This window comes from Pandoraea sp. NPDC090278 (genome assembly GCF_044772185.1).
GTDB lineage: Bacteria > Pseudomonadota > Gammaproteobacteria > Burkholderiales > Burkholderiaceae > Pandoraea.
This window is the reverse complement of record NZ_JBIVYJ010000004.1, coordinates 112784-343469: the sequence shown is the minus strand read 5'-3', so window position 1 is coordinate 343469 and position 230686 is coordinate 112784. Positions and strand designations below refer to the sequence as shown.

193 protein-coding genes (2 of these 193 cut by a window edge) are annotated in these 230686 nt (G+C 62.9%); 104 read left to right on the top strand and 89 right to left on the bottom strand.

The genetic code is table 11. From position 1 onward, the window contains the following. From ACIQWO_RS16630 to ACIQWO_RS16610, 5 genes are all read right to left on the bottom strand, one after another. Nucleotides 1-461, bottom strand: the start of a protein-coding gene (locus tag ACIQWO_RS16630) for a hypothetical protein (protein ID WP_402826160.1). Its footprint begins 685 nt before the window's first position; the window shows 461 of its 1146 coding nt (coding positions 1-461); the start codon lies at nucleotides 459-461; its stop codon lies beyond the left edge, outside the window. A gap of 94 nt (nucleotides 462-555) precedes the next feature. Continuing rightward, entirely contained in the window at nucleotides 556-1548 is a 993-nt protein-coding gene (locus ACIQWO_RS16625; RefSeq protein ID WP_402826157.1) for a CobW family GTP-binding protein, read from the bottom strand. After that, a complete protein-coding gene (locus ACIQWO_RS16620) occupies nucleotides 1545-3212 on the bottom strand; it encodes an amidohydrolase (protein ID WP_402826154.1) in 1668 nt (555 codons plus the stop codon). Before ACIQWO_RS16620 ends, ACIQWO_RS16625 begins: the two co-directional genes overlap by 4 nt. A gap of 2 nt (nucleotides 3213-3214) precedes the next feature. After that, entirely contained in the window at nucleotides 3215-4633 is a 1419-nt protein-coding gene (locus ACIQWO_RS16615; protein WP_402826151.1) for a sodium:solute symporter, read from the bottom strand. 175 nt (nucleotides 4634-4808) lie between these two features. Further along, the gene (locus ACIQWO_RS16610) at nucleotides 4809-5009 is read right to left on the bottom strand and encodes a DUF3311 domain-containing protein (protein WP_039395941.1); all 201 of its coding nucleotides are present in this window, start codon (nucleotides 5007-5009) and stop codon (nucleotides 4809-4811) included. 242 nt (nucleotides 5010-5251) lie between these two features. Between ACIQWO_RS16610 and ACIQWO_RS16605 the strand changes: the two genes are divergently transcribed. From ACIQWO_RS16605 to ACIQWO_RS16575, 7 genes are all read left to right on the top strand, one after another. After that, nucleotides 5252-5653, top strand: coding sequence for a type II toxin-antitoxin system RelE/ParE family toxin (locus ACIQWO_RS16605; protein WP_402826146.1), 402 nt, complete (start codon nucleotides 5252-5254; stop codon nucleotides 5651-5653). A 161-nt stretch (nucleotides 5654-5814) separates the two neighbouring features. Further along, nucleotides 5815-6075, top strand: a complete 261-nt coding sequence (locus ACIQWO_RS16600) for a helix-turn-helix domain-containing protein (protein WP_402826863.1) — start codon at nucleotides 5815-5817, stop codon at nucleotides 6073-6075. Nucleotides 6076-6253: 178 nt separating this feature from the next. After that, nucleotides 6254-7684, top strand: a complete 1431-nt coding sequence (locus tag ACIQWO_RS16595) for an NAD(P)/FAD-dependent oxidoreductase (RefSeq protein WP_402826143.1) — start codon at nucleotides 6254-6256, stop codon at nucleotides 7682-7684. A gap of 50 nt (nucleotides 7685-7734) precedes the next feature. Continuing rightward, nucleotides 7735-8124, top strand: coding sequence for a nuclear transport factor 2 family protein (locus ACIQWO_RS16590; RefSeq protein WP_039395939.1), 390 nt, complete (start codon nucleotides 7735-7737; stop codon nucleotides 8122-8124). Between the two features lie 236 nt (nucleotides 8125-8360). Further along, nucleotides 8361-10193 (top strand): sulfoacetaldehyde acetyltransferase, encoded by a 1833-nt coding sequence (xsc, locus tag ACIQWO_RS16585; protein ID WP_402826139.1) that lies wholly within the window; start codon nucleotides 8361-8363, stop codon nucleotides 10191-10193. A 77-nt stretch (nucleotides 10194-10270) separates the two neighbouring features. Continuing rightward, complete coding sequence (gene pta / locus ACIQWO_RS16580) at nucleotides 10271-11311, top strand: phosphate acetyltransferase (protein WP_402826136.1); 1041 nt, start codon at nucleotides 10271-10273, stop codon at nucleotides 11309-11311. Further along, nucleotides 11308-12087 (top strand): TSUP family transporter, encoded by a 780-nt coding sequence (locus ACIQWO_RS16575; RefSeq protein ID WP_402826133.1) that lies wholly within the window; start codon nucleotides 11308-11310, stop codon nucleotides 12085-12087. The genes pta and ACIQWO_RS16575 overlap by 4 nt, the downstream gene beginning before the upstream one ends. 33 nt (nucleotides 12088-12120) lie before the next feature. Here the strand turns inward: ACIQWO_RS16575 and ACIQWO_RS16570 are convergent, their stop codons facing one another. Further along, on the bottom strand, nucleotides 12121-13863 hold the full coding sequence (locus ACIQWO_RS16570) for a cobalt chelatase (protein WP_402826130.1): 1743 nt from the start codon (nucleotides 13861-13863) through the stop codon (nucleotides 12121-12123). Beyond that, on the bottom strand, nucleotides 13860-14846 hold the full coding sequence (locus ACIQWO_RS16565) for an AAA family ATPase (RefSeq protein ID WP_402826127.1): 987 nt from the start codon (nucleotides 14844-14846) through the stop codon (nucleotides 13860-13862). Before ACIQWO_RS16565 ends, ACIQWO_RS16570 begins: the two co-directional genes overlap by 4 nt. 258 nt (nucleotides 14847-15104) lie before the next feature. Here ACIQWO_RS16565 and ACIQWO_RS16560 point away from each other — a divergent pair, with 258 nt between their 5' ends. Next, complete coding sequence (locus tag ACIQWO_RS16560; protein WP_402826124.1) at nucleotides 15105-15893, top strand: IclR family transcriptional regulator; 789 nt, start codon at nucleotides 15105-15107, stop codon at nucleotides 15891-15893. Between the two features lie 4 nt (nucleotides 15894-15897). On the opposite strand, the gene ACIQWO_RS16555 is transcribed toward ACIQWO_RS16560, so the two are convergent. Then, on the bottom strand, nucleotides 15898-16833 hold the full coding sequence (locus ACIQWO_RS16555) for an IclR family transcriptional regulator (RefSeq protein ID WP_402826121.1): 936 nt from the start codon (nucleotides 16831-16833) through the stop codon (nucleotides 15898-15900). A 400-nt stretch (nucleotides 16834-17233) separates the two neighbouring features. Here ACIQWO_RS16555 and ACIQWO_RS16550 point away from each other — a divergent pair, with 400 nt between their 5' ends. The 4 genes from ACIQWO_RS16550 (at nucleotide 17234) to ACIQWO_RS16535 (ending at nucleotide 23264) form a co-directional block, all read left to right on the top strand. Next, the gene (locus ACIQWO_RS16550) at nucleotides 17234-18898 is read left to right on the top strand and encodes a GMC family oxidoreductase (RefSeq protein WP_402826118.1); all 1665 of its coding nucleotides are present in this window, start codon (nucleotides 17234-17236) and stop codon (nucleotides 18896-18898) included. Nucleotides 18899-18960: 62 nt separating this feature from the next. Beyond that, a complete protein-coding gene (locus ACIQWO_RS16545; RefSeq protein WP_402826115.1) occupies nucleotides 18961-20289 on the top strand; it encodes an MFS transporter in 1329 nt (442 codons plus the stop codon). 212 nt (nucleotides 20290-20501) lie between these two features. After that, nucleotides 20502-21797 (top strand): MFS transporter, encoded by a 1296-nt coding sequence (locus ACIQWO_RS16540; RefSeq protein WP_402826112.1) that lies wholly within the window; start codon nucleotides 20502-20504, stop codon nucleotides 21795-21797. Nucleotides 21798-22016: 219 nt separating this feature from the next. Continuing rightward, nucleotides 22017-23264, top strand: coding sequence for an EAL domain-containing protein (locus ACIQWO_RS16535; RefSeq protein WP_233327912.1), 1248 nt, complete (start codon nucleotides 22017-22019; stop codon nucleotides 23262-23264). An 11-nt stretch (nucleotides 23265-23275) separates the two neighbouring features. On the opposite strand, the gene ACIQWO_RS16530 is transcribed toward ACIQWO_RS16535, so the two are convergent. Beyond that, nucleotides 23276-24205, bottom strand: a complete 930-nt coding sequence (locus ACIQWO_RS16530) for a LysR family transcriptional regulator (RefSeq protein ID WP_402826109.1) — start codon at nucleotides 24203-24205, stop codon at nucleotides 23276-23278. Between the two features lie 181 nt (nucleotides 24206-24386). Between ACIQWO_RS16530 and ACIQWO_RS16525 the strand changes: the two genes are divergently transcribed. The 3 genes from ACIQWO_RS16525 (at nucleotide 24387) to ACIQWO_RS16515 (ending at nucleotide 28469) form a co-directional block, all read left to right on the top strand. Then, on the top strand, nucleotides 24387-25751 hold the full coding sequence (locus ACIQWO_RS16525) for an MFS transporter (RefSeq protein WP_402826106.1): 1365 nt from the start codon (nucleotides 24387-24389) through the stop codon (nucleotides 25749-25751). Between the two features lie 184 nt (nucleotides 25752-25935). Then, the gene (locus ACIQWO_RS16520; protein ID WP_402826103.1) at nucleotides 25936-26994 is read left to right on the top strand and encodes a porin; all 1059 of its coding nucleotides are present in this window, start codon (nucleotides 25936-25938) and stop codon (nucleotides 26992-26994) included. Between the two features lie 35 nt (nucleotides 26995-27029). After that, nucleotides 27030-28469 carry a M20 family metallopeptidase gene (locus tag ACIQWO_RS16515; RefSeq protein ID WP_402826100.1) on the top strand — a complete coding sequence of 480 codons (1440 nt, stop codon included), beginning with the start codon at nucleotides 27030-27032 and terminating at the stop codon, nucleotides 28467-28469. An 86-nt stretch (nucleotides 28470-28555) separates the two neighbouring features. Here ACIQWO_RS16515 and ACIQWO_RS16510 read toward each other — a convergent pair whose 3' ends face one another. Continuing rightward, entirely contained in the window at nucleotides 28556-29662 is a 1107-nt protein-coding gene (locus tag ACIQWO_RS16510; protein WP_402826097.1) for an NADH:flavin oxidoreductase/NADH oxidase, read from the bottom strand. A 175-nt stretch (nucleotides 29663-29837) separates the two neighbouring features. On the opposite strand from ACIQWO_RS16510, the gene ACIQWO_RS16505 reads away from it, so the two are divergent. Together ACIQWO_RS16505 and ACIQWO_RS16500 are read left to right on the top strand one after the other, a co-directional pair. Beyond that, nucleotides 29838-30761, top strand: coding sequence for a LysR family transcriptional regulator (locus ACIQWO_RS16505; RefSeq protein ID WP_046290809.1), 924 nt, complete (start codon nucleotides 29838-29840; stop codon nucleotides 30759-30761). A gap of 92 nt (nucleotides 30762-30853) precedes the next feature. Next, complete coding sequence (locus tag ACIQWO_RS16500) at nucleotides 30854-31963, top strand: DJ-1/PfpI family protein (RefSeq protein WP_402826094.1); 1110 nt, start codon at nucleotides 30854-30856, stop codon at nucleotides 31961-31963. A gap of 16 nt (nucleotides 31964-31979) precedes the next feature. Here ACIQWO_RS16500 and ACIQWO_RS16495 read toward each other — a convergent pair whose 3' ends face one another. Together ACIQWO_RS16495 and ACIQWO_RS16490 are read right to left on the bottom strand one after the other, a co-directional pair. Continuing rightward, the gene (locus ACIQWO_RS16495; RefSeq protein ID WP_402826091.1) at nucleotides 31980-32984 is read right to left on the bottom strand and encodes a GlxA family transcriptional regulator; all 1005 of its coding nucleotides are present in this window, start codon (nucleotides 32982-32984) and stop codon (nucleotides 31980-31982) included. A gap of 117 nt (nucleotides 32985-33101) precedes the next feature. Further along, on the bottom strand, nucleotides 33102-34259 hold the full coding sequence (locus ACIQWO_RS16490; RefSeq protein WP_402826088.1) for an ABC transporter substrate-binding protein: 1158 nt from the start codon (nucleotides 34257-34259) through the stop codon (nucleotides 33102-33104). Nucleotides 34260-34473: 214 nt separating this feature from the next. Here ACIQWO_RS16490 and ACIQWO_RS16485 point away from each other — a divergent pair, with 214 nt between their 5' ends. After that, the gene (locus tag ACIQWO_RS16485) at nucleotides 34474-35880 is read left to right on the top strand and encodes an LLM class flavin-dependent oxidoreductase (protein WP_402826085.1); all 1407 of its coding nucleotides are present in this window, start codon (nucleotides 34474-34476) and stop codon (nucleotides 35878-35880) included. On the opposite strand, the gene ACIQWO_RS16480 is transcribed toward ACIQWO_RS16485, so the two are convergent. Continuing rightward, on the bottom strand, nucleotides 35847-36956 hold the full coding sequence (locus ACIQWO_RS16480) for a tartrate dehydrogenase (RefSeq protein WP_402826082.1): 1110 nt from the start codon (nucleotides 36954-36956) through the stop codon (nucleotides 35847-35849). The genes ACIQWO_RS16485 and ACIQWO_RS16480 overlap by 34 nt on opposite strands. Before the next feature lie 106 nt (nucleotides 36957-37062). Between ACIQWO_RS16480 and ACIQWO_RS16475 the strand changes: the two genes are divergently transcribed. After that, on the top strand, nucleotides 37063-37962 hold the full coding sequence (locus tag ACIQWO_RS16475; RefSeq protein ID WP_402826860.1) for a LysR family transcriptional regulator: 900 nt from the start codon (nucleotides 37063-37065) through the stop codon (nucleotides 37960-37962). An 18-nt stretch (nucleotides 37963-37980) separates the two neighbouring features. Here the strand turns inward: ACIQWO_RS16475 and bglX are convergent, their stop codons facing one another. Further along, nucleotides 37981-40311: a beta-glucosidase BglX gene (gene bglX / locus ACIQWO_RS16470; protein ID WP_402826857.1), complete on the bottom strand. Its 2331-nt coding sequence runs from the start codon at nucleotides 40309-40311 to the stop codon at nucleotides 37981-37983. Nucleotides 40312-40604: 293 nt separating this feature from the next. Between bglX and ACIQWO_RS16465 the strand changes: the two genes are divergently transcribed. The 3 genes from ACIQWO_RS16465 to ACIQWO_RS16455 all read left to right on the top strand — a co-directional run bounded on the left by ACIQWO_RS16465 (nucleotide 40605) and on the right by ACIQWO_RS16455 (nucleotide 44568). Then, nucleotides 40605-42140, top strand: coding sequence for a glucan biosynthesis protein G (locus tag ACIQWO_RS16465; protein ID WP_402826854.1), 1536 nt, complete (start codon nucleotides 40605-40607; stop codon nucleotides 42138-42140). Nucleotides 42141-42490: 350 nt separating this feature from the next. Next, a complete protein-coding gene (locus ACIQWO_RS16460) occupies nucleotides 42491-43870 on the top strand; it encodes an MFS transporter (protein ID WP_402826079.1) in 1380 nt (459 codons plus the stop codon). Nucleotides 43871-44124: 254 nt separating this feature from the next. Further along, entirely contained in the window at nucleotides 44125-44568 is a 444-nt protein-coding gene (locus ACIQWO_RS16455; RefSeq protein WP_402826076.1) for a hypothetical protein, read from the top strand. Between the two features lie 23 nt (nucleotides 44569-44591). On the opposite strand, the gene ACIQWO_RS16450 is transcribed toward ACIQWO_RS16455, so the two are convergent. The 5 genes from ACIQWO_RS16450 to ACIQWO_RS16430 form a co-directional block, all read right to left on the bottom strand. Then, nucleotides 44592-45086, bottom strand: coding sequence for a MarR family winged helix-turn-helix transcriptional regulator (locus ACIQWO_RS16450; RefSeq protein ID WP_402826073.1), 495 nt, complete (start codon nucleotides 45084-45086; stop codon nucleotides 44592-44594). A 9-nt stretch (nucleotides 45087-45095) separates the two neighbouring features. Beyond that, complete coding sequence (locus ACIQWO_RS16445; RefSeq protein WP_402826071.1) at nucleotides 45096-46052, bottom strand: alpha/beta hydrolase; 957 nt, start codon at nucleotides 46050-46052, stop codon at nucleotides 45096-45098. Between the two features lie 241 nt (nucleotides 46053-46293). Continuing rightward, nucleotides 46294-47550, bottom strand: a complete 1257-nt coding sequence (locus ACIQWO_RS16440; RefSeq protein WP_402826068.1) for a histidine-type phosphatase — start codon at nucleotides 47548-47550, stop codon at nucleotides 46294-46296. Nucleotides 47551-47907: 357 nt separating this feature from the next. After that, nucleotides 47908-48768: an IclR family transcriptional regulator gene (locus ACIQWO_RS16435; RefSeq protein ID WP_402826065.1), complete on the bottom strand. Its 861-nt coding sequence runs from the start codon at nucleotides 48766-48768 to the stop codon at nucleotides 47908-47910. Further along, a complete protein-coding gene (locus tag ACIQWO_RS16430; protein ID WP_402826062.1) occupies nucleotides 48765-49604 on the bottom strand; it encodes an IclR family transcriptional regulator in 840 nt (279 codons plus the stop codon). Before ACIQWO_RS16430 ends, ACIQWO_RS16435 begins: the two co-directional genes overlap by 4 nt. Nucleotides 49605-49858: 254 nt before the next feature. On the opposite strand from ACIQWO_RS16430, the gene ACIQWO_RS16425 reads away from it, so the two are divergent. From ACIQWO_RS16425 to ACIQWO_RS16415, 3 genes are all read left to right on the top strand, one after another. After that, nucleotides 49859-50818, top strand: a complete 960-nt coding sequence (locus ACIQWO_RS16425; RefSeq protein ID WP_402826059.1) for an MBL fold metallo-hydrolase — start codon at nucleotides 49859-49861, stop codon at nucleotides 50816-50818. A gap of 137 nt (nucleotides 50819-50955) precedes the next feature. Then, the gene (locus tag ACIQWO_RS16420; protein WP_402826056.1) at nucleotides 50956-52689 is read left to right on the top strand and encodes an FAD-dependent oxidoreductase; all 1734 of its coding nucleotides are present in this window, start codon (nucleotides 50956-50958) and stop codon (nucleotides 52687-52689) included. A gap of 42 nt (nucleotides 52690-52731) precedes the next feature. Continuing rightward, nucleotides 52732-52941 (top strand): DUF2783 domain-containing protein, encoded by a 210-nt coding sequence (locus tag ACIQWO_RS16415; RefSeq protein WP_233327898.1) that lies wholly within the window; start codon nucleotides 52732-52734, stop codon nucleotides 52939-52941. A 90-nt stretch (nucleotides 52942-53031) separates the two neighbouring features. Here ACIQWO_RS16415 and ACIQWO_RS16410 read toward each other — a convergent pair whose 3' ends face one another. Then, nucleotides 53032-53832: an IclR family transcriptional regulator gene (locus ACIQWO_RS16410; protein WP_150736785.1), complete on the bottom strand. Its 801-nt coding sequence runs from the start codon at nucleotides 53830-53832 to the stop codon at nucleotides 53032-53034. Between the two features lie 339 nt (nucleotides 53833-54171). Between ACIQWO_RS16410 and ACIQWO_RS16405 the strand changes: the two genes are divergently transcribed. The 3 genes from ACIQWO_RS16405 to pcaF are packed head-to-tail and all read left to right on the top strand — an operon-like array spanning nucleotide 54172 to nucleotide 56732. Continuing rightward, nucleotides 54172-54846, top strand: a complete 675-nt coding sequence (locus ACIQWO_RS16405; RefSeq protein ID WP_150661247.1) for a 3-oxoacid CoA-transferase subunit A — start codon at nucleotides 54172-54174, stop codon at nucleotides 54844-54846. A 24-nt stretch (nucleotides 54847-54870) separates the two neighbouring features. Next, nucleotides 54871-55521 carry a 3-oxoacid CoA-transferase subunit B gene (locus ACIQWO_RS16400; protein ID WP_402826049.1) on the top strand — a complete coding sequence of 217 codons (651 nt, stop codon included), beginning with the start codon at nucleotides 54871-54873 and terminating at the stop codon, nucleotides 55519-55521. Nucleotides 55522-55529: 8 nt separating this feature from the next. After that, nucleotides 55530-56732: a 3-oxoadipyl-CoA thiolase gene (gene pcaF / locus ACIQWO_RS16395; RefSeq protein ID WP_402826046.1), complete on the top strand. Its 1203-nt coding sequence runs from the start codon at nucleotides 55530-55532 to the stop codon at nucleotides 56730-56732. 163 nt (nucleotides 56733-56895) lie between these two features. Here pcaF and leuA read toward each other — a convergent pair whose 3' ends face one another. Continuing rightward, a complete protein-coding gene (gene leuA / locus ACIQWO_RS16390; RefSeq protein WP_402826043.1) occupies nucleotides 56896-58608 on the bottom strand; it encodes a 2-isopropylmalate synthase in 1713 nt (570 codons plus the stop codon). 478 nt (nucleotides 58609-59086) lie between these two features. Between leuA and ACIQWO_RS16385 the strand changes: the two genes are divergently transcribed. Next, the gene (locus tag ACIQWO_RS16385; RefSeq protein WP_402826040.1) at nucleotides 59087-60376 is read left to right on the top strand and encodes an MFS transporter; all 1290 of its coding nucleotides are present in this window, start codon (nucleotides 59087-59089) and stop codon (nucleotides 60374-60376) included. 18 nt (nucleotides 60377-60394) lie between these two features. Here the strand turns inward: ACIQWO_RS16385 and ACIQWO_RS16380 are convergent, their stop codons facing one another. After that, the gene (locus ACIQWO_RS16380) at nucleotides 60395-60862 is read right to left on the bottom strand and encodes an Lrp/AsnC family transcriptional regulator (RefSeq protein WP_402826037.1); all 468 of its coding nucleotides are present in this window, start codon (nucleotides 60860-60862) and stop codon (nucleotides 60395-60397) included. Between the two features lie 324 nt (nucleotides 60863-61186). On the opposite strand from ACIQWO_RS16380, the gene hppD reads away from it, so the two are divergent. From hppD to ACIQWO_RS16365, 3 genes are all read left to right on the top strand, one after another. Beyond that, on the top strand, nucleotides 61187-62260 hold the full coding sequence (gene hppD, locus ACIQWO_RS16375; RefSeq protein ID WP_039395888.1) for a 4-hydroxyphenylpyruvate dioxygenase: 1074 nt from the start codon (nucleotides 61187-61189) through the stop codon (nucleotides 62258-62260). A 164-nt stretch (nucleotides 62261-62424) separates the two neighbouring features. Continuing rightward, nucleotides 62425-63810 (top strand): amino acid permease, encoded by a 1386-nt coding sequence (locus ACIQWO_RS16370; RefSeq protein WP_402826032.1) that lies wholly within the window; start codon nucleotides 62425-62427, stop codon nucleotides 63808-63810. 116 nt (nucleotides 63811-63926) lie between these two features. Next, nucleotides 63927-65123 carry an amino acid aminotransferase gene (locus ACIQWO_RS16365; protein WP_402826029.1) on the top strand — a complete coding sequence of 399 codons (1197 nt, stop codon included), beginning with the start codon at nucleotides 63927-63929 and terminating at the stop codon, nucleotides 65121-65123. A gap of 68 nt (nucleotides 65124-65191) precedes the next feature. Here ACIQWO_RS16365 and ACIQWO_RS16360 read toward each other — a convergent pair whose 3' ends face one another. After that, nucleotides 65192-66019, bottom strand: a complete 828-nt coding sequence (locus ACIQWO_RS16360) for an alpha/beta fold hydrolase (protein ID WP_402826026.1) — start codon at nucleotides 66017-66019, stop codon at nucleotides 65192-65194. Nucleotides 66020-66318: 299 nt separating this feature from the next. Between ACIQWO_RS16360 and ACIQWO_RS16355 the strand changes: the two genes are divergently transcribed. Beyond that, nucleotides 66319-67038: a glutathione S-transferase N-terminal domain-containing protein gene (locus ACIQWO_RS16355; protein WP_402826023.1), complete on the top strand. Its 720-nt coding sequence runs from the start codon at nucleotides 66319-66321 to the stop codon at nucleotides 67036-67038. A 209-nt stretch (nucleotides 67039-67247) separates the two neighbouring features. Here ACIQWO_RS16355 and ACIQWO_RS16350 read toward each other — a convergent pair whose 3' ends face one another. The 5 genes from ACIQWO_RS16350 to ACIQWO_RS16330 all read right to left on the bottom strand — a co-directional run bounded on the left by ACIQWO_RS16350 (nucleotide 67248) and on the right by ACIQWO_RS16330 (nucleotide 73882). Beyond that, nucleotides 67248-68453, bottom strand: a complete 1206-nt coding sequence (locus ACIQWO_RS16350) for an NAD-dependent formate dehydrogenase (protein WP_150665465.1) — start codon at nucleotides 68451-68453, stop codon at nucleotides 67248-67250. A gap of 174 nt (nucleotides 68454-68627) precedes the next feature. After that, entirely contained in the window at nucleotides 68628-69497 is an 870-nt protein-coding gene (locus tag ACIQWO_RS16345; protein ID WP_402826019.1) for a class I SAM-dependent methyltransferase, read from the bottom strand. A gap of 168 nt (nucleotides 69498-69665) precedes the next feature. Further along, nucleotides 69666-70172: a GNAT family N-acetyltransferase gene (locus tag ACIQWO_RS16340; protein ID WP_402826016.1), complete on the bottom strand. Its 507-nt coding sequence runs from the start codon at nucleotides 70170-70172 to the stop codon at nucleotides 69666-69668. A gap of 53 nt (nucleotides 70173-70225) precedes the next feature. Next, nucleotides 70226-71137: a LysR family transcriptional regulator gene (locus ACIQWO_RS16335; RefSeq protein WP_402826013.1), complete on the bottom strand. Its 912-nt coding sequence runs from the start codon at nucleotides 71135-71137 to the stop codon at nucleotides 70226-70228. Between the two features lie 180 nt (nucleotides 71138-71317). Then, nucleotides 71318-73882, bottom strand: coding sequence for a penicillin-binding protein 1A (locus tag ACIQWO_RS16330; protein WP_402826851.1), 2565 nt, complete (start codon nucleotides 73880-73882; stop codon nucleotides 71318-71320). 175 nt (nucleotides 73883-74057) lie between these two features. Here ACIQWO_RS16330 and ACIQWO_RS16325 point away from each other — a divergent pair, with 175 nt between their 5' ends. The 3 genes from ACIQWO_RS16325 (at nucleotide 74058) to ACIQWO_RS16315 (ending at nucleotide 77970) form a co-directional block, all read left to right on the top strand. Next, nucleotides 74058-74759, top strand: coding sequence for an OmpW family protein (locus ACIQWO_RS16325; protein ID WP_402826010.1), 702 nt, complete (start codon nucleotides 74058-74060; stop codon nucleotides 74757-74759). Nucleotides 74760-75070: 311 nt separating this feature from the next. After that, complete coding sequence (locus ACIQWO_RS16320) at nucleotides 75071-75580, top strand: DUF2946 domain-containing protein (protein WP_402826007.1); 510 nt, start codon at nucleotides 75071-75073, stop codon at nucleotides 75578-75580. Between the two features lie 200 nt (nucleotides 75581-75780). Further along, entirely contained in the window at nucleotides 75781-77970 is a 2190-nt protein-coding gene (locus ACIQWO_RS16315; RefSeq protein WP_402826004.1) for a TonB-dependent receptor family protein, read from the top strand. Between the two features lie 87 nt (nucleotides 77971-78057). Here ACIQWO_RS16315 and ACIQWO_RS16310 read toward each other — a convergent pair whose 3' ends face one another. Beyond that, on the bottom strand, nucleotides 78058-78630 hold the full coding sequence (locus ACIQWO_RS16310) for a cytochrome b (RefSeq protein WP_402826001.1): 573 nt from the start codon (nucleotides 78628-78630) through the stop codon (nucleotides 78058-78060). Nucleotides 78631-79205: 575 nt separating this feature from the next. Between ACIQWO_RS16310 and ACIQWO_RS16305 the strand changes: the two genes are divergently transcribed. Both ACIQWO_RS16305 and ACIQWO_RS16300 read left to right on the top strand, forming a co-directional pair. Further along, nucleotides 79206-80039 carry an aldo/keto reductase gene (locus ACIQWO_RS16305; RefSeq protein WP_402825998.1) on the top strand — a complete coding sequence of 278 codons (834 nt, stop codon included), beginning with the start codon at nucleotides 79206-79208 and terminating at the stop codon, nucleotides 80037-80039. Between the two features lie 122 nt (nucleotides 80040-80161). After that, nucleotides 80162-81430, top strand: coding sequence for an NAD(P)/FAD-dependent oxidoreductase (locus ACIQWO_RS16300; protein WP_402825995.1), 1269 nt, complete (start codon nucleotides 80162-80164; stop codon nucleotides 81428-81430). A gap of 64 nt (nucleotides 81431-81494) precedes the next feature. Here the strand turns inward: ACIQWO_RS16300 and ACIQWO_RS16295 are convergent, their stop codons facing one another. Further along, nucleotides 81495-82496, bottom strand: coding sequence for an LLM class flavin-dependent oxidoreductase (locus ACIQWO_RS16295; RefSeq protein ID WP_402825992.1), 1002 nt, complete (start codon nucleotides 82494-82496; stop codon nucleotides 81495-81497). 165 nt (nucleotides 82497-82661) lie between these two features. Between ACIQWO_RS16295 and ACIQWO_RS16290 the strand changes: the two genes are divergently transcribed. From ACIQWO_RS16290 to ACIQWO_RS16280, 3 genes are all read left to right on the top strand, one after another. Beyond that, nucleotides 82662-83081: a winged helix-turn-helix transcriptional regulator gene (locus tag ACIQWO_RS16290; protein ID WP_402825989.1), complete on the top strand. Its 420-nt coding sequence runs from the start codon at nucleotides 82662-82664 to the stop codon at nucleotides 83079-83081. Between the two features lie 107 nt (nucleotides 83082-83188). Then, nucleotides 83189-84358: a patatin-like phospholipase family protein gene (locus ACIQWO_RS16285; protein WP_402825986.1), complete on the top strand. Its 1170-nt coding sequence runs from the start codon at nucleotides 83189-83191 to the stop codon at nucleotides 84356-84358. Next, the gene (locus ACIQWO_RS16280) at nucleotides 84359-85807 is read left to right on the top strand and encodes a GntP family permease (RefSeq protein WP_402825983.1); all 1449 of its coding nucleotides are present in this window, start codon (nucleotides 84359-84361) and stop codon (nucleotides 85805-85807) included. It abuts the gene before it with no gap. A 75-nt stretch (nucleotides 85808-85882) separates the two neighbouring features. On the opposite strand, the gene ACIQWO_RS16275 is transcribed toward ACIQWO_RS16280, so the two are convergent. Beyond that, nucleotides 85883-86863: a M14 family metallopeptidase gene (locus ACIQWO_RS16275; protein WP_402825980.1), complete on the bottom strand. Its 981-nt coding sequence runs from the start codon at nucleotides 86861-86863 to the stop codon at nucleotides 85883-85885. Nucleotides 86864-86981: 118 nt separating this feature from the next. Continuing rightward, nucleotides 86982-88310: an MFS transporter gene (locus tag ACIQWO_RS16270; protein ID WP_402825977.1), complete on the bottom strand. Its 1329-nt coding sequence runs from the start codon at nucleotides 88308-88310 to the stop codon at nucleotides 86982-86984. 227 nt (nucleotides 88311-88537) lie between these two features. Between ACIQWO_RS16270 and ACIQWO_RS16265 the strand changes: the two genes are divergently transcribed. From ACIQWO_RS16265 to ACIQWO_RS16250, 4 genes are read left to right on the top strand one after another with little or no spacing between them, the layout of a single operon-like run. Then, nucleotides 88538-89296 carry a hypothetical protein gene (locus ACIQWO_RS16265; protein ID WP_402825974.1) on the top strand — a complete coding sequence of 253 codons (759 nt, stop codon included), beginning with the start codon at nucleotides 88538-88540 and terminating at the stop codon, nucleotides 89294-89296. Nucleotides 89297-89354: 58 nt separating this feature from the next. Further along, nucleotides 89355-91997: an aconitate hydratase AcnA gene (gene acnA, locus ACIQWO_RS16260; protein WP_402825971.1), complete on the top strand. Its 2643-nt coding sequence runs from the start codon at nucleotides 89355-89357 to the stop codon at nucleotides 91995-91997. A gap of 29 nt (nucleotides 91998-92026) precedes the next feature. Then, nucleotides 92027-92923 carry a GntR family transcriptional regulator gene (locus ACIQWO_RS16255; RefSeq protein ID WP_402825968.1) on the top strand — a complete coding sequence of 299 codons (897 nt, stop codon included), beginning with the start codon at nucleotides 92027-92029 and terminating at the stop codon, nucleotides 92921-92923. 58 nt (nucleotides 92924-92981) lie between these two features. Continuing rightward, the gene (locus ACIQWO_RS16250) at nucleotides 92982-93713 is read left to right on the top strand and encodes an ABC transporter substrate-binding protein (RefSeq protein WP_402825965.1); all 732 of its coding nucleotides are present in this window, start codon (nucleotides 92982-92984) and stop codon (nucleotides 93711-93713) included. A gap of 52 nt (nucleotides 93714-93765) precedes the next feature. Here ACIQWO_RS16250 and ACIQWO_RS16245 read toward each other — a convergent pair whose 3' ends face one another. Further along, nucleotides 93766-94551, bottom strand: coding sequence for a helix-turn-helix domain-containing protein (locus tag ACIQWO_RS16245; protein ID WP_402825962.1), 786 nt, complete (start codon nucleotides 94549-94551; stop codon nucleotides 93766-93768). Between the two features lie 127 nt (nucleotides 94552-94678). Here ACIQWO_RS16245 and ACIQWO_RS16240 point away from each other — a divergent pair, with 127 nt between their 5' ends. Continuing rightward, a complete protein-coding gene (locus ACIQWO_RS16240) occupies nucleotides 94679-95839 on the top strand; it encodes an FAD-dependent oxidoreductase (protein ID WP_402825959.1) in 1161 nt (386 codons plus the stop codon). Here the strand turns inward: ACIQWO_RS16240 and gstA are convergent. After that, the gene (gene gstA, locus ACIQWO_RS16235; RefSeq protein WP_402825956.1) at nucleotides 95836-96486 is read right to left on the bottom strand and encodes a glutathione transferase GstA; all 651 of its coding nucleotides are present in this window, start codon (nucleotides 96484-96486) and stop codon (nucleotides 95836-95838) included. The two genes, ACIQWO_RS16240 and gstA, sit on opposite strands and share 4 nt — an antisense overlap. Nucleotides 96487-96607: 121 nt before the next feature. On the opposite strand from gstA, the gene ACIQWO_RS16230 reads away from it, so the two are divergent. Together ACIQWO_RS16230 and ACIQWO_RS16225 are read left to right on the top strand one after the other, a co-directional pair. Next, nucleotides 96608-96934 carry a helix-turn-helix domain-containing protein gene (locus tag ACIQWO_RS16230; RefSeq protein WP_233327871.1) on the top strand — a complete coding sequence of 109 codons (327 nt, stop codon included), beginning with the start codon at nucleotides 96608-96610 and terminating at the stop codon, nucleotides 96932-96934. A gap of 289 nt (nucleotides 96935-97223) precedes the next feature. Beyond that, a complete protein-coding gene (locus ACIQWO_RS16225; RefSeq protein WP_402825952.1) occupies nucleotides 97224-97805 on the top strand; it encodes a hypothetical protein in 582 nt (193 codons plus the stop codon). Nucleotides 97806-97884: 79 nt separating this feature from the next. Here ACIQWO_RS16225 and ACIQWO_RS16220 read toward each other — a convergent pair whose 3' ends face one another. From ACIQWO_RS16220 to ACIQWO_RS16195, 6 genes are read right to left on the bottom strand one after another with little or no spacing between them, the layout of a single operon-like run. Then, nucleotides 97885-98298 (bottom strand): RidA family protein, encoded by a 414-nt coding sequence (locus tag ACIQWO_RS16220; RefSeq protein ID WP_402825949.1) that lies wholly within the window; start codon nucleotides 98296-98298, stop codon nucleotides 97885-97887. Between the two features lie 36 nt (nucleotides 98299-98334). Continuing rightward, complete coding sequence (locus ACIQWO_RS16215; protein WP_150575826.1) at nucleotides 98335-99063, bottom strand: amino acid ABC transporter ATP-binding protein; 729 nt, start codon at nucleotides 99061-99063, stop codon at nucleotides 98335-98337. 14 nt (nucleotides 99064-99077) lie between these two features. Further along, complete coding sequence (locus tag ACIQWO_RS16210) at nucleotides 99078-100037, bottom strand: agmatinase (protein WP_150736752.1); 960 nt, start codon at nucleotides 100035-100037, stop codon at nucleotides 99078-99080. After that, nucleotides 100034-100747, bottom strand: a complete 714-nt coding sequence (locus tag ACIQWO_RS16205; protein WP_402825945.1) for an amino acid ABC transporter permease — start codon at nucleotides 100745-100747, stop codon at nucleotides 100034-100036. Before ACIQWO_RS16205 ends, ACIQWO_RS16210 begins: the two co-directional genes overlap by 4 nt. Continuing rightward, nucleotides 100737-101429: an amino acid ABC transporter permease gene (locus ACIQWO_RS16200; RefSeq protein WP_150575825.1), complete on the bottom strand. Its 693-nt coding sequence runs from the start codon at nucleotides 101427-101429 to the stop codon at nucleotides 100737-100739. Before ACIQWO_RS16200 ends, ACIQWO_RS16205 begins: the two co-directional genes overlap by 11 nt. Before the next feature lie 11 nt (nucleotides 101430-101440). Next, nucleotides 101441-102301 carry a transporter substrate-binding domain-containing protein gene (locus ACIQWO_RS16195; protein ID WP_150665444.1) on the bottom strand — a complete coding sequence of 287 codons (861 nt, stop codon included), beginning with the start codon at nucleotides 102299-102301 and terminating at the stop codon, nucleotides 101441-101443. Between the two features lie 199 nt (nucleotides 102302-102500). On the opposite strand from ACIQWO_RS16195, the gene ACIQWO_RS16190 reads away from it, so the two are divergent. Then, nucleotides 102501-103373, top strand: a complete 873-nt coding sequence (locus tag ACIQWO_RS16190; RefSeq protein ID WP_402825940.1) for a LysR family transcriptional regulator — start codon at nucleotides 102501-102503, stop codon at nucleotides 103371-103373. A gap of 13 nt (nucleotides 103374-103386) precedes the next feature. Here the strand turns inward: ACIQWO_RS16190 and ACIQWO_RS16185 are convergent, their stop codons facing one another. From ACIQWO_RS16185 to ACIQWO_RS16165, 5 genes are all read right to left on the bottom strand, one after another. After that, nucleotides 103387-103806, bottom strand: a complete 420-nt coding sequence (locus ACIQWO_RS16185; RefSeq protein ID WP_402825937.1) for a hypothetical protein — start codon at nucleotides 103804-103806, stop codon at nucleotides 103387-103389. Nucleotides 103807-103828: 22 nt separating this feature from the next. Further along, a complete protein-coding gene (locus tag ACIQWO_RS16180; RefSeq protein WP_402825934.1) occupies nucleotides 103829-104314 on the bottom strand; it encodes a hypothetical protein in 486 nt (161 codons plus the stop codon). 696 nt (nucleotides 104315-105010) lie between these two features. Beyond that, entirely contained in the window at nucleotides 105011-105571 is a 561-nt protein-coding gene (locus ACIQWO_RS16175) for a hypothetical protein (RefSeq protein ID WP_402825931.1), read from the bottom strand. Between the two features lie 412 nt (nucleotides 105572-105983). Beyond that, nucleotides 105984-106241, bottom strand: coding sequence for a hypothetical protein (locus ACIQWO_RS16170; RefSeq protein WP_402825928.1), 258 nt, complete (start codon nucleotides 106239-106241; stop codon nucleotides 105984-105986). 60 nt (nucleotides 106242-106301) lie between these two features. After that, a complete protein-coding gene (locus ACIQWO_RS16165) occupies nucleotides 106302-114287 on the bottom strand; it encodes a hemagglutinin repeat-containing protein (protein ID WP_402825925.1) in 7986 nt (2661 codons plus the stop codon). A gap of 232 nt (nucleotides 114288-114519) precedes the next feature. On the opposite strand from ACIQWO_RS16165, the gene ACIQWO_RS16160 reads away from it, so the two are divergent. Continuing rightward, the gene (locus tag ACIQWO_RS16160; protein ID WP_402825922.1) at nucleotides 114520-116301 is read left to right on the top strand and encodes a ShlB/FhaC/HecB family hemolysin secretion/activation protein; all 1782 of its coding nucleotides are present in this window, start codon (nucleotides 114520-114522) and stop codon (nucleotides 116299-116301) included. Between the two features lie 17 nt (nucleotides 116302-116318). Here the strand turns inward: ACIQWO_RS16160 and ACIQWO_RS16155 are convergent, their stop codons facing one another. Continuing rightward, on the bottom strand, nucleotides 116319-117227 hold the full coding sequence (locus tag ACIQWO_RS16155; protein ID WP_402825919.1) for a LysR family transcriptional regulator: 909 nt from the start codon (nucleotides 117225-117227) through the stop codon (nucleotides 116319-116321). A gap of 226 nt (nucleotides 117228-117453) precedes the next feature. Here ACIQWO_RS16155 and ACIQWO_RS16150 point away from each other — a divergent pair, with 226 nt between their 5' ends. Then, a complete protein-coding gene (locus tag ACIQWO_RS16150; RefSeq protein WP_402825916.1) occupies nucleotides 117454-118011 on the top strand; it encodes a heme-binding protein in 558 nt (185 codons plus the stop codon). After that, nucleotides 117989-119596, top strand: coding sequence for an MFS transporter (locus ACIQWO_RS16145; RefSeq protein ID WP_402825913.1), 1608 nt, complete (start codon nucleotides 117989-117991; stop codon nucleotides 119594-119596). The genes ACIQWO_RS16150 and ACIQWO_RS16145 overlap by 23 nt, the downstream gene beginning before the upstream one ends. An 11-nt stretch (nucleotides 119597-119607) precedes the next feature. Here ACIQWO_RS16145 and ACIQWO_RS16140 read toward each other — a convergent pair whose 3' ends face one another. Beyond that, entirely contained in the window at nucleotides 119608-120486 is an 879-nt protein-coding gene (locus ACIQWO_RS16140; RefSeq protein ID WP_402825910.1) for a LysR family transcriptional regulator, read from the bottom strand. A gap of 110 nt (nucleotides 120487-120596) precedes the next feature. On the opposite strand from ACIQWO_RS16140, the gene ACIQWO_RS16135 reads away from it, so the two are divergent. Both ACIQWO_RS16135 and ACIQWO_RS16130 read left to right on the top strand, forming a co-directional pair. After that, nucleotides 120597-121316 carry a haloacid dehalogenase type II gene (locus ACIQWO_RS16135; RefSeq protein ID WP_402825907.1) on the top strand — a complete coding sequence of 240 codons (720 nt, stop codon included), beginning with the start codon at nucleotides 120597-120599 and terminating at the stop codon, nucleotides 121314-121316. 43 nt (nucleotides 121317-121359) lie between these two features. After that, nucleotides 121360-122154 carry an aldolase gene (locus ACIQWO_RS16130; RefSeq protein WP_402825904.1) on the top strand — a complete coding sequence of 265 codons (795 nt, stop codon included), beginning with the start codon at nucleotides 121360-121362 and terminating at the stop codon, nucleotides 122152-122154. Between the two features lie 27 nt (nucleotides 122155-122181). On the opposite strand, the gene ACIQWO_RS16125 is transcribed toward ACIQWO_RS16130, so the two are convergent. After that, nucleotides 122182-122616: a cupin domain-containing protein gene (locus tag ACIQWO_RS16125; protein ID WP_402825901.1), complete on the bottom strand. Its 435-nt coding sequence runs from the start codon at nucleotides 122614-122616 to the stop codon at nucleotides 122182-122184. Nucleotides 122617-122731: 115 nt separating this feature from the next. Between ACIQWO_RS16125 and ACIQWO_RS16120 the strand changes: the two genes are divergently transcribed. From ACIQWO_RS16120 to ACIQWO_RS16070, 11 genes are all read left to right on the top strand, one after another. Then, a complete protein-coding gene (locus ACIQWO_RS16120; protein WP_402825898.1) occupies nucleotides 122732-123664 on the top strand; it encodes a LysR family transcriptional regulator in 933 nt (310 codons plus the stop codon). Between the two features lie 254 nt (nucleotides 123665-123918). Further along, nucleotides 123919-124779 carry a VOC family protein gene (locus ACIQWO_RS16115; protein ID WP_402825895.1) on the top strand — a complete coding sequence of 287 codons (861 nt, stop codon included), beginning with the start codon at nucleotides 123919-123921 and terminating at the stop codon, nucleotides 124777-124779. After that, entirely contained in the window at nucleotides 124776-125882 is a 1107-nt protein-coding gene (locus tag ACIQWO_RS16110; protein ID WP_402825892.1) for a M14 family metallopeptidase, read from the top strand. The genes ACIQWO_RS16115 and ACIQWO_RS16110 overlap by 4 nt, the downstream gene beginning before the upstream one ends. 122 nt (nucleotides 125883-126004) lie before the next feature. Beyond that, nucleotides 126005-127021 (top strand): zinc-binding alcohol dehydrogenase family protein, encoded by a 1017-nt coding sequence (locus tag ACIQWO_RS16105; protein ID WP_402825889.1) that lies wholly within the window; start codon nucleotides 126005-126007, stop codon nucleotides 127019-127021. After that, nucleotides 127018-127449: a PaaI family thioesterase gene (locus ACIQWO_RS16100; protein ID WP_402825886.1), complete on the top strand. Its 432-nt coding sequence runs from the start codon at nucleotides 127018-127020 to the stop codon at nucleotides 127447-127449. The genes ACIQWO_RS16105 and ACIQWO_RS16100 overlap by 4 nt, the downstream gene beginning before the upstream one ends. Nucleotides 127450-127467: 18 nt before the next feature. Then, the gene (locus ACIQWO_RS16095; protein ID WP_402825883.1) at nucleotides 127468-129159 is read left to right on the top strand and encodes an ABC transporter substrate-binding protein; all 1692 of its coding nucleotides are present in this window, start codon (nucleotides 127468-127470) and stop codon (nucleotides 129157-129159) included. A 21-nt stretch (nucleotides 129160-129180) separates the two neighbouring features. After that, nucleotides 129181-130173: an ABC transporter permease gene (locus ACIQWO_RS16090; RefSeq protein ID WP_402825880.1), complete on the top strand. Its 993-nt coding sequence runs from the start codon at nucleotides 129181-129183 to the stop codon at nucleotides 130171-130173. Between the two features lie 39 nt (nucleotides 130174-130212). Beyond that, nucleotides 130213-131133, top strand: a complete 921-nt coding sequence (locus tag ACIQWO_RS16085; RefSeq protein WP_402825877.1) for an ABC transporter permease — start codon at nucleotides 130213-130215, stop codon at nucleotides 131131-131133. Nucleotides 131134-131186: 53 nt separating this feature from the next. Next, a complete protein-coding gene (locus ACIQWO_RS16080) occupies nucleotides 131187-132749 on the top strand; it encodes a class I adenylate-forming enzyme family protein (RefSeq protein ID WP_402825874.1) in 1563 nt (520 codons plus the stop codon). Between the two features lie 5 nt (nucleotides 132750-132754). Beyond that, complete coding sequence (locus ACIQWO_RS16075; protein WP_402826846.1) at nucleotides 132755-133534, top strand: SDR family oxidoreductase; 780 nt, start codon at nucleotides 132755-132757, stop codon at nucleotides 133532-133534. A gap of 70 nt (nucleotides 133535-133604) precedes the next feature. Beyond that, entirely contained in the window at nucleotides 133605-135278 is a 1674-nt protein-coding gene (locus ACIQWO_RS16070; RefSeq protein ID WP_402825871.1) for an ABC transporter ATP-binding protein, read from the top strand. A 26-nt stretch (nucleotides 135279-135304) separates the two neighbouring features. Here ACIQWO_RS16070 and ACIQWO_RS16065 read toward each other — a convergent pair whose 3' ends face one another. Next, nucleotides 135305-136036: a GntR family transcriptional regulator gene (locus ACIQWO_RS16065; protein WP_402825868.1), complete on the bottom strand. Its 732-nt coding sequence runs from the start codon at nucleotides 136034-136036 to the stop codon at nucleotides 135305-135307. 5 nt (nucleotides 136037-136041) lie between these two features. Beyond that, nucleotides 136042-136989 (bottom strand): 2-hydroxyacid dehydrogenase, encoded by a 948-nt coding sequence (locus tag ACIQWO_RS16060; RefSeq protein ID WP_402825865.1) that lies wholly within the window; start codon nucleotides 136987-136989, stop codon nucleotides 136042-136044. Nucleotides 136990-137433: 444 nt separating this feature from the next. On the opposite strand from ACIQWO_RS16060, the gene ACIQWO_RS16055 reads away from it, so the two are divergent. Continuing rightward, nucleotides 137434-138753: an MFS family transporter gene (locus ACIQWO_RS16055; RefSeq protein WP_402825862.1), complete on the top strand. Its 1320-nt coding sequence runs from the start codon at nucleotides 137434-137436 to the stop codon at nucleotides 138751-138753. 66 nt (nucleotides 138754-138819) lie between these two features. Here ACIQWO_RS16055 and ACIQWO_RS16050 read toward each other — a convergent pair whose 3' ends face one another. Continuing rightward, entirely contained in the window at nucleotides 138820-139386 is a 567-nt protein-coding gene (locus tag ACIQWO_RS16050) for a hypothetical protein (RefSeq protein ID WP_402825859.1), read from the bottom strand. A 205-nt stretch (nucleotides 139387-139591) separates the two neighbouring features. On the opposite strand from ACIQWO_RS16050, the gene ACIQWO_RS16045 reads away from it, so the two are divergent. Continuing rightward, nucleotides 139592-140674 carry a MerR family transcriptional regulator gene (locus ACIQWO_RS16045; RefSeq protein ID WP_402825856.1) on the top strand — a complete coding sequence of 361 codons (1083 nt, stop codon included), beginning with the start codon at nucleotides 139592-139594 and terminating at the stop codon, nucleotides 140672-140674. A gap of 3 nt (nucleotides 140675-140677) precedes the next feature. On the opposite strand, the gene ACIQWO_RS16040 is transcribed toward ACIQWO_RS16045, so the two are convergent. Together ACIQWO_RS16040 and ruvA are read right to left on the bottom strand one after the other, a co-directional pair. Further along, complete coding sequence (locus ACIQWO_RS16040; protein WP_402825853.1) at nucleotides 140678-141586, bottom strand: LysR family transcriptional regulator; 909 nt, start codon at nucleotides 141584-141586, stop codon at nucleotides 140678-140680. A gap of 50 nt (nucleotides 141587-141636) precedes the next feature. Beyond that, nucleotides 141637-142218 carry a Holliday junction branch migration protein RuvA gene (gene ruvA / locus ACIQWO_RS16035; RefSeq protein WP_150665427.1) on the bottom strand — a complete coding sequence of 194 codons (582 nt, stop codon included), beginning with the start codon at nucleotides 142216-142218 and terminating at the stop codon, nucleotides 141637-141639. 249 nt (nucleotides 142219-142467) lie between these two features. Here ruvA and ACIQWO_RS16030 point away from each other — a divergent pair, with 249 nt between their 5' ends. Together ACIQWO_RS16030 and ACIQWO_RS16025 are read left to right on the top strand one after the other, a co-directional pair. Further along, a complete protein-coding gene (locus tag ACIQWO_RS16030) occupies nucleotides 142468-143589 on the top strand; it encodes a ParA family protein (protein ID WP_402825849.1) in 1122 nt (373 codons plus the stop codon). 25 nt (nucleotides 143590-143614) lie between these two features. Further along, a complete protein-coding gene (locus ACIQWO_RS16025) occupies nucleotides 143615-144190 on the top strand; it encodes a HEPN domain-containing protein (protein ID WP_402825846.1) in 576 nt (191 codons plus the stop codon). Nucleotides 144191-144228: 38 nt separating this feature from the next. On the opposite strand, the gene ACIQWO_RS16020 is transcribed toward ACIQWO_RS16025, so the two are convergent. Then, on the bottom strand, nucleotides 144229-145179 hold the full coding sequence (locus tag ACIQWO_RS16020; RefSeq protein ID WP_039395747.1) for a LysR substrate-binding domain-containing protein: 951 nt from the start codon (nucleotides 145177-145179) through the stop codon (nucleotides 144229-144231). 205 nt (nucleotides 145180-145384) lie between these two features. Between ACIQWO_RS16020 and gtdA the strand changes: the two genes are divergently transcribed. From gtdA to ACIQWO_RS15990, 6 genes are all read left to right on the top strand, one after another. Further along, nucleotides 145385-146422, top strand: coding sequence for a gentisate 1,2-dioxygenase (gene gtdA, locus ACIQWO_RS16015; RefSeq protein ID WP_402825843.1), 1038 nt, complete (start codon nucleotides 145385-145387; stop codon nucleotides 146420-146422). 46 nt (nucleotides 146423-146468) lie between these two features. Beyond that, nucleotides 146469-147167 (top strand): fumarylacetoacetate hydrolase family protein, encoded by a 699-nt coding sequence (locus ACIQWO_RS16010; RefSeq protein ID WP_046290737.1) that lies wholly within the window; start codon nucleotides 146469-146471, stop codon nucleotides 147165-147167. A 10-nt stretch (nucleotides 147168-147177) separates the two neighbouring features. After that, nucleotides 147178-147819 (top strand): maleylacetoacetate isomerase, encoded by a 642-nt coding sequence (gene maiA / locus ACIQWO_RS16005; RefSeq protein ID WP_402825840.1) that lies wholly within the window; start codon nucleotides 147178-147180, stop codon nucleotides 147817-147819. Between the two features lie 94 nt (nucleotides 147820-147913). Continuing rightward, entirely contained in the window at nucleotides 147914-149131 is a 1218-nt protein-coding gene (locus ACIQWO_RS16000; protein ID WP_402825837.1) for a 3-hydroxybenzoate 6-monooxygenase, read from the top strand. Between the two features lie 111 nt (nucleotides 149132-149242). Further along, nucleotides 149243-150586 carry an MFS transporter gene (locus ACIQWO_RS15995; RefSeq protein ID WP_402825834.1) on the top strand — a complete coding sequence of 448 codons (1344 nt, stop codon included), beginning with the start codon at nucleotides 149243-149245 and terminating at the stop codon, nucleotides 150584-150586. A gap of 119 nt (nucleotides 150587-150705) precedes the next feature. After that, nucleotides 150706-151647: a 2-hydroxyacid dehydrogenase gene (locus ACIQWO_RS15990; protein WP_402825831.1), complete on the top strand. Its 942-nt coding sequence runs from the start codon at nucleotides 150706-150708 to the stop codon at nucleotides 151645-151647. A 23-nt stretch (nucleotides 151648-151670) separates the two neighbouring features. Here the strand turns inward: ACIQWO_RS15990 and ACIQWO_RS15985 are convergent, their stop codons facing one another. Beyond that, nucleotides 151671-151922 carry a hypothetical protein gene (locus ACIQWO_RS15985; protein WP_402825828.1) on the bottom strand — a complete coding sequence of 84 codons (252 nt, stop codon included), beginning with the start codon at nucleotides 151920-151922 and terminating at the stop codon, nucleotides 151671-151673. A 40-nt stretch (nucleotides 151923-151962) separates the two neighbouring features. Then, nucleotides 151963-152670, bottom strand: coding sequence for a hypothetical protein (locus ACIQWO_RS15980; protein ID WP_402825825.1), 708 nt, complete (start codon nucleotides 152668-152670; stop codon nucleotides 151963-151965). 173 nt (nucleotides 152671-152843) lie between these two features. On the opposite strand from ACIQWO_RS15980, the gene ACIQWO_RS15975 reads away from it, so the two are divergent. Then, nucleotides 152844-153809, top strand: coding sequence for a Ku protein (locus tag ACIQWO_RS15975; RefSeq protein WP_402825822.1), 966 nt, complete (start codon nucleotides 152844-152846; stop codon nucleotides 153807-153809). 8 nt (nucleotides 153810-153817) lie between these two features. Beyond that, nucleotides 153818-156304, top strand: a complete 2487-nt coding sequence (gene ligD, locus ACIQWO_RS15970) for a DNA ligase D (RefSeq protein WP_402826843.1) — start codon at nucleotides 153818-153820, stop codon at nucleotides 156302-156304. Between the two features lie 197 nt (nucleotides 156305-156501). On the opposite strand, the gene ACIQWO_RS15965 is transcribed toward ligD, so the two are convergent. Then, nucleotides 156502-157488 carry an AraC family transcriptional regulator N-terminal domain-containing protein gene (locus ACIQWO_RS15965; protein ID WP_402825819.1) on the bottom strand — a complete coding sequence of 329 codons (987 nt, stop codon included), beginning with the start codon at nucleotides 157486-157488 and terminating at the stop codon, nucleotides 156502-156504. Nucleotides 157489-157892: 404 nt separating this feature from the next. On the opposite strand from ACIQWO_RS15965, the gene ACIQWO_RS15960 reads away from it, so the two are divergent. Continuing rightward, nucleotides 157893-158942, top strand: coding sequence for an aldo/keto reductase (locus ACIQWO_RS15960; RefSeq protein ID WP_233327837.1), 1050 nt, complete (start codon nucleotides 157893-157895; stop codon nucleotides 158940-158942). A gap of 90 nt (nucleotides 158943-159032) precedes the next feature. Here ACIQWO_RS15960 and ACIQWO_RS15955 read toward each other — a convergent pair whose 3' ends face one another. The 6 genes from ACIQWO_RS15955 to ACIQWO_RS15930 form a co-directional block, all read right to left on the bottom strand. Beyond that, a complete protein-coding gene (locus ACIQWO_RS15955; protein ID WP_402826840.1) occupies nucleotides 159033-160160 on the bottom strand; it encodes a porin in 1128 nt (375 codons plus the stop codon). Nucleotides 160161-160328: 168 nt separating this feature from the next. Continuing rightward, nucleotides 160329-161669, bottom strand: a complete 1341-nt coding sequence (locus tag ACIQWO_RS15950; RefSeq protein ID WP_402825814.1) for an MFS transporter — start codon at nucleotides 161667-161669, stop codon at nucleotides 160329-160331. A gap of 99 nt (nucleotides 161670-161768) precedes the next feature. Continuing rightward, entirely contained in the window at nucleotides 161769-162533 is a 765-nt protein-coding gene (locus ACIQWO_RS15945) for a class II aldolase/adducin family protein (protein ID WP_402825811.1), read from the bottom strand. A gap of 19 nt (nucleotides 162534-162552) precedes the next feature. Further along, the gene (locus ACIQWO_RS15940) at nucleotides 162553-163416 is read right to left on the bottom strand and encodes a VOC family protein (protein ID WP_150575472.1); all 864 of its coding nucleotides are present in this window, start codon (nucleotides 163414-163416) and stop codon (nucleotides 162553-162555) included. 210 nt (nucleotides 163417-163626) lie between these two features. Then, nucleotides 163627-164547 carry a LysR family transcriptional regulator gene (locus tag ACIQWO_RS15935; RefSeq protein ID WP_402825807.1) on the bottom strand — a complete coding sequence of 307 codons (921 nt, stop codon included), beginning with the start codon at nucleotides 164545-164547 and terminating at the stop codon, nucleotides 163627-163629. 105 nt (nucleotides 164548-164652) lie between these two features. Then, the gene (locus tag ACIQWO_RS15930; RefSeq protein ID WP_402825804.1) at nucleotides 164653-165552 is read right to left on the bottom strand and encodes a LysR substrate-binding domain-containing protein; all 900 of its coding nucleotides are present in this window, start codon (nucleotides 165550-165552) and stop codon (nucleotides 164653-164655) included. Nucleotides 165553-165745: 193 nt separating this feature from the next. Here ACIQWO_RS15930 and yfcF point away from each other — a divergent pair, with 193 nt between their 5' ends. After that, nucleotides 165746-166417: a glutathione transferase gene (yfcF, locus tag ACIQWO_RS15925; RefSeq protein ID WP_402825801.1), complete on the top strand. Its 672-nt coding sequence runs from the start codon at nucleotides 165746-165748 to the stop codon at nucleotides 166415-166417. 43 nt (nucleotides 166418-166460) lie between these two features. Here yfcF and ACIQWO_RS15920 read toward each other — a convergent pair whose 3' ends face one another. Next, complete coding sequence (locus tag ACIQWO_RS15920; RefSeq protein WP_402825798.1) at nucleotides 166461-166823, bottom strand: hypothetical protein; 363 nt, start codon at nucleotides 166821-166823, stop codon at nucleotides 166461-166463. A gap of 390 nt (nucleotides 166824-167213) precedes the next feature. Between ACIQWO_RS15920 and ACIQWO_RS15915 the strand changes: the two genes are divergently transcribed. After that, nucleotides 167214-168311, top strand: a complete 1098-nt coding sequence (locus ACIQWO_RS15915; protein ID WP_150665409.1) for a branched-chain amino acid aminotransferase — start codon at nucleotides 167214-167216, stop codon at nucleotides 168309-168311. Between the two features lie 148 nt (nucleotides 168312-168459). Continuing rightward, on the top strand, nucleotides 168460-169107 hold the full coding sequence (locus ACIQWO_RS15910; protein ID WP_046290724.1) for a YitT family protein: 648 nt from the start codon (nucleotides 168460-168462) through the stop codon (nucleotides 169105-169107). A gap of 19 nt (nucleotides 169108-169126) precedes the next feature. Here ACIQWO_RS15910 and ACIQWO_RS15905 read toward each other — a convergent pair whose 3' ends face one another. Continuing rightward, the gene (locus ACIQWO_RS15905; RefSeq protein ID WP_039395699.1) at nucleotides 169127-170050 is read right to left on the bottom strand and encodes a LysR family transcriptional regulator; all 924 of its coding nucleotides are present in this window, start codon (nucleotides 170048-170050) and stop codon (nucleotides 169127-169129) included. 170 nt (nucleotides 170051-170220) lie between these two features. On the opposite strand from ACIQWO_RS15905, the gene ACIQWO_RS15900 reads away from it, so the two are divergent. The 3 genes from ACIQWO_RS15900 to ACIQWO_RS15890 are packed head-to-tail and all read left to right on the top strand — an operon-like array spanning nucleotide 170221 to nucleotide 174000. Further along, nucleotides 170221-171246 carry a DUF1338 domain-containing protein gene (locus ACIQWO_RS15900; RefSeq protein WP_402825791.1) on the top strand — a complete coding sequence of 342 codons (1026 nt, stop codon included), beginning with the start codon at nucleotides 170221-170223 and terminating at the stop codon, nucleotides 171244-171246. Between the two features lie 37 nt (nucleotides 171247-171283). Continuing rightward, the gene (locus ACIQWO_RS15895) at nucleotides 171284-172783 is read left to right on the top strand and encodes an aldehyde dehydrogenase family protein (RefSeq protein ID WP_402825788.1); all 1500 of its coding nucleotides are present in this window, start codon (nucleotides 171284-171286) and stop codon (nucleotides 172781-172783) included. A 20-nt stretch (nucleotides 172784-172803) separates the two neighbouring features. Then, a complete protein-coding gene (locus ACIQWO_RS15890) occupies nucleotides 172804-174000 on the top strand; it encodes a PLP-dependent aminotransferase family protein (protein ID WP_402825785.1) in 1197 nt (398 codons plus the stop codon). 90 nt (nucleotides 174001-174090) lie between these two features. On the opposite strand, the gene ACIQWO_RS15885 is transcribed toward ACIQWO_RS15890, so the two are convergent. Beyond that, a complete protein-coding gene (locus ACIQWO_RS15885; protein WP_402825782.1) occupies nucleotides 174091-175545 on the bottom strand; it encodes a 2-hydroxymuconic semialdehyde dehydrogenase in 1455 nt (484 codons plus the stop codon). Between the two features lie 231 nt (nucleotides 175546-175776). Between ACIQWO_RS15885 and ACIQWO_RS15880 the strand changes: the two genes are divergently transcribed. Next, on the top strand, nucleotides 175777-176514 hold the full coding sequence (locus ACIQWO_RS15880; RefSeq protein ID WP_402825779.1) for a GntR family transcriptional regulator: 738 nt from the start codon (nucleotides 175777-175779) through the stop codon (nucleotides 176512-176514). 18 nt (nucleotides 176515-176532) lie between these two features. Here the strand turns inward: ACIQWO_RS15880 and ACIQWO_RS15875 are convergent, their stop codons facing one another. From ACIQWO_RS15875 to ACIQWO_RS15865, 3 genes are read right to left on the bottom strand one after another with little or no spacing between them, the layout of a single operon-like run. Beyond that, entirely contained in the window at nucleotides 176533-177711 is a 1179-nt protein-coding gene (locus ACIQWO_RS15875; protein ID WP_402825776.1) for a M20 aminoacylase family protein, read from the bottom strand. 49 nt (nucleotides 177712-177760) lie between these two features. Further along, complete coding sequence (locus ACIQWO_RS15870; protein ID WP_402825773.1) at nucleotides 177761-179002, bottom strand: diaminopropionate ammonia-lyase; 1242 nt, start codon at nucleotides 179000-179002, stop codon at nucleotides 177761-177763. A gap of 55 nt (nucleotides 179003-179057) precedes the next feature. After that, nucleotides 179058-180326 carry a Zn-dependent hydrolase gene (locus tag ACIQWO_RS15865; RefSeq protein ID WP_402825770.1) on the bottom strand — a complete coding sequence of 423 codons (1269 nt, stop codon included), beginning with the start codon at nucleotides 180324-180326 and terminating at the stop codon, nucleotides 179058-179060. 159 nt (nucleotides 180327-180485) lie between these two features. Here ACIQWO_RS15865 and ACIQWO_RS15860 point away from each other — a divergent pair, with 159 nt between their 5' ends. Further along, nucleotides 180486-180959, top strand: a complete 474-nt coding sequence (locus ACIQWO_RS15860; protein ID WP_402825768.1) for an Lrp/AsnC family transcriptional regulator — start codon at nucleotides 180486-180488, stop codon at nucleotides 180957-180959. Nucleotides 180960-180994: 35 nt separating this feature from the next. On the opposite strand, the gene ACIQWO_RS15855 is transcribed toward ACIQWO_RS15860, so the two are convergent. The 3 genes from ACIQWO_RS15855 to ACIQWO_RS15845 all read right to left on the bottom strand — a co-directional run bounded on the left by ACIQWO_RS15855 (nucleotide 180995) and on the right by ACIQWO_RS15845 (nucleotide 184461). Continuing rightward, entirely contained in the window at nucleotides 180995-182134 is a 1140-nt protein-coding gene (locus ACIQWO_RS15855; RefSeq protein ID WP_402825766.1) for a porin, read from the bottom strand. Nucleotides 182135-182221: 87 nt separating this feature from the next. After that, complete coding sequence (locus tag ACIQWO_RS15850; RefSeq protein WP_402825763.1) at nucleotides 182222-182923, bottom strand: HD domain-containing protein; 702 nt, start codon at nucleotides 182921-182923, stop codon at nucleotides 182222-182224. Between the two features lie 5 nt (nucleotides 182924-182928). Further along, the gene (locus ACIQWO_RS15845; protein WP_402825760.1) at nucleotides 182929-184461 is read right to left on the bottom strand and encodes an alkaline phosphatase D family protein; all 1533 of its coding nucleotides are present in this window, start codon (nucleotides 184459-184461) and stop codon (nucleotides 182929-182931) included. 123 nt (nucleotides 184462-184584) lie between these two features. Here ACIQWO_RS15845 and ACIQWO_RS15840 point away from each other — a divergent pair, with 123 nt between their 5' ends. Next, nucleotides 184585-185604: a LacI family DNA-binding transcriptional regulator gene (locus tag ACIQWO_RS15840; RefSeq protein ID WP_402825758.1), complete on the top strand. Its 1020-nt coding sequence runs from the start codon at nucleotides 184585-184587 to the stop codon at nucleotides 185602-185604. Nucleotides 185605-185673: 69 nt separating this feature from the next. Here ACIQWO_RS15840 and ACIQWO_RS15835 read toward each other — a convergent pair whose 3' ends face one another. The 4 genes from ACIQWO_RS15835 to ACIQWO_RS15820 all read right to left on the bottom strand — a co-directional run bounded on the left by ACIQWO_RS15835 (nucleotide 185674) and on the right by ACIQWO_RS15820 (nucleotide 189635). Further along, entirely contained in the window at nucleotides 185674-186417 is a 744-nt protein-coding gene (locus tag ACIQWO_RS15835; RefSeq protein WP_039402185.1) for an amino acid ABC transporter ATP-binding protein, read from the bottom strand. A 13-nt stretch (nucleotides 186418-186430) separates the two neighbouring features. Continuing rightward, a complete protein-coding gene (locus ACIQWO_RS15830; RefSeq protein WP_402825754.1) occupies nucleotides 186431-187570 on the bottom strand; it encodes an amino acid ABC transporter permease in 1140 nt (379 codons plus the stop codon). 25 nt (nucleotides 187571-187595) lie between these two features. After that, nucleotides 187596-188489: an ABC transporter substrate-binding protein gene (locus tag ACIQWO_RS15825; RefSeq protein WP_402825752.1), complete on the bottom strand. Its 894-nt coding sequence runs from the start codon at nucleotides 188487-188489 to the stop codon at nucleotides 187596-187598. A 78-nt stretch (nucleotides 188490-188567) separates the two neighbouring features. Beyond that, nucleotides 188568-189635 (bottom strand): TauD/TfdA family dioxygenase, encoded by a 1068-nt coding sequence (locus ACIQWO_RS15820; protein WP_402825749.1) that lies wholly within the window; start codon nucleotides 189633-189635, stop codon nucleotides 188568-188570. Nucleotides 189636-190117: 482 nt separating this feature from the next. Here ACIQWO_RS15820 and ACIQWO_RS15815 point away from each other — a divergent pair, with 482 nt between their 5' ends. Beyond that, entirely contained in the window at nucleotides 190118-191131 is a 1014-nt protein-coding gene (locus ACIQWO_RS15815; RefSeq protein WP_402825747.1) for a serine hydrolase domain-containing protein, read from the top strand. A 51-nt stretch (nucleotides 191132-191182) separates the two neighbouring features. Beyond that, entirely contained in the window at nucleotides 191183-191650 is a 468-nt protein-coding gene (locus ACIQWO_RS15810; protein ID WP_402825744.1) for a GNAT family N-acetyltransferase, read from the top strand. Between the two features lie 10 nt (nucleotides 191651-191660). Here ACIQWO_RS15810 and ACIQWO_RS15805 read toward each other — a convergent pair whose 3' ends face one another. Beyond that, nucleotides 191661-192365 (bottom strand): GntR family transcriptional regulator, encoded by a 705-nt coding sequence (locus ACIQWO_RS15805; RefSeq protein WP_402825742.1) that lies wholly within the window; start codon nucleotides 192363-192365, stop codon nucleotides 191661-191663. A gap of 301 nt (nucleotides 192366-192666) precedes the next feature. Here ACIQWO_RS15805 and ACIQWO_RS15800 point away from each other — a divergent pair, with 301 nt between their 5' ends. The 3 genes from ACIQWO_RS15800 to ACIQWO_RS15790 all read left to right on the top strand — a co-directional run bounded on the left by ACIQWO_RS15800 (nucleotide 192667) and on the right by ACIQWO_RS15790 (nucleotide 195129). Continuing rightward, nucleotides 192667-193053 carry a DoxX family protein gene (locus ACIQWO_RS15800; RefSeq protein WP_402825739.1) on the top strand — a complete coding sequence of 129 codons (387 nt, stop codon included), beginning with the start codon at nucleotides 192667-192669 and terminating at the stop codon, nucleotides 193051-193053. Nucleotides 193054-193245: 192 nt separating this feature from the next. After that, nucleotides 193246-193950: a response regulator gene (locus ACIQWO_RS15795; protein WP_402825736.1), complete on the top strand. Its 705-nt coding sequence runs from the start codon at nucleotides 193246-193248 to the stop codon at nucleotides 193948-193950. A gap of 39 nt (nucleotides 193951-193989) precedes the next feature. After that, on the top strand, nucleotides 193990-195129 hold the full coding sequence (locus ACIQWO_RS15790) for an ATP-binding protein (protein ID WP_402825734.1): 1140 nt from the start codon (nucleotides 193990-193992) through the stop codon (nucleotides 195127-195129). 6 nt (nucleotides 195130-195135) lie between these two features. Here ACIQWO_RS15790 and ACIQWO_RS15785 read toward each other — a convergent pair whose 3' ends face one another. The 4 genes from ACIQWO_RS15785 to ACIQWO_RS15770 form a co-directional block, all read right to left on the bottom strand. Continuing rightward, on the bottom strand, nucleotides 195136-197490 hold the full coding sequence (locus ACIQWO_RS15785) for a patatin-like phospholipase family protein (protein WP_402825731.1): 2355 nt from the start codon (nucleotides 197488-197490) through the stop codon (nucleotides 195136-195138). Between the two features lie 161 nt (nucleotides 197491-197651). Beyond that, nucleotides 197652-198353 (bottom strand): polysaccharide deacetylase family protein, encoded by a 702-nt coding sequence (locus ACIQWO_RS15780; RefSeq protein ID WP_402825729.1) that lies wholly within the window; start codon nucleotides 198351-198353, stop codon nucleotides 197652-197654. Between the two features lie 10 nt (nucleotides 198354-198363). Next, nucleotides 198364-199584, bottom strand: coding sequence for a glycosyltransferase (locus tag ACIQWO_RS15775; RefSeq protein ID WP_402825726.1), 1221 nt, complete (start codon nucleotides 199582-199584; stop codon nucleotides 198364-198366). A 64-nt stretch (nucleotides 199585-199648) separates the two neighbouring features. After that, nucleotides 199649-200863 carry a YbfB/YjiJ family MFS transporter gene (locus tag ACIQWO_RS15770; RefSeq protein ID WP_402825723.1) on the bottom strand — a complete coding sequence of 405 codons (1215 nt, stop codon included), beginning with the start codon at nucleotides 200861-200863 and terminating at the stop codon, nucleotides 199649-199651. Between the two features lie 168 nt (nucleotides 200864-201031). On the opposite strand from ACIQWO_RS15770, the gene ACIQWO_RS15765 reads away from it, so the two are divergent. After that, nucleotides 201032-201613 (top strand): TetR/AcrR family transcriptional regulator, encoded by a 582-nt coding sequence (locus tag ACIQWO_RS15765; protein ID WP_402825720.1) that lies wholly within the window; start codon nucleotides 201032-201034, stop codon nucleotides 201611-201613. 96 nt (nucleotides 201614-201709) lie between these two features. Here the strand turns inward: ACIQWO_RS15765 and ACIQWO_RS15760 are convergent, their stop codons facing one another. Both ACIQWO_RS15760 and ACIQWO_RS15755 read right to left on the bottom strand, forming a co-directional pair. Next, nucleotides 201710-202219: a single-stranded DNA-binding protein gene (locus tag ACIQWO_RS15760; RefSeq protein ID WP_402825717.1), complete on the bottom strand. Its 510-nt coding sequence runs from the start codon at nucleotides 202217-202219 to the stop codon at nucleotides 201710-201712. A 30-nt stretch (nucleotides 202220-202249) separates the two neighbouring features. Next, complete coding sequence (locus ACIQWO_RS15755; RefSeq protein WP_402825714.1) at nucleotides 202250-203413, bottom strand: MFS transporter; 1164 nt, start codon at nucleotides 203411-203413, stop codon at nucleotides 202250-202252. 511 nt (nucleotides 203414-203924) lie between these two features. Here ACIQWO_RS15755 and uvrA point away from each other — a divergent pair. From uvrA to ACIQWO_RS15730, 5 genes are all read left to right on the top strand, one after another. Further along, nucleotides 203925-206789, top strand: a complete 2865-nt coding sequence (uvrA, locus tag ACIQWO_RS15750; RefSeq protein WP_402825711.1) for an excinuclease ABC subunit UvrA — start codon at nucleotides 203925-203927, stop codon at nucleotides 206787-206789. A gap of 26 nt (nucleotides 206790-206815) precedes the next feature. Continuing rightward, nucleotides 206816-207844, top strand: a complete 1029-nt coding sequence (locus ACIQWO_RS15745) for an AI-2E family transporter (protein ID WP_402825708.1) — start codon at nucleotides 206816-206818, stop codon at nucleotides 207842-207844. A 100-nt stretch (nucleotides 207845-207944) separates the two neighbouring features. Further along, nucleotides 207945-208619: a transcriptional regulator gene (locus ACIQWO_RS15740; protein ID WP_402825705.1), complete on the top strand. Its 675-nt coding sequence runs from the start codon at nucleotides 207945-207947 to the stop codon at nucleotides 208617-208619. After that, entirely contained in the window at nucleotides 208616-209596 is a 981-nt protein-coding gene (locus ACIQWO_RS15735; RefSeq protein WP_402825702.1) for a threo-3-hydroxy-L-aspartate ammonia-lyase, read from the top strand. Before ACIQWO_RS15740 ends, ACIQWO_RS15735 begins: the two co-directional genes overlap by 4 nt. Further along, complete coding sequence (locus tag ACIQWO_RS15730) at nucleotides 209593-209991, top strand: RidA family protein (protein WP_150736679.1); 399 nt, start codon at nucleotides 209593-209595, stop codon at nucleotides 209989-209991. Before ACIQWO_RS15735 ends, ACIQWO_RS15730 begins: the two co-directional genes overlap by 4 nt. Nucleotides 209992-210101: 110 nt before the next feature. Here the strand turns inward: ACIQWO_RS15730 and ACIQWO_RS15725 are convergent, their stop codons facing one another. Continuing rightward, nucleotides 210102-210689: a hypothetical protein gene (locus ACIQWO_RS15725; RefSeq protein WP_402825698.1), complete on the bottom strand. Its 588-nt coding sequence runs from the start codon at nucleotides 210687-210689 to the stop codon at nucleotides 210102-210104. A gap of 331 nt (nucleotides 210690-211020) precedes the next feature. On the opposite strand from ACIQWO_RS15725, the gene ACIQWO_RS15720 reads away from it, so the two are divergent. Next, nucleotides 211021-211971 carry a hypothetical protein gene (locus ACIQWO_RS15720; protein ID WP_402825695.1) on the top strand — a complete coding sequence of 317 codons (951 nt, stop codon included), beginning with the start codon at nucleotides 211021-211023 and terminating at the stop codon, nucleotides 211969-211971. A gap of 73 nt (nucleotides 211972-212044) precedes the next feature. Here the strand turns inward: ACIQWO_RS15720 and ACIQWO_RS15715 are convergent, their stop codons facing one another. The 5 genes from ACIQWO_RS15715 to ACIQWO_RS15695 form a co-directional block, all read right to left on the bottom strand. Further along, nucleotides 212045-212593, bottom strand: coding sequence for a phosphonate degradation HD-domain oxygenase (locus ACIQWO_RS15715; protein ID WP_402825693.1), 549 nt, complete (start codon nucleotides 212591-212593; stop codon nucleotides 212045-212047). Then, the gene (locus ACIQWO_RS15710) at nucleotides 212553-214370 is read right to left on the bottom strand and encodes a Na/Pi cotransporter family protein (RefSeq protein ID WP_402825690.1); all 1818 of its coding nucleotides are present in this window, start codon (nucleotides 214368-214370) and stop codon (nucleotides 212553-212555) included. Before ACIQWO_RS15710 ends, ACIQWO_RS15715 begins: the two co-directional genes overlap by 41 nt. 238 nt (nucleotides 214371-214608) lie before the next feature. Then, nucleotides 214609-216063 carry a phosphonoacetaldehyde dehydrogenase gene (gene phnY / locus ACIQWO_RS15705; protein WP_402825687.1) on the bottom strand — a complete coding sequence of 485 codons (1455 nt, stop codon included), beginning with the start codon at nucleotides 216061-216063 and terminating at the stop codon, nucleotides 214609-214611. A gap of 116 nt (nucleotides 216064-216179) precedes the next feature. After that, on the bottom strand, nucleotides 216180-217433 hold the full coding sequence (gene phnA, locus ACIQWO_RS15700) for a phosphonoacetate hydrolase (RefSeq protein WP_402825684.1): 1254 nt from the start codon (nucleotides 217431-217433) through the stop codon (nucleotides 216180-216182). Between the two features lie 103 nt (nucleotides 217434-217536). Beyond that, nucleotides 217537-218262 (bottom strand): phosphonate utilization associated transcriptional regulator, encoded by a 726-nt coding sequence (locus ACIQWO_RS15695; RefSeq protein WP_402825681.1) that lies wholly within the window; start codon nucleotides 218260-218262, stop codon nucleotides 217537-217539. Between the two features lie 416 nt (nucleotides 218263-218678). On the opposite strand from ACIQWO_RS15695, the gene ACIQWO_RS15690 reads away from it, so the two are divergent. The 5 genes from ACIQWO_RS15690 to ACIQWO_RS15670 all read left to right on the top strand — a co-directional run. After that, the gene (locus ACIQWO_RS15690) at nucleotides 218679-219719 is read left to right on the top strand and encodes a putative 2-aminoethylphosphonate ABC transporter substrate-binding protein (protein WP_150665372.1); all 1041 of its coding nucleotides are present in this window, start codon (nucleotides 218679-218681) and stop codon (nucleotides 219717-219719) included. Nucleotides 219720-219807: 88 nt separating this feature from the next. Continuing rightward, a complete protein-coding gene (locus ACIQWO_RS15685) occupies nucleotides 219808-220890 on the top strand; it encodes a putative 2-aminoethylphosphonate ABC transporter ATP-binding protein (protein WP_402826837.1) in 1083 nt (360 codons plus the stop codon). Nucleotides 220891-220895: 5 nt separating this feature from the next. After that, nucleotides 220896-222689: a putative 2-aminoethylphosphonate ABC transporter permease subunit gene (locus tag ACIQWO_RS15680; RefSeq protein WP_402825677.1), complete on the top strand. Its 1794-nt coding sequence runs from the start codon at nucleotides 220896-220898 to the stop codon at nucleotides 222687-222689. A gap of 67 nt (nucleotides 222690-222756) precedes the next feature. Then, a complete protein-coding gene (locus tag ACIQWO_RS15675) occupies nucleotides 222757-223890 on the top strand; it encodes a 2-aminoethylphosphonate--pyruvate transaminase (RefSeq protein ID WP_402825674.1) in 1134 nt (377 codons plus the stop codon). 404 nt (nucleotides 223891-224294) lie between these two features. Next, on the top strand, nucleotides 224295-230686 hold the 5' portion of the coding sequence (locus tag ACIQWO_RS15670; RefSeq protein WP_402825671.1) for an autotransporter-associated beta strand repeat-containing protein. Its footprint extends 3523 nt past the window's final position; 6392 of the gene's 9915 nt are visible here — the first part of the coding sequence; it begins with the start codon at nucleotides 224295-224297; the stop codon falls past the right edge of the window.

Genomic DNA, 230686 nt, shown 5'->3' with positions numbered 1-230686 from the left:
CCGAAGCACGAACGCCCCAGAGGAAGATTCAGCGCAAGTTCGGGAAACAACAAGACGATCTGAAAACGAGGGCCGATCCACGCGCGCCGCAGCATGTCGTCCCGGGCCTCGAACTGCAACGCGCCCAACAATTTTTGGGAGGCATCAATGGCAGGACCCAACATTTGATCTCGCACCAGAAAATCCCGTCCGGCGCCATATGACGACACGTGACATTGCCCGGCCCAGATCAGAATGTCTGCCTTGTCCCCGCCGGTAAAGCAATTACGTAGGGTATCGATCGGCCCAAGATTCGCGAACCGCGCCAGGAAGACCCGAAACTCGACGTCATCGGGCCAATGCTCCCCTTCCAGACGGCCGTTGAAGTCGTCGAGCAACGCCATCCGTCGCTCACTGAGATTGGATTCCGGGTAGCGCTGTACGGGGAAGTTGCCGCCGGTGATGGATGAGGTCGAAATCATGGATGTCGGATAGACCGAGTATGAAAACAATCAGTCTGCGTCCGAACGCACGATGTCACCTTTCACTTTTCGCCGTAGCGGCGCCGTCCGTCTTTTAGCAGGGCAACGGTTCCAGACGAGTCGCCTGCAATGCATCTTTGAATTTCGATATCTCTTCGTTCGACAACACGCCGATGAAAACCATCGACGAGGGCTGCACAGGCAGCTCCGGGCGCGCCCTGAATGTCACCCGTGACCCCACGGCATGCATCTCGCTCATGCCCCCGGTCGAGGACACGACGAACCCTTTTGCTCGCAAAAGCTTGCCCCGAAACATCAACAGTGCCGCCCGCAGGCGATTGCGATCCAACGCGCCGTCCATCTTCCAGACGAAGCTTCGCAGACCGCTCGGCAACGCGTGACCCGGTGCGCGCAGCGGCCTCGGACTTAGCAAACTGGGCAGTGCAAGCGCTTCATCGGGAAACAGAATCGCCGGTGGCACCACACCGCTATCCGCCGTCACGACGATCTGCGTCGCACCGAGTTCGGTCAGCCGTTGGCGCACCCCCTGCAACGCCTCGGGCGTGACGAGATCCGCCTTCGTCATGACAAGCGTGCTCGCCGCCATGATCTGCTTGTGCGCGATGTCACCGACGTAGCGGTCGGCGAGCGTTTCCTCGATGCCGCACGCGTCAACCGCGACCACAATGCCGTGTAATCGAAACGCCTTGTCCAACAGCCCCACCTGCGCGATGCGCATGGGATCGGACACCCCGCTCGCTTCGATCACCAGCAGATCGGGACGCTGCGCCCGCTCGCCGATGGCGATGAGCGTCTCCACAAGGCGTCCGCCGATGGTGCAGCATACGCAACCGTTTTCCAATCCGATCACGTCGTCGCTACGCTCCCGGATGAGCGATGCATCGACGTTGACCGAGCCGAAGTCGTTCACCAGCACCGTCACGCGCAAGCCATCCGCATTGCGCAGTAACGCGTTGACGAGGGTCGTCTTTCCCGCGCCCAGATAGCCACCGAGAACGATCATCGGCACCGGTTGCCGTGCGACGTCGGCCTGTACTTGCGCGTCGGGCGTCTGGACGGTCGTCATCGCGGCGCGCGGAAGATATCCCCGCCAAGGACGGTGCCCCACACAGGCATCTGACGCAAATCGTCGATGGGCACCTCGTGGGGATCCGCCTCCAGCACCGCAAAGTCCGCGTACTTGCCCACTTCGATGCTGCCGATCAGGTGATCCATCCCCAACGAAAACGCGGCGCCCAACGTGACGGCACGCAACGCATCGTCGACCGGCAAGCGCAACGACTCGCCGAGGACACGGCCCGACGAAGTCTCACGCTTGATAGCGCACCATGCGGTGAACAGTGGATTGAGTTGCGTGATCGGCGCGTCGGAGTGCAACGCAAACGGCAAGCCGATCTGACGCGCGATCTCGGCCGCATCCATGCGATTGGCGCGATCCGGCCCCATCGTCTGCATGTAGTGCGCGTCGCCCCAGTAGTAGACGTGATTCGCGAAGAAATTCACGCACATGCCGAGGCGCTGCGCGCGCGTGAGTTGTGCAACGTCGGCCATCTGGCAGTGCTGCAACGTGTGACGATGGTCGGTGCGCGGATGCACTTCGAGCAGCTTCTCGATGGCGTCGAGCACCACTTCCGTGGCTTCGTCGCCATTCGTATGAATGTGCATTTGCAGTCCGGCCGCGTGGAACGGCAGGAACGTCTCGACCAGTTGCGACGGTGCGATCAGCCACAGTCCGTTGGGCTTGCCGTTGTGATAGCCCGGCCAGCGCAAACGCGCCGTGAACCCTTGAATCGAACCGTCGACGATGAACTTCACCGGTCCGTAATGCAGCTTGTCCGTGTTGCCTTCGCGCGCATCGAGCACGCGTTGCGGCCCACCCTCGGGACAACGTTGCGGTGCGAAGGCGGGCACGATGCGAATCGGATACTTCGCATCGGCCGTTGCCTCATGGAGATTCGCGTTGCCGGTCGGCGTCAGATCGTTGACGAGATCGGTCGCGGTGGTCACGCCCGCGAGTTGCGCGACACGTCCGAAATTCCAGATCGCGCGCGGACTCTCGCTGGCGGCAATCGACAGCCCCTCGCCGATGACCCGATACACCGGAAACATCGCAGCGAACTCCTGCAACTCGCCGGTCGGTTCGCCGTCTTCACCGAGGACGATGCCTTCGACGTCCGCGTCGCCATCGATGCCCGCGAGTTCGAGCATCGGTGTGTTCACGTTCATCAAATGGACGCTGGCATGCAGGATCGCGATGGGGCGCGTCATCGACACCGCATCGATATCGCGCGCGACCAGTGGCGCGCCTTCGAAGAAGATCGGATCGTAACCCCAGGCGAGCAACGGCTTGTGATCGTCCGTCATGCGTTGCTCGGCGTCGCGCAGGCGAGCCAGTACGTCGGACGGCGTCTTCAATCCTTCCCACAGATGCCCGTCCGGGCCGCGCCGGTCGTAGTAGCCGACATAGACCGCGTCCCACATCGCGCCCTCCATCAGGTGGCAATGCCCCTCGACCAGACCGGGCATCAGCACTTTGTCGCGCAGCGTGTCGATGGGCGCAGCATCCGTCCATCGGCGCATATCGTCGGCGCCGCCGACGGCGAGAATCCGGCCGTCGCACACAGCGACGTGGGTGGCCATAGGCTGCGCCGGATTCATCGTCACGATCTTGCGGGCGACGTATACGCGAATATCGTCGCGGCTGGCTGAGGTGTTGTCTCTTTCTGTCATCGTTACTTCTTATAGGGGGAAAGCGTCCCGACACCGACGTCCGTCGAACGTGCACGGCTACCGCCGAGGAGCAGGTGGAGCACCGACATCACCACGACGTTGACGACCAGGCAGATGAGCCCGAGGTTGACCCCGCCGAGGTCCGGATTCTTGTAGTAGAGCACGAGCGCGAGTCCCTGCCCTGCCAGCACACCGGCGGCGACGGCAGTGGCGCGCACGCGCATGCGGAACACCACGGCAATCACGCCCGGCAGGAACTGTGTCACGCCGTAATACGCCATGTTGATGAGCGTGAGCATGAGGTTAGGCGTGAGCAAGGTCAGCACGATGGAACCCAGGAGATACAGCACGATCACCACCTTCGAGCTGGCCTTCTGGCGATGCTCCGGCATGCCCGAGAGGATGTTGCGCGTGACGATGGGGCCGAGCGCGAGACAGATGCCTGCGAGCACGAGCAATCCCGAGAGCGCCGCGCCTGCCGCCACAAGGCCGACGAGCCACGACGGCAGCAATTGCGTCACCGCTGCGAAAAACGCTTCGTTGGGCGAGGCGAGCTGGATGTTCTGGCTGATCGCGTAGTACGACGCCAGCACCAGGAATGGGTACATCAGCATGTACAGCGGCATGGCGACCTGCGTGCGCCGGATCGTGGACGCGCTCTTCGCGGTGAAGAAGTTCTGCACGCCAAAGGGCATCACGTACATGCCGAGCGACTGGAACACGATGGTCGTCATCGCGAAGGTGAGTTGCTGTGTGCTCATCGTATTGCTCACGTGCTGGCTCGCGGCCTGAAACACGGGCGTCACGCCGGACTCCCACGCCACCGCGACACCGGTGATCACGATAGCGGCGACCATCAGCACGTCTTTGAGCACCGCGATGTAGGCGGACGCCCGTACCCCGGCAATCGCGATGTAGACGAAGGCGAGCATGGCCGAAAAACTAATGAGCCACAGCGGCTGGAAATTCCATCCCAGTCCCTTGAGCGCCGCCACCAGCCCGGTGAACTGCAATTGCCCCCAAGGCAGCAGGAAGACGATAGCCGTGATCGCGACCACTAATTCGAGAAAGCGATTCTGGAAGTGGCCTTTGAATAGGTCGGGCAGCGTAATCGCGTTGTAGCGCTTACCGGCGTCCCAGATCTTCGGGCCTAGGAAGTAGCCGACGGGATAGGCCAGCAGAATGTAGCCGAGGAACCACACGCCATAGGTCGGCCCCTTGGCGTAGATGCCGCCGGGGAAGCCGACCATCGTACCGATGCTGTAGATCTCACCGGCGGCGAGGAAGAATACGAGCCATGCGCCGAACTGACGCGACGCGACGAAGAAGTCGTGCATGCTCTGCGGGCCGCGTCCGCCGCGCGCGCGCAATGCGAGATAGACCGACAACAGAATGAAGCCGGCAAAGATGAGGGTTGCCATCGACGCAATCTCCGGAATTCGGAACGTAATTCGGCACGTACGCGGGATCGGGGTGCCGTGGGCGCTGGCTCGGGTGAGCGCAGCACCGATTCAATGCGCGCAAAAGCGCGCCTGAGGCGAAGTTGCTAAGGAAGGACGTTGGACGCGCGCTTGGTGTCGCTCGCCGCGCATCACGTCACGCGGGGTCTTCGACGATATGTCGGTCGAAGAGCGTCCAGCACAGCCACAGGCAGACGGACGTGAGCACGAACCACAGGAAGATCCAGCCATAGATAAACGGCACGCCGAGCACGTAGCGCTCGACGGAAGCTGCCCAGGGCAGCAGTCCTACAACCCCGAGATACGGCAACCCAAGGCCAATCAACAATCTGAGCATGTCCCATCTCCATTGCGCACGGCACGTTGCGATGTGCCGTTACGGTCGCGCGGCGCGGACCTTTTGTCGGATTCAGTATCCCCAGCCAAAAATCGCGCCGTTTAGAGCCACATGCCAGAAAAGTTTGGTGCCAGAGAGGCACGATGCACGGCGCGCCCCATATGTCCGCAGTTTGGTGCCAGCTTACAATTTATAGCACTTAGTGCTACATTTTTCGGCCATAATGCACGCATGAAAGCCATATGCCGTTAGCAAGGAAGGGAGTGGGCGAAAGCTGTCAGGGGAGAGTGCGGGTCTTTAAGACCCGAAGGTTTTCGAGCGATGCTCGGGCTGCCGAAATATCCAACGACGAGTTGTACCGTGTTGCGATGAGGTGGGCCAACGAAGGCGTTTGCGGTAACGCGCTGGGCGCTGGCGTCGTCAAGGCGCGACTGCGCAATGGAGATTTTCGAGCGCTCCTCGTCGAGCAAGAAGAGGTGTGGATCATCTTTGCATATCTGTTCGATAAGCAAGATGAAAAGAACGTCGGACCGAAAGCGCTGAAGGGCTTCAAGAAGCTGGCTAAAGACTTCAAAGGTTTGCCGAAAAAGGCATTTGAGGCCATGTTGCAGACGGGTGAGTTAGTGGAGATTTGCGGAAAATGACCAAACCAGTGGTGGTATCCAAAACTGCGGCCAAGCCAAGTCGGAAGGCCGCCGTCAAGACGACTGATGCCTCGCCCCGAGCACGCGTTGCGAGAGTACGAAACCGGTCTTCCGTCGATGAATCCGATGCGCTGACGGCGATCCACGAGATTGCAAAAGACATGCACGCCGCTGGCGGCATCAGCAAACGGACGATGCGTGAATATGACGAATTGTGCGTTCCCGCCGTTCCCAAGTACACAAAGACCACGATCATCAAAATTCGCAAGAGCGTTCATGTGAGTCAGGGCGTCCTCGCGGCATATCTCAATACCAGTGCGTCGACAGTTCAAAAGTGGGAGGCGGGCACGAAGAAGCCCAGCGGCGCGGCGGCAAAACTGCTTCAAGTCATCGAAAAGCACGGACTGGCGGTGCTGGCGTAATCACACCACTACGCTGGCGCCACGCCCACGAAAAATGTGGGGCCAGTCAGGGACTTCCCTGACGAAGTCCAAGCCGTAGCGGTGCGGCGATGCGCTGGCACCATCACAAGTCTCCGGTGGTACTAATCCCACGAAATTGTTCTTGGCAGTATTGGCTCATTCTCTTCAGGAGCCAAACGTGGGTACGATTGAATCCTTCGCGCTGGATCGTCGCTCCGCAGCGCCATACGATCCGCTTTACGATCCGCTCGTCTCGTCCACCCCTGGGTTGGGCATGGACTACGCGCCGACCTATTGGGTTGCCACCGCAGGCGAGCCGCCGGAAGACGACGGACCGCTCTCAGGCGATGCCGATGTCGACGTGGTCATCGTCGGCGCCGGGTTCACCGGCCTGTCCACCGCCCTGTTCCTCGCTCGCGAACACGGCATTCGGGCCACGGTGCTCGAAGCGAATCAAACGTGCTGGGGTTGCACCAGCCGTAACGGCGGTCAGGGCCAAAATGCCAGCGGACGTCTCTATCGCTCGCAATGGATCGATCGCTGGGGCAAGGACACCGCGCTGCGTCTGGACGCAGAAATCCGCGAAGGCTTCAACACGTTCAAGTCGCTCATCGCCGAAGTGCCCGAGTGCGACCCGCAACCGGGTGGTCATCTCTACATCGCCCACCGCGATCGCAAGATGGACTTCCTGCGCAACGAAGCCAAAGTCATGCGCGACGTCTTCGGCTACGACACACGCATCCTCTCGCGCGACGACGTCCGCGAACAATACGTCGACGATCAGGAAAACTGCGGCGCACTGCACGAACCCGACGGTATCGGTGTGCACCCGCTCAAACTCGCCTTCGGTTATCTGCGCATGGCGCGCGCACTCGGCGCGCGCGTGCATCCTTCGACACCGGTACTGGGCGTAGAGACGATCAACGGCGTGCATCACGTGCGCACACCGCGCGGTGTCGTGCGCGCCAAGGCCGTCGCCTTCGCCACCGGCGGCTACACGCGTAACGACGTCACGAAGGCGCTGCGCTCGAAGATCATGCCGATCCTGTCGAACTCGCTCGTCACACGCGTGCTCACGCCGGACGAGATCGCCGCAACGAACTTCCGCACGCACGAGGTCATCACCGACACGCGCACGCTGCGCTATTACTACCGTCTGCTGCCCGATAACCGGTTGCAGATCGGTAGCCGAAGCTCGATCACCGGCGCCGATGCGCAGAATCCGAAACATATGGCCGTGCTGGTCGAAGGCCTGCACCGCAAATTTCCCGCACTCAAGGGTATTCAGATCGACTACTCGTGGTGGGGCTGGGTGGATGTGAGTCACGACATGATGCCGCGTGTCACGCAACCCGATCCGCGTCAGAACCTCTTCTATGCCGTGGGCTACGGCGGCAATGGCGTGTCGTTCTCCGCACACGCCGGACGCCGCCTCGCCCAACGCATTGCCGGGCAGCGCGACCCGTCGTGGAATCTGCCGATCTACGACTCCGCGCTGCAATACCCGAACGTGTTCGGCACGGTGCAATGGCAAGGCTTCGCGCCATTCCGCCGCATCGGCCAGCGCTTTCTCTATCAGCGATATCACGCGCAGGACGAAGCCCGCTGAACTCACCGATCCCGCCGATATCGCCTACCTCTCGAATTTTGGAATTTGCAATGACGACTCAGAACGACACCGCTGCCATCCAGTTGCTCACCACATTCAACGACGCCTGGAATCGCCACGACATCGACGCCCTCATGGCCTGCATGACCGACACGTGCGTGTTCCATGCCGTCGCGGGCCCCGACATGCTCGGACGCACCTTCGAAGGCCGTGAGGCCGTGCGCGCCGCGTTCCAGTCCGCGTGGGAGAACTTCCCCGACGCGTCGTGGACCGAGGGCGTGCATTTCGTGGACGGCGATCGCGCCGTCTCGGAATCGACGTTCCGCGGCACGAAGGCGGACGGCTCGCGCGTCGAAGCGCGCATGGTCGACGTGTTCACCCTGCGCGACGGCAAGATCGAAGTAAAGAATGCGTTCCGCAAGGACCGCCCGGCGTTCTGATCACGCCCTGAGGAATGCCCGGATTGCCCGCCCCGCCTGACGGGGCGTTTTTTTCTGAACCACGGCGACAGACCTTCTTCGTCACCCAACATACGTTTCATTTGTATTTTTCAATACAAAACGTACCAAATAATAAAAATACCAATTGACGACGGCGGTTTGATCCCCTAGATTTCGAAACAAGCAACGAAATCGGAATTATTTGTTCCGTTAATTTTTTTCACTGGAGACACCCCATGAACGCCAAAGATCCGGCTACGGCCACCCAGCAACTGACGGCTTCCGATGCCGGTCCGCAAACGATGACGCCCTCGGAAGCGTTCGTCGAAACGATGGTCGCCAATGGCGTGAGCGAGATGTTCGGCATCATGGGCTCGGCTTTCATGGACGCGATGGACATCTTCGCTCCGGCCGGTATCCGTCTGATTCCGGTGGTGCACGAGCAAGGCGCTGGCCACATGGCTGATGGTTACGCTCGCGTGTCGGGTCGTCACGGTGTCGTGATCGGCCAGAACGGCCCCGGCATCAGTAACTGCGTGACGGCTATCGCCGCCGCTTACTGGGCGCACAGCCCGGTCGTGATCGTCACGCCGGAAGCGGGCACGATGGGTATCGGCCTCGGCGGCTTCCAGGAAGCGAAGCAACTGCCGATGTTCCAGGAATTCACGAAGTACCAGGGTCACGTGACGCACCCGGCGCGTATGGCCGAATTCACCGGCCGTTGCTTCGACCGCGCCATGGCCGAAATGGGCCCGACGCAACTCAACATCCCGCGCGACTACTTCTACGGCCAGATCAAGGCCGAGATTCCGCGTCCGCAACGTCTCGATCGCGGCGCTGGCGGCGACGAGCGTCTGAACGAAGCCGCAGAGCTGCTCGCGCAAGCCAAGTTCCCGGTCATCATCTCGGGCGGTGGTGTGGTCATGGCCGACGCCGTCGAAGAGTGCAAGGCACTGGCTGAACGCCTCGGCGCACCGGTCGTCAACAGCTACCTGCACAACGACTCGTTCCCGGCCAACCATCCGCTGTGGTGCGGCCCGCTCGGCTATCAAGGCTCGAAGGCAGCCATGAAGCTGCTCGCACAAGCCGACGTCGTCGTCGCGCTCGGCTCGCGCCTCGGACCGTTCGGCACGCTGCCGCAGCACGGCCTGGACTACTGGCCGAAGAACGCCAAGATCATCCAGATCGACGCCGACCACAAGATGCTCGGCCTCGTGAAGAAGATCTCGGTGGGCATCTGCGGCGATGCAAAGGCTGCGGCCGTCGCCCTGTCGCAACGTCTGGCCGAGCGCACGCTCGCCTGCGACGCCACGCGCGACGCACGCGCCGACCAGATCGCCACGGAAAAGGCCGCCTGGGAGAAGGAACTCGACGACTGGACCCACGAGCGCGATCAGTACAGCCTCGACATGATCGAAGAGCAGAAGAACGAGAAGACGTTCAACGGCGGCGAGTATCTGCACCCGCGTCAGGTGCTGCGCGAACTCGAAAAGTCGATGCCGGAAGACGTCATGGTCTCGACCGACATCGGCAACATCAACTCGGTCGCCAACAGCTACCTGCGCTTTAACAAGCCGCGCAGCTTCTTCGCTGCCATGAGCTGGGGCAACTGCGGCTACGCCTTCCCGACGATCATCGGCGCGAAGGTGGCCGCACCGCACCGCCCGGCCGTGTCGTATGCCGGTGACGGCGCGTGGGGCATGAGCCTGATGGAAACGCTCACGTGCGTGCGTCACAACATTCCGGTCACGGCCGTGGTCTTCCACAACCGTCAATGGGGTGCCGAGAAGAAGAACCAGGTCGACTTCTACAACCGTCGCTTCGTCGCCGGAGAACTGGACAGCCCGAGCTTCGCCAACATCGCCCGTGCGATGGGCGCGGAAGGCATCGTGGTCGATCGTCTGGAAGACGTCGGCCCGGCGCTCAAGAAGGCCATCGACATGCAGATGAATCAAGGCAAGACGACCATCATCGAAATCATGTGCACGCGCGAACTGGGCGATCCGTTCCGTCGCGACGCGCTCTCGAAGCCGGTGCGCATGCTCGACAAGTACAAGGACTACGTCTGACGCGGTAGCGGTTCTTCGTGTGACAGCGCTCCCGGCTCTGTGGGTGCCGGGGGCGCTTTTTTTATTTCTTCGACATCATGAAAGCCATCAACCGCATTATCGATACCGCGCGCCGCGCCCCGATGCGCATCGTGCTGTGCGAGTCGGACGACGCGCGCGTGCTCGAAGCCGCTGCACGCGCCACGCGTGAGGGCATTGCACGCATCGTGCTCGTCGGCGACATCGCCCGAACGCAACGCGCTGCCAGCGAGGCACGCATCGATCTCGCCGGGATGGAACTGATCGATCCGGCGACGTCGGACATGACCGAAGCCTTCTCGCACATCTGGTACGGCATCCGCTCGAAGAAAGGCATGACGCGCGAGCAGGCGCTTGAGGAAATGCGTACGCCGCTGGGCTTCGCCAACATGATGGTGCGCCTCGGTCACGCGGACGGCTCCGTCGCGGGTGCGGTGAACACCACGGCCGACGTGGTCCGCATGGCGATTCAGATCATCGGTGTGCAACCGTCGTTCAAACTCGTGTCGAGCTTCTTCCTGATGATGCTCTGCGAGCCGTTCCACACGATGAAGGGCGGGCTGATCTTCTCGGACTGTGCGCTAGTCGTCGATCCCGATGCAGAACAACTGGCGCAGATCGCACTTGCTGCGGCCGATAGCGCCGCGGCGTTGCTCATGGAACCGCCGCGTGTCGCCATGCTGTCGTTCTCGACCAGCGGCAGCGCCAAGCATGCGGCTGTCGACAAGGTGGTGGAAGCGACACGTCTCGTCAAGGAAGCCCGGCCGCAACTGGCCATCGACGGCGACGTTCAGCTCGACGCCGCCATCGTCTCCGAGATCGCCCAACGCAAAGTCGTGCACTCACAGATCGAAGGGCACGCCAACACGCTGATTTTCCCGAGTCTTGATGCTGGCAACATCGGCTACAAGCTGGCGGAACGCATCGGCGGTGCGAAGGCCATCGGTCCGCTGTTGCAGGGGCTGAACCGTCCGGCGAACGACTTGTCGCGCGGGTGCAGCGCCGACGACATCTACTACGTGATCGGTGTGACCTGCGTGCAAGCGCAAGCCGCTCGGGCCAAGCTGACAGGAGTGTCACCGCTCGCCGCCCGGATATGACGTGGCATGTGATGCTCGCCGGGCTGCTGGCCCATCTGCCGTTGATGTTGTTGTTGGGCTTCGCCACCTACTTCCAGACGGTGACGGGGTTCGGGCTGGGGATGATCGTGCTGGGTGGGGCCAGTGGCTTCGGACTGGCGCCCGTAGCCGACGTCGCCATCCTCGTGAGTCTGGTGACGCTCGTGAACAGCGCGCTCGCATTACCCGGCACGTTGCATCTCATCGACTGGCGGGCCGTGCGGGCGGCCACACTCGGCATCATCCCGTCGGTCGTGGTCGGTGTGCTGCTGTTCGACTATCTGAATGGCACGGCCTCCAACGTGCTGCATCTGCTGCTGGGCGCGGTCGTGCTGTATGGCGGCATCGGCTCAGCCTTGCGCCCCGCGCCGAAGACCGAGCGCTCCGGTGATACGGGCTTCTTTCTGAGCGGCATCTTCGGCGGCTTGCTGAGCGGGATGTTCGGTATCTCCGGGCCGCCGCTGATTTTCTACTTCTATCGTCAGCCGCTCACACTGGTCCAGATTCGCTGCGCGTTGATTTTGCTGTTCGCCGTCACCGCAACGATCCGCACTACGTATAGCGCCTTCGCCGGGCAGTTGCCCGCGTCGATGTGGTGGCAAGCGGCGTTCGCGGTTCCCGTGGTCACATTCGCTACGCTGTTCGCACGACGCCATCCCCCACCGCTCTCTGGCGTCACCACACGCCGTCTCGCATTCATGACGCTGATCCTGCTCGGCGTGCATCTGATGGTGAGCGCAGTGATGGAGATGGTCTGACGCCGGTGGCGTCCGGCGTTGGGGGAGGCCGCGTCAGTCGCCTGATCGACGTCCGCCGCTGCCGATCCAGTCGACCAGCTTCGCCAGCATCGTCATGTCGGGTGGCGACGTGAGATCGAGCGCAAGCGAATTCCGGTAATACGGGCTGAGATCGAGGCCGACGCCAAGGCCCAACACTTCGACATCGCCACGCGCCTGCTGCTGCGCCACGACTTCCCGAAGGTGATGGTCGAGGTAGTACTCGTCGTTGACCTGATTGGTGGCGGCGTCCATCGGACTGCCGTCGGAAATCACGATCAGCAGGCGTCGGTTGACGCTGCGCGAACGCAGACGCTCGCATGCCCATTCGACCGCCTCGCCGTCCACGCCCTCGCGGAACAGGTCTGCCTTGTAAAGCGATGCGATGTCGGTCCGCGCACGTCGCCAACTGGTAACAGCGTCCTTGAAGATGAGATGCGAGACCTCGTTGAGACGGCCAGGAAAACGCGGTTTGCCACGAGCGAGCCAGTCGGTACGAGCGCGTCCACCGTTCCACGCACCCGTGGTAAAGCCCAGAATTTCGTTGGTGACGCCCGCCGCGTCGAGCGCGCGGGAGAGAACGTCCACAATCATCGCAACCGCGTCGATCTGTGCCTTCATCGAGCCGGAGCAATCGATGAGAAAACTCACCATCGATTCGGCAATCAGCGTGTGCTTCTCCAGCCGGAACAGACGCCGCTCGGCAGGCGAACTGACGAGTTGCGCGAGCCGTCGTCCGTCGATGCGGCCCTGCTCTTCGCCGAACGACCAGCCGTCGCGCTGCGGCACGGCGAGCGCCGCCTTGAGCGCACGCGCCAACCTCGGCACGTTGATCGCCTGAGCGACGATCCGCTCGTCGAGTCGCTCGCGGAACTCGGTCAGCAACGCACGGCGTACGAGCGTGCCCGCGTACAGTTCGCGATCGTAGCGATTCGTGAACACGCGATAGCCTTGCTCGGACGCCGTCAGCACGCGGCTGTCGCCCGAATGCGCGAGCGTGATGCCTTCGTCTTCCTGCTCGTCAAAGTCGAGAAACAGCGAGAACGCGTTGCGCACGCCTTTCTCGTCTTCCTCGTCCTTCGCGTCTTCGTCCTCGTGCTCACCGCCCGCCGCACGGATAAGGCCCGCGATATCGGCGGCCAATTCCAGCGCGTGAGCCGCGAACGCCGCCTGATCGGTGCGCGTTCGACGCATGCCCGCGAGCGCGCCGCCAATGCGCGGGGCGATGGCCATGCGCGTGGCTTCGATGAGTCCTTCCGTCTCCTCGATGACCGGATAGCCGGTCAGTCGCGACCAGCTCATCTGCGCCACCGTGTACAGCAACAACCCCACGTGACTGTCGGCAACGCCCGTGGCGTGCATCGCGCGCGACCACGCTTCGAAGCGCTCGCGCAGATTGCTGGCGATGCCGGGCATACCGGCGGGAATGAACGTCTCGCACCGCAGTTGCTCCAGCAGTTCGAAGAGCAGCCGCTCCAACGGCGCATCCGGTTGCAGACGTCGATGCAGTACCGCGTCGCTGTGACGCAGCCGAAGCGCCGCACCGTCCGCTGCACCGCGCAGCGTTGTCAAAGGGTCGGCGGGCGGTGGCAGCGTTTGCAGATGGGGCGCATGCAACGGCAACGGCCGCATATTCCGGCACAGGCGCGCTCCGCTGTAATGCAGCGCGGCGTCGCCGGTCAGCGCGCGCACGGTGGCGGCGCACAACGCCTCGCCGCGTGCGGCGCGTCGGGCAGCCTCGCGCTCCGAGATCGTCATGATGCATCGGCCAGCAGCGAGCGGCCGCCGTCGGCCGACGGCAATTCGCGGCCGAACGCGCGCTGATAGTACTCGGCCACCACGGCGCGCTCCGCTTCGTCGCACTTGTTCAGGAACGTGAGACGGAACGCGAGACCGGCATCGCGGAAGATGCCCACGTTCTCCGCCCAGTTGATGACCGTGCGCGGCGACATGAGCGTGGACAGATCGCCCGTTGCAAAACCCTTTCGCGTGAGTTCCGCCACGCTGACCATCGATTCGATCAGCGCGCGGCCAGCGTCGTTATCCAGCTCCGGTACACGCGCGAGCACGATACCCGCTTCGTCTTCACGCGAGAGATAGTTGAGCGTCGCGACCACATTCCAGCGGTCGATCTGCGCGTGATTCAGCACCTGCGTGCCGTGATAGAGACCGTTGAGATTGCCCAGACCGACGGTGTTGGTCGTCGCGAACATGCGAAAGCCGGGATGCGGATGGATCACGCGGTTCTGGTCGAGCAGCGTGAACTTGCCGTCGCGCTCCAGAATGCGCTGAATGACGAACATGACGTCGGGACGTCCCGCGTCGTACTCGTCGAAGATCAGCGCGACGGGGCGTTGCAACGCCCACGGCACAATGCCTTCCTGAAACTCGGTGATCTGGTGACCGTCTCGCACGACGATGGCGTCCTTGCCGACCAGATCGAGGCGGCTGATGTGACCGTCGAGGTTCACACGCACGCATGGCCAGTTCAGCCGTGCCGCCACCTGTTCGATGTGCGTGGACTTACCCGTGCCGTGCATACCCTGCACCATCACGCGACGGTTGTTCGTGAAGCCCGCCAGAATCGCCAGCGTGACGTCCGGATTGAAGCGGTACGCCGTGTCGATCTCGGGCACGTGATCGTCGCGCTCGCTGAACGCCGGTACCTGAAGGTCGGTATCGATGCCGAATACGGTGCGGGCATCGACCATGCGATCCGGCTGTTGGGTTGCGATCTCCATCACGACGTCTCCAAAGGGCTAGGCAATACAAATGCAATACGCCCCATCGAGATGCGGGGCAGTTTCAGCGCATCATAGCGTTAACCATTTTTAGATACAATTCGTTCCGAATAATTAAAACACTGATTGACGGAGTCCCGTGGCGTCGACTAGATTCGAATGAACTGAAACCGAACCTTATGTATCTGGACCCCGCCAATGCCGGTCGATAACCTGTTTGGGTACAATACCGCTGATCCATTTTCCGGAACGGCGCATATGAACGACGTAGCGATTGCCCACGACCCCCCGTCAGACAACAAGGCGGACACCCCGACCCTGCGGGCGTTCGCACTGCTGGAGTACCTCGTGGCGGCCGACGCGCCTGTCTCGCTCGCCGACATGGCGCACGATATCCAGATGCCCAAGGCGTCGCTGCATCGCATGCTCGGCTCGCTCGAAGCTGGCGGTCTGGTGATTCGCGAACCGGGTCAGAAGAACGCGTATGTGATCGGCCCGCGCCTGGCGCAGTTGAGCCTCGGGGTGATGATGCAAGCGGGCGCGCGACGTATGCGTCACGCGATTCTCGGCCGTCTCGTGGCCGATCTCGGCGAGACGTGCAACCTCACGATGCTGCATGAGACCGAGGTGCTGTACCTCGACCGCATGGAAGCGCCGTGGCCGCTGCGCCTCGATCTCAAGCCCGGTTCGCACGTGCCCGCACACAGCAGCGCGAGCGGTAAGCTGCTGCTGGCGATGATGCCCCGCGAACAACGCGCCGCGCTGCTGCGCGCCATGAAGCTACAACGCTTCACGCCCAACACGCTCACCGATCCCGAACTGCTCGAAAGCGAACTCGACCGCATTGCGCACAAGGGCATTGCCGTCGATAACGAGGAATTCGTGCTGGGGATCGCCTGCGTGGCGGCGCCCGTCCTCAAGGAAGACGGCGGATGTATCGCCGCAGTGGCCGTGCACGCACCGGTGTCGCGCACGTCGCTCTCGAAGGCGATGGAGTTCGTGCCGCGCCTGCAGGAAGCGGCCAAGGAACTGGCAAAGACGTTCTGACGCGTCAGCTTTCGGACCTTTCCGTCGTCTGGACGGTCTTCCCGTCCTCCGCGTCCGCCCGCTTCGCCAGCGCTTCCAGCTTGCTTGCCCGCTGCCAGTCGAGCAGCGGCGCGAGCGCCGTCGCTGTCTCTCGCAGCGTTGGCACCAATCCCATCAGTTGTTCCAGCGTGACGCGTGCCGTCGGTCCATGCACGGCGAGCACCGCACGCACGTGTCCGTCCTCCGGCGCACGCACCGGCACGCCTACGGCGACCATACCGCGCACGAACTCTTCGTTGTCGATACCGATGCCGCGCGCCGCCAGCCGGTCGAGCTCCGCTTCAAGCAGGCTCGCGTCGGTAATCGTGCGTGGCGTCATGCGTTTGAGCGACAGTCGCGAAATCACTGCGCGACGCTCCGCCACCGGCATTTGCGACAGGAACAGTTTGCCGCTCGCGGTGCAATGCAGCGGCACGCGCATGCCGGGATGCATCTGCATGCGCAACGGCTCGTTCGTTTCCACGCGTTCGATGTAGAGCACCTCGTCGCCGTCGAGCGCCGTGAGGTTGACGGTCTCGCCGACGCGGTCGACAAGCGCACGCAGCAGCGAGCGCGCCGCGCGCGTGAAATTGTTGTTCGCCAATGTGACGAGGGCGAGCCTCGCTGCCCGCGGGCCTAGCGACAGCCCGCGCTCCGAGCCGCGCGAGTCCGGCACATGCGAGACGTAGCCGCAGACCTCCAGCGCCTCGATGAGACGCATGAGCGTGGCCTTCGGAATCGACAAGCGCGTGGCGAGCTGCGACAACGTGTAGGGTTGCCCCGCCATAGCGAGCCGTTCGATGACGGCCAGCGCGCGCAGATTTCTCGCTTCGTCGCTCGCGCGCAACTCGGCGTCGTCGAGCACGCCCACGTCCCGTGCCCCCTCACGTACGCCCTCACGCGCCCCTTGCGTTCCGTGCATTCCGCCTCCTGCTTTCATCGCTTCGAATCGTCTCCCGGACTCTGACGATTGACGTCGTCCGAAATTCTCCACGATCAATAAAAGAAACAAAATATACCAATTATTTGACGGCGATCAGCCTCGGGATTACCCGTGAGGGGCGCTCGACGTCACGGAATCGGTGTCCGTCTCACCCGCCGCACTGCGCGCGTCTCGACTCAGTGAAACCCCGCAGATGCGCTGCAACAATCGCCTCGTTCTGAGACGCGAAGCGCGAAATCCGTTTCAGTTTCCGTCTCCCGGCTTTTTTTCGCTTGGCATTCGTCCATCGCTCGCCGACATTGGATCGAAACAAACCGAAACGAATCGTTTCATCCCCCCGGGAGAAACGTCGTGAATTGCTCAGCAGGAGACAGGCGGTATGGAACACGAGGTGGACTATCTGATCGTCGGTGCGGGCTCAGCCGGATGCGTGCTCGCCAATCGTCTGAGCGCAGATCCCGCGAACCGGGTGCTGTTGCTCGAAGCCGGCGGGCCCGATAGCAATCCCTGGATTCACGTGCCGGTCGGCTACTTCAAGACCATGCACAACCCAGAGCTGGACTGGTGCTATCGCACCGAAGCAGATGCCAACGTGGCGGACCGTCAGATCGACTGGCCGCGCGGCAAGGTGCTCGGCGGCTCCAGCTCGCTCAACGGTCTGCTGTATGTGCGCGGCCAGCGTGAGGACTACAACCATTGGGCAGATCTCGGCAACCGCGGCTGGGGTTACGCGGACGTGCTGCCCTACTTCCGCAAGTCGGAAGATCAGGAACATGGTGCTAGCGAGTATCACGGCGTTGGTGGCCCGCTGAAAGTCTCGGACCTGCGACTGCGTCGTCCCATCGCGGAGCACTTCATCGCCGCCGCGAAGGACACCGGCATCCCCTTCAACGAGGACTACAACGGTGCAACGCAGGAAGGCGTCGGCTATTTTCAGCAGACTGCCTTCAAGGGCTTTCGCTGGAGCACGGCCAAGGGCTTTCTCAAACCGGTACGCGAGCGTCGCAACCTGATCGTGGAGACGCGTGCACAGACCTGCCGCGTGTTGTTCGACGGCAAGCGCGCAGTGGGCGTCGAGTACTTGCAGGACGGCCAGCGCAAGAAGGCGCGTGCCAGAGTGGAAGTCATTCTCGCCGCTGGGGCCATCGGTTCGCCGCAGTTGTTGCAGAACTCCGGCATCGGGCCGACGACGGTGCTTGCGAAGGCCGGTGTCGCGCTGCGTCATGTGTTACCAGGCGTCGGCCAGAACCTCCAAGATCACCTGCAAGTGCGGCTCGTCTTCAAGACCCGCGAGCGCACGCTCAACGACGAGGTGAACAACCCGCTGCGCAAGGCGCTCATCGGCCTGCAATACGCATTGTTCCGCACCGGTCCGCTCACGCTGGCGGCCAGTCAGGTGACGATCTTCACGCGCTCACGGCCCGACGTCACGCGTCCCGACATTCAGTTCCACATGCAACCGTTGTCGGCGGACAAGCCTGGGCAGGGCGCACATCGCTTCTCCGCCTTCACGTCGTCCGTCTGCCAGTTGCGTCCGTTCAGTCGAGGCAGCGTCGAGATCCGTTCCAACGATCCGCTGCAATACCCGACGATTCACGCGAACTATCTGTCCGACGAACGCGACCATCGTGTGGTGATCGACGGCATCAAGGTGGCGCGTCGCATCGCGGCCGCCCCGTCGCTCGCGCCGCACATCATCAGCGAATTCATCCCAGGTGCGCAGTACCAGAGCGACGACGAGTTGCTTCAGGCCGCGCGCCAGTTCAGCCAATCGATCTATCACCCGGCGGGCACTTGCAAGATGGGCGACGACAGCATGGCCGTCGTCGACGATCGTCTGCGCGTGCACGGACTCGCGGGGCTACGCGTCGTAGACGCGTCGATCATGCCCGAGCTGGTGTCGGGCAACACGAATGCACCGACCATCATGATTGCCGAAAAGGCGGCCGACATGATTCTCGAAGACCGGAAGCGCGCGTCGGGCATGCAGGAAGACATCCGCAGTCGCGAGGAGGCATCGGCGGAAGTCGCCCTGACGGTTTAGTCAGTCGCGTAAGTCTCATCAGTCACGTTAGCCCCTAACCAATACAAGATTCGGAGACAACCATGAATGCATCGACCAGGACCGACGCGCGGCAGATGCGCCGTGTCGTCGTCGCCAGCCTCATCGGCGCCACCATCGAGTGGTACGACTTCTTTCTGTACGGCGTCGTCGCCGGTATCGTGTTCAACAAGCTGTATTTCCCCGGCAGCGACCCGCTCATCTCGACGATGCTCGCTTACGGCACGTTCGCGGTGGGCTTCCTGAGCCGTCCGCTCGGAGGCGTGATCTTCGGTCACTTCGGCGACAAGCTCGGACGCAAGAGCATGCTCGTGATGACGCTCACCATCATGGGTATCGCCACCATGCTGATCGGGCTGGTGCCCACCTATGCGCAGATCGGGCTGTGGGCGCCGATTCTGCTGCTGTTGCTGCGCGTGCTGCAAGGCATCGGCCTCGGCGGTGAATGGGGCGGCGCAGTGCTCATGGCGTTCGAATACGCGCCGAAGGAAAAGCGCGGCTATTACGCGAGCATTCCGCAGGTCGGTCTTGCGCTTGGCCTGTGTCTCGCATCGGGTGTGGTGGCCGTGCTGTCGTACACGCTGACGAACGCGCAGTTCCTCGCGTGGGGCTGGCGTGTCGCGTTCTTCCTGTCAGTCGGGCTCGTCGCCATCGGCATGTACATTCGCCTGAACGTGATGGAAACGCCGGAGTTCGCGAAGATCAAGAAAGCCGGTGCCGAGATCAAGATTCCCATCAAAGACGTACTCACGAAGAGCCCGGGCAACGTGCTGGCCGGGATGGGCGCGCGCTTCATCGACGGCGTGTTCTTCAACATCTTCGGCGTGTTCTCGATCTCTTACCTGACGCAGACGCTCAAGCTCTCGCAGACCGAAGCACTGACAGGCGTGATGGCGGCCGCGTTCGTGATGATCTTCACCATCCCGTTCTTCGGCAAGCTCTCCGACCGCATCGGGCGCACGCGCATCTACTTCTGGGGGTCGCTCGCGACCGGCCTGTCGTCGTTCGGCGGGTTCTGGCTGATGAAGGCGAGCGGCGGCAACGTGATGCTCGTGTGGCTGTCCATCGTCATTCCGCTGGGCGTGATCTACGCGTCGGTCTACGGTCCCGAAGCTGCACTCTTCTCCGAACTGTTCGACGCCAAGGTTCGCTACACCGGCATCTCGTTCGTCTATCAGTTCTCGGGTATCTTCGCGAGCGGCCTGAGCCCGATCATCGCCACCTACCTGTTGCAGAAGAACGGGGGCGAGCCGTGGATGATCTGCATCTACGTGCTCGTGGCGGGGCTCATCAGTGCACTGTCGGCCGCGTGGATCGGCAGTCGCAAGCGACGTCAGCAAGTCTGGCACGGCGCTGGGGTAACGGAGCACTGATGGCTATCTGACGTATGACGTCGCTTCGGGGAAGGCGGCGTTGAAGGCAGACGTGAAAGGCGTGTCCTGCATCGGGACACGCCTTTGTTTTTTGGTTTGACGGTGCACGCGTCACCGTGATCAGTTCGCCTAAGTGTCTTCATCGTGCGATGATGAACGCTCGTGCAAGCCTTTGCCCCCAATTCTCTGGCCCGCGAGCCCCGCGAAATCGAATGCAACGCGATCCGTCGCTAGATACGTCCATTGCCGAAGACGAGCCCGATCGTCCCGGCCCGCTGTCCGAAGCCTCGCTGCTGGGTGCGCCATCGACGCCGCCCGGCCCTGCCCCGGCGGACGCCGTCCCCCTGCCCATCAGCGTCTATCCAGCGCTCATGGGCATTCTGCTGGGCTACGGCGTGCTGGTCGTGGGCAACGGGCTGTTCGTCACTGCCGTACCTTTCCATGCCCTGAAGTTCGGCGCGTCGACGTTCACCATCGGGGTGATCCAGTCGTGCTATTACGCGGGCTTCCTGCTCGGTGCGTTCTACAACCGGTCGCTGATCGAGCGCATCGGACAGCATCGCGCGTTCGTGGCGTTCACCGCGCTGGCCGCCCTCTTCGTGATGGGCTTTGCCGTCTCCGAGTCGATGTTGTTGCTGTGTCTGCTACGCGTGGGCACCGGCCTTGCTCTGATGGGCATGTACACCACGGTGGAAAGCTGGCTCAACGGGTCGGTACCGAACACCATGCGAGGACGCGTGTTCGGCTCGTACCTCACGATCAACTACCTCGCGGTGAGCAGCGGCCAGTTCCTGCTCAATATCGGCGAGGCGGGCAGCGAGGGGCAGTTGCTGCTTGTCGCCGGATTGTTCGTCGCCGCCATATTGCCGATCACGCTCATGCAGGGCTGGCCCACGCGCGTGGCCGACGAGCGTCTCGTCAAACAACCGGCGATGAGTCTGTTCGACAGCGTCACGGAAATGGCGCGCGCAACGCCAATTGCCATTCCGGGCTGCATTCTCGCCGGGTTCCTGTACAGCGCGTTCTACGCAATGATGCCGGTCTATCTCACCCGCATCGGCTTCTCCATCGGCAGTCTGTCGACGCTGATGGGCGTGGCGCTGTTCGGCGCGCTGCTCATGCAATGGCCGGTGGGACGTTTGTCCGACCGCATGGACCGACGCACGGTGTCGCGGCGTCTGGCGCTGGCGTCGGTCGTGTTCTGCGCGCCGCTCATCTTCATTCAGGCGCACTGGCTGGTCTTCCTGCTGATGTTCCTGTTCTCGGCCGTGAACTTCACGCAGTACGGGCTGATCGTCTCGCATGTGAACGACCGCACCGAGCCGGAGCGGCGTATCGGCGTGAGCGCCACACTGCTCATCCTCTTCTCCGTCGGCGGCCTGCTCGGGCCGATGATCGCCTCGCTGGCCGTGACGCTGCTCGGCCCCGGCGGCCTGCACGTCTTCAACGCGGTCTGTGCATTGGCGCTCGCACGCGTGGCCCGGCGGGCGCAGGTGCTGGCACCGTAGCTCAGCTACGCAGCCCAAGGGAAGACGATGCCGCGAGTGCGAGTGCCGCCATCCCCAGCATCCATGCCCCACTTTGGGGCGTTGACGGCACTCTCTGGTGCGTCGCGTCACAAGACACACGAAAAACGCCCTGAAAATCGGGGACAATAGCGCGCGCCTTTGAGCACGCTTCTTGCTCTCCTATTCTGTACTTAGCTAGCCCCCACGCCTGTAACGACCATGACCATCGATCTCGACGCCCCCGGACTCCTGCCGCCCCGAATGACGGCGGCCGACGACGGTCGGCGCATCGTCATATACGGCGATTTCACGATCTCCAGCGTCTTCCAGCCGGTGTTCTCGGTCTCGCACCGGCGCGCCATCGGCTATCACGCCTCGCTGCGCGCACACGACGCGCAGGGCCGCCACGTGCCGTCGCACGAAGTCTTCACGATGGCCGCGCGTCATGGCGACATGCTGGAGTTGGGGCGGCTCGCCGAGTCGCTGCACCTGGGCAACTTCCACGAATTCGACAGCCGCGATGCGTGGCTCTTTCTGAATCTGCACCCCGCCGCACTGATGGACACCGTCTATGGCGACGCGCTGATCGCCACGCTCAAAGCGACCGGTCTGTCGCCCCAACGCGTGGTGCTTGAGGTACCGGAACAGGCAGGCGGCGACACGCCGCGCTTCGGCGCAATCGTCGGCAGTCTGCGCAAGGCGGGTTTCCTGATTGCGCTGGGCGGCTTCGGCGCAAAGCACTCGAACATCGACCGTGTGTGGGATCTGCGCCCGGATATCGTGGTGCTGGATCGCGGCATTCTCGCGCAAGCCACCGAGCAATCGCACCTCGCACGCGTGCTGCCCGGTCTCGTGTCGTTGCTACATGAATCGGGACAGTTGGTGATGATGGGCGGCCTTACGACGGATCGCGAGGCGCTGATCGCGCTGGAGTGCAACGTCGATTTCGTGCAAGGCCAGTATTTCGCCGCACCGGATTTCGACCCCGTGCCACCGAAAGTCGCTGCCGAGCGCATGGACGCGCTGTCGTCTGCTTTGCGCACCCAGATCGTCGAGCGCGAGCGGGCACAGCATGCGCGACTCGCGCCGTATGTCGCCGGGATCGAATCGGCGGCCGCGCGCATCGCTCAGGGACAGGACATTCGTCAGGCGACGCACGACCTGCTCGCCCTGCCCGACGCCGCACGCTGCTTCTTGCTCGACGCGGTCGGCCGCCAGATCGGCGACAACGTCCTGCCGCACAGCCATTCGTCGCAACGCGCCAAACGTTTTCGTCCGCTGCTGCATTCGGAGGGAGCGAACTGGGCACGGCGTCCGTACTTCATCGAGGCCATGCGCGCGCCCGGCGAAGTGCATTTCACGCCGCCCTATCTCTCGATCAACGAAGCGCACTTGTGCGTGACGGCCTCTATCGCGTCACCTGCGAAGCAGGGATTGCATGTGCTTTGCGTCGACATCAACTGGTAAACCGCAAACCGCTACAACGCTTTCGGCTTGCGTGAACGCTGTGCGACCCGCTCCGCTTTGACGATGTCTTCGATGCAGCGCACGAAGTATTCCGCCGGGGCGGTAAGAATCGCACTGTCGCGAAACAGCAGGAACAGATTGCGTGCGGGTGGCTGTTCGAGCACGTCGAGGGTCTTCAGTTCTTCGGCAGCGCCTTCGGTGCGCAAAGCCAGGTGGGTCCATGACGTCACGACGTTGCTGTTGACCGCCAGACTGTAGAAGAGTGTTTGCGAGGCACATCGCGTGATGCGGCGCGGCGGCGCAAGCCCCTGACGCGCGAACAGCTCGGTCAGGAACGCCTGAAATTCGCTGGATGGTCCCGTATGCAGCCATTCGCCGTTCTGCAAATCCGCCAGCGAGGTCGCATTCGCCAGTTGCCCACGTCGAGCGACGGCAAACCACATAGGAAACGTCGCCAGATGGACCGCGCGCACCGTGCCGAACTCGCGTCCGTCCACACCTGAGCCCAGCGCAAAATCGATCGCGCCGCTCTTGAGTTGCTCCACCAGTTGCGGCGCGCTGAACTCCGAGAATTCCAATGCGACGTCGGGCATCGTCTGCCGAAAGCGGTTGTACGCCTTGGGCAGCACAGTAATCGCCGAGAGCGGCGTCACGCCAATCGACACACGCCCCTGACGCGTGTCGCGCAACCGCATCATCTCCGCTTCTGTACGCGCCATTTCGTTGACGATCAGCTCGGCACGCTGGCGCAGCGCCCGCCCTTCCTCCGTCAGCGACACCCCCGACGAGCTTCTCAGAATCAGCATCAGGCCGATGTCTGTCTCAAGGTCGCGCAAGGCGCGGGTGACGGCGGGCTGCGTCACGTGCAGGGTGCGCGCTGCTTCGTGAATGCTCCCGGTGTCGGCGACGGCCAGTAACGCGCGCAATTGATGCAGTTTCATTGCAGCAAACTAAGGGTTATGACGGACAAATAAAGGTTATCAGGATAAGAATTTATGCGTATCGGGATTATTACGGCTTGATTAAGATCGGCCCGAATCGTTGCATGCGCGCGGACGTCCTTCCCTCTTATCGCCGCGCGCAAAGACAGAACGACACCCCCTTCGCATGGAGACATCCTGTATGACGCACGACGCCGCCCCGCCCCTGTCTGGCGCTCTCGCCACGCCTGCCGGTTCTGCCCGACCCGCTGCCAGTCAGGCAAGTCCCGCAGAGACCGTCGCTGCGCGTCGCGCGCGACGCCGGACGATTGTCGCCACCTCCGTCGGCAACGGGCTGGAGATGTTCGACTTCACCGTCTTCAGCTTCTTCGCCGCGATCATCGGCAAGAACTTCTTCCCCGTCGATTCGGGTGCCGGTCCGTTGCTGCTGGCGATGGCGACATTCGGCGTGGGCTTCGTCATGCGTCCGCTCGGCGGGATTCTGATCGGCAACTATGCGGACCGTGCGGGACGTCGTGCCGCTCTCACGCTCACCATCGCGCTGATGATGGTCGGCACCGCGCTGATTGCACTCACGCCGGGATACGCCACGCTTGGCATCGCTGCCCCCGTGCTGATCGTCGTGGGACGCCTGCTGCAAGGATTGTCCGCCGGTGGCGAAATCGGCGCGGCCACGACCTTCCTGATGGAATCCGGGCCGATGTCGCGCCGTGGTTTCATGGTGAGCTGGCAGATGATCAGTCAGGGTGCAGCGGCCCTGTGCGGCGCGCTGTGCGGGGCACTGCTGTCTGCGACGCTCACCCCCACCGCACTGGAAAGCTGGGGCTGGCGCATTCCGTTCCTGCTGGGCTTGCTCGTCGGTCCTGTGGGCATGTACATCCGACGCCATCTCGACGAAACGTTCGAAGCGCCCGAGCGCGAGCAAAGCGCGCTGGCCGAAATCATGCAGCGCTATTTCGGTCGCGTCGTACTCGGCACGCTGATGCTCGTGGGCGGCACGACCATGCTCTACATCATCGTCTTCTTCATGCCCGCTTACGGCGTGCGCACGCTGCATCTGCCGGTCGCAACGTCGTTCCTCGCGGGCTGCGCATCGGGCGGCATCATCATGGTGTCGTCGCTGATTTCGGGCCTGTGGATCACCGACCGTCTCTCGCGCCGCAAGCCGATCGTCATCGTGACGTCGCTCGCCACGCTGCTGTGTGTCTATCCCGCGTTCAAATGGCTGACGACGGCCCCGTCGGTGCCGCTGATGATCGGCATCGTGACCGTGGTGATGGGCATCGCGACGCTGGGCACCGGTTCGTATTTTCTGCTGATCATGGAAGCGTTTCCGAAACGGGTGCGCGCCACGGCGCTGGCCATGATCTACAGCTTCGGCGTGACGATCTTCGGCGGCTTTGCCCAGTTCAACGTCACGTGGCTGCTGCATCGCACGGGCGACGCCATGTCCCCGGCCTGGTACCTCCTCGCCTGCGGCATCGTCAGCCAGTTCGCACTCTGGTCGTTCCCTGAGCGCCCCGCCGATGCTGCGCCGAAATCCTGAACGCACCTCGTTCCCCGTGACGACGACCCGCTAGCCGAACCGTCTCGCTCACGGCGCTTCTCGCAAACGACAGACAGACACAGGTCGCCACTTCGGTGAGCGGCCGGGGCTAACGCGCGCCCGCGATTCACGCATGCCCATTGCCCACTGCCCGCCATACCAAAAAAAGAACATCCGGAGACACATGAAATCACGCACTTCCCTCGCGCTGGCCGTCGCACTGACCACCCTGACGGCCGCCAGCACCGCCAGTGCTGCCGTTCAGATCTACGGTGCCGTCGACAGCTTTCTCATGTACTCGCGCAACAGCGGGCAGCAGAACCTGCAACTGCTCTCGGGCGGTGCCTCGACATCACGCTGGGGGTTCACCGGCACGGAAGATCTCGGCGGCGGCACACGTGCGTCGTTCCGCCTGGAGAGCGGCTTCGACCTCATGAGCGGACGCGCACAAAGCAGCACGTCGTTTTACAACCGTGAGGCCAACGTATCGCTGTCGTCTGCACGCTGGGGGAAGATCAAGCTCGGCAAGCAGTACCCGGCCATCGGCCCGGAAGGCATCGATCCCTTCTACTCCGTCGGGCAACTCTCGCCCTATGCCACCAGCGCACTCGTCGTTTCCGATCTCGGTCCCGGTGCGGCGGCGATTCAGGCGCGCGTGGACAACGCCGTGAGCTATGAAACGCCGGACAGCGCCGGACTCAGCGCCACGGTGCTGTACGCCACACGCAACGTGGCGGGTTCGAGTCCGAACGCCAGCAACATCGGCACGGTCGTGAACTACGGACGCGGCCCACTCATGTTGTCCGGCTCGTACAACGCGGTGTGGTCGGGGACGAGCACCGTGCCCGGCGGCGCACCTGACGGCCCGCGCACCGACGCCTACATGCTCAGCGCGACGTATCAGTTCGGCGAAACGATGGGCTCGCTCAGCTACGTGCTGAACCGTCCGAACGGCCCGGGCACCTTCAACGCGCAGGTGTATTCGCTCGGGCTGGTCTGGCAGCGCGGTCCACACGTGATTCGTGCGGGCGCTGTCTACCGCAACGTCTCCGGCAAGTTCGATCACGCCTTCGGGGCGCTGCTCGGCTACGACTATCAGTTCTCGAAACTCACCGGCGTGTACGCACGCGTGGGTGGTTTCCGCAATTACGGCCAATCGGCCATTTCGTTTGGCGCCGATCCGCTCAGCGCGCCCGGCATCAATCCGGTCGTGTTCGCACTCGGCTTTCGTCAGAAGTTCTGACGTCGCCATCGCCCCACTCTCTCCTGGAGGACACCATGTCTGAAATCGCATCTCCGAACGCTTCTGCCGCCGACTTCATCGACGCGCGCAGCCCGCAGTTCACCGAACTCGCCGACAAGATCTGGAATCTGGCGGAACTTCGCTATGAGGAATTCGCGTCGAGCGACCTGCATATCGAAGCGCTCGAAGCGGCGGGCTTTCGCGTGACGCGCGGTGTCGCCGATATCCCCACGGCGTTTATCGCCGAGGCCGGTCACGGCGGCCCGATCATCGGCATTCTCGGCGAATACGACGCCTTGTCCGGCCTCAGTCAGGAAGCCGATGCCATGACGTGCCAGCCGTCCACGGAAATCGGCAACGGCAACGGTCATGGATGCGGTCACCACTTGCTCGGCACCGCCGCGCATCTGGCAGCGGCCGCTGTGAAATCGCATCTCGAAGCCACGGGACAGCCGGGCACCGTTCGCTTCTACGGCTGCCCCGCAGAGGAAGGCGGTTCGGGTAAGACGTTCATGGCGCGAGCAGGCCTCTTCGACGATCTGGACGCCGCGATCTCGTGGCACCCCGCCGTGCACAACGGCGTGTTTGCCGGGCAGTCGCTGGCCAACGTGCAGGCGTACTTCCGCTTTCACGGCAAGGCATCGCACGCCGCCAGCTCGCCGCACCTCGGACGCAGCGCACTCGACGCCGTCGAATTGATGAGCGTCGGCGTGAACTACATGCGCGAACACATGCTCCCCGACGCGCGCGTGCACAGCGCCATCACGCAGACTGGCGGCACGTCGCCGAACGTGGTGCAGGCAAATGCCGAAGTGCTTTACCTCGTGCGCGCACCGCGCAACGATCAGGCCTCGGACCTGTTCGAGCGCGTGACGAACATCGCACGCGGCGCGGCGCTCATGACCGAGTGCCGCGTGGAAGTCGTGTTCGACAAGGCGTGTTCCAACCTCGTGCAGAACACGGTGCTGAACGAAGTGGTCTATCGCAATCTGGAAGCCTTCGGCGCGCCCGAGTACGACGACGCCGAGATGGCATACGCGAAGCGTGTACAGGACACGTCGCTCTCGACGGAGGACATCGAGGGCGCGACCCGCACGCTCGGTCAGGCATGGCGCAATCCGAAGCCGTTGTTCGATCACGTCGCCCTGTTCCAGGCGGGCAAGGAACCTACGCTGTACGGATCGACCGACGTGGGCGACGTCAGCTGGATTACGCCGACCGCGCAGTGTTTCACCGCGTGCTATGCCTTCGGCACACCGTTCCACTCGTGGCAACTGGTCGCGCAAGGAAAGAGTTCGCTCGCGCACAAGGGCATGGTGCTCGCCGCCAAGACAATGGCGGCGTCCGCCATCGATCTGTTCCGTTCGCCTGAAACGCTTGAGAAGGCGAAGACCGAGCTGAACGAACGCCGTCAGGGCAAGCCGTATGTCTGCCCGATTCCGCCGGAGGTCGAACTGCCGTTCAAGCGCGTCTGATCGTCTCTAATGACAACGCCCCCGGCGTCTTGTGACGTCCGGGGGCGTTGCATTTCGGGCGACGCTGTGTGCCGACTTAATCCAACTTAAGCAGCGCGCGGTGCACGGTAGCGCTCAAGCCAGTGCGCGTACGGCGCGGGCAGCACCCACGTCGGACGCTTCTCGTCGAGTTCGCGCGCGGCGAAATACGGCCAGTGCGGGTTCGCCAGATGAGCGCGGCCCACCATCACGAGATCCAGTTGGCCGTCGGCCACGATGCGGTTCGCAACGACCGGATCGTCGATGCCCCAGGCCGATGCCACCGGAAGTCCGGCTTCCTTCTTCACGCGCTCCGAGATCGGCGCGAGGAACGGCGTACCCCAGGGAATGTTCGCGTTCGGCGTCGAGAAGCCGACGCTCACGCTCAGCAGATCGAGACCGCCCTCGCGCATCTGACGCGCGAGCGTGATCGATTCCGCGAGCGTTTCTTCGTCGCGGCCGTCGTATTCAATGACGCCGAAACGCGCTGTGAGCGGCAGATGCTCAGGCCACACTTCGCGCACGGCAGCCAGCGTCTCCAGCAGGAAACGGCTACGGCCAGCGAGATCGCCACCGTAGTTGTCTTCGCGATGATTGGCGTGCAGCGAGAAGAAGCTCTGCGCCAGATAACCGTGGGCAAAGTGCAGTTCGAGCCATTCGAAGCCTGCGGCGAGCGCACGACGTGCTGCGGCCACGAAGTCGGCCTTCACGCGGGCGATGTCGTCGAGCGTCATGGCCTTCGGCACCTTGCCGAGGTCGCCGCCGAAGGCGACGGCGGACGGCGAGATCGTCGGCCAGCCGCGCGGGTCGTCTTCACCGATATGGTCGTCGCCTTCCCACGGACGGTTGGCGCTGGCCTTGCGGCCCGCGTGGGCGATCTGGATGCCCGGCACCGCGCCGTGCGACTTGATGGCCGCAGCGATGCGCGACATGCCAGTCGTCTGCTCGTCATTCCACAGACCGGTACATCCCGGCGAAATACGGCCTTCCGGCGACACGGCGGTCGCTTCGACGATCACCAGACCCGCACCACCGCGCGCCAGGCTGGCGTAGTGGGCGAGGTGCCAGTCGTTCGTCACGCCGTCGACGGCGCTGTACTGGCACATCGGCGGGATCGCAATGCGGTTGCGCAACTTCGCGCTCTTCAGTTCAAACGGGGAAAACAGGGCAGACATGAGGTTTCTCTAATTTGGGGGGCAATGTCAGGGCACAGCGGTGCCGACCGGCGGAGCCTGCGGCTTACGGCGGTCTTCACGGCATCTCGACCGTTTCGGTCGACGCAAGCAATGGTAGCCCCACATCGCTATAATGGAAACCATCTGCAAATTATCGATTCGATAACACTTCATTATGGTCAATCCCCAGTGGCTCAAATCCTTCGCCACGCTCGCCGAGCTGGGTAACTTCACCCGCACAGCCGACCAGCTGGGGCTGACGCAGGCAGCGGTCAGCCAGCACATCAAGCATCTCGAAGAGGAATTCGGGCCGTTGCTCGTGCGACGCCCGCGTGCCGTGGAACTGACGCCCGCCGGTCAGGCGCTGCTCGTCTATTGCGAACAGGTCGAGTGCGCGGGGCGGCATTTGCGCTCCAGTCTGGAAGACGCGAACGAAGAGTGCGGCAACATCAACCTCATCACGCCGGGCAGCATCGGGCTGTATCTGTGCCCGATCCTGCTCGACATGCAGCAGGCAAATCCCGCGATGGCCGTGCGTCATCGTTTCGCGCCCGACCGCGAAGTGCTCGAAGGCATTCTTCAGAATCACTTCGAGTTGGGCCTCGTGACGCTGCGCCCCGACGATCCCCGTCTCACGGCGACGCCTTTCACGCAGGAGCCGCTCGAACTTGTGGTGCCTGCCGGTGAGGACGTCCACAAGTGGGAGGATCTCAAGCGCATCGGCTTCATCGATCACCCCGATGGCGAAGCGATGTCGACGCGCCTGCTCAGTCGCCGCTTCCCGGGCAATCCGGGGGTGCAGAGTCTGCCGTGCAAGGGATGTACGAACCAGATCAGCCTGATTCTCGAATACGTCGCACGTGGGCTGGGTTTCACCGTCATCCCGCAGTACGCGCGGCAGGCGTTCGCTTCACAGGACGCCATTCGTGTCGTGGATTGCGGCCCGCCGGTCGTGGACACGCTGTGGCTGATTCATCGCGCGGAATGGCCGCTGTCGGCACGCGCACAACGGGCGGTCGAGTTGCTGCGTGAGCGCGTCGATGCCCCACGCCCGCGCGCGTTCGGTGGCGAGAAGGTGCTGCAGCGCGCGAGCGCCTGAGCCGCGCTGGCAGGATGTGCGGCATCGTTGTCATTGCGGGCGTTCGACGGGAATCGGTACGCTGAGGGCCTTCTCATCGCCTTCACCCTGTCATGCGCTATTCCCGCTTTTTGCTCACTGCGTTGGTCTGCCTCTCCTTTGTGACGGCGGGCGCAGGAGCTGCCACGCCTGACATCGACGTGGTCTCACAAGCGCGTCAGGATTTGCTCGCTGCGCTCGCCAAGCGACCGCAGGACCCTGTCGTCGCCGTCATTGCACTCAACGACGGCACCGAGACCACCGATTTCCTTGTGCCCTATGGCGTACTCAAACGAGCGGGTATCGGGCAGGTCGAGGCCGTCGCCGTCGACGCGGGAGACGTCACGCTGATGCCCGCGTTGCGTATCGTCCCCGACACCACGCTGGCCGCTTTCGACGCGCGTCATCCTCGCGGCGCCGACATCGTGATCGTTCCCGCCATGCACGTCGACGACGATCCCCGCGTGCTGCGATGGCTGCAACGTCAGGCGGCGAATGGCGCGCTCATCGTCGGTATCTGCTCCGGCGCCAAAGTGCTGAGTCAGGCGGGCCTGCTGCGAGAGAAGCGATTCACCGGCCATTGGTACGATCGCGACGATCTGCGCAAAGCCAATCCCACCGCTCGTTATGTGCCGGACGTGCGCTATCTGTACGACGACGGCATCGTCACGACGACCGGCGTCAGTGCGTCGCTGCCGCTGTCGTTGGCGCTGGTGGAAGGGATCGCCGGACAGGAGCGCGCAGCAGACGTCGCACACTCACTCGGTGTCACCGACTGGTCGGCGCGGCATGCCAGCGCGGGATTCCGGCTCGATGCGTCGAGACTCTGGACGGTTGCAAGTCACTGGCTCGCCTTCTGGCGGCACGAAACGCTCGCCATTCCCGTAAGCGATGGCGTCGACGACGTCTCGCTCGCATTAGTGTCCGACGCGTGGTCGCGTACCTGGCGCAGCGAGGCCATCGCCACGCATGAGGGGACGCGAACCGTCACGATGGCGAGCGGCTTACGACTCGTACCTCAGACGGACACTTCAGTGACACCGGCCCGCACCATTGCGCTTGCATCTCATACATCGGCAACGGCGAACTTCACGGCAGCGCTCACTGACATCGCGCAACGATATGGCCGGTCGACGCGCGACATCGTTGCACTGTCGCTGGAGTATCCAGACGGATTGCGCTGACGCCGGACGCACCTCATCACTCGCCCTGTCGATGCGCCGACACCGGCTCGCCAAACGTCTCCCGAAACGCGCGTTGAAGCGCGTCAACGCTGCGAAAACCGCTGCGCTGCGCGATGCGCGCCTGCGTCCATGCCGTCTGCCGTAGCAACGACTTGGCAAAATGCACCCGCGCCCGTGTGACGTAGCGGGCGGGCGACACGCCGGTATCGCGAGAGAAGGCTCTGGAGAAATTGCGAGGACTCATGCGTGCGACGGCCGCAAGTGCGTCCACGCTGAGATCGGCATCGAGATGACTCTCGATCCATGCGATGACGTCGCGCACCGGTGACGTCGCACCTTGCTGCAACGCCAGTGATCGGCTCACTTGCGACTCAGCACCACCGCGCAGCACGAACAACGCCAGATCGCGGGCGATATCCATCGCGACGTCGCGGCCGAGATCGGCTTCGATCATGCCCAGCGCCATGTCGATGCCGGTAGTCACGCCGCCCGACGTCCAGAGATCCCCGTCGCGTACGAACACCCGATCATGTTGCACGTCGGTGGCTGTGCACATCGATGCCAGCAGATCGCACGCCCGCCAATGCGTCGTCGACTGATGCGAATCGAGCAATCCGGCGGCCATCAGCACGAACGCACCGGTGCAGACACTTGCCATGCGTCGTGCGTGGGGGGCTATCGAGGCGATCCACTGCTGCGCGCCGTCTTCGAGGACGGCGCGTCGCAACGCACCCTCCTCGCCACCTGCGACGATGACGGTATCGATGTCGGCGGACACATCCAGAGTCTGCAACGGGGACGTATCGGCGATGGCCAACCCGGCACTTGTCATGACGTTGCCGCCGTGCGGCGAGGCAATGGTCAGACGATAAGCGCCCGGCCCGGCAATCGATGCCTTCGCGAAGGCGCTTGCCGGGCCGGTGATATCGATGGCTTCAGCGCCGTCGAACACTACGATGACGACGTGACGGCTGATGATTTGCGCGCCGGAAGTCGGCGCACTGGGAGCACTGGCTGACACGCAATTCCCCTGAGAGACGGGAGACGGGCTACCCGCCCGCCGGTTGGCGTGCATTGTAGCCCTTGCGGGTGATTCGCCAGCGCGGCTCGCGTGCTTATTTCGTGCGGTGCAGCTCGCTTAGCGCGCCGCCTGCGTGAACTTGTTGAACGACGTATCGAAGAGGCCGCGCACGTCGAAGCTCTTCGTCAGCGTGCCGGTTTTGACGAAGTCGTCGACACTCTTCTGCGCTTCGGCAATGGCCGCGTCCGTCAACGGTTCATAGCGAATGCGCGACGTGCTGAACCATTGATGCGCCAGCTTCGGATCGACGCGCGACTTCGCTGCCCAGACGTCAGCGTAGCGCTCGATGTGCTTCGCATCCGCCAGCGACCATTCACGTGCACGTTGATAGCGCTGCACAAAGTCCCCCAGCAATTCGCGCTTGCTGTCGATCACCTTCTGCGTTGTGGACAGATAGCTCTGCGCCGCGATCAGGCCACGCGCCGTCACGACGGTGCGCGCGCCTGCCTGACGCAAGCGCGTCACGTACGGCTCCCACGTCGCCGTCGCATCGACCTTACCCGCCTGTAACGCGGCGGCCGAATCGACCGACGCCAGATACGAATACTTCACCGAATCGAGCGGCAGCCCGGCAGACACCAGCGCCGCCTGCACCAACTGCTGCGACCAGCCGCCACGCGTGATGGCCACCGTCTTACCCTTCAGATCGGCGACGGTCTTGATCTGCGTGTGCGGTCCCGCGAGCAGTACCACGCTGTCCGGACTGTCGCGATAGATGCCGATGACCTTGACCGGGGCACCCTGTGCGGCGAGGAACAGCACTGGACCATCGCCCTGCAACCCGATGTCGAGCGCACCGGCGTTCACTGCTTCGACGACTGGTGTGCCTGCGGGAAACTGTTTCCATGAGACGGTGTAGGGTGCGTCCTGCAACGCGCCCGAGGCTTCGAAAAGACTCTGCGCGTTATAAGCCTGATCGCCTACGACAAGCACCGGTTTGTCCGCAGCGCGGCTCGAGAACGGCAGAATCGCCGCAACGCTCAGCGCGACCGCCGCGCCACGACGCAAACGCGCACGCCACGTCGGCCAGCGGTCTTGTGCACGCGCTCGCAGGTCACGCTTCGCCGAGCGCGCCAGCGTGGCACGTACCATCGCCGCACGTGATGGTACGGAGACGTAGAGCCCGAAGGCAATGGCGGACGCCGCGATGAACGCGTCGAGCACGGGACTGACAGGCTGGGCCGTAGGGGCGGCATGAGAGGCAGTGTTCGTCATGGCATGTCGCCGCGCATCGGCGCAGCTTTGGGAGTGGGAGGATGTGCCAGTCTAGGCACGCCCCATCGCATTCCCAACCATCGATTGATGCGATCCATAGCCCGTACCGCGCGAGTTTGCTTATGGCGGTTTGCTTATCTGATTTCGTTGTTTGTGGTGACGTGTGTCGTGCGCCTATCGTTGTCGTCTACCGAAATCGAACGAGAGCAAGCCCATGACGCAATCTGCCCGCAAACTCCGGCTGGGCGCCTACATGTCGGGTTCCGGCGTGCAAGGCGATAGCTGGCGCCACCCCGACACCGACACGGACGCCTACTCACAGTTCGCACGCTACCGACACTACGCGCAGGAACTGGAGCGCGGTCTGTTCGACGCCCTGTTCTTCTTCGACAACCTCTTCGTGTCGACGGACCCGGTCGCGCTCGCCCACAGCCCCGGCGCGCCGCGCTGGGACCCGGTCGTGCTGCTCGCAGGACTGGCCGGGGCGACGAAGCACATTGGGCTCGTCGCCTCCGTCAGCACCACTTACAGCGAGCCGTACAACGTTGCACGCGCGTTCGCGTCGCTCGATCATCTTTCGGGCGGCCGTGCCGGATGGAATCTCGTGACGTCCACCGGCGGTGGCGAGAACTTCAATCGCGACGATCACGTCGACCATGCCGAGCGCTACGAGCGCGCAAACGAGTTCTATGACGTCGTCACCGGCCTCTGGGACAGCCACGCCGACGACGCCTTCCCCCGCAACAAGGCGACGGGTCAGTGGGCCGATCCGTCGCGCATCCGCACACTCGATCATCGGGGCAAGCACTTCCGCGTGCGCGGGCCGCTCAGTGCGCCGCGTCCGGTGCAGGGCTGGCCGGTCATCGCGCAGGCAGGGTCGAGCGAAGCGGGACGTGAGCTAGCCGCACGTGCGGGTGAACTGCTCTACACGGCGGCGCAGGATATCGAAGACGCACGCGCGTTCTATGCCGACGTGAAGACACGCGCATTGAAGTACGGACGCCAGCCGGAACACATCTTCATCCTGCCAGGCGTCTCACCTATCGTGGGACGCACGCAATCAGAAGCGGAAGACCTCTACGACAGCCTGCTGTCGCATCGCGATCCGGCGGTCGTGCTGAACGCGCTGACGAACTACGCGAGCCTCGGCATCGATCTCGGCAGCCTGCCGTTCGACGCCAAGGTGCCGCTCCCCGAACACGTGCCGGAGACGAACTCGCACAAGAGCCGTCAGAAATTGCTGGTGGACTGGATACGTCGCGAGCAGCCGACCGTGCGCGAGCTATACACGCGCTTTACCGGGGGCGGACACCGCGTGCTGGTCGGCACACCGGCATCGATTGCCGACGACTTTCAGCACTGGTTCGAGACAGGCGCGGCCGATGGCTTCAACATCATGTTCCCGAGCGCGCCCGTAGGCATTACGTCGTTCGTCGATCTGGTGGTGCCGGAGTTGCAGCGGCGCGGCCTGTTTCGCACGCAGTACGAAGGCCGCACCTTCCGCGAGAATCTCGGCGTACCGGCGGTGCCCAACCGGTACTTTACGCCGCGCGACGTTGCATCGGCGGCGCCAACTGGCTCAGTGGATCAACCAGCCGAGACGACTGCCGCAATCGCCTGACCCACTTCGGTCGTGTTCGCGCGCCCGCCCATGTCGCCGGTGCGCGGACCGTCCTTGATGACCTGCGTGATGGCGGCAAGGATCGCGTCGTGGGCGTCACGCGTGCGCGCATCGCCCCGGCCGATGAAGTCGAGCATCATCGCAGCGGTCCAGATCATGCCGATCGGGTTCGCGATGTTCTTGCCCGCGATATCCGGTGCCGAGCCGTGCACCGGCTCGAACAGCGACGGAAACTTGCCTTCCGGGTTCAGGTTGCCGGACGGCGCAATGCCGATGGTGCCGGTACACGCCGGGCCGAGATCCGACAGAATGTCGCCGAACAGATTCGAGGCGACGACCACGTCGAAACGATCCGGGTTCAGCACGAAGCGCGCGCACAGAATGTCGATGTGCTGCTTGTCCCACGTGATGTCGGGATACTTCGCCGCCGTCTCGGCCGCACGCTTGTCCCACCACGGCATGGAGATCGAAATGCCGTTGCTCTTGGTTGCGACCGTCACGTGCTTGCGCTCGCGTTGCTGCGCGAGGTCGAACGCGAACTTCAGCACGCGCTCCGTGCCCTGACGCGTGAACACCGACTCCTGCACGACGAACTCACGCTCCGTGCCTTCGAACATCACACCGCCAATCGACGAATACTCGCCTTCGGTGTTCTCACGCACGATCATGAAATCGATGTCGCCCGCCTTGCGATTCGCGAGCGGCGACGGCACGCCGTCGAACAGACGCGCCGGGCGCAGGTTGATGTACTGATCGAACTCGCGACGGAACTTCAGCAACGAACCCCACAGCGAAATGTGATCGGGCACCGTCTCGGGCCAGCCCACCGCACCGAACAGAATCGCGTCCACGCCATCGAGTTGCTGTTTCCAGTCGTCCGGCATCATCTGACCGTGCTGGACGTAATAGTCGCAGCTCGCCCACTCGATGTGCTGATACTCGACGGGAATGCCGAAGCGCTTGCTGGCGGCATCGAGCACGCGCAGGCCTTCGGGCATCACCTCTTTACCGATGCCATCGCCCGGGATCACGGCGATCTTGAACGGACGCTGGGGGCGTTGGGACGTTTCGGTCATGGTCTGTCTCCTGAACGTTTGACGAATGCCGCTAGATTATTCCATTCCAACGCGGATAAAATCCCCCAATCGGTTAATCCACTATCTACGAATCGTGAATAAACCCCTGCCCGTCAACCCCAATCTCGACGATCTGCGCGTGTTCTGTCAGGTCGCGCGTCGCGCCAGCTTCTCGGCAGCGGCCGAGGCGCTGGGCGTCTCGCCCGCCTACGTGAGCAAGCGTGTGGGCATGCTGGAGGCCGATCTCGGCACGCGCCTGCTGCACCGCTCGACACGGCGCGTAGCGATCACCGACGCCGGAGAGCGGGTCTACGCGTGGGCCGAGAAGATTCTCGACGACGTGAGTCATCTGATGGAGGACGTGTCGAGTACGCGTCAGGTGCCGCGTGGCACTTTGCGGGTGTCGAGCAGCTTCGGCTTCGGACGGCACGTCGTGGCCCCGGCGATGTCGCGGCTTCGTGTGCTGCATCCGCAGCTCAATGTCCGGCTGGATCTGTTCGACCGTATCGTCGACGTTGCGGCAGAGGGTTACGACCTCGACGTGCGCATCGGCGACGAGATCGCGCCGCATCTCATCGCGCGCAAGCTCGCGGACAACCATCGCGTGTTGTGCGCGTCGGAGGCGTATCTGGAAGCGCACGGCACGCCGCGTCAGTTAAGCGATCTCGCGGGACACGCTTGCATCGTCATCAAGGAACGCGATCACCCGTTCGGCATGTGGCGGTTGCAGCAGCGCGGCGAGTCCGTCTCGCTCAAGGTGACGGGGCCGCTCTCGACGAACCACGGCGAAGTCGCGGTGCAGTGGGCGCTCGACGGTCAGGGCATCGTGCTGCGGTCGATGTGGGATGTGGGTGCGCTCATCGCGCGAGGGGATCTGGTGCAGGTGCTACCGGACGTCACGCAACCGGCCAATGTCTGGGCCGTGTATCCGTCGCGCGTGGCGTCTTCAGCCAAAGTACGCGCCTGCGTGGAATTCCTTGCGGGGGAATTCCAGACGCAGGCGTGAGGTGACGTAAGGCCTGGGTTACTGAAGCGTGAACGTCGCTTGCTGGACGTTCTGCGAATCGAGTCCGATCTGCACGTTGAAGTCGCCCGGCTCTGCCACGTATTGCAGCTTCGCGTTGTAGAACTTCAGCAGGCTCTCGTCGATGGCGAATTGCACGGTGCGCGACTCACCCGGCTTCAGGTTCACCTTCTGGAAACCCTTCAGCTCCTTGATCGGACGCACAATCGACGCCGCCACGTCCTGCAAATACAGTTGCACGACGGTCTCGCCTTCTCGTTTGCCGGTGTTGCGCACCGTCACGCTCGCCTCCACCTTGCCGCCGCTCGTCATCGTCTTCGCCGAGAGTTTGACCTTCGACACGTCGAACGTCGTGTAGCTCAGGCCGTAGCCGAACGCGTACAGCGGGCCAGAGTCTTCCTCGAAGTATTGCGACGTGTAGTTCGCGGGCTTGCCCGGCGTGAACGGACGGCCGATGCGCAACTGGTTGTAGTACGTCGGGATCTGACCGATGGAGCGCGGGAACGAGATCGGCAGCTTGCCCGACGGGTTGTAATCGCCGAACAGCACGTCGGCAATGGCGTGACCGCCTTCGGTGCCCGCGTACCACGTCTCCAGCATCGCGTCGGCATTGACCTTCGCCCAGTTCAGATCCAGCGGACGGCCGTTCATCAGCACCACGACAAGCGGCTTGCCCGTCGCCTTGAGCGCCTGCAACAGCGCCAGTTGGCTGCCCGGCAACATCAGGCTCGTGCGGCTCGACGCTTCATGCGACATGCCGCGCGATTCGCCCACGGCCACAATCAGCGTGTCGGCGTTGCGTGCGACCTGCACGGCTTCGTCGATCATCTGCTGCGGCGTACGCTTGTCCTGCACGACTTCCGGATTGTCCCAGTCTAGGAAGTTCAGATACTCGACCACGCGCGGATCGTCGGTGATGTTCGCGCCACGTGCGTAGGTCACCTGCGCCTTGTCGCCGAGCGTGTCGCGCACGCCTTGCAGCAGCGAGACGGCCTGCGCCGGTTTGCCCGCTGCCGACCAGCTGCCCATCATGTCGAGCTTCGAATCGGCGAGCGGCCCGATCACGGCGACCTTGCCCGCCTTCTTCAACGGCAATGCGTCGTGCTGGTTTTCGAGCAGGACGATGGACTTGCGAGCGATGTCGCGTGCGGCGTCGCGATGCAGACGGTCGTCGGCGTACACATCCTTAGGATCTTGCGCGGCGTTGCCGATACGACGATACGGATCGGCGAAGAGCCCCATGTCGTACTTCGCGCCGAGCACTTCGCGCACGGCATCGTCGATGAAGCGAATCGGCACGTCGCCCGACTTCACGAGATCCGGCAACTGCTTGAGGTATTGCTGATCCGCCATGCTCATGTCGACGCCCGCCTCGATGGCGAGCTTTGCGGCTTCACGGCCATCCTTCGCCACGCCGTGACGCATCAGTTCTTCAATCGCGCCGTGATCGCTCACCGTCACGCCCTTGAACCCCCACTCGCCGCGCAGCAGGTCGCGCAACAACCACTTGTTCGACGTCGCGGGCGTGCCGTTCACCGAGTTCAGCGCGATCATCACCCCGCCAGCACCTGCGTCGATACCGGCGCGATACGGCGGCAAATAGTCCTGATACATGCGCATCGGGCTCATGTCGACGACGTTGTAGTCGCGCCCGCCCTCCACTGCGCCATACAGCGCGAAGTGCTTCACGAACGCCATCAGGCTGTCCGGATTGGCGGGCGAGGTGCCCTGAAAGCCCTGCACGCTGGCGCGCGCGCTCTGCGACACCAGATAGGGGTCTTCGCCGAAGCCTTCCGAGGTGCGGCCCCAGCGCGGGTCGCGCGAGATGTCGACCATCGGCGCGAACGTGGCATCCAGACCATCCGAACTCGCTTCTTGCGCGGCCACGCGTGCCGCCTGTTTGACCGCCGTCATGTCCCAGCTCGACGCGAGGCCGAGGCTGATCGGGAACACGGTGCGATGGCCGTGCACGATGTCGTACGCGAAAAAGATCGGAATTTTCAGACGGCTTTGCTTGACGGCAGCGTCTTGCAGCGGGCGATTCTCGCTGCGCGTGACCGAATTGAAGGTGCCGCCGACGCGACCGGCGGCAATTTCCTTGATGAGTTTCGGCTGCGGCATGTCCGCGCCAATGCTGATCAGGCGCAACTGACCGATCTTCTCTTCGAGCGTCATGCGCGCGATGAGATCATCGATGAAACGTTGTTTGGCGGACGCCGAGGGCATGGCGACGGGAACACCGCCGTCGTTCACGTTGTCGGAGGCTTGAGCAGCGCTGGCGAAGGCCGGCGCGACTGCGAAACTAGCGGCAAGCGCCAGTGCGGAGAGCATTCGCATCTGATGGCGATCCAATTGAATGCGACGTGTGGCGCGCGCAGCAGCGTCGTGCGCCAGAACGTCTGGGTCGTCGTATCGGCGGGCGTTGCGAGCGACGCAAAACGTCGAACTCGCAACACGAAGTGCGATACTTTGCCACAATTGGCGTTTATTGAAAGATTTCTGTGCCTCAATGCGGTACGGCGCTGCCCCGAAGTCGGCGCCGAGGTCACCTGCCCCCTTCACTTCAGGAGCGACTTTTGGTTTTGTTTTTTCAAATTGCGTCCTGGCGCCGATGCGCATCATGGATCGTCACGGGTGCCGCCCTGCTGGGTGCCGCGCATGCCAATGCGTTCTCCCTCGACGACGTGACCGCCCGCGCGAAGGCGCTCGCCGACAAGCCCTACGCGGCCCCGGCGAGCAACCTCACGCCAGCCTTCGCGAAGATGCAGTTCGGCGACTACATCAAGATCCAGCCACGCCGCGAAGCGTTCGAATGGAACGATCAGCCGACAGCGTTCAAGCTCGGCTTCTATCACCAGGGCATGCAGTTCAGCACGCCGGTGAAGATCAACGAGATCGTCGGCACCGGCGCTAGCGCGAAGATCGACGAGATCAAGTACGACAGCAAACGCTTCGACTTTGGCGATCTCAAGCTCGATCGCAGCGCCACGCACGACCTCGGCTATGCGGGCTTTCGTGTGCTCTATCCGATCAACGAACCCGGCAAGCTCGATGAAGTCATGAGCGTGCTCGGCGCGAGCTATTTCCGCGTGATCGGCAAAGGCCAGATCTACGGTCTGTCGGCGCGCGGTCTTGCCATCGACACCGGCCTGCCCATCGCCGAAGAATTCCCGGCATTTCGCGAGTTCTGGATCGAGCGCCCGAACGCGGGCGACAAGCATCTCGTCTTCTACGCATTGCTCGATTCGAAGCGTGCCACGGGCGCTTACCGCTTCGATCTGACGCCGGGCGAGGATTCCGTGCTGAAGGTGCAAGCGCGCGTGTTCATGCGCGACAAGGTGACGAAGCTCGGCATCGCGCCGCTCACCAGCATGTTCCTGTTCGGACCGAACCAGCAGCGCGATCCCTACAACTTCCGTCCGGCGCTGCACGATTCGAACGGTCTGGCGATTCACGCGGGCAATGGCGAATGGATCTGGCGTCCGCTGAACAATCCGCGCAACGTCGCCATCAGCCAGTTCCAGGTGACCAATCCGCGCGGCTTCGGCCTGCTTCAGCGGGGGCGCGATTTCTCACAGTACGAAGACCTGAAGGATCGCTACGATCTGCGCCCGAGCGCATGGGTCGAGCCGCAGGGCGACTGGGGCAAGGGACATGTGGAACTGGTCGAGCTTCCGTCGCCGGACGAGACCAACGACAACATCGGCGCGTTCTGGACGCCTGATCAACTGCCGCCCAAAGGCACGCCGTTGCAGGCCGACTACAACATCCGCTGGACGATGAACGAGCGCAGCATCGTCGACCGTAATCTGGCGTGGGTGAAGCAGACGCTGCGCACCGCAGGCGAGATCACACAGGCCAATCTGATTCGTCACTTCGACGGCAGTACCGGCCTGATCGTGGACTTCGACGGCGGCCCGCTCGCCACGCTACCGCCGGGCTCGGTCACACCGCAGATCAGCGTGAGCGACAACGCCACGATCATCGAGCAGACGCTGCAACCGAATCCGGTCACGCACGGCATGCGCCTGAACCTGCGCGTGATGGTCAAGGACCCGGCCAAGGTCGTAGAACTGCGCGCCGCGCTTGTCTCGGGCGGGAAGGCGATCAGCGAGACGTGGAGCTATCAACTCCCGCGCTACTCCGTCGCCAAGCAATAAGTTGCATTCCTGAAGTCCGTGCGGCGGTGTTCTGCCGCCGCACACCCCGCCTCCCCAGACACGTCTCTCGTCACAATTAAACAGACACTTACGAGCGTCGTTTTCTCATGTAAAACCCTAGAAACGTCAAATTCGCCTTGCAGTCGACGTCCGTTTCGCGTTTACTGCATGCACGATATTGCATGAACAGCCACCCATCGCAAGACATAGAGGTGGTCCGCTTCATTGGTGACGGCCTCAGGCCGCGCCGCTGAGGCTCGGCCTAGCTGCCGCGTGCGTCGGTCATAAACAAAATGCCAAAGACTCTCCGCGATCCGACGGAGGGCGGATTCGTTTATGGAGACACCCGCATGCGACACATCGACGTACATCATCTGGCCGACGAAGCGCGCTTCAACGGCTATCACGGACGCATCCTGCTCTGGTGCGCACTCATCATCATCTTTGACGGCTACGACCTCGCAGTCGCGGGCATTGCGCTGCCGTCGATCATGAAGGCGATGAACGTCGACGCGACCAGCGCTGGCTTCATGGTCAGCTCCGCCCTCTTCGGCATGATGTTCGGTGCCATCGTGATGGGCATGGTCGCGGACAGTATCGGCCGTCGCAAAGCCATCGCCATCTGCGTGCTGATGTTCTCGTTGTTCACCGCAGCGGCCGGTCTCACGCACGAGCCGATCAGTTTCTCTGTCACTCGTTTTCTGGCGGGCGTCGGCATCGGTGGTGTGATGCCGATTGTCGTGGCGCAGATGACGGAATACTCACCGCGACGTCTGCGCGGCACACTCGTCACGCTCATGTTCTCGGGCTACTCGGTCGGCGGCATGCTCGCAGCACTCCTCGGCAAGGGGCTGATCGAGTCGTACGGCTGGCAGTCCGTGTTTCTCGCCGCCAGCGTGCCCGCGCTGCTCGTGCCGTTTGCCATGAAGGCGCTCCCCGAATCGATGCCGTTCCTCATTCGCAACGGACGTCTCGACACGCTCAAGCAAGTCCTCGGCCGCCTTTCTCCGGACTATGTTGCACAACCGAGTGACCAGTTTGCACTACCGGGCACGGACCGCAAGCAGGCCGCGCCGCTCTCGCGTCTGTTCCAGGACGGTCGTGGCTTCAGTACGGCCATGCTGTGGGTCGCGTTCTTCATGTGCCTGTTCATGGTGTACGCGCTCAGCTCGTGGCTCGCGAAGCTCATGGCCAGCGCCGGTTACAGCCTTGGCTCGGCGCTCACCTTCGTGCTCGTGCTGAACTTCGGCGCGATGCTGGGTGCTATCGGCGGCGGCTGGCTCGCGGATCGCTTCAACATCAAATACGTGCTTGTCGGGATGTATGCACTCGCCGCCGTATCGATCACGTTGCTCGGCGTGAAGGTGCCGACGCCGGTGTTGTTCGTGCTCGTGGGACTGGCTGGCGCATCGACCATCGGCACGCAGATCGTGACGTACGCCTATGCGGGTCAGTTCTATCCGATGGCGGCACGCGGCACGGGGATCGGCTGGGCGTCGGGCGTGGGACGCAGCGGTGCGATTCTCGCGCCCATCGTGATCGGTGTGCTCGTGAGCATGTCGCTGCCGTTGCAGCAAAACTTTATGGCAATCGCGATTCCCGCCGTCATTGCAGTGATCGCCGTGTTGCTCATCGACCACAAGAAATCGGCGTCGGTGCAGCAGCAGGCCGCAATGCAATCGAAGGGGCATTCGACGGGATTGGCGAACGGCGCGGGAGAACCTGCGTAATCTCGCGCGTCAAGAGCGGTTCGGGTGAATTTTTGCGCGCAGGCATGACGGCACGGCAACGTGTCGTCATGCGAGAATGCGCGCCGCAGCGGTCACGGGAACGACTGCGGCTTTCGATGTAGCGGCACGCCGGAGCGGGGCACATTAACAAAAGCCAAGCGCGCACGCGACAAAAGAAAATACATTCAACCCGAGCGCCTTAGGCGCCGTTATCCAGATATCCGTCCCAACGGACGATCTGGGGAAGACCAAAAATGCCGCGTCTCGCTTCGCTGAGTGCTTTCGTGCTGGCCGTTGCCAGCGCTTCCGTCACCCTCTCCACTTCCGCTGCCACGCCCGACGACGTCAACGTCGTCCAGCTCTCCACCCGGCAGTCCATCGCAACCGACGCCGTGTTTAACGGCCATCCGACCGCGGTCGCAACGCTTGGCGCGGATGCGCTGCGCGATGCCCACGGCAGCTTCGGCGTGAACATCGCCGCCGGTGCGCTCAACGTGCAGTCGAATCAGATCGTGGTCGCGCAAGCGAGCCACGTGTCGATCGACACGACCCAGACGATCCGCAATGCGGCGACGGTGACGGGCGCGATGAACGCGTCGCTCGGCGACCGCGCGCTGATGGGGGCCGCAGGCAACATCGGTGTGAATGTGGCGGCAGGTATCGCGAACGCGCAGTCGAACGCGCTGGCGGTTCACTGACGCCCTACGCGGACGCGTTCGCGTCAGCCTTCTGCCGGGAACTGTTTTTGCAGATTGCCGAGCCAGCGGGCAACGACGCGAAGCTCGGCTTCGGTGAAGTCGTCGTGTAACAGGTCGTTGAGTTCGGCAAGCACATCGCGTGCACGTGCGATGGCTTTGTGACCGGCGGCCGTGATGCGCAGACGCGTGGCACGGCCATCGTTAGCGTCGGCCCAGCGCGTGAGCAGACCGGCGACGACCATACGGTTCGCCAGTCCTGTCATGGATGACGGGGAGAGTTGCAGCGCTGCGCCGACTTCGCCGACGAGCGCGTCCTCGTGATGCAGCAGGTAAAAGAGCACGCCCGCCTGCGCGGCGCTCACGCCAGCGTTCTCAGATGAGCGCGCGTCGATCCACTGCTGCACGCGACGTTGTCCGACGTTGAGCAGGAAGAACAGGCGTCGGTCGGCCGCTTCGGTCGTCGACTTGCTTTGTTTGACAGATTTTTCAGTCGCAGGGGACGCCTGGCGTTTGGGCATGCCGTCTCGTCAGTCTGAGGGATTCGGGATCAAGGGATCGCGGGCGGTCATGCCGTCGTCCGCCGACACACCCGCTCCTGTGCGACGCTCCCCGGCATTCACTGCGCCCGTCGACAACAACCAGTCGATGGTTTCCGGCCACGCAAACGCGCCGGAACGCTGGCGGAAGTATCCCATATGCCCGATCGAGCCAGTGTCCGAAAGACTTGCCGAAATCTCCCGGCGCGTCACGTTCGCGTGACGAAATCGTGATACGAGGATGTCGAGTCCCATAGGCGTTGCCCAGAGATCGTCGTCGACGCCGAGCGAGAGGATCGGCGTGCGCACGCGGGCGAAGCGGGCGTCGGCGTCCAGCGTCGGATCGTCGAAGAAGTAATTCGGCAAGCGCGTCCAGCCGCTCCATTCGAGCAGAACGTCTTTCGGCAGGTCCTCACCGATGCCGAGGTGGCTGCCCGGCATGTAGCCCACGAGACGCGCAAGCGGCGGTGCGAGCCAGTGCATCAGCAATGTGACGCGTGTGCGTTCGCGGCGGTTCTTCACCACGCGCATCGCCCCTGCATGGGACGCCACTTGAACGGCCGAGCGCAACAGGTTCGAGCTTTCGCACAATCCAATGGCGTGACCGCCAAAGCTATGACCGACGGCATAAAGCGGCAGCGACGGGTAGTGGGTGCAAGCCCAGCGCGTGACGCCCTCGACATCCAGATCCGCCCAGTCGCGCATACGCGCCTGAAACCCTCTAAGCGAGGGCGGTCGCGACCCGTCGATGCCTCGATAGCTGTAGGTGACGGCAATCAAACCGCGCTCGGCGATGTATTTCGCAAACGCGAAGTAAAGCCGCTCCGGCACAGCCGTCGCCGGATGGATCAACACAATGCCCTTCGCAGGCAATTCCTCGGGATACCAGACATGCGCGCCGAGCGGATAACCGTCGACGGCAGGAATCTCAGCAGCAAGTGACGTCACGACATGACTCCCCGGCACTCGCATGCCCGGGGGGATGTGCAGCGCCTGTCAGTTACTTATTTCGAAGACACACATAGTTCGCACACGAAGTATATTTTAATTTTTATTTCGTGCACGAAATAAATTAGAGGAGGATGTTCTTTCTGCTTGCCGGCATAGAATTCGCTCAATAAAAAACGGGAACCGAAGTTCCCGTGATTTATTCAGGTTCGCGCCTGTGGCGCGCTCGTCACCGCACCTATCACTGAACGCCCGCCAGACACGCTGGCGACAACGCCGACTTCACGCGTTGCGAGAACGCGGGCCAGCGGCACGCTTTGGCGTCCGGTCCGTCGCCGCACTCCGGCAGCCTGAGGGCAACGCGTTTGGCGGGTTCATCCAGCGACAGCGACGTCAGTTGACGCAGTTGTTGCATCGACTGATACACCAGCTCCACACGAGCGAACGGCTCACCCGCCGGGTTACGCCACAGCGAGAAGACGAGCGCACCGTCCGGCGGCGTGTTGTCCGGCTGGTCCGGCAGTTGCCAGTCGAGTTTGAGCATCCCCGCGAGGTTCGCGAGGTTCGTGTCGTGTCCTGTCAGCACGAAGACGCGATTGCCCGTCGGCAGCGCCGGGCCGCGCACGGCGGGCGTCGACGGTGCACTCGTCGCTTCGGCACGTGTGAGCGCATCGAGCACTGTCGCGAGCAGCGGCGTGCCGTTCGTCGTGGCGAGATACGGCGTCTTGTTCAGCAGATCGCGCTGCGCGTTATGCGCTTCGAGCAGCAGCGCCCAATCCTTGTCGTCTCGAATGCGTCCCCACGCCACCTGATTGTCGGGCAAGCCCTCGCCCGCTTGCAGCAGGAAGACTTCCGACGCCTTCGCCGCACTGCCTAACGCGCCACGCAACGTCACACCGCTGCCATCTCCTTCGACACGCAGACGCGTCGGCACATCCTCCAGCTTGCACCCGCCGGGCGCGCCGCAGGCAGGACTGTGCGCGTAGTCGAGCACCTCGCCCATACGCGCGAGTGTCGCGCTGTAGCGCTTGTTCAGACCGGCGACGCCCTCCGGTGCCAGACGCGACTCGATGGCTCCACGCGCCGCGCCCGGATCCAGCGGGCAATCACCTGCTGCGACCGGTTGGAAGACGGCGTCATACGTCGTGAGATCCGTTTGATGCGACGTGCGCATGTCGCATCCCGGCGCAATACCTTGCAACAACGCATTGCCAGATTCACGCGTGCGCTGATCGATGTCGGCCCATCCGTAGACAGCGCCGGGGGCCGGGCAGGCATTCTCAGGCAATACGCGCCGCGCGCGCAGCCAGTCGCCGTAGTAACGGCCCATGCGCTCGGACAGCGACCCGCCGCGTGCCGTCAGATAACCGGCAGGCACCGGCCAGCCGGGCCAGGCGTCCGGGCTGAGTTTGTCCAGCGGAGGATGGGCATGGGTCGGGGATCGCACACCGTGACGGCTCACGATCACGGTGGAGACGAGCGTCCAGTCGGCGGGCATGCCGTCGATGCGAGCAGCAGACTCGGGCGGCTTTGCAGGGCCCGGCTGCTGCGGGGCCGGAGTCGTACAGGCGCTCAGTGCGCCCACGACCGTCAACGCGGCAATACATGTCTGCCACCGCGCGCTGTTACGCCTGAGCCACCGGCGGCCCGGAACACTGTCTTTGAAAACGTCGGGAGTTCGAACGGGCTCACGGGTCATCACGCGGGTCATGGCAGCAGTCATGGCAACAGGTCGGGGTGACAGGGAAACGAGAGGAACGCGGGTGGTGCTGACGGTCATCTTACCGTGCGTGCGCGTCCCCTCGTCGACCATCTGCCCGGCGTGGCGGAAATACGTCGCCGTAGCGCCGAACGACTATGCCGACGCCTCGTCCATGCGCCCCACCGCGCCAAACCGCCACGACAGTCGATGCGCTGCGGCGCGCAACGCTTGCGAAGGCGCGGCGTCGAGCGCGGTTTCGAAACTGCCCGTCGACCCCATCAGCGCGAGCACCAACGTCACCTCGCCGGTGTGATCGAACACCGGCACCGCAACCGTATCGATGCCGGGCACAGGATTGCTCAGCGCCGTATCGAATTGCTGCTCGCGAATCGCGCTCAGACGCGCGCTGTAGTCGGCAGGCGGCTTTGCCGCACGCCCTTCCGCGCCTAGCCCCGCCATGCGCACCGGCTCCTGCGCGAGCAGTCCGTCGAGCACAGCCTCGGGCAGGAAGGCTGCGAACGTGCGCCCGATGGCCGTATTCACCAGCGAGAGTACGGTGCCGATGCGCAAGCTCACGTGCTGCGGACGCATCGCCTCTTCCAGACGCACGACCGTCGGTCCCACCGGCCCCAGGACCGCCATCGCAGCCGACAGCCCCGTCGCCTGCGCAAGTGCCAGAATCTCCGGCTCGGCTTCGCCGGTCGGCGATAGACGCTGCAACGCCATCAGCCCGAGATCCAGACTCAGCACGCCCGCTTCGAAATTGCCGTTTTCGTCGCGCGAGAGCAAGCCCGCCCGCTGTAGGCTGACAAGATGCGGATGCGCCTTGGCGGCCGCCATTCCGGCTTCTCGCGCGAGCGCGTTGAGCGGCAACGGACGTCCGGCCGACACCAGCGCTTCGAGCAACACACCCGTGCTCTCCAGCGCCTGAATGCCGCGTTGCGGCTTGGCGGCACCACTTCCCATCTCGTCCTTTTCCACTTTGGGTTCGCTGCGGTTTCGAGTCGCGCTCATGCCGCCACCTCGCCATCGCTGCCCGACGTCCCGATCTGCGCCGCGATGGCCGCGGCCGTCGCCCGCAACGCGTTCGCGGCGGCACCGTCCCATGCAACGTCGAGCGCCGCCGTCGGACCGATGGCCGTGAGCGCGAGGCGCAAACGTCCGCTCGCATCGAACACCGGCGCACACAGACTGCTCACCGACGGGCTGGGCGTATTCACGCTGCGCGACATGCCGTGCTCGCTCGTCTCCTCCAGCAAGGTGTCAAAGCGCGTCCGCTCGGCGGCATCGCCCACCATCTGTTCATGCCACGCCTGCGGCCATTGCGTCGACGGTGTAAAGGCGCAGAACGCGCGGCCGGTCGACGTCGTCGTCAACGACATGACCGAGCCCACGTGCAGGTTCACATGCAACGGGAACGCCGCCCGTTCGAAATGCACGACGACCGGCCCTTGCGGCGCACTGGTGCAGATCGCCGCGCAGAAGCCTGTCTCGCGCGCGAACGCCACCACACGCGGCACGGCGGCGCGATAAGCCGGATCGTTTTCTAGATGCAGGAGTGCGAGGCGCAGCGTCATCGGTCCCGGCGCGTAATCGCCGGACATAGGATCGCGCTTGAGCAAACCCAGTCGCGTGAGACTCACCAGATAGGGGTGCGCCTGCGCAGGCGGCAGCCCCGCCAGGGTGGCGATGTCGCCGGGGCCCAGCGGGCGGCGTGCCTGCGCCAGCGCCTGAAGCACGCGCGCCGCGACATCCACGCTTTGCACACCACGCGAGGCACGGCCGGGCTGGCCCGCCACCTCTACACCGTCCATCGCGTCGGTCGTGCCGTCCATCGGAATTCGATTCATGCAGTTCTGGGAGCCGCGCTCCCTCGGAAAAATGGCCTAGATTTTAAACGGGTCGGCAGCGAGATTCCCGGACAACCGTCCAATGCCGCAGGGTTAACCCGAGACCCGTCGCGCTGAAAACCCGCTTCGATCACCAATGCTGCCACATTTGCAAATAACAATCAGATTTGTCATTGACAAATAATCTGGGCGTTTCGTAAGATGCCCTCATCTAGCAGCACCCTCCCCGCAGACGAGATAAGAGAGAGACAAGCATGGCCAAAGCATTCGCCTCGCAAGCCGACCTGGAAGCCAAGAAGGTCACGTTCACCCAACTATCGGAAAACACCTGGGCTTACACCGCCGAGGGCGACCCGAACTCGGGCGTCATCATCGGCGACGACGGCGTGATGATCGTCGACACGACGGCCACGCCCGCGATGGCACAGGACCTGATCGCCAAGATCCGTACCGTCACCGACAAGCCAATCAAGTACGTCGTGCTCTCGCACTACCACGCCGTGCGTGTGCTCGGCGCGTCGGCCTACTTCGCCGAAGGCGCACAGCAGATCATCGCCAGCCGCGGCACGTACGAGATGATCGTCGAGCGCGGCGAAGCCGACATGAAGTCGGAGATCGAGCGCTTCCCGCGTCTGTTCGCCGGTGTCGAGACGGTGCCCGGCCTCACGTGGCCGACGCTCGTCTTCGAAAAGGAAATGACGCTGTTCCTCGGCACGCTCGAAGTGAAGATCGCGCACCTCGGTTCGGGTCACACGAAGGGCGACACGGTGGTGTGGTTGCCGTCGCAGAAGGTGTTGTTCTCGGGCGACCTCGTCGAGTACGACGCCGCCTGCTACACCGGCGACGCACAACTCGCCGAATGGCCTGCCACGCTCGACGCCCTCGCAGCCCTCGGCGCAGAGAAGCTCGTGCCGGGTCGCGGCCCCGCGCTGACCACGCCCGACGAAGTTGCCAAGGGCCTCGCGTACACCAAGGATTTCGTGACGACGCTGTTCGAAGCCGGTAAGCAAGCCGTCGAACAGAAGCTCGACCTGAAGGGCGCAATGGCGCTTACGCGTAGCCAGATGGATCCGAAATTCGGCCACGTCTTCATCTACGAACACTGCCTGCCGTTCGACGTGACGCGTGCATTCGACGAAGCGTCCGGCATCACGCATCCGCGCATCTGGACGGCGCAGCGCGACAAGGAAATGTGGGCCGCGCTGCAGAGCTAAGTTCGCAGCGTTGGTACCGGGCGCAGCCAAGGACGCTGCGCCCGCAATAGGTAGCAATCAGCAGTCAAAGCAAAAGTAGAAAAACGTCACCCACCGGCGCTTGCGTGCCGGTGCGGTGCCGACGATGGAGACTTTGCATGAGCAGCATCGATTACCAGCGCCTGACGTTCGAATATCGGTCGTGCGCCGAACAGGCCGCACACGCCGACCCCGTCACGCACCCCGTCATCGTGGTCGGTGCAGGCCCGATTGGCCTCGCCACCGCCATCGACCTCGCGCAGCAAGGTGTGTCCGTGATCGTGCTCGACGACGATTGCACGCTCTCGACCGGCTCGCGCGCCATCTGCTTCGCCAAGCGCACGCTCGATATCTTCGACCGTCTGGGTTGCGGCGAGCGCATGGTGGAAAAAGGCGTGCGCTGGAACGTGGGCCGCGTGTTCCTGCGCGACCAGGAGGTCTACAACTTCGATCTGCTGCCCGAAGCGGGTCATCATCGTCCAGCCTTCATCAACCTTCAGCAGTATTACGTCGAAGGCTATCTGTTCGAGCGCGCACGCGAGCTGCCGAACATCGAGATTCGCTGGAAGAACAAGGTCGTCGGTCTCACCCAGCAGGGCACGCCCGGCGCGTTGGATGCGAGCGTTACGCTCACGGTCGAGACGCCGGATGGCGAGTATCAGACGACCGCGCGCTACGTCGTCGCGGCTGACGGTTCACGCAGCCCCGTGCGCAAGCTGATCGGCGTCGACAGCCACGGTCGCACGTTCAAGGACCGCTTCCTGATTGCCGACGTAAAGATGACGGCGGACTTCCCCGCCGAGCGCTGGTTCTGGTTCGATCCGCCGTTCCACCCGAATCAGTCGGTGTTGCTGCATCGTCAGCCGGACGATGTCTGGCGCATCGATTTCCAATTGGGATGGGACGTCGACCCGGTCGCCGAGAAAGCCCCCGAGCGTGTCATCCCTCGCGTGCAAGCGTTGCTCGGCCCCGATGCGAAGTTCACGCTGGAATGGGTCAGCGTCTATACGTTCTCGTGTCTGCGCATGGACGACTTCCGTCACGGTCACGTGCTGTTCGCCGGTGACTCCGCACATGGTGTGTCGCCGTTCGGTGCACGCGGGGCCAACAGCGGTGTGCAGGACGCCGAGAACCTCGCGTGGAAACTCGCGCTGGTGCTGGCCGGTCATGCCCCCGACACGCTGCTCGACACGTACGCTCGCGAGCGTGAGTACGCCGCCGACGAGAACATTCGTAACTCCACGCGCTCCACCGATTTCATTACGCCGAAGAGCCCTGTGTCGCGCGTGTTCCGCGATGCTGTGCTGACGCTCGCCCGCGATCATGCGTTCGCGCGTCAACTGGTCAATAGCGGACGTCTGTCCGTGCCCGCCGTGTTGCACGAGTCGACGCTGAACACTGCGGAAGCCGACACGTTCGCCGGTCGCATGACGCCGGGTGCCGCCTGTGTCGACGCGCCGCTCGCGCGCCACGGTCAAGAGGGCTGGCTACTGCCGCGTCTGGGCGGACGCTTCGTCGCGCTCGTGTTCGGTGCGCCGTCGTCGCTCGATGCTGCGTCGCTCGCCTCGCTCGAAGCCTTGTCGGGCGACAGCGTGCCGGTGATACCGGTGTTCGTCACGCCTGATCTCGAAGCGGCGCACGATACCCACGACACGCACAGCGTCTGGCACGACACACAGGGACTTGCCGCGCAGCGTTACGACGCCGCGCCCGGCACGGTGTATCTCATTCGTCCCGACCAACACGTATGCGCGCGATGGCGTTCGGTCGACGCGACGGCCATCGCCGCCGCACGCGAACGCGCACTGGGGCGCACCGCACCGGAAGTCGCGCCGCTGCAATGCGCAGCATGAGCGCAATCCGACGACACAAGTAAAGCAGGAAGGAGACACTTCATGGCACTCGATACTCAACCGCGACTCACGCGTCCCGACGACTTCTACGAGGCGCTCATCGACATGCACCGCGATCTCGACGACGCGCAAAGTCAGGCGGCGAACGCGCAATTGATTCTGTTGCTCGCCAATCAGGTTGGCGATCACGACACACTGCTCTCGGCGATTCGTCTTGCGCGCGCCGGGGCGCTCGGCAACGCCGCACACTGACCGTCAGTCGTTCGGCTTCGTCAATGAAAAAGGGGCATCCGATCATCGGGTGCCCCTTTTGCTTGTGGCGACGTTTGCCGTGCGTAATCGTTACACCACCACCATCTGCGAAATCTTCTGCGCGGCCTGTTGCAGCGGAGCGAGGAACTTCGTTTCCATCTCGGCGGCCGACGTCCGGTTTGCCTGACCGCTGACGTTCATGGCGGCGATCACTTGCCCGCCGCGATTGCGGATCGGCGCAGCAATCGAAATCAGTCCCTCTTCCAGTTCCTGATCGACGAGCGCCCAGCCCTTTGCGCGCACGTCGAGAATTCGTGCGCGCAGCGTGTCGATGTCTGTGACGGTGCGTCCGGTGTGCTGACGCAGATCGGCGCGGCGCAGGATCGCGTCGAGTTCGTCGTCCGGCAATGCGGAGAGCATCACGCGGCCCATTGACGTGCACCACGCTGGCAGGCGGCTGCCGATGGAGAGGTTGATCGACATGACCTTGCGCACCGGCACCCGTAGCACGTAGACGATGTCGTCGCCGTCGAGCACCGACGCCGAGCTGCTTTCCTGCACCTCCTGGACCAGCGCCTCCATGAACGGCTCGGCGAGATTCCACAGCGGCATCGACGTCAGATAGGAAAAGCCGAGGTCGAGAATGCGCGGCGTCAGACGAAACAGACGCCCTTCGCTGCGCACATAACCCAGGGCTTCGAGCGTGAGCAGAATGCGCCTTGCCCCGGCGCGCGTGAGACCGGACGCCTGCGCCACTTCGGAGAGCGTCTGCGCCGGACGCGTTGCGTTGAACGCCTTGACCACTGCCAGCCCGCGCGCAAACGACTGCACATAGGAGTCGCCCGGCTTCTTGTCGGTCGCTTCGGGGGTGTCGTTCGTCGCTGGGGTCATGTAATCGGTGAAAGTCGGTGAAAGTTGAGCTTTGCGTGAACGGCAAGCGTAATGGATTTGCGCCGCCGGTTCTACCGCGCAAATTCGTCCAGCTCAGGCCCTTCTCACGCCGTGCGCATCGCAAAGACTCCGGGCAGTCCCTCGCTTGACGCCCAACGACGGAGGGCTTACGCTGTTCTTATAGCGAATATATGTTCGCTATAAGAACATTGTGAACCAGACGATGCCGCCGCACAAGACGTCATCGCCCGGAAACAGCCACCGGAAATGTGCACGCCAGCGTGTTCATCCGGCTGGAATGTGGATTTGCGAATCGACGGAAATGCCCAGGAGGCACGTGTGATCAACAAGATTTACGACTCGCTCGCCAGCGCAGTTGCGGACGTCCATGACGGCGCGACGATCATGATTGGCGGCTTCGGCAACGCCGGGATGCCCTCGGCGCTCATCGACGCCCTGATCGAACAAGGCGCTCGCGACCTGACCATCGTCAACAACAATGCCGGTAACGGCGAAACGGGCCTCGCCGCCCTGCTCAAGGCCGGACGCGTGCGAAAGATCATTTGCTCGTTCCCCCGTCAGACCGACTCGCAAGTGTTCGACGGTCTGTACCGCGCTGGCAAGATCGAACTGGAACTGGTGCCGCAGGGCAACCTCGCCGAGCGTATTCGCGCCGCAGGCGCGGGCATCGGCGGATTCTTCACACCGACCGGCTACGGCACGCTGCTCGCCGAAGGTAAAGAGACGCGTGTGATCGACGGCAAGTCGTACGTGCTCGAATCGCCCATCCACGCCGATTTCGCGCTCATCAAGGCGCTCAAGGGCGACCGCTGGGGCAACCTCGTGTATCGCAAGACCGCCCGCAACTTCGGTCCGATCATGGCCACGGCGGCGAAGTGCGCCATCGTTCAGGTGAGCGAAGTCGTCGAACTCGGCGAACTCGATCCGGAAGCCGTGGTGACGCCCGGCATCTTCGTGCAGCGTGTGGTCGCCGTGCCGCCCACCGCCGCCTGATCCCCATCTGAACCGGAGCAAGACATGAATCGACTGACCCGCGACCAGATGGCCGCCCGCGTCGCCCAGGATATTCCCGACGGCGCTTATGTGAACCTCGGCATCGGCCTGCCCACGGCAGTGGCCAACCATCTCCCCGCCGAGAAGGAAATCATTCTCCAGAGCGAGAACGGCGTGATCGGCATGGGCCCGGCCCCTGCCAAGGGCGAAGAGGACGAAGACCTCATCAACGCCGGTAAGCAACCCGTCACGCTCAAGCCGGGCGGTGCGTACTTCCATCACGCCGACTCGTTCGCGATGATGCGCGGCGGCCACCTCGACTTCTGCGTGCTGGGCGCGTTCCAGGTCTCGAAGACCGGCGACCTCGCCAACTGGCACACGGGCGCACCCGATGCAATTCCGGCCGTCGGCGGCGCGATGGACCTTGCGAGCGGCGCGAAGCAGGTGTTCGTCATGATGGAACACCAGACCAAACAGGGTGAAAGCAAGATCGTCGAGCAGTGCACGTATCCGCTCACCGGCGTGGGCTGCGTCACGCGCATCTACACCGACCTCGCGGTCATCGACGTGACGCCTGAAGGATTGCGCGTCGTCGATATGGTCGAGGGCCTCGCGTTCGACGAACTGCAACGCCTGACCGGTGTGACGCTGCTGCCGTCCCCCTCCATTGCCTGAGGTAAAAAATGAGTGAAGTCTTCATCTGCGACGCGATTCGCACCCCTATCGGCCGCTACGGCGGCGCACTGTCGTCGGTGCGTGCCGACGATCTCGGCGCGATCCCCCTCAAGGCGCTCATGGCGCGCAACGCGAACGTCGACTGGACGCAAGTCGCCGACGTGATCTACGGCTGCGCCAATCAGGCGGGCGAAGACAACCGCAACGTGGCGCGCATGTCGGCGCTGCTCGCGGGCCTGCCGCAGGACGTGCCGGGCGCCACGATCAACCGTCTGTGCGGCTCGGGCATGGACGCCATCGGCACCGCCGCGCGCGCCATCAAGGCAGGCGAAGCGGGTCTGATGATTGCGGGCGGTGTGGAAAGCATGAGCCGTGCGCCGTTCGTGATGGGCAAGGCAGCCAGCGCGTTTTCGCGCCAGGCGGAGATGTACGACACGACCATCGGCTGGCGTTTCGTCAATCCGCTGATGAAGGCGCAGTACGGGGTGGATTCGATGCCCGAGACGGGCGAGAACGTGGCGACCGATTTCGGCATCAGCCGCGAAGATCAGGATCGCTTTGCGGTCCGCTCGCAGGAGAAGGCGGCGCGCGCTCAGGCGAACGGCACGCTGGCCGAGGAAATCACGCCGGTGTCCATCGCCCAGAAGAAGGGCGAAGCGATCGTTGTGGATCGCGACGAACACCCGCGTGCGACGAGCATGGAAGCGCTCGCCAGACTCAAGGGCGTGGTACGCCCTGATGGCACCGTGACCGCCGGTAACGCTTCTGGCGTCAACGACGGCGCCTGCGCTCTGCTGCTGGCAGACGAGGCGAGTGCGGCGCGCTATGGCCTGACGCCGCGTGCCCGTGTGTTGGGCATGGCGACGGCAGGGGTGGCACCGCGCATCATGGGCATCGGTCCGGCTCCCGCAACGCAAAAACTGCTCGCGCGGCTCGGTATGTCGCTCGATCAGTTCGACGTCATCGAACTCAACGAAGCGTTTGCGAGCCAGGGCCTGGCCGTGTTGCGACAACTCGGCGTGGCCGACGACGATCTGCGTGTCAATCCGAACGGTGGCGCCATTGCGTTGGGCCATCCGCTCGGCATGAGCGGCGCACGTCTGGTCACGACGGCGATGTATCAACTCAAGCGTACGGGTGGTCGCTTTGCGCTGTGTACGATGTGCATTGGGGTCGGCCAAGGCATCGCTATCGCCATCGAAGCGGTGTAATACGGCAACACCGCCGATGTTTTCGGGCCGGGAGTGCGTGCGATCACCGGTAAGTTCCGCCACGCCGCTCCCGATGTCCCGCCCGCACGATCAGTGCGGGGCGGGACGCTTCTGCCCAATGTCTCCTTCAGTCCTTCCTGTTATTCCTTAGCGTTCGCGTCGCTCAGACAGCCTTCGCCACGTCACGCATGACGCCGTCGAAGAACTTGCCTTGCGCGTCGGCATCGCTGCGGGCGTAAGCACGGTTGATGCCGCTGATCACCGCACGGATCGAGGCCGTCGTCAGATTGGCGTCGATACCCACGCCGAACGCACTACCCACAATCGTTTCGCCCGCCATTTCCGCGATGGCGATGGCACGTGCATCTGCGCCTTGCGTCAGCGCGCGCTCTTCGTAGTGCTGCACGCGAACCGGCGTGCGCATGGCATTCATCAACGCGTCGAGCGGACCGTTACCGGCACCCGACACCGTCGTGCGCTGGCCATGCACGTCGATGGTCACGGCGATGTGCTGACGGCCGTCGCGCTCGGAGAGCGTGTGGGCGACGTACGCCACCGGATCCGTCGACACCACGTATTCCTTCTGGAACAGTTGCCAGATCTGCGAGGCGGTGACTTCCGCGCCCGTCTCGTCGGTGTAGCGCTGCACGGCCGAGCTGAAGTCGACTTGCAGGCGACGCGGCATCTGCACGCCGTACGTCTGCTCCAGCAAGTAGGCGATGCCACCCTTGCCCGACTGGCTGTTCACGCGAATGATCGAGTCGTACGTGCGGCCGAGATCGCTCGGGTCGATGGGGAGATACGGCACTTCCCAGACGGCATCCGACTTCTGCGCGGCGAGGCCCTTCTTGATGGCGTCCTGGTGCGAGCCGGAGAACGCGGTGAACACGAGATCGCCGACATACGGGTGACGCGGGTGCACCGGCAACTGCGTGCATTCTTCCGACGTGCGAGCGATTTCGTTGATGTTCGAGAAGTCGAGGCCCGGATCGACACCCTGCGTGTACAAGTTCAGACCGAGTGTGACGAGGTCGACGTTACCCGTGCGCTCGCCGTTGCCGAAGAGGCAGCCTTCGATGCGATCGGCACCAGCCATCACGGCCAGTTCGGCGGCAGCAACGGCCGTACCACGGTCGTTGTGCGGGTGAACGGAGAGGATCAGCGAGTCGCGGCGCGCGAGGTTGCGATGCATCCACTCGATCTGGTCGGCGTAGTAGTTCGGCGTGCCGATTTCGACGGTCGCGGGCAAGTTGACGATGCACTTGCGCTCAGGCGTCGGTTGCCATACGTCGAAGACGGCGTCGCAAACTTCCTTGGCGAAATCGAGTTCGGTGCCCGTGAAGGTCTCCGGGCTGTATTGCAACGTCCATTTCGTTTCGGGCGCAGCATCGGCGCAGCGCTTGATCGTCTTCGCAGCGGACACGGCGAGCGCCTTCACGCCCGGCTGATCGAGATTGAAGACGATGCGGCGGAATTCGGGGGCCGTTGCGTTGTAGAGGTGAACGATGGCGCGCGGTGCGCCCTTGAGCGAAGCGAAGGTGCGTTCGATGAGGTCGTCGCGGGCTTGCGTGAGCACTTCGATGGTGACGTCGTCGGGAATGTGACCGCCTTCGATCAACTCACGCACGAAGTTGAAATCGGTGTCGGAAGCCGACGGGAACGCCACTTCGATTTCCTTGAAGCCAATGGCGACGAGCGTCTTAAACATGCGCATCTTGCGCTGGGCGTCCATCGGCTCGAAGAGCGCCTGATTACCGTCGCGCAGGTCGGTGCTCATCCAGATCGGGGCACGCGTGATGGTGCGGCTCGGCCACTGTCGGTCGGGGATGTTGACCGGGGTGAACGATTGGTACTTCGTAGCGGGGTTCTTCAACATGGCGGGTCTCGATTGTCAGCAAAAGTGTCAACCGGACGACGCACAGACGCAGATAAGCTACGACCTCCGGTTGGATGAACCGGGGCTCAGGTCGGCGTAACTGGGGAAAATCAGCGGTGCTTCAGTGAGGAATTCAGACGATGCACGCGCGCAGCAACGGACCAAGCCCGGTGGAGCGGGCTAGTAGTCGTAGCGAGAGGGAGAATTGCGCGGTGATCATGAGGCACATGAAATCACAGATTTTCTGACGCTGTCAACCATGATGTGTCGCCTCATGCGTTTCCCACGATGTGGGATGAGCACCATCGCCGACCGGCGGCGCATTGCCGCACGGGCTTGTCCATCGGCGGCGTCTCCGATATCGTGTGAACTCATGGGATAGCCAAGGGCCAGTCCCGAAACCCGACGGATCGACATGCTCAGCCGTCGGCGCCAATCCCGGTGTCGCGCGGCACATGTCTCGACATCGGAGACCACCTTGGCCCGCACCCCACCTGCTGCATCCTCGCCCGCTTCATCCCCGACTGCCCCAACGCTCACCGCGACACACTCGCCGTCGCCCGATAGCGCCGCCGCGCACGAACGTCCACGCACGGCCCGAGTCTGGCTGCTCGCGCTGACGGTATTTCTCGTCGGCATCGACGAGAACATCTGCACGGGCATTCTTCCCGCCATTTCGAGCGGCCTGAACGTGTCGATGGCCTCCGCCGGACAATTGACGACCGTCTTCTCGGCCGTGTTCGCGTTGTGGGCCTTCACGATGGCCGCGTGGCTTTCCCGGCATTCGCGACGACGCGCACTCATCGTCGCACTCGTGGTCTTCACGCTAAGCAATCTGGCAGCGACCTTCGCACCGGGCTATGCCACGTTGTTTGCGGCGCGCATTGCGATGGGCGCGAGTTGCGCCACCATCGTGCTGTTGTGCTCACGACTCGCGACCGAAATTACACCGCCCGACTATCACGGACGCGCCGTCGGCATCATCTTCATGGGCATCAGTGCGTCGCTGGTGCTCGGCGTGCCGCTGGGCATGACGCTCGAACACTGGGCCGGATGGCGCGCCGTCTTCGCTGCCATCGCGCTGGCGAGCGCCCCGCTCGTGTTCGTGCTGTGGCGCGCGTTGCCGTCGAGTACGCCGCCCGCCGCGCTGACATTGCGCGCCTACGTTCGCGCACTCGCGCAACCGCGACGTCTCGCCGCACAGGGCGTGACGATTGCGATGCTCGGGGGTCACTTCACCCTCTTCGCTTATCTCGTGCCGTACCTTCAGTCGCTGCTCGCTCCCTCACCCGACACGATGAGCCTGCTGTTTCTGGCGTTCGGTGTCGCGGGCGTGGCGGGCGCATGGCTCGGTGGATGGGCCGCAGATCGGGCCGGGCCGGTCGCCTCGCTGCTCGGCTGTCCGTCGTTGTTTCTCGTCGCGATGGCGAGCGTGCCGCTGGCAGCGATGACGGTGACGGCGTTAGGCGGCGATGTCTGGCAAGTCGCCCTCTTTCTCGTGGCGATGATGGTCTGGGGTGCGCTGTCGTGGTCGATCTCCCCGGTCGTGCAGAACTTTCTGATTCGCACCGCGCCGCAGGATGCCGAGGCGAACGTCGGTGTGAACGTCGCCGCCATGCATGTCGGGGTCGCACTCGGCGCGGGTGCGGGTGGCGCACTGGTCGACGCAAACGCCCTCGGGCTCACGCCGTGGGTCGGCTGCGGGCTGGTCGCGCTGTCCGTCGTGTACGCGTGGATGGCGACGCGTACACCGCGTCCTAAACCGTGACGAACGCCCTAGCCGCCATCAAAGCGGCACGGCCGACGTGCATTTGATCTCGTCGAGACAGACGCTCGACTTCACCGCGCTCACGCCGGGAATGCGCATGAGCGTATCGAGCAGAAACTCGGACAGCGCCTTCAAATCGCGCGCCACGACCTTGAGCACGTAGTCGATGTCGCCCGTCACGGAAAAACATTCCTGAATCTGCGCGAGTTCCGCGACCAGTCCCTTGAAGTTCGACAGGTCGCGGATATGGCCGCGCTCCATCGTCACATGGACGAACGCGACCACGCTGAAGCCGAGCCGTTGCGCGTCGAGCCTCGTGTCGTAGCCCTTGATTACACCCATTTCTTCGAGACGGCGGTGACGCCGCAGCGTCTGCGCGGGCGAAAGCTTGATCGCTTCGGCCAGTTCGAGGTTCGAAATCCGCCCGTGGCCCTGCAATATCCCCAGCAAGCGTACGTCAATCCGATCGATCTCAATGTCGTGCATTTTTATTTCCCATCGCAGCCAATTTTAGAAATATTAGTGCATAACCTAGGGTTTCCATAGCGCATTTACGAAATCCTATTTTGCGCCGACGCACTTACACTGCCCCTCATGAAATGACGCAAATGTGCGCGAAACACTTGCAATAGCAAGGATTTCGACGGACGGAACGAGCTGATTGTGATAACCCGACCCACCGGTCAATAAAGCACAATTTTGTTGCACGAACCGACGTCGTCTGTATTTGCCGGGACGTAACCTCCGGCCGGTGCACGCGTCCAATGAATCTGTCATCCCTGCAAATCACTTCACCAAGCCGAGACGATCATGGCCGACCTGTTTGAAAATCCGATGCAATTGATGGGCTTCGAATTCGTGGAATTCGCTTCGCCTACGCCGAATGTCCTCGAACCCATTTTCGAACAGATGGGCTTCACGCTCGTGGCGCGTCACCGCTCGAAAGACGTGGTGCTGTACCGTCAGGGCGAGGTCAACTTCATCGTGAACCGCGAGCCGAACAGCGAAGCGGCCTACTTCGCCGCCGAGCATGGTCCGAGCGCCTGCGGCATGGCCTTCCGCGTGAAGGACTCGCACAAGGCCTACGCCCGCGCGCTGGAACTCGGCGCACAGCCGGTCGAGATCGAAACCGGTCCGATGGAACTGCGTCTGCCCGCGATCAAGGGTATTGGCGGCGCGCCGCTGTATCTGATCGACCGCTTCGAAGAAGGCAAGTCGATCTATGACATCGACTTCGAATACATCGAAGGCGTCGACCGCCACCCGGTCGGTCACGGCTTGCGCCTGATCGATCACCTGACGCACAACGTCTATCGTGGTCGCATGGCTTACTGGGCCAACTTCTACGAGAAGCTGTTCAACTTCCGCGAGATTCGCTACTTCGACATTTCGGGCGAATACACCGGCCTGACCTCCAAGGCGATGACCGCCCCGGATGGTAAAATCCGCATTCCCCTGAACGAGGAATCGGCCAAGGGCAGCGGCCAGATCGAGGAATTCCTGATGGCCTTCAACGGTGAAGGCATTCAGCACATTGCCTTCCTCACCGACAACCTGCTTCAGGTCATCGACAACCTGCAAATGGCAGGCGTCGACCTCATGACCGCGCCGAACGACTTCTACTACGATGCGCTCGAGACCCGTCTGCCGGGTCACGGTCAGCCGGTGGGCGAACTGAAGGCGCGCGGCATTCTGCTCGACGGTACGACCGAGAACGGCAAGCCGCGTCTGCTGTTGCAGATCTTCTCGAAGACGCTGCTCGGCCCGGTGTTCTTCGAGTTCATCCAGCGCGAAGGCGACGACGGTTTCGGCGAAGGCAACTTCAAGGCGCTGTTCGAATCGCTCGAGCGCGACCAGATCGAGCGCGGCACGCTCAAGGTCTGAGTTCCGGGGAGACATGATCGTCCGCTCGCACGGACGATCCCAAAGGACACGGTGACGGCGCCATAAGCGCCGCGCCGTGGCGGCTCAACGTTTCCGGTTCGTGCTCACCGCATGAAAACAGAGAAGCGCGTCGCGTGAATACGAAGGTAGGGTAAGGAACAGACATGTCCGCCAACGCAGCAAAAGATGGCTCGCTCCACCGCGGCCTGAAGAATCGTCACATCCAGTTGATCGCGCTCGGTGGCGCGATCGGCACCGGCCTCTTTCTCGGCATCGCCCAGACCATCAAAACCGCTGGCCCCTCAGTCTTGCTGGGCTACGCCATTGCGGGCGTCGTCGCGTTTTTCATCATGCGCCAACTCGGTGAAATGGTCGTGGACGAACCCGTCGCCGGGTCGTTCAGCTACTTCGCCAACAAGTATTGCGGTCAGTTCGCAGGCTTCGTCTCCGGCTGGAATTACTGGGTGCTTTACGTCCTCGTCTCGATGGCCGAACTCTCTGCCGTCGGCATCTACGTTCAGTACTGGTGGCCCGGCATTCCCACGTGGGTCTCGGCACTCGTTTGCTTCGGCGTCATCAACGCCATCAACCTCTCCAGCGTGAAGTCGTATGGCGAGATGGAGTTCTGGTTCTCCATCGTCAAAGTCGCCGCCATCGTCGGCATGATCGGCTTCGGCGGCTATCTGCTCGTCTCCGGCAACGCAGGCCCGCAAGCGAGCGTCGCCAACCTGTGGCAGCACGGCGGCTTCTTCCCGAACGGTGTGTCCGGCCTCGTCATGGCGATGGCGGTCATCATGTTCTCGTTCGGCGGGCTTGAGCTGGTCGGCATTACGGCGGCGGAAGCGGACGACCCGTCGCGCAGCATTCCGCGCGCGACCAATCAGGTCATCTACCGCATTCTGATTTTCTACGTCGGCGCACTCGGCGTGCTGCTCTCGCTGTATCCGTGGGAGAAGGTCGTCTCCGGCGGTAGCCCGTTCGTGCTGATCTTCCATGAGCTGAACAGCAACTTCGTCGCGCACGTGCTCAACGCCGTGGTGCTGACCGCTGCGCTGTCCGTCTACAACAGCTGCGTGTATTGCAACAGCCGCATGCTCTACGGTCTGGCCGGTCAGGGCAATGCGCCGCGCGCGCTGCTCAAGGTCAATGCGCGTGGCATTCCGCTGGCCGCCCTCGGCGTCTCGGCAGCCGCAACGGCCGTGTGCGTGGTAATCAACTACTTCATGCCGGGCAAGGCGTTCGAACTGCTGATGGGTCTGGTCGTGTCGGCGCTGATCATCAACTGGGCGATGATCAGCGTGATCCATCTGGCTTTCCGTCGCGCCAAGGCACGCGCTGGCGAGACCACGTTCTTCAAGAGCCTCGGCTACCCGTTCACGAACTACCTGTGTCTGGCGTTCCTCGCTGGCATTCTGGTCGTGATGTATCTGATCCCGGATCTGCGCATCTCCGTGTATCTGATCCCGGTTTGGCTGGTGGTGCTGGCCGTCGGCTACCGTCTGCGTCAGAAAAACGCGGCCGCGCCGGTCCCGGTCAGCGCAACGCGCTAAATAAGTCAACGCCGCACGCCGGGCTTTCGACGCCCGGCGTACACCCGGCAGTGCCGCACTAGCGGTATCATCGAGCGTTACCCCATCGTTATTCCATCGCTATTCCAGGAACTGCCATGTTCGAACACATCGATGCCTATCCCGGTGACCCGATCCTCTCGCTCAACGAGAATTTCGCGAAAGATCCGCGTACCAACAAGGTCAACCTGAGCATCGGCATCTATTACGACGATGCGGGCCGTCTGCCGGTCATGAACGCGGTTCGTCAGGCCGAAGCGCTGCTGCTGGCCGAAGTCGGTCCGAAGCCGTATCTGCCGATGGCTGGCTTTGCCAACTACCGCGACGCCGTGCAAGGTCTCGTGTTCGGCGAAGACTCGCCCGCGCGCAAGAACGGCAGCATCGCCACCGTGCAGACGCTCGGCGGTTCCGGCGCACTGAAGGTCGGCGCAGATTTCATCAAGCGTTACTTCCCCGGCTCGCAAGTGTGGGTGAGCGATCCGACGTGGGATAACCATCGCTTCATCTTCGAGCGCGCCGGTTTCACCGTGAATACGTATCCGTATTACGACGAAGCCACCGGTGGCCTGCAATTCGAAGCGATGGTCGACGCCATCGACAAGCTGCCTGCCCGTAGCGTCGTGCTGCTGCACGCTTGCTGCCACAACCCGACCGGCGTCGATCTGAACAACGCGCAATGGGTGCAACTGATCGAAGTGCTCAAGAAGCGCGAACTGCTGCCCTTCGTCGACATGGCGTATCAGGGTTTCGGCTCGGGCATCGAAGCCGACGCCTTCGTGATTCGCGAACTGGCGCGTCAGGGCCTGCCCGCCTTCGTCGCCAACTCGTTCTCGAAGAACTTCTCGCTGTACGGCGAGCGTTGCGGCGGCCTGTCGGTCATCTGCGAATCGTCGGAAGCTGCCGATCGCGTGCTGGGCCAGCTGACGAGCGCCGTGCGCTCGAACTACAGCAACCCGCCCACGCACGGCGCGAAGATCGTCGCCAAGGTGCTGAGCACGCCGGAGCTGCGCAAGTCGTGGGAAGAGGAACTCGCGGCCATGTGCCAGCGCATCACGCGCATGCGCGGTGCGATTCACGACGGTCTGCGCGGCCATGTGCCGGACACCATGCTCTCGCGTTATCTGGAGCAGCGTGGCATGTTCACGTACACGGGTCTGACGGCCGCACAGGTCGACGTGCTGCGTGAAGCCCACGGCGTCTATCTGATCCGCTCGGGCCGCATGTGCGTGGCCGGGCTGAACGAGAGCAACGTCGCCGTCGTGGCCGACAGCATCGCCAAGGTGCTGAACGGCTGAGCTTGCGCTCGCTGAGGTAAAAAAGGGACGGCGATTGCCGTCCCTTTTTCATTGGCGCGACGAAAGGCTTACGACGCCTGCTTCAGGAATTCCAGAAGATCGGCGTTCACCTTATCCGCTTCGACGGTGCACATGCCGTGCGCGCCGCCCGGATAGATCTTCAGCGTTGCGTTCTTGACGATCTGCGCGGTGAGCTTGCCCGAATCGTCGATCGGCACGATCTGATCGTCGTCGCCATGCAGCACGAGCGTCGGCACGTCGATCTTCTTCAGGTCTTCGGTGTAATCCACCTCGGAGAACTCCTTCACGCACAGGTACTGGCCGAGGTGCGAACCCCACATGCCCTGCGCCCAGAAGGCGTCGATCACGCCCTGCGACGTCTTGGCGTTCGGACGGTTGTAGCCGTAGAACGGCACCGCCAGATCCTGATAGAACTGCGAACGATTGGCCGCGACATTCGCGCGGATTTCGTCGAACACACCGATGGGCAGGCCACCCGGGTTCTTGTCCGACTTGAGCATGACGGGCGGCACGGCGCCGATGAGCACGGCCTGCGCCGCGCGCTTCGTGCCGTGACGGCCCAGGTAATGCGCGACTTCGCCGCCGCCGGTCGAATGGCCGACGAACGTGGCGTTGTTCAGATCGAGATGCTCGACAAGGGCGGCGAGGTCGTCGGCGTAGGTGTCCATGTCGTTACCGGTACCGGGCTGCTCCGAGCGGCCGTGGCCACGTCGGTCGTGTGCGATCACGCGATAACCGTGTTGCACCAGAAACAGCATTTGTGCGTCCCAGGCGTCGGCGCTCAACGGCCAGCCGTGGGAGAACACGACCGGGCGGCCCTTGCCCCAGTCCTTGTAGAAAATCGCGGTGCCATCCTTCGTCTTGAACGTGCTCATGGTGTCATCCTTGAGTGAGGGGGAGTTCGTGCACCGGCAGAAGGCCGACGCGAGCGAAGGCTTTTAATTTAAGGCGTCGATGAGCGCCGTTACAAGGTGAGTTTTTTTGATGAGCGCGTGAGGGACATTCACGAAACCTGCCCTATGGCTGTCATGAAGTAAGGGCCGTTCGGTGTCCGGCACAACGCTGGTGCACGCCCCGACGCAGACGGTGCACGCGCCAGCACGTCCGCGCGCTTGGCGTTATATTGGGCGTCCCGCGGCGCAGTTGGCCGCTCATCCCGAATGCGTCGATCCCCATGTCCGATCAATCTGCCGAGTTGTCCCAGTTTCCGATCACGCGCAAGTGGCCTGCCGCGCACCCGGAGCGTCTGCAACTGTATTCGCTGCCTACGCCCAACGGGGTGAAGGTGTCGATCATGCTCGAAGAAATCGGGCTGCCGTACGAAGTGCATCTGGTGAGCTTCCAGACCAACGATCAGCTCACGCCGGAATTCCTCTCGCTCAACCCGAACAACAAGATTCCGGCAATCCTCGATCCGAACGGTCCTGGCGGCAAGCCGCTGCCGCTGTTCGAGTCGGGCGCGATCCTCTGGTACCTCGCCGAGAAGACCGGCAAGCTGCTGCCCATCGATCCGGCCGCGCGTTACGAAACGCTGCAATGGGTCATGTTCCAGATGGGCGGCGTCGGCCCGATGTTCGGCCAGTTGGGCTTCTTCAACAAATTTGCAGGCAAGGACTACGAGGACAAACGTCCGCGCGACCGTTACGTCGCCGAGTCGAAGCGCCTGCTCGCGGTGCTCGATGCACGTCTGGCCGACCACCAGTGGCTGATGGGCGACGAATACACCATCGCCGATATCGCTACGTTCCCGTGGGTGCGCAACCTCGTCGGCTTCTATGAGGCGGGGGATCTCGTTGGCTTCGATCAGTTCAAGAACGTGCAGCGCGCGCTGGGCGCATTTGTGGCGCGTCCGGCAGTGATTCGCGGACTGGAGATTCCGAAGCGCCCCGCCTGAGCGTGATGTGACGTGCATTTCGCGACGTAAAAAAAACCGGTGCATCGAAACGACGCACCGGTTTGAGATCGCGATGTTGCACGAGGAGGTACTACCCCACTGGGCGTCGGACCGACGACCCAGCGGGTACAGCCAGGAACTGCATAAGAACTACCGGAACAACGTTACTGCGGTGAATCAGCAAGACTGATGCTCACGCATGAAGGGCATCAGGCCGACTTCTTGAAGCGAGCGGCTTCTTCCGAACCGCCCGTGGCGTTGCCAGCGCTGTACGAGTGCGCGCCCACACCGGCGAGCTTGCCGTTCTGCACGATCAGGTACTCGTTGCGGATCGGACGGTTCTCGAAGTAGCACTCCAGGATTTCGCGCGTGCCAGCTGCGTAGCGCGTCTGTGCCGACAGGCTCGTGCCCGAAATGTGCGGGGTCATGCCGTGGTGCGGCATGCTGCGCCACGGGTGATCGGCCGGTGCCGGTTGCGGGAACCAGACGTCGCCGCCGTAGCCCGCGAGCTGGCCGCTTTCGAGCGCTGCCGCGACGGCATCGCGATCGCACAACTTGCCGCGCGCCGTGTTGATCAGGTAGGCGCCGCGCTTGAAGTGCTTCAGACTGTCGGCGTTGATCATGTGCTCCGTTTCCGGGTGCAGCGGGCAGTTCAGCGTGACCACGTCGCACACCTTGGCGAGGCTCTCAAGGCTCGTGTGGTGCGTGAGGTTGAGTTCCTTCTCGACCGATTCCGGCAGACGGTGACGATCGAGGTAGTGCAGATGCGTGCCGAACGGCTTCATCAGACGCAGCACACGCAGGCCAATACGCCCTGCCGCCACCGTGCCCACATGCATGCCTTCCAGATCGTACGAACGCTCGACGCAGTCGGCGATGTTCCAACCGCCCTTGAGCACCCATTGATACGACGGCAGGTAGTTACGCACCAACGCCAGCGTCGTCATCATCACGTGTTCTGCCACGCTGTTGCTGTTGCAGTACGTCACTTCCGCAACGGTGATGCCGTGTTCCATCGCGGCTTGCAGATCGGTGTGGTCCGAGCCGATGCCAGCGGTCACGATCATCTTCAGCTTCTTCGCACGCTTGATACGCTCGGCCGTCATATAGGCGGGCCAGAACGGTTGCGATATCACGATTTCGGCGTCGGCCAGTTCGCGGTCGAGCACGCTGTTGTCGCCGTCCTTGCTCGACGTCACGACGAGTTCGTGGCCGTTCGATTCGAGGTACTTGCGCAGGCCCAATTCACCCGACACGCTACCGAGCAATGCGCCCGGCTGGAAGTCGATGGCACGCGGCGTGGGCAGCGTCTGGCCGTCGGGGTAGCACTCGATCTTCGGCAGATCGTCGCGAGCGTAGGTCTTCGGGTAGCCGGTAACGGGGTCGTCGTACAGTACACAAACAATCTTGGCCATGGTGTCTCACTCCTGAATGGTTATCTGCAAGATGTCTGCTTGGCGACGCTGACGTCGTTGGCGTCGCTGCATTGAGGCCAATGATCGGTGTATGCGTTTCGTCTGGAAAATCGTTCCGGTCGATCGGTTGATCGGCGAGACCTATCAAAGCGATGTGGCTGACGCGCGGTGGCCTCAGACGTCGCCCGACGGTGCACGTGCGCAAAGGTGCCAGCACGCCGAGGTGAAGCGCACCTCACCCTGCGCGACGAATGGCGCATAGGCGTCGACGATGGCGTCTACGATGTGCTCCCGCTTTGCCGGATCTAGACCGACGAGCGCCAGTCCCACCGGCCCGAGACGCGACGCGTAATCGCGCAAGTCGGCCTGCGAGAACGTGCAATCGAAGTGCACGGGCTCAAGCCTGACATCCTCCCACCCGGCCGACGACAAGATGGCCGCGACGCGCTCGCGATCCGCAAAACCGAACTGCCCCGGCCCGCCCGGCTGTCTGGGCGGCAAGCCGCAGAGTAACGGCGCGGCGACACGCTCGGCGACAGTCATGAACGGATTCTCCGACGGCCCTCGCCACACGAGCGTGTGGAGCGCCGCCCCCGGGTAGGCGCACGCGCGTAGATTGGCGAAGGCGGCAACGGGATCGTCGAAGAACATGACGCCAAGCCGCGAGACGATGAGATCGAAATGCGCTTGCGGGAACACGTGCGTCTGCACGTCGGCGCAAAGAAATTCGACCGGTGCACGAGCGTTGGCCGCGCGGGTACGCGCCGTCTCGATCATCGGTGCGGAGATGTCGGCCCCCGTGAGTTGCCAGGAATGACCCAGCGCGGCGGACAGCGCGAGCGTTGCGCCGCCTGTGCCGCACCCGACGTCGAGCAAACGCCCCGAGGGCGTTTGTTGCGCAACGTCGCGCGCGCGGTCGATGAGAAACCTCGCGAGCGGCACGAACATCTGGTCGAGCGCGGCACGGTTGTCCACCCACGCACTGCCCGAGCGGCCGTTCCATAGTTCGGACTGATCTTGATTCGCGTTTTCGGTCATTGGCATCCCTCATGTCGATACGGTGGAGGCGCATGCCAATGCGGACGTCGGTCGATCCCCACGATGTCCCGAACGTCACCCGGCATGGCCTATGACATGCAGTGTGGCAATTCAAGTCGACTTTAGGTCAAGGGATTTTTGCCGGATCGCCTGCTACCCGGCGCTGGCGACGGCTCAAGCGGTGGCGTTGAACGCGTCGTGGTAGGCGACCGTGCCGGTCGGCATCGGGCCGTCGAAATGCGTCATCTGAAAATACTCGGCGGGCACGTCCGGCAAACACAACGACGGGTCGGCGCGGAAACCGAACCGTCCGTAATACGACGGCTCGCCCAGCACGACGCAACCGGCTGCGCCCAGTCGACGAAGCGCGTCGAGCGCCGCGCGCATGAGTTGGCTACCGATGCGCTCGCCCTGACGATCAGGGGCGACGGAAATCGGACCAAGGCCATACCACTCTCGGGCACCGTCGCTGATCGTGACCGGAGAGATCGCCACGTGTCCCACAATGACACCGCGATCTTCTGCAACGAGCGATACGCTAAGTTGTCCGGCGCGACGCAATGCAGCCACGATGAACTGCTCCGTATGCGCGGTGTGCGGTGCGTCTTGAAAGGCGGCGATGGTCAGCGCTTCGATGGCGTCGACGTCGGCAGCAGCTTCGCTTCGGATCTGTAGGTTCATGGCGGCATTGTATGCCGCGCAAGCGAGGTTGCGATGGACCGATGCGTGCAGTTTTACGCAGGCAGCAATGCGTCCAGCCGGGTTTGCAGATCCACTGAGCGAAAGGCGGCAATGGCGGCGTCCAGCAATGGCGGACGGGGCAGCCGCTCGCGCAGAATAAGACCGATCTCGCGATGCAGCGCCGGTTGCAACGGCACGGCGTGTAACTCGTCGCGCATCTCCGCCAGACACAGCACGCTGTGGGGCACGATGCTGAACAGCCCCGCACAACGCACGTGCGCGTACAGCGCCATCAGCGAATCCGTCTCCACGCGCGGCGATGCCGACGTGCCCGCGCGCGCCAGCGCTGCATCGATCCCCTGACGACACTGCATGTTGCCAGTGAGCAGACACAGCGGCAGCTTCGCCGCTTCGTGCCACGACAGCGACGTGCGGCCCGACAACGCAGACTCGTCGCGCGCGATCAGCACGTAGCGCTCACGGAACAGGGAGATGGTTTCGAATTCGCGCAGACGCGGATCGTCGAGATAACTCAGGCCGACGTCCAGATCGAGTTCGGAGAGCTGACGCAACGCTTGCGTCGCGGAGAGCGTATAGACCTCATGGCGCATGCCGGGAAACTCGCGCAGGCACGCGTCGGTGAGCAGAGGGACGAGCGGCAACGCGGTGGGGATTGCGCCGATACGCAGGCATCCGGTGACCTCGCGGCGGCTCGCACTGGCCTCCTGACGCAAGCCCTCGCAGTCGGCCAGCACCTGACGCGCCCACGCCAGCACTCGCTCGCCTTCCGGCGTGAAGCCCTCGAAACGACGTCCGCGCCGCACGATCGGCAGCCCGAACTCTTCCTCGATGCTTCGGATCGCGCCGGAGAGCGTCGGCTGCGACACGTTGCACAGCTCGGCCGCGCGACGAAAGTGCTGCGCCTGCGACAGCGCCACGAGATAGCTCAGTTGCCGGATGAACATGGCTTGCGTCCCCTCCTCTTGTCATCGGCGCCCAAGATGACGCCGATGCTGCGGGCGACACGTGTCGCCACCGCTATATTGTTATGAATATAGCGCAAGCAATGACGGTCCAGTCATGAGAAAGTCGCATAACTGTTATGGAAAATCAGCCCGCTGGATAGCGGGCGGGTGACGCCGCCGTTACTGGGCAGGAGCCGACGGCGCTGGGCTTTGCGGCGCGGGCGCCGGGGACAGGATGATCCCACCAGGCGACGTTGACGGTGCAGACGGCGTGACCGGCGTCGCTGCCCCACCTGACCCCGTCCCGGACGAACCGCCCGGGCCGTTCCACTCGCCGGGCACACCCGGGATAGTCGTGCCTTGTGAGGCGCTCGCGGGTTGCGTGTACTGCGGCTGAGCGAGCACGGCCGATGCGACCGGCACCGGCAACGGACCGCTGTCGCTGGCCGCATCCGGCGTCGAGACCGACGGCGCGGGGGCCGGTGCAGGGACAGGTGTCGGTTGGCGTTTCACCGGCGCTTTGGGTTTGGGTTCAGGCTGCTTCGCGAAGAGGCCCGTCACCCAGTCCGAGGCGCGCGTCCACCAGTCGCTGTACCAGTGATGATTGTCAGGCGCTTCGAACTTTGCGCTGCCGTCGATGACCTTCGCGCGCAACGCACGCGAGAAGACATCCCCGACAATCGGCAATGCACTGTGTGCGCCCTGCCCCCAGTAGTCGCTGCGCAACGTGATGCGGCTGTCGTTGAAGCCGACCCATGCGCCCGCCACCAACTGCGGCTGCATCAGAATGAACCAGCCGTCGGCGTTGTCCTGCGTGGTACCGGTCTTGCCCGCGACGTCGGCCCGAATGCCGAAGCGCGTACGGATCGCATTGCCGGTCCCGCGATTGATGACACCGCGCATGGTGTCGAGCAACGTGTAATCGTCGTTCTCCGAGAGCGCGCGCTCAGGTCGCGCCGGTGAGAACGTCGCCAGCACTTCGCCTTCGCTGTTGGTGATCTCCGTGACCATCGTCGGCTCGCGATACTCGCCGCCGTCAGCAATCGTGCCGTAGGCCGCAACCATTTCCTTGAGCGAGACGGGACTCGTGCCCAGCGCCAGCGATGGCACCGGATCGAGCTTGCTCTCGCGCACGCCCATCGCGCGAGCGAGGCCGACCACACGCGAGGGTCCGACATCCTGCATCAACTGCGCCGTGACGGTGTTGCGCGATTGCGCCAGCGCGTCGGCGAGCTTCATCGGCTTGTTGGTTGGCGTGGTGTCGTCGCTGGGTCGCCAGATCTCACCGCCCGCGAGCGGAATCTCCACGACCTGATCGACGATGGTGTCGTCCGGCTTGCGTCCCTTGACGAAGGCCGCACCATACACAAACGGCTTGAACGTCGAACCCGGCTGACGACGCGCCTGCTGCACGTGATCGAACGGATCGGTCGTGAAGTCGCGGCTGCCGACCCACGCGCGGATTTCGCCGGTGCGCGGATCGATGGCGAGGAAACCGGCTTGCACGCGCGTCTTCGTCGTGCGCAGGTTCTGCATGAACGTCTTGTCGGCGAACAGACGCTTCATCGCCGCTTCGGGCGCTTCGCCCCCGGCCACGGCGTTGCGATATTCCGCCGTCTCGCGCACGAACGACTGGACCAGCGCCGTACTGTCACGCCAACCACCGCGTGCCGACCAGTTCGCGTCGGCAATGCCTTGCAATTGATTCGCCTGACGCGTGAGCGCTTGCGTCGCCATAGACTGCAAGCGCGCGTCGATGGTGGTGTGCACCACCAGACCGTCCGAGTAGATGTTGTAGTCGTTGCGATCCGCCCAGCCGATCAGCCACTTGCGCAATTGCAGTGCGAAGTGCGGTGCGGGCCCCGGCTCTTCCGTCTGACGTTCGAAGTCGACGCGCAACGGCCGCTTTTGCAGCGCCGCGAGCTTCGATTCATCGAGATCGCCGAACTTCACCATCTGCGCAAGCACCGTGTTACGGCGTTGCAGTGCGCGCTCGGGATTGATCACCGGGTTGTAATAGCTGTTGCCCTTGAGCATGCCGACGAGCGTGGCGGCTTCGACGACGTCCAACTGATCGGCAGACTTGTCGAAGTACGTACGCGCGGCCATTTCGATGCCGTATGCGTTGTACAGGAAGGGCACCGTGTTCAGGTACGTCTCGAGAATCTCGGGCTTCGTGTACAGCGCCTCGATTTTGAGCGCGGTGATCGCTTCCTTGAGTTTGCGAGTGAGCGTCGGGGCGCGGCCGATGTCGTCCGGGTACAAATTGCGGGCGAGCTGTTGCGTAATCGTCGAGCCGCCCTGACGGTCGCCCGAGAACGTGCGCAGCGCCGCCCCTGCCGTACGCTTCAGATCGATGCCGTGGTGTTCGTAAAAGCGATGGTCTTCCGTCGACACCAACGCCTTGACGACGTTGGGCGAGATGTCCTTCAACGCCACCCACTCGCGGTTCGACGGCCGGAACTCGGCCAACAGCTTCCCATCGGCGGACAAGACCTGCGCAGGCTGGTCGACTTTGGCCCGGCGAATGTCGCGAATGCTCGGCGTGAACGGAATCAGGATCAGCGTATAAGCGACGAGCAGACAAGGCAGCGCCGCGATGCCGATCAGCACACCTCGACGCGTGGGATGGCGCAGGTGATGCCAGGCGCGCGCTGCATACGGGGCCAGCGGTTGCAAAAGGCGAAGACCCCGTCGACCTGCTTGGGCGACGGCGTGCAGCAGCGAAGAAAACAGCGACGAAATCGGGCGCTTCACGATGGGGGAATGCGTGGCAAAGTCCGCATCCTACCAAAACCGGCGCACGCGACAGTTTGTCGCATCACGCGTGCGCGCTGTCTCTCGCTTGACGCGCATCAAGTTCCGCAGCGCATCGTGCTTCTACCATCGGTCGTGCTCACTCACGACTTTGGACAACATCATGAAGCACTCCCTCGGCGCCACGGCTCTCGCCGCCGCACTGACTACCGGTGCCGCCCTCTTCAGCGCATCTGCCTTCGCACAAAGCACGGCACAGGCCGCCGACAACACGGCCCCCACGAAGACCTTCGGTTTCATCAAGGACAGCTCGCAGGGCATCTATGCCGGTGACATCCTCGCGCGCGTACGCGCCATCGGTATCCTGCCGGACTCGCATGCGAGTGGCAGCGTTCTGCCGACGCTCGGCGTCACCGTCAACAACGCCATCGTGCCGGAACTCGACTTCACGTACATGATTCTCGACAACGTGGGCGTCGAACTCATTCTTGGCATGTCGCGCCATCAACTCACGTCGAACCTCGGGCACCTCGGCGGCGTGAACGTGCTGCCGCCGACACTCCTGCTGCAATACCACTTCAATCACGCGGGAAAGGTGCGTCCGTATGTTGGCGCCGGTATCAACTACACGCGCTTCTGGAACAGCAACCTGAATGCAGGCGGCACCCCGATCTCGATCAAGAACCACAGCGTCGGACCGGCGCTGCAAGCCGGTGTCGACATTCAGATGACGAAAAACCTTTTCTTCAACATCGACATCAAGAAGATCTGGATGAAGACCGATACGTCGCTCGCGGGCACCGACCTCGGCACGTTGCACATCGATCCGCTGATCGTCGGCGTAGGCGTCGGCATGAAGTTCTGATATCCGGTGTGGGGCGCCACGTGCCGGGGGGCCGTGGCGCTCCTTTTTTTGGTTCCATCGGACGATGCGGCAAATTGTCGCGTCGTCCCTACATGCGAACGCAAAGCATTTACGCCCCTCGACAAGACCCCCTACAATGCCTCCTTTCCCGAGAGTCGCCTGATCCACGCCTTTGCCTTCGCGGCGATCCGCGCGGTTAGCTGATGACGTGATGAGCTTATGACGTCATCGCAGGACACTCTCGCGGGCTGATCCACTCGACAGCCCGGCGATTCCCGTATTTTTCATCCATCTGTTTGATCCGGCCCAGCATGCGCAAGCTTCGTCAGCATCGCGTCGCAATCGGGATCGCCCTGCTGGCGATCCTGCTGGCTGCGCTCATGCCTGCGATTGCGCAATGGCGCGCCGCGATGCAGACGGATCCGTTCGCGGTCTACTGCACGGTGCAGGGCACACAGGCCTCGCTGGGCACGAACACCACCCCGCGCGCTGACGCCCAACGGGAGCCCGCGCATGACGGCCACAGCGGCCATGGCGACGCGCAGGCACCGCCTGCGCCCAATCCTGCTCAAGCTCAGCCCACGGGTCTGCACAGCGAGCACGGCAACGCCGGCCACTCGCTCGACTCAGCAGATCACTGGGAGAAGTGCGGCTATTGCGCGTTGTGGACACATCAGCCGCTCGTCACCACCGCATTCCATCTCCCCCCGCCTGCCGCGCCGGCTGGTATCGTTGCCGCCCCCCGGGCTCCGGTGCCACATTTCCCGCGCGCCCGTTTCGCCGATGCTTTAGCGCGCGCGCCACCGTCTCTCGCCGTCTGATCCTCCCGACTTCCGGCCATTGCCTGTCAATGCCGGTGGCTTTTGTCGAACCCGCTTTGCTCTGCCTGCCTCCCGGCTTGCCCTGACGCTCGCGCTCGTCTCGCGACCGCGCGGCCCGCCATGCGTGCCTGGCCGACAACGGACGCGTTCGACACTCACGATCATCAGGCGGCCGTCATACGGTCGCGAGAGAGACATTCATGTCACGTTTCATGACGCAGAAGCCGTTGCAAGCGGCCATCGCGCTCGCCTTCGCTTCGCTGGGCAGCGCAGCACACGCCCTCACCTCGAACCCCGCAGCTTCGGTCGCCTCGGCGGGCGCCGCTGCCGTGAATCCTGTGGCCCCCGTGGTCCTTGCCGCAGGCACTCCCGCGGTCGGACCGGCAGCCGCACCGACCGCCACGCTGCCCGCTACCAACGTGACTGCCCCGGCAGAGTCGCTTACGTCCCCCAGCGTGGAGGAGCAAAAGGCCAACCTTTTCCAGACGGCGGGCTCCGTCGGCTTCGTTGACGCCGACAGCTACCAGAACACCTACGCGTTCAACCTGCGCGACGTGCTCAAGGACAGCCCCGGCGTCTATGTCCAGAACCGGTACGGGCAGGAACTACGCGTGTCGATTCGCGGCTCCGGTATCGCACGCGGTTATCACGTACGCGGCCTCGAAATCCTGCAGGACGGGATTCCGACCAACTCGGCCGACGGCAGCGGCGACTACTACCAGATCGACCCGATGGGCCTGCGCTCCACCGAGGTCTACAAGGGTGGCAACGGTCTCACCTACGGTTCGACCACGCTGGGCGGTGCGCTGAACTTCGTCACGCCCACGGCCTACACTGCAGAGGCCCCCAACCAGTTCCGGCTCGAAGGCGGCAGCTTCGGCACCGTTCGCGCGAGCGGACAGATGTCGCGCATCTTCGGGCCGCTCGATGCGCTCGCGACCGTGACGCTCAACCGGGCCGACGGCTATCGCGATCACGCGAAGGGCAACTACGCCCAGATCAACGCGAACATCGGCTACAAATTCTCGCCGCGCGTGGAAACGCGTTTCTTCTTCGGCGCTTACATCGTCGACCAGAAGCTGCCCGGTACGTTGTCGCTGTTCGATGCGCTCAACAATCCCACCAAGGCGGCGGCCTCCGCAGTCTCCGGCGATCAGGCGCGCAACACCCGCACCGAACGACTGGGCAACCTGACCACGATTCGCTTTGATGTCGGCCAGCTCGATATCGCGTCGTGGGTGATTCACAAGAGTCTGTATCACCCGATCTTCCAGGTCATCGATCAGGATGGCTGGACCTACGGCGTCGCCCCCCGCTACACGGCGAACCTGACACTCGCGGGCATGCGTAACGACCTGATCGTGGGCGCGCGCTTCTTCGGTGGCAATACAAAGGCCGATCAATACGTCAACGTGAACGGCAATCGCGGCGCACAGACGCTCGACTCCCGTCAGAGCGCTTACAACTACGAGGCGTATTTCGAGAACCGCCTGTTCTTCCTGCCCACGCTCGGCCTCATGATCGGTGCCAAGGCCTACCGCGACGTTCGTCAGTACATCGACTACGGCGGCGTGCCGGGCGACGTTAACTATCGCTCCACCAGCGCCGCCTACTCCGGTGTGAATCCCAAGATCGGCCTGCTGTGGGAGCCGCGCAAGGACGTTCAGGCGTTTATCGACATCACGCGCAGCGCAGACGTGCCCGACTTCACCGATCTGTCGCAGACGTTCGGGGCGACGTCGCGGTTCGTGCCGCTGGCATCGCAACATGCGTGGACGCTCGAAGTCGGCACACGCGGCAAGCTCGATCGCGTAGCGTGGGACGTCACCGCCTACCGTTCGATCGTGCGCGACCAACTGCTCCAGTACACGACGTCTCCCGACGTTCCCGCATCGACCTTCAATGCGAACAAGACCGTGCTTCAGGGTCTTGAAGTCGGCGCATCCGTCGACCTGTTCAAGAACGTGGCGGCCACCGGCGACCGCGTGACATTGACGCAAATCTGGAACTACAGCGACTTCCGCTTCCGTGACGATCCGCAATACGGCAACAACCGCATTGCTGGCGTGCCGACCAATGTGCTGCGCACCACGCTCGGCTACGCGCTGTCGAATCGATTCCAGATCGCGGCGTCGCTCGACTGGGTGCCCACCGGCGCATGGGTCGACTACGCCAATACGATGCGCGTGCCCAGCTACACACTGATCGGCTTGCAGGCGTCGTATCTGATCCAGCGAGGCGTGACGTTCTATGTCGATGCGCGCAATCTGACCGACAAGCGTTATGTGTCGGATTTCAGCACCGTCACCGACGCCCGCGCGGCCAACACTGCCGTGTTCTACCCGGGAGACGGTCGCAGCGTGTTTGCCGGTGTTCGCTTCGCGTTCTGATCAAACCTGATCGAACCACACGCGCGCTCGGAAAATCTTCGGGCGCGCGATCCTCTCGCGTCGCACTCGTACGCTCGGATCGAACCCTCACAGCATGCGACGCAGCGTGTCGTCACGACGAAAATAGTGATGCCACAACGCTGCCAGCGCATGCAAGCCGATCACCCAGTAGAACGTGCTTCCCAGCGTTTCGTGAATCTCCTTGATGGACCGGCGCATTTCGTCGTCTTTGCCAATGAACTGCGGCAGCGCGATATCCAACCCCGGAATCGTCAGCACGTGCCCACCTGCGTTCAGCGTCAGATAACCCAGCACCGGCTGCGCGAAGACGAACAGGTAAAGCAGCAGATGCACAAGTGACGACCCTGTGCGTACCAGCCATCCCTGACCGGGCAGCGGCCCCGGCGATCCCTTGATCAGACGCCAGAGCAAACGCGGCACGGCCACGACCAGCACGGCGATTCCGGCCCACTCGTGGATCGTCATGCTCAGCGCTCGCGGCGCACTGCCTTTCGGCAGATATCCCTTCGTGATCACGGCGGCATACGCAATCACGATCAGCAGCGCCACCAGCCAGTGAAAAAAGATCGCGGGCGGTGTGTAGCGCTGAACGGAAGAGAGCGGTGAGTCGAGTGAGTGGAACTTGATCGCTTTGGCCATCTCGGGGGGACTCCTCTGCTGTTTTAGGCGATCCCCATTATCGCGCCCGCTTCCCGACGCGAACAGGCTGCAAATCGTCACATTTTGTTACGCGAAAATTCTCCTCGACATTCGGATTCCTCCCTCCCATCGATTCGCCGACTGTGCCGACAATATCGCCTCGGCACACAGACTCGCTGCGGTGCCACATCGATGAACCTCCTTGGCCGGCGCACGCCCGGTCGGCCTTTAAAGCCCCCTCGCGGGGCTTTCTTTTTCTCTCCGTTCGTCTCCTTTTGCTCAACGAGGCCCGACACACATCGCTGGAGCCATCACCGAGCCGTCTCGCTGCGGAGCAACATTCGCAATGTGCATCGGTGAGATCAGCCTATCGCGACACAGCGATGAAAGGTTTGTGAACTATCCGAGAGAATGGGTGCACGAATGCAGAAGCGGCGATGTCTGCACCGTGCCTAGGACGAATCCGACCCAAAAGATAGGACGACACCTTGAAGTGTTGCGTGAAGCCCTCACAGCACTGGTCACGGCTCGACTTGCAGGCAGATAATGTTCATCAAAATCCAGGAGGCCAGATCATGCGAACAACCACTTTCCCCCAAGGCGACACTGTCCCGGTGCTCGGGCAGGGCACATGGATGATGGGTGAGAAGCCGGAGCGCCGTCGCGAAGAAATCGCCGCGTTACGTCTGGGCGTCTCGCTTGGCATGACGCTGGTCGATACCGCCGAAATGTACGGCGAAGGCGCGACGGAGAGCCTCGTTGGCGAAGCGCTCGATGGCTTGCGCGACGAGGTCTTTCTCGTGAGCAAGGTGTATCCGCATAACGCCTCGCAACGTGGCGTAGTCGCGGCGTGCGAGCGAAGCCTCAAGCGTCTGCGCACCGACCGCATCGACCTGTACCTCCTCCATTGGCGTGGTGATGTGCCGCTCGAAGACACGATTGCCGGTTTCGAAACGCTGATTGACGCGGGCAAGATCCGCCAATGGGGCGTGAGCAATTTCGATGCGGACGACATGGACGAGTTGTTCGACGCACCGGGCGGCACCGCGTGCGCGACGGATCAGGTGCTGTTCAATCTTTCGCGACGCGGCCCCGAGTACGATCTGATGCCCTGGCTTGCGACGAATCGACTGCCGATGATGGCCTACTCGCCCATCGAACAAGGGCGCTTGCCGACGAATGGCGTCCTTAGCGAAATCGCGCGAAAGCGTCACGTCGAGCCGCTACAGATTGCGCTGGCCTGGGTGCTGAGCCGTCCCGGCGTCATCGCCATCCCGAAGGCCGGGTCCGAGGCCCACGTGCGTGCGAACCGTGCCGCGCACGACATCAAGCTGAGCGACGAAGAACTGGATCTGCTCGATCACCACTTCGAAGCGCCGTCACGCAAACGTCCGCTGGAAATGATCTGATACCGCGATCTGAGCACGGGTCGAGGAACGGATTGCAGAATGCAATGGAATTTTGAGGGCCCTCGGTCGCGCAGGCCCGACGCAGTACACTAGGCGTTTTCGAATTTTCGCAGGACGGCTTCATGAGCGATTCACGTCCCGTCGTCGTTATCGGGGGCGGTTTGGTTGGCGTGTGTACTGCCGCCTATCTTCAGCGCGCAGGGCACGCCGTGACTCTCGTCGACCGGCAGTCGGCGCGTCAGGCGGCGTCGCTGGGCAATGCCGGTTGTATCAACGGTTCGTCGGTCGTCCCTATCGCCATGCCGGGTGTGCTCTGGCAAGTGCCGGGATGGCTGATGCAGCCGGATGGCCCGCTGGTGCTTCGCTGGGGCTATCTGCCTCGCATGGTGCCGTGGTTGATGCGCTTTATCGCGGCGAGTCAGCCCGCACGGGTTGCACAGCAGGCACGCGCGTTGCGCGCCCTGCTCGGCCCGGCACTCGACGCGTATCAACCCTTGCTTGACGATGCCAACGCCAACGACCTCGTGACCCGTCGCGGATATCTCATTGCCTATTCCAGTGAGAACGGCATGGCAGGCGATGAAGGCGGCATGGCCTTGCGGCGTGACAACGGCGTGCAGATCGACACGCTGGACGCCGGTGCGCTTCGCGAGTTCGAACCCACGCTATCGAACGATTTCATCGGCGCGCGTTATATCAGCGAGACGGGGCACACATCGGACCCGGGCGCGTTGCTGGCGCGTCTGACCGCTCAGGTCGTGGCGCGAGGCGGACGCCTCGTCGATGCGGCTGCGACGGCCATCGAAACCAACGGCGCACAGGCCGTGGCAGTGCATACGGACAAGGGACGCGAAGCCGCAAGCGCCGTCGTCGTCGCGGCTGGTGCGTGGTCGGCGCCCTTCGTGCAGCAGTTGGGCGACAGCATCGTGTTCGACACCGAGCGCGGCTATCACGTGGAGATTCCGACGCCGCACGAGATGCCGTCGCGCCCCGTGATGTGGGCGGAGGGGAAGTTGTTTGCGACGCCGATGAACGGCCGCCTTCGCGGTGCGGGCACGGTCGAGCTGGCAGGGCTGCAAGCGCCGCCGAATTGGCGACGTGCCGATCTGCTGCTGGGCCAGCTTCACAAGATGTTCCCCGGCGCGGTACAGGGGGTGAAGTCGACGCAATCAGTCGATGGCGCACGCTGGCAGGGGTTTCGTCCGAGCACGCCGGATTCGCTGCCGGTGCTGGGCGCCGCGTCGAAAGTGCCGAATGCCTTTTACGCCTTCGGACACGGACACGTGGGGCTCACGGCCGCAGCCTCCACTGGACGCACGATCGCCGGGCTGGTGAACGGGGAGCGGCCGTCCATCGACCTCTCACCGTTCTCCGTCGGGCGCTTCCGCTAGCGCATCCGTCGCACCCATCGCATCCGGCACCGTCTGCAGCATCACGGTCGCGCTAGATTAGCGCTCAGTCCTTGCAGACGGATGCGACGATGTCACACGAACGCAGGCGAAGCGCCGGATCGTAGATGTCGGTCACGAGCATCAGTTCGTCGGCTTGCGTGCGTTCGACGAGATCGGACAGGCCGGATTTGATACGCTCCGGCCCGCCGACGACGGCCACGCCGAGGAATGCTTCCACCGAGTGCTGCTCCGCCGGATCCCAGCGCTCGTCCATATCGTTCACTGGCGGCTGCAACTTCAGACTCTGCCCACGCATCAGCGCCAGGATCTTTTGCTGCGACGACGTCGCGAGGAACTTCGCCTCCTCGTCCGTCGGAGCGGCTACGACGGGCGCGCCGACCATCACGTACGGCTTATCGAGCACGGCCGACGGGCGGAACATCTCGCGATAGATGCGAATCGCATCGAACAGGAAACGCGGCGCGAAGTGCGATGCGAAAGCGTACGGCAGCCCCAGATGCGCCGCGAGCTGCGCCGAGTACAGCGACGACCCCAGCAGCCACACAGGAATGTCGCTGCCCGCGCCCGGCGTGGCGACCAGTCGTTGCCCCGGTTGCGCCGGTGCGAGCAGCGCGCGCAGTTCAGCCACTTGTTCCGGGAAGTCGTCACCATTGCCGAGACGGTCGCGTCGCAGTGCACGCATCGTCGCCTGATCGGCACCCGGCGCACGGCCGAGGCCCAGGTCGATGCGTCCCGGGTACAGCGCGGCGAGCGTGCCGAAGTTCTCGGCGACGACCAGCGGCGGGTGATTCGGCAGCATCACGCCGCCTGAACCGACGCGAATGCGCGACGTCTTGTCGGCAATATGCCCGATCAGCAACGCGGTGGCAGAACTGGCGATGCCATCCATGTTGTGGTGTTCCGCCAGCCAGAAACGCGTAAAGCCCAGACGCTCGACGTGCTGGGCCAGTTCCGTGGACTGCTTCAGGGCTTCAGCCACCGTGCCGCCAGCGCGCACCGGCACCAGATCCAGCATCGAGAGGGCTGTTTTCGACAAACTGCTCATGGGGCTCTCCGTTAGCTTGCGCGCGTCGCACCCCGGTGGGTCGATGCCAGATCGTGTCTGATCGATGCACTACAGGTGACGCGCACTATCGTGCCAAAGTATAGTGACGAAGGGTCAAAATCCCCAGTAGGCACCTTTTAGTTGAATAGTCACCATTTAGTTACCATGAGCAAACCCGAACCCTTCGTTTTCGAGGAAACCTGCGTGCCGCGTCGCGTGCTGGAGCTCTTCAGCGTGAAGTGGACGAGCATGGTGCTCTACGCGTTGCAGTGCGGCACGACGCGAACGGGCGAACTCCAGCGCCGTCTGCCGGGCATTTCGAAGAAGATGCTCACGCAAACGCTGCGTGAGCTGGAGCGCGACGGCCTGATTCACCGCGAGGTGTATCCCGTGGTGCCGCCCAAGGTCGAATACTCGCTGACGCCGCTCGGCGAGCTTTTCATCGAGCCGATCGAGATGCTGTACCGCTGGGGCAACCAGCATGCGGACGTGCTCGCACAGCTGAGTCTGCGTCGCGGCAAACCGTCGCAGGACCCGGCCGACGGGGGCACCGATGGCGAGGTTGCCCATTTCACGGTTATCTGAGACAGTGGTTATGTTGCAGCGCAAACTGCGTACCTGCTGCAACCGTACTCTCGTAACGACCCCCGCGGCTGACGCCCACCGGCGCGACGCCGCATCGCCGAGGGATCATGCCACGCTCCAAATCCACCTCGCGGGTGCAGCCGTCGCTCCCCGCCTCCTCCACACCCGCCGCACGATCCGGGCGGGCCGCTAGCGCCACACGCGCACCGTCCGGCGCACGCACCACCGCCCGCGGGGCACTCCCCGTCGATCTCGCCTTACAAGGCGGCGGCGCACATGGCGCATTCACCTGGGGCGTGCTGGACCGTCTGCTCGAAGCCATTTCGCACGACATCGACAACGCTCCCTTCCGCATCGAAGGCATTTCCGGCACATCCGCTGGCGCGATGAATGCTGCAGTGCTCGCGACCGGTTACGCGCGCGGCGGCCCCGATGCGGCACGCGGTGCGCTGGAACAGTTCTGGCGAGACGTCGCGCATGCGGGACGCTTCAGCCCGCTACGTCGTACGCCGCTCGACATTGTGCTCGGACGCTGGTCGCTCGATAACTCGCCGTTCTTCATGTTCTTCGATCTCGCCGCCCGCGTCGTGTCACCCTACGACCTCGCGCCGCTCGAATTCAACCCGCTGCGCCGCCTGCTGGCCGATCACATCGACTTCGACGGCATCTCCAAAAGCGCCGATGCCGCCCCCATCCAGCTCTTCATCACAGCGACCAACGTGCGTACCGGACGAGGTCGCGTCTTCCGCAACGCCGAGATCACCCCGGACGTTCTGCTCGCCTCAGCCTGCCTGCCCATGTTGTATCGCGCCGTCGAGATCGATGGTGAACCCTACTGGGACGGCGGCTACGCGGGTAATCCGTCGATCACGCCGCTGGTGCGCGAGACCGTGTCGTGCGACACCATCCTTGTGCAGGTCAATCCGGTCGAGCGCAATGAGGTGCCGCGTTCGGCGCGCGAGATTCTCAATCGCGTCAACGAAGTCTCCTTCAACGCCACGCTGCTCAAAGAGTTGCGCATGATCGCGGTGCTGCGTCAGGTCGTGGATGCCGGGAGCGACGAAGGCAAGCGCTGGGCGCAAATGCGTATGCACAGGATCGCGAGCGACATGATGACGACACTTGGCTACTCGTCAAAGCTCTCGGCCGAATGGGACTTCCTGGTGATGTTGCGCGACGAGGGCCGCCGCTGCGCCGACGCCTTCCTGCACGAACACGGCGCCGATCTGGGCAAACGCTCCTCGCTTGATCTCGATCCGCTGCAGGAGACCCTCTGAATGGAGCTTGCTGGCATTCTTATCGGCCTGGCACTGCTCGTCTGGCTGGCCTATCGTGGCTGGAGCGTGCTGCTGCTCGCCCCGGCCGCCGCCATGCTCGCTGCGGCACTCTCAGGCGAACCCGTCCTCGCACACTGGACGCAGACGTTCATGCAGAACGCAGCGCGTTTCATCGCGCAGTTCTTCCCGCTATTCCTGCTTGGGGCCTTGTTCGGCAAGTTGATGGAGGACAGCGGGGCCGTGCGCGCCATTGCCGCGTTTCTTACGGACAAGCTGGGTTCGCGTCGCGCGATGTTCGCTGTGGTGCTCGGCGGGGCGCTCGTCACATACGGTGGTGTGAGTCTCTTCGTGGCGTTCTTCGTTCTCGCCCCGATGGCGCACGCACTGTTCCGCGAAGCCAACATTCCCGTGCGACTGATGCCCGCCGCGATTGCGTTAGGGACGTCCACCTTCACGATGTCCGCGATGCCCGGCACGCCTGCCATCCAGAACGCCATTCCGATGCCCTTCTTCGGCACCACGCCCTTTGCCGCACCGGGGCTTGGGTTGATGGCCTCGGCCATCATGCTCGGTGTGGGCCTCTGGTGGCTCTCATGGCGCGAGGGACAGGCGCGTCGTGCGGGGCACGGTTATGCGGAAAACGAAGTGTGGGACAAGAAGGCGGACCCGACGGTCGTGCGCGAGCGCGCCAGCGTGGCACGCGAATTCGATCCGGCGGAAATCGAAGCCGGTCATCGCAACGACGCACTGCCGGGCATTCTGACGGCCGCCTTGCCGTTGCTCGTCGTGATCGGCGGCAACTTCGTGATGAACGTGATCGTTTTCCCGCGTCTGAACGCGAGCTTTCTCGCCGAGCCGAGATGGGGCGGCATCACGCTGCAAAGCGTAGCGGGCGTGTGGGGCGTATGCATCGCACTCGCGAGCGCGATCCTTGTGCTCGTGATCCTGCAATGGCGACGCTTACCCGCGCTACGCAAGACGATGGACGCCGGTGCAAACGCGTCCGTCCTGCCGATCATGTGTACGGCGAGTCTGGTGGGCTATGGCGGCGTGATTGCCGCGCTGCCCGGCTTCGAGCTGGTGCGCGACTGGGTGCTGTCCATCGACGGCGGTCCGCTCGTCTCGCTGGCGCTCTCCGCCAACCTGCTCGCGGCCATCACCGGCTCCGCCTCGGGCGGCCTCACGATTGCCCTCGACGCGCTCGGCCCCGCCTACGTCAGCCTCGCGGCACAGCACGGCATCGATCCCGCGCTGATGCACCGTGTGGCTGTGATGGCGTCCGGCACGCTCGACAGCCTCCCGCACAACGGCGCGGTCGTCACGTTGCTGGCGGTGTGCGGCAGCACGCACCGCGATAGCTACTTCGACATCGTCATGACGAGCATCGTCAGTGCGCTGATCGCGCTCGTCGCGGTCATCGTCGTCGGCTCGCTCGTCGGGACGTTCTGAACGTTCCGATGCCAACGAAAAAGGGCCGAGGTAATCCTCGGCCCTTTCGGCATTGCTTAGCGACTGACGTCCGTTTTATCGATCCAGCAAACGACCCAGACGCATCATCGTGACGTTCACCCCAAGGTGACGCATCGACGGCTGCACGATCACGCAGTTGTCATACGGCGTGACGATCACTTCGTCGCCATCGCGGGCGATTTCGGTACCGGCCTTCTCGATCACTTCCAGTCCCGTGAACGGCTGCGAGAAGCGGAAGTCCATCGAACGCGCCACGACCGGCTGCGTGATTTCCACAAACTTCTGACGCGCAGGCGTTTGCGTGAGGAACGGCGCAACGTCGGCCTCAGTCACCACGCCCGCATGCAACAGGAAACGAGATGCGCTGTCGAGCGCCACATCGCGCGCGCTCTTGGCGAAGTGCTGTCCCGTCTCGATGAGCAGCGCGTTCTTCGGACTCGCCGGATCGCCGAAGCCACCGTAGTCGCGCATGCGCGTGCCATTGGCGTGGCCTTTGTCGATGATGACGTGCTCGGGCGTGCCGAGTTCGGCCGCCAGCGCAATCGCCTTTTCCAGCGGACCGGTCATCATCAGCGGGGCCGACGCTTCGTGCATCGAGTGGATGTCGAGCAGCAGATCCACCGTGTCGATGAACGGACGCATCGCACGGGCGCGCGTCAGTTCACGGCTCTGGCGTTCGCCGTCGAGCGTCGAAGCCGTCCACACACGATTCATGTCTTCATCGAGAAAGCGCGTGGCGTCTGCGTTCTCTGCACTGAACTGTTCGTACGCACCGATGTTGCCGAAGCCCAGCGACAGGCGGCCCGACGACGGACGCAGTCCCGAGGCGAGCAGCGCGTCGACAGCGATGGCACCGCTCACTTCGTTGCCGTGCGTGAGCGCGAGAATCATCACGTGCTTGCCGGGCTTGCCGCTATCGAACGTGTGCAGATAGTCGATGCCGGTGTTGCCTTCGCGCCAGCGGGCGATATCGGGGAACGAGACTTCGATGGGGTACGCCGGCAGGGCGGCGCGAATCGCTTCGAGCGTGGTCATGGGTAAAGCTCCGCAAGGGATGCCGCAAAAAAAGAGACGACGTCGCCTAGGGGATTGGCGGACGTCGTCATTGCGGCTCAAATCAGTACATCGAATATCGGGACTACGTAATCGAACCTTAGGCCTTGGTCGCGCGCGGCGAGGCGTGCGACTGGCTCGTCAGTCCGGCAATCTTGCCTGCGCGCACACGTCGGGCCAGCGCCGTGACGGCCGTCACGCTGAGCACTGCCGTCGCCATCACGTAGAAGCTCGGGGCGAGCTTGTTCTGCGTGGCATCGATCAGCCAGGTCACGATCAGCGGAGCGAAGCCGCCGAACAGCGTGACCGAGAAGTTGTACGACAGCGCCAGACCGGTGCCACGCGTGCTCGTCGGGAAGATGTCCGCCAGCAGGGCGGGCAGCGGGGCGAGACTCACGGCGATCAGCAGACCGACCAGTGCCTGCACCATCAGCAGCGTCTGGAACGTCGGATAACGGTTGAGCAGCACGAACAGCGGGTAAGTCGTCACGCCCACGGCGATCAGCGCGTAGAGCATCACGCGAATACGGCCGAAGCGGTCCGAGAGATGGCCGACGACAGGCGCAGCGATCATGAGCATCACGCCGGTCACGACCGCGCCGATGAACGACGACGTCGCCGGAATGTGCAGTTGCTTGACGGCATACGTCGGCATGTACAGCTTGTGGACGTAGTTGAACGCGGTGGCCGCGGCCACGACGCCCGCGCCGAGCAGCATGTTGGCGCGATCACGCCCGAAGACTTCGCGCAGCGGCGACTTCTCGCGTTGCTTTTCGCCGAGCTTCTTGAAGTCGGCGGTCTCATCAATGTTGCGACGAATGTACAGACCGACCGGGCCGATGAGCAGACCGACGGCGAAGGCGATACGCCAGCCCCATGCGCTCAGTTGGTCGGCGGTGAGCAGCATGCTCAGCAGTGCCGAGACGCCGGCGGCGAGCACCGTTGCGAGACCTTGCGTGGACATCTGCCAGCTAGCGAAGAAGCCGCGACGCTTGGCGTCGGCATGCTCGACCATGAAAGCCGTGGCAGCGCCGAATTCACCGCCCGTCGAGAAGCCTTGCAGCATGCGGGCGACGATGATGATGAGCGGCGAGAAAATGCCGATCTGCGCATACGTCGGCGCGAACGCGATCATGGCGGTGCCGACCATCATGAGGCCGATGGACACCGTGAGCGACGCCTTGCGACCGGCGCGGTCGGCGTAGCTGCCGAGAATGATCGAGCCCAGCGGACGCGTGACGAACGAAATACCGAACGTGCCCACGGAGAGCAGTAGCGAGGTCGTTGCGTCGTGAGCGGGGAAAAACAACTGGCCGATCACGATGGCGAAGTAGCCATAGATCAGCAGATCGTAGAACTCTAGTGCGTTGCCGATACTCGCCGCGCAGATCTCGCGCCACGGGTTGTGGGGTTTGGTGTTGCCGGTCATTCCTGCTCCTCGGGATCGCTGGCGTTGGAAGTCGATGTTTGGACGCCCCGCAAGCGTCCGTTGCATAGCGCGCAACGAGGACGAACCGGGGCCATCTGCCAGTCTCAGGAAGCGGAGTGTAGGTGGCGGAAAAACCAACTCCGTGCCGATTCGGCACGCAAAGGTGCTGATTGGGGGCGAGGTCCGCCGGTAGAATTGGCCCACCTTCCCTCTCTCGGATGCCTTTGATGTCCCCGATTTCCCTGCGACTCACGCGCCGTCTCCTTAGCGCCGCCCTGCTCTGCCTGCCGCTACTCGCCCATGCCGACTGCAAGGATCGTCTGAACAACTGGGCGAAGACGCTGCAACCGGGGCGTGCCGTCGATGCCGACTTCGCGACCTGCAAGGTCTGGCCCGCGAACCCGGCGCAAACGCTCGCCGTCCTGCCGATGGCACAGCCGGGCGGCACCGACGACGACAAGGTCTATGACGTGGAAGTCGTCGTCGCCGACAGCCAGAGCGGCAAGATCGTGGCGCACCGTTTCGAGAAGGCCGCGATTACGTCGGACGCCATCATGCTGCGCGGCATTGCGCTCGACACCGCGCCGTGGCGTCTGACGCCGCAGACGGTGGCGTTCGGTGTACGCACGAATTTCGAAGGGTCGTCGCGCGTGAATCCGTTTTCGCAGACGTCGCTCAGCCTTTACGTCATCGATGGCACGACGCTGCGCAAGGTCGTCGATAACCTCGCCACGCAAAAGAGCGGCGGCGAATGGGATGGCAACTGTGCAGGCAGCTTCGACGACACCTCGCGTGCAGTATCCGTGGGCTCCGAAGGCAAGAACGGTTACGCGAAACTTGTCGTGAGTGAGAAGACCACGACAACGACCAACAAGCCGACGCGCAACGATTGCGCCAGTAAGGACCGTACCGCCAAGGGTGCAAACGTCACGCTCGAATACGACGGTTCACGCTACGTCGTGCCGAAGGCGCTCGCAGGCGGATAACAGGTTTCCATTTTTGTCTTGATTGCATTTTTGCGCAAACATATGCAAACTTCAAGACATGAAAGCCAATCCGTCTCCGCTCGCCGCTCTCCCTCCAACGTTCCTTGAACTGGATGACGAAAGTTATCGGTTCGTCGATCTGCCGGGCATGTTTGGCGACGTCCTGACTCGACTACCTGTCGTTCTACGTCTGTTGCTCGAAAATGCCGTACGCAATCTCGACGACCCGGAACGGGACGCCGCTGTCGCCGACGTGCTCGGGTGGCTGGAACACGGTACCAGCGAAGCAGAGATCGCTTTTCAGCCGTCGCGCGTGCTGATGCACGACACGACGAGCACACCGGCGCTGGTCGACATCGCTGCCATGCGCGACGCGCTCGCCGAAGCTGGCGTCGATCCGTCGGTGCTGAATCCAGCGCTTCGTGTCGATGTTAGCGTCGACCACTCGTTGGCCGTCGAGCACACGCGCCGCAACGACGCTGCGCCCCTAAACCTCGACATTGAGATGCGGCGCAACGCGGAGCGCTATCGCTTCTTGCGATGGGCATCGAAGGCGCTCGATGGCGTGCATATCAACCCGCCGGGCACCGGCATCATGCACACGATCAATCTGGAGCAACTCGCCACCGTTGCGACACGACAGACCATCAACGGCCAGACCTGGCTCGTGCCCGACACCCTGATCGGCACAGACAGCCACACGCCGATGATCAATGGCATCGGGGTGCTGGGCTGGGGGGTTGGCGGGCTGGAAGCGCAGACGGTGATGTTCGGCATGCCCGTCATGCAACGCATTCCCGATGTCGTGGGCGTGAAGCTCACCGGGCAGCTTCCGGCAGGCACGTCGGCAACTGACCTCGCCTTGCGTGTGACGAAGGCGCTACGCGATATCGGCGTGTCCGGCGAGTTCGTCGAGTACTTCGGCCCGGGCGTGTCGACGCTGACGGCAGGCGAGCGCGCCGTCGTCGCCAACATGGCGCCCGAATATGGTGCGACGACCGGATACTTCCCCGTCGACGACACGACGCTGGACTATCTGCGCGCCACCGGCCGCACCGAAGCATTAATCGAATGCGTGGAAGCGCTCTATCGCCGGGCCGGTCTGTGGTTCGATCCGCAGAATACGCCGCACTACACACGCGTCGTCGATATCGACCTGGGAAGTATCGAGCTTCACGTCGCCGGTCCGCGACGTCCGCAAGATCTGCTTCCGTATTCGAAGACGGGAGATGCGCTGCGCAACGTGACGGGTCAGCCCGAACACGTCTCGGAAACGCTGCCGGAGTGGCCCGTCGCCATCGCAGCCATTACGAGCTGTACCAACACGTCGGACCCCGCCCAACTGATCGCGGCGGGTCTCGTTGCGCGTCGCGCACGCGCGCTCGGTCTGCGCGTTGCCGATTGGGTGAAGACGTCGCTCGCGCCGGGTTCGCCCGCCGCCGTCGACTATTTGCAGCGCGCGGGACTGTCGGACGATCTTGCTGCTGTCGGTTTCGACATCGTCGGTTTCGGCTGCACGACCTGCATCGGCAATTCCGGCCATCTCGCCTCGACGATGGCACAAGCCATTGCGGAAAAATCCGCCTCGCCGGTCGCGGTACTCTCGGGCAATCGGAATTTCCCGGGCCGCGTCCATCCCGACCTGAGTCTCGGCTTCATCATGTCGCCGCCGCTGGTAATTGCCTACGCACTCGCCGGATCAGCCGCCGTCGATCTCAGCAAGTCGCCGGTGCAGACCCGCGCCGATGGCACCGCCGTCTATCTGAAGGACCTCTGGCCGACGCGCGAGGAAATTGATGCGCTTGTCGCCTCAGGCACCCGTTCCACAGACTTCCGTTCGGCATTCGCGATCGCGTCTTGCAACCCGGCGTGGTCGAATCTCGACGCCCCGCAGTCCGCCCGTTTTCCCTGGGACCCGACGTCCACCGCGTTGCGCCGCCCACCGTTCGCGTCTCTGGATGCGCGCACGCAGTTGGGCAACTATCGCGCCTACCCGTTGCTCGCACTCGGCGACGACGTCACCACCGATCACATCTCACCGGCCAGCGCGATCCCGACGCAGAGCTACGTCGCCGACTATCTCGTCGCAAAGGGCGACGACCGCAACGATCTGAACGTGTTCGCATCGCGTCGCGGAAATTGGGAGGTGATGGTCAGAGCCGCGTTCTACAGCAAGACGCTGGTCAATCTGCTGGCACCCGATGCTCCTGTCGCACACACGCGCCACGGACCTAGCGGCGACGTGATGCCGATCTTCGAAGCGGCGCAGCGCTATGCGGCGCACGGTGACCCGGTCGTGTTGCTCGCAGGCGCGCGCTACGGCACGGGGTCCTCGCGCGACTGGGCGGCCAAGGGACAGCGCCTTTTGGGGATTCGCGCGGTAATTGCGGTAAGCTTCGAGCGTATTCACCGTTCCAATTTGATTGGCATGGGCATTCTGCCGTTGCGGTTTCCCGCTGGCCTCGACCCGGTAGTGTTGGCCGTCCAGCCGAACGACACGATCCACATCGCCGCCGAGGCCGAGGCGATCTCGCCACGCTGTGCCGTTGAAGTTCGCATCGAGCGCGCCGACGGTCGCAGCGAGACGTTCACCGCCACGGCCGCTGTCGAGACCCGTCTGGAGATTGCGCTACTGCGCCAGGGCGGCGTGATCCCGTCGATTCTGCAACGCACGCTCGCCCGGCAGTCCGGGGGCGCATGATGCCGCATGCCGGTCGAGATTTCTCCGCGATGAAATCCGAGCGCTCTATTGCCACCCAAATCGTCGACCTGATTCAGGCCGAAGCCATGCCCGCCGGACAGCACCTGCCCGCGCAGATGCTCGCCGAAAAGCTCCGCATTTCCCGCTCGCCGATCAATGAAGCACTCGCCCTATTGCACGAGAAGGGCATTCTTGTGCGCGAGCGTAATCGCGGCTACTTCGTCGCAAAACCGCTGTCGAGCGCCGATGTCAACGCGACGCGAACGCTGGACCTCGACGAAACAGATATCGTCACCCGCACGTATTTTCAGATCGCGGACGACCTGCTGCGCGGAGAGTTACCCGGCGAGTTCTCCGAGCAATTGATTCGTACGCGTTACGGGCTGACGACTACGCAATTGGGCGCGGTGCTCGGGCGCATTCGCGAGGAAGGCTGGGCCACGCGCAAGCCCGGTTATGGCTGGCAGTTCTCGTCGATGCTTACCACGCCCGACAGCCTCATTCAGACCTATCGCCTGCGCCTCGCGCTGGAGCCCGCTGCCTTGCTGGAGCCAGGTTACACACTCGACCCGAAGGTGCTTGAGCGCCTGCGCGCGGCCGAGCAGCATTTGCTCGACGGCGGCATCGAAACCGACACCCCCGATCAGTTACACGAGCGCGGTGTGCGCTTTCACGAGTCGCTGGTCGAAGCGTCCGGCAATCCATTTTTCGTCGACACGATGCGACGCGTCACACGCGTGCGCCGCCTGCTGTCGTACCGCTCGATGCAGGACCGTACGCGCTATAAGCCACACGCTGACCAACATCTGGAGATTCTCGAATTGCTCGCTCGCGAGCGCAACGAAGAAGCGTCGGCGCTGCTGCAAGCGCACTTGCAGCACACCATCGACGCCATCGGCAAGATTGCGGGCATTCTCCGACCGTAACCCGGTCCTCCGCCCCTCCTCCACGTCCCACTTCGCACTTCCCTCTTCCGAGTCCAACATGACGCCTGACCGTACTTTGCTCGAAGCGTTTGCACCGACTGGCGTGCTGCGTGCCTGCATCAATCTCGGTAACCCGATTCTCGCGGGCGTCGACGCACAATCCCGCCCCGTTGGGATCTCGGTCGATCTCGCTGGTGCACTGGCAAAGCGGCTCGGTGTCGAACTCGAACTGGTCGTGGTCGACGCCGCAGGCAAATCCGTGGAGACGGTCACGAACGAGCAGGCCGACGTGGGCTTCTTCGCCATCGATCCGCGCCGCGCGGCGACAATCGGCTTCACGTCGCCGTACATCCTCATCGAGGGCTTCTACCTTGTGCGCGATGCGTCCCCTGTCAAGACCAATGCGGACGTCGATCAGGCAGGCACCCGCGTGGTCGTCGGTCAGGGCAGCGCCTACGACCTGTTCCTGACACGTGAACTCAAGCACGCCGAAATCGTGCGCGCGCCGACATCGCCGACGGTGATCAAGACGTTCATCGACACCGGCTGCGAAGTGGCCGCTGGCGTCAAGCAGCAGTTGGAACAGGACGTGGCGAACCTCACCGGCTATCGCCTGCTGGACGAACGCTTCATGGTGATTCGTCAGGCGATGGGCGTGCCGATCACGCGCGGAGAAAACGCGTTGGCTTACCTCAAGACGTTTGTGGAAGACATGAAGCGCGAAGGCTTCGTCGCCGACGCCATGAAGCGGCACGGCATCACAGGTGTGAGCGTCGCACCAGCGGAGTGACCGTCGACATTTCCGCACGACGTCGGGCGCGCACGCGGCGCAGAATCTTGCGCTAAGCGCGCGCGCTCCCGACGTATTTCCCCGGCGTCACGCCGAACACCGCGCGAAACATCGCGATGAAATTGCTGGGGCTGGCGTAACCCAGCGCATCGGCAATCACCGACACCGACTCGCCGTCCGACAACATCTCGACGGCACGCATGAGCCTCGCCTGCTGACGCCACTCCGACAACGTCATGCCGACCGACGCTGCGAACAGGCGTCGCGCCGTGCGCGTCGACAACCCGGCCATCGACGACAGCGTCTCCAGCGAGTGCTCGCGTCCCGGCTCGCTGAGCACCAGTGCCGTCATCTTTAGCAACCGCTTATCGCTGGGCATCGGCAGATGCAACGGCTCATGCCGTGCCGCGCGAATCTCGTCGATCAGCACTGCCATGACACGCGCCTCCTCCGGCGACGTCACAACCTCCGCGCGCCATCCGGCCACGCGATGAATTAGCGCTTCGAACAACGGCCCGACCGAAAGCACCTGCGGACGGTCAGGCAAGGTCTCGCAATACTCGGGGGCAAGCAGGATGTTCGCGCCGGTCTTCACCCCCTTCAACTCGCCCCAGTGCATCAAATCCGGCGGGATCCACACGGCGCGCTGCGGCGGCAACAGCCATGCGCCGAAGTCGGTGCGGATATGAAAATGCCCGGCACCGATATAGATCAATTGCCCCTGCGCGTGCTGGTGCCATCGATTCAGGCGGCCAACGCTTTCCGGACGTGTGCCATCAACACCGAAACCTGACAGCGTTTCGTGTCTGTGAGCGACTTTCCCGAGGCTGCGTGGCATGAGGGGGTGGAATCCAGAGTTGGCCGATTTTCAGCATATTTTGACCTTATGCGGATAACGGAGCAATCGCGGCCGCCGATAGAGTGCGTCATGAACGCTATGTCGGCGTCGTGCTCAGGAGAAAGAAATGTCACAGAAACCCGTCATCGTGATCGCCGGGGCCGGACCGGCCGGACTTGTCGCCGCCAATATGCTGTGTCGCGATGGCTTCGACGTGACCGTCTTCGAAGCCGACGCGAGCGCCACGTCGCGTGATCAGGGCGGCATGCTCGACCTCCATGTGCCGGACGGCCAGCTTGCGCTGAAGAAAGCCGGTTTGTTCGACACCTACATGGCAATTGCCCGTCACGACGATCAGGAGCTTCGCGACATCGACTGGGCGACGGGCGAAACGCTACTCGAAGACATTCCCGCTCCCGGCACCGGCGACAGCCCCGAGATCGACCGTCTCGTGTTGCGTGAGCTTCTGCTCGAACCGTTGCCCGTGGGCACGGTGATTTGGGGAGCGCGCGTCGTTGGCGTCGGCAAGACCGCGAGTGGTCGCCGAGTCGTCCATCTGCACGACGGACGCACCCACGAATGCGATCTCGTCATCGGTTCCGACGGTGCCGGGTCTGCCGTGAGAGCTGCGCTCACCGACGTTCGGCCGGTGTACACAGGCGTGACCTTCGTCGAACTCTGGTTTTCCGACGTCGAGCGCCGACACGCTGACATCGCAGCGCTGGTCGGCCACGGAACGCTCATGTCGGTGGGCAACGGCCCAGGCTCAGGCACCGCACTCTTTGCACAGCGCAATGGCAACGACGTCATACGGTCCTATGCGGCGTTCAGAACGCATGCCGACGACACCGACCGTCCGGAGAAAACGCTCGCCGACATCACCCAGCAGGCGCTGCGTGCACGCTTTCCCGGCTGGTCGCCCCGCCTTTTGTCATTGATCGAGGATGCCGAGCGCATCGCGGCCATACGTCCCATCGTCGGCCTGCCGCCCGGCACGCGGTGGCTTGCAACGCCGGGTCTTACGCTCGTCGGCGACGCTGCACATGTGATGCCTCCGATGGGCGTTGGTGTCAATCTCGCCATGCTCGATGCAGCGGAACTTGCAGAGGCCATTGCAGGCACGTCGGACTGGCAGGCCGCAGTGCATGCGCAGGAAACCGTCATGCTCGACCGGTCCGGCCCCATCGGTGAACAATGCGCGGACGCTTTCTCTGAGTGGTTCGGCCCCAGCGAGCGCAGCGCGCGCCCGTCCCTTCTCCCCCACACGATTCACGAGCAACGCCGTTAGGCGTAGCGCGCCGTCGCCGTCAGGCCTTCGGCCTCAAGCGCCCGCTGCACGGCAGGACGCGCAAGCACGCGGCGATACCAACGCTGCAAATGAGGCAGGTCGTCGAAGTGGATGTTCGCCTTGTAGACGGACTGAAGCCACGACGCCTGCCCCCATTGAGTCAGCGTAAACAGGTAAGCATCGGCAACGGTGAAGTCGTCGCCCATCAGATACTCCCGTTCCGCCAACTGCGCGTCGATCCATTTGAAACGAGCCTCCAGCTTCGGCTTGGCCGACTCGGTGCCGTACTTCCCCGCGAGCACTGCGTAGAGCAGCGGAATGAACCCCTTGTGGATTTCCGTGCTGAGGAAGTTCAGCCATTCCTGAAGACGGTAGCGATCAAGTGATCCGTTCGCAGGCGCCAGTGCCCGTTCCGGTTTGCGATCCGCCAGGTACTGCACGATTGCGGGACCTTCGCGAAGCCGCGTGCCGTCCGCCAATTCCAGCAACGGGACATAGCCGAAGGGACTGAGCGCATGAAAATCGCGGCCGTCTTCTGTCGTATGCGTTTTGTAGTCGACCTTCACCAGCGAAAAATCCACCTCCAGTTCGTTAAGCACGATATGAGGCGACAGCGAGCAAGCACCCGGCACGTAATAAAGCTTCATGAGGATTCCCGAAATAGTGGTTCGGGGGTCATTCTAGGCAATCGGTATAAAAAATAAAGAAGGCACTAAAATGTCATATAAGTACAAAAAATATACCGACTTTTAAAAATGTGAGTGCCCGATGAAAGAGAATCTGTCCGGCTGTTCGGTGGAAGAATCGATGCGTGTTCTCGGCGGGAGATGGCGATTGCTCCTTGTGTCGTATCTGCTCGACGGCCCCAAACGGTTCAACGATCTGCGACGCGATGTCCCCGGCATTTCGCAACGCATGCTCACGCTGGACCTTCGTGCACTTGAAGACGCTGGCCTGATTACGCGCACGGTATATCCGACGTCGCCTGTCAAAGTCGAATACGCGTTGTCGGCAGACGGTGAGCGCCTGCGTCCCGTGGTCGAAGTGATGAAAGAGTTCGGGCTTTGGCTCAAGGCGCGTGACGAGAAGGTCTGACGCCGCAAAATGTCGGGATATACCCGAAGCCATTCCAACAGCGCATGCATCGAGGTCTTGTCGGGCGGGCCTGAGCGACGGCGCTAGCCGCAATGCAGCATGAAGCCGGTACAAATTGGGGTAGCGCGATGCAAATGACTGACTACACTTCCTAAATGCATACGGCACGCTGAGAAACCGCTCAAGACGGTTCGTAATACAAAATTTGCGGTGTAAAGCAGCACGCCGTACGAAGGTAAAAATGGGGCCAGTGAACTAGCGTTTCCATTCCTTCACGGGAGGCATGTCCATGACGTGCCTAAATAAATGGATGATCGGCGCCTGTGTCGTCACGCTCAGTAGCGTGGCGATTGCGGATGGCGCTAGCACGGGCTCATCCGAACAGATGATGATGGCCAATCTTGGCCCGTCTCCCTTGCCCGTTCGTGTCGAGCCGCCACCGCCCCCTGTGTCTGTCGCAGCGGTCCCGGCCGTTCCCGTCACGCTCTATCCATTCGGACGCGAAGGGCCTGAAACCCCAGACCGTGTCGATGGTATGGCGCGTGCCGATCTCAATGCCTTGCTCTACACCCACATCGAAGCGATCAACGGCGCGGCACCTGTCAGAGACAGCCAACGTGTGGACTGGATCGAGACATCACCCGCCCCGTCCGCTGAAAAGACGCAACAAAGTTATCTGACCATCGGCCCGAACCGATCGCCGCGTCTGTCGATGGTCGAATGGAACAATACCGACGACAAGCTCGGCTCCGACCCGAAGCGTGGACTATCGCTGAAGACAGACGACTGGACCGTTTCCGCGAGCGCTAAAGTGCCACTCCTCGGACAACACAATATCGGCGCGACCGTGTACGTCAAACGGCGCTTCTAGCGCACGCTTCTGGCACCCGCAAAGCAAAGCGGCCGACGCGCTTGCGTCGGCCGTTTTTCATTCATGCGTCCCCAGCCACTCAGGCGGACGCTTTCACCGCCGTCACATCGATTTCCACCAACCACTCGGGACGCGCCAGCGCTTGCACTACGATGCCCGTCGACACCGGGAACACGCCTTTGAGCCAGCGTCCCATGACGACGTAGACAGCCTCGCGATAGCGCGGATCGACGATATACACCGTCACCTTGCAGATATCTGCGAGCTGGCTGCCGCATTCGTCCAGCAGCATCTTCACGTTGGCCATGGCGCGTTCGGTCTGTGCCGTCACGTCGCCAATACCGACGGACTCGCGCGTGTCGAGGTCCTGACCGATCTGCCCACGCAGATAGATCGTGTTCCCGGCGATCACCGCCTGACACAGATCGTTGTCGAGCTTCTGTTCCGGATAGGTCTCGCGGGTGTTGAACTTACGAATGCGGGTGTGCGTCATGTTGTCTCGTCTTTCTGTCTGAGGTCGGCGGCGCAATCAGTGCGCCAGAATCTTGGAGAGGAAGCGCTTCGCGGCGGGGCTGGCCGCTTCGTTGAAGAACACATCGGTCGGACTGTCTTCGATGATCGCGCCGTCTTCCATGAACACCACGCGATGCGCCACGCGTCGCGCGAAGCCCATCTCGTGCGTGACGACCATCATCGTCATGCCCTCGCGGGCGAGCTCGACCATCACGTCGAGCACTTCGTTGACCATTTCCGGATCGAGCGCCGACGTCGGTTCGTCGAACAGCATGGCCATCGGGTCCATCGACAACGCCCGCGCGATGGCCACGCGTTGTTGCTGACCGCCCGACAATTGCCCCGGATACTTGTGCGCGTGCGCCGACAGCCCCACGCGATCGAGCAACGCCCGCGCCTTGGTGCGCGCCGAATCGGCGTCGCGCCCGAGCACGATCTGCTGCGCAAGCGTGAGATTGCGCGTCAGATCCAGATGCGGGAACAGCTCGAAATGCTGGAAGACCATGCCGACCTTGCTGCGCAGCTTCGGCAGATTGGTCGACTTCGCGGTGAGCGACGTGCCCGCCACCACAACGTCGCCCTTCTGGAACGGCTCCAGCGCGTTGACAGTCTTGATCAGCGTCGACTTGCCCGAGCCGGACGGCCCGCACACCACCACGATCTCGCCCTTGCCGACATGCGTCGAGCATTGCTTGAGCACGTGGTGCGCGCCGTACCACTTGTCGACGTCGCGAATCTCGATGATGGGTTGTGCGGTGCTCATTTGTCGTAGTGTCCTGCGCGAATCGACGCGCCGATCAGGTTGAGGATCAGACGGCCTGCCGTCACGCACGAAATCAGGTTCGCGTCGTCCTTCTCCGGCTGAATCTCGACGATGTCCATGCCGACCACGCGCCCCTTGCGCACCAACCCGTGAATCAGCTTGCGCGCCTGCACAAACGTCACGCCGCCCGGGGCCGGACCGGCCACGGCAGGCATGGTCGACGGATCGAGCCCATCGGCATCGATGGTGAGGTAGTAGTTACCGCCGTCGGGAATGCGATCGAGCACGGCGTCCATGCCGATGTCGTGCAACTCATACGCCGTCACCAGCTCTGCACCGTACTCGCGTGCCGCAGCCAGGTCCGCCGGACGGCCGCTGCCCTGTGCACGCAAACCGATCTGGATGATGCGATCCACGTGTGCCATTTCCGACGCGCGACGAATCGGGCTCGACAGACCTTCACGCACACCGTTCACTTCGTCGCGCCAGTCCAGATGCGCATCGATGTGCACGAGCGTGATCGGTCCCTTCTGATCGAGACCACGCAGCACGGGCGTGGTGATGCCGTGGTCGCCGCCCAGCACGATGGGCATCGCACCACCCGCCGCAATGCGGCGCACTGCCGCTTCGGCGCGGGCATAGTGCTCACCCGGCTTGGACAGGTCGGGCACGATGTCGCCGCAGTCGACGAAACGAATGTCCTTGCGCCCTTGCAGCAGCGGGCCGTCGATATCGAAGTCGTAATGTTCGGGACGGCGCACCACACGGTCCGTCGCCTGACGAATCGCGGACGGCGCATTCGTCTGATCGTTGCTGAAGTCGGACGCCGCATACGGCGCGCCGTACGGCATGCCGAGCACAGCGATGTCGGCCTTCAGGTTGTCGATGTCGAGATCAAGCTCCGAGTACAGCAGGGTCGGATGGCCTGTGCGCGGGGCAACGGTGTAAGTCGTCATGAGAGTTGTCCTTTTCCTTTGGCGGGGAGTGTCGAGAAGGCGACGGCGTCGGGTGTGCGGGTCCGTCGCCCGACCACGGTTTCCAGACGCCGCCCCACACCGGCCAGCAAGACGCTGCTGAGCCAGTAGATCAATGCCGTTGTGCCGAGCACTTCAACGTAAGCGAACGTGTTTGCGGTGAGCAGATTGCTCTGATAGGTCATCTCCGGCAGGCTCATCACCGAGAAGATGGCTGAGTCCTTGAACATCATGATCACGAGGCTCGTCGTCGGCGGAATCAGAAAGCCGAACAACTGCGGCGCGATGATGTGGCGCTGCGTCTGCCAGTAAGTCATGCCCAGCGAGAGCGCCGCATGCGTCTGACCGCGCGCCACGCTGCGCAGGGCCGCACGCAGGATTTCGCAGAAGTAGCCACCGGTGTAGAACGCCGTGCATCCCACGGCGACCGTCATGGCAGATGCGCTCACCCCAAGCTTCGGCAAGCCGAAGAACGATAGGTAGACGAGGATCAGATAGGGGATGTTGCGCACCAGCTCGACGTACCCGAGCGCCACGGGACGAAGCCATGTGCGCGATTGCGCGGCGTAGGCGGCGGCGATACCGATCACGATGCCGATGGGGATACCGGCGAGGCTCACGAGCGCCGTGACGCGCAGGCCTTCGAGCAGGACGGGAATCGCTTCGCGGACGATGGAGAAATCAATGGCCATGGGGCAACATCCTCGATACGCGGCGCTCGCACACACGCGACGCGGCCGAAATGCAGAACAGCAACACGAAGTACACGGCGGCTGTGATCGCGAAGACCTGCAACGGCAGATCCGTCTGCAAGGTAGCGTTGCGTGCGACGGTCGCAAGTTCCGGCACGGCGATGATCGACATCAGCGACGACGCCTTGAGCAGAATCGTGAACTCGCTGGTGAGCGGCGGAATGGAGCGGTAGATGACCTGCGGCAACAGCACGTGTCGCCACACCTGCGTCGCACGCATACCCATCGCGTAACCGGCGGCGCGTTGTCCGTACGAGATCGTGCCGAGTGCGCCGCGCAGGATTTCGACGATGTAAGCGCTCGTGTTGCAGGCGAGTGCTGCGACGCCCGCAGTGACGGGCGAGATCGAGAGATCGAACATCGCGGGCACCATGTAGTACGCGATCAGCATGTGGATCAGCGCCGGTGTGCCACGAATCAGACTCACCCACAGCACCACCAGCGAGCGCAACGGTGCGAAGGGCGAGATACGCATGAGCAGCAGCACGATCCCGAGCGCCAGCCCGATCACGAAGGCACCGGCCGACGCGGCCAACGTGATCGCCGTTCCCGAAACCACGCCTTCGAGAAACGGTTGGATCACTCCGGCCATACCGCCCATGCTGCCGAGGCCGTCGACCATGGCCGCGGAGGTCAAATCGCCCCCTGCGGCAGGTAGTTCTCGCGCGGCGTATCCATCGGGCCACCGAACCACTTCTTCTGCAATGCGGCCAGCTTGCCGTTCGCACGGAATTCGTCGAGCGAGTCGTTAATGAACTTGCGGATCTCGAGATCGTTCGGGTTCGCCACCCACGCGAGCAGCTTCGGCTGACCGATGGTGCCCGCGATGCGGAACACGTTCGGTTGCTTGCGCATCTGCACGGCGGCGATGTTGGACGGCATCAGCGCGACGTCAATCGTCTTGTTGGCGAGCGCATTGGAGACGTCCGGATACGCCTGAAACAGGCGCGTACCGGCATAGCCCTTGCCCGTCTTGTCCTTGAGTTCCTTCTCGAACTCGTCGGCCACCGGCTGCGACGACGAACCCATCTGCGTGCCGATGGTCTTGCCTGCGATATCCATACCGCTCTTGATGGCGGTCTCGTCGACACGCACCATCAGCACCGAGCGCACGACACCGACCGGCTGACTGAACGCGAAGCGCTTGGCGCGCTCCGGCGTGATGCCGACGCTCGTCGCCACAAAGTCGAACTTGTGCGACATCAGGCCCGGCAGCAAGCCCTGGAACGGCAGATTCATCTGTTCGAGCTTGACGCCGAGCTTCGCGGCCATCAATTCGAGGACGTCGTGCCCATACCCGACCACTTGTCCGTTTTCGACATATTCGAACGGCTCGTAGGCCGCTTCGGTGCCGACCGTCAGTTTGCCGCGCTTCTTGATGTCGGCGAGCGTGCCGCCTTCGGCGAAAGCCAGCGTCGGCACGACGGGGAGCGCCAATGCGGCGCTCGATGCAAGCGTCGCCTTTACAAAGGATCGTCTGGACCAGGTCTTCATAGCTTGCCTCGCGTGATGTGGGTTGGGTCTTGATCCGGCGCGTCCAGTCTGCCGGTGTCGTTGTGTCTGTGTCCGGGGGAAGTCGCGCCTCTGCAATTCAATGTATGCGGGCAAAAAGATCATGAAAAATGATTTTTTTATTGGTATGGTTCCAGAAAATGAAACCTTTTGAGGGCGTTGCGCCCTTCAGGTACAGGCGATGGCAAATCGGGAATTCAGCGAACGCGATCTGCGCTCGTTGCGCATCTTCTGCGCGGTGGCTCAGGCAAGCGGCTTTGCTGCGGCTGAGAAGCAGTTGAATATGTCGAAGGCGTCGATCAGTCGACATATTCGCGAAGTCGAGGAGACGTTGGGCACGCGGCTGTGCGAGCGCGGACCGTCAGGCTTCGTGTTGACGCATGCGGGTAAGGTGGCGCTGGAGTTGGCGCGCGACGCGCTGAAGTCGCTGGAGCGCATCCGTCCCGAAATCGACGCCGTGCGCGGTGTGCTCTCGGGGACGCTTTCTATCGGGATGGTCGAGCACATTCTGTCGGACGTCGGCTGTCACATTCCCGAGGCGCTCGATGCGCTCAAGACGCAAGCGCCCGACGTCAAGGTCGAGTTGACGGTGATGACGTTCAACGAGCTGGATCTGGCATTACGCGAGCGTCGCGTGCAGATCGCGATACGGGGGATGTACCGGCGTGAAGCGGGGTTTCATTACCAGCCGCTGTTTATCGAACGCCACCAGTTGTATGTAGCGCGGCACCGGATGAAGGACGCGTCGACATTACCGCTGGTGTATCGAACGCAACCGTTCGTGCATGAAGCGCTGAACTCACTGGGCTTGACGCGTGGGCCGACGGCGTCCGGATTGGAAGCCGTGGCGATGCTGGTGCTCTCAGGACACTACGTGGGGCTTTTGCCGCAGTACTACGCGGCGTCGTTTGCGAAGCGTCACGCATTGGTAAGAGTGCCATCCGGCCCCGAGTATGAGAACGCCATCAGCGCGATCACGGAAGCCTCACGCCCGAGAACCCGGGCGCTGGATCTGTTTTTGGAGTTGTTGGCGGGGTTTCATCCCGGCGCCTGAGGAGCGTCGGATATCAGCCGTGCACGACGCCCGAAGTATCGCTTTCTGACTTCCCGAAAACCACCTTTCGGTCATAAAGCAATGACGCGATACCGGAAATCGAAACGATAGTGTTCAAGAGGGGCATGATGGCCGGTTGCGCTAGCGTTGCAAGCACATTAGCGATCACTGCGACAGAAAGCACAAGTACCGCTATGCGCCAGATGACTTTCGTACAGCGTTCCAGGCTAATTGCCAAGAAGAAAAATCCGAGGGCCATGAGGGATGCGTTTGCGATGACCGTCGCAACCACGGAAATCTTTTGCATCAACGACATGTCAATCGCTGAATAATTTGCCTCAAGTAACATTAACAAGAGACCAAATACGTTAATTACACATAAATAGCAAAAAGCAATCTGTGCAATCTGAAAATTATCTTTATTTGATTTCATTTTTAACGAACACTCACATTACTCAAACATGACGCTTCGCCCCAACAGCGCTCGACTTCCGCATCGCCTTGTGTCCACGCACGACCGAGATCACTCCCCCAACGGAGAGGATGCCCAGCAACATCGGAAGCGGCCCGGGTTTGACGGTCATTAACTGCGCACTCCAGATCAGATTCAGCAAGAAGACGCCTAGCGTCACTCGCCAAAGCAACATGGTGCACGTGGAGAGACGCCTGGCTATAGCGTAGTAACAGGCGGCCGAGGAAATTTGGAAAATTAAGGCGATCGCGAGGATGAACGACCGTTGCCCGGAGGAAAATCGATCATCCAGAGAGTACGGACTGACACCTGCCAACAAGATGAGCACATCCAAAATGCTCAACATCGCCAGCAAGTAACACGCCACCTCCGCAAACGCGAAACTATCGTCGCCCACGAAATTATCGAAATTCTTGTCAAGCTTCATTTCTTTGCGAACTGGCAATGAGAGGATTCTTTTGCGATTCATGTACCACAACCTAAATTTCGCCTCAGGGTTGGAAATAACCTCATCGAAGAGATCACGGCCGCGCCGATGAGCAGAGAAAATATATATAAATAATTTCCAAGTCCTTCAAGATATCTTTCGCCCCCACTTGAACGAGCGTCGGCGGCCCGCCTCAACTCCAGTAGTTTCACGCTCTTCGTCAACGTCGATGCCGACCTGCGCGCATCCACCGAAAATTCACCGTCAGCGTCCCTTGCATCAAGAACGGAAATTCAATCGCCGCGCACTTTGGCATCATATGCACTAGCGCGACGTCTTCAACGAAATCGTCCGACAGCGCAAAGATCAATGCGCGATCGATCTTTAGCGTATTAGTCATACTGAAACGGCGTGGATGTCACACAGAGTTCTGTGGTGCGGCCGTCGATTGATTGGGAAAAGCACCTAGATTGGGCAGCGTGTGTATGGGGAGAGCAACGGTGCTTAGTGCCACACCGGCGATCGCGGGCGTTTCTCGAAGAAATTCCCTGATCATGTATCGGAGTTGCAATTTAAAATTAGCAAGTTACTTGCGAGTCTGACGGCACCATCCTAATTGCACCCACATTCTCCGCCGAGACTACCAAAAAGTGACGTAAAGTCGAACGATGAATAACAATTCCCCATATCAATCTTGGTGTCTTATATGGATGACCAACGCCCATATGATCATGGAATCTAGCCAGTCTTTTTAATCAAATATGAACTAGTCCGACCATTTCTTGTGCCGAACTCGAGAAGGTAATCCCCTGGCTTTACATCCATCGCTGGCTTCGAGAACGGTGACCATGCGCTATTAATTGATCTAGAGTAATACAACAACTCCAAACTAACGTACGTAATTGCGCCAGACTCTTTTCCGCAATATATTGATTTCCCTATTCCTCGATCCCTACCGCTACACTCTTTTCCGGTAATGATGAAATTATCCTCTCTCTTCTGGTGCCCCACGACAATCAGATTATTGCCCCGGACGCTCACCGTGAACGAGGTCACCGAGAAATCATCTTTGCGACTATCCACAATTGAATATTCACCGATCAGTGCTGCCGAAGCTCGATCGAAATCCTCTCGTTGCTGGGCAATAGGCCTTTCATCCACTGACACCGAAATGCAAGCAGACATCATCAAAGAAAATATTGGAATAAATATCAACCCGCGGATTTTAAAAATTTTCTTCACCACCATATTTTTTCCCGACAACCAAAAAGCACGATCAAAATCAATTATTTCTTTCATATTATTAATAAATCACAAAAACACACACCCAATAACTCAAAAATTCAATCAATTAATTTAACGAAATCAACCACCAAATAATCACATATATGAATTTACTTATTTAAGATCGCGATAGACACCCACTCACGGCAACATCTGCCATAAATCCTCATTCCGATGTGCGGATTACCGTCGCGTCCAGGTCCGTTGTGTCGCGCTTCAGGTTCGCCAGATCCTGCTCAGGTTCGCATCATCTGTGTCAGCGTGATCGCGGCTTCGCGCACGCCGCTGTAAGTCGCCGCGTGTTCACTGTCGCTCTCGGACTGCAGCGGCATCGGGGATATGCCCCCTGTTCTTGCCCAACTTCGGATCTCTCGTCTTTCCTCCTTTCCGCTGTTGGCTATACGCAAACACGTCACAATTTCGCAATTCAGGATTTACCCTCTCGCTCTTCGTCGTAGCTTCTTCGAGCCTTTTTGTATTCATTATCGAAAGGTCGCACATTCAAAAGTCTTGCCCGACTGGACAGCCCACCAACGGCCATCATCAGAAAGCCAAGTAGTGCGAGAAACACGCCCAACGGCCCCGGAGAAACATATTTAAATACAAAACAAGACAAAAGAATTCCAATAAAAATTAAAAAAGTACAGACCCATCCAGAAAAATTTCCGTTTTCTATTACCTTCACAATCCCTCCTTAATTCTCAACCTTACCCCACCAAGAATTTACCGATCCCTTCAGAAATTTTTAATAATCACTTCCGTTAAATTTATTTGCAACCTCGTTGATTACAGGACTGGCCATTGGATACTTAGAAGACAAGCGACTGGCTAAGAATGCGCTGCCACCGTCCACCCAATACTGACCGACATCTGGTTTCGCAATCTGCACAACCGCATTGGCCGCTAATTCCGTTGCGCTGGCAGCAAATGCCGCCAAGGCAAATCCTCGGGTGTAAGGCGATGGAAACGCTGCTAGCGCCTGAAACGTCGCAGCTGCTCGCCCCGACCCAGTGGCAATGCCATCTCCAACATAGGCAACGCCTCCGCGAAGGTCCATCTTTACAGGCGTTGGCTCATAGTCAAAACTGCTCGGCACCTGGCCCGGCAGCGCTGTTCCGTAATTCGCCATGATGTATGCCTGAAGCGCGTAATTTGGCTGCGTAAGTGATTGAACGACGAGCTCGGTTCCGTTTTCGTTCATGATCCCGGTGTTGGTCCACCTCGCCCCCGGGTCTCTTGGTGTGCGTCCGTTCAGCTCTTCAGCTAGGCCAACTGGCACATATCCCTCACCGTCCTTGGAAACGCCCATCAGCCGCAGCTGATCCTCGACTTCCGACTGCGTGTAACGGCCGTTACTCTTTTCCGCAAGGTGCTTGGCCAGAACTCGCTCATCGGCACCGTATTCCGTGTACAACTGCCGATTAAACCGATCCGTATTAAACCCCGTGAACGCCCCCGAGCTTCCCCCCGCCGCTGCACCCACTGCCGTTCCAATCCCTGTCGCTACAATCTGCGCCAGTGCTTCATCGACGTCTGCATTTCCCGTCGGGCGTGAGTTCTGGATGTCGGCGCTCAGCTTGTTCAGCACGTCGCCAAGCTTCGACGTCGCGCCAGCGCCTAGCGCACCGCCCAAGGCATTGCCTCCGCCCAAGCCCGCTACGATTGCGCCGCCAGCGGCGTGCATCAGCGCTCGGTAGTCGCCGCCCTCCTTCCAGTTCTCCGCTTCTTGCTCGTATTGCGCTTTCAGTTCCGGATCGGTGGTCTTTTCCGCAAGCTTCTGTGCCTCATCCTCTTTCTTCGACGCGTACGTCCCGATATCCCTCGCGACCGCTTCCCCCGCCGCCGTCGCGGCCGACATCAGGCGCGATTGGTCGTTCAGCAACTCCTGCAAATCCGGTGTGCGGCTCACCGTCCCATTCAGATCCGTCGTGTCGCGCTTAAGGCTCGCCAGGTCCTGCTTCTGGTTCGCTCCGTCCGTCAGCGTGATCGTGCCTTCGCTCACGCCGCTGTACGTCGTCGCACTCTCACTACCGCTCTCGAACTGCGGCAGCATCGGGGATATGCCGCCCTTGTTCTTGCCCGATGTCGGGCCCGTCGTCTTCTTCTCAGTGCCGCTATTCGCGATGGAAAATCCACCACCGAAGCCAAAGCTGTTCGCGCTGTATTCCGAGTGATTCTCGATGTCGGAGAACGTCAGCGTGCCCGTCGTCAACTGGTTCTTCGACGCCTCCGCCGTACTCGCGATGTACGCCCCCTTCAGGTCCGTGTTGCCCGCCACATCGACGTCGAACCCGCCAGCCCCCGCCTGAATGCCCGACTGCTCCACCACACCCGCATAGTTTGCGCTGGCATTACCCCGCGAATAACTGAAGCTCCCAGACGCACCGCCTGAACTCAGATTCAATCCACCGCTCATGCTCTGTTGATGCGCTGAACTCTCACTCGTGTCCTGCACGCTCGCGATGTTCAGATCACCGCCCACGCGCGCAATCACCTTATCGGCATTCACGTTCGCGCCGACGATATTCGTATCGCCACCACTCACGATTACCGCCGTGTTGCTCGCGTTGATGTGCGTGTTGTTCTGGAAGGTCGAATCCGAATTGGCATCGCCATTACCTCGCGACGCCGACGCCGATACCCCCACGCCGCCCGTACCGACCGACACCCCCAAACTCCCGCTCTTCGATTCGTTCTCGCTGCGTGTCGACTCAGTGTCGGTGCTGTGACGCAGGTTCACCTGATTCGTCGCTTGCAGCAGTACGTCCTTCGCATCGATGCTTGATCCGATGACGTTGACGTTGCCCTTGCCACTCGCGGCATCGCCCGTCGCAATGAACGCCGCCGTGCCGCCCGCTTTGATCTGACTCGCCACGTTCTGCGTGCTGTCGACCGACGACGTCGACTTGCTGCTCGACGATCCCCAGCTAAGCTCCACCTTCGCTTCCGGCATCCCGCCCGCACCCAATGTGTCGAGCACCTTACCGGCCTCGCCCACCGCACCATAGGCGCCGCTCGCGGCCGCATAACCGCGCAACGCCGACACGCGCGCGTCGCCGCCGGAATCCACCGCTGCATTCACCTGACTGTTGACGTTCTGCACCGCATCGATGACCGGCGACTTCAGCGCCAGCGTGAAGCCCGAACTCTTGTACTCGTGCGACTCGTCGTGATGCACCCGATTGACCGCCGATTCGATGGAGACGTTTTGCCCGATACCGGTCACGTCACCACCCGCCATCACATCGCTACCGCGCACCGACAGATCCCCGCCCGCCACCAGACTGACGTTGCCGTCCAGACTTCCGACAAGACTGCCCGTGTGCGTCACACTGCTGTCGTTGGTTCTGTGCCGCTCCTCGTTCTTGCCATAGGAAATCCCGATGCCGCCTGAAGACCCAAGGCCCGAGTGCTTCTTCTCGTGGAACGAACTGCTCTCGCTCACGTTCTCCGACGTCTCGATTCGCAGATCACGCCCGGCCTGCAAGGCGACGTCATTCGTGCCGACCACGGTGGAGCCGATCACGCTCAGGTCCCTGCCCGCCGTCATACCAATCGCATCCGCGGAGACGGTCGACCCCACAGCAACGGTTTGATGCGAGCGCATTTCGGACGTTTCCTCCGACTTCGACAGGAACCCCGAACTGCTGTTGTGTTGCCAGCGATAGCTATCGTGCGTTTCAGACACAGCGCCAATCGTGATGTCGCCCGTCGCCGCCAGCGCCGCCGTGCCCGTGCCTTGTGAAGCCACAGTCGAGCCTAGAATCGTCAGGTTGCCCGTGCCGGACGTCTGCGCGACCGGTGTCACCCCGTGAGCACCGAGAAGCTCCCCGGCGACCGCCGTCTGCCCCGCGCCGACGATCACGTTGTTGCCCGCAACGACTTGCGTGCCGCGCACGGATTCGTCGAGCGTGGAATCGACGAACTTCAACGTCCCGCCGTACGAGCGTGCATCGTGCGTGTACGAATCCGTCGCGGCATTCACCGTCACATCGTTGCCCGCAATCACCGTCACGTTCTCGCCCGCACTGAGCGTGGCGGCATTGAGCGTGGTATCGCGCCCCGACACGGTCGTCAGATCGCCGCCCGACGAAATCGCACTCCCCACGTGCTGCGTAACGATATCGCTGCCGCCATTCTTGCCATCGCGAGTGCCGACGGTTTGCGACTGCCCCACCGCGAGCGTATTCAACTGGATGTCGCGCCCGGCGGCCATGGTCACCGAACCATCGCTCGCGACCGCACCGGCATTGAGCGTCACGTCGCGATTCGCGATGAGCGTCGCACTGTTCGACGCCGTAATGAGTCCAACCGATCCGATCGATGTCGCCGATGCTTTCGAGGCGAACCCGCCGGTGTCCGTCCCCGCCGTTTGCGTCAGCGTGGTCGATTCGTTGATGAGATCGCGCCCCGCGCGCACTACGACGTCCTGGCCGTCGATGCGACCGCCCGTGTTGCGAATGTCGCCCAACGACGCCAGCGCCGTCGTGCCACGACTGCCGACAGAACCGAAGTTGACGATGGCGTCGCCCAGCACGGTCGTCGCAACATCGCTCACAATGCGTCCGCTATTCTGGATGTCACTCGTTGCCGCAAGCTTCACGCTTGCGCCACCCACCAACGCGCCAGTACTCGCCAGATCGACGGTGTTCGCCTGAGCTAGATAGACCTTCGGCACCAGAACCGACTGCACTGAACCGTCCGGCAGCGTGACGTCTTGCGACACAAGCCAGACGAGATCGGTCGTCAACTGCTGCATCTGCACGTCGGACAACCCAACCCCCACGCTCAGATCGAACTGCTTGCCATACGCCACGCCATTGCCCAGCAGCGCCGTGTACTGCGCGAGATAGTCCGCGTTGCCGCCAAGCAGCGTCCTGCCAGTGAGCGCCGTGATCTGATCCCGCACGAGTTGCGTTTCGTAAAACCCGTCGCCAAGACGCTTCTGCGTTTTCTGCGGGTCGAGCCCGAGTGCGTCGAGCATGTAATCGCTGGAGATGAATTTTCCGTACTGCGTGAAGCGAGGATCGGTTGCAACGAGATAAGTTTGCTCCGGCGCCGGACGCAACTGGTACAACGGACTACCCGGCAACGTCAGTCCCGGAATGCCGCCCGGCAGGGTGATAAGTCCCGACCCGCTACCGTTACCGCCCGTCACACCGGTGTCGCCGACGGTGCTTCCTTGCCGGTCGACGCTCGATACCGTGATCGTCTGGCCGCTGGTCTCCACGGTCTGATTGCCCACGGCAATCGCCGGGAGCGAGGCGACCGTGGTCGGCGGCAGTGGCATCACCGGATACGCGACGTCGAGCTGCTCGGAATCGCCACCAGACTTCTGATGCCAGTAGAAGGTCGATATCTGCGACTGCTCGATGCGCTCCTGCAAAGCGATGCCCTCATCACGCACCGCGCCGCCTTGCGCACGACGAATCAGGTTGCCGCCTGCCGTCATCAATGACGACTGGTTACGTATCTCGCCACCATCCGCATTGATGCGAATTGCGCCCTGCGCCTGAAGCTTGCCCTCGGTCGACGCACTCACCAGTTCGTCGCGCGTGCGCGTCGTCGTGACAACGCGCTTCAGTTCGTTGTAGTCGCGCTGATCGATGCCGAGGTCACCGCGTGAGATGGCTTCGTCAGGACGAATCATCGTGGCCGGGTCCCAGTCGGGCCAGAACGTAATGCGATAGGTCGAACCGTTGTCGACGATACCGTTGAAGTGCTGCACGGCACGCGTTGCGACCTCACGCGTCTTCGTGCCGGGCGCACAGTTCCCGTGGTCATCGCACGGCCCCAGACCCTGCGTCGTCGCATCCGAATAGGTTTCGATGATCGGCGTCGTCAGACCGAAGGTCATCGCCGCCATGTCGAGATTCGTCACCTGCGATTTCGGTAGTTCGATCGTCACAGGAAGCGCCAGACGTTCGAGCAACATCGACGAGATGGGCGCATGCCCCGCGTTCCAGCTCCACTCGGGGAACGTCTTGCTTTCGTGCCACAACGTTTCGTCGCCGCCGATCAGACCGGCCGTCCACAAGCCGAAGGTCTTCGTCTCGCTCTGCGGCGTACCCGCTTGCGTCACGACGCTGGTGCGCTTGTTGTCCACCACGCGCGCAGCGATATCCAGATTGCCATCGGCGACGATGCTCGCCGAGCTGTTCGTCAACTGCGCCGACTGATTGGCGAGCATCCCGGTGGCGTCGCGCACGCCGTCTCGCGCGATTTCGATATCGCCCATGCTGTACAGCAACGCGCCGTCGCGGTTCACCACGGCGTTGGTCGCATACACGGCAAGCCGACGCGTCGCGCCCATGATCGCGGACGGACCGACATTGTCGACGTCAACCGCCTCGACCTGAACATCGTTGCCCAGTACACCGTAGACATTGTTGAAGGTGTTCGCCTTCAGACGAACCGTATCGCCGCCGATATTGCCTTCGTTCGAAAGCAGACCGTCGGTGCTCAACTGCGTCGTTGCTGCATTGATCAGACCGCCCGCACGGTTGACGATCTGCGCGGCGCGCACGTTGAGGGTGCCCGGCGCTTCGAGCACGCCATCGTTGACGAAGCGCCCCTTAGACGTCACCGTCAGCGCGCCATCGGCGCGCAACCGGTTCGTCGACGCATTCACGTAATCGCCGCTCGCCGCGACCGTCAGGTCGCGACCGGCGGTCATCTGCCCGGCACCGGTCATCGCACCGCCAACACTGACGTCCCGATTCGAGCGGACGATACCGCGCGTGTTATCGAGCGACGCCAGTTGCATGGCCACGTCGCCACGGCTTTCCATGACGCCGTCCGTATTCGTCACGCGTGCGCCGCCCTGCGTCATCGTCAGCGAAGCGCCGCCGAAGACTTGACCGCCGGTGTTATCGAGCACATCGCGAATGCCGAGCACCACATCGCCCCCGCCGACCACTTTGCCGCCCGCCACGTTGGCAACGGAAGCCGCATCGACACTCAGCCGACCGTTGCCACCCAGCGTGCCACCCGAGTTGTCGATCGTCGTTGCGGCGGCGACTTCGGCATCGCCGTCCCCCGCGTTGACTATCTGGCCCAACGCGTTATCGATGGTCTGCGCGGAGACCGTCAAACGGTCGTGCGCACCGTTCGCACTGACGCGCCCGTCCGAGTTGGTCAGTGCACCGCTGGCGCTCACGTGCACGTCGCCGGTCGATTGCATCGAACCGCTCGTATTGTCGATATCACCGCCCGCCGACACCGAGAGGCCCTTGTCCCCGAAGACGACACCGCCATCGCGATTGACGAGATTCCCCGCCGTCGACACCTGCACCGCATCGGCCGCGCTAAGTTCGCCGCCCGTGTTGTTAAGCCAGGCCGCTGTCGTGCGAAGTACACCGAGCGTCCCCACCAGTCCGTTGCGGTTCGAAATGACGCCTGACGACGTCAACGCGAACTGCCCCTCGCCGAGATGACTCACGGTCCCGCGATCGTTTGTCATCTGCCCCACGTCGAGGGCGAGCGATCCAGCGTTCGTCGCCATCGTCCCGCCGGTGTTATCGAGCGCACCACCCACCCTCATCGTCTGATTCGATGCACCAAACTGCTTGATCTCCCCTGAACGATTGGACGCGTCGCCCGATACCGTCAGCGACAACGCATCGGCGTGCAAACGGCCGTTATCGTTATCCAGCGCGGCGGCGGTGATCGTCGACGCCCCCGCAGAGATCGATCCCTGACGATTGACGAGTGCGCCGTCGAGCATCACATCGAGACGCTCAGCGACCAACGTTCCGCCCGTGTTATCGAGCGCTCGCGCGGCCATCGTCATGGCTCCACTGGCGAGCGTTTGCCCGGCGTTCACAAGCTTGCCCTCGGTCGTGAGCGTCAGATCGCCCGCGTGTGCGGCGATCACACCGCGATTCGAAACGCCCACGCCGTTCTCGGTGCCTTGCAGGAAGATACGCTGCGCATACATGCCGCCCAGTTGCCCCACGTCCAGCGCAACGTCCGGCACGTCCGCATCGCCCGCCGTCTTTTGCACGGTCAGACGCTCGTGATCGACGCGATTCGTCCCCGTCACTACGTTGAGTTGTTTGGCGTGCAGCGCGGCGTTGACCTGCACCGCACGGGAGATGAGATCGACCTGATCGACGTTCTGGGCGTTCAGCCCGTCGCCCTGAATCACGAGCCGTCCGCCGTTGACCTGATATCCCGTGAGGCTACCGTCCGGCCCCATGATGGGCGTGCCCGTGGTGAGCACACCACGCGTGGTGTTGATAAAGCCGCCGCCGTCGACCAGTATTCCGGCGCTGTTCGCCACCACCACCTGCGCGGCTTTGCCAGCGACTTCCAGATACCCGCGCAATTGACTCGGGGACTGACTGTTGACCTGATTCAGAATGACGCGGGCCGACTGGTCGCGAGCGAGATTCGGGTTGCCGTTCACGTACCCGGCCTGCTGCGTATTCACGAGCGTCGACGAATTATTCAGGATCACACCCTGACGCGGCACGTCGAACTGCGAGTACACATTTTTCGACACCCCCGCAGCCGTGGGCGCCGTAATGTTCACCTGCTGCAAACCATTCGCGGTCTGTACCACGCTCGGCCCATTGGCCCCCGGCGCGGCCACCACTTGTGCGCGCGCTGCCACCGGCGCAATGACCTGAGCCAGCACCAGCGCCCGAACCATCGCGCGCTGCAACCCTCCTTCCCCACGACTGCCCCGAACCCCATTGCGGCCTTGCCCGTTCACGTGTGCGTTCATCTGATCTTCTTGATTTTTAAGACGATTGCGAGCGGGTCTTAGCCCCACGTCTTGCGTCTTGGATACCAACTTTCGCCGGCGGGAATTTTCTGAAGATCGGAGTATCGGTTTGGTCGCGGGACGTTCCTTCAGAAAGTGGAACAAATTGGGTTGCATCCCAAAAAATTCGCGCAACAGGAACGAACGCGAGGGGCGTCGATTAGATTTCGACGCCTAACTTATGCGCTTCATCATGAAAATCGCTTCGCGTCGTTCCCCCACGACGATCCGCCATCTGCTATGCGCAGTGGCGCTGTCGTCCCCTCCCTTGCTGCCGTTCGCCAGCGCACAAACGCTGTCGCCCGCGGTCGACGCCGCGGCGAGCAACGCCCGTCAACAGCAGCTTCTGGAGCAACAACGGCAGGCGCAGGAACGCGCGGCGGCCATCGACTCCCCGGGGGTACGTTCCGAACTGCCCGACGCACAGGGATTTCCAGCGATCCCTGAGGAAACTCCCTGTTTTCGCGTCGAGACATTGGTGCTGGAAGTGCCAAGCACACTTTCCGAGGCTGCGCAGGCTGCGGGAGCCTCGTCGCTCGACCTCGATCCGTTTGCTTTCGCACAGCGCTGGCTCGATCACTATCGCGGCCGCTGCATCGGCAGCCGGGGCATTTCTGCAATCACCACCGGGTTGACGCAAGCCATTCTGGCGAAGGGTTACATCACGACGCGCGTGCTTGTTCCGGAGCAGGACCTCTCGTCCGGCACGCTCAAACTCTCGCTCGTCCCGGGCCTGATTCGGGAGATTCGTTTCTCCGACCCGTCGCAATACGGCACCTGGCGCACGGCGTTTCCGACGGGGGCGGGCACGTTGCTGGAACTGCGCGATCTCGAACAAGGGCTTGAGCAGATGAAACGTCTTGCGAGTCAGGACGTGACGATGCAGATCGTGCCGACCGATGTGCCGGGCGAGAGCGATGTCCTGATCGAAGTCGACCGTGCAAAGCGCTGGACTGTCGTCACGTCCGTCGACAACAGCGGCTCACGCGCTACCGGGAAACTGATGGGCAACGTGGCACTCGGCGTCGACAACCCGCTAGGACTGAACGACATCCTGAACGTGGGCGCGACACGCGATCTGGCATTCGCCGACAAACGCTTCGGATCGAATGGATGGAACGCCTTCTACTCGATACCGTGGGGCTATTGGACGGCGAGCATCTCCGCCTACACGAACCGATACCACCAACAGATCGCCGGGATTAACGAGACCTTCACGACGAGTGGTGAGTCGCAGAATCTGGACGCCAAACTCTCGCGCGTGCTTCATCGCAGTCAGCAAAGCGTGCTCAGCGCGCATGTGAGACTGAGCAAACGCTTCGGACGAAGCTTTATTGAAGATACCGAGATCGATCAGCAGTACCGCAACCATACGTTCATCGAATTCGGTCTCTCGAATCGGCGCTATATCGGCGCAGGACAGTTCGACGGCAGTCTCACTTATCGACGGGGCATTCCAGGATTCGGCGCAGCCGCAGACAATTCATTTCCCGGCGGCCCCACTTATCGGTTCGGCGTGACCGTCCTCGACGCAAGTCTTCTGATGCCGCTCGGGCAATTGCCGCTTCGGTACGTGACGACGTTTCGCGGCCAGTTCACCCGCGACACGCTGAATTACATCGATAGTCTGTCTATCGGCAGCCGCTACACCGTGCGGGGTTTCGACGGAGAATCGTCGCTCGCCGCCGAGAGGGGGTTTTACTGGCGCAACGAATTGCAGTGGACGATGAAGAGCGGCGGCGCGTTCGATGTTTCGCTGTTCGCGGGCGCGGATTACGGGCGCGTAAGTGGCCCGAATGCGCAGTATCTCGCTGGAACGCAATTGGCAGGTGCCGTCGTCGGCGTGCGGACGAACGCCCGTCTGCCGTTCGGCTTCGTGGCCAGCGAGCTCTTTGCCGGTAAGCCGATCGTTAAGCCCTCGTCGTTTCAAACGGCTCGCACGACGGTCGGCTTCTCGCTCACGGCACAGTATTAACGCCGCGTGTGTACGGCTCAGCTTGCCGTATCGAACAACGCGTACGAGGTCACCGCAGCCGTCTGTGTCAACTGCGCGATCAGCTTCGACACGGCCAGTGAGGGTTCGAAGCTGCGAAACACGGCCGAGATTTCCGAATGGATCGGCGGCCCCGCCAGCGGCTTGAAGACGACCCCGGGAATCGCCGTCGCACCGACGAGGACATCCGGCACGATGGCCACGCCCTCGCCCAGCGCCACGGCCGTCAGCACTGCGATCAGCGAACCGGGGGCGGAGCCGATCACCGGCGTGAAGCCCCCCCGACGCGCCACTTCGAACGTCCCCAGCGTCTGTTCCGGATTGATGAAACGCTCGCCATCGAGCGACTCGGCATCGATGGCGCCCGACTGCTTCGCCAACGGGTTTCCCGCTGGTAACGCCACACAGAAGCTGTCCCGGAACAACACGTGCGCGCGGTGCCGGTTGTGAAGGTTAATCGGCATCCGGACCAGTGCGATATCGATGCGATTGTCCACGAGCATGGCAGGCGACTCGTGTTGTGACACCTCGCGCGCGGTGACGATCACCCCCGGCCACGCCTGACGGAACGTCGCCAGTTGCGATTGCAGAACGCCCGAGTACACCGCCGAGCCGACGTAGCTGATTTCGACCCGCCCCGTCTCGCCGCGTCCAGCACGCTGCCCCGCCAGCACGGCGCGTTCGGCTTGCGCAAGCACCTGCTTCGCCTCGAGCAGGAACATCTCCCCGGCCGGTGTCAGACGCACATCGCGACGACTGCGCGCGAATAGCTGCACACCCAGCATGCGTTCGATGTCCTGAATCTGCACGGTGAGCGTCGGAGCCGCGATATCCAGTGCTTGCGCGGCGCGTCCGAAGTGCAGCGTCTGCGCGAGCGTCACGAAGTAGCGAAAGTGCCGAAGTTCCACGGAATCCTCTCGGTTTGTTAGACGTTCCCGGCCATGCTACCGCGCGGCAAAGCGGGCGTCATTGTCGATTTCATTAGGTTATACCTAATAACTTCGCCGACGCCCGGCAATGACTGGCCAGCCCCCTGCGTGGTCGAATACTCCCACTCGAATCGCAGTCGTCCGACGTGGAATTTCGACGGAATTTCCGGCAGCGATCCTTCACTCACTACGGGAGTTTTTGACGATGAATATCCGCGTTTCCGATGCCCTGCGCCGTTCCCCGCGACGCGTCGCCCAGCTTTGCGCCATGACGGTCGCCCTTTGCGCTGGCGCAACGCCGCTGCTGTCGCGTGCCGCCGAGTTGCCTACGCGTCCGGTCCTCACGTTGGACGCTGCGCAAAACGTCATTCGCGCCGCACAGACGAAAGCCGCCTCGGAAGGCTGGCCGTGCGTGATCTCGGTCGTCGACGCCGCCGGTCTGCCCATCGCGCTGGTCCGTATGGACAACGCCGCCGTCCCCGCTGGCGTGGATCTCGCACCGGGTAAAGCGCGCACTGCCGCGCTGTTCCGTCGCCCAAGCGGCGTGCTGGAAGACGCGGTGAACGGCGGACGCCGTGCTGTCGGCACTGCGCAGGGCTACGTCCTCATGCGCGGTGGCCTGCCGCTCGTCGTGAACGGCACGGTCGTCGGTGCCATCGGCGTGTCGGCCGATACCCCGCAACATGACGAGGAAATCGCCAAGGCCGGGCTCGACGGTCTGATCCAAGCGGACACGCAACATGGCAACGCAAAACCCCAATAACGCCTCGACCGCGAGCGCCGCCTCGTCATCGACGGGCAGCCTCGCGCTATTGCTCACCGCATCCACGGGCTGCGCGATGACGGTGCTCGACACCAACGTCGTCGGTGTCGTTTTGCCGACGATCTCGGCGCAACTGCATGCGAGCTTCGCGCAGGTGCAATGGGTGATCGGTGCGTACGTTCTGTGCTTCGCCGCGCTGTTGCTGCCCGCCGGGTCCATCGCCGACCGGTTCGGGCGTCGTCGCGTGTTCCTCTGCGGCATCACCGGTTTCGCAGCGGCATCACTCGCGTGCGGTCTGTCGCCCACCGCGCAGTGGCTCTACATTGCGCGTGCGGCACAGGGCGTCGGTGCAGCGTTTCTGCTGGCCCCCGCGCTCGCCATCATCGGCCACGGCTTCCATGAAAAAGAAGCGCGTGCCCGGGCGTGGGGGCTGTGGGGCATGGTGATGGGCCTGACGATGGTGCTCTCGCCGCTCATCGGCGGTGTGATCGGCGACACGCTCGGCTGGCGCTGGGCGTTCCACGTCAACGTACCGATCTGCGCTGCGCTTGCGCTGGCCGTGGTGCGCATCGTTCCCGAGTCGAAAGCAGAGGGCCAGCGGGGCGTCGACATCCCCGGCATCGCGCTGTTCGCGAGCGCCATGTTCTGCGTGACGTGGGCGTTGATCGCCGCACCCGCCGCTGGCTGGACCAGCCCGGGCATTCTGATGCGCTTCGCCGCCGGTGCCGTCCTCTTTGCGATCTTCGCGGGTGTGGAGCGTTCGCGTGCGCAGCCGATGCTCGATCTGTCGCTGTTCCGCTCGTGGCCGTTCGCGGGCGCCACGCTCGCCATGTTCTCGTACGCCGCCTGCGCGCAAGTGATGGCTTCGCTGCTGCCGCAGTTCCTCCAGAACGCGCGAGGGGAAACGGTCCTAGGTGCGGGCATCGCCATGCTGCCTTTCGCGATTGCGATGCTGTTGCTCCCACAGATCGGAAAGCGGTTGTCGGCGCGCCTGCCGTCGCACCGGATTCTCGTGCTGGGACTCGCGCTGACAGGGCTGGGCAATGCCGCCATGGCGTACGTGTCGGCGCAGGGACTCGCCCACTCGGCGCTGTCGCTGACCGTCGCGATGTTCGTGCTCGGCAGCGGCGGCGGGTTGCTCAACGGCGAGACACAGAAAGCCATCATGGGGACGATTGCGCGGGATCGCGCGGGGATGGCGTCGGGCATCAGCACGACGTTCCGCTTCTCCGGCATTCTGCTCGGCTACACGGCGCTCGGTGCAGTGCTGAGTGCGGGGGTGCATCGCAGCGTCGCCGCGCACGTTCCTGCGCTGGTCGGCAGCGCGCAAAGCGATCTCGCCACACGGCTCGACTTCGCGGATGCGATCTCCGCTGGCGACTTCGCGCAGGCGTTACATCTCTATCCCGACTCGCTCGGTCATGCACTGCTTGACGCGGGCCGCAGTGCGTACGCCAGCGGCTTCAGCGGCGCATTCCTCGCCGCCGGGGCATTCGCGGTGTTGTGCGCGTTAGCGGTGCATCTGAGCATGGGCCGCGCGGAGGTCGAGGAAGCCAGCGTTGCACCGGCGTCCCGCGCGTCGTAAGTCTTCCCGTACTACGCCGTCGCGACACCCAGCGTCTCGCCGACCGTCGTCGCGAGAAAGTCGGCGAGCGCCCGGCGCGATGCCGACGCCGGGCCACCGCCATCCATCAACGCAATCTCCGAGGGTGGCGGTGGCGGCAAGGTGTCACACACCGCGTGGTCAGGTAACAGCACTATCTCCGGCAGAACCGACACCCCGAGCCCGGACGACACCGCCGCCTGAATACCCGTGAGGCTATGGCTGCCGAACGCCATGCGCCACGGACGCTGCGCCGCGTCGAGGCTGCGAATCGCGCGCTGTCGGTAAATGCAGCCCTGCGGGAACAGCGCCAGCGGCACCGGCGCGTGCGCCAGGCTGTCGGCCTCCCGCGCCGCAGAGCGCGCCGCCATCGCCCACACCAGCGTCTCCGGCCACGCCATCAGACAGTCGCCCTGCCCCGGTTCCCGTTTGACGAGCGCCAGCTCCAGATCGCCCGCACTCAACCGCTCCCGCAAGTCGGTGCTCATGCCCGCCACGATCTCCAGACGGATATCGCCGTGCGCCTGCACGAAGCGCGAGAGCATGTCGGCCATGCGACGCGCATCGATGTCCTCGGGCAGTCCCACGCGTACCGTCGAGACACGGCTGTCGTTTTCCATCGCGTCGACGGCTTCCATCGACAGCGTGAGCAGCTTGCGTGCGTACTGTGCGAGCAGCTCGCCATGAAGCGTGGGCGTGACGTTCACCCCGGAGCGGTCGCGCATGAGCAACTGCCGCCCAAGCTCGTCTTCCAGACGCCGGATCTGCTGGCTCACGGTCGACTGCGTGCGATGCACCCGCTCCGCCGCACGCGTGAAGCTACCTTCGTCGACGACCGCAACGAGTGTCTTGAGTAAGCCGAGATCCAGCATAACGGCACCATATTTATGAATTCGATAAGTATTGGATTTTAATTTAATTTCAGAATGTGAAGTGAAACGACTACGCTGACGTCATCCCGCTTTCCTCATGGAGATCCGTCATGTCCCGAACGTCCACCTCGCTGCAACACAGCCCGCGTCCGCAATGGCTCACCTTCGATTGCTACGGCACGCTCATTCAATGGGACGAAGGGCTGCGCGACGCGGTCACGCGCATTCTGCAAAGCAAGCCCGGCCACAACATCGGCACGTCCGACCTGATCGCGACGTTCGACCATCACGAGCACGCGCTGGAGCAGACGCCGCCGCACCGCGCATTTCGTGAGGTCGCAGGCGAAGGACTTCGTCTTGCGTTGCAGGATCTCGGCTTGCAGGCGTCGCCGCAAGACATCGGCGTACTGACGGACAACATCTCGGCCATGCCGCCGTTCCAGGAAGTCGTGCCGACGCTGGCGGCTCTGAAGGCGCGCGGCTACCGGCTGTGCATCGTCTCCAACACAGACGACGACATCATCGCGGGCAATGTCGCGCAACTCGGCGGGCACATCGATCGCGTGATCACCGCGCAGCAAGCCGGGGCGTACAAGCCGAATCGGCGTCTGTTCGACTACGCGCACCAACAACTCGGCGTGACGAAGGACGACGTCGTCCACATCTGCGCCAGCCCGCATCTGGACCACGCGGCAGCGCGTGATATCGGCTTCCGGTGCGTGTGGGTGGATCGCGGCACCGGACGTCGGCCGCTGCCCGATTACACCCCGGACGCGACCATCGCCACACTCGACACCGTGGTACCGTTGTTCGACGGATTCGGCTGGTAAGCGCTCAACTTACCCGAACGCAGACGATCACGAGGAGACCGACATGGCGCACACCCTCTCGCTGAACGCCGACGACGCGTCGCTGCGCGTCGACGACGTGGATCTCGACACACCCGCCGTGCGCATCGCGCGCGAAGAACTCGCGGCCTGCTTCCGGCTCGCAGCGATGCATGGCTTTGAGGAAGGCATCTGCAATCACTTCTCGGCGATGTTGCCCGGCAGCGACCGATGGTTTCTGGTGAACCCGTTCGGGCTGGCCTTCGAAGAGATCACCGCGTCGAACCTGCTCGTCTGCGATCTCGACGGTCATGTCGTGGCGGGTGACGGTGTGCTCGAAGCCACCGCGTTCTACATCCACGCGCGCCTGCACAAGGCAAACCCGCGCGTGCGGGCAGCTTTCCACACGCACATGCCCTGGGCGACGGCGCTGGCGATGAGCGAAGGCGAGCCGCTCGTCTGGGCGGGACAAACGGCGCTCAAGTTCTACGGACGAACGGTGCTCGACACCGACTACAACGGTCTCGCGCTCGGCAACGAGGAAGGTGACCGCATCGCGGCGGCGATGGGCGACGCCGACATCGTCTTCATGAAGCATCACGGCGTCATGGTTGCGGGACCGAACATCGCCGAAGCGTGGGACGACCTCTACTATCTGGAGCGCGCCTGCGAAGTCCAGTGCAAGGCGATGAGCACGGCGCGCGAGCTTCGCCCGGTGCCCGAGGCCATCGCGCGACGCACCGCCGCCGAGATGCGCGCAGGCGACCCGCACAGCGCTCGTGCGCATCTGGACAGCGCGATGCGACGTCTGCGTGCCGCCGGGGTGCCGTTCGACCGGTAGAGCATCATTGCGCCAACCGCCTTGCGCTTAGAGGCCGACGATTTCCTGCCGGAACGTCTCGCACACCTCGCGCACCGCCTGCGGGTCGTGCGGCACGGGTAGCGCCGCCATGGCGCGGAAGAACGCATCGTGACGTGCGGGCGTCGACACCAGCAGCATGCGCGCCAACATCTCCTGCTCGTTGACGAAGCCGTGCACGTCGCCCTTCGCCACAGTCACGGTATCGCCCGCAACGACGTCGCGCGTCGTGTCGCCCACGGTGAAACGCAAGCGCCCGTGCGTCATCACAAACGTCTTCTCCTCGTCGAGCGAACGATGCATCGGCGCACCACCTTGCGGGTTCACGGTCATGTCCATGAGCGTGATATCTCGCTCATCGCGGTCGTGCACACCGGCAAGGAGCCGTACATCCATGTTGGCAAACGACACGACATCGGCGGACGGGTTGAATTCAGACTTCATGGGACGTGACACTCCTTCGTGCGATTGAGATCAGGGGGAATGTCTTCATTCTGACTGCCGCTCACTTGAGCGAAAAGACGTCTAAAATTGGCAAGACTTGCCAATGGAATGGACAATGGATCTCAATGCAACGCTGGCGTTCGTCACCGTCGTCGAGTGCGGCTCGTTCTCCGCGGCCGCGCGCACGCTGGAAATCCCTCGCTCGACGGTCAGTGCGCGCGTCGCCTCGCTCGAAGCGCATCTGGGCGTGTTGCTGCTTCGACGCAGCACGCGGCGCATGGCGCTCACGGACGACGGTCGCAATTACTTCGACCGCGCGGCCCCCGCGATCAGGACGCTTCGCGAGGCCGAACAATTCGATGCAACCGATGTCACCGGACGCCGTCCCCTGAGCGGATCGATACGCCTCGGTGTGCCGTTCGATTTCCCTTTCGATGCGCTCAGTCAGGCCATCGCGACATTCCGCGAAGCGCATCCGCGCGTTCGCTTCGACGTGCTGGTGGACGATAGCGTGAGCAACTTCGTCGACGACAATCTCGACATGGCGATTCGCGGCGGTCAGCCGGGCGGCGATCACGTCGTTGCGCGTCGTATCGCCACGTTCGGTTTCGCACGCTTTGCAAGTTCTGTCTTCGGTCCGGGACGAGGCAAGCGCGTGTCGAAGAACATTCCCGCACTCGTCTTCAAACCACGCGGTGCGCCAGCGATGTCCCCGCGTTCGGCCGCGCTCATCGCAACGCAAGCGGACTACGCGGTCGCCACCAACAGCTTCGCCCTGCTCAGGCAGTTGGCGCTGCATGGCGCCGGGGCAGCGGTCCTCCCCGCGCACCTCTGCGACGCCGACGTCGCGAGCGGCAAGCTCGTCGACCTGCCGGTCGGCGACGTGGATACGCAGGTGGGCCTTTATCTGGTCTATCCCTCACGACGCGCCCTGACACCAAAGGTCAAGGCCTTCTCCGATCACCTTCTGAATGTGATTGAAACTTCCGCCAATCCGGTCCAAACTGCCAGGTCTCAGAGGATGAGAACGACCACCAGGAAAGGCTGAGCCGCCCGTCAATGCGACGCCAGCCTCGTGAGGCCCTCACGAACGCACGTGACGCACTAAGCAAAGCAAAAAGCATCAGTTGGGCTATGAGGGGCGCGCTTCTAGAATGGGCAGGTCGTCCATTCTCTGTCGGGAGCTGTCGTGTCCAGTCGTTATGTCCCGGGGGGCCGTTTGTCCGCGTTCTTCCCCACCGCCGCCTTTGCCTGCGTTGCCTCCCTCGCCCCGCTCTCTCATCAACGCATCGGAGGTCAGGCATGAGTCAGATTCCCGCACCGGTTCTCGATCACGTCGTTATCAACGTCAAGGGTGAGCTCGAAGCCTCTGTCGATACGTATCGCCGTCTGGGCTTTGCCCTGACCGAACGTGGTCATCACTCGCTCGGCACCAGCAATCACCTGGCGATCTTTGGCGAAAACTACCTTGAGCTGCTCGGCTTCGAAGCTGGCAAATCGACCGCACGCCCCGACGTGACGCAGGCCCCGCTCGGGCTGACCGGTCTCGTCTTCAAGACGCAGGACTCGCACGCTCTCTTCACCGCACTGCAGGAACGCGGTATCGGCGTGGAGACACCGGCCGAGTTCTTCCGTCCGGTGCGTCTGCCCGACGGCACCACGCAAGACGCCCGCTTTCGCACCGTGCGACTCGCCAGCGAACTGGTTCGCAACGGCCGCACGTTCTTCTGCCATCACTTCACGCCGGAGCATGTCTGGCGCGACGAATGGCGCGATCATCCGAATGGCGTGACGGACATCGTCGGCTACGTCGTCTCGACGCCGAATCCGGCCGTCACCGCCGCCCTTTACGACCGTGTCTTCGGCCCGGGTATCCTGAGTGCAACCGGTGACAAGGGTTATACCTTCACCGCTGGCCACGCCCGCGTCCACTTCGTCACGCCTCCGGAAGCGGCCCAACGCTTCGGCAAAGTCGAGACGACGGACGACGGCAGCGAGCGCAGCGTCGCACTGATCCTGCGCACCCGCTCCCTTGCCCAGACCCAGGCAACACTACGAGAGAACGGCGTGCCCTGGACGACGCTCGACGACGAGTCCGTGCTCGTGGCTGCCGCCGACGGCTTCCATGTCGCGCTCCAGTTCGTCGAGGGGGACGCAGCATGAGCGGTCAGCCCACCTGGTGGCAAGCGTTCGGCGTCGACTATGCGGACGCGCGCCAACGCTTTCGCACCGCTGCCGACCACGCAGGCGCGAGCCTGACCTCACATGTCCACCCCAATGCCAAAGCGCCGGATGGCAGCGAACTGACCGTCGACGTCGCGCGACTCGGTCCGGCGCACGCACCGCATCAGTTGCTCGCCATCAGTGGCACACACGGACTGGAAGGCGGGGCGGGATCGGCCGTTCAGACGGCCTGGCTGACGCATGCAGCGCAGACGTTGCCGCCCGACATCGCCGTGACCTTCGTGCACGCCATCAATCCTTATGGCTTCGCACACGCCTCGCGCACGACCGAACACAACGTCGATCTGAATCGCAACTTCATCGACCACGACAAGCCACATCCGGTCAATGCGCATTACGCGTCGCTGCACGACCATCTGATTCCCGCCGAGTGGACGTCCGACGGGCTAGCGCAAAGTGCGCGTGCCATCGACGCCTTTCGCACCGAACACGGCCCCGACGCACTTTTCAACACGCTCGCCAGCGGTCAGTACACCCACGCCGATGGTCTGATCTACGGTGGACGCTCGCGCGAATGGTCGAACGTCACCTTGCAGACCATCGTTGAGCGCGAGCTGTCGCAAGCGCAGCGCATCGGCCTGATCGACTGGCACACGGGCATTGGCGAATACGGCGAACCGTTCTTCCTGTGCTTCAACGCGGAAGGTAGCGACGAGCAACGCGAGGCTGCCCGCTGGTGGAGCGCCGAGCGTGTGCTGAATCAACGCCCGCATGGCTTGCAGCGTCCCGACTATCAAGGGCTCGTGTTCCGTGGCGTCGAACAATTCGCCAAGGGGCGCCCGGTGATCGGCGCTGTCGTCGAATTCGGTACGCGCGGCGCGAATGCAAGCGTCGCCAACCGCCTCGACCAGTGGCTGCGCTCACGCGCGCAGGCCCATCAGGACGCTGCACGTGACCGCCTGCTGCGCGCCGACGTGCTGGACGCCTTCGTGCCGGTCTCGTCAGTGTGGCGCAACAGCGTGCTCGCGCACGGGCTGCAGATCACGGCGCAGGCGCTGCAAGGTCTCGCGACATCCGGCTAGCCGACTGGTGCTGAGCGTATGAACGCGTAAGCGCCCGAAGCCACTCACCTCTTTCCACTCATCAACAAGGATCGGCGCGGCCCGAGGGGCTCGCTCATCCTGAAATCGACCCAAGACCCAGCATGAAAGCCATCGTATTGCGCGAGCACGGCGACAACAGTGCACTCAAACTCGAAACCGACTTCCCGGACCCCGTCGCGGGCGAAGGCGAAGTCGTGCTGCGCGTGCGCGCGTCGTCGCTGAACTACCACGACGTGTTCACCCGTCGCGGCATGCCCGGCATCAAGCTGCCATTCCCCGTCATCATCGGTCTGGACGTCGCGGGGGAGATCGCCAGCATCGGCCCCGGTGTGCAGGGCTGGTCCGTCGGCGATCGCGTGCTGGTCGATCCGATCAATCGAGTGACAGGCGGCCTCGTCGGCGAGACAACCCACGGCGGGCTGGCCGAACTGTGCCGCGTGCCCGAACACCAGCTCGTGCGACTGCCCGACGGCGTGTCGTTCGACGATGCCGCCGCGTTGCCGGTCGCCTATGGCACGGCGCTGCGCATGATGCAGCGCATTGGTCAGGTCAAGGCCGGTGAGCGCGTGCTGATTCTCGGCGCGAGCGGCGGCGTGGGCGTGTGTGCTGTGCAACTGGCCAAGCTCGCTGGCGCCGAAGTCATCGCCTGTGCCGGATCGCGTGAAAAGGGCGAGCGCCTGCGAGAGCTGGGCGCGGACGACATCATCTATTACACCGAGGAAGACTTCGTCGAAGTCGTGCGTGCGCGCTACGGCAAAGCGGCGCGTCGTCGCGGTGCCGCCAACAACGGCGGCGTCGATGTCGTCGTGAACTTCACCGGCGGCGACACGTGGACGCGCTCGCTGCGCACCCTGCGTCAGGGCGGGCGCGTGCTGACGTGCGGCGCGACGGCGGGCTTTGACCCGAAGGAAGACTTGCGCTTCATCTGGACCTTCGAGTTGCAGATTCGCGGCTCGAACGGCTGGGATCGCGAAGACCTCCACGAACTGCTCGAACTGGTCGCCAGCGGCAAGCTTCGCGTGCTGGTCGACAAGAAGTGGCCGCTGGAAGACGGCGCACAGGCGCTCGCGTCGCTCGAAAACCGTCAGATCGTCGGCAAGGTCCTGGTGGGCGCATGAGCACGACGACCCGCACCCTGTCCGTCGAACAGGTTCAGCAAGCCTTCGACAACTCGACGTTCATCGCATGGCTCGGGATGCGCGTCACGTCGCTCGACCACGACGCGCAGACCATCGAAGTCGACATCCCGTTTCAGAACGCGTTCGAGCGTGGCGCGGGGACGCGTCAGTGGCACGGTGGCCCGCTTGCCGCCGTGATCGACACGGTCGGTGACTTCGCCGTCGGCATGCTCGTCGGCCGTGGCCTGCCGACGGTCAACTTCCGCGTCGACTACCTGCGCCCGGCCATCAACACCGATCTGCGCGCCATCGCCCGGGTGCGACGGCTCGGCAAGAGCATCGGCGTGGCCGACGTCGATCTGCTCAATGCGCAAGGCGCGCTCGTCGCCATCGGTCGTGCGAGTTACGCCACATTGCCGCCTGTGTAAGAAGTTTCGGAGTTCATTATGCGCAAGTTCCGGGGTTCGTCCCTTTCCCACTCCCATTCCCGTTCACGTCGTCAGTTCCTGTATCGCAGCGCTGGCAGCGCCCTGGCCGCCACCTCCGCCGCGCTCGCGGGAACGACTGGCTGGCTCGTCTCACCCACGCGCGCGTTTGCGGCGGATGCGTCCAGTGCCGCCAACGCCACGCCGCGTCGCGGCGGCACGCTCGTGGCCAGTTGGGGCGGACTGGAACCGCAGGCGCTGTTCGTGCCGGGCGGCGGCGGCTCCAGCCCGTTCATGACGTCGACCAAGATTCTCGAACGTCTGCTCAAGATCGACGAGAAGCTCGCGTTCCAGCCCGTGCTGGCGACCGACGTCAAAGCGTCGGCCGACTTCAGGACATACACCGTCGCGTTGCGCAAGAACGTGCTCTGGCACGACGGCAAACCGTTCACCGCGGATGATGTCGTCTACAACGTGCAAGAGCACTGGAAGCCGATCTCGGCGGGTGTCGCGCTCAAGGCACTCAAGCGCGTCAGCGCGCCCGATGCGCACACCGTCAAACTCGAATTCTCCACGCCGGTGCCGGAGTTCTTCTTCAAGTCGATACTTGCCGGTCAGTATCAGGTGGTCGTGCCGAAGCATCTATACGCAGGCAAGGACATCATCACTAACCCGCTCAACAATGCGCCAGTGGGCACCGGCCCGTGGAAATATGGTCAGTGGGTGCGCGGCAGCTACGTCTCGTACACGCGCAACGAGCAATACTGGAACGCCGCGCAACCGTACCCCGACAAACTCATCGTTCGTTGGTGGGGCGACCCCGCTTCGCGCTCGGCCGCACTTGAGACCGGCGAGCTCGGCGTCGCCTTCTCGAACCCGGTGCCAGCGCGCGATATCGACCGTCTCGTGAAGACCGGCAAGATCGTCGTCGACACGCGTGGTTACGAGAACGCCGCGTGGACCGTGACCGTCGAGTTCAACCAGCGACGCGATCACGTCAAACGCAAGGAAGTCCGTCAGGCGATCCTGCATGCCATCGATCGCAAGTTCATCATCGACACGATCTATTTCGGTCGCGGCAAGCCCGCCGTCTCCCCGATCTTCCGCACCAATGCGTTGTTCTTCACGGACGACGTCCCGAAGTATCCGTTCGATCCCGCCAAGGCCAACGCGTTGCTCGACGCCGCCGGTCTGCCGCGCAAGAACGGCACGCGTTTCTCGGTCAATCTCGTGGCTGCCGCGTGGTTCGAGGAGAACGCCAAGCTCGGGCAGTACCTCAAACAGGCGTTTCAGGATGTGGGCATCGCCGTCAAGCTCGACTCGCTCGACCGCGCCACGTCGCTCAAGCGCATTTATAGCGATTACGACTACGACATCGCCATCTCGAACTTCACCGCGCCGCTGGAGCTTGTCCCCGTGGTCACGCAGTTCTTCACGACGGACGGCATCGTCAAGGGTGCAGCCTTCCGCAATGCGACCGGCTATTCGAACCCGGCGATGGACGCGCTCGTCGACCGCCTGACCGTAGAAACCGACAACGCGAAGCGTCAGAAGCTCGCGCACGACTTCGCAAGACTTGCCGCGACCGAAGTGCCGCTCGTGCCGCTCGTCGAGATGGAATCGTTCACGCTCTCTCGCACCAACGTGCGCAATGCGACGACGAGTGCCAACGTGCAGGGCGACGCACTGGCCGACGTCTGGCTCGCCTCGTGATCGTGTGAGGAGACGGCTGTCATGGTGATGCGTCTGTTGTTACGCCGGATCGTTCAGGCCATTCCGTTGCTGCTCGGGGTGATCGTCATGAACTTCTGCCTGATTCAGTCGGTGCCCGGCACGTTGCTCGACGTGATGACGGCGGAACAGCAGGTCACCGACCCCGCGCTCATCGAGCGTCTGCGGGTGACGTACGGAATGGATAAGCCGCTGTGGCAGCAGTTGCTTCACTACATCAACTCCGTGGTGCACCTCGATCTCGGCTATTCGTATCGGCACAACCTGCCGGTATTCGACGTCATCATGGCGCATCTTCCGGCCACGCTCGTGCTGATGCTGGCGAGCCTGCTTGTCGCCGTGATCGTGGGCGTGGCCGCTGGCGTTGTGGCGGCCGTGAACGTGAACACCTGGCGCGACACGCTCGTCTCGGTCGCGGCTGTGGTGTGCTTCGCTGCGCCAAGCTTCTGGCTCGGGATCATGCTCATCATCCTGTTCTCCGTGAAGCTGGGGTGGTTCCCGGTGGGTGGCATGACCACCATCGGAATGGACTACGGCACCGGCATTGTCGGCGCCTGGCATGCCTCGCTGGACGTGCTTCACCACCTCACGCTACCGGCGCTCACCCTCGGACTGTTTTACGCGGCGACGTATGCGCGCGTCATGCGAGCGTCGATGCTTGAGGTGGCGCGTCAGGATCACGTGCGCACCGCACAGGCGAAAGGGCTCACGCGGCGCGCGGTCATCACCCGTCACATGGTGCGCAACGCGATGCTACCGGTCGTCACGCTACTCGGACTGCAAGTCGGCACCGTCCTCGGCGGGAGCATCGTCGTGGAAGCCGTTTTCAGCTGGCCGGGCATCGGCGGGGTGTTGTTCGACAGTGTGATGAGCCGCAACTATCCGGTCGTGCTGGGACTGCTCGTGCTCAGCTCGGCGCTGGTCATCGTCGCCAATATCGCCGTCGATCTCATCTACACGCGCCTCGATCCTCGTATCCGCACACACGACGCGTGAGCCTTTGTCTCGCCTTACTGTAATGAACTGGTCTGCAACATGACGTCTTCCGCCGAACCCGCTCTTCCGACTCCCGACACGCTCGATGCCAGCGCACCCTCCGCCCTTGCACGCCCGGCACGCCGCGGTTCGCGCACGTGGCAGCAATTCGCCCGTCATGGCGGCGCCGTCGCCGGTGCGGTGCTGCTTGCGCTGATCGTGCTCGTCGCCTTGTGCGCAGGCTGGTGGTATCCCGGCGACCCGCTGCGCATCGTCGCCACGCCTGAAATCTGGCCGTTCGAGCAGTGGCAATACCCGCTCGGCACCGATGCATTGGGACGTGACATCGCCGCGATGCTCGCCCACGGAGCGCGCGCAACGCTGGCCATCGGGCTAGTCGCGAGTGTGGCCGCGACGGTCATCGGTGTGTCGATAGGTGCCATCGCCGCATGGTGGGGCGGCTGGATCGACGAAGTGCTGATGCGCTTCACCGAACTGTTCCAGATCGTGCCGAACGTCGTGTTCGTGCTGACGGTCGTCGCCATTCTCGGGCCGCGCATCGAGAACACGGTGATCGCTGTCGCGCTCGTGTCGTGGCCTGCGATTGCCCGGCTCACGCGCGCCGAATGTCTCTCGTTCAAGTCGCGGGAATTCGTACAGGCGTGTCGGACCGTGGGACTGTCGTCGTGGCGCATTGCCCTGCGTGAGGTGCTGCCTAACGCGTTGCCCCCCGTGCTCGTGATGGGCACGCTGGTCGTCGCAGGCGCCATCCTCTACGAGTCGGTCGTGTCCTTCCTCGGGCTGGGCGATCCGAACATCGCCAGTTGGGGACGCCAGATCGGCGAGGGCCGCACGTTAATCCGCTCGTCCTGGTATCTGTGCGCCGAACCCGGCATCGCCATCATGCTGGCCGTGCTGGCGCTCAACCTCGTGGGCGATGGTCTGAACGACGCACTGAATCCCGCGCTTCGCAAACGCTGATCGCTGGCTGTGTCCATCGAACACTCAAGAACACTTTTGCTTCACTAAACGCTATGACGCACCGTTGGCATAACCTCGGCGACCTCGTCGACCGATCCCTCAGTCTCGACGCGACAGCCATCGTCGACTTGCGCGACGCCGACCACCCGCGCACCTACACGCACGCCGACATCGATCGCCTGGCGAACGGTGTGGCGACGGCCCTTCGTGCACGCGGTCTGCCGCAAGGCGCGCATGTCGCGATTGCGTCGCTTAACCGCGCGGAGTATCTGATCGCCTACTTCGGCATCATGCGAGGGGGCTATGTCGCCGTGCCCATCAACATCAAGCAGTCGCGTGAGATCCTCGATTACGTTATCGACGATGCGGGCATCTCGCTAGCGTTCGTCGACGGTCCGCGTCGCGATGCCCTGAGCGCACGCGTGCCTGTGATCGACTTCGACGACGAGGGTGCGGATGGCTTCGTCGCGCAGATTCAGCCTGCGGATTTCGACGCCGTCCGCGCTGCCCAAGACGATGTCGCGCAAATGCTCTACACCTCCGGCTCGACGGGCAAACCCAAGGGCGTGCCGCTCACCCACGCCGGGCAGCTATGGGCGCTGGGCGCGACGTACGTTCAGCCGACACATCCGTCGACGGAGCGCTTTCTGCTCGCGCAGCCGTTGTTTCATATGAACGGGCTGTTCATGGCCAAGCGTGCCTTCTCCGTGAACGGCACGCTGGTAATCCTGCCGTCCTTCGATGTGTCGACATACGTCGACGCACTCGAGCGCTACCGCATCACTGTGCTGGCCGCTGTGCCAACGATGTTCGCGCGCATCGTGAAAGATCCGCAGACCCTCGCCGGTCGCGACGTCTCGTCGCTCGCCCGCCTGATGCTCGGATCCGCACCGATGAGCACCGCCCTGCTTGCCCGCATTCAGGCTGCATTTCCTACCACGCACATTCACCACGGCTACGGCACGACAGAAGCGGGACCGAGCATCTTTGGCCCGCATCCGGAGGGCATTCCCCTGCCGCCGCTCGCGCTGGGCTATCCGCTCTTTCCCGATACGGTGAAGCTCGTTGAGGGTCCCGACGCCAACGAGGGGGTGCTATGCATGCGCAACCCGGCGGTCATGCACGGATATCACCGTCTGCCGGAAAAATCGGCACAAGTGCTGAGTGACGGGTGGTACTACAGCGGCGACGTGATGCGACGAGACGCCAACGGCTTCTTTTACTTCGTCGGACGCGCAGACGACATGTTCGTCTGCGCAGGCGAGAACATCTATCCGGTGGAAGTGGAGAAGGTACTCGAAGCGCATCCGGAAGTCCGTCAGGCGAGCGTGGTGCCACTGCCCGACGAGGAACGCGCCGCCGTGCCGGTCGCTTTCGTGGTGCGACAGCCCGGCAGCACGCTGAGCGTCGAGGCGCTCAGGCAGCATGCGCTCGCGAACGGCCCCGCGTATCAGCATCCGCGTCGTGTGGCGTTCGTCACTGAGCTGCCGTGGGCGGGGACCAACAAGGTCGACCGTCATTCGCTGCTCCAACAGGCGCGATCCCTCGAAGCGACGCAAGGCTGGAGCGATCAACGTCAGAACTCAGCCTCACTTACCGGAACCATTGCATCATGACTCAACTGTCCGACCTTCAGGATCCGATTCGCCTCGACGGCAAAGTCGCCCTTGTCACCGGCGCGAGCCGTGGCATTGGCCGCGCCATTGCCACGGCGCTGGCCGCGCGTGGCGCGATCGTTGCCGTGCACTATAACGCCGCGTCCGCCGAGGCCGACGCACTCGTCTTGCAACTGCGTGAGCGCGGTGCCCGGGCGTTTGCAGTGCAAGCCGACCTGTCGTCGCCGGACGGCGCAGGCGCACTGGTCGAACGTTTCATCGGTGCCCTCGCGGCGCACGACCTGCCGCCGCAATTGGATGTTCTCGTGAACAACGCTGGTGTGGGACTCCGGGCACGCATCGACGCAGTGACACCGGAGGACTTCGACCGGGTGCTGCAAGTCAACCTCAAGTCGCCGTTCTTCCTGATCCAGCACGCGTTGAAGCATCTGAGGGACGGTGCACGCATCGTCAACGTCTCGTCCATCGGGACACGTGCGGCCTATCCGGAGATGAGCGTCTATGCGCCCGCCAAGGCCGCACTCGAAGCCCTGACGCTCTCGCTCGCCGCCGACCTCGGAGCGCGAGGCATCACCGTCAATGCCGTATTGCCCGGCGCGACAGCGACGGACCTGAACCGGCGCGCGAGCGATCCCGTCGCCAGTCAGGACATCGCCCGAACCGTCGCGCTGGGACGCGTCGGACAACCCCGAGACATCGCGGACATCGTGGCCTTTCTTGCCAGCGACGCCGCCCGCTGGGTCACGGGACAAGCCATCGATGCCAGTGGCGGTCAGCGTCTTTGACCCCCATCGCCCGTCGCCACCACAAGCCCACCGCACTCCCGAACTGACGCCTACTGCCCGGACACGTCCAATGACTACCTTGCTCGACGTCGAACACCTCACGCTCGATCTGCCGCCCAATGCCGATCGTGCGCACGCGCTTCATGACGTCTCGTTCTCGCTCGCGCGTGGCGAGATCCTGTGTATGGTCGGGGAAAGCGGCTCGGGCAAATCGATGACCGCCAGCGCACTGCTCGGCTTGTTGCCGCCCGGTGTGCACGTAAGCGCGGGACGCATCGCGTGGGAAGGCGCAGGCAACCTGCTGGCGCTGCCCGACGCCGTGCGCCGCCGCTGGCGCGGTTCGCGCATCGGCATGATCTTTCAGGAACCAATGACGGCACTCAATCCGCTGCGCACCATCGGCGATCAGATCGGCGAGGTCTATCGCACGCATACGCGACTGACCGGCAGCGCCATTCGTGCTCGCACACTGGAATGGCTCGACGCAGTGCAGATTCCGTCGCCCAACGAAACGGCAAAACGCTACCCTCACGAGTTGTCCGGCGGGCAGCGACAGCGCGCCATGATCGCGATGGCGCTCGCGCTGGAGCCCGAATTGCTAATCGCCGACGAACCGACAACGGCGCTCGACGTGACGACACAGGCGCAGATCCTCACGCTCATTCGCGACTTGCAGCAGCGCAAGGGAACCGGCGTACTGTTCATCACGCACGACTTCGGCGTTGTAGCGGAAATCGCGGACCGCGTGGCCGTCATGCGTCATGGGGAGATCGTTGAGCAGGGCGCGGCGCAGACGATTCTGTCGCGGCCGTCGCACGGGTACACGCGCGCGCTGATCGCTGCGGTGCCTTCGTTGCCATCAACAGCATCGATTGCGCCACGCGAGAGCGTGACGTTGCCCACACCGAACGACGCCGTACCGCCCGTGTTGCGCATCGAGCAGGTCCAGAAGACGTACGCAAAACGTAGCTGGCTCAGCAAGAAGACGCATGCCGATACCGCAGCATTGCGCGACGTTAGCCTCGAAGTCGGCAGCGGCAAGACGCTCGGGATCGTAGGAGAAAGCGGCTCCGGCAAGTCGACGCTCGCGCGCTCGATCCTTCGGCTGATGACACCCGATGCCGGACGCATTCTCTATCGCGACATCGACCTCGCTAACGGGACACTCGATGCGCAATCACGTCGCGACGCTCAGGACATTCAGATGGTATTTCAGGACCCGTTCAGCTCGCTTAATCCGCGTCGGCGCGTGGGCGACATCGTCACGCAAGGGCCGATCGCCCGCGGCGAGCCACCGGGTCAGGCGCACGCGCACGCGCTCGAACTGTTCGAACTCGTCGGCCTGAGTGCAGACTCGCTCGACCGCTTCCCTCACGAGTTCTCTGGGGGCCAACGTCAGCGCATCGGATTGGCGCGGGCGCTCGCGATGCGTCCGAAGGTACTTGTCGCGGACGAACCCGTCTCGGCGCTCGACGTCTCAGTACAGGCACAGGTGTTGCGATTACTCGCGCGGTTGAAGGCCGAACTGGGTCTGTCGATGATTTTCATTACGCACGACCTTCGCATTGCCGCGCAACTGTGCGACACGCTCGCCGTTATGAAATCGGGCAGTGTGGTCGAGTACGGCGATACGGCGGCGATCTTCCGTGCGCCTTCGCACCCGTACACACGTGCGTTGCTCGACGCGATTCCCGGCCGCAATCGCGAGCGTCGCAATGGCGCACAGGCCCTGTCTGCCGCCTGACGACCGACCGTTCGTTCATTCGTTCACTACTTACGCAGATCGGCAATGGACAGATAGGGCAACCATGTGCCCGACGCCGAAAGGCTCGTGAACACGTGCTCTTTCGTCTGCTGGAGGAAGGTTTCGATGTGCTGGCGTGCGAGCGCTTCGGCGCGCGGCGCATTGCCCGTCACGAGCGCGGCAATGATGCTCTCGTGATCGTGTTCGATACGTGGCCGGATGCCCTGCACCCCGAAACCCAGCGAGACGAGACGGGCCATGTCGTCCATGAGACCGGCCAGCGTGCGGTACAGACGTGCGTTGCCACTCGCCGCGGCAATCGTCAGATGGAATTTTCGGTTCGTGTGCAGAAACCACTCGATCTGATGGTCGATGGGCTCATGCGCAAATGGCACTTCGCACGCTTCGTTGAGTCGTTGCAAAAGCTCGGTGTCCACGTTGCCGCACGCCAGACGCGCAGCCATCGGTTCGAGTTGTCCTCGCAAGTTGAAGATCTCCTCGACGTCCGCCAGCGTGACCGGCGAGATTCGATACCCCTGTCGCGGGATTGCGCGCGCGAATCCCTCGTGGACCAGACGCACCAGCGCCACCCGGCAACTCGTGCGCGCAATGTCGTAGCGGCGCATCAGCTCCGCCTCGGTGATGATGGCGCCCGGCATGATGACGCAAGTCAGCACATCGTGCCGGATGCGCTCATAGGCATCGTCGCCGCGCGCAATCGAAACGGCGTCCTCTGTTTCGTGGGAGGCGGGAGCCATGATGTTCAGTACCCTCTTGCAGCGTCGTAGACGAACGGCAACGGTGCGCCGCGCAGATGTGCGCCAAGCACGTCGGCCACCTGACGCGCCCTGGCCGCGTACGACACTGTCGATGCGATGTGCGGCGTGACGAGAACCTTCGGGTGACGGCGCAGCGCGTCGTCCGCTGGCAACGGCTCGACATCGAAGACATCCACCACCGCCGAGCGCAGACGGCCGCTATCGAGCGCGTCGAGCAGTGCTTGCCGGTCGAGATGGACCCCGCGACCCACCTGAATCAGGCTGGCCCCGGCCGGGAGCTGCGCAAACAGCTTGCGTCCGAGAATGCCGCGCGTGGCATGGGTGTCGGGCAGCAGATTCACGAGAATGTCGGTCTCGGCGAGCAGCGCGTCGAGCTGCGCTTCGCCCGCAAAGACGTTGACGCCCGTCAGCAATCGCGGCGTCCTCGCCCAACCGTTCACCTTAAAACCGTTCGCGTGCAGACGCGTGGCGACCGCACTTCCCAACTCTCCGAGGCCCAGCACACTCACACGCGTGTCGCGCGCGAGACGTCCGGAGAGGTCGTTGGCCCAGCGTCCGTCGCGCTGCGCAGCGATCAGCGCCGGGATGTCCCGCACGATGGCCAGTGCGGCAAACGCGACGAAGTCGCTCATGCGCTCGCGCGTTTCCTCCGTCACCATGCGCACAATGGGTACACCCGATGGCAAAGCCGGATCGGCCAGAATGTGATCGACGCCTGCCGCTGCGCTCAGGATCAGCCGTAAGCGCGGGTAGTGGGCGAGGCGTCCGTGATCGGGCTGATAGACGAGCGCGTACTTGACGTTGCGCGCATCGACGAACGGATCGTCCCAGCCGTACACACGCAAGCCCGGCATCAGCCGCGCGAAATGGTGTTGCCATTCGGTCAGTGCGGCAGCGCCGCCCGACTTGATCAATAACGTGTCGCCTTGCATGACTTCGGGGGAAGGGTGCCTCGCGTCGGTACATCGGACGCCGGGACTTCAGGAGAGAGCGGCAGCCCATCCTACCGGGCGTGTCGCCTGCCGCTAAGCATTTGTTATCGAATAGCTTATGACGGCGGGATTGAAAAATATTTCTAGAATTTTCGAGGGCATCGTCCCGTCTACCGAAACGCCCGACGCGCAGCGCAAACGTCCGCCCAGCGGGCGTCATCACTATGCTGCGACGCAACAATTCACCCGATTGTTTCTATATTCACAATAATCAATCCGTCGTCCGGGCATTGTCTGTTCCCGCTGTCACCCGCTATAGTTGGCCCGCCCCCGCGACGCGATAAGCTCATCCCTTCGTATATGAAGTGTTATCGAGGAGAACGAGCGGATCTGCGTCATGTTGTAAACGTAGTTATCAATGCGATGCCCCCATCGTCAGTAGAAATGAGAGACACAGCTACATCCAACGCCGGAATCGATAACAAGCCGCCCACCCCCGAAGAAGTCCGCAAACGCGTGTTCGCGATTGTCGCGGCGTCGTCCGGGAATCTGGTCGAGTGGTTCGACTTTTACATCTACGCCTTCTGCGCGATCTACTTCGCGCCCGCGTTCTTCCCCAGTTCGGACCCGACCGCCCAGTTGCTCAACACGGCTGGCGTGTTCGCGGCCGGTTTCCTGATGCGCCCCATCGGCGGCTGGATCTTCGGCCGTATTGCCGACCGTAATGGCCGGAAGAACTCGATGGTCATCTCCGTGATGATGATGTGTCTGGGTTCGCTGCTGATCGCGGCGCTGCCGACATACGCCAGCATCGGCAACTGGGCGCCTGCGCTGCTGCTGTTCGCGCGTTTGTTGCAAGGTCTGTCGGTCGGTGGCGAATACGGCACGACGGCAACGTACATGAGTGAAGTGGCGCTCAAGGGCCGTCGCGGCTTCTTCTCGTCGTTCCAGTACGTGACGCTCATCGGCGGTCAGTTGCTCGCAGTGCTCGTGGTCGTGATTCTTCAGCAGTTGCTCAGCGAAGCCGAACTCAAGGCATGGGGCTGGCGTATTCCGTTCGTGGTCGGCGCGATCACGGCGGTGGTGGCTCTGATGCTGCGTCGTACGCTGCACGAGACGTCGACGAGCGCGAGCCGTAACAACCGCGATGCGGGTTCGATCGCAGGGCTCTTCCGCCATCACAAGGCGGCGTTCTTCACCGTGCTGGGTTACACAGCTGGCGGTTCGCTGATCTTCTACACGTTCACCACTTACATGCAGAAGTACCTGGTGAACACTGCGGGCATGCCGATCAAGACGGCGAGCTACATCATGACCGCCTGCCTGTTCGTCTACATGTGCATGCAGCCGATCTTCGGCATGCTCTCGGACAGGATTGGCCGTCGCAACAACATGCTGCTGTTCGGTGCACTCGGCGCGATTGCCACGGTGCCGATCCTGACGGCCCTCAAGACGGTGCAAAGCCCGGTCGCTGCGGGCGTGCTGATTTGTCTGGCGCTCGCCATCGTGAGCTTCTATACGTCGATCAGCGGCATCGTGAAGGCCGAGATGTTCCCGATCGAAGTGCGCGCACTGGGCGTGGGTCTGGCCTACGCGGTCGCCAACGCGATCTTCGGCGGCTCGGCAGAGTACGTGGCGCTGGGTCTGAAGAAGGCTGGCATGGAGCCGACGTTCTACTGGTACGTCACCGGCATGATGGTGCTGGCATTCGTTGTGAGCTTGCGCCTGCCGCGTCAGGCAAAGTATCTGCATCACGAGCATTGATCGGGTGCTGATACAGCAGTAGGAGCGGTCATACGAAGGAGGCGCAATATTGCGCCTCCTTTGCTTTCAGGCCTGCGCTTTGCGGAAGACGCGCAACGTCTTGAATTCTCCGACTTCCGTGAAGTCCGATTTTTCGGCCCACGCCTGAATCACCAATCTGGCACTGCTGTACGCCGAAGATCCTTTATAGAAAAGCACGTGGCCACCGGGTACGGTGTGGCGTGCGAAAAGATCCAGGATTTCTTCGTCCGTCTTTGCGCCGTAGCGGCTGTTCGCTTCGGTGCGGAATTCGCACAGATGGAAGAGCGTAACGACATCGAAGACCGGCAGCAACTTCGTGTTGCTCGTGTAGATGTCGCCAAAGTACGCGAGATAGTTTTTGCTGATCTCGGGGCGACGTGTCACCAGATCGACGTACGACTTGTACTCCTTGGGCGACGCGGCAATCCCGAACACCGTGTTGTCCAGCGACGGCCGTGCGCACTGCTCGCCCACCACGTGATGGCCGCCCGTGCCGAAGTGGTAGATGCGCATGCCGGTAAGTTTCATGGCCTCCAGCCAGTCCACGAAATGCACGTCGCATGGGCACTCCTGCGTACGCAGCCCCCAATACTTCTTCCAGACATTCATCATGCTTTTTGGCTCTCAAAAGGATGTCCGGCAAATGGTAGCCACGCCCCGCACCACTGAGTGACGACAACTGTTGAGATTTGTGCCGGTTTGTCCTGATGAAACAAATCACATCAATAAGATCGCATCATCCCGCTTAAAATCGCTTGACCCTCACGCTGCGTGAGGCTTCAGCCTTGTCACACGCCAGAAGATCACGGGAGTTTCCATGCGGCTCAAAGTCGGTGAATTAGCCAAACGTAGCGGCCTGACGGTGCGCGCGCTTCACCACTACGACACGCTCGGCCTGCTCTCGCCTTCGGCGCGCTCCGATGCCGGTTATCGACTCTATGACCTGAGCGACATCGCCCGTCTGCACGAGATTCAGGCGCTGCGCCGCTTCGGTATGTCGCTCTCCGACATCGGCCAATGGCTGGCAAACCGGGATGCATCGAACGGCAGCAGCGGCGGGCAAAGCAACACGCAAAGCGCCTATGACGGGCTCGATGCGCTTATCGCACGGCAGATCGACATGCTCACGCATCAGATCGACGACGCGAGCCGCCTGCGCGAACGTCTCGTCCGACTGCAAACGCAGTTGGCATCGGGCGAAGCCCCGGAACTTGCCGAATGGTTGTCGACGCTGGAGCTGATGAACATGTACGACAAATACTTCTCGCAAGACGAACTCGCCCGCTTCCCGCTCTATCAGAACAAGCAGGCGCACGGATCCGACTGGCCAGCCATCGTGGCCGAGGTGAGAGATTTGATAGCCCGAGGGGAGCCATCGACGGGTGAAACGGCGCAGGCAGTCGCTCGTCGATGGATGGCGATGATCAAGCGCGATACGGGCGGAGATGCACGTCTGCTCGCCAAGCTCAATCTGATGCACCTCAGCGAACCGTCGATGCAATCGCAGACGGGCATCACGAACGATGTGATGCAGTACGTCAAAGAAGCGTTCGGGCAGACCAAGCTACACATCTACCGAAAGTATCTGGACGACGCGGAATACCGCTTCCTCGCGGCGAATTACCTCAATTACACGGACGAGTGGCCCGCCCTCATCGGTGCGATGCGCGACCAGTTGGAAGTTGGCACGCCGCCAGACGCGCCGGAAGTGCAGGCGCTCATCCGTCAATGGTTGACGTACTTCCGCTCCTACGCCGGAGACAACCCCGCCACGCATATGAAGATCCGCGAAGCCCATCGTCTCGAACCCGAACTGATGGAAGGGTCGTTCATCGACATGCCCCTGCTGGAGTTTGTGAAGCAGGGTGTCGCGGCGGCGATGGGCGCGAGGCCAGCCTGACGGTCAAGCGTCTTCGCCAGCGGCGAGGCGCGCGCTCTGCCAGATGGCGTCGAGCACGTGGTGCGGCTGATGCCGACGCCGGTAGAGCGCGATGTCGAAGCCGATCTGCCAGTCCTTGCCGCCAACGATGGCGAGGGTGCCACGTGCGACGTCGTCGGCCACGAGACGCTGCGGCAGCCAGGCGATGCCCGCGCCGCGACGTGCCATCGCGAGAATCGCTTCGTATGAATCGGCCTGATAGACGGGCTTGAGCGTCGGACGATTCGGCATCTCCGCGAGATGCCGCGCGAGCACGGCACGCAGCGTCAGCGTGCGCGTAAATGCCAGCCACGGAATGGACGACGGCCCGGCCGCGAGCCGATACTTTGCTCGTCCCTTGGCATCGAGCGCACTGACCGGCACCAGCACCTCACGCGCCACGCTCAGCCAGTCGAAACGGTCCTGATCGATAAGCAGCCGCGTGTGCGCGCTGGAATAGACGATCAGCAGATCGACCTCGCCCGCAGCGAGCCGCAGGATAGCCTCCTCTGCCCCGCCCGTGGATAGCGTGGCCGTGAAGAAGCCGATGCGCGAGACGGTTTCGTCGTACCAATCCGGGAAGAACGTCGCGGCCAGCGTGCGGCCGGTGGCGATCTTCAGGTTGTTTTCGAGCGTGGGCGCGGCGTCCTGCAATTGCGTGCGGGCGCTGTGAAGAATGTCGAGCGCGTTGGTAGCTGCGTCGAGAAATACGGTACCGGCGGCCGTGAGTTCGAGCGGTTTGCTCCGCTCGACGAGACGCGTGCCCACCCATTCTTCGAGCGCGCGAATGCGTCGACCGAATGCCGGATGCGTGACGAATCGGTTCTCTGCCGCCCGCGTGAAGCTGCGCGTGCGTGCCAGTTCGACGAAGTCTTCAAGCCATCGCAGTTGCATGCCGCCTCCTCACTCTCAGTTCACTCCCTGGCTTGCATCGGGCGAATCGCTCAGGCCTTCGACAGCGACTTGAGCGCGTGCTTGATGCCGTCCGACACGCTCGTACCGTCGGGCACGGTCTTGACCGCCGCAAGCGCTTCCTTGTCGGAATAGCCCAGCGCGAGCAGCGCGTTGACGACATCGCTCTTGTGATCGTGCGGTGCAGCGACCCCGGCGATGGTGCCGAGTTGTGCGCCGAGCTTGCCCTTGAGTTCGAGCAGCAGACGCTCGGCTGTCTTCTTGCCGATGCCCGGGATCTTGGTCAGACGTCCGGACTCCTGCAACGTGACGGCTTGCGCGATGTCGGCGACGCTCATGCCCGAGAGGATCGCGAGTGCGGTGCGCGCACCGACGCCCGAAATCTTGAGCAATTCGCGGAACGTGTTGCGCTCGTCCGGTGAGCCGAAACCGAAAAGCAGTTGCGCGTCTTCGCGCACGATGAACTGCGTGAGCAACGTCACGCGCTCACCAACGTTTGGCAGGTTGAAGAAAGTGCTCATCGGCACCGAGATTTCATAACCCACGCCCTGGCAATCGACCAGAATGTGCGGCGGATTTTTTTCCAGCAAAGTGCCGGAGATGCGGCCAATCATTGACGCCCCGAGAGAGTGACTTCGACAGGCCGCAAGTTTAGCAAACCGTTCGGGCCGCTTTGGGGTTTGGGGGGCAGGTTTTCTACCGGGGTGCAGCGGGTATGGGGAAGTTCGGATAAGTGCGCGGCGATGCCCGCGCTAAGCCTTTGATCGCAATGAGATTTCTTTTCGACGGCTTCTTCTCGAGTATCAGCGGGGTGCGGGAATCCTTGTAAGACTCGTGGTCCTGTTCTCACATTTGGAATCGCTGTGTTTCATCTTCAATCCCGCACTCCCCACCTACTGCCCAATCCGGCAGTCTTCGCCGATCGCGATACTGCTCACCCGATGGAACAAAAAATGGCAAAGCGGCTTGTCCTTTTTAACTATCCCGGCGACGTGTGCAACACCACGTCAATTTACGAACTCGGATGGCTGATGGCGGAGAAGTATCGCGTTCTGCTGGTTGACGCAGATCCGTCGTGCAATTTGACGAGTCTGATACTGCGTGACGGATTTGACGAGTACTACGCTAGCGAAAACACAAGTCGCCAAAATTTGAAGGATGCAACAAGCACCGCATTCAAGCTGGACGGATGGCCCATCAAGCCTATCGAATGCCCGTCCGTGCAACACGCGCCGAATCTTCATCTCCTTCCGGGCCATCCCAATCTGGCTGAGTGGGATCTCTACCTGATGCTCGCACAAGATGCGGATGAGAAATATGGCTCGCTTAAAAGCACGCCCGGCGCTTTCAATAATCTAATCGCGTCGTGCGAAAGCAAGTACAACATCGACTTCACGCTAATCAATCTCGGCCCGGGGATCGGTGGGATCAATCAAAATCTCTTCATTCACAGCGACCTCTTCGTCGTGCCGACAATGCCATCGCCGGGCTCCGTCAAAGCGCTCGAGCCACTGAAATATGTGACGGCACGTTGGGTCCGATGGAAAAGAGAATCGATTGAAACACTAGAAAACGCGGTTTATCCGTTGCGCCCCGGGACACCAAAATTCGGCGGCATGCTGATTCAGCGATTCAGCTACAGGAACGGCCGGACGACGAGCCCCCATCGTCAGAATGCGGCGGATATCAAATCGGTGATCTCGAATGATGTCTTCCCGCACCTGCTGAATCACGACATGTGCTTCCTGCCGGATCAATACCCTGCCGCTATCCGAGACGATGGTTACTGCCTGCAGGAAATGGAAGACTTCAGTGCACTTCGCAACAAGGCAATCGAGGTCGGCATCCCGGCTTTCGCACTTTCCGATGCTCACGCGGGAGAGATCGGGCCTTTATCGAAGGACGAAGTGCGACAGCGCGATCATCTCCGTGCGCAACTTGATCGTATAAACGTTGGACTCATTTCGCTTTTCAATCATGTTTGATTCACTACGTGCCTTCCGTTCCAACATGGACGACGTCGACGCGATGACCCTCGTTCATGACTATCTAGCGGAGAACAAGCTTCGGGTGAGGAGTCTGGACGACGTGCTACGGTCGAAAGTCGTGTCGTCGGTCAGCGCGCTCGACAGACTTCTACACGACATCATCCATATTGGCATGATCGATATTTATGCAGGCCACCGGGCATCAACCGCGAAGTATCTAGGCGAGACGATTCCGATTGGCGTCGTCGCCCGACTGAAGGTCGCTGGCGATTCGCTGAACGACAGCGTCTTTTCCCGAACGATACGAAACAAGCTACGTGCCCTGTCCTTTCAGAGTCCCGATAAAGTTGCCGACGGGCTGAGCTACATCTGGGCTGAGAATCGGAAATGGCAGAAGATTGCTGCCGTAATGGGCGAAGACGAAGCCTACGTCCGCGCGACATTGGAAACAATCGTTCATAGACGAAACTCCATCGCCCACGAGGCCGATATGGATGCGGAATACAAGTTCAAACGATCCATCGATCTCCAGTTGACCACCGACTTCGCCCGCTTCATCAGAAAGCTAGGCGAAACAATCCACGGGTTAGTCCGCTAATCGCATGCCGCCGCCTCGCCGTCGAGGCGGCGTCATCGTTACCCCTCTCCCCCCACCCCCTCCACCAAATCCCCCGTCGAGCGCTTCGCTGCCGAGCGCAGGCACTCAAGCGCTTCGACCACTGCGGCCCGATTCGCACCATCGTCACGCCAGTACATCGAGACACCACCGAATCCAGCGAGACGTAACGGCACAATCCGTAGCGCCCCAAGCGCCTGCAATCGGCTCGCCGTGCGATGCGACGCCAGACCGATCATGTCGCTGTTGTTGAGCAGCGTGAGATTGAGAATCGTCGAGTTCGATTCGACGGTGTCGTTCGGGAGCGGATACCCCGCTTCGGCCAGCGCCGACTCCAGCGCATTACGAATCGGCGTGCCTCGCGGCCAGACGACCCAACGATAGCGCTGGATATCCGCCCAATCCACCGTCGGTAACGAAAACACCGGATGCCGCGTTCGGGCGACGAAATGCAGCGGCTCCAGATACAGCGCCTCCGTGCGCACGTTACGGTCCTGCAACTCCGGGGCCGAGCGTCCGACGACGATGTCGATCTCACTGTGCGCCAACTGATTCATCAGTCGGTCCATCGTGTTTTCAACAACGCGCGCCTGCACGCGGGGCATGCGCTGCAGGAGCAGCAATACCGCGAGCGGCACCGTGTCCGCCGACGACGCCCCCGACGTCCCGATCGCCACCAGTCCGCTCCCGCCTTCGCGCATGGCATCGAGATCGTCGCGTGCCGTGTCCAACTGCGCCTCGATGCGTCGCGCGTGCTGAATCAGCGCCTCGCCGTACGACGTCGGCCGCAGTCCACGCGCCTGACGCTCAAACAGCGGCAGACCAATGTCGTCCTCCAGATCCTTAAGCCATTTGGACAAACCGGGCTGCGTCGTGTTGAGCAGCGCGGCGGACTGGCTCATGTTGCCCGTCTCCGCGAGGGTCAGCAGCATCTGCAAGTTGCGCAGACGTAGTCGTTGCGTCCAATCCATGCGCTGTCTCCGGGCACCTCGGGTGGGTACCGCTCAAATCCCTCGATCTATACGTTATTTCGTATGGATCCGATGATTTTTTCATTTCAAAGAATATGTCTCGCCGAGTATAACGCTATTCATAGACCCGAAAAGCACCACGCAACGCCGTCTGCGACACCCGACAGACGAGCCAACCGGGCCCCCTTCCAATATGGAGACAAGCATGTCCGACCGCGCCCCTAGCGCCGAACGCGCTGCCTATTACGAACACATCGGTCACAACCACATGGCCCCGCTGTGGGAATCGTTGCACAGCCTGGTGCCGCCGCAGCCCCGCCCGCGCGTCGTGCCCGCCATCTGGAAATACAACGAGGTGCGCCCGCTCGTGATGGAAGCGGGCCGCGTCATCAGCGCCGAAGAAGCCGTGCGTCGTGTGCTGATTCTGCAAAACCCCGGCACGCCGGGGTCGTCGAGCATCACAGGTTCGCTCTACGCCGGTCTGCAACTGATCCTGCCGGGCGAAATCGCCCCGAGCCATCGTCACACGCAGTCCGCGCTACGCTTCATCGTGGAAGGCAGCGGCGCATGGACGGCGGTCAATGGCGAACGCACCACGATGCATCCGGGCGACTTCATCATCACGCCGTCGTGGACGTGGCACGACCACGGCAATCCTCCCGACGGCGAGCCGGTTGTGTGGCTCGACGGCCTCGACATCCCGCTCGTGCAGTACTTCGACGCCAGTTTCGCCGAGAACTACCCCGAATCGCAGCAACCCGTGCAGCGCCCTGAAGGCGACAGCTTCGCGCGCTACGGTTTCAACATGCTGCCGGTGCATCACAAAGTCAGCGATCCGACGTCGCCGATCTTCAGCTACCCGTACGCCCGCTCGCGTGAAGCACTCGACACGCTGTATCGCAACGGTGAACTCGACCCGTGGGACGGCATCAAGCTGCGCTACGTCAATCCGGCAACCGGCGGCTGGCCGATGCCGACGATGGCGACGTTCATGCAGTACCTCCCGGCGGGCTTCCAGGGCAAGACCTATCGCAGCACCGATGCGACGGTATTTTCGGTCGTCGAAGGTCGCGGCACGGTGCGCATCGGTGACGATGTGTTCCAGTTCGAACCGCGCGATCACTTCGTGGTGCCGTCGTGGGCACCGGTGCAACTCGCCGCGCTCGACGACGCCGTGCTGTTCAGCTACTCCGACCGCCCTGTGCTCGCCGCGCTGAACCTGCTGCGCGAATCGCGTACCTGAGCCACCAGATCACCCTTCATTCACCTTATTCGCTGAGTCAATCACCATGTCCTACGTCTTCACCCCGCCCGCCGTCGTCGGCATTCCCGTTGTCGGCAGCAACGACCAGTTCGCCGTGCGTCGCGTGTACTGCGTTGGCCGCAACTACGCCGCTCATGCCCGCGAAATGGGCTTCGATCCGGACCGCGAACCGCCGTTCTTCTTCTGCAAGCCCGCCGACGCCGTGCTGCCGGTCGCTTACGGCGACACGCTGGAACTGAAGTACCCGGCGCAAACGAGCAACTACCACTACGAAGCCGAACTGGTCGCCGTGATCGGCAAGGCCGGTTCGGACATTCCGCTCGATCAGGCACTGGAACACGTCTGGGGTTACGCCGTCGGTCTGGACATGACGCGTCGCGACCTGCAAATGAAGATGCGCGAGATGGGTCGTCCGTGGGAAATCGGCAAGGCCTTCGATGCGTCGGCACCGATCGGCCCGATCCATCCGGTCTCCAGCGTCGGTCACGTCGAAAAGGCTGCGATCTCGCTGACCGTGGACGGCGTGCAGAAGCAGAAGAGCGACGTCACGCATCTGATCTGGTCGGTGGCCGAAACGGTCTCGTACCTGTCGCAATTCTTCCGTCTGGAACCGGGCGACCTGATCTACACGGGCACCCCGGAAGGCGTCGGCCCGGTCAAGGCAGGCGAGACGATGGTCACGGCCGTCGAAGGTCTCGGCGAGATCACGGTGCGCGTGGTCTGAGGCAACGGTCATGCAGCTCTACAGCTTTTTCAACAGCTCGACGTCGTACCGCGTGCGCATCGCTCTGGCGCTCAAGGGACTCGCGTTCGACACCATTGCGGTGAACATCCGTGTCGGTGAGCATCGCGCGCAGCCGTATGTCGACGAAGTGAACGCGTCGGCTACCGTGCCCGCGCTGGTCGACGGCGACGTCTCGCTCGGTCAGTCGCTCGCCATCATCGACTATCTCGACGCGAAGTATCCACAGACGCGTCTGGTGCCGCAAGACATCGAAGCACGTGCCCGCGTGCTCGAACTATCGATGCTCATCAGTTGCGACATCCACCCGGTGAACAACCTGCGCATCCTGAAGTATCTGCAAGGTCCGCTCGGGTTGTCGGCCGAGCAGAAGGACGCGTGGTATCGCCACTGGGTCGCCGAAGGCATGGCAGGTGTCGAGCGTCTGCTGGTGAAGTATGGGCACGGCGCATGGTGCTTCGGCGACACGCCCACGCTGGCCGACGTCTGCCTGATTCCGCAGATCGCCAACGCACAGCGCATGGGTTGCGATCTGTCGGCATATCCGCGCGCGATGGCGGTGTTCGCGCTGGCGGAAAAGCATCCGGCGTTTCTTGCGGCGGCCCCCAGCCGTCAACCGGATTACTCGGCGTGAAAGAAGTAACGCCAGCGTCCTCACACGACGCTGGCCGCGTGCGCCGGAAGTGAATGAAAAAGCAGGAGGGCAGGCACTGCCCGAGGAGACAAGCATGACGCAACCCCATCAACCCAAAGCGCTGGTCGTCGGCGGCGGCATCGGCGGCCTCGCTGCCGCGCTCGCGCTCGCCAATCAGGGCGTGCAGATCGAGCTGCTGGAGCAGGCCGAGACCATCGGTGAAATCGGTGCGGGCATCCAGCTGGCAGCCAACGCCTTCGCCGCACTCGATGCCCTTGGCGTCGGCGAGGCTGCTCGTGGACGTTCGGTTTTCACCGACCACATCACGCTGCGCGACGCCATCGACCGCAGCATCATCGCGGAAGTCGACGTTGGTGCGCCGTATCGCGAGCGCTTCGGCAATCCGTACGCCGTGATCCATCGCGCGGACATTCATCTGTCGATCCTCGAAGCCGTACAACGCAATCCGCGAATCCAGTTCCGCACGGCCACCCGCGTCGTCTCGCTGGAACAAGATGCGAACGGCGTCACCGTCATCGACCAGCACGGCGAGCGTCACACCGCCGACGCCGTGATCGGCTGCGATGGCGTGAAGTCCGCCGTGCGCGCCGCCCTGATCGGCGACGAGCCGCGCGTGACGGGCCATGTGGTCTACCGTGCAGTGGTCGACGTCGAGAACATGCCGAAGGACTTGCAGGTCAACGCGCCGGTCGTGTGGGCCGGTCCGAACTGCCACCTCGTGCACTACCCGCTGCGCGGCGGCAAGCAGTACAACCTCGTCGTGACCTTCCACAGCCGCGAACAGGAAGTGTGGGGCGTGCGCGACGGCAGCAAGGAAGAAGTGCTGTCTTACTTCGAAGGCATCGACGCGTTGCCGCACCAGATGCTCGACCGTCCGACGTCGTGGCGTCGCTGGGCCACCGCCGACCGTGACCCGGTCGAGCAGTGGAGCTTCGGCCGCGCGACGATCCTCGGCGACGCCGCGCACCCGATGACGCAGTACATCGCGCAAGGTGCGTGTCAGGCCCTCGAAGACGCCGTCACGCTCGGTGCCGCGTACACGGCAGCGAACGGTGACTTCACCGAGGCCTTCCGTCGCTACGAACACGCCCGCATTCCACGCACCGCACGTGTGCTTTACGGCGCACGCGACATGGGCCGCGTCTATCACGCCAAGGGCGTGGATCGCTGGGTGCGCAACTCGCTGTGGAAAGGCCGTACGCAGACGCAGTTCTACGACGCCCTGCAATGGCTGCACGGCTGGCGCGCCGAAAACTGCCTGTCGCAAACCCCGTGGCTGGCCGACGCATGATCGGCTGAGCGCAATACACCACGCGGAACAAAAATATTCCACCGCGTGGACCCGTCGCGCGACCGCTCGCCTGCTGTCGCGTGGCTTCTGGCACCTTAGAGGAGACACCCCATGCCAGCGAGTCCCATCAACGTGACGGCATTCATCGATCGGCATCGCATCTCGCCGTTCCAGATGATGATCGTCGTTCTGTGCTTTCTGATCGTCGCCATCGACGGTTTCGATACCGCCGCCATCGGTTTCATCGCCCCCGCGATTCGTGCCGAGTGGTCGCTCACGCCCGCGCATCTCGCCCCGCTGTTCGGTGCGGGACTCGCCGGTCTCATGGCCGGTGCGTTCTTGTTCGGCCCGCTCGCCGACAAGCTCGGACGCAAGACTATCCTCATCTTCTCGGTCCTGTTCTTCGGCGTCGCGAGTCTCGCGTCGGCCTGGTCGATGGACCTGTGGCATCTCATCGCATTGCGTTTCCTGACGGGGCTCGGTCTCGGCGGCGCAATGCCGAACGCGATCACGCTGACGTCGGAATACTGCCCCGACTCGCGCCGTTCGTTCCTCGTGACGACCATGTTCTGCGGCTTCACGCTCGGCTCCGCGCTGGGCGGCCTAGCCTCGGCAGGCCTGATCGAAGCGTTCGGCTGGCGTTCGGTGCTGATCGTCGGTGGCGTGATGCCCATCGTGCTCGGCGTGATCCTGATCCGTGCGTTGCCCGAGTCGGTGCGCTATCTGGTGATGGCGGGCAAGTCGCCGGAACGCGTGGCCGCGTCACTGCAACGCATCGCACCGCATGAGGATCTGCGCGGCGCAACATTCAATGTGGCGATGAAGCCCTCGACCACGTCGCCGGTGCGTCATCTGTTCAAGCCCGAGTTGCTGCGTGGCACGTTGCTCTTCTGGGTGACGTTCTTCATGAGCTTGCTGGTGATCTATCTGCTCTCGAGCTGGCTGCCCACATTGCTTCGCACGAACGGTCTGACGCTGCGCAACGCGGCCATCGTCACCGCGATGTTCCAGGTTGGCGGCACGCTCGGGGCCATCGTGCTCGGCTGGCTGATGGACCGCTTCAATCCGCATTACGTGCTCGCCACCGCCTACGTACTGGCAGGCGTGTGTGTGGCCGCCGTCGGCCCGTTGGCCAGTTCGCCGGTGCTCGCTTCGGTCGCCGTGTTCTGGGCCGGGTTCTGCGTCTCAGGTGGTCAGGTCGGCGCGAACGCGCTCTCCGCCGAGTTTTATCCGACGGATTGCCGCGCGACCGGCGTGAGCTGGGCAAACGGTGTCGGCCGCATGGGCTCGGTGGTCGGGTCGGTGGGCGGTGCGTCGATGCTCGCAATGGGCTGGTCGATGCCCGCGTTGTTCGCCGCCATCGGCGTGCCTGCGGTGCTCGCTGGTTTCACTATGCTGACGCTCGGACGCATTCGCCATCGTCAGGCCATGCTTGCCGTGGAAGCCGCTGCATAAGCTTGTGCGGATCCAGCGCGCAATCCGTCACGGATAGGGATAGAGTGTCGATTGACGGCGAATCGAGGTGCCTGCCCACCTGTCGCCGTCGGTCCAAATTCCTCTGACGGAGATTGAAGGTGTCGTTGCCGCCCTTGTTGGTCATCATCCCGATGCATCCCGAGCAGTTGTCCGAACTGCAAACCCGTTTCGAAGTGATTTACCGCCCGAGCCACCACCCGACGCCGGAAGGCTGGGGACCGGAGGGTGAGCGCGTGCGTTTCGTGCTCACCAACGGTTCGCGCGGCATGAACGCCGCCGAGCTGACGCATCTGCCGAACGTCGAGCTGGTCAGCGCACTCGGTGCCGGTTACGAGAATCTGGACATTCCGGCGATGCGCGCGCGCAATATCGTGGTGGTGCATGGCGCAGGCGCCAACGCCCCGACCGTGGCGGATCAGGGCTTCGCCCTGCTGCTCGCCGCAATTCGACGCATTCCGGAATATGACGCGGCGTGCCGTAAGGGCATCTGGCGCGACGCGCTGCCGATGCAGCCGGGTGTGGCCGGGAAGAAGCTCGGGATCGTCGGCCTCGGTGCGGTCGGTCGTCAGTTCGCCAAACGCGGCGAAGGCTTCGACATGCAGATTGCCTACCGAAACCGGAACCGTCGCGACGACCTCCCGTCGCACTATCAATACTTCGACAGCGTGACGGCACTGGCCGAATGGGCCGACATTCTGGTGGTCACGGCACCGGGCGGTGCGGAGTCCCATCACATGATCAATGCCGACGTGCTGCGCGCGCTCGGCAAAGACGGCTTTCTCGTCAATCTTGGGCGCGGTAGCGTCGTCGACACCGCAGCGCTTGCCGATGCACTGCGCAACGGCGTAATCGCTGGTGCGGGGCTGGACGTCTACGAAGGCGAGCCGTCGCCGCCCGCCGCACTCATCGACTTGCAGAACATCGTGCTAAGCCCGCACGTGGCAGGTCGTTCGCCGGAAGCGGAAGCCGCCACGCTCTCGATGTTCATGGAGAATACCCGCCGCTATCAGGCGGGCGAGCCAGTGATGACGCCGCTGTGAGCCGTTGACTCTCGCGCAACGATTCAGTGATTGTCGAGCCCGTCGATGCTTCGTTCAGGAGACGGCGAGAGTGTCACGCCGTCGTTGACGGGCTCAAACTCGATGCTGCTCTTTGCGGTGCCCGTTGCGAAAACGGTATCGCAGGTCGGGCACTTCACTTCGGCATCCGAATGGAGATAATCGTAGAGCGCCTGAACGGTCGGCTCACTGGCCGCCACGGCGAATCGCGACTTGCAGGTCGGGCAAAGCACGAAACCGGTATGGATCGACAACATTGTCAGCCTCCTGAACGGTCATCAAGGGACGCAATCGATTCTACAACCAGTCGGTACGGCGGGGTTTCGCACGAGATTCGTCGCGGTTCGACGGGGTGCGCCCTGTAGCGCCATCGCGAACCTCTCGCTGATTGCGCTCGTTGGCCGCCACGCCGATGGTCCGCTCGGCATGAGGTTCACGCCCCCCCGTTTGCACGTCGTGCGCATGGTGGGCGTGCTGCACCGGATCGAAGTCGCGCCACTCTCCCCCTTCCCAAACACCATTCGCCTGCTCGATTTCTGCGGCGCCTGCATCACGCAGCACGGCAATCGCCGTATCCGCCGTCGATTCGCTGACGTGCGTGGCGAGCATCACCCCGGCGTCTCGCATGCCTGCCTGCTTTGCCGACACGCGCTCGCGACCTTGCATGCGTCGCAAAGCACCGAGAAACGCACCCAGATAGGCCCCTGCCATCATGCCGACGACCGGTACGAGCCAGAAGCGCCAGATCGCGACGTATAGCAACGCCCCCAGCGCAAGCCCGAAGGCACCGCCTGCGATGACACCCTGCGCCGCACCCCGGCTCGCCGGACGCGCCGCAGCATCGGCATCCACATCGCCGCCCATCGGAAACTTAGCGTGCTGGCCGGTGGGATTCAGAAAGAACACCGACACGTCGGATGGTCGAAACGACCGGTCGTACAACCGGCTCGCCACCAGATTCGCCTGATCGAACGTCGTGAATCGCCCTGCCACGATCATCGCCATCGCCTATCTCCCTTTGCTGATGTCATGCATCGATTCCAGTGGGATAACCGTCTGGTCGCTTTGTTTCATCAAGGAATCCTTATGGCATAGCCATCGGCATTGAGAAAATCAATGCATGGGAACCTGACCTGTCCTGCAAGAATCGCAACATTACCCCCTCATTGGGAGCATCTATGGCTCGCGCAATCTGGAAGGGTGCCATCAGCTTCGGACTCGTCAACGTACCCGTCACCCTGTTTCCTGCCTCGACGACACACAAACTCGATCTCGACTGGCTCGACAAGCGCACCATGTCGCCGGTCGGCTACAAGCGTGTGAACAAGGAGAACGGCAAGGAGGTGCCGCGCGACCAGATCGTGCACGGCTACGAGTACGAGAAAGGCAACTACGTCGTGCTCAGCGACGACGAGATCCGCTCGGCCAATCCGACGGCGACGCAGACCGTCGACATTCTGGCTTTCGTCGATGCCACGGACGTCTCCTTCATGTATCTCGATACGCCTTACTACCTCGTGCCCGAACGTGGCGGCGCGAAGGCCTACGCGCTGCTGCACGCGGCGCTCATCAAGGCAGGCAAGCTCGGCATCGCGCGCGTCGTGATGCACACACGCGCGCATCTCGCCGTGCTTGCGCCCGCGGGCGACGCGCTCGTACTCGACACGCTGAGATGGCAGGACGAAATGCGCGATCCGGCCGAGGTCGGGCTGACGAAGGAGAAGTTGCAGAAACTCGCCACGCCCGGCGAACGCGAACTGGATATGGCGATCCGGCTGATCGACGAGATGTCCGGACCGTGGCATCCCGGCGATTATCACGACACGTTTCAGGACGACCTCAAGGCACTCATCGACCGCAAGATCGCGTCCGGTCAGACACGCGAGATCGCGCAGATCGAAGCGAGTGCACCCAAGCTGGCAAACACCGCAAACGTCTCCGATCTGATGGCGCTGCTCAAGCGGAGCCTGGGGACAAAGGGCAAGCGCGACGCCGTGACCGTCGATGCGGAGGATGTCGAGGAGAAGCCTGCGAAGGCGCGTAAGGCGGCAAAGGCATCGAATGGCAAGACGGTTAAGAAGACCGCGACAAAGAAGGCATCGTCCAAGCGCGCCAAGTCGACCAAGTCCAGCAAATCCAAGTGAGCGTGACGATGCCGAGACGCGCCTCAGACAAGCTGACCAAAGCGACGAGCGCGAAGCCGGGTCGCCGTCGCAAATCTGCAGATCCACTCGCAGCGTACGACGCGAAACGCAACTTCTCCGCCACGCCTGAACCGCGCGGTCAGCATACAGCCCGCAAGAAGGCGCTGCGGTATGTGATCCAACGGCACGACGCCAGCCATCTTCACTACGACTTGCGTCTCGAACTCGACGGCACCTTGCGCTCATGGGCGCTGCCGAAGCAACCGAGCCCTGATGTCAGCAGTCCACGACTGGCCGTTCAGGTCGAAGACCATCCGCTCGCTTACGCCGCCTTCGAAGGCGACATTCCTGCTGGCAACTACGGTGCGGGACACGTCGACATCTGGGATCGAGGTATCTGGGTACCCGACGGCAACGCATCACGCGATTACGCGGACGGTAAGCTGTCGTTCACATTACAAGGCGAACGACTCAGCGGTCACTGGACGTTGGTGCGCACCGACAAGCCCGCGCGTCAGCCGCAATGGTTGTTGATTCACCGGCATGACGACGGGCATTTATCAACGCATGCCAAGCCACCGACGTCGAAGCCTGTGGCGACACGCAGATCATCGACGAAGCCACCCGACGAGATGCGCCCCATGCTGGCGACACTCGTCGATCAGGCTCCGTCGTCGGAAGGCTGGCACGCCGAGTTGAAGCTCGACGGATATCGCGTCCTGATCCGCATCGCGGGCAGCGACATTCGCGTCTTCACACGCTCCGGGCAAGATTGGACGAACCGCTTCCAACCCGCAGTCGCCGCCCTACGCGAGCGCGGCCTCCCGAACGCGTGGCTCGATGGCGAGGCAGTCGTCACGAACGAACACGGGTTACCTGACTTTCAGGCGTTACAACGAGCGTTCGACGAAGACACTCAGAGCGCCATCGTCATCTACGTCTTCGATCTGCCGTGGTGTAACGGACAGGATCTGCGCGAAGCGCCGTTGCACGAGCGACAAGCGAGGCTCGCGAGCGTGTTTGAAGGCAAAGAGACGGATGCCGTGCGAGTACTCCAACCGGTCGCGGGCGATCTCGAGTCGCTTTGGCACGGCGCATGCGAAGCGGGTCTCGAAGGCATCATGGTCAAGCGCGACGACTCGACCTACGTCGACGGCCGCAGCGACGCATGGCGCAAGCTCAAGTGTTCGCAGCGTCAGGAGTTCGTCGTAGTGGGGTTCACGGAACCCTCCGGCTCGCGACAGGGATTCGGTGCACTGCTGCTCGGTTATTACGACGATGACAGTAAGACGTTGCGCTACGCGGGCAAGGTCGGCACCGGTTTCGATACCGAGGCGCTGCTGCGCATGCGCAAGCAACTCGACGCGATTGAGACACCTCGCCCTTCGCTGTCTCCCGCGCCGCGTCCGGGGGGACCGGCGCGTGTGCACTGGTTGCGTCCAACGCTGGTCGTAGAAGTTCGTTTCGCCGAATGGACGCGCGACGGCCATGTGCGTCAGGCGTCGTTCCACGCCATGCGTACCGACAAGACGGCGAAGGAGATTCGCCGCGAGACGCGCCGCAGCGGTGCCGTCAACTCATCGAAGGAGACGCCTTCCATGTCGCAATCATCGGCCCTTCCTGTGAAGATCACCCACGGCGAACGCGTGATGGATACGCACTCGGGCGTGACGAAAGTCGAGCTTGCCGAGTATTACGAAGCGCTCAGCAAGTGGATGCTCCCACACCTCGCCGACCGGCCGGTTGCTGTCCTGCGCGCGCCGGAAGGTATCGGCGGCGAGATGTTCTTCCAGAAACATGCGGCGAAGACGATCACCGGTGTGCATATGCTCGATCCGTCGCTTGATCCTGACCATGAACCGCTGATGCAAATCGACGATACGCGGGGACTCGTCGGGGCCGTACAGATGGGGTCGGTGGAGTTTCACACGTGGAATGCGCGCAGCGATCTGATCGAGCGTCCCGATCGCGTGATCTTCGATCTGGACCCCGGTAAGGGGCTGACGTTTGTGCAGATCGTGGAAGGCGCACAACTCATTCGTGGACTGCTGGACGAGCTGGGGCTGGAATCCTTCGTGAAGACGAGCGGCGGCAAAGGGCTGCACGTGGTGACACCATTAGCGAGACGTCACGAATGGGACTTCGCGAAAGGTTTTGCGGAAGCGGTCGCAAAGCATATGGCGCACGTGTTTCCCGACCGGTTCACGGCGACGATGGGACCGAAGCATCGCGTGGGGAAGTGCTTCATCGACTACCTGCGCAACTACCGGGGGGCGACGACCGTGTGCGCATACTCGGCCCGGGCGAGAGAAGGCATGGCGGTATCGATGCCGGTCCATTGGGAGGAATTGTCCGATTTACCCGGTGCCGACGCCTGGACCGTGCGCAACGCCCTCGACCGTCTCACCGCCCTGAAACAAGACCCGTGGGCGGAGTATGAGAAGGCGGCGCAGCAACGCGTGACGAAGAAGATGCTGGATCGACTTCATGATTAGGCGGTTCGCCATCGGTATGATCCGACGGTCACTTTCAGACACTCTTGATCGTCATGATGAAACCGACCGATTCGGACGCCCACCATGCGTGGGCCGCTTCCAAGATACGTGAAGCACTTCTCGATCCGCGACCAGCAATACCCAACGAAATCGTCGAACGCCGTTTCGCTATCCGTCGTGAAGCGACTCGGAAACGTTTAGCCCCTCGGCGCGCCCACGTCCCCATCCTGTAACCACCGGCGTTTGTCGCGCAACGGCGCTTCGCCGAAGACGCGGGCGTATTCGCGGCTGAACTGCGATGCGCTTTCGTAGCCCACCGCCTGTGCAGCCGACGAAACGGCAACGTCCGCCACGAAGATCAAACGACGTGCTTCCTGCAAGCGCAACTGCTTCTGATACTGCAACGGGCTCATCGCCGTCACCAGCTTGAAGTGGTGATGCAACGACGACACGCTCATATGCACCTCCTGCGCCAGCGATTCCACGCGCAACGGCTCCGCATAGTGATCGCGCAACCATCGCACCGCATTCGCGATCCGGTTCATCTGGCTGTCCTGCATCACCATCTGACGCAACAACACCCCCTGCCCGTTCATCAACAACCGGTAGATGATCTCGCGCTTGATCATCGGCGCAAGAATCGGAATATCGCGCGGGGCATCGAGCAGACGCAGCAAACGAAGCACCGCGTCCAGCAACGCAGCATCGAGCCGGTTGACGTACAACCCGCGTCCACAGGGCGACGGGGCGGGTGGCGGCAGATGCTCGTCGCCGATCAACGACGTGACGTCTTCCGCCACCAAGTTCAGACGCATGCCCAGATAAGGCGACTGCTCGCTCGCCCCGGACACCTGCGCCACTACCGGCAAGTGCACCGACGACACCATGTAATGCATCGGGTCGTACGCGTAGTGCGCCTCACCAATCTGCAAACGCTTCTCGCCCTGCGCGATCACGGCGAAGGCAGGTTGCTGCAACGCAGGCTTCGGCCCACCGGGATGCAAGATGCGATGCACCATCAGACCGTCCACCGCCGTGGGCGCCGTACCTTCCAACCCATGCGTCGCGCGGTCGAGCAGATGCACCAGCTCAGTACGAGCGGTGTGCGACGGATCGTCGGCGTGACCTTCTTGCGGTGGTACGTCGCGAAGCGACGCTGGTGGCGATGTTTTGACGAGATGCATGGCAAGTCCTCGATTCAGGCTGGCCGTCTCCAACATCCCCGGCCGCAATGAACCGAAGCATACGCCTGTCATAAAAAATTGCCTGATCCTCTGGAACCACATCCACACGATCAGGCATGAATTCCGGAGAATCCGACAAGATTCAACCTGAACCAGCGATGATTCGATGACGAACCTGGACAGTCCTGTGTCACCTTACTGCCATGTTCGACAATGCTTTTCCGCCGGGTGATGGACGGAAAGACGTCCGCCATCGCCTCCGATTGCAGAATCAGGCAGGAAATGTGCAGGAACAGGTACTGCTTGCCTGATGCCCCGCGACGCATAATGCATCCCATCCCGTGCACACCGTCTCCCTCACCGACGGCCACCTGCGACGGGCAGCTACTCAACGGAGCGATGCAATGCGACAACGGAAACTCGGCAACACCGGCCTCTTCGTCTCGGAACTGTGTCTCGGCACGATGACCTTTGGCGGACAAGGCGACCTGTGGAGCAAGATCGGCCAATTGCAGCAGAACGATGTCGACGCGCTCGTCGGCCGCGCGCTCGACGCGGGCATCAACTTCATCGACACCGCCGACGTCTATTCGGAAGGCCAGTCGGAGATGCTCACCGGACAAGCCCTGCGCAACCTCAACGTGCCGCGTGACAGCGTGGTCGTCGCCACGAAGGTCTTCGGCGTCACCGGCGCACAGGGCAGCAACTCGCGCGGCCTGTCGCGCTATCACATCATGGATGGCGTCAAGGCCAGCCTCAAGCGCCTGCAACTCGATCACATCGATCTGTATCAGGTGCACGGCTTCGACCCGGTCACGCCCATCGAAGAGACGCTCAGCGCGCTCGACACGCTGGTGCGTCAGGGCCATGTGCGCTACATCGGCGTCTCGAACTGGGCCGCATGGCAAATCGCCAAAGCGCAAGGCATCTCGGCACGCCTGAACCTCGCGAGCTTCGCGTCGCTTCAAGCGTATTACACCGTCGCCGGGCGTGATCTCGAACGCGAAATCGTTCCGATGCTGCGCAGCGAGAACGTCGGTCTGATGGTGTGGAGCCCGCTGGCGGGTGGCCTGCTCTCGGGCAAATACACGCGTGACGGTCAGACGGAAGACGGTGCGCGCCGCCAGAGCTTCGACTTCCCGCCGGTGAATGTCGAACGTGCTTACGACGTGATCGACGTGATGCGCGGCATCGCCACTGAAAAGGGCGTGTCCGTCGCGCAGATCGCGCTCGCCTGGTTGCTCGCACAGCCGGTCGTCTCGACGGTCATCATCGGGGCCAAACGCGCCGATCAGCTCGACGACAACATCGCCGCCACGCGCGTCACGCTAAGCGAGCGCGAACTCTCGGCGATCAACGCCGCGAGCGCACTGCCGAGCGAGTACCCGGGCTGGATGCTCTCGCGTCAAGGCGATCCGCGTCGCGCGCAACTCGCCGAAGCTGGCCTGCTGTAAGCGATCGACACCGAACGTCTACCGCGTTCGGAATGAGAAACGGCGCACTGCGAACCCAGTGCGCCGTTTCCTTTTCATGCAATCAAAAGATCAGAATGTATGCCGCATGCCGACGTTCACACCCAACTGACTCGTCCCAGCCGTAGGCGATCCTCCCGCCCCGCCGGAACTGACCGAGTAAGCCGCATGCTCGCTGTTACCCAACCAGGCAACTTGCGTGTACACGGCAGTGCGCTTCGACAGGAAATACGTACCGCGCAACGTCGCCATCGTCGCACGAGCGTTCTGACGTGCGTTCAACATGCGGAAGACTTCGCCGTCGACCGCAAATGCCGGTGAGAACTGATACAGCGCCCCGATGTAGAACATGTCGGAATTCACATCGGCGACGGCGGCCGACGCGGTCTGCACGCGACGTCCCAACCAACCCGCCCCCGCCTTCCAGTTGCCACCTTTCACATAGCCATTCAACTGCCAGCGGGTGTCCTTGTCCGACGAACTCGTCAGCGGCACCGCCGCCGCGCCGTTGAAGAAGCTCGCCGCAGCGCCTGCGCCGCCGCGTTGCTCGTCCCACGCCCCGGCCACACCGAACCACGCCGTGTCGTACTTCAGCATCGCAGAGACCTGACGGCAGGCGGTCATCTGTCCCGGCGTCTGACCGGCGCAGGTGCCTTGTCCGGGCGAGTTGCCCGTGCCGCCGCTGTCGCGTCCGAACGAGTAGGTCGCGCCGACGGTGAGTCCGCTGAACACCCCTTTGTAGGCGACGGTGTTGTCGCTGCGCGCATTGGGGATGTAGTTGTCGAGTGAGCCGCTGCCGTACAGGTCCGGGCCAAGAATGTCGGCATCGCTCATCACCCAGAACGTCATCGAATACTGACGGCCGAACGACAGCGTGCCGTACTGATTCGACAACCCGACCCACGCCTGACGCCCGAACAACCGTCCGCCCTGATTCAGGTCGCCCGCGCGCACGTTGAAGCCGTTCTCCAGCATGAATAGCGCGTGCAGACCGCCGCCAAGGTCTTCGTCACCACGCAGGCCCCAGCGCGAGGGCAGCGAACCGGTGTTGGCTGGCATGCGGACGAGCGAACTGTTGTTGGGCCCGGCGTGCGAGATGTATTCGATGCCGGTGTCGAGAATGCCGTAGAGCGTTACGCTCTGGGCCGAAGCGGAAGTGGTGGCCAATGCGAGGCCCGCAGCCAGCGCGAGCGCAGGCAGTCCCTTGTGGATCACAGTGATGTCTCCATGGATACGTGTGGTGGCCTGACCTGTGCCGGTCAGTTGCAGCGCCGCCGCATCGCCGTCGGGGGACGTGCGGTTGCAGCGGGTACTTCGCAGATGCACGCCGGAGGTTCGGCGTGCATCCGTTGAGTGCTCAGGCGAAGATCAGACGGTGCCCGGTGCTGGCTGCGTCGCCGCTGCGGCGAGCGAGCCGCCGCGTCCCACGCGACGACGCATCACCAGCATGAGCGCCGCCGCAAGAAACGCCGGGATCGCGACGATCTGGAACGCCTGCGCCGTGCTCGACGCCGAGGCGATCAGCACACCGCCCAGGCTCGAACCGAGGATGGAGCCGAGACGGCCGACACCAAGTGCCCAAGCCACGCCCGTCGCGCGGGAGGCAGTCGGGTAGTACGCCGCCGTCAGCGCGTTCGCACCGGTCTGCGATCCTGCAATGCCGAAGCCCGCGAGGAACACGACGAGCATCAGCCAGCCCGACTGGTGCGTCACGGCACCCAGCACGCACAGTGCGATGCCCGCCATCACATACGACGCCGCCAGCACGCGATACGGACTCGTGCGGTCCATCGCAAAACCGATCATCACGGCACCGACCGTGCCACCGAGCGGCAACATCGCACCGATACGCGCCGCTTCCGCGAGCGTGTAGCCGGAATCCTTCACGATCAGCGGCAGCCAGCTCGTGAGCAGATAGAACGCGCACAGGGTGCAGAAGTACGTCGCCCAGAGCAGTAGCGTGCCCGTGATGTATCGACGCGTGAACAGGCCGCCCACCGCCGAGTTCGTCTGCCCGGCAGGCGTTACCTCCGGATCGATGCGTGTGACCTGCGGGTCGATGTGACGGGCGATTTCCAGCAACTGGTCGGCACGGTCGCCGCGCGCTGCGAGGTAGCGCATCGATTCCGGCAACCAGCGCATGAGCACAGGCACGAAGGCAATCGGCACCACGCCGCCTGCGATCAACACGCCGCGCCAGCCGATGTGCGGCAGCGTCTGCGCGACGATTTCGCCGCCGATCGCGAAGCCCAGCGTGAAGCCGCAGAAGGTGGCCGTCACGAGCAGCGAGCGCATGCGCTCGGCGCAATACTCGGAACTGAGCGTGATGGCGTTGGGCATCGCACCGCCCAGACCGATGCCGGTGATGAAGCGCAGCACCGCAAGCTCCGTCGGGCTATTCACATAGGCCGAGGCGATGCTGCCCAGCGAGAACAGAATGACGGAGAGGATCAGCACGCGCTTGCGGCCGATGCGGTCGGCGAGCGGCCCGAACACGAAGCAGCCGAGCATCAGGCCGCCGAGGCCCGCGCCGAACACCGTGCCGAGACTGGTCGTCGCCATCGACCATTCGCTGCGGATGGCCGGTGCGAGGTAGCCGATGGCCGCCGTGTCGAAGCCGTCCAGTGTGACGATCAGAAAGCACAGAGCAATCACGCGCCATTGAAATGGCGTGATGCCTCTGCGGTTCATCAAAGCGGATATTTCCATGTCTGTCTCCTGTGCGGTAATAACCGCGAGAGCAGCGGGCCGTGGCGTCTGTCGACGACGCTCTGTGCAAAGGCTCGCAGCCGGTTGGGGGCGATTACATCAAGAACGGTTGTGTGAAGGGTGTGGCGAAGATGAAGACGGGGGCGCAGCCTCGCCGGGCAACTCCGGGTCGCCCGCCGACAGGTACTCCCACATGCGCTCGATGATCCGGCCCGAGCGTGTGGCGCGCGCGCGGCATTCGTCGTCGCTCAGCACGGCGGCGGGTAGCGACGCTTCGAGCGCGAGCACGTCGAGATCCACGCGCGCGGCGTCTTCGAGGTACCACGTGAGCGCGACCATCGCTTCGAGCGTGTCGGCCGCGACGACGGCTCCGTTGCCGCGCATCACGACGGCAGCATTCATGCCCATCGTGGCGATCACGGCGGCGGCCTGTTCGTCGGAACGAATCAGTTGCGCGTCGTCCCACAGCGGCACGCCGGGGGCGAAGTAGGTGCCCGGCCCGTGCAGCGCGCGCGGTGTGCGGCGAAGCGTGGAGAGCGACATAGTCTTGGGCGGCATAGTGCGTGCGACCGCGCCGATGTCGGGACGCGAGCGATAGATCTTTTGGTGCAGACGGACTTCGCCGAGCACGCCGTCGGGCAGCGGGCCGTCGATCGGCACCACAGTGCCCGTCTCGCCAACACCGATGAGCCCCATCGGGCGTGCGGCGCAGACGACGAAGCGATCCGCATCGAGACGCGCGCTGCAATGCCCGTACGCATGCGCCAGCCCGGCGCGTGCCAGCGTGCGGGCTGCCACGCGCACCGCGCGGTCGAGATCGGCCATGCCGTCGTGACGGGCGGCATCGAACGTAACTTGTGTCATGGGGATACCGGCCAGCAGGTCAGGACGAAAACTCAGGGATCTCGGGCTTTGCGCCCCACATGCAGAACCCGGTCGGATCGAACGGGAACTGACGCGGCACGTAAGTGGCTTCGTCCTCCGGCGCGATCTTGCGAACGCCCGTGGAGTACTCGTAGACCATGCCGTCCGGCCCCGCGAAGTACAGGAACATCGCATGCGACGTCGGGTGACGCCCCGGACCGAAGCGAATCGGCACGCCCTGCTCGCGCAGGAAGTACCACGAGCGCATCAGGTCGTCGATGCCGTTCACCTGAAAGTTCACGTGCTGAATGCCTGCACGCTTTGCCGGGAACAGCGCGATCTTGTGATGGACATCGTCGATACGCAGCAACGGCGCGTCGCCGATACGGTCCGACACACGAGCGTTGCACACGCTGGTCCAGAAGGCTTCGTCGCGACGTGCGTCCGTCGTGCACAAGCCCACATGGCTGAACGAATCGATGCCCGCGTCGCGCTCACCGTGATAGCCGCGTCCGGTCTGCGCCGCGCGCAGTACCAGTTCGATCTGGTTGCCGGTGGGATCTCGGAACGTGAGGAAATCGGCCACGCGGCGCAGGTCGGCCTCGTCGCGCGTCCCGCGTCGAAACTCGATGTGCATGGCTTCGAGTTGCGCGGCAGCTGCGTCGAAATGCGCATCGCTGGCGACGTCGAACGCTACCGTGTGGTCGGCGGGGTCGCCCTCGAAGTAGCACACCGAATGATCGCGGCTGTCGCTGCGAAGGAATACGAAACCGGCTTCCCGACGCACTTCCTGCAACCCGAGAATGGTGCGCGCATAGCGTGTCGCACCCTCAAGGTCGCGCGTCCCCAGCCGCACGTAACGAATGTCGTGCAGATTGATCACCGCTTGTCTCCTGCGGATATTGTTCGTGTCCCGGACGTGCGTCCGGTGACTTCAATGTCGTGAGGGATACGATAAGGACCGACGTCGCATGACGCCAACAAATTGCGTAAATGCGCGGTATTTACGTCGTGAATTGGGGGTGCAGCATGCGAGCGCGACGGTGCCTCGTATGCGTGCGCAGCGAGCGTGTGCCGTCAGACAGGAGAACGATCAGTCTTCGCCGTGGAACAGGCGGAAGATCGTGCTGCGCAGCCAGCGATGGCCAGCGTCGGTGTGAAAGCGCTCGTGCCAGAGTTGCGAGATGTCGAACTCGGGGCCGTCGAACGGCAGCGCGTAAGTGCGCAGGTCGGCAGCGGCCTTGAGGGCGCGCCCCAGACGCGTCGGCACGCACACCACTAGATCGCTCGCAGCGATCAGCGCCGAGAGTCCCATCGAGTGCGCCATACGCAGCGCCACGTGACGCTGATGCCCCGACTGCGCAAACCAGTGCTCGACGGCCGTCTCGAACACATCGTGATGACCGGCCGTCGGTCGGTAGACGGCGTGCGCCGCGTGAAGGAACGTCTCGGCCGTGAGTTCGCCGCGAATCGTCGGATGTCCTTCGCGCACAAGGGCCACATAATGTTCGCGGAACAGACGTTGCTGATGGAAGCCGGACGAGAAACGCGTGAACAGACCGAGCGTGAGATCGATGTCGCCCATCGCCATCGCGTTCTGCGCTTCGCGCGGCGTCGTGTCCACCGTGACGATGCGAACGCCGGGCGCTTCGATGGCAAGTGTGGCCATGAGCTTCGGCATGAAGATCAACTGGCCGATGTCGCTCAGGTAAAGACGGAACGTGCGCTGCGCTTTCGCCGGGACAAAGTCCTGCGGCGCTTCGACGGCACCGCGAATCAGGCCAAGTCCCTCAGTGACCGGTGGCGCCAGCGACGCGGCGAGATCGGTCGGCATCATGCCTTGCGGTGTCTTGACGAACAACGGGTCGCCGAAGGCGAGCCGCAGACGCTTGAGTGCGTTGCTCACCGCCGATTGCGTGAGGTTCAGTTCCTCGGCCGTGACCGTCGTGCTGCGCGTGCGCAACAGCGACTCGAACACGAGCAACAGATTCAGATCGAGCGAGCGTAAGTTCATCTCTGCCAGGCAGTCCTGCAAGAAGCGTCCCGCATTTTAGGCAACCCGCAGCAGCACGCGCAGTGCGGGAAACCCCTGCGCCGCGCACGGCTGCGTTCATGGTATTTACGTGCGCGCATCCTCGCGCGCCAGCGCGTGCAGACGCGCGATCACTTCCAGCACCTCCGGACGTTTCTCGCGCTTGGCCGTCACCACGTGGTACTGCAACGGGCAGACGACTTCGGCATCCGACAGTCGCACGAGACGGCTGCGCGCCATCCACTCACTCGCCAGCGGTGCACGGGCAAGCGCAATGCCCAGCCCGGCTTCGGCCGCCGCAAGCACCACGGTGTAATCCTCGAATCGACGGTCACGTGCACGTGGTCGCAGCGACACGCCATGCGCCCCGCACCACGCGCGCCAGCCCGTGAGATCGGAGTCGTGCAGCAAGGGCATCGCCAGCATCTCGGTCACACTCGCGCCCTTCAGACGCTGCGCCATCTCAGGCGAGGCCACCGGGTACAACGTCTCGCCCATCAACGGTTCCGAATCGACGCTCGCCCACCCGCCACGTCCGTAGCGCAAGGCGATGTCCACCTCGCCCGCACCCACGTCGGCGTTGCGATGCTCGGTCGTCACCTGAATGTCGATGAACGGGGTGCCCCCTTGAAGCGATTGCAAGCGCCCAAGCAACCACAGCTTGGCGAACGACGGCACTACGCTCAGGCGCACCGCCGGGGCCTTGCGCGCCTGATGCCACTGATCGGCAGCCGCGTCGATCACGTCGAAGGCATGTTCGATGCGACCGAGAAAGCGCTGACCGTCGCACGTCAGACTCCCCCCTCGCCCGTGACGCTCGAACAACGCACAGCCGAGCCAGTTTTCAACGGCACCGACCCGACGGCTGATCGCCCCATGCGTGAGACCGCTCGCTTCGGCGGCCGCCGTGAACGAGCCGTGACGGGCGACGAGACAGACGGTTTCCAGATTCGCCAGCGGCGGACGGGCGCGAGGTTCGGCGTTCATGGTTCAGGGGATATCGGGTTGCCGTGCGGGCAAAATATTGGGGGCAGATCGCGGCACGAGAGCGCACCGCGAGCTGTGAATTCAGATCACAGCTTGCCAGCGATTTGTGCAGTAGCTTATCACCACGAACGTACGGCAACATAAGTGTCTGCGGGCAATTTCGCCCCGCGCACATTCCCCTCAGGAGCCCACCGTGTCAGCCGCTGCCCCCGCCCCTTTCACGCTTTACGTCGACGCCCAGTTCACCAGCCCTTATGCGCTGTCGGTTTTCGTCACGCTGCGCGAGAAAGGTATTCCGTTCGATCTGCGCACCGTCGATCTCGATCAGGGCGCGCATCACGAAAGCGGCTTTGCCGACCTGTCGATCACGCGTCGCGTGCCGACGCTCGTGCACGGCGATTTCACGTTGTCCGAATCGTCCGCCATCGTCGAATATCTGGAAACGATCTCCCCCGACGTGCCGGTGTATCCGGCCGACGTTCGCGACCGTGCGCGTGCCCGTCAGGTACAGGCATGGCTACGCAGCGATCTCGGTGCGCTGCGCGAAGATCGTTCGACGCAGGTGATTTTCTACGGCCCGTCCGATGCGCCGCTGACCGACGCGGGCTACGCCGCGGCGAGCAAGCTGATCGCCATCGCCGAGAGCCTGTTGCCCGACGGACGCATGTCGCTGTTCGACAAGTGGTGCATTGCCGACGTCGACCTCGCGGTCATGCTCAACCGTCTGGTGTATAACGACGACGTCGTGCCGCCTGCCCTGGCCGAATATGCGCGCCGTCAGTTCCTGCGCCCGGCGGTGCAGGAGTGGATTGCGATGACGCGTCCGCCGCGCGAATGCGATCTGGTGGACGGTAAGGCCGCCTAGTAGGTATTGAAGTGCTTTGACGGTTGGGGCGCCCGCTTCGCCGTCAGGCGGCAACCATCGCCAGTTGCTGGCGGTGGATGCGGATATGCAGCAGCACCAGCAGACGGTGCGGGCAGTCGTCGCGCAAGGCGACGCTGCTGCTCTCACGCTGGCTGCTGCCACCATCGAACATGACATGCCGACTGGCGAGCGCCGCTCGGAACGCGGCCGACGCCAGTGAGCGAGCCGCCAGCAACAGCAGCAGCAAAGACGCCGCCATCGCAATGCGAAAGTCGGCTGAGGTGAAGACGCGTTCCGGCACATCGAAGACGAGCATGGCAATGACCACGCAGACGTCGATGCACACAGCGCCCAGCGAGGCCACGATCAGATACGCGCGCAACATTCGAATCGTTGTCGACTTCATCTGTCTCCTCTCCCATTCTTGATCTACGGGCGGAACGTCCACGTATTGTCTGTGGGGACGTTCCCGACATCATGCGCCTTCGATATTAAATGTCGAGTGTCAGCCGCCCTGTGACCTGAAATGTTTTTTTACACACTGTTACCCTGCGACGCAGCGGTTTCGTGGCAGACGTGCGCCTACGCAACTTTCAGCAAATCACGCACTTTTCTTGCAAAAATCGTCCAAATTCCGATATTTTTCGGCGCAATATTGCCCGGAACCCCGTCGTGACTGGAGAAGCGGTGAATTCAGTCGACAGGCAGGCCCCGAAAGGAGGAAAATACTCACCTTGCCGTTTACGTTAACGGCACTGACGACTAAAGCCACCTCTGCCGAGACATTTGAAGAAACATGAGCGCCGATAACCAACTGCGTTTTGTCGTGGAGCCGCACGCCAACCCCACCCCCGCCGACCAGATCACCGCCGCACTGGCGAACCCGGTATTCGGCCGCGTATTCACGGATCACATGGTCACGATCCGCTGGACCGAAGGCAAGGGCTGGCATGACGCGAAGGTGGAAGCCCGCCGCCCGTTCCAGATCGATCCGGCGTGCGCCGTGCTGCACTACGCACAGGAAATCTTCGAAGGCATGAAGGCCTACCGTGGCGAAGACGGCAAGATCTCGCTGTTCCGCCCCCAAGCCAACGCCAAGCGTTTCCGCGAGTCGGCCCAGCGCATGTCGATGGCCGATCTGCCGGAAGCCGTCTTCCTCGAAGCCGTGGAAAAGCTGGTCGACATCGACCGTGCATGGATCCCGGGCTCGGAAGGCAGCAGCCTCTACATCCGTCCGTTCATGTTCGCCTCGGAAAGCTTCCTGGGCGTGCGCGCCGCGCATGAGTACATCTTCTGCGTGATCGCCTGCCCGGTCGGCCCGTACTTCAAGCCCGGCAAGTCGGCCGTGACGGTGTGGGTCTCGGACCAGTACACGCGCGCAGCACCCGGCGGTACCGGCGCTGCGAAGTGCGGCGGTAACTACGCCGCCAGCCTGATCGCGCAAACGGAAGCGAGCGCCAAGGGCTGCGACCAGGTCGTGTTCCTCGACGCCGCACAACATCGCTGGATCGAAGAACTCGGCGGCATGAATGTCTTCTTCGTGATGGACGACGGCTCGCTCCAGACGCCGCCGCTCTCGGGCACGATCCTGCCGGGCATCACCCGCGCGTCGATCATCGAACTGGCGCGCCGCGAAGGCATGACGGTCAATGAGACGCCGTACGAATTCGCACAGTGGCAGGCCGATGCGGCCAGCGGCCGTGTGAAGGAAACGTTTGCGTGCGGCACGGCTGCGGTCGTGACAGCCATCGGTCAGGTGCGTCACGCCAACGGCGAATTCAACATCGCCGACGGCGGCGAAGGCCCGGTCACCAAGCGTATCCGCGATCAGCTCACGGGCATTCAACGTGGCAAGGTCGCCGATCCGTTCAAGTGGGTCCACCACGTCGCCTAAACGTGCATTAAGTGCGTTAAGACACTCACTACATAACAAGCTGTGAAGCTGCGCGTCGCCCGAGACAGCGACGCGGGAAATCTTCGGCGGCGCGTTCCGGCATCAGGAGAGCCGGGCGCGCCGTCTTGTCGTTCCTGACTTACTGATCATGAAACACGATACGGGCGCTGTATCCGGCGCCATTGCGGCAACCGACACAATCGGTGTACCGCACTCCGTGGTCGAAGACATCTATGCGATGGTCATCGGCATGGCATTTGTGGTGGTCGGTCTGGTGCTGCTCAAGGCTGCCGGGTTGGTTACCGGCGGCGTAGCTGGCATCGCACTGCTCGCCTCTTACGTCTTTCCGCTACCGGTGGGCACCATCTTTACGCTGGTGAACATTCCGTTCTTCCTGTTCGCGTACTTCACGATGGGCGCGCGCTTTGCGCTCAAGTCGACGGTCGCGAGCTTCGGCATTACCTTCGCCCTCGCGGCCATGCCGCAAACGTTCGACATCGCCTTCGTCAATCCGCTGTTCGCCGCGTTCGTCGGCGGCACGCTGTGCGGCATGGGCATTCTGGCGTTGGCGCGACACGGGGCTGGCGTCGGTGGCACCGGCATCGTCACGCTGTGGCTGCAACGCAAGCGCGGCATCAATGCAGGCATCACGCAGGTGTGCATCGACACGACGATTCTGATCGCGTCGCTCGCCACGATCCCGGCCGGACGCGTCGCCTGGTCCGCCATCTCGGCCATCGCCATGAGCGCGATGGTCGTCGCGTGGCATAAGCCCGGGCGTTACACGGGACGCTGATCGATCCCGCCGTCCGCCATCAGGCGGGGCGATAGTCCGGACGGTACGTCGGTCGGTACGCTTTCGCCTGATCGAGCAGCCACTCGCGGAAAACGCTGAGTGGCTGCCCGTGTGTCAGTTCCGTCGGGTAGACGAGGTAGTAAGCCGACTCGGCCACGCTCTTCACGTCGAACGGAATCGTGAGGCCAAGCGTCGCCAACTGTCCCTCGACGAAGAACTTCGGCACCAACGCAATCCCTAGCCCCGCCGCCGCGCCCGCAATAAGCATGGTGTGCAGTTCGTAGCGCACGCCTTGCAACGCCCGGTGGTCCTCGACGCGCTGCTCGGCAAACCACTGCGACCAAGCGCTCGGGCGCGTTGTCGAGTGCAACAACGGATACGTCAGCAAATCCGCCGCAGTGCGCACCGGTCCCTTCAGGATCGATGGACGGCACACCGGCACCACTTCTTCCCCGAACAGATAATCAGACGACGTGCCCGGCCACGTCGGCTGGCCGAAGTGAATCGCCGCCTCGAAGTGCGTCTCGTCGAACGTAAAGAGGTCGGTGTGAACACCCATGTTCACGCGAACGTCCGGATGCCGGTCGTCGAAGTCTTTCATTCTTGGAATCAACCACTCTGACGCGAACGTTGGCAGCACCGCCAGTTCCAGCGAGCCGCCGCCGCTGCCGTGCGCCATGATGGACAGGGTGTCGCGATCCAGTTGTTCGAGCGTACGGCGCACCTGCGTGCCGTAAAGCCGTCCTGCGCGGGTGAGCACCACGCGCTGCTTGGCGCGGACGAACAGCCGCACGCCCAACTGCGTCTCCAGCGTGGCGATCTGGCGCGACACCGCGCTCTCGGTCAGAAACAGCTCGCGGGCCGCATGGGTAAAGCTTTCGTGCCGGGCGGCTGCCTCGAACGCCAGCAGCGCCGCTGTGCCGGGGGTCTTGAATTTGCGCATGTTGATTCCAAAAACGCATCAAGTGGCAATTTTATCTCGCTTTACGCGCGAAGCATCCATTCCAATAATGCAGTCACTGCAAGAAGGCATGACGGTGCGCCGCATGCCATGCCCTGACACCTTCACCCTGTGATGCCGCACAAGACGGCATCCCCCTGCGAGACAACCTGATGCGCAACGCCAACGTGCAGTCCTTGCTGGTTTCCCTGATCGGGGAGGCGCGTACCGACGCGCTTTTCGCCACGCTCAATTCGCCGTCGATCCTGTCCGACTTCGAGCCGGGGTGCATCACGCGCGCCGAACTGGCGCAAGCCATGAACATGGCGCTGTTCGAAGGGCTGCTCGCGCGCTCGCAAAATGGCCGCACCTACACTGAAGAAGCGATTGCCGCTGGCGGTGGCGTCTACTTCGATCACGGCGCGCTGCGCACCGTGCGCTGGGACCAGAACGGTGCCCTGCCGCCGGGCGAAGCGGCATTCACGCGCATTCTGCGTCCGCTCGGTTTCAAGCTGAACGGTCGCTATCCGCTGGACCGCCTCGGCATGACGGGCCGCGCTTACGCGCATGAAGACGCCCCCGAAGAGATTTCGCAATTCTTCGTGAGCGAACTGCATCCCGAGCGTTTCTCGGAGACGTTCCAGCAAGCTGTGTCGCGCGTCGTCGGCACCTCGAAGGACCCGCTCACACCGGCTGCCGTCGGACAGCTCTGGGAACTGGAGCGCGACGGCACGCTGCCGCTGGAAAGCGCGCAGGCGCTGCTGCCGGTGATCGTGGGCGCGTTTGCGCGTCAGCACGACGTGCCGAGCGAAGCCGACTACGAACTGTTGCTGGCAGAATCGGCCGAAATGGCATGGATCTCCACCGAAGGCAATGCGTTCAACCACGCCACCGACCGTGTGGAAGACGTCTTCGCCCTGTCGGACGCCGAGAAGGCCAAGGGCCGCCCGATGAAACCCGAAGTCGAGCGTTCGCGCTCGGGTCGTGTGTTCCAGACGGCCTATCGCGCCGACACCGTGCGTCGCGAGTTCCGTGGCAAGAACGGCGAGACCGTGACGCGCGACGTGCCGGGTTCGTTCTACGAATTCATCACGCGTCACCGCGAGTACGACACTGCCAATCGCTGCTGGAAAATCGATCTTCGCTTCGATGCCGGTAACGCGCAGGGCATTTTCAAGATGACGGCCAACGCCAAGTAATCAACGAATCAACGCTGAATTCCATAAGGGTATTAACGTGAACGCGACCTCCATCCTCAACGAACTGGGTATTGCCAAACTGGCCGAAGCGGGCGACATCGCCGTGCACTCGCCGATCAACGGCGAACTGATCGGCCGCGTGACCAGCGCATCGGTCGTCGACGCACAAGCTGCCCTCGCGCGCGCGCACAAGGCGTTCACGGCATGGCGCAATGTGCCCGCCCCGCGTCGCGGCGAGCTGGTGCGTCTGCTCGGCGAAAAGCTGCGCGAACGCAAGCAGGCACTGGGCGCGCTCGTCACGCTCGAAGCGGGCAAGATCCTGCAAGAAGGTCTGGGCGAAGTGCAGGAAATGATCGACATCTGCGACTTCGCGGTCGGCCTGTCGCGTCAGTTGTACGGTCTGACGATCGCCTCGGAGCGCCCCGGCCACCGCATGGCCGAGACGTGGCACCCGATGGGCGTGTGCACCGTTATCTCCGCCTTCAACTTCCCGGTCGCCGTGTGGTCGTGGAACGCTGCGCTGGCGCTGGTGTGCGGCAACGCCGTCGTGTGGAAGCCGTCGGAAAAGACGCCGCTGACCGCACTGGCCGTCAACAAGCTGATGGAAGAAGTGATTGCCGAATTCGGCGACGCGCCGGAAGGCCTGACCGCGCTGATCATCGGCGGTCGCGACGTGGGTGAGGCACTCGTCGCCGATCCGCGCTCGGCCATCGTGAGCGCCACGGGCAGCACCGAAATGGGTCGCAAGGTCGGCGTGGAAGTCGCACGTCGCTTCGGCCGCTCGATTCTCGAACTCGGCGGCAACAACGCCGGTATCGTGACCGAAAGCGCCAACCCGGAACTGGCCCTGCGCGGCATTCTGTTCTCGGCGGTGGGCACCGCCGGTCAGCGTTGCACCACGCTGCGTCGCCTGTTCGTGCATGAGAGCGTGTACGACAAGACTGTCGATCGTCTGAAGACGCTGTACGGCAAGGTCGCCATCGGCAACCCGCTGGAGCGCGGCACGCTGATGGGCCCGCTGATCGACGAAGGCGCTTTCAAGCGCATGCAAGGCGCGCTCGATCAGGCACGTGCACAAGGCGGCAAGGTCACGGGCGGCGAGCGTCACGTCGTGGCAGGCAACGAAGGCGGTTTCTACGTGAAACCGGCCATCGTCGAAATGCCGTCGCAAACGGAAGTCGTGCTGACGGAAACGTTCGCGCCGATTCTCTACGTGCTCAAGTACAGCGACTTCAACGAAGCCATCGACGCCAACAACGCGTCGTCGCACGGTCTGTCGTCGTGCGTGTTCACGAACGACCTGCGCGAAGCCGAGCGCTTCACGTCGTCGGCCGGTAGCGACTGCGGTATCGCCAACGTCAACATCGGACCGAGCGGCGCAGAAATCGGCGGCGCGTTCGGCGGGGAGAAGGAAACCGGCGGTGGCCGTGAGTCGGGTTCGGATGCATGGAAGGGTTATATGCGCCGCGCCACGAACACGGTGAACTACTCGTCCGCCCTGCCGCTCGCGCAAGGCATCGACTTCTCGATCGAGTGAAGTCGCGGTAGCGAACCGACATGTACGACTTTACGACTCCCTTCGCGAATCCGGCTGGCTCGCCGATTCGCGAGCTGTTCAAATACTTGTCCGAGCCGGGCATGATCTCATTCGCTGGCGGTTATCCGGCGAGCGATCTGTTCGACGTAGACGGTCTGGCCGCCGCGCAGGCGCGTGCGTTCGCTCAACCGACGCGCTGCCTGCAATACGGCCCGACCGACGGCCTCGCGGAACTCAAGGCGCAGATCATCGCGCTCATGGCGCAACGCGGCGCACCGTGTGCGTCCGAGGAATTGCTGGTGACGACCGGCTCGCAGCAGGGGCTCGATCTGTTGCTGCGCGTGATGGTCGCACCGGGCGATGTCGTCGTAACGGAACAGCCCGACTATCCGGCGACGTTGCAGGCGCTGCGCTTGCAACAAGCGAAGATCGTCACGGTGCCGGTCGATGCGGACGGTCTCGACGTCGCACAGTTGAGCACGCTGCTGCGCGACGGCAAGATCGCCGTGCCGAAGCTGCTTTACACGGTGCCGACGTTTGCCAATCCGACCGGGGCCACGCTCTCGCGCGAACGCCGTATTGCGTTGCTGAAGCTGGCAGTGGAATACCGCTTCGTGATTGTCGAAGACGATCCGTACGGCGATCTGCGCTTCTCCGGTGAGGCCGTGCCGACGATACTCGGTCTGACGGCCGAGGTGCCGGGATCGCGTGACTGGGTGGTGCATTTCTCCAGCCTGTCGAAGATCGTGGCGCCCGGCTTGCGGGTGGGCTGGACGGTTGCGCCGCCGGAGATTGCGCGACGTTGCGTCGTCGCCAAGCAGACGGTCGATCTGTGCAGCGTGCCGTGGACGCAGGCCGTCGCCGCCGAGTATCTCGCGGAAGGATCGCTCACGCGGCATTTGCCGAAGATCACCGAGGCCTACCGTCTCAAGTGCGAAGCGATGTGCAACGCCCTGCGCGACAAGCTCGGCGACGCGATTCAGTTCCACGCACCGCAGGGCGGCATGTTCGTGTGGGCGCGTCTGGCGGCAGTGAAGACGAGTGCGCTGTTGCCGAACGCGATTGCAGAGAAGGTACTGTTCGTGCCAGGCACGGCGTTCTTTGCCGACAACGTTGACGAAGCGTCGCTGCGTCTGTCGTTCGCGGCCCCGGCCGTGACGGCGATTGAAGAAGGTGTGGCACGTCTCGCACGTGCGATGGACGCGACGGGCAAGTAAGTCGCGCCATCATGACAAGGGCCTCGCTGGCCGTCCTGACATCGGACGGTTTGCGAGGCCCTTGGCGTTTATGATTCGCTGCTTTGTTGCTTACAGCTTCACGCAGACGTTACGCAGCTCCGTGTAGAACTCCAGCGAGTGCACGCCACCTTCGCGTCCGATGCCCGACTGCTTCGCGCCGCCGAACGCCGTGCGCAGGTCGCGCAGGAACCACGCGTTGATCCAGCACACACCCACTTCCAGTGCCGCACCCATGCGGTGTGCGCGGCTGACGTCCGACGTCCACACCGTCGCGGCCAGCCCATAAGGCGTGGCGTTCGCCATCGCAATCACTTCCTCTTCCGTATCGAACGGTGCGATGTGACAGCACGGCCCGAAGATCTCCTCGCGGATCACCGACGCCGTCTCCGGCAGTCCCGTCCAGATCGTCGGCTGCACCCACGCACCGTCCTTCATCGACGCGGGCATGTCGGGGACACCGCCGCCGGTGACGACCGTCGCGCCTTCTTCACGCGCCTTCGCGTAGTACGACAAGACCTTCTCGCGATGCACCTGCGACACGAGCGGGCCGAAGGTCGTGCCTTCCGCGTACGGATCGCCGATCTTCAGTGATTCGGCACGTTCCTTGAGCGCTGCCACGAAGCGCTCGAAGATCGGACGCTGCACGTACACGCGCTCGGTGCCGAGACACACCTGACCGCTGTTATCGAACGCCGAGCGGGTGATGCCCGCGACGGCCTTGTCGAAATCCGCGTCGGCAAACACGATGCCCGGGTTCTTGCCGCCCAGCTCGAACGACACGGGACGCACGCCATTGGCGGCGGCCTTCATGATCGCTTCGCCGGTACGCGTCTCGCCCGTGAAGGTGATGCCGTTCACGCCCGGATGCTCCGTCAGGAACGCACCCGCCGACTCCGGCCCGAAGCCGTGCACGACGTTGTAGACCCCCGGCGGCACACCGACTTCGTTCATGACCTCGCCGAGCAGCGTCGCGGTCGCGGGCGTTTCTTCCGACGGCTTCACGACCACGGTGTTACCGAACGCCAGCGCAGGGCCAACCTTCCACGTCATGAGCAGCAACGGCAGATTCCACGGGCAGACGACGGCTATCACACCGCGTGGCGTGCGCACGCCGTAGTTGAGCGCGTTGCCGCCATCGGGCGTCGTCATCGCGAACGACTCGGTCGGCACGTTCTTGATCATGTCGGCGAACACCTTGAAGTTCGCCGCACCGCGCGGGATGTCGAGATGGCTCGCCAGTCCGTGCGGCTTGCCGGTGTCCGCAATCTCAGCGGCGAGGAAGTCGTCGAAGCGGCGGTTGATGCCGTCAGCCACGGCGTGCAGCAGCTCCACGCGCTGCGCGACGGTCATCTTGCCCCACGGACCGTGAAGCGCGGCACGGGCGGCGCGCACAGCGGCGTCGACTTCGCTGCGCCCGGCTTCGTGGACGAGCCCGATCACGCTGTTGTTCACCGGATTACGGTTCTCGAAGGTGCGCGGGCTGGACACCCACTCACCGTTGATGAAGTTCTGGAAATCCTTCATGTCTCACGCTCTCTGTCTGGTTGGATGCTGGATGCAGGTTGGCGTCAGCCCCCGATAACGGGCAAAGGGCTGACGTCGGCATGGAGCACACGATAAATCCGTCACCCGATCCTCGTCAACATTTTCTCGAGAATTTTTATTTATCTCGATTATTTGTCGATTTTGCGACAATCCGAAGGAAGCCGCTTATACTCTCGGCACTCGTCCCCACAGGCCCTGACCGCTCGACACATGCATAGCCCGACCGCCCCTTCCGCCCCGGCAGCAGACACCACGCTGGCGCAAAGCGCCTACATGCGTCTGCGCAGCGACATCGTCGAGGGGCATCTCGCGCCGGGCGAAAAGCTGCGCGTCGAGCATCTAAAGGATCGGTACGAAGTGGGCGCGGGGACGCTGCGCGAGGCGCTGGCGCTGCTGGTGGCGGACGCACTCGTCGTCCAGCACGGCCATCGCGGTTTTCGGGTGACGCCGATCTCGCTGGCCGATTTCATCGACATCACCGAAACGCGCGTGCAGTTGGAGACCGAGGCGTTACGTCAGTCGGTCGCGCTGGGAGACGATGCGTGGGAAGCGGATCTGACGAGCGCCTTCCATCTGCTCACGCTCGCCGAGGAGCGGCTTGGCAAGGATGGCGAGCAGGATGTCGGACAGTTTGCCCAGTGGGAAGCACGAAACCGCGCGTTTCATGAGGTGTTGATTCGTGCGTGCCCGTCGCGCTGGCTGCACCACTTCCTGGCGATTCTCTATCGCCAGTCGGAGCGTTATCGACGGCTGTCGATCACGCACCGTCCGGTGCCGCGCGACGTCCATGAAGAACATCAGGCGATCTTCGACGCGTGCCTTGCGCGCGACGCCGAGCGCGCGGCAAAGCTGCTCGCCGCGCACATCCGCAAGACGCTGGAAGCCGTTCGCGAACTGCCCGACGCCGTGATCAACGCCGGAACGGTGCCGCTCGCGGCTGTCCGCTAAGCGGGCAAGCGCAGGCCCTCAGCGCGGCAAGCTGTCGCGCACGATCTGCGCGAAGTAGCGCGCGCCGAGCGGCAGGATCGCGTCGTTGAAGTCGTAGCAGGCGTTGTGCAACGGAATCGCGCCGGGCTCGTCGCCGCTGCCGTTGCCGATGAACGCGAAGTTGCCCGGCACGTGCTGCAAGAACACGCCGAAGTCTTCCGACGCCATCACCGGCGCGATTTCCGCATCCACCATCCCCTCACCTGCCACCGTTTGCGCTGCGCGGACGGCCAGCGACGTGTTGTCGGCCCAGTTCATCGTCGGCGCAAACTCGTGCGTGTATTCGAACTCGCAGTGTGCGCCGTGCATCGCGCATGTGCCCATGCAGATGTCGCGCATGCGTGCTTCGAGCAGTTGCTGCACGTCCGGCGTGTAGCTGCGCGTGTCGCCCCGGATCTCGACGTTCGTCGGAATCGCGTTACGAATGCCGTCCGTGATGAACTCCGTGCACGACACTACCGCCGACAATCCCGGGTCGACGCTGCGCGACACCACCGTTTGCAACGCTACGACAATCTGTGCGCCGATCACCAGCGGATCGACCCCCATGTGCGGCCGCGCTGCGTGCGTGCCCTTGCCACGAATCCGGATGACGAAGTTGTCCTCGCTGGCCATGATGCCGCCCACGCGCGTGGCAATGCGTCCCGTCGGAATGCCCGGCATGTTGTGAATGCCGTAGATCGCATCGATAGGAAAGCGCTCAAGCAGCCCGTCGGCAATCATCGCCTTTGCACCACGCCCGTGTTCCTCGGCGGGTTGGAAGATGAAGCGCACCGTGCCGTTGAAATCACGCGACTCGGCCAGCAGCTTCGCCGCCCCCAGCACCATCGACATATGCCCGTCGTGGCCGCAGGCGTGCATCTTGCCGGGGACTTGCGACGCGTAGCCGCGACCCGGTGCCTTCTCGTCGATCAGCAACGCATCCATGTCGGCGCGAATGCCGATCGCGCCCGTGCCGTCTCCGACGCGCAGATTCGCCACGATGCCCGTGCCGCCGATATTGCGATGCACGTCCAGCCCGAGGCTTTCGAGAATCGTCGCCACCGTCTGCGAGGTACCGATCTCCTCGAACCCCGTCTCAGGCTGACGATGGAACGCATGCCGCCATCCGGTCAGCGCCTGGGCGAAATACGTCTCTTGTGCGGTGTCATGACTCATACGTGGCTCCGGCAATCGGCTTGATCAATAGGCTAGATGCGTGACGAGATTAGCGTGCGAGCCACGCCTGCTGGCGCGCGTCGACCGACGTGGCTGGCTCGCCGACCAGTTCGGCATAGACGGACGGGGCCGTCGCGCCCTCGGTGCTGATGAGCAACACACGCGAGTCCGACGTGAGGCCGAGCGCCGACGCCATCGCGGGCGTGGCTGCCGCCAGCATCAACCCCGCCAGCCCGGCCACACCGGACTCCCCGGCGACGAACGGCACATCGTTGTCGGTACCGCGTGCGAGGCGTTGCATCGCCTGCACTGCGTGTGCGTCCGTGACCGTCATGAACGCGTCGACCGACGGTTGAAGGAAACGCCAAGCGAGCGGCGACGTCTCGCCACATGCCAGCCCGGCCATCACCGAGTCCACCGATCCCGAGGCCGACGCGGCTTTCCCCGCGATAGCGCTCTGATACAGACAGTCCGCCTGCTCCGGCTCGACGACCACGAACGTCGGGCGCCACACGCCCCAGCGCTCCCACAGATAGCTCACGATGCCTGCCGCCAATCCGCCTACACCGCCTTGCAGGAAGACGTGTGTGACGGGGCTGGCCGAATCCTTTTGCGACGCGTCGCCATCCAGCGCTTCCGAGACCTCCGCCGCCACCGTTCCGTAACCTTGCATGACGTCGCGCGGGATGACTTCGTATCCATCGTAGGACGTATCCGAAACGACATGCCAGCCGTGACGCGATGCCAGCGCCGCCGCCTCTTCGACGGAGTCATCGTAATTGCCTGCGATACGCACGATCTCCGCGCCATACGCCGCAATCGCTTGCTCACGTTCTTCGCTGACATGCGCGTGCAAAACGATCACACAGCGGCAGCCGATGCTTTGCGCAGCAGCCGCCAGCGCACGACCGTGGTTGCCGTCCGTCGCGCTGATCGCGGTGAAACCGGCCAGCGCGTCGCGATGCTCGCCGTTCAGCAGCGACTTCGCGGTGAAACCCTTCCCTTCGAACTGACGCAACAACAACCGCACGAGGGCAATCGGCGCGCCCAGCGCTTTGAAACTGCCGAGCGCTGAGCGTGACGCTTCGTCCTTGACCAGCACGCTGCGCACACCGAGCGACGCTGCCAGATCCGGCAGTGAGCGCAACGGCGTAGCGCCGGGTGTCAGTCCATCCCAGTGCGCAAGCCACTCGCGACTCTGCTGCGCACGAGCGATGCTCATGATGTCCTGAAGATCTGCCGGGTACGGCGCGCGTGCAGCCTGCGGGTTGACGTAAAGCTTGGGGGGCATGGGGGGCTCCGGTATTGCGGGATGTAGCTGAATGTTCGTGACGGCAACTGATGACTTACTGCGACACGCCCAAGCGTTGCGCGACGACATCGAGCAACACCTCGGCGCCGCGCACCAGTTGGTCGTCATCGGTATGTTCACGCGGGTTGTGGCTGATGCCGCCACGGCTTGGCACGAAGATCATCGCCGCCGGGGCGATACGCGCGATCATCTGCGCGTCGTGTCCTGCGCCCGACGTCATGCGCTTGTACGACAGACCGCGACGCTTGACGCAGGCCTCGATCACATCGGCCAGTTCGGCATTGAAGACGACCGGCGTAAAGCGCGCCAGACGCTCCGTCGAAATGCGCACGCCTTCGGCCTCCGCGATCTTCGTCAGGAAATCGGCCAGACGCGCCTCGCTCTCGGCAAGACGCTGTTCGCTCGGATCACGCATGTCGACGGTGAACACCGCGCGGCGCGCAATTACGTTGATGACACTCGGCTCGAACTTCATCGTGCCGACAGTTGCGAGTGTCGTGCCGGATTCGACGGCAATCCGTCGCAGCTCGGTCACCGTCGCCGAAGCGACATAGCCCGCATCGTGACGCAGACGCGTCGGGGTCGTGCCCGCATGGTTGGCGTTGCCCTGCACGGTGATCTGCTGCCACGAGATGCCCTGCAAGTTCTCGACCACGCCGATCTCCAACCCCTCAGCTTCGAGAATCGGCCCTTGTTCGATGTGCAGTTCGAGGTATTCGTGGGGGGCAAGCGTGCCGGGTTCCATGTCACCGGCATAGCCGATGCGCACGAGTTCGTCGCCCAGACGCGCGCCGTCCGTGCCGATGGCGTCGAGCGCTTCGTCGACGGGCAAGCCACCTGCGTGCACGAGCGAACCCATCATGTCGGGGTGAAAGCGTGCGCCCTCCTCGTTGGTGAACGCCGCCACCGTGATCGGACGCGACGGCACAATGCCCGCGTCGCGAAACGCGCGCACGACGGCCAGACCGCCGAGCACGCCGTAGCATCCGTCGAGCGCACCGGCGTTGACGACTGTATCGATGTGCGAGCCCATCATCAGCGGGCGGGGCATTTGACCCGACGCGTCCGTCGTCGCCGAGGGCAGCGTGCCGAAGATGTTGCCGATGCGGTCGATCTGCACGTCGAGATCGAGCGCGCGCATCCACGCGACGACCTGATCGCGACCGGCCTTCTCGTCGTCGGTCAGCGCAACGCGCGTGCGGCCACCCGCGACGGGATCGGTGCCGATCTCGCCGAGTTCGCGAAGTTGTTGGAGCAGGACGGGGCCGTTCAGGCGAAGCGCGGGGGTTTTCGTGTCGGACATGAGGCGGTCGGTTGTTTCTGTAGGGGGCGAAAGCGCGCTGCGGCATGGACTTCGGGAGGTCGCCGCTAGCGGAGTATCATCGGACAGCCTGAATAATATTCCGGAGCGCGCGTACGATTTACGCGTTTTAGGCGTCTCTATCGAATTTTTATTACGCAAATGAGCCTCGACGGTTACGACATCGCCCTCCTTGCGGCGATTCAGCAGGATGCGACAACGCCTCAGCATGCGCTGGGGGCGCAGATCAATCTGTCGTCTGCGGCAGTGAACCGGCGGCTGAAGAAACTCGCGGAGGAAGGCGTGACACGCAAGACCGTCTCGCTGGTCGACCCGGAGCAGGTCGGCTATCCGCTCACGATCATCACGGAAGTCGAAGTCGAGAACGAACGTCTCGACCTGCTCGACGCCATGAAGCGCAGCTTTCTAGCCTGTCCGCAGGTGCAGCAGTGCTACTACGTCGCGGGGGAATGCGACTTCGTGGTGATCATGGTCGTGCAGAACATGGCGCAGTACACGGCGCTCACGCGCGCGCTCTTCTTCGAGAGCAACAACGTCAAACGCTTCAAGACGCTCGTCTCGATGAGCAACGTGAAGGTCGGGTTGGAGGTGCCGCTGGACGCCGTCGCAGACTGAACCTGGCGACGGCGTGGAGAAGATGGCGTGACGGCTCAGAACTTATGCCGAACGCCTGCGGTGACATACATCTGCGAATTCACGCCCGCGTCGACGTAGACGGTGGCAATCGCCGCCTGTGCCGGACCGATGCCGTTGTACCCCGTGGCGTGAGCGTACGTCACCACACAGTAGAGGTCCGTACGCTTGCTGAGGCTGTAATCCACCGCCGCACTGACCTGATGGTAGTGCGCCGACGAATCGCCCGATGAGTTCAGATAGTCGTAACCCGTCTGCGCAGCGAGCGCGGGCGAGATCTGCCACACGGCGTAGACGCCATAGCTGTCGTAGCGTTGCGTCGTTCTGAACGTCGAGGCGGCATCCGCGTTGTAGTACGACTGGCTGTAGTAGCCGCCGAGCGTAACGTTGCCGAGCGTGTAACGTCCCCCTGCGCGATAGATGTCGATGGACTTCGCACTGGCGTACGCGCGATTCACGGCGCTCACGAAGAAGAAGTCGGTCGTGCTCGACGGACGCGTCGTCGCGCGGGCGTTACCGTTATCGATGTGCAGATACCCCGCCGCCAGCCGCGCCGGACCGAACGTATAGGAGCCTGCGGCACTGTACGTCTGACCGGATGCCTGCGCGCCCGCCACGCCACCGAGCGCGTACATGCCTTCGATCTGTACGCCGCGCCACACCGGGCTCGTCCACTTCACGGAGTTGCTCACACGTGCCGTGTTCTGCGAGTTGTCGACATCGCCCGGCGCAGTCCAGTAGCCCGCCACGAAGAAATTGCCCTGCGTCGGCAGCACCTGATCGATCAGCGGGTCGTACTGCCGCCCGATCAGCACCGAGCCCCACTCACGGCTCGTCAGCCCAACATACGCCTGACGCCCGAATTCCCGCGAGCCTTGCAGTAACTTGCCGTTGGTCGAATCGAAGCCGTTCTCCAGCTTGAAGACGGATTGCAGCCCGCCGCCGAGATCCTCGGTGCCGGTAATGCCCCAGCGCGTGCCGAGGCCGTTGCCGGTCACCATCGAGATCTGGCTTTGCTTGCCGCCTGCGTGATTCACATATTGCAGGCTGGTATCGATGATGCCGTACAGCGTCACCGAACTCTGCGCCATCGCCACGGACGGCATCGCGCAGACGGCACCCAGCAGCAGACCTGCCGCGACGGGCATCTTCATCATGTTATTTCGCATAACTAATTAACTTATCAACAGTTGACGAATTCTCATTCGTCAGCGGTTATGGGATCAGGAAGGGTTCAGAAGCGATCAGGACGTTGGGCGTGTCGTTGTAATCTCGTCGCGCAGCAGCTCGACATAGGCGCGCATGGTGGCGATGCGGTGTTCTCCGATGCGCTGCGCGGTGGCGGTCGTCAGCCCGTCGGCGAGGTGCAGCAGCTTGGTCTCGAAGTGATCGAGTGCGAAGCGCCGGTCGTCCAGTTCGCGATGCGTGGCGAAAGGATCGAGTGGGTCGTAAAGCCGCGAGCCATTGCGACCTGCGACGTAGAACGTGCGTGCGATACCGATGGCGCCGATGGCATCGAGCCGGTCGGCGTCGCGCATCACGCGCGCTTCATTCGTCCGGGGTTCGATCCCTGCCGAGAAGCTATGCGCTTCGATGACGTGTGCGGTGGCATCGATGCGGGCGGCGTCCCACCCCAGCGTGCGCAGCACTTCGCTTGCCTTCTCCGCCGACAGCCGTGACGCCTGTGCGCGGCGCGGGTCCGTCTTCTCCACTTGCACGCAGTCGTGCAGCAGCACCGAGACCGCCAACATCTCGAGATCGAGCCCCGGGTCGTCGGTGGCGATTTCCGTCACCAGTTTCCACACGCGAATCAGATGCGACCAGTCGTGCGAGCCGTCGTCGCTGTCCTGCTGATCGGCGGAAACACCCATGATCCGGAGCACGGCGGCGATCACGTCTCCATAGGGGAAGAAGGCTTGCAGCAACGGATGAGTCGTAGCGTTCATGACGTTCAGATTTCCTGTGCGCCGGTCTTGCCGTTCTCGACGACGAAGCGTTTGCTCGTCCGGACGGTGCCACCGGGCTTGTCGGTAAAGTCGATCGTGCGCAGATCGGTGAATAGCGAGTCACGCGTGACCGTGCATCGCATGTAGCCGCGCTGCTGACTTTCGTAATAGTTGACGTGCGGGTTCATCGGCAGTCCCTGCGCCATCGGTTTATCGAGCGGCTCGGGCCACAGCGCGCTGATCGATGTCCCCACCAGTTCGGTCATCGGTGCGGTGCGCGGGTCGTCGCCCACGTTGCGCACCACGGACGAGATCATGTACGAATGAATGTCGCCCGAGAGCGAGACCGGGTTAGGCACACGCGCCGCCGTGATCTGGTCGAGGATGCGATTGCGCTCGGCGGGATAGCCGTCCCACGATTGCAGGTAGCGGTAAAGGGCGTCATTGTGCCGCATGTCGAACGGCGTCATCTTGACCGTCGAGGCGATCACGTTCCACTGCGCGGGCGTGTTCTGCAAACGATCCTTGAGCCACAGTTCCTGTCCCGCGCCAAGCATCGAACGCTCAGGCGCATCGTTGGCCTTGCATGCCTGTTCGTAGACGCCGAACGCGAACTTGCTATCCGACACCGAGGCACACGGCGTTTCCGAGTCGCGGAACTGACGCGTGTCGGGAATCGTGAGACGCATCAGATTGCCAATGTCGTAGCCGCGCTGAATCTGCATGGCGGGCGACGCAGGCAGCGGCGCATAGCGCACAGGCTGAAACTCATACCACGCCTGATACGCGGCCGCGCGGCGCTTGAGCTGGGCGACGTCGGTGGTGTTGTCTTCGAGGCCGTCGTGGTTGTCGAGCGTAAGAATGAACGGGAAGGTTTCATGCGCACGTCGCAATGCGGCGTCAGTCTTGTATAGCGCGTGACGACGGCGGTAGTCGTCGAGCGTCATCGGCAGTGCGCGGCGCTCGTGGTCACGTACCCCGCCACCACGACTCACGTCGTAGATGTAATCGCCAACGTGCATCACGAACGACGGATCGTCAGCGGCCATGCCGTCATAAGCATCGAAATACCCTTGCTCCCAGTTTTGACACGACACGACATTGAACCGGAAGCGCGAGATATCGGCGCGCTCGGACGGCAACGTGCGAGTGCGTCCGACCGGGCTCAGCTCGTTGCCGCAGCGAAAGGCGTACCAGTACTCGCGATCCGGCGCGAGGCCCGCCACATCGACGTGCACCGAATGCCCGTACATCGGCTGTGCGAGGGCGACGCCGCGCCGCACGACCTTCGTCATCCGGCGGTCGGTCGCGACCATCCACTCGACGTTCACCGGCGCGCTGGCCACAGGGCTGGTGTCGACGGTATCGCGTGCGAGACGCGTCCAGAGCACGACCGCGTCCGCTGTCGGATCGCCGCTGGCGACCGAGAACGGAAAGCGGGTGCCGTGCGACACGCTGCGCGCGCTCGACTGCCGGATGATCACCGCCGGAGCACCCACCAGAAGACCGGAGCCGGCGAGAAAGGTACGACGCTTCATTGCTGTTTCCCATTACACTGCGAATGCGTCGAAGTATGCATTTCGGATCGTGTCATACGTATGACTGACGGATTTTAACCACTAAACTCGAATTTTTAAAAATTCAACGCGTGAATGAACGCAATGAGCGATAAGAAGAAAAGTCCTGCGGCTGCGCGTCCGACGAGCCGCGATGTCGCCCGTCTGGCCGGTGTTTCCCAATCCACGGTGTCGCTGGTGTTCGGTGGCAAGGCCGAGGGCCGCGTCACGCCCGAGCGGCGCGAACAGATCCTTCAGGCGGCCCAGACGCTGGGCTACAGGCCAAACTCCTCGGCGCGCGGTCTGAAGCTCGGCACGCAGAAGCTGCTCGCGCTGGGCGTGCCGAACGTCTCCAACCCCTACTTCGCTGCGGTGCTGAAGTCGGTCATCGGGCGTGCTGCGGCCAATGGTTACGCCACCGTACTCATCAACACCGGCGAGTACGGGAACGACCCGGAGAGTCTGCTCCTCAGCCTCGATGCGCATGCGTTCGACGGCATGATCTTCTGGGAGGCGTCGTGGACGGCGCGCGCGCTGGAAATCATGCCGACGTCCGTGGTCGTGGTCGATGGCGATTCGTCTGCCGATGCCGACGTCTTCATCGCATCGGACGTGATCGTGCGGGAGATGGTCGATCACCTCGCGTCACTTGGGCATAAACGCATCGCGCGTGTTGGCTTCGATCTGGAAGCCAACACGTTTCGCGTGCGCTCACGGGCGTATCGGGAAGGCTTGCAAGCGCATGGGCTGACGTACGACGCCCGCCGGGAGATCGAAGTGCCCTTCGGCGAAACCTCGTCGTCGAGCATCGAAGCGCTGCTCTCGCAGCCCGACCGACCGACGGCGTTCGTGTGTGACGACGACCTGCTAGCCCCTTTGGTCTATCGCGCCGCCACGCGTTGCGGGCTGAAGATCGGGGAGTCGGTGTCGGTCGTGGGCGTCGGTGACATCGAACTTGCATCGCTGCTGGAGCCGCCGCTGACCACCATCGCCATTCCCACGCAATCGCTCGGCGAGTCGGCCGTCGACACCTTCCTGCGCAAACGCGCCGGACAACCGACGACGGTCAGCACCGTGCAAACACGGCTGATCTTGCGGGATTCGACCGGTCCCTGCATCGCCTGATCGACGCACTCAGAAAGCGACGCGACAAAGAAAACCCCCCTCGATCCGTGAGGCGCGAGGGGGTGTCTGTTACAGACGCTTGGCTTGCCGGATGCTTCGCAGGAAAGCACGTGTGCGCTCCTGCTGCGGGTCACCGAAAATCTGCTCCGGCGGCCCCTCTTCGCATACCGCGCCGTCGCACAGGAAGCAAACCTTCGACGCCACTTCGCGAGCGAAGCCCATCTCGTGCGTGGCGAGCAGCATCGTCATGCCCTCGTGCGCCAGATCGCGCACGATATTGAGCACCTCGGACACCAGCTCCGGGTCGAGTGCCGACGTGATTTCGTCGAGCAACAACACCATCGGGTCCATCGCCAGGGCACGCACGATGGCCACGCGTTGTTGCTGCCCGCCCGACATGCGGTCCGGATACTCGTTCGCCTTATGCGCCAGACTAAAGCGCTCCAGCAACGCCATCGCGCGCTCTTCCGCTTCGCGTTTGGGTTGCTTGAGCACGCGAATCGGCGCGAGCGTGACGTTCTCCAGCACCGTCATGTGCGGGAACAGGTTGTAGCCCTGGAACACGATGCCGATATCCCGGCGCAGCGAATTGACGTCCACGCCGGGGCCGGTAATGCGGTCGCCGTGCACGAGGATCTCTCCCGCGTCGATGGACTCCAGCCCGTTGATACAGCGCAGCAACGTCGACTTGCCGGAGCCGGACGGACCGATCAGGCACACCACCTGATGCTCCTCCACCGTCATCGCCAGACCGTTGATGACCGACACGTCGCCATACGACTTGGCAATGTCGCGAATCTCGATGAATGACATGGTCGTTCGCTCCTCAGGCACCGCCGGCACGCATGCGGGCGCGGTCGCGTTTGGCCATCCGTTCCACGAAGCGCACCTGCGGAACCGAGATGATGATGAACAGAATGGCGACGGTCGTTGCCGCCGACAGGTTGTAGTGGTTCGACGCGATCACCATCGACTGGTTGAAAGCGTCGATCACTCCGACGACGTTCACCAGCGCCGTGTCCTTCTGCAACGCGATGAAGGCATTGAGCAGCGGCGGAATGATCTGCCGGATGCCCTGCGGCAACACCACGAAGCGCAGCGTCTGCGTGTACGACAGGCCAAGCGAGCGCGCCGCCGCCACCTGCGACCAGTGCACGCCCTGAATACCGGCGCGATAGATCTCCGCCACGTACGCGCCGACCGTCAGCGTCAACGCGATCACGACGTAGGTGGTGAGCGACAGGTCCTTCAGGATCGGCACGCCGGTGAGCGGCAGACCGAAGCCGACCAGATAGATCACCAGCACGGCAGGCATCGCGCGGAAGATGTCGACGTAAGCCGTGGCGATGAACCGCAGCGGCTTGCCAGCATTGCCCGGTGCGAACATGGCGAGTGCGACGACCAGGCCCCAGATCAGCACGAAGACTTCCGCAATCAGGAAGATCTTCACGTTCACCCAGAAGGCATCGAGCACAAGCGGGAACGTCTTGACGATGAGCGGGACTAGGAAGAACGTCTTCGCCACCGCCAGGTCGTTCGCCAGCACGAACTGCAACGCGAGCACGACGATCAACTGCGCGAGCGTGTAGCCCAGCGTGATCCAGCTTTGCACTCCGGCTTCGGACTTCGCCACGCGCGCAGCGACGATGTCGCGACGCGACGTGGCGGTTCGGAAGTCCTGGTAGCGCGCAAACGCACGCACCAGCGGAATGAGCACGAGCAACGAGGCCAGCCCGAGCAGAACTGTGCCGACAGGCACCCACCAGCCGCCCAATTTATTGGCCAGCAACCCTTCACGCAGGGCGCCGATCGTGTAGACGCTGCTGGCGACGGCAATCGCCGCCCCCAGCAATGCGCACAAGCAAAGCACCGTCGGCGCGGACGGCGTGCCGCCCACGTTCAGACGGCGCTCCCGGCCCATGCCACCGAGGATGGACCCCGGGGCCTTTTGAGTGGAATCGCTCATATGATTGACTCGGGTCGCCCCGACCTCACGGCGTCAGGATCGGCAGCTTGGCGGGATCGGCACCGAGGCTCGGCACGAGGTATTGCGTGGCCAGACGGTCGAACGTGCCGTCCTTCTTCATCTCGGCGATCAACTTGTTGAAGGCGGCGAGATTCGGCGAATCCTTGTTGACGAGACCGCCCCACTGTTCGCTCGTGTCATAGCGGCCGACGACTTCGAAGCGGCCTTCGGACTTCTTCGCGATGGACAGCACGTTCGGCGTGTCGTACAGCACGGCGTCGACCTGACCGGCGGCCAGTGCGGCGTACATGGCAGCGGCGTCGGTGTACACCTTCGGGTGCTCGGCGACCTTCACCTTGTCCGTCAGATACGGCAGGATCGTGGTGCCTTGCTTCACGCCCAGACGCATCTTCTTGATGCTGTCCTTGTCGACCTTGGTGCCCGTCTTCACGAGAATGCCCTGATCCGAGCTGAAGTACGGATCGGTGAAGTTGACGACCTTCTTGCGCTCGTCGGTGATGGTGATTTCGCTCAGTGCGATGTCGAAGCCCTTGGCCTGCCCCGTCACCACTTGCGCGAACGAGCGATTGACGACGATCACGCGATCCAGACCGGCGCGATAGGCCATATTGGCGGCCATGCAGTATTCGAAGCCATCCTTGATGGTGTCGGGCGAATCGCCGTTCCACCAGCCCGGTGCGGGCAGCACCGGACGCACCGACAGTGCACCCGGCGTCACCGTTTCAAGCTTGACCGAGCCGCGCGTGCCGGTGACCTGGCAGTTGCCGAAGTCGGGCGCGGCGGAGGCTGCCGTCGACAAGACGGAAAGGCCGCCCAGCACGAGCGGAATGAGCAGCGAGCGCAGGTGGGTCGTCTTGCGTGTTGCGCGGTTCTTGTCCTGCTGTTCGATCGGTTTCATGAGGGGTCTCTCCTTGCGTCTTTCGTATGTGATTCGGAGCGCTAGCGCGGGGGCTTCAGTGTTTCAGTACCCAGTGTGTCAGGCGGGCAATGCCGCAGCCGGTTGAGCGATGCCGCCATGCGGCTTGCCCGAGGCGACGTCGCCCCAAAGGACGGCGTGATCGTCGGGCAAGGCACGGGAGTTGGGCATCGACAGCCACAGGCGCATGAGCATGCGGTCCTGACCGGTCTGCACATCGTCCACGAAAGCCGTGCGGCCGTGGTACACGATGTGGTTGTTCAGCAACTGAATGTCGCCCGGCGCAAAACGCATCTGGAAGCACTCTTCTTCGGCCAGCGCCATAAGCATCTGGATGGCTTCGTGCTCTGCGTCGCTGAGCTTGCGCACGCCCGGCAGCATCTGGGCGTTCTCAATATAGGTGAGCGAGAAGTGGCTCGTCAGCTTACCGTCTCGCACGCCGAAAATCGGCAGGTCGTAAGCGATGTGCTCGCCACCGGCTTCTTCGCCGAAACGGCTGCGCGGAATCGCATTGCACAGCAGCGCGTGCAGATCGGGACGACGCTTGAGCATCTCGTTGTAGACGGTCGCGCTGCTCGCCAGCTTGCTCACGCCGCCTTCCGAGGCCTGACGCACGCACAGCAAACCGACCACGTCGCAGCGGTCCGTGTGGAAACGCAGTTGTCCCGGCGAGAGCGTACGTGCGCCGGAGGAGAGGAATTGCTTGCCCGAGCTGTCGACGGTCGCGCCGTAGAGCTTCGCACCGACGCCCATGCCTTCGTCCTTGATCTCGCGCATGACTTCGCCACGGCAGTTCTGGAACATCGGCGTGCCGAGGTGCGCACCCAGCGCGTACCAGATACGACGCAGTTGTTCGGCGTCGTATCGGCTGACGTCGAGACCGCGAATCTTGACCATGCCGGAGCCGTTTTCGAGTTCTTCACGAACGTCGTCGAAGAACGCACCCGCGTCGGACAGCGGGAAGTTCTGACGATTGATGTCGCGCCAGTCGACGTTACGCGTTTGCGCCAGCGCGGCATCGATCTGATCGAGCACGTGTGCCGGGAACGTCTTGACCCAACGGTCGTTGTTCACCATTTCGGCACCGCGCCAGACGGCAGCGCCCTGAAGACTCTTCGACTCGGACATGAAACCTCCTGATAGATGTAATGAGTAGTTCGTCCTGCGTTGTATATACATGTAAAGACATTACACCCAGCTTTTCGATTCCGGCAATCAGGGGTTGCGTCGGATCAGGGAAAGTCCTAGCGCTGGAAAACAACACAGCGGCGAGGTGTCCTGGGTGCGCTCTACATCGCAGTGCGGGCGCGCGCAGCGCCTCTCTGGCAGACGACAGACGAGACAAGATCCGGGCTCATAGCCCCGCGCGGGACTGCCCGAACAGCCGGGTACGCAAAACCCCGGTCACATGGACTATACGCGAACAAAATTGGGTCCGTATATCATTTATTATTTTCGTATACGATTTCGAACGTGCGAAATCGGCAGACATGATGCAGCGAGGCCACCCTGGCGCATGACCGTTCGTTCGACACGCCTTCTGAAATCGTCAACAATCCGTTCTCGACGCCATCCTTCACGGCTCGCCAAATCGAAAATGCGAGGGGCAAATGAATCGAAGTGAACTGTCTTTCGCGCGTTGGCTTGAGCCCAAGATGGCGGAACGTGATGTGATTGGCGCGTCAGTGGCATGCGTGCACGAAAACGGCATCGACGCCGCTGCCAGCGGCCTGAAAGGCGAAGAGACCGGCGATGCCGTTACCATCGACACAGTCTTCCCGGTGGCGTCTCTGACGAAGCCCATCGTGTCGTACGCCGTGCTTCAGCTTGTGGATGCCGGGGTACTGGATCTCGATGCGCCGCTTGCTCGCTCGATTGCGCCAGTCGTGCCCGACGATCCGAGATCCACGCTCATCACCCTGCGCCACGTCCTCACACATACCTGTGGTTTGCAAAACATTCGAGGGAAGGAGCCGGTTCGGGTGCATTTCACGCCGGGCTCGTGGTTCAGCTATTCCAGCATGGGATTCACGTTGATGCAGTCAGCGGTCGAAGCGCAGACGGGTGAAGGACTGGAAGCGACGATGCGTCGCCTCGTGTTCGAGCCGCTGGGAATGCGTTCGTCAAGCCTGGAATGGCAGGATCGATTTCTCGGCAATCTGGCGCGTCCGCATGAGGAGAACCGGGAGGTCGAGATTCACCGCCCTTCGGCCGCGAACGCATCTTACTCACTCCTCACAACCGCGTCCGACTACGGCGCATTCGTTGCAGCAGTACTCCGTGGCGAGCGACTCAAGCCTTCAACCTGGAAGGCATGGTTGACCGCAAGCATTATGGTGCCCAAGGATGCGGTCGTTCATCTACATGGCGAACCTCCGGAGACCGAGCGTGACATCGGTTGGGGTCTGGGTTGGGGCATAGAGCCGAGTCATCGAGCATTCTTCCAATGGGGGAAGATGACGGGCGTCAGAGCTTTCGTGCTCGGAAGCCTCGAACGACAGGCAGGTGTCGTCTTGCTGACCAACAGCAATCGCGGGTTAAGACTGATGGAAGATGTGACACGCGACGTTTTGCCGGGACCTCATGACGCAATTCGCTGGCTAGCTGAGAACGTCAGCGAATGAGCCGCCAACGGGATCGAAACATCACAACGCCTAGGGCGTCAATGAGTGCACATGCTCTCGATAATCCAGATAGAAGACCTTCCCCCACAGTTGACTGACCTTGAGCGAGAGGCCGCAACGCAAGGGTTTAGATTTCTCGGCCGTCTGATTGAAGAATGGGAGACGGGCAAGAACAGGTTTGACAAGCTCGGGGAGCGCCTTCTTGTGGCGACGTATAACGGGCGCCTCGTCGGCATCGGGGGTCTGAACGTAGACCCGTACGATGCAACTGGCGACACAGGGCGGCTGCGCCGTCTGTATGTGGCAAATGATTTTCGGCGGCGAGGCATCGGCGAAGCGTTGGTGCGCGAGCTTCTTTCAGACGCACACCACAGGTTCCGCGGAGTTCGGCTCTCGACGGATACCGATGCCGCCGCAGCGTTCTATTCGAGGCTTGGTTTTGCTCGCATCGAGGATGCAAACGCGACGCACATGTTACTCATGAGTGCGGTTGGCGCGGCTGCGGGCGAGTCGCACTAACGCTGGCTTCCTACGCCTTCCCGTTCAACCGGAAATACGCCATCACTTCGCGTTGCGTTTGTTCCAAGTGTTTGCGCAGCAGACGCACAGCGGTTTTCGTGTCGCCCGCAGCGCAAGCCTGGTGGATGGCGATGTGCTCGTCGGTCGAGCGCTGGTGGTCGTTGACGGCCGAGAGGTGCGCGCGCAGAAAGCGTCCCATGCGCTCTTGTGCGGCCTGCGCCGTGGCGACGAGGCGTGGGCGATTCGCCGGTGCGTAGAGCGCCTGATGGAACGCGAGATTCAGATCGCTCCACGATTGCGGCGTGTCGGCATTCGCGTAGCGTTTCAACAATTGTTCAGCCAGCGCGAGATCGCTCGGCGCCATGTTCGGCACTGCGATTTCCAGCGCGCGGCATTCAAGTGCGATCCGCATGTCGAGCATCTCGACGCAATCGTTCACCGTGAGCGGCGAGACGATCGCGCCCGAATGACGCTTGAGCGACACCCATCCCTCGGATTGCAGACGCATCAGCGCCTCACGCACCGGAATCTTGCTCACGCCCATTTGCGCCGCGATCTCGTCCTGACGAATCGGCGCACCTTCCGGCAATTCGCCCGATACGATCTGACGGCGAATGGCGTCGTAAGCCCGGTCCGCCGTCGAGAGCGAAGCTTCATCGAGTCTGGCAGTGGCGGCGAGGTTACCGGTGGCGTCGTCGCGTGAGGATTTGGTCACAGCACAGAACCTGGCGAGGCCGAAGTGGATAACGCAACGATTATACAAATACTCAATTCCGTATACGTTTCCACATCATCGCCTGCTTGAGTATTTCTCAGACATTCGGTGATCGCATGCCCACGCAAAGGTTCCACGTCGATTGTTCCGCCCATGCAACTTTAAGTTACCCGGGCACGTATTTCGTGCCGCGCATCGCATCGATATGATGAGCGCCACCTGCGGCAGCACATCACGCAGGAACGCTTCAATGCCGACGTCTTTGTCGAATGAATTTCGCTTTTGGATGAAAACAATCACCATGCATCGTTTCAATATTCAGTGGTTTGCACGGGTGCTGATGTCGGCCCTGTTCCTGATCGCCGGGGTTCGCAAGATATTCGCCTTCAAAGCGACCGTCGGCTATTTCGCCGCCATCGGCCTGCCCTTTGCGGAAGTCGTGGCCGCGCTGGTCATCCTGATCGAAGCCGGTGGTGCCATCGCGCTGATTCTGGGCTGGCGTCTCAAGCCGCTGGCGCTTCTGCTCGCGATCTACACCGTGGCAACGGCCCTCATCGGCCATCGGTTCTGGGCCGCCGATCCCGCGCAATTCAGCGGTCAACTGAACAACTTCTTCAAGAACATTGCGATTGCCGGTGGCTTCCTTCTGCTGGTCGCGCAATCCGACACGTCTTCGTCGAAGGCGTAAGTTCGTTGTCCCGACGTTGTCGGGCACATCGTTCCGAACACCCCGAGAGGCTTACGGCCCTCGGGGTGTTCTATATTAAGTGGATGCCGAAAACACAACGCATCGACGTTGGAGAATTGTCGAGTTTTGTCGCCAGGCAATACCAGCACAACGGAACTCGTTACACTTGGGAAATCTCCCTTCAGCATCCACATGTCCGCCCGCATCCTCCTCGTTGAAGACGACGCCCGTCTATCCGCCCTGGTTTGCGGCTACCTTCAGAAGCACGGCTATCAGGTCGAATGCGTGCTCGACGGCGCACGTGCCGTGCAAACGATCCTGCGCCGCCGCCCCGATCTGGTGATTCTCGACGTCAATCTGCCAGGTAAGGACGGCTTCGAGATCTGCCGTGAAGCGCGCGCGCAGTATCGCGGCATCGTCATCATGGTGACGGCGCGCGACGAGGAATTCGACGAAGTCCTGGGGCTCGAGCTGGGCGCGGACGATTACGTTCACAAACCGGTGGAGCCGCGTGTGCTGCTCGCCCGCATCAAGGCTCAGCTGCGCCGCAACGAACACCTGATTCCCGCGAGCAACTCCCCCGAGAGCATCACGCTCGGCCGATGCCGCATCGACCGGGGCACCCGGTCCGTCACGCTGCCGAACGGCAAACAGCCCGACCTGACCTCTGCCGAATTCGATCTGCTCTGGGCACTGGCCTGCTCGGCGGGTGAAGTGGTGACGCGCGACGTGCTGGTGCGCCACTTGCGCGGCGTGGAGTTCGACGGCATCGATCGCTCGGTGGACGGCGGCATCTATAAGCTGCGACGCAAGCTCAACGACGATCCCACCGCCCCGCAGTGCATTCTGACGGTGCGCGGCAAGGGCTATCAACTCAACAAATCCTGCTGGGACTGACCCAGCACGACCTCACGACCGGCCAGCCCGGCGCACATCATGCCCGCCAACCCCTTTCAGCCCTATCGATACTGTCGGCTGCGGTGGCAGCGATTTCGCCGCTCATGGACGGACACCCGCGCCGACCGGCGTCCCAGTTGGTCGCGGCTCTTCGTGCGCACGTACACGAACTTGCTGGGGCTTTGTCTGCTGGTGCTCGCCGTCCCGGCGCTCTTCATCGTGTTCAACGCGCCGGACAGCGCATGGCGCACGAGTCTGGGGACTGCGCACTTTCTGGTGCCTGTGATATTGAGCACGCTGCTGTTGCCTGCCATCGTCGCGTATCGGTGGATGCGTCCGGTCTGGGTCGATCTCGTGATGGTGCGCGAGCGCGCCATCGACTTCAGCGGCGGTCGCTTTCACACACGCGCGAAGGAATCCTACAGCGTCATCATCGGCCCGCTGGCGCGCACGCTCAACGCGCTGGCCGAGCGCATGGAGAAGCTGATTGCTACACAGCGCGATCTGACCAACGGCATATCGCATGAGCTGCGCACACCGCTCGCGCGCCTGCGTTTTGCGTTGGAGATATTGCGCGACCCGACCTCGCCCGCCGACGCGTGTGAGCAAGCGTTGGCGAGCATCGATCTGGACGTGACCGAACTCGACGAACTCATCGACATGAGTCTGACGTTCGCGAGGCTTGAGTACAGCTCGCTTCAGTCGAATCTTGAGGCCACGTCCGTTGCGCACTGGTTCGCGAATCAGGTGCGCGACGCCTCCCTGCTCTACGCCGAGCGCGACATCACGCTGGAGTGCAATCTCGCGCCGTCGTATCAGGTCGTCATGGACAAGCGGTTGATGGCGTACGCCATGCGCAATCTGCTGCGCAACGCGAGCCGGTATGCGCGCTCGCGCATCGTCGTGGGGATGCAGTTGCGCCACGGGAACATCGGCATCTACGTGGAAGACGACGGCCCCGGCATTCCGCCGGACGACCGCAAACGGATCTTCGACGCCTTCGTGCGACTCGATCGTCGCACGGGCGGCTACGGGCTCGGTCTTGCCATCACCCAGCAGGTCATGCAGGCACATAACGGCAACGTCGCAGCGACCGACCCCGTCAGCCTCGGCGGGGCACGCTTCGAGATCAGTTGGCCCGCCGTGACACCCGCCGGTTCGCCCTCGGTGACGTCCTAAGCCAACTCAGTACGTACGTCCCAACTGGAAGTAGATGTTGTTACGTCCGCCCGGCGCGAACGCCACACCGAAGTAGATCGGGCCGAACGACGTCGTGAGCGCGGTGAAGACCGTGACGCTGCGCTTGAGCGTACCACTCCCGAACGAATCGTCCACGGACCAGACGTTGCCCGCTTCCACGCTCACCCCGACAAACAGACGCCGGATTGGCGAGGCGCTGAACGACGCAATCCGGTTCATGTATGTGATGTTCCCGTACATCATGGAATTGCCCGCCAACTGATCGGCAGCGTATGCGGACAAGTGCTGGAAGCCGCCGAGCGTGAAACCGAGCGGGTTCGTCACGTTGGTGCCGCCGAAGTTGTTGCCCGCCTCCACCGTGGCGCTTACGCTGTGCCGCCCGTAGCTCATCGCCACCATGCCCTTGCCGTACACCTCGGTATAACTGTTGCTTCCCGCGAACAACGACCGCTCTGCACGCAACTCCGTGAAGTAACCGCGACGTGCGAATTGCGGATCGTCGAGCTGGTCGATCACCAGCTTTGCGCGGGCGCTCAACTGGCGTCCGTAAATGTCGGGGAAGAGCAGTTGATTCGTCGGGGTCGGATTGTCGTCATCGTCGTTGCCAATGGGCAGGTTGTACTGCGGCACGGCCGTGCCGTGCGCGTACACCAGACCGACACGGAAGTCGCCCAGGGTCGATATCGGGAAGCCAATGTCGACACCGGCTCGCTCTGTGGTGAGTCGATACCGGGTGAGCCTGATATCGCCCGACTCGTCATATACGTTGGCGTGACGGCGCTGAATCTCCACGTACGGCGCGATGTAAGCACCCCACGGGTTCGCGAACGGTTGACGCAACTCGCCGTGAAACGCGAGGACGTCGCTGCCTAGCGTGGCGTCGGCACGGGCTTCGAGACCACTGCTCGTCAGCCACGGGCGGCGATAGCCGAGGTGCAGACGGAAGCTGCCCTCCTCCTTCGAGGTCGCCGACAAGCCTAGGCCGAACAGCAGGAAGTTCGGCCCCCAGCGCTTCTCCTGCGCGGTGATGACGAGCTTGTGCTCGCCGTTCTCTTCCACCATTTGCTGCGTGACGCTCTCGAAATCGTCTTCGTTGACGAGGGCGAGCAGGTCCTTGTTGACCGCGGCCGGGTCGTAGACGTCGCCCTCCTTCACATGCAGCGCCGCCCGGATACGCTTCGCAGGCACCACACCGCGCGAGTCGATCTCGACCTTCGTGATGCGGACCGCTTGCGCCGTTGCCTTCCCGTGCGCGGCACGCCACGCGGCGTATTGCTCCGAACTCAGCGCGAGCCGCTGAAGCTGCGGCAGCGCGGCCCGTGCAGCGGCTTCGCCTGCGGCGATGCCTTGTGGCGCGTTCTCGAAATCGGTGAATGTCAGACGGCCGAGATCCGGCTGAATCAGGATGTCGGTTGCGCGAAGCTGCTCGCGCTGACGCGCGACGTTCTGGCGAATTAGTATGCCGACCATCTGCTGGAACACGTCCGCTGGCGACGACAGTGCGTTCAGCGGACGCAGCGGCGAGCCGATGTCCACGGCAATTACGACGTCCGCGCCCATCGAGCGCGCCGTCTCGATCGGCAGGTTGCTGACGATGCCGCCGTCGACCAGCGTGCGGCCATTGACGTCCACTGGCGAGAAGAGACCGGGCAGCGCCATGCTCGCGCGAATGGCCTGCGGCAACGAGCCGCGATCGAGCACGACCATCTGGCCAGTCTGCAAGTCGGCGGCAATCGCGCGGAACGGCACGGGAAGTTTGTCGAACGACACCGAACCGCCGATGTTCGGCGTCCATTCCTGCAACAAGGCCTGAAGCCGGTTGCCATGCACCAGCCCCGACGGCAGTTGGAAGCCGTTATTACCGAAGCCGAGGGAAAAGCTGTCGACGTAGTAGCGTTCGTCTTCACGCTGCGACTGCGGAAGATCGCTGCGATCGGTGACGTCGAACGCCACGTCCGCGAGGTTCACGTGTTCGAGCCGGGCGCGCATGTCGGACGCGCTCAGGCCGCTCGCGTACAAGCCACCGACAACGGCGCCCATGCTCGTCGCTGCGACGCAGTCCACCGGAATGCGATTGTCTTCGAGCACCTTGAGCACGCCGAGGTGCGCGTAACCTCGCGCGCCCCCGCCCGAGAGCACCAGCCCGACCGACGGACGGCCCGGATCGCCGCCTTCGACGCGACAGACCGTCCCGGGTGTGGCGGGCGCCGCGCCCGCAGAAGACGTTGCAGCCCACGCCGCCGGAGTGAGCAGGACGAACAGCCCACCGAGCAGCAGGCGCGCGCCGAGCCAGCGAAAACCGTCCCCGTCGCGCAGATGAAGTTTGGGGAAACGGCTCATGGCTTACGGAGAGATTTGGGAAAACCGCAAGAATACCCGCTTTCCGTTTCACCTAATGGACCAAAAATGCGACACAGATTCCGCGAATTGCGTGTAGAGGATTGGTCAGGCGGGCGGTGTTCCGACGGACGGTCGACCGTCCCGATTTGATGCGGCGCGCGCTAGCTCGCCAGACATTTGAACAACAGGCGGAATGGCCCGACATCCGGCGCGACGGCAAGACGGGGCAAAAGGAAGGGATCGTCGTCACGGTCGGCCCGACCACGTCGCGTGGTGGTCGCGTTGCGATACCCGGCGCGCTCGACGATGTCGCGCACGTGTCGGGTGACGTTGCCGTACGGGTAGCAGAACGCCTCGATGTTCGTCCCGCAAATCGATTCGAGCTGGTGCTTGGCGCCGACGATTTCTGCGGCGGCATCGCCCAGCGTCAGGTCCGGCAACGACACGTGATTGAGTGTGTGCGCGCCGACCTCGTGCCCGCGACGCATCCACGTCAGGAGCCTGTCACGGTCCATAAGAGGCGCGGGAGACGGCGCAAGATGGGCGTCCCAGTGATTGGTCCCGCCCAGATGATCCGCCACGAAATAGCAGGTCGCCGTGAAACCCACCGAATCGAGCACCGGCATTGCGTGATCGAAGACGTTCTGAAAGCCATCGTCGAACGTGATGCCGAACACCTTGGCGCGCCCCGGTGCACGAAGATACAACTGAAGCTCGCACATGCTCAGGCCTTGATAGCCGAAGCGGCGAAGCCAGGCCATCTGCGACGCAAACGTATCGGGATCGACGCACAGCCCACGCAGCGGATTGTCGTGCGGTGGCACTTCGCAAACCTGGTGATACATCAGAATCGGAACCGACATGGCGGGGGCCTCAGGCGACTCGCTTCTGATTGCGTCGATGGCGACGCAGTGCAATGGACAAGAACTTATGCAGCCACTGACGCGTCGGGAGATTTGCGGAGGTCGCGCGTTGCTGCTTCGCGCTGGCGGCAACGGCGTCCAGGTACACGCCGTGGGTCGCCTCGACGAAATCGTCGAAATCGAACTCCGTTCGTCCCTTCATCCGTGCCATGTGCCCCATGTGTCGCACGCGCTCCGGTTTGTCGGCGATGTGCATCAACACGTTGGCGATGGCTTGCGGATCGCGCGGCGGCACAATCCAGCCGTCCACCCACGGGGTGACGTTTTCCGGCAATCCGCCGACCTTCGTCACAAGGCTGGCGCAGCCAGCGGCCATCGCTTCGCGACACGAATACGACAGGCTCTCGTGATAGGAGAGAACGAACGCGACATCGGTCGCCGCGAGCAGATGGTGGACGTGATTGATCGGTCCGGTGAAAAGGATCTGTGCGTCGAGACCGCACGCCTCGACCATCGCGCGCTGCTCGATGCTCGGCTCCGTGCCTGCGAGCCAGACGCGAAAGCGCCGACGTGTCGCTTCGGGCAGCAGCGTGAGCGCTACGACGAGGTCGGCCCATCCCTTTGCGGCGCCGGTGCCCGCCGCGCTGCCGAGCACAATGCTGTCGTCGGCGCTTGCACCGAGCAGAGCCGAGCGACGGCGCAGGCGTTCCTCCTCGTTGAGCCGGTCGGTACCTGGCGAGCGCACACCGTGTTTGATCACCACGATGTTCGGATAGGACGACTCGCGTCTGAGCAGCGTGCGGACGTAATCGCTCACGGCGATGGTCCGGCTGGTGCCGAAGCTTGCGCGCAACCAGTTGCCGAACGAGTTGGCGGGATAGGTGTTGTGCTTGGTGAAGACGATTTCGGGGCGCACCGCCAGCCCAGCGACGGCGAGCATGACCTGACGATGATCGGGCGAGCCGTTGACGTGCACGACATCGAAGCGGTGCTCGCGAATCAGTCGGCGCAAACGCAGCGTCTCGCGCCAGAAGCGATGCCAGCGTGGTTTGAAGTCGATGTCGACCGATGTAATGCGCGGCAGCCGCTTGACCTGTTCACCGAGCCAGCTACCGGGGGGTGTAGCGACGGTGACCTCATGGTTGCGGCCCATGGCGAGCGCGAGTTCCCGGACATAGGTGTCCTGCCCGCCGCCGCAGCCGACGTGAAAGTTTGTGTAAAGAATCTTCATGCGTTCCGACCCGATGGTGTCTCCACGAATGGTAGAGAGACCCGGGTCGGCACGGTGTCGAGACTCAATGAGTTTTGTTTCGTTTTGTCGCCGGGCGTACGCCGAGCAGCAATACGACGACCAGCATCACGGCCGCCACCAAGAACAGCAATCGGTGATTCCCGCCCGTCGCATTGAAGAGCGCTGAGAACGCATAGGCGGCAATCGCAAGCGCGGCGGCGGAAATAATGCTGGCGCGGGTCCACGCCGCATTCTGCCGTGACGCGTTGTGGGTGATCACTTCATGGAGACGCGCGAGGATCAGCGGGACCATGCCCGGCGCGAAGGTGCCGAGTACGACGGTCAGCACGCCGAGCACTAGCAGGTTGCTGGTCGCGTAGAGGCCCGCAAAGATGCCGATCATGACGATGGTCACCAGTCCTACCGCCTGCTTCGCGCCGAGACGGTCGGCCAGATAGCCGTACAGCGGCGGCCCGGCAATCGCCCCCAGACCGTAGATCGCCCAGAAGATCGATCCCAGATGCGTGCCTTCGCCGAGGCCGCGTGCGATGAAGTCCACCAGAAACACCATCGGCGGCACGGCGGCGGCGGCCATCAGGGCGTATTGCAGATAGATGCGCCAGACTTCCCATCCGAAGTGTGGGGTCGTCGTCTTTTCATGCGGCGCAGGGATGGGTGCAGGCGTCAGCTTGCTGTTGGGCCACGCGAACCAGCTCACGGTCGTCAGGATGACGGACACCGCGCCCAGTCCGATCCACGTCTGTGCAAGGCCCCATTGCAGTAGCAGCGGGATCAGTGTGCCTGAGCCGGAAATGCCCAGCCCCAGACCGAGAAAGATCGCGCCGCCCGCAGCCCCTTTTCGGGCCGGTGGCACGTGCGGCAGGAGCGTGCCCGCCACCAGCACCATCACCACGCCACCCGCGACCCCCGAGACAACGCGCCAACCGAAATACCAGACGAAGGACACTGGCACCGCACACGCGAAGAACGCCGCGGAGATCAGCACCATCATGAGGCGCAACACATGCTCGTTGGGCAGGCGCGACGCCAACGGCCGCCCGATCAGTGCGCCGATCACATAACCGGCGAGATTCGCCGCACCGAGATACACCACGGACGACGGCGCAAACCACTGCGCCCGGATGATTTCAGGCATCAACGGCGTAAAGGCAAAGCGGGCCAAACCGATGGAGACGAGGCTAGCGCAAAGGCCCGCGAAGATGTATCGCCAGACCTGAAGACGGTCGATCCCCGCCGGGGACATAGAGGAAGTAGGCATAGAAGGTTCCAACGTTTGTCAGGCGCAGCGGCGTTCGATTGCCAAGGCCCGAATATCTTTGACAGCACCGTCAAAAATCGCAATCTACGCATTCTTGACATGGGTATCAAAAATTGTTCCAATAACCCTGTTCGTCCCCGATGGCGGGGATATGGCAAGGAGACAGGCATGGCAGGCACTCGCCAATTCGATGAGAGCGCGCTATTGGAGAAGGTGCTGACGACCTTCTGGCAGCAGGGGTATTCGAAGACGTCGATGCAGGAACTGGCCTCTGCGACAGGCGTGCAGCGCGGCTCGCTTTACAACGCGTATGGCGATAAGGAGGAGTTGTTCCTGCTGGCGTTCGATCTGTATCGCGACCGTTACGTGTCGGAGATGAAGGCGTCGCTCGATCACGACGATCTCCGCTCCGCGTTGCAGGCGTTTTTCAGCTTTGCGATTACGTCGATGACGACGGGCACGCCGAGCCGTGGCTGTCTGAGTACGAAGACGGTCGTCGGTACGGAAGGACTGGAAGAACCGATTCACTCAGCCATTCAGTCGCTGGTGGACGAGATTGAAGAAGCGCTCTTCGTCCGGCTGTCGCAACCGGACGCAGCATCCCGACTCAATCTCCCGGCCCGCGAAGCCGCGCGAATGGCCGTGACGCTGACTCGGGGACTGGTGGCAATCGAGCGGATCTACCGGGACAAGAAGCGAATGAAGGCCACCGCCGAGTCGTTTGTGAAGCTGTTGCTCAAGGGTGAGTAACCGTTGGCGCGGCTGATGCGGTTGATACGGACGTAAAAAAACCCGGCAGCGCAACGCTTGCCGGGTTTTGTCGACATGTCGCCCGGTCGTCTCGACTTAGAACGGAATATCGTCGTCCATGTCGTCGAAGCCGCCGCCGGACTGCTTGGCCGGGGCTTGCTGACGGGCACCGCCACCGCCACCGCCGCCACCGCCACCACGCGAGTAACCGCCGCCACCGCCTTCGTCGCCACCACCACCGCGCGAGTAGCCGCCACCTTCACCGCCGCCGCTACGGCCACCCAGCATCTGCATCTGGTCAGCCACGATTTCCGTGCTGTAACGCTCCGTGCCGTCCTGCGCCTGGTACTTGCGCGTACGGATACGGCCTTCGATGTACACCGACGAGCCCTTCTTCAGGTACTCGTTGACGATCTCAGCCAAACGGCCGAAGAACGACACACGGTGCCATTCCGTCATTTCCTTGAATTCGCCGGACTGCTTGTCCTTGTAACGGTCGGTCGTCGCCAGACGAATGTTCGCAACCGCATCGCCGCTCGGCATGTAGCGGACTTCGGGGTCGGCACCCAGATTGCCGACCAGAATCACTTTGTTGACTGATGCCATAAATCTTTCTCCGGTATTGCTGAAATCCGATCAGGATTGACGAGGCGCAGGCGTCCTCATCGGTGCGGCGATTATAAGCCACACGAAAGCCCCGGCTGCGCAAGTCAGGAAGATTGCGTTTTGACCGTAGTGGGTCATCAGAAAACCCCCTAGTGCCCCACCGCAGAAAAGTCCGAGTGCCTGCGTCGTGTTGTACACCCCGACAGCCGCGCCCTTACGCTGTCCCGGCGCCAGCTTCGACACCAGCGACGGCTGCGATGCTTCGAGCACATTGAAGCCCAAGAAGTACACAAACAACACCACGGCAATCACTCCGACCGTCGGCGGCAATCCGCCCAGCGCTACCTGCGCGATGGCCACGAGCGCAATCGCCGAGAGCAGCACGACCTTCATCTTGCCGCGCTTTTCGGCGGCGATGATCGCAGGCACCATCGCGATGAACGACAGCCCCATCACCGGCAGATAAATCTCCCAGTGCTGCGCCACCGGCAATCCGGCCGCGACCAGCATGCGCGGCATCGCCACGAAGAGCGCCGTTTGCGTAGCGTGCAACACGAACACGCCGAAGTTCAGACGCAGCAGTTCCGGGTTATGCAGAACTTCCGAGAACGGCGCAGGCCCGGCCTTGGCATGGACAGGCGGCGTGGGCACCACCCACAGCACCACGAAAATCGCCAGCACCGCGAGTATGCCGATGGCCGAGAACAAGCCGCTCATGCCCAGCCAGTGATACAGAAACGGCGCACACACGATGGCCACGGCAAACGACACGCCGATGCTGCCACCGATCATCGCCATCGCCTTGGTACGGTTCGCGTCGCTCGTCAGATCCGCCACGCAGGCCATGACGGCCGACGAGATCGCCCCGGCGCCCTGAATCGCGCGGCCGACGATGATCCACGTCAGATCGTGCGCCATCGCCGCCACCAGCGAGCCAATCGCAAACACGATCAGGCCGAAGACGATGACCGGCTTGCGCCCGAGGCGATCGGACGCCCACCCGTACGGGATATAGAGCAGGGATTGCGTCAGACCGTAGATACCGATGGCCAGGCCGACAAGGAAGGTGTCGTTGCCACCCGGAATCGTCTGCGCGAAGACCGAGAACACCGGCATGATCAGGAACAGCCCAAGCATGCGCAATGCAAAAATCCCCGCGAGCGACGCGCTGGCGCGCACTTCTAGCGGGGTCATGCGGCCCCCTCGGCCGCGTGTCGAGGCAGGAGATGCGGAAGTCACGGAATCAGTCGACATTACGTCCTGAGAGATGAAAAAAGCGCTTGCGGCCTCGGAATTGTCTGATGATTGCATTCGGACGACGGGGTGTGTCGCCCCGCCTGACGGGTTCGTACACAAGACCCGGTAAGGTCCGGAATGCCCGATAGGCCTGGCACAACGGCCGGACGCCAGCCTCTGGAAATCGGGCGGTTCGTCCCCATCTGCCTCCCATGCCGCATCGGCGCCCGAGGCAGCCTGTCAGCAGGGATCAGCCCCGGCAATCAAACTTAGGTATATTAGCAGGTTTAGCCGCCCTGATTTCCCCCCAGCGGCCCGCCCGACCGCTCCCGCCGCCTGCTGCGTCGATGCCCGGCTAACGCCGTGCCGGCGCGGTCCGACGTCCCGGGAAACTCAGGCTCTTGGGGGCCGGAAACCGCCCCGCGACAATTCGCCGCGCGGATTCCTCGGCGACGACCCGGAACCGTCAATGGAAACCATTCGTATTCGTGGGGCTCGTACCCACAACCTCAAGAACGTCAATCTCGACCTGCCGCGTCACCAGCTTGTGGTGATCACCGGCCTGTCGGGCTCCGGCAAGTCGTCGCTCGCCTTCGATACGCTCTACGCGGAAGGTCAGCGTCGCTACGTCGAAAGCCTGTCGGCGTATGCCCGTCAGTTCCTGCAACTGATGGAAAAGCCCGACGTCGACCTCATCGAAGGCCTTTCGCCTGCGATCTCGATTGAACAGAAGGCCACTTCGCACAACCCGCGCTCGACCGTCGGCACGGTCACCGAAATTCACGACTACCTGCGTCTGCTCTATGCGCGCGTGGGTACGCCGTACTGCCCCGATCACGGACTGCCGCTCGAATCGCAAAGCGTTTCGCAAATGGTCGACGCCGTGCTCGCGCTACCCGAAGACACCAAGCTCATGATCCTCGCGCCGATCGTCGTCGATCGTAAGGGCGAGCATGCAGACCTCTTCGAATCGATGCAGGCACAGGGCTTCGTGCGCTTTCGCATTCGCTCGGGCGGCGGCGCAGCCAATGAAGGCACGGCGCGCGTGTATGACATCGAATCGCTGCCCAAGCTCAAGAAAACAGAGAAGCACTCCGTCGACGTGGTCATCGACCGCATCAAGGTACGCGCCGATCTGAAGCAACGTCTGGCCGAGTCGTTCGAAACGGCGCTGCGTCTGGCCGACGGTCGTGCGATTGCGCTGGAAATGGATACCGACAAGGAGCACGTCTTCAGCTCGAAGTTCGCGTGCCCGGTGTGCTCGTATTCGTTGCAGGAACTCGAACCGCGTCTGTTCTCGTTCAACAACCCGATGGGCGCGTGCCCGACCTGCGACGGCCTGGGACAGATGACGTTCTTCGATCCGAAGCGCGTCGTTGCCTTCCCCGCACTGTCGCTCGCGTCTGGTGCGATCAAGGGTTGGGACCGACGCAACCAGTTCTACTTCCAGATGCTGCAAAGCCTCGCGGCGTTCTACGACTTCGACGTCGACACGCCCTTCGAGGAAATGCCGGAAGAGACGCAGAAGATCGTGCTGTACGGCTCGGGCGAGCAGGAGATTCCGTTCACCTACGTGAACGAGAAAGGCCGCACGTCGGTGCGCTCGCACGCCTTCGAAGGCATCATCCCGAACCTTGAGCGACGCTATCGCGAAACCGACTCGGTCGCCGTGCGCGAAGAACTCGCCAAGTATCAGAACAACCGCGCCTGCCCCGATTGCGAAGGCAGCCGTCTGCGTCGCGAGGCGCGCTTCGTCAAAGTCGGCGAAGACAAGCAGGCACGCGCGATCTACGAGATCGGCAATCTGCCGCTGCGCGAAACGCTCGGCTACTTCCACGAACTGGTGCTGCACGGCGCGAAGCGCGAGATTGCCGACAAGATCGTCAAGGAAATCGTGGCGCGTCTCACGTTCCTGAATAACGTCGGTCTCGACTATCTCTCGCTGGAACGCAGCGCCGATACGCTCTCGGGCGGCGAGGCGCAGCGGATTCGTCTCGCGTCGCAGATCGGCTCGGGCCTGACGGGCGTGATGTATGTGCTCGACGAGCCGTCCATCGGCCTGCATCAACGCGATAACGACCGTCTTATCGGCACACTCAAGCATCTGCGCGATCTCGGCAACTCGGTGATCGTGGTCGAGCACGACGAGGACATGATTCTCGCGAGCGACTACGTCGTCGACATGGGACTCGGCGCGGGCATTCACGGCGGCACCGTGATTGCACAGGGCAGCCCACAGCAAATCGAAAACGCCGCGGAATCGCTCACGGGTCAGTACCTCTCGGGCGCACGACGGATCGAAGTGCCGACCGAGCGGCGCGCACCGGGCGAGGACTATCTGCGCATCGTCGACGCCACGGGCAACAATCTGAAGAACGTCAATCTGGACCTGCCGGTCGGTCTGCTGACGTGCGTAACGGGCGTCTCCGGCTCGGGCAAGTCCACGCTCATCAACGACACGCTGTATCACGCCGTCGCGCGCCATCTGTATGGCTCGTCGGCCGAACCGGCGCCGTATGAGCAGATCGACGGACTGGAACACTTCGATAAGGTCATCAACGTCGACCAGTCGCCCATCGGACGCACGCCACGCTCGAACCCGGCCACCTACACGGGGCTGTTCACGCCGATTCGCGAACTGTTTGCGGGCGTACCGCAGGCCAAGGAACGTGGTTACGACCCGGGCCGCTTCTCGTTCAACGTGAAGGGCGGACGCTGCGAAGCCTGTCAGGGCGACGGCGTCATCAAGGTCGAGATGCACTTCCTGCCGGACGTGTACGTGCCGTGCGACGTCTGCCACGGCAAGCGTTACAACCGCGAAACGCTCGAAGTCCAGTACAAGGGACGCAACATCTCGGAAGTGCTCGACATGACGGTCGAGCAGGCGCACGAGTTCTTCAAGCCGGTGCCAGTCGTCGCGCGCAAGTTGAAGACGCTGCTCGACGTCGGCCTCGGCTACATCCGTCTCGGTCAGTCGGCCACCACGCTCTCGGGCGGCGAAGCGCAGCGCGTGAAGCTCTCGCTCGAACTGTCCAAGCGCGACACGGGCCGTACGTTGTATATCCTTGACGAACCGACCACGGGCCTGCACTTCCACGATATCGAACTGCTGCTGACGGTGATTCACCGGTTGCGCGACCAAGGCAACACGGTCGTCATCATCGAACACAATCTCGACGTGATTAAAACGGCAGATTGGGTGATCGACCTCGGGCCGGAAGGCGGTGCGGGTGGCGGGCAAATCATTGCGCAAGGCACGCCCGAGCAGGTGGCAGCGAGCAAGGCCAGCTTCACCGGCAAGTATCTGGCGCCGTTGCTTAAGCGCGGCAAGTAAAGCTTCATCGGAAAAGGACGCATCTCATGGAACCGCGCTCTGGCTGGACTCCGGACCGGAACTTCTGGGTCGAAGCCGCAAGCTACGTCTTCGCGGCGGTGGCCCTCTGGCTGATCCTCAGCATCCACCTGCTGTCGGCGGTATTGGCGGGCATGGTGGTCTATCAGCTCGTCCATGTGCTGGGGCCGCGCCTGCAATTGCGCATCTCCAGCGAGCGGGCACGGCTGGTCGCTGTGGCGCTGCTTGCGGCGCTCATCGTCGCCCTGATGACGGCGCTCGTATTCGGCATCATCACGTTCTTCCGCAGCGACGCGGGGCACCTCGAACACATCAACGGCCGCATGATGGAAGCGATCGAGCAGGCGCGCTCGCAACTGCCGATGTGGGTGACGGATCGACTTCCGGCGGATACCGAAGACATTCATCAGGCTGTGACGGAGTTCCTGAAGGATCACACGCAGGAGATGTCGCTCGTCGGCAAGGAAGCGCTGAACGCGATGGTGCACATCATCGTCGGGCTGGTGCTCGGCGCGCTTGTGGCGCTGTCGACGGTGCGTCCGGTGCAGCACATGCGTCCGCTGGCCGCCGCGCTCACCCGCCGCGTGACGCTCTTCGGCGACGCCTTCCGCCGCATCGTCTTCGCACAAGTGAAGATCTCGCTCATCAACACGGTTTTCACGGCCATCTTCCTGATCGGTATCTTGCCGCTGTTCGGCATCCATCTACCGCTGCGCAAGACGATGATCGTGGTGACGTTCGTGGTCGGCCTGCTGCCGGTCGTCGGCAACCTGATCTCGAACACGTTCATCGTGGTGCTCGGTCTGTCGGTGTCGCTGTACGTGGCGATCTCGGCGCTGATCTTCCTGATCGTCATCCACAAGCTCGAATACTTCCTGAATGCGCGCATCGTCGGCACACAGATTCAGTCGCGCGCCTGGGAATTGCTGCTGGCCATGATCGTGATGGAGGCCGCGTTCGGACTACCGGGGCTGATCGCTGCGCCCATCTACTACGGTTACCTTAAAAGCGAACTGGCGGAAAAGAAGCTCGTCTGAGCCACTGACTGCGCACAGCCACGCCCGCTGCCCATAGGCACCGGGCGTGTTTTTTGACGTGAATTTGACATTTCGTCACCCAGTGACATAATGTCAAACCATGAAATCTACCAAATCTCCCGCCACGGGCAAGCTCGACGAGAACACGCTGCTGTTGCGTGAGGGACGCAAGATCGTCGAAGCGCTCGGTCAGACCTTCGCACCGCTCGTGGAAGTGGTGTTGCACGACCTGACTGACCCCGACCATGCCATCGTGGCTATCGCCAACAATTTGTCAGGCCGTGAGCCGGGCGACGCCGTCACGGAGATGGGACTCGCGCGCATTGCCGACCCAGCGTTCCCCGAAGTCATCGCGAACTACGCCAACCGGTTTCCGGATGGGCGTCCGGCCAAGAGCACGTCCATCGGGCTGAAGAACAGCGAGGGCGAGTACGTCGCCGCCATCTGCCTGAACATGGACATTTCGATGCTGGCGGCAGCGGCCGCGAGCGTCCAGCAACTGGTGAGCGTGCCTAACGAGGCACCGTCCACCGTCAGCGAGACGCTTGCCAGCCGACGTCTTGACGACATCCGCCCGCTCATCGCCGACTTCGCGGCGCAGCGCAACACCACGCCGCTGGGCCTGACGCTCGCGCAACGCCGCGAAGCGATCCGTTTGATCGAGGCGCGCGGTCTGCTGGACCTGCGTCACGCGCATGCCGAAGTGGCGCGCACGCTGGGCGTCGCCCGTTCGACCGTCTACACCTATCTCTCCGACCCGAAAGGTTCATCATGACTACCCCCACGTTGGCGATTACGTATGGCGATGTCGTCGCCGCTCACGACCGGATTCGCGAAGCGGCGCACCGCACGCCGGTGCTCACGTCGCGCACGGCCGACGCCATGACCGGTGCCCGCTTGTTCTTCAAGGCCGAGAACTTCCAGCGCATGGGCGCGTTCAAGTTTCGCGGCGCGTACAACGCGATTTCGCAGTTCACGGCGGAGCAGAAGCGCGGCGGTGTGCTGGCCTTCTCGTCGGGCAACCACGCGCAAGCCATCGCGTTGTCGGCCCGCGAGCTGGGTGTGCCCGCCGTCATCCTGATGCCGCAGGACGCCCCGCAAATGAAGATCGACGCCACGCGTGAGTACGGTGCTGAGGTGATCCTGTTCGATCGCTATAAGGAAGATCGCGAAGCGCTGTCGAAGCGTCTCGCCGAGGAACGCGGCATGACGCTGATCCCGCCCTACGACCATCCGCATGTGATGGCCGGTCAGGGCACGGCCGTCAAGGAACTGATCGAAGACGCCGGTGAACTCGACATGCTGCTGGTGTGTCTGGGCGGTGGCGGTTTGCTTTCGGGCAGCGCCGTCGCGGCGCGCGCGCTCAATCCGAATATCGAGATCTACGGCGTGGAGCCGGAAGCTGGCAATGACGGACAGCAGAGTTTCCGCACGGGCGAGATCGTTCACATCGAGACGCCCCGCACCATCGCCGACGGGGCGCAGACGCAGCATCTCGGTCAGTACACGTTCCCGGTGATTCGCTCGCTGGTGGACGACATCCTGACCGTGACCGACGACGAGCTCGTGCAGACGATGAAGTTCTTCGCGAGCCGTATGAAGATTGTGGTCGAGCCGACGGGTTGTCTCGCTGCCGCCGCGGCGATGCAGGGCAAGGTCGACGTTCGCGGCAAGCGCGTGGGCGTCATTCTGTCCGGCGGCAACGTCGATCTCGCACGTTTTGCAAAACTTACGCTCGGGGAGGCCGTATGAGCACGCAGGAACGAGGTATCGAATCGGTGAACGTACCGACATTGCAACCGCCGCGAGGCCACTATTCGCACGGGGTGTGTGCGAACGGTTTCGTCTTCGTCTCGGGACAGTTGCCGGTCACGCCGGAGGGCGAGCGTCTGGTCGGTGCGCCGTTCGCCGTGCAGGCAAAGCAGGCGCTGGACAACGTGGCAGCCATCCTCGCTGCCTGCGGCACCAGCGTCAGCCGCCTGGTGCAGGTGCGTGTGTACATTACGAATGTCGACGACTGGGGCCCGTTCAACGAGGTCTACGCGGAGTGGGCGGGTGATGCGAAACCAGCACGCTGTGTGGTGCCGGTGCCAGCGCTGAGTCATGGCGTTGCCGTGGAGATCGAGGCGACGGCGTTGGCGGGGTGAAACGCTTGCACATCAGGACTCGCAAGACGGCTCATTGGACGCACAATTTCGCGTGAGTCAAAGTACAAATGCCCGCTTTCGCGGGCATTTTCCGTAACGGGGAGTGCGCATCAGATCGTCCACAGAACATCCTGATCTTGGCTAATACCCAAACGTTCTGCAGCGCTTTCAATAGATTTCTCGACGCGGCCCTCATCAAGGCCCGCACGGGAAACGAATCCGCTCTTCGACCACCTCACGTAGACGTAGTATTCACTTTCATTACAATTGCTCAGGAGCGCTTCCCAATACAGAGTGCGATCTTCTGGTGGGACGTTTAACAAGCCGAGTATCTTCTTTATGGTCTCGACATCTTGCTCGGGACCGGCTTCTATTATGTGTCCCTCGAACACAAAGCGGTACGGCTCGGGTCGCACCACGCCGGGAGACGACGATGCATTTGCATCACCGGTCGTCGACACGCCTACGGGACGCAGTCCCAGCTGCTTTAAAAACGCATTTCGGGCACGCACACCATCCTCAGAGCCGACGGCATGTGGCTGAGCACCCGAAGTCGCCAGATGGTCTCCCGTCGAACTCACATTTTGCATTCGCTCCAAGTCCGTATTGAAACCACCCGCAGAGGGCTGCGTCGTCCCGGCGGTCTGGATTTCGGGCATTGTGATTTGACGAACGGGCGGCTGATTACCTATCTCCATGACGAATCTCCATCGGTCGGGGGGGATTTCATCGTGTCACCTATCGAGCGCAAACCTTTGCGATTCGGACGGTTACCTTCGGGTTTATGTCTCTAGACAACGCAACTTGGGACCTTCCGCACTTTGCTGATGGGAAGACACCTCGTGGCATGCAGACCTCAACGGGACACCCGCCTACATCAACAACCACAAGCGTTTGCGCCCGGTCCCGGGAATTCGAGCCGAGCTGTCCGATCAGACCGTTACACTTCGCTTTACGAATCCAAAAGCTCATCGAAACATGACGACACCCGAATTCCAGACACCAGCAAGCGCGCCTCCCGATGTACCTATGCCTCCTCCGTCTGCACCGCTGACTCAGCAGCGCATCGATGACGAACCGCTGCGGCTGGTCACGAGCTTTAACGACATCTTCGTCGTCATCGCATCATGGCTGCTCTCGTTCGGCACGGTGTGGCTCACGGCATCGCTGCCCTCGTGGCTGCAGATGCTGATCGCCGCCGCCATCACGTGGGGACTCTCGGAGATCTTCGTGCGACGTCGCCGTATGGCGCTGCCCGCGCTCTGCTTCTCGTTCAGCTTTGTGAGTACGGCCGCAATGCTCGGTTTCGGGAACGCTTCGTTGCTGCACCAGGGCGGAGAAAGTGTGCGTGCCTCGATGAGTTGGTGGACGCTCGTCGGCACCTGTGTGTGCACGGCGCTCGGTGCCGCCCTTTTCTGGTGGCGCTTCCGGGTGCCCGCAGTCATTGCGATGGGCGTGGCGGGCGTTGTCGCCGTCGTGTGGGCGCACGTGCTGGTACTGACCGAGAACGACGGATGGCTGCTGGTGGCGAATGTCGTCGTCGGCCTGGCGATCTTCATCTGGGCGCTGCGCTGGGATGCGCAGGATCCGCAACGCACGACCATCCGCTCCGATGTCGCGTTCTGGCTTCACCTGCTGGCAGCCTGCATGGTCACGCATCCGATCTTCTGGATGCTCGCACCGAATCACCCCGGCGCGGTCATCGCCGTGTTCGTGCTGCTCACCGCCGTGTCGCTGGCCATCGACCGTCGCGCGCTGATGCTGTCGTCGCTGCTGTACGTCATGAGCGCAATCTTGCGGATGTTCATGACGCCCGCTGCGAACGGCGACGAACTCTACACACACTCCAGCATGTCGCTGCCCGCCACGGCAGTCATCGTCGGCGGCGTGCTGCTGTTGCTGTCGGTGTTCTGGCAACCGTCGCGTCGGGCCGTGCTTCGCCTGCTGCCGTCGGCATGGCGTGCAAAGCTGCCGCACTGAAACGCATCTGACGTCGAAAGCAAAAAGGCCGCGCCGGATCTTCCCGGCGCGGCCTTTCTTCATTTCACTCACTTCACTGAATCGTCACGCGCTCCAGCACCTTCATGTAGTGGTCGAGCGGCGGCGTCTGCATGCCCGCAATCTTCGCGCGGTCGTCCCAGCGACGCAGGCGAAGCGCCGACTCGGCATGCTCACGCGCGAGAAACGTCTTCGCATCTTCATCGCTGAACACACCGCCTTGCAGTGCAAGACTGCGCACCGAATCCACCGACAACTTGCCGTAGTACTCGGGATCGATCGCGCAAAGGCAACGCTTGGCGTCCACATGCAAACGAATCGGATCGAGGACCGCGTCGCTGAAGAGCGGTCTGAGGAACGGCAGTGCAAAGTATTGATGCAGATCGTCGATGCCGCGCTCGGTGGGCGTTTCGCCCTGAAGATTGAGCAGATGGCCGAGATCGTGGAGGAAGCTGGCAGCGACGAGCGCCTCGTCGGCGCCCTCGCTCTCGGCAAGCGCGCCGCTTTGCAGCGCGTGCTCCAGTTGGGTGACAGGTTCGCCGCTGTAAGCGATCGAACCGAATTTATCGAACAGGGTGCGGATGTCCGGCAGGCTCAGGGCCATCGTGAGAACTCTCGTTGTCGTCGCGAGAATCGGGGGCAGCCCCGGCAGCGGCCGTCGCGACATCGGCAAACGCCGCCAGTTTCGACGCCTTCGTTTCCTTCGGCGTCTTCATATCCTTGTTGTCTTTCGCTTCCTTCGGCTTGTCGCGCATGCGGCTCTTGCGCAGCGCACCCGCGTCGTCGAGCACCGGATACGCCGTCGAGCAGAACAGCGAGTTCAGACGCTTCATGTCGCTGATGATGTCCAGATGCAGCGAAGACGTCTCGATACTCTGCACCGACTGGCCCGCCAGACGATTCAGGTGCGTGTACGAATACGCACGCTCCAGATCACGGAAGCTTTCCTTCTCGGCCATCAGCCGCTGCGCGCTGCGCAGATCGGTATTCAGGAACACCGACAAGCCGAGTTGCAGGTTTGTCACCAGCCGCGCGTGCATGTCGCAGATCTCCTGCAAACCCGCCTCCGAGAACGAGAGCTTGTGCGATATCTTCTTCTCCTCGACCTCCACCACCATGCGCTCGATGATGTCCCCGGCATGCTCCAGATTGATGGTGAGCGAGATGATGTCCGTCCAGCGGCGGCTGTCCTGCTCGCTGAGATTTTCACGCGACACGCGCGTGAGGTACATCTTCACGGCGGTGTAGAGATGGTCGACGTCGTCGTCCAGACGGCGCGTCTCTCTGGCGCGCGCCACGTCGTTACTCTTGATGACGTCAAGCAACCCGTTAAGCATCTGCTCGATGAGGTCGCCCATGCGCAACGTTTCGCGCGTGGCATTGGCCAGCGCGACGGACGGCATTTCCAGCGCGCTCTCGTCGAGATGTCGGGCACGCGTCACACCGTCCGCTTCCGGCTTTTCGGCCAGCAGTCGCACACACAGACGCGCCATCGGCTCGGTGAACGCGAGGCAGACAAGGCAGCGAACGAGGTTGTACAGCACGTGGAAGTTGACGACGGCTTGCGCGGGGGCGTCCGAGAGCCAATTCACCAGCATCGGCGCGTAGTCGACGAACGGCAGCACGATCAGGCAGCCGATCAGCTTGAAGATGAGACTGCCGAACACGACACGACGGCCCGCCGCGTTCTGTCCGGCCGACGTCAACATCGCGAGCATGCCGCTACCGAGGTTCGCGCCGATCACGAGACACAGCGCCACTTTGAGCGAGATGACGCCGGACGACGCGAGCGTCGCCGTCAGCAGCACGGCCGCGAGGCTCGAATACGACACCATCGCAAAGAGCGCACCGATCAGCGTGTCGAGCATCACATCGCCCGTCAGCGAACCGAACAGCACCTTCACACCGGCGGCTTCGGTCATCGGCGTGGTCGCACCCACGATCAGTTGCAACGCCAGGATGATCAGCCCAAGGCCGATGGACGCACGCCCCAACTGGCCTGCACGCGTTTGCTTTCGTGAGAGGAAGAAGATGACGCCGAAGAAGATTAGCAGCGGCGACAGCCAGTGCAGATCGAACGTCAGGATCCGCGCCATGACAGCGGTGCCGACGTCAGCGCCCAACATGATCGCCAGTGCCGGTGCCAACGCGATCAGCCCCTGCGCGCCGAACGACGACACGATGAGCGCCGTCGCGTTACTGCTCTGCACGAGCCCCGTGACGAGCACACCCGCCGCAAAGGCAAGGAAGCGATTCGAGATGCTGTGCGACAGAATGCGTCGCAGGTCGGCGCCGTAGACGCGCAGGACCCCGGTACGCACGATGTGCGTCCCCCAGATCAGCATCGCTACGCCAGAGAGCAGGTTAAGCAGTGTCAGCATGCCAGTGTTCCGTGATCTTATTGTCGACGGGACAGGCAGCGCTTCGCGCCGCCAACATGACGCGTGCACCGTTTTACCAAACAGGCATCCCGCGTCAGTCCAACACTGGCGTCGGGATGCGTATGAAGTTCACGCGTCATGCGTATCCCCAATCGATACACCGTACACCAATTTGACCAGCGCAACAATCCTGTCATCAAATTGTCACAATTTTTGCGCTGGTTCTGCTACGCCTCGCTCAGACGCCCCACGGCAAGGTGAAGGTCTTGGTGTTCGTGAAGCTTTTCATCGCCTCCTGAACCCCTTCCTTATAGCCAAGCCCTGAGTCCTTGATACCACCGAACGGCGTCAGTTCGATGCGATATCCCGGCACTTCCCACACGTTGACCGTCCCGACCTGCAATTCGTTGGTAAAACGCGTCACATAATCAAGCCGGTTCGTGCAAACGCCGGACGACAGACCGAACGCGGTGCCGTTGGAGATGGCGATGGCTTCGTCGATGCTGCCGAACGTGATGATCGGCGACACCGGCCCGAAGGTCTCTTCGCGCACTACCGTCATCTTCGGGTCGACCCGGTCGATCACCGTCGGCGAATACAGTGCGCCGTCGCGCTTGTTGCCCACCAGCAGACGTGCGCCCTGCGACACCGCTTCGTTCACTCGCGACTCGAACAGGCGCGCGGCCGTTTCGTCGATCACCGTGCCCATGTCGTTGTCGCCATCGGCCGGATCGCCGTACTTCCACGCACGCGTCTTCTCGACCACGAGTTCGGTGAACTGCGCTGCGATGTCCTTGTGCACCAGCATGCGCTTGACCGCCGTGCAACGCTGCCCCGAGTTCTTGTACGACCCTTGCACCGCGAGATCGGTGGCGCGCTCCAGATCGGCGTCCTCCATCACGATCAGCGGGTCGTTGCCGCCCAGCTCCAGCACGATGCGGCGATAGCCCGCCTTGGACGCGATGTACTTGCCGATCGACACGCCGCCCGTGAAGGTGATCATGTCGATGTTCTCGTTCGTGATCAGCTCGTCGGCAATCTCCATCGGATCGCCCGTGATCACTTGCAGCATCTCCGGCGGCAGACCGGCTTCGTACAGCGTGTCGGCCAGATAGAAAGCCGAGAGCGGCACCTTCTCGGACGGCTTGAGCACCATCCGGTTATTCGTCGCAATCGACGGCGCAACCTTGTGCGCCACCTGATTCATGGGGTGGTTAAACGGCGTGATCGCCGCAATCGCGCCCAGCAGCGGCTCGCGCTGCGTGACCACACGACGCTTCTTGCCGTGCGGCGTGAGATCGCACGAGAACGCTTGTCCGTCGTCCTTGAGCGCTTCGCCCGCGGCGAAACCCAGCACGTCGGCAACGCGGCCGATTTCGTAGACGGCATCTTTCTTGCAGAGCCCCGACTCCATCGTGATGATGGCCGCCGCCTCCGCCGTGCGTGCACGCAACAGAGCGGCCGCCTTCTCCAGAATGTTGGCGCGCTCGAAACGCGTGAGCGTGGAGCGGTACTGCTTGGCAATGGAGAACGCGCGACGCACATCGTCGAGCGAAGCTTTCGGCACAGTGCCGACCAGATCGCCCGAATACGGATTGAACACTTCGATGATCCGTTCGCGGGTCACTTTTTCGCCACCGATGCGAAGCGCTTCGGCGCGGAACTCGGGGTGCAGCTTGTGCGGCGCGTTCATGGGGTTCTCCACTGCGTCTCTAACTGGACAAGGGCCGGGTCGTGCATACGTTCTGAGGTTTGCACGACCCTGGCGCTAATGCTCTGCTCTTGGGTCGGACGTCAATCCGACGTGGCTCAAACGTGATTCAGTGCAACGTCGAGAATGTCGAAGTTGCGAAGTCGCGCCTTGCCCGGAATCCCTTCCGTCTTGCGATTGAAGAGCAACGGCACCGTCTGCTCCGAGATACCGCCGTGCGAGCGCAGCGGCACCGTCAGTCCCGACAGATCGTGGCGGCTCGCGCTGGTGCCCAACACGACCGATTGATCGCTCACGACCACCAGATCGCCCACGCGATCCGGCGGCAGCTCGAAGCGTGCGCAGGCTTCGGCGTTGGTCAGCACCACTTCAATGCCCGGCAGCGCAGCGAGGCGTGCGCGAATGGCGTCGCGATCCGCGTCGTTCGGCAGATAGATCGTGGCGTAGGAACCGAGCGCGCCGTGGTGCACCACGTACGGGTCGGTAATCGGCAGGATCACGCGCGCACCGCCCGCTTCCACACCCTTGCCGAACCAGTCGTCGAGCAGGTCTTGCAGATAGATGACGTTGGGCTGGCCGGTCTTCGGATCGTGCTTGGCGTTCATGCCGTGATCGGCGGTCAAGCCGATGACCGCACCGAGTTCGTCCATCCGCGCGAGGTACTTGTCCATCATCGCGTAGAAGGCGTTCGCGCCGTCAGTGCCCGGGGCCCACTTGTGCTGGATGTAGTCCGTCGTCGAGAGATACATCAGGTCGATGTGACGCGTCTCCAGCAGGCGCACGCCCGCCGCGAACACGAACTCCGAGAGTTCTGCGCTGTAGACGTCCGGCACCGGCATGCCGACGAGGTCGACCACGTCTTCGATGCCGTTCTCTTCGAGCGTGACCTGATCGGCCTTCTCCGACGAGAAGCAGATGCCCTTCATGCGATAGCCGAGCAACTTGCGCAGCTTGTCCTTGGCCGTCACGACGGCGAGGCTCGCGCCCGCATCGGCAGCCGCTGCAAACACGGTACCCGCACGCAGGTAGGCAGGGTCGTTCATCATGACTTCCGCGCCACGACCGCCGTTGGCGGCCGGGTCGAAGAAGTAGTTGCCGCAGATACCGTGCACGGCGGGGGGCGCGCCGGTCACGATCGACAGGTTGTTGGGGTTAGTGAACGACGGCACGACACAGTCGCCCTGGAAGACGGCCCCCTCGGCGAGCAAACGCTTCAGATAGGGCGCAACGCCTGCGGCGGCAGCGGCTTCGATGTATTCGAACTGGCAACCGTCGACGCATACGATGACGGTCGGTTGCTTCGGCAGGCGGTACTGACGGCCGTTCACTTGAATCTGTGCGGGCTGGTTCACGTCGGTTCTCCTCAATAACCACTCGGTTGACCGTAAGGGTCATCGCGCTTCGTGCGATGACCTGCATGCGGCCGAAATATCAACAAGACAAATCCTTGGGCGCTCAGCCCGCCTTCGCCTGCGGCGTAGCACCCGGTGCACCGGGCGCACGCGCGAGCATTTCGCGAATACGCGTACGGCCTCGCACCAGGTGGTCGCGCGTGACTTGCGCGGCACGTTCGGGATCGCGCGACGCAATCGCGCTCACGATGTCCCGGTGCTCACGCTCCGACTTCGGCGGCGCGGAGGAATCGCCCGTCAGCGCTTCGTGACGGAACAGGCTCAGCTCCTTCACCAGACGGCGATACGTCTCCAGCAACTTGCGGTTGCCGACCATCTCGACGAGCGCGTCGTGAAACGCCAGGTTCAGTTGGTAATAGCCCTCGCTGTCGCCGGTTTCCACCGCGTGATGCATCGCCTCGACGGATTCACGCAAGCGCGTGAGTTGCTCGGACGTGATCACCTCGGCCAACGTGCGGGCGACGTACTCGTCGAGCACACCGCGCAGCGCGTAAATCTCTTCGGCTTCTTCAATCGAGATGACCCGCACGAAGACGCCGCGATTCTTTTCGGTGCGCAGCAGTCCGGCTTCTTCAAGTGCACGGAACGCTTCACGCACCGGACCACGCGACACGCCAAGGCTGCCTGCGACCTCGATCTCGTTGAGCTTGGTCCCGGGCGTGAGCGTGCCCGCCATGATCTGACGCTCGATTTCGTGCTGGACGAGCGTGGTAAGCGACTGGCTCTGCAACAACTCGATTGCGGTTGGCGACGTGGGCTTCGGAGTCATACCGGCCTTCCCTTTTTCAAAACAGTGCTCTGGACATTGATGCCATCGCGCGACGTCGGCGCCCCTGCGCCGGAACACAAACCGCCGTGCCATCGGTACTTGGCAATTTGTGGCATCACGTGATTATTTTTGTTGTTGACATTCAAGCACAGCAATTTGTAGATTGTCAACAAAACGCATCCGACATTGCAGACAGATTTTGCAACACCGTCGGGTCGAGTCGATTGCGGCAGCGACAAAACCCTATCTGAATCAACGATTTCCATACTATTGGAGGTATTTGACGAACAGATGACAAAAGCCAAGGGTTTCAAGAAAACGACATAATTTGCCAATATCATGCAACAAATCGCCTCACAGAAGGCCGTCGAGTGTACTTACAACGCGACCCTGATCGCGACCCACAGGAGCCATCCATGAATTCATCCTTGCGCCGTGCCATGCGCGCTGCCGCCGTCCTCGCCGCAGGACTCGTCTGCGCTGCACAGGCCGGTCACGCGCTCGCGAAGACCACGCTGACTGTCTATACCGCGTGGGAAGTCGAGGTCATGCGTCCGTATGCCGAAGCATTCCAGAAGGCGAATCCGGACATCGAGATCAAGTACGTGCGCGACTCCACCGGCGTGGTCACGGCCAAGGTGCTCGCAGAAAAGGCCAACCCGCAGGCGGATGTGATCGCGGGGCTTGCCGCGTCCAGTCTGGAACTCATCAAGCAGGAAGGCCTGCTCACACCGTACGCCCCCAAGGGTTTCGATCAGCTCACGCGCGCCTATAGCGACAAGGCGAATCCACCGTCGTGGGTGGGCCTCGACGTGTGGGGCGCGACCGTCTGCTTCAATACCGTGGAAGCGGCCAAGCGCAATCTGCCCAAGCCCACGTCGTGGGAAGACCTCGCCAAGCCCATCTATAAGGGGATGATCGTGATGCCCAACCCGGCCACGTCCGGGACAGGCTTTCTCGACGTCACGGCCTGGTTGCAGATGTTCGGCAAGGACGGCGGCTGGAAGTACATGGACGCGCTCGACAAGAACATCGTGAAGTACACGCACTCCGGCTCGAAGCCGTGTCGTGACGCGGGCGCAGGCGAGTACCCCATCGGCATTTCGTTCGAGTTCAATGCGCACCGCACCAAGGCGGCGGGCGCGCCCATCGATCTCGTGTTCCCCAAGGAAGGCTTGGGCTACGACATCGAAGCAGCGGGCATCGTGAAGACGACCAAGAAGCTCGACGCCGCCAAGCGTTACATGGACTGGCTCGCGAGCAAGGAAGCCAACGAGATGTACGCGAAGGACTGGGCCATCGTGGCCTACCCGGGTGTTGCGAAGAAGTTCGAGACCATTCCGGCCAACTACCCGGACATGCTCGTGAAGAACGATTTCACGGACATCGCGAAGAGCCGCGAGTCGGTGCTTGCCGAGTGGCAGAAACGTTACGGCGCGAAGTCGGAGAAGAAGTGACGACGTGATGACGCAGCGTGCGGCCCGCATCAAGCGCGCCGCACGCGCACTCACGCACACCGGCACAACCATGCAGGAGGTCTCCCGAATGAGCGACGACACGTATCTCCATCTAGCAGGCATACACAAACGCTTCGATAGCACCGTGGTGCTGCATGACATTCATCTCACCGTGCGACGCGGTGAAATGCTCTGTTTCCTCGGTCCGTCGGGCTGCGGCAAGACCACGTTGCTGCGCATCATCGCCGGACTGGAGGCGCAGACGCAAGGCACGCTGTCGCAAAACGGACGGGACATCTCGTCGTTGCCGCCGATGCAGCGCGACTACGGCATCGTCTTCCAGTCGTACGCACTGTTTCCGAATCTGAGCGTCGCGCAAAACGTGGCGTACGGACTGACGAACCGTCGTGTGCCGCGCGCCGAGCGAAACGCGCGTGTGGCCGAACTGCTGGCGATGGTCGGGTTGCCCGATGCGGGCGGCAAGTTTCCCGGCCAGCTCTCCGGCGGCCAGCAGCAACGCATTGCGATTGCACGGGCACTCGCGACCTCGCCCGGCCTGTTGCTGCTCGACGAGCCGCTCTCGGCACTGGATGCCCGTGTGCGTGTGCGTCTGCGCAGCGAGATCCGCGCGCTGCAACAACGGCTGGGCATCACCACGATTCTCGTTACGCACGATCAGGAAGAAGCGCTGTCGATGGCCGATCGCATTGTCGTGATGAACAACGGCGTCATCGAACAGGTCGGCACGCCCGGCGAGATCTATCAGCATCCGGCCACGCCGTTCGTCGCGGACTTCGTGGGCAAGACGAACATCCTGCCCGCGCGTCTGGGTGAGGCGGGACGCGTTCACGTCGGCCAGTACGAGCTGACATGCGGCACGCTCAATGGCTGCCGCTCGGGCGAGGACATTCGCGTCTTCTTCCGGCCGGAGGACGTGCGCGTGCGCAATCTGGACGACCTCGACGACACCGCCAACGTATTCGACGGCAATGTCGAGAAGATCGAGTTTCTCGGGGCGTTCTCGCGCGTGACGTTGCGCATGCACGCCTGCGACCACGCGCTCTACGCCGACCTCTCGCCTGCGGACATGCAGGCCCTGCAACCGGCGACGGGTGGCGCGCTGCGCTTCTCGGTGCCGAGCGCCGCCGTGCGCGTCTTCCGTCAGGGGTAGCCACGATGAGTTCCTTAAGTTCAGCAGGCTCGACACTGACTGCCGCCCCGGCAACACCCACGACTGCGGATCGGCCACCGCCGTCAGCGGTTCGCCCGGTAAGGCTCGTCTCGCACTGGACGGATCGTCTCGCACAGGCATTGCTGCTTGTCGCTGCGGCGGCCGGTGTGCTCTTTCTGCTCGCGCCAATGGCCGCGATTCTCGTCAAGAGCGTGCAGGACAACGACGGGCACTTCGTCGGGTTGCGACACTTTCGCGAGTACTTCCACTCCCCTGCACTCTTCGGCTCGATCTGGAACAGCGTCTGGATCTCGATGGTGACGACCTGCATCACGGTGCCGCTCGCTTTCATCTTCGCGTACGCGCTCACGCGCAGTTGCATCCGTCACAAGACCCTGCTGCGCAACATCGCACTAATTCCGATTCTCGGCCCGACGCTGCTGCCCGCCATCTCGTTCATCTTCTGGTTCGGCAATCAGGGGCTGCTGCGTCCGTTCATGGGCGACGTGGACATCTACGGCCCGCTGGGCATCGTGATGTCGCTCGTGAACGCCACGTTCCCGCACGCGCTGATGATTCTGATTACGGCGCTCTCGCTCACCGATGCACGACTCTATGAAGCCGCCGATGCGCTCGGCACGCCCGCACTGCGACGCTTTCTCACCATCACGCTGCCCGGCGCGAAGTACGGGGTCATCAGCGCGGCGATGATCGTCTTCACTTACGCGATTTCCGACTTCGGCATTCCCAAGGTCATCGGTGGCGACTTCAATGTGCTGGCCACCGACATCTACAAGCTGGTGATCGGACAGCAGGACTTCTCCAAGGGTGCGGTGGTCGGGCTGGTGCTGCTCGTGCCCGTCGGGATTACCTATCTGGTGGACTCCGTCGTACAGCGCAAGCAGCAGGCGCTGCTCTCCGCGCGTGCCGTGCCGTATGTGCCGAAGCCGTCACGCGGATTCGACTGGCTCATGGCCACGATGTGCTGGGGGATGGCCGCGATCATGCTCGCAATTCTGGGCATGGCGGTGTACGCGTCGTTCGTGAAGTTCTGGCCGTACAACTTCAGCTTGTCGCTCGGTCACTACCGCTTCGGGCTGATCGAAAGCGGTGCCGTGGATTCGTACGTCAACAGCTTGCAGATGGCGTTCTGGTGCGCCGTGTGGGGAACGGCGGCGATCTTCGTCATTGCCTACCTGCTCGAGAAGACACGCGGCATGGCGTGGGTGCGCGGCTTCATCCGCATGATGGCCGTGCTGCCGATGGGCGTGCCGGGGCTGGTGCTGGGTCTCGGTTACATCTTCTTCTTCGTTTCCGAAGCGAACCCGCTGCACAACCTCTACGGCACGCTCGCGATTCTGGTGATCGTCAACGTCGTGCATTACTACTCGTCGAGTCACCTCACGGCGGTCACGGCGCTCAAACAGATCGACCCCGAGTTCGAGTATGTGTCGGCGTCGCTCAAGGTGCCCTTCTACCGCACGTTCTGGCGCGTGTCAGCGCCGATCTGCCTGCCGTCGATCATCGACATCAGCCGGTATCTCTTCGTCAACGCCATGACGACAGTCTCTGCCGTCGTCTTCCTTTACTCCGCAGACACGTCGCTCGCGTCGGTTGCCATCGTCAACATGGACGAGACCGGGTCCATCGGACCCGCCGCCGCGATGGCCACGCTCGTGGTGCTCACGTCGATGCTGGTGTGCCTGCTCTATCACGGCGTGCAGATCGTGGTGGAGCGTTACACGCAGGCGTGGCGTCGGCCGTCCGGCAACGTGCCGGGCGCGCGGAACGGACATTGACGTTGGTTTTGGTCGCTCATTTTCGGTCGCTCATTTTGGTAATTTCCCCGCTTAATAGGAGGCGGTCATGATTCTCGGTCAGGAACCGATTCTGCTCACCCCCGGCCCGCTCACCACGTCGCCGGCCACCCGACAGGCCATGCTGCGCGACTGGGGGTCGTGGGACGCCCAGTTCAACCGCATCACCGCGTCGCTGTGCCGCGATCTGGTGGACATCGTGCACGGTGGCGATGACTACGTCTGTGTCCCGCTGCAAGGCTCGGGGACGTTCTCCGTCGAAGCGGCCATCGGTACGCTCACGCCGCGCAATGCCCGCATTCTCGTGCCGGATAACGGCGCGTACTGCCAGCGCATTCTGAAGATCTGCCGCTATCTCGGCCGCGACGCCGTCGCGCTGCCCATCCCCGAAGATCAGGCGGCCAGCGCGGCGGCCATCGACGAAGCGCTCTCGCGCGATCCCTCGATCACGCACGTCGCACAAGTCCATCTCGAAACCGGCGCGGGCGTGCTGAACCCGCTGGCCGATATCGCACGGGTCTGCCAGAAGCACGGCAAGGGGCTGATCGTCGACGCCATGAGTTCGTTCGGCGCGATAGAGATCGATGTGCGCTCGATGCCGTTCGACGCGTTGATCGCCGCAAGCGGCAAGTGCCTCGAAGGCGTGCCAGGCATGGGCTTCGTCATTGCGAAGAAGACGGTGCTCGAAGCAAGCGGTGGCAACAGCCACTCGCTGGCGATGGACTTGCACGACCAGTACACCTACATGCAGAAGACCACGCAATGGCGCTTCACGCCGCCGACGCACGTGGTCGCCGCGCTGCGTGCGGCCGTCGATCAGTTCCTCGACGAGGGTGGCCAACCGGTGCGCGGTGGACGCTACCAGATGAACTGTCGTGCATTGGTGGACGGCATGGCGTCGCTGGGCTTCCGACCATTCCTCGAAGCAGAGGTACAAGCGCCCGTCATCGTGACGTTCCATGCACCGACCGACAGCAAGTACGACTTCAAGGCGTTCTACGCGGCCGTGCGCGAGCGCGGTTACATCCTTTACCCCGGCAAGCTCACGCAGATCGAGACGTTCCGCGTCGGCTGCATCGGCGCCATCGACGACAACGAGATGCGTAACGTCGTCACCGCGATCTCGCAGTCGCTGGCGTCGCTGGGCATTCGTCAGGTCGCGCCGCTTACGCGTGCTGCGTAAGTAGCGACACGTCGTTGATCGTCGTCTTCCGTCTCATGGCGGCGAGTGGCCCAAGCGGTCGCTCGCCGTCGATGATTTAGGGAATCGTCCGAAACTCTGCTTTTCTTACGGCGCTGCAACGGCGTCGTCTCGTTCTCCGCAAGGCCGCGCACGGCCTTGATTCCCCTGCCAAATTCCGCGTCCCGCGATGTCACTCTGCGCGCCTCCTCAGCGGCATGCCGCGGGCACTTTCCCATCGCGCTTTCTAGAATGGCCCGCACATTTATCGCGCATTAGCGCGTCGTCCCGCAGCCCTGTCACTGCACTGCTGCTGTCGTCGCCTCCCCCCGAATGCCGCCGCCAAGGGCGCGTTGCCATCGCGCACCGCCCTTTCTGCACTCCATGCCATTGGGAACCGGAGCACGATGAACAAGCACCTCTATCGATTGGTCTGGCGGCATTGCCGCGTCGATGTCGTCCCCGTGCCGGAAACGGCGCATCAGAATGCGGGCGCATCGGGGTCGCGTGTGCGTCGTGCAAGACGGTTCCCGATCCTTCGAGCGGCAGTTCCCGCGATGTCGCTCACGCGCGTGTGCCTTGCCTGCATCGTGGTGCTCGGCGCGTTGGCACCCGCGACATCCTGGGCGACTTGTACGGCGGCGGGCAACATCGTGACGTGCAGCGGGGCTGCGAATCCGCTGGCGCCGTCCTACGCGAATGCGGCAAACAACTTGCAGGTCACCGTCAACAGCAGCGCCGGTGTCGGGGTGCTGCTCGGCGTGGGTGGCACGGCACTGTCGCTCACGGGGAACAACATCACGCTCGTGAACGGCGGCACCATCGACCCTTCGCTGCTCGGCGGCATCGGGTTGCTTGCATCGGGCACCGTCATCGGCAACGGCAATGCCGGTGGCAGTACGCAGACGGTGACGAACAACGCGATCATGCGGGGCACGGTGGGTGTGCTGGGCGTGAGCTTGCCCGGGCTGACGGGTTTGGCGCTGACAGCGCAGAACGCGACCGGCGGCACCACGACCATCAACAACAGCGGCACGCTAGGAGCCACGCCGATCCTCGGGGTCACACTCACGGGGAACGGCAGCGCACCGGTGGCGGTGGCGTATGGGGGCGCGGGCGTCAACTTCTCCAACACGGGGACCATTCTCGGACGCGTGGCCTTTCAACCCAACGGCATGACGGGTGCAGGCAATACTTTCAGCAACGAAGGCACGCTAAGCGGTAGCGTCTCGCTCGGCACGAACAGCAACAACACATTCACAGCCGTCACCGGCTCGACATTCAACGACGGCGGCAGTACCGGTATCGGTGCCCTTCCCGTCGTCGGCTTCAACCTCGGCTTTGCGGCGGCGGGCGTGGTCGACGGAGGCGCAGGTGGCACCAACGCGCTGGTGCTTCGCAACTCTGCTAACAACGCGACCACGACCGGCACCGGCACGCTCAACGGCGCGAGCTACGTGAATTTCACGAGCGCCACCGTGAATGGCGGCACTTGGACGCTCACCGGTCCGCTCGCCGTCACGTCGACAACGCTCAACGGTGGCCTCTCCGTTTTCGATAACGCGGGCAGCTTCGGCACCGGCTCGCTCACGGTCAACGGCGGGGCCATGCAAGCGGCTAGTGCGGGGCTGACGATTACCCTTCCGACGGCGTTAGGCACCAACGGCCTCTCTGTCTCGGGGACCAACCCGCTGACGTTGGGCGGTGTCGTCAGCGGTACTGGCAGCGTGTCGCTTGGCGGCACGGGAAGCCTGTCGCTCTCGGGCATCAACACATACTCCGGGGGGACGTTTCTCACGAGCGGTACGCTCGTCGCTGGCAGCAGCACGGCGTTTGGCAGCGGCACGGTTCAGGTATCGGGTACCACCGGCGTGCTCGACGCCAGTGCACCGGTGTCGCTCACCAACACGATTGCCATCGGCGGTGGCAGTACGTTGACACTCGGCGGCAGCGCGGCGCTTACGTTGTCGGGTCTGATCGGCGGCAGCGGCAGTCTGGCCAAACAGGGGGCGCAGACCGTTACGCTGACAGGGGCCAATACGTTCAGCGGGGGCGTCAATGTCGTGGCGGGAACGCTCGCGTTGTCGGGCGCGGGCAGCTTGCAGATCGGCGGCACCCCGCTTGCGCTCTCCGGTGCGGGCGCCGTCTTCGATATGTCGGCAGCGAACGGCGACAGAACCGTCTCGGGATTGTCCGGCGTGGGCAACACGCAAATCGCGCTCGGCGCCAACAACCTGACGCTCGGGAGCAGCGCCAACAGCACATTCGCGGGAGCCATCGGCGGCACGGGCGGCATCGTGAAGACGAATGCCAACACGCAGACGCTAAGCGGCGCGAATACCTTCACCGGCGGCACAAGAATCAACGCGGGCGGCATTGCGCTCGGGGCCGGTGGCTCACTCGCCAGCACCGGTGCGGTGTCTCTGCTCGGGGGCGGCACCACGTTCGACATCAGTCAGGCATCGGCGCAAACCATCGGCGCATTGTCAGGCATCGCCAACACATCGGTCGCGCTCGGCAACAACGCGCTGACCTTCGGCGATGCGACCAATCAGACGTTCGCCGGTGCGTTCACGGGCAGTGGCGGGAGCCTCGTCAAACAAGGCACGGGGGTCATGACGCTGACCGGCACAAGCACTGCCGGAGGCGGGATCAATGTGCGTGCAGGCACGTTGACACTTCAGGGGGCTGCCTTTGCCAACGCCCCCCCGCTTGCGCTGACAGGCAGCACATCGACGCTGGACCTCTCCACCGCTGCGAACATGACGTTCGGAGCGCTCTCCGGCGTATCCGGATCGACGGTGCTCATCGGCAATCAGACGCTCACAGTCGGGGATGCTGGGAACACGACTTTCGGCGGCACGATTTCCGGGACTGGTGGCCTCGTCAAGCAAGGCACGGGTTCGCTGCTGCTCTCCGGCCCGCAGACGTTCACGGGTGGCATCGACGTCGCAGCGGGACGTCTCGCGCTTCAGGGGAATAATGCGTTGGCGGGCAGCAACGTCGTCACGCTCGCGGACGGTGCGACGTTCGACATCGGCGGCGCGGGGCCTGTCTCCATCGGCTCGCTGATCGGCACGGCCAACAGTCAGGTCACACTGGGCAGCAACACGCTTGCACTCGGCGATGCGGCGAGCCAGACGTTCGCGGGCAGCATCGGCGGCACGGGCGGCATCGTCAAACAAGGCACCGGCACGCAAACGCTGACCGGACAGAATGCCTTCACCGGTCAGATCACCATCGATCAGGGCACGCTCTCTCTTGGCGGCACGGGCACGCTGTCGGCGAATCCGGTGAGCATCGCGGGCGGTGCGGCACTCGACATCAGCGGCGGCGAAAACCAGACGATCAGCGCACTATCGGGCGCAGTCGGCAGCACGATCAATCTGGGCGACAACACGCTCTCCTTCGGTGACAACACCAACCAGACCTTCGCGGGCACGCTGACGGGCACCGGTGGCGGCATCGTCAAGTTCGGGACAGGCACGCAAACCATCACCGCCCAACAAACGTTTACGGGCAGTGTCGTCGTGGGTGGCGGTTCGCTTGTGATCGGTGCCGGAGGCGGATTATCGGCGCAGAACGCCGTGACGCTCGGCGATAGCTCGACATCGCTGGACATCAGCGCCGCCGGTCCTCAGACCATCGGCGCACTCAGCGGCGGCGCAGCGCAGGTGCAGTTAGGTGCGAACACCCTGACCTTCGGTGACAACACGGGGGAGACGTTTAACGGCAGCATTCACGGCACCGGAGGGCTGATTAAGCAAGGCGGCGGCGTGCAGACGCTTGGCGGTGCGAGCGACTTCTCCGGCGGCGTGACCGTCAACGCTGGCGGACTGCAATTGGGCAACGCGAATGCGCTCGGCATCGGAACGCTCGCGCTCGCCGATCAGACCACGCTCGACACGACGCAAGCGCTGACCCTCGCCAACAACATCACACTCGGTGGCACGTCTGCGGTGCTCGGTAGCGCGGATCTGACGCTGGCCGGCACCGTGACGGGGAATGGCGCACTTCAGAATGCGGGCGCCGCGACACTTACGCTCGCAGGCACGGGAGGATGGACGGGAGGCACCACCATCAACGACGGGGTGCTCGCACTCGGCAGTGGCGGCTCGCTCGCGTCGCAGGGCGCTGTCATATTGGGCGGCCCAACAGCGACGTTTGACGTCAGCGGCGCGGCCGCGCCGCTAACCATCGGCGCGTTATCGGGCACCGGCGGAACACTCGCGCTTGGCCACACCTTGCTGACCTTCGGTGACGCCACCGACCAGACACTCGCCGCCACGATCACCGGCACGGGTGGACTCGTCAAACAGGGCGCGGGCAAACAAACAATCACCGCAACGCAAATGTATGTGGGTGCCATCGCCATCGCTGATGGAACGCTGGCACTGGGCGGCGGCGCAGCGCTTCAAGGGGGTAACGCGCTCTGGCTCAGAGGCACTAACAGCGTGTTCGATATCAGTGGCGGTGCGGCGTCGACCATCGGCACTCTCGACGGCGTGACTGGCAGTGCCATCTCGCTGGGTGGGCAGACGCTGACGTTGACGTTGAGCAACTCAAGCAACGCGACTTACAGCGGCGCGATTCACGGGACCGGCGCACTTGTCGTCTCGGGCCCCGGCGTCCAGACGCTCTCGGGTGCCAGCGATTTCTCCGGCGGCGTGCGCGTCGGGTCTGGCGGACTGGTCGTCGGCAACGACCTCGCGCTGGGCACGGGGGCGGCGACCTTCGGCAACAACGTGACGCTCGACAGCACGCAAGCCATCACCCTAGGCAACAGCGCCACACTGCTCGGTACGCTGACCGTTCTCGGTAGTCACGACCTCACCCTCAATGGCGCGCTGTCGGGAAGCGGCGGCATCACCAAGTTGGGCAGCGCGACGCTCACGCTGGGCGGCAGCAACACGTATGCGGGTGCGACAACGATCAATGCGGGCACGCTGGCCCTCGGGGCCGGTGCGTCGCTCAATGCCACCGGCACCGTGAGCGTCGCCAGCGGTGCAACGCTCGATCTTTCCGCCGGGAACGGCACGCAAGTGATCGGAGCAATCGACGGTGCAGGCACGGTGAACATCGGTGCCCTCGTCACCGAAATTGGCAGCGCGGGCAGCGATACGTTCAGCGGTGGACTCACCGGCACGGGATCGGTCGTCAAGATCGGCGCGGGCACCGAGACCCTCACAGGGCAAAACACCTATACCGGCGGGACCGTCATTCAGGCGGGGACGCTGGCACTCGGTGGCGCTGGCACGCTCGCCACGAATGGTGCCGTCACGCTTTCCAATGCAGGATCGACGTTCGACATCTCGGGAGCCAATGGACCGCTCACCATCGGTGGGCTCTCTGCCGACGCTGGCACGCAGATTCGATTGGGGATCAACACGCTCACGTTCGGCGATGCGACGACGCATACCGTCGCTGCCGTCATCAGCGGTTCAGGCAATCTCGTCAAACAAGGCAACGGCACGACGACATTGCTCGGCACGCAGCAGTACACCGGCACCACCACAATTTCCGACGGCACACTCGCGCTTGGGGCCGGGGCCAGCCTCGCGCCGGGCGCGTCCGTGTCACTCACCGGGACGGGTTCAGTGCTTGACCTCAGTGCGGCAGGGAATCAATCGCTGGGACATCTGTACGGCACCGGCGGAAGCGTCGTGCTGGGCGGCGGCAGTTCGCTGACGGTCGGCAACAACGATAACGACACGCTCGCGAGCGCCATCTCCGGGACCGGCGCGCTGATCATGGACGGCAGCGGCAAGCTCACGCTCGGCGCGCAGAACACGTTCACGGGGAACGTCAGCGTGAATAACGGCACGCTCGCTCTGGATGCCAATGGCACGCTGTCGAATGCGAACGATGTGACGGTCGCGTCCGGCGCGACATTCGATGTGAGCGCCGCCACGACGCCCGTCATCGGCGCGCTGAGCGGAATCGCTGGCAGCACGGTCGACTTCGGCACGCAGACGCTCACGCTGGGCAGCGCCAACACCGCAATCTTCAGCGGCACACTCAATGGCACGGGTGAACTCATCAAACAAGGCAGTGGCACACAAACGTTGAACGGCAGCGCTGCATTGACGAGCGATGTCCGTGTCGACGCGGGCATGCTGGCGCTCGGCAACGGCACGCAGCTCGGCGGCAAGAACGCCAATCTCAACGGCGCGACGGCCGTCCTCGATCTCTCCTCAGGGCCTAATCAGACTGCTGCAACGGTGAGCGGTGTCGCAGGCAGCACCCTCAATCTCGGCGGAACGACGCTGACGCTTGCCGACGCTGCGGGCAGCGCACTGGCGTCCGACATTCACGGCGCAGGTGGCAGTCTCGTGAAACTCGGCAATGGCGTTCAAACGCTCTCGGGGAATAGCGATTTCTCAGGCGGTGTCAACGTTCAGGCGGGCGGCATTTCCGTGGGCAGCAACACGGCGTTGGGCACGGGCGCGGTGAACTTCGCCGACGGGACATCGCTCGACGCCACGCAGGCCAGCACGCTCGGCAACCAGATCACGCTCGGTGGCAATCTCACCGTCGTCGGTACGAACGACCTCACGCTTAACGGTGCGATCAGCGGCGCAGGTGGTATCACGAAGGACGGCGCGGCCACGCTTACGCTCAACGGTCAGAACACGTACGCCGGGGCAACCAACGTCAACGCCGGGACGCTGGCGCTCGGTGCGGGCGCGAGTCTGAATGCAGCGGGCGTCGTCGATGTGCAGACCGGCGCGACCTTCGATCTGTCAGCGGGCAACGGCACGCAAACGTTCGGTGCGCTTACCGGTGGCGGCAACGTCAA

Excerpts from the sequence above, each read along its gene's own strand:
- ACIQWO_RS15680 (WP_402825677.1), top strand. The coding sequence starts at position 220,896 with ATGAGTTCCTTAAGTTCAGCAGGCTCGACACTGACTGCCGCCCCGGCA.
- ACIQWO_RS16225 (WP_402825952.1), top strand. The coding sequence starts at position 97,224 with ATGACGTGCCTAAATAAATGGATGATCGGCGCCTGTGTCGTCACGCTC.
- ACIQWO_RS15905 (WP_039395699.1), bottom strand. The coding sequence starts at position 170,050 with ATGCGCAAATTCAAGACCCCCGGCACAGCGGCGCTGCTGGCGTTCGAG.
- ACIQWO_RS16290 (WP_402825989.1), top strand. The coding sequence starts at position 82,662 with ATGAGCAAACCCGAACCCTTCGTTTTCGAGGAAACCTGCGTGCCGCGT.
- ACIQWO_RS15920 (WP_402825798.1), bottom strand. The coding sequence starts at position 166,823 with ATGAAGTCGACAACGATTCGAATGTTGCGCGCGTATCTGATCGTGGCC.
- ACIQWO_RS16000 (WP_402825837.1), top strand. The coding sequence starts at position 147,914 with ATGACGCAACCCCATCAACCCAAAGCGCTGGTCGTCGGCGGCGGCATC.
- ACIQWO_RS15825 (WP_402825752.1), bottom strand. The coding sequence starts at position 188,489 with ATGAAACCGATCGAACAGCAGGACAAGAACCGCGCAACACGCAAGACG.
- ACIQWO_RS16065 (WP_402825868.1), bottom strand. The coding sequence starts at position 136,036 with ATGGCTCCCGCCTCCCACGAAACAGAGGACGCCGTTTCGATTGCGCGC.
- ACIQWO_RS16510 (WP_402826097.1), bottom strand. The coding sequence starts at position 29,662 with ATGTCTGCCCTGTTTTCCCCGTTTGAACTGAAGAGCGCGAAGTTGCGC.
- ACIQWO_RS16545 (WP_402826115.1), top strand. The coding sequence starts at position 18,961 with ATGAATGCATCGACCAGGACCGACGCGCGGCAGATGCGCCGTGTCGTC.
- ACIQWO_RS16160 (WP_402825922.1), top strand. The coding sequence starts at position 114,520 with ATGAAAATCGCTTCGCGTCGTTCCCCCACGACGATCCGCCATCTGCTA.
- ACIQWO_RS16020 (WP_039395747.1), bottom strand. The coding sequence starts at position 145,179 with ATGGATTGGACGCAACGACTACGTCTGCGCAACTTGCAGATGCTGCTG.
- ACIQWO_RS16400 (WP_402826049.1), top strand. The coding sequence starts at position 54,871 with ATGAATCGACTGACCCGCGACCAGATGGCCGCCCGCGTCGCCCAGGAT.
- ACIQWO_RS16600 (WP_402826863.1), top strand. The coding sequence starts at position 5,815 with ATGCACGCCGCTGGCGGCATCAGCAAACGGACGATGCGTGAATATGAC.
- ACIQWO_RS16370 (WP_402826032.1), top strand. The coding sequence starts at position 62,425 with ATGTCCGCCAACGCAGCAAAAGATGGCTCGCTCCACCGCGGCCTGAAG.
- ACIQWO_RS15875 (WP_402825776.1), bottom strand. The coding sequence starts at position 177,711 with ATGAGTCATGACACCGCACAAGAGACGTATTTCGCCCAGGCGCTGACC.
- ACIQWO_RS15835 (WP_039402185.1), bottom strand. The coding sequence starts at position 186,417 with ATGTCATTCATCGAGATTCGCGACATTGCCAAGTCGTATGGCGACGTG.
- ACIQWO_RS16345 (WP_402826019.1), bottom strand. The coding sequence starts at position 69,497 with ATGCCAATGACCGAAAACGCGAATCAAGATCAGTCCGAACTATGGAAC.
- ACIQWO_RS15690 (WP_150665372.1), top strand. The coding sequence starts at position 218,679 with ATGAATTCATCCTTGCGCCGTGCCATGCGCGCTGCCGCCGTCCTCGCC.
- ACIQWO_RS15860 (WP_402825768.1), top strand. The coding sequence starts at position 180,486 with ATGAGCCTCGACGGTTACGACATCGCCCTCCTTGCGGCGATTCAGCAG.
- ACIQWO_RS16230 (WP_233327871.1), top strand. The coding sequence starts at position 96,608 with ATGAAAGAGAATCTGTCCGGCTGTTCGGTGGAAGAATCGATGCGTGTT.
- ruvA (WP_150665427.1), bottom strand. The coding sequence starts at position 142,218 with ATGATTGGCCGCATCTCCGGCACTTTGCTGGAAAAAAATCCGCCGCAC.
- ACIQWO_RS16245 (WP_402825962.1), bottom strand. The coding sequence starts at position 94,551 with ATGCCACGCAGCCTCGGGAAAGTCGCTCACAGACACGAAACGCTGTCA.
- ACIQWO_RS15695 (WP_402825681.1), bottom strand. The coding sequence starts at position 218,262 with ATGACTCCGAAGCCCACGTCGCCAACCGCAATCGAGTTGTTGCAGAGC.
- bglX (WP_402826857.1), bottom strand. The coding sequence starts at position 40,311 with ATGCTCTCCGCACTGGCGCTTGCCGCTAGTTTCGCAGTCGCGCCGGCC.
- ACIQWO_RS16355 (WP_402826023.1), top strand. The coding sequence starts at position 66,319 with ATGTCCGATCAATCTGCCGAGTTGTCCCAGTTTCCGATCACGCGCAAG.
- ACIQWO_RS16425 (WP_402826059.1), top strand. The coding sequence starts at position 49,859 with ATGGCCAAAGCATTCGCCTCGCAAGCCGACCTGGAAGCCAAGAAGGTC.
- ACIQWO_RS16335 (WP_402826013.1), bottom strand. The coding sequence starts at position 71,137 with ATGTTCATCCGGCAACTGAGCTATCTCGTGGCGCTGTCGCAGGCGCAG.
- ACIQWO_RS16130 (WP_402825904.1), top strand. The coding sequence starts at position 121,360 with ATGGCGCACACCCTCTCGCTGAACGCCGACGACGCGTCGCTGCGCGTC.
- ACIQWO_RS16505 (WP_046290809.1), top strand. The coding sequence starts at position 29,838 with ATGGTCAATCCCCAGTGGCTCAAATCCTTCGCCACGCTCGCCGAGCTG.
- pta (WP_402826136.1), top strand. The coding sequence starts at position 10,271 with ATGAAAGCCATCAACCGCATTATCGATACCGCGCGCCGCGCCCCGATG.
- ACIQWO_RS16180 (WP_402825934.1), bottom strand. The coding sequence starts at position 104,314 with ATGAATCGCAAAAGAATCCTCTCATTGCCAGTTCGCAAAGAAATGAAG.
- ACIQWO_RS15815 (WP_402825747.1), top strand. The coding sequence starts at position 190,118 with ATGAATCGAAGTGAACTGTCTTTCGCGCGTTGGCTTGAGCCCAAGATG.
- ACIQWO_RS15945 (WP_402825811.1), bottom strand. The coding sequence starts at position 162,533 with ATGACACAAGTTACGTTCGATGCCGCCCGTCACGACGGCATGGCCGAT.
- ACIQWO_RS16435 (WP_402826065.1), bottom strand. The coding sequence starts at position 48,768 with ATGAGCGCGACTCGAAACCGCAGCGAACCCAAAGTGGAAAAGGACGAG.
- ACIQWO_RS15790 (WP_402825734.1), top strand. The coding sequence starts at position 193,990 with ATGCCCGCCAACCCCTTTCAGCCCTATCGATACTGTCGGCTGCGGTGG.
- ACIQWO_RS16310 (WP_402826001.1), bottom strand. The coding sequence starts at position 78,630 with ATGGCCAAAGCGATCAAGTTCCACTCACTCGACTCACCGCTCTCTTCC.
- ACIQWO_RS15975 (WP_402825822.1), top strand. The coding sequence starts at position 152,844 with ATGGCTCGCGCAATCTGGAAGGGTGCCATCAGCTTCGGACTCGTCAAC.
- ACIQWO_RS16025 (WP_402825846.1), top strand. The coding sequence starts at position 143,615 with ATGGACGACGTCGACGCGATGACCCTCGTTCATGACTATCTAGCGGAG.
- ACIQWO_RS16520 (WP_402826103.1), top strand. The coding sequence starts at position 25,936 with ATGAAATCACGCACTTCCCTCGCGCTGGCCGTCGCACTGACCACCCTG.
- ACIQWO_RS16540 (WP_402826112.1), top strand. The coding sequence starts at position 20,502 with ATGCAACGCGATCCGTCGCTAGATACGTCCATTGCCGAAGACGAGCCC.
- ACIQWO_RS15780 (WP_402825729.1), bottom strand. The coding sequence starts at position 198,353 with ATGTCGGTTCCGATTCTGATGTATCACCAGGTTTGCGAAGTGCCACCG.
- ACIQWO_RS16220 (WP_402825949.1), bottom strand. The coding sequence starts at position 98,298 with ATGACGCACACCCGCATTCGTAAGTTCAACACCCGCGAGACCTATCCG.
- ACIQWO_RS16135 (WP_402825907.1), top strand. The coding sequence starts at position 120,597 with ATGTCCCGAACGTCCACCTCGCTGCAACACAGCCCGCGTCCGCAATGG.
- ACIQWO_RS16565 (WP_402826127.1), bottom strand. The coding sequence starts at position 14,846 with ATGGAGATCGCAACCCAACAGCCGGATCGCATGGTCGATGCCCGCACC.
- ACIQWO_RS16410 (WP_150736785.1), bottom strand. The coding sequence starts at position 53,832 with ATGACCCCAGCGACGAACGACACCCCCGAAGCGACCGACAAGAAGCCG.
- ACIQWO_RS16100 (WP_402825886.1), top strand. The coding sequence starts at position 127,018 with ATGAGCACGACGACCCGCACCCTGTCCGTCGAACAGGTTCAGCAAGCC.
- ACIQWO_RS15795 (WP_402825736.1), top strand. The coding sequence starts at position 193,246 with ATGTCCGCCCGCATCCTCCTCGTTGAAGACGACGCCCGTCTATCCGCC.
- ACIQWO_RS16365 (WP_402826029.1), top strand. The coding sequence starts at position 63,927 with ATGTTCGAACACATCGATGCCTATCCCGGTGACCCGATCCTCTCGCTC.
- ACIQWO_RS15775 (WP_402825726.1), bottom strand. The coding sequence starts at position 199,584 with ATGAAGATTCTTTACACAAACTTTCACGTCGGCTGCGGCGGCGGGCAG.
- ACIQWO_RS16105 (WP_402825889.1), top strand. The coding sequence starts at position 126,005 with ATGAAAGCCATCGTATTGCGCGAGCACGGCGACAACAGTGCACTCAAA.
- ACIQWO_RS16485 (WP_402826085.1), top strand. The coding sequence starts at position 34,474 with ATGACGCAATCTGCCCGCAAACTCCGGCTGGGCGCCTACATGTCGGGT.
- ACIQWO_RS16360 (WP_402826026.1), bottom strand. The coding sequence starts at position 66,019 with ATGAGCACGTTCAAGACGAAGGATGGCACCGCGATTTTCTACAAGGAC.
- ACIQWO_RS16305 (WP_402825998.1), top strand. The coding sequence starts at position 79,206 with ATGCGAACAACCACTTTCCCCCAAGGCGACACTGTCCCGGTGCTCGGG.
- leuA (WP_402826043.1), bottom strand. The coding sequence starts at position 58,608 with ATGTTGAAGAACCCCGCTACGAAGTACCAATCGTTCACCCCGGTCAAC.
- ACIQWO_RS16205 (WP_402825945.1), bottom strand. The coding sequence starts at position 100,747 with ATGGCCATTGATTTCTCCATCGTCCGCGAAGCGATTCCCGTCCTGCTC.
- ACIQWO_RS16625 (WP_402826157.1), bottom strand. The coding sequence starts at position 1,548 with ATGACGACCGTCCAGACGCCCGACGCGCAAGTACAGGCCGACGTCGCA.
- ACIQWO_RS15880 (WP_402825779.1), top strand. The coding sequence starts at position 175,777 with ATGCATAGCCCGACCGCCCCTTCCGCCCCGGCAGCAGACACCACGCTG.
- ACIQWO_RS16095 (WP_402825883.1), top strand. The coding sequence starts at position 127,468 with ATGCGCAAGTTCCGGGGTTCGTCCCTTTCCCACTCCCATTCCCGTTCA.
- ACIQWO_RS16570 (WP_402826130.1), bottom strand. The coding sequence starts at position 13,863 with ATGACGATCTCGGAGCGCGAGGCTGCCCGACGCGCCGCACGCGGCGAG.
- ACIQWO_RS16420 (WP_402826056.1), top strand. The coding sequence starts at position 50,956 with ATGAGCAGCATCGATTACCAGCGCCTGACGTTCGAATATCGGTCGTGC.
- ACIQWO_RS16500 (WP_402826094.1), top strand. The coding sequence starts at position 30,854 with ATGCGCTATTCCCGCTTTTTGCTCACTGCGTTGGTCTGCCTCTCCTTT.
- hppD (WP_039395888.1), top strand. The coding sequence starts at position 61,187 with ATGGCCGACCTGTTTGAAAATCCGATGCAATTGATGGGCTTCGAATTC.
- ACIQWO_RS16150 (WP_402825916.1), top strand. The coding sequence starts at position 117,454 with ATGAATATCCGCGTTTCCGATGCCCTGCGCCGTTCCCCGCGACGCGTC.
- ACIQWO_RS16535 (WP_233327912.1), top strand. The coding sequence starts at position 22,017 with ATGACCATCGATCTCGACGCCCCCGGACTCCTGCCGCCCCGAATGACG.
- ACIQWO_RS15980 (WP_402825825.1), bottom strand. The coding sequence starts at position 152,670 with ATGGCGATGATCGTGGCAGGGCGATTCACGACGTTCGATCAGGCGAAT.
- ACIQWO_RS16460 (WP_402826079.1), top strand. The coding sequence starts at position 42,491 with ATGCGACACATCGACGTACATCATCTGGCCGACGAAGCGCGCTTCAAC.
- ACIQWO_RS15800 (WP_402825739.1), top strand. The coding sequence starts at position 192,667 with ATGCATCGTTTCAATATTCAGTGGTTTGCACGGGTGCTGATGTCGGCC.
- maiA (WP_402825840.1), top strand. The coding sequence starts at position 147,178 with ATGCAGCTCTACAGCTTTTTCAACAGCTCGACGTCGTACCGCGTGCGC.
- ACIQWO_RS16605 (WP_402826146.1), top strand. The coding sequence starts at position 5,252 with ATGCCGTTAGCAAGGAAGGGAGTGGGCGAAAGCTGTCAGGGGAGAGTG.
- ACIQWO_RS16210 (WP_150736752.1), bottom strand. The coding sequence starts at position 100,037 with ATGACGACTTACACCGTTGCCCCGCGCACAGGCCATCCGACCCTGCTG.
- ACIQWO_RS16125 (WP_402825901.1), bottom strand. The coding sequence starts at position 122,616 with ATGAAGTCTGAATTCAACCCGTCCGCCGATGTCGTGTCGTTTGCCAAC.
- ACIQWO_RS16165 (WP_402825925.1), bottom strand. The coding sequence starts at position 114,287 with ATGAACGCACACGTGAACGGGCAAGGCCGCAATGGGGTTCGGGGCAGT.
- ACIQWO_RS16430 (WP_402826062.1), bottom strand. The coding sequence starts at position 49,604 with ATGAATCGAATTCCGATGGACGGCACGACCGACGCGATGGACGGTGTA.
- ACIQWO_RS15760 (WP_402825717.1), bottom strand. The coding sequence starts at position 202,219 with ATGGCATCAGTCAACAAAGTGATTCTGGTCGGCAATCTGGGTGCCGAC.
- ACIQWO_RS16040 (WP_402825853.1), bottom strand. The coding sequence starts at position 141,586 with ATGCAACTGCGATGGCTTGAAGACTTCGTCGAACTGGCACGCACGCGC.
- gstA (WP_402825956.1), bottom strand. The coding sequence starts at position 96,486 with ATGAAGCTTTATTACGTGCCGGGTGCTTGCTCGCTGTCGCCTCATATC.
- ACIQWO_RS15850 (WP_402825763.1), bottom strand. The coding sequence starts at position 182,923 with ATGAACGCTACGACTCATCCGTTGCTGCAAGCCTTCTTCCCCTATGGA.
- uvrA (WP_402825711.1), top strand. The coding sequence starts at position 203,925 with ATGGAAACCATTCGTATTCGTGGGGCTCGTACCCACAACCTCAAGAAC.
- ACIQWO_RS16085 (WP_402825877.1), top strand. The coding sequence starts at position 130,213 with ATGACGTCTTCCGCCGAACCCGCTCTTCCGACTCCCGACACGCTCGAT.
- ACIQWO_RS16240 (WP_402825959.1), top strand. The coding sequence starts at position 94,679 with ATGTCACAGAAACCCGTCATCGTGATCGCCGGGGCCGGACCGGCCGGA.
- ACIQWO_RS15755 (WP_402825714.1), bottom strand. The coding sequence starts at position 203,413 with ATGACCCCGCTAGAAGTGCGCGCCAGCGCGTCGCTCGCGGGGATTTTT.
- ACIQWO_RS16440 (WP_402826068.1), bottom strand. The coding sequence starts at position 47,550 with ATGCCCGCCGACTGGACGCTCGTCTCCACCGTGATCGTGAGCCGTCAC.
- ACIQWO_RS15735 (WP_402825702.1), top strand. The coding sequence starts at position 208,616 with ATGACTACCCCCACGTTGGCGATTACGTATGGCGATGTCGTCGCCGCT.
- ACIQWO_RS16140 (WP_402825910.1), bottom strand. The coding sequence starts at position 120,486 with ATGCTGGATCTCGGCTTACTCAAGACACTCGTTGCGGTCGTCGACGAA.
- ACIQWO_RS16515 (WP_402826100.1), top strand. The coding sequence starts at position 27,030 with ATGTCTGAAATCGCATCTCCGAACGCTTCTGCCGCCGACTTCATCGAC.
- ACIQWO_RS15820 (WP_402825749.1), bottom strand. The coding sequence starts at position 189,635 with ATGTCCGAGTCGAAGAGTCTTCAGGGCGCTGCCGTCTGGCGCGGTGCC.
- ACIQWO_RS16555 (WP_402826121.1), bottom strand. The coding sequence starts at position 16,833 with ATGCACGGAACGCAAGGGGCGCGTGAGGGCGTACGTGAGGGGGCACGG.
- ACIQWO_RS16190 (WP_402825940.1), top strand. The coding sequence starts at position 102,501 with ATGGCAAATCGGGAATTCAGCGAACGCGATCTGCGCTCGTTGCGCATC.
- ACIQWO_RS15725 (WP_402825698.1), bottom strand. The coding sequence starts at position 210,689 with ATGGAGATAGGTAATCAGCCGCCCGTTCGTCAAATCACAATGCCCGAA.
- ACIQWO_RS15900 (WP_402825791.1), top strand. The coding sequence starts at position 170,221 with ATGCGCAACGCCAACGTGCAGTCCTTGCTGGTTTCCCTGATCGGGGAG.
- ACIQWO_RS16255 (WP_402825968.1), top strand. The coding sequence starts at position 92,027 with ATGAAATCCGAGCGCTCTATTGCCACCCAAATCGTCGACCTGATTCAG.
- ACIQWO_RS16080 (WP_402825874.1), top strand. The coding sequence starts at position 131,187 with ATGACGCACCGTTGGCATAACCTCGGCGACCTCGTCGACCGATCCCTC.
- ACIQWO_RS16185 (WP_402825937.1), bottom strand. The coding sequence starts at position 103,806 with ATGAAATCAAATAAAGATAATTTTCAGATTGCACAGATTGCTTTTTGC.
- ACIQWO_RS15995 (WP_402825834.1), top strand. The coding sequence starts at position 149,243 with ATGCCAGCGAGTCCCATCAACGTGACGGCATTCATCGATCGGCATCGC.
- ACIQWO_RS16490 (WP_402826088.1), bottom strand. The coding sequence starts at position 34,259 with ATGACGAACACTGCCTCTCATGCCGCCCCTACGGCCCAGCCTGTCAGT.
- ACIQWO_RS16050 (WP_402825859.1), bottom strand. The coding sequence starts at position 139,386 with ATGATGAATGTCTGGAAGAAGTATTGGGGGCTGCGTACGCAGGAGTGC.
- ACIQWO_RS16530 (WP_402826109.1), bottom strand. The coding sequence starts at position 24,205 with ATGAAACTGCATCAATTGCGCGCGTTACTGGCCGTCGCCGACACCGGG.
- ACIQWO_RS16275 (WP_402825980.1), bottom strand. The coding sequence starts at position 86,863 with ATGACCACGCTCGAAGCGATTCGCGCCGCCCTGCCGGCGTACCCCATC.
- ACIQWO_RS16610 (WP_039395941.1), bottom strand. The coding sequence starts at position 5,009 with ATGCTCAGATTGTTGATTGGCCTTGGGTTGCCGTATCTCGGGGTTGTA.
- ACIQWO_RS15810 (WP_402825744.1), top strand. The coding sequence starts at position 191,183 with ATGCTCTCGATAATCCAGATAGAAGACCTTCCCCCACAGTTGACTGAC.
- ACIQWO_RS16380 (WP_402826037.1), bottom strand. The coding sequence starts at position 60,862 with ATGCACGACATTGAGATCGATCGGATTGACGTACGCTTGCTGGGGATA.
- ACIQWO_RS16070 (WP_402825871.1), top strand. The coding sequence starts at position 133,605 with ATGACTACCTTGCTCGACGTCGAACACCTCACGCTCGATCTGCCGCCC.
- ACIQWO_RS16325 (WP_402826010.1), top strand. The coding sequence starts at position 74,058 with ATGAAGCACTCCCTCGGCGCCACGGCTCTCGCCGCCGCACTGACTACC.
- ACIQWO_RS16060 (WP_402825865.1), bottom strand. The coding sequence starts at position 136,989 with ATGCAAGGCGACACGTTATTGATCAAGTCGGGCGGCGCTGCCGCACTG.
- ACIQWO_RS15855 (WP_402825766.1), bottom strand. The coding sequence starts at position 182,134 with ATGATGAAGATGCCCGTCGCGGCAGGTCTGCTGCTGGGTGCCGTCTGC.
- ACIQWO_RS15910 (WP_046290724.1), top strand. The coding sequence starts at position 168,460 with ATGAAACACGATACGGGCGCTGTATCCGGCGCCATTGCGGCAACCGAC.
- ACIQWO_RS15960 (WP_233327837.1), top strand. The coding sequence starts at position 157,893 with ATGCGACAACGGAAACTCGGCAACACCGGCCTCTTCGTCTCGGAACTG.
- ACIQWO_RS16480 (WP_402826082.1), bottom strand. The coding sequence starts at position 36,956 with ATGACCGAAACGTCCCAACGCCCCCAGCGTCCGTTCAAGATCGCCGTG.
- gtdA (WP_402825843.1), top strand. The coding sequence starts at position 145,385 with ATGTCCGACCGCGCCCCTAGCGCCGAACGCGCTGCCTATTACGAACAC.
- ACIQWO_RS15715 (WP_402825693.1), bottom strand. The coding sequence starts at position 212,593 with ATGGCCCTGAGCCTGCCGGACATCCGCACCCTGTTCGATAAATTCGGT.
- ACIQWO_RS15885 (WP_402825782.1), bottom strand. The coding sequence starts at position 175,545 with ATGAAGGATTTCCAGAACTTCATCAACGGTGAGTGGGTGTCCAGCCCG.
- phnY (WP_402825687.1), bottom strand. The coding sequence starts at position 216,063 with ATGAACGCGCCGCACAAGCTGCACCCCGAGTTCCGCGCCGAAGCGCTT.
- ACIQWO_RS16415 (WP_233327898.1), top strand. The coding sequence starts at position 52,732 with ATGGCACTCGATACTCAACCGCGACTCACGCGTCCCGACGACTTCTAC.
- ACIQWO_RS16560 (WP_402826124.1), top strand. The coding sequence starts at position 15,105 with ATGAACGACGTAGCGATTGCCCACGACCCCCCGTCAGACAACAAGGCG.
- ACIQWO_RS15710 (WP_402825690.1), bottom strand. The coding sequence starts at position 214,370 with ATGCTGACACTGCTTAACCTGCTCTCTGGCGTAGCGATGCTGATCTGG.
- ACIQWO_RS16620 (WP_402826154.1), bottom strand. The coding sequence starts at position 3,212 with ATGACAGAAAGAGACAACACCTCAGCCAGCCGCGACGATATTCGCGTA.
- ACIQWO_RS16175 (WP_402825931.1), bottom strand. The coding sequence starts at position 105,571 with ATGAAAGAAATAATTGATTTTGATCGTGCTTTTTGGTTGTCGGGAAAA.
- ACIQWO_RS16525 (WP_402826106.1), top strand. The coding sequence starts at position 24,387 with ATGACGCACGACGCCGCCCCGCCCCTGTCTGGCGCTCTCGCCACGCCT.
- ACIQWO_RS16320 (WP_402826007.1), top strand. The coding sequence starts at position 75,071 with ATGCGCAAGCTTCGTCAGCATCGCGTCGCAATCGGGATCGCCCTGCTG.
- ACIQWO_RS15845 (WP_402825760.1), bottom strand. The coding sequence starts at position 184,461 with ATGAAGCGTCGTACCTTTCTCGCCGGCTCCGGTCTTCTGGTGGGTGCT.
- ACIQWO_RS15915 (WP_150665409.1), top strand. The coding sequence starts at position 167,214 with ATGAGCGCCGATAACCAACTGCGTTTTGTCGTGGAGCCGCACGCCAAC.
- ACIQWO_RS15770 (WP_402825723.1), bottom strand. The coding sequence starts at position 200,863 with ATGCCTACTTCCTCTATGTCCCCGGCGGGGATCGACCGTCTTCAGGTC.
- ACIQWO_RS15720 (WP_402825695.1), top strand. The coding sequence starts at position 211,021 with ATGCCTCCTCCGTCTGCACCGCTGACTCAGCAGCGCATCGATGACGAA.
- ACIQWO_RS16120 (WP_402825898.1), top strand. The coding sequence starts at position 122,732 with ATGGATCTCAATGCAACGCTGGCGTTCGTCACCGTCGTCGAGTGCGGC.
- ACIQWO_RS16115 (WP_402825895.1), top strand. The coding sequence starts at position 123,919 with ATGAGTCAGATTCCCGCACCGGTTCTCGATCACGTCGTTATCAACGTC.
- ACIQWO_RS16590 (WP_039395939.1), top strand. The coding sequence starts at position 7,735 with ATGACGACTCAGAACGACACCGCTGCCATCCAGTTGCTCACCACATTC.
- ACIQWO_RS16250 (WP_402825965.1), top strand. The coding sequence starts at position 92,982 with ATGACGCCTGACCGTACTTTGCTCGAAGCGTTTGCACCGACTGGCGTG.
- ACIQWO_RS16265 (WP_402825974.1), top strand. The coding sequence starts at position 88,538 with ATGTCCCCGATTTCCCTGCGACTCACGCGCCGTCTCCTTAGCGCCGCC.
- ligD (WP_402826843.1), top strand. The coding sequence starts at position 153,818 with ATGCCGAGACGCGCCTCAGACAAGCTGACCAAAGCGACGAGCGCGAAG.
- ACIQWO_RS15740 (WP_402825705.1), top strand. The coding sequence starts at position 207,945 with ATGAAATCTACCAAATCTCCCGCCACGGGCAAGCTCGACGAGAACACG.
- pcaF (WP_402826046.1), top strand. The coding sequence starts at position 55,530 with ATGAGTGAAGTCTTCATCTGCGACGCGATTCGCACCCCTATCGGCCGC.
- ACIQWO_RS16575 (WP_402826133.1), top strand. The coding sequence starts at position 11,308 with ATGACGTGGCATGTGATGCTCGCCGGGCTGCTGGCCCATCTGCCGTTG.
- ACIQWO_RS16615 (WP_402826151.1), bottom strand. The coding sequence starts at position 4,633 with ATGGCAACCCTCATCTTTGCCGGCTTCATTCTGTTGTCGGTCTATCTC.
- ACIQWO_RS15935 (WP_402825807.1), bottom strand. The coding sequence starts at position 164,547 with ATGAACTTACGCTCGCTCGATCTGAATCTGTTGCTCGTGTTCGAGTCG.
- ACIQWO_RS16045 (WP_402825856.1), top strand. The coding sequence starts at position 139,592 with ATGCGGCTCAAAGTCGGTGAATTAGCCAAACGTAGCGGCCTGACGGTG.
- ACIQWO_RS16280 (WP_402825983.1), top strand. The coding sequence starts at position 84,359 with ATGGAGCTTGCTGGCATTCTTATCGGCCTGGCACTGCTCGTCTGGCTG.
- ACIQWO_RS16455 (WP_402826076.1), top strand. The coding sequence starts at position 44,125 with ATGCCGCGTCTCGCTTCGCTGAGTGCTTTCGTGCTGGCCGTTGCCAGC.
- ACIQWO_RS16090 (WP_402825880.1), top strand. The coding sequence starts at position 129,181 with ATGGTGATGCGTCTGTTGTTACGCCGGATCGTTCAGGCCATTCCGTTG.
- ACIQWO_RS16270 (WP_402825977.1), bottom strand. The coding sequence starts at position 88,310 with ATGACCGGCAACACCAAACCCCACAACCCGTGGCGCGAGATCTGCGCG.
- ACIQWO_RS15745 (WP_402825708.1), top strand. The coding sequence starts at position 206,816 with ATGGAACCGCGCTCTGGCTGGACTCCGGACCGGAACTTCTGGGTCGAA.
- ACIQWO_RS16550 (WP_402826118.1), top strand. The coding sequence starts at position 17,234 with ATGGAACACGAGGTGGACTATCTGATCGTCGGTGCGGGCTCAGCCGGA.
- ACIQWO_RS16195 (WP_150665444.1), bottom strand. The coding sequence starts at position 102,301 with ATGAAGACCTGGTCCAGACGATCCTTTGTAAAGGCGACGCTTGCATCG.
- ACIQWO_RS16300 (WP_402825995.1), top strand. The coding sequence starts at position 80,162 with ATGAGCGATTCACGTCCCGTCGTCGTTATCGGGGGCGGTTTGGTTGGC.
- ACIQWO_RS16110 (WP_402825892.1), top strand. The coding sequence starts at position 124,776 with ATGAGCGGTCAGCCCACCTGGTGGCAAGCGTTCGGCGTCGACTATGCG.
- ACIQWO_RS15830 (WP_402825754.1), bottom strand. The coding sequence starts at position 187,570 with ATGAGCGATTCCACTCAAAAGGCCCCGGGGTCCATCCTCGGTGGCATG.
- ACIQWO_RS15890 (WP_402825785.1), top strand. The coding sequence starts at position 172,804 with ATGTACGACTTTACGACTCCCTTCGCGAATCCGGCTGGCTCGCCGATT.
- ACIQWO_RS15865 (WP_402825770.1), bottom strand. The coding sequence starts at position 180,326 with ATGTCCGACACGAAAACCCCCGCGCTTCGCCTGAACGGCCCCGTCCTG.
- acnA (WP_402825971.1), top strand. The coding sequence starts at position 89,355 with ATGAAAGCCAATCCGTCTCCGCTCGCCGCTCTCCCTCCAACGTTCCTT.
- ACIQWO_RS15930 (WP_402825804.1), bottom strand. The coding sequence starts at position 165,552 with ATGAACGCCGAACCTCGCGCCCGTCCGCCGCTGGCGAATCTGGAAACC.
- ACIQWO_RS16145 (WP_402825913.1), top strand. The coding sequence starts at position 117,989 with ATGGCAACGCAAAACCCCAATAACGCCTCGACCGCGAGCGCCGCCTCG.
- ACIQWO_RS15785 (WP_402825731.1), bottom strand. The coding sequence starts at position 197,490 with ATGAGCCGTTTCCCCAAACTTCATCTGCGCGACGGGGACGGTTTTCGC.
- ACIQWO_RS16295 (WP_402825992.1), bottom strand. The coding sequence starts at position 82,496 with ATGAGCAGTTTGTCGAAAACAGCCCTCTCGATGCTGGATCTGGTGCCG.
- ACIQWO_RS15765 (WP_402825720.1), top strand. The coding sequence starts at position 201,032 with ATGGCAGGCACTCGCCAATTCGATGAGAGCGCGCTATTGGAGAAGGTG.
- ACIQWO_RS16350 (WP_150665465.1), bottom strand. The coding sequence starts at position 68,453 with ATGGCCAAGATTGTTTGTGTACTGTACGACGACCCCGTTACCGGCTAC.
- ACIQWO_RS16450 (WP_402826073.1), bottom strand. The coding sequence starts at position 45,086 with ATGCCCAAACGCCAGGCGTCCCCTGCGACTGAAAAATCTGTCAAACAA.
- ACIQWO_RS15965 (WP_402825819.1), bottom strand. The coding sequence starts at position 157,488 with ATGCATCTCGTCAAAACATCGCCACCAGCGTCGCTTCGCGACGTACCA.
- ACIQWO_RS16315 (WP_402826004.1), top strand. The coding sequence starts at position 75,781 with ATGTCACGTTTCATGACGCAGAAGCCGTTGCAAGCGGCCATCGCGCTC.
- ACIQWO_RS16055 (WP_402825862.1), top strand. The coding sequence starts at position 137,434 with ATGAGAGACACAGCTACATCCAACGCCGGAATCGATAACAAGCCGCCC.
- ACIQWO_RS15985 (WP_402825828.1), bottom strand. The coding sequence starts at position 151,922 with ATGTTGTCGATCCATACCGGTTTCGTGCTTTGCCCGACCTGCAAGTCG.
- ACIQWO_RS15870 (WP_402825773.1), bottom strand. The coding sequence starts at position 179,002 with ATGCCCCCCAAGCTTTACGTCAACCCGCAGGCTGCACGCGCGCCGTAC.
- ACIQWO_RS15840 (WP_402825758.1), top strand. The coding sequence starts at position 184,585 with ATGAGCGATAAGAAGAAAAGTCCTGCGGCTGCGCGTCCGACGAGCCGC.
- ACIQWO_RS16010 (WP_046290737.1), top strand. The coding sequence starts at position 146,469 with ATGTCCTACGTCTTCACCCCGCCCGCCGTCGTCGGCATTCCCGTTGTC.
- ACIQWO_RS15950 (WP_402825814.1), bottom strand. The coding sequence starts at position 161,669 with ATGGAAATATCCGCTTTGATGAACCGCAGAGGCATCACGCCATTTCAA.
- ACIQWO_RS15730 (WP_150736679.1), top strand. The coding sequence starts at position 209,593 with ATGAGCACGCAGGAACGAGGTATCGAATCGGTGAACGTACCGACATTG.
- ACIQWO_RS16200 (WP_150575825.1), bottom strand. The coding sequence starts at position 101,429 with ATGGTCGACGGCCTCGGCAGCATGGGCGGTATGGCCGGAGTGATCCAA.
- ACIQWO_RS15675 (WP_402825674.1), top strand. The coding sequence starts at position 222,757 with ATGATTCTCGGTCAGGAACCGATTCTGCTCACCCCCGGCCCGCTCACC.
- ACIQWO_RS15685 (WP_402826837.1), top strand. The coding sequence starts at position 219,808 with ATGAGCGACGACACGTATCTCCATCTAGCAGGCATACACAAACGCTTC.
- ACIQWO_RS16285 (WP_402825986.1), top strand. The coding sequence starts at position 83,189 with ATGCCACGCTCCAAATCCACCTCGCGGGTGCAGCCGTCGCTCCCCGCC.
- xsc (WP_402826139.1), top strand. The coding sequence starts at position 8,361 with ATGAACGCCAAAGATCCGGCTACGGCCACCCAGCAACTGACGGCTTCC.
- ACIQWO_RS16340 (WP_402826016.1), bottom strand. The coding sequence starts at position 70,172 with ATGAACCTACAGATCCGAAGCGAAGCTGCTGCCGACGTCGACGCCATC.